The organism is Nonomuraea sp. AD125B (assembly GCF_041402765.1).
In the GTDB taxonomy this organism is placed as follows: Bacteria; Actinomycetota; Actinomycetes; order Streptosporangiales; family Streptosporangiaceae; genus Nonomuraea; species Nonomuraea bangladeshensis.
Map to the genome: position 1 here is coordinate 192,105 of NZ_JBGLOU010000008.1, position 227,179 is coordinate 419,283.

A 227,179-nucleotide genomic window follows, 5' to 3' on the forward strand; every position below is an offset into this window, starting at 1 on the left:
GACACTGGTGTACCGCGACATCGTCGACTTCGCCTCCAGCACGCCCGCGTGGCTGCACACGCTCGCCGAGGTAGGGACCGACGCGGGGTTATTCCTGTTCGCGGCGCTGTTCGTGCTGGCGTTCCTGCGCGCGTGGCGGGCGCCCGCGCGTGATCTGGCCCTGGTCATCGCCGGGCCGGTCGGGATCGTGCTGGCGTACGTGCTGAGCGAGGTCGTCAAGGTCCTCGTACGCGAGGACCGGCCCTGCCGGGGCGTGACCACGACCATCGCGGCCTGCCCGCCGGCCACCGACTGGTCCTTTCCCAGCAACCACTCGGTGATCGCGGCGGGCGCGGCGGCCACGCTCGTGCTCGTCTGGCGCGCCCTCGCGTGGCTGGTCGTCCCGCTGGCCGTCGTCATGGCGTTCTCGCGGGTGTTCGTGGGGGTGCACTACCCGCACGACGTGATCGCGGGCTTCCTGCTCGGAGCCGCGCTCGCGCCGCTGTTCGCCTTGCTGGTGGTGGGGGCGTTCACCCCTGCCGTACGTCTGGTGCGAACGCGTCTGTCGCCGCGATGAGCTGGTCCAGGATGCCGGGCTCGGTGTAGGCGTGCCCGGCGTCGTCCACCACGTGGAACTCGGCCTCCGGCCACGCCTGGTGCAGGTCCCAGGCGGTGGCCATGGGGGTGCAGGCGTCGTAGCGGCCCTGGACGATCACCGCGGGGATGTGGCGGATCTTGTCCACGTCCCGGATGAGCTGTTCGGGGCCGAACCAGCCGCCGTGGGTGAAGTAGTGGTTCTCGATCCTGGCGAAGGCGACCGCCAACCGGTCCTCGCCGAACTCGGTCACCAGGGCGGGGTCGGGCCGCAGCGTGATCGTCCCGGCCTCCCACTGGGCCCAGGCCTTGGCCGCCGCGAGCCGGGCCGCGTCGTCGTCGCCCTCCAGCCGCCTGCGGAAGGCCGCGAGGAGGTCGTCGCGCTCCTCCTCAGGGATCGGGGCCAGATAACGCTGCCAGAGGTCGGGGAACAGGAAGCCGGCCCCCTCCTGGTAGAACCAGCGCAGCTCCTGCGGGCGCAGCGTGAAGATGCCGCGCAGCACCAGCTCGCTCACCCGCTCCGGATGCGTCTCCGCGTAGGCGAGCGCCAGCGCGCTGCCCCACGAGCCGCCGAACACCTGCCACCGCTCGATCCCGAGGTGCTCGCGCAGCCGCTCCATGTCGGCCACCAGGTGCCAGGTGGTGTTGGCCGACAGGTCGGTGGCCGGGTCGCTCGCGTGCGGCGTGCTGCGGCCGCAGTTGCGCTGGTCGAACAGGACGATCCGGTAGCGCTCTGGGTCCCACTGCCGCCGGTGCTTGGCGCTGCACCCGCCGCCCGGCCCGCCGTGCAGCATCACGGCCGGCTTGCCGTCCGGGTTTCCGCAGGTCTCCCAGTAGATCTGGTTGCCGTCGCCGACGTCGAGCAGTCCGGAGTCGTAGGGTTCGATGGGCGGGTACAGGGTTCTCATGGGCTCTGATCCTGCCGCATCCGCTACTGGGCCCACTTCTACTGGGCCCACTCGTGGCGGGTCAGGAAGGACCGGTCGCCGGTCGCGTACTCGCGGAAGGCCCGGCGCACCTCCTCCAGCTCCGCCACCGTCGTCCTGACCAGCGTCCCTTCCTTGTACTCCAGCTCGTAGCCGGGCGACACCTGGATGAAGTGCCGCCCGAAGTTCACCAGCGCGGCGAACGGGTTCTGCGCCGACAGCGTGCCCAGCACGTCGTCGACCAGCCCCAGGTCCGGATCGTGCACGATCATCCCGTCGCCGGTGTGCAGCTGCATGCCCTCGTACACGCCGAGCGGCGCGACGTTGTGCACGAGGTCGCGCTGCGGGTCGTAACACACCAGGCCGTGCGCCCGCGCGATCGCGAAGACCTGTGCGGACACCTCGTCCATGCTGTCGAGGTCCATGGACACGAGCACGTGACCGTCCGGGTAGAGCCGGACCTCACCGGGCAGCTCCTTGACGACCTCGGGCACCACGCCTGATCCGTCGCCGGGCTCGGCGCGCTTGACCGCCAGGTAGGTGGCGCGGGCCTGATCCCTGCCGATCGGCTCCGGCTCGTCCCAGACCATCAACTCAACGCTCATCTGTCCATCTTGTCGGACCCGCTTCGCGGCCCGCGCGCGGCTACACCGGTTTTTCCGAGTTCGGCACCAACTCCACGGTGCAGTTGGCGCACCGTCGCGCCTCCACGGGGATCTCGCTGAGGCACTCGGGGCACTCCTTCGTCGAGGACTTCTTGTCCCGCTCCACCCACCGGATCAGCCGCGTCATCGGCGCCACCACCAGCCAGTACACGATCGCCGCGATGATCAGGAACGTGATGAGGTGGTTGAGGAAGTCGCCGTACTTGAACACGCTGCCGTTGACGGTGAAGGAGTAGTTGGCGAAGTTCGGCTGCCTGCCGCCGGTGATGGCGCCGATCAGTGGGGTGATCAGGTCGGTGACCAGCGCCTGGACGAGCCCGCTGAAGGTGGCGCCGACGATCACCGCCACCGCCAGCTCGACGATGTTGCCACGGAGTAAGAACTGCTTGAAACCGCCCATGAGGTCGGCATATTGCCCGGGTGCGCGAGCTGAAACCCGATCGCCCCGGATTCGGGCCCGTGAGAACGTCGAGGCCGGTCAGGCCCCGGGGGCGAGCCGTTCGAGGTCGAAGCGCCCGTCCTTCACCCCGCGGATGAAGTCGGACCATTCGTCGACCGAGAACGGCAGGACGGCGCCGTTGGCGTCCTGGCTGCCCCGCACCCAGACCTTGCCGTCCAGCACGGCGACTTCGACGCATTGGCCGCCGTTGCAACTGTGCCAGTAGGCATGGTCGAGAGCAGGCGAGCGAGTCATGCACTACCTCCTGGGGGTCGGCTGTAGAGGTATTGCGCCGTCGGGCATTTTACCCCGAATAAGGGAGGCGAATTCATGGGCCGGTGACCGGGAGTGGGGACGGGTGTCAAAAGTGACGGGCGGCCACCCCTGAGGTGACCGCCCGGTGATATCGCGCTCTCAGCCCTGATGCGTTCCCTTGATGCGTCCGAGGAAGGCGTTCCAGGCGCTCGTCTCGAAGACAATGACCGGGCCATCAGGGTTTTTGTTGTCGCGGACGCCTACGGTGTCGGCGGAGAGCAGGGCTACCTCGACACAACTACCACCGTTGCAGAAAGACGAAGCTCGCCAATGGCGGATTGCGTCAGAGTGTGGCCGGGTGGACATTCTCTCCTCCGTGCACTATCAAGAGCGCTGCGACGTTCCGAATAATTTCGGGCACGACCAGTACGCGGTAAGGAAGACGCCCTTAGGCGTCTCAAGTGTCATGCATAGAGTGGCACTTCCGTCTGGCAATTGCCAGAGGAGCGCGGGCAAGGAGTTTCGAGTTGGACCGTTATATGGTTCTATGAGAACTTTGTCAGCATTTCTGCGACGCGGTTCAAGGACTCCTGGAAACCCAGTGCCTCAGCCCTCAAGTGGTCGATGACTTCCTCGAAATGCCTAATCGTTTTGTCGCTTTCGAGGTAGAAAAGACCCATCTGGTGTTCTACGAAGACGGTGTCTGCGATGTCGGAGTTTCGGCCGAATTCCAGGAAACGGAACGGGCTGTCGAAGCCCATGTGCGCCCCCGAGGTGAAGGGGATGACCTGGATGCGGACGTGGGGCAGCTCCGCGAGCTCGAGAATGTGCTGGAGCTGGGCCCGCATGACCTGCCCGTTGCCGACGTTGCGGTGGAGCACCGATTCGTCGAGGAGCACCCAGTAGCGTGGCGGGTCGGCCCTGAACAGCAGCTCGCTCTTGCGTTTCCCGCGCGCCTGGACCCGCTCCTCCAGGATGTCGGGCGCGATGCGCGGCAGCCAGCCGCGGATGACCGCCCGCGCGTAGTCCTCGGTCTGCATCGGCCCCGGCACGAGCTGGATGACGTACTCGGTGATCGCGGTCGCGCCGGCCTCCAGGCCCAGCATGGGCGCGAACTTGACGTCTTCGAGCGTCTGCCACCATTCCTTCTGGCGGGCCTCCCTGGCCAGGGTCATCAGCTCGGTCATCTTGGGCTCGGCCAGGCCGTAGAGCCGGCACAGGTCCCGGACGTCGCGCAGGCTGGCGGGACGCTGGCCGCGCTCGATCCTGCTGATCTTGGTGGGGGAGCAGAGCAGCTGTTCGGCGACCTCCGCCGCGCTGAGCCCCTTCTCGTGGCGCAGCTCGCGCAGGCGCATGGCCAGCTGGCGCTGCCTGAGCGTGGGGTTCGGGAAGGCCATCGCACCCCTTTCGAGGAGCAGCTCCGAGAAGCGGCGGAGGGTTTTACCGCGATCATACCCACCGTTTTCATGATCCAACGTTAGGTAAACGTCACCGGCACGTTCGTATGGCAATTGCCATCTGCAGGTGGCTTTCTGGCCGAAGCAGGGTAAACCTTCAGCGGGCTTACCAGGAAGGGGCGATGACGAAGATCAGAAGCAGCTTCTCGAAAATGCCGCGACCACATTTGTCCCGGACGACCCATGAGAGCCGCCCGGGACGCCGGGCTGGGACGTGACTTGCCGCGTTTCCCAGTCAGCGATCATCCGCTCCTGCCAGAGCACTGGATGATCTCCCTCCGATTTTAGCAACTTGACCGACAATTCGCCGGTGACGTTCACCCGCGTGAGTCCGGGTGCGTATGCCCGCGGGGGGCGTACGAGGGCCCGATGAGCGGCGGAGGCGGACGACGGGGTCCGTCTCCGGCCGAGTCCGCAGTCTGCCCTGGGTGCTACCACCAGGCGCCAGTCGAGAGGCCGCCGGGGTAGGGGGCCCGCCTGGGGTGGGCTGTGAAAGTGAGCCGCCTCCGGCAACCGCGCCGCCGGAGGCGGCTCACTCATGTCCGGGTCGCGCCCGAAGAGGACAGCCCGAGAGGACAGTGGATGACTGGGATGACTGGAATGTCCGGGATCGGGCAGTGCTGGCCCGGCTGCTTGTCGGGTGACGCGGGGGGAACAGAACATGGGGAGAGACCGCAAGGGAGCCTCGATGATCGAAGTCTGGCCGGGAGACCCATATCCGCTCGGGGCGACCTATGACGGCGCGGGGACGAACTTCTCCCTCTACACCGAGGTCGCCGACAAGGTCGAGCTGTGCCTGTTCGACGACGACAACGTCGAGTCGCGGGTGCCGCTCACCGAGGTGGACGGGTTCATCTGGCACGGCTACCTGCCGGGCATCGGGCCGGGGCAGCGCTACGGCTACCGGGTCCACGGGCCGTACGAACCGCAGCACGGCCTGCGCTGCAATCCGAACAAGCTGCTGCTCGACCCGTACGCGATGGCCATCGAGGGCGACGTGAAGTGGCACGAGGCGGTGTACGGCTACCGCTTCGGCAGCCCCGACACCCGCAACGACATGGACTCGGCCCCTTACGTCCAGCGCTCGATCGTCATCAACCCGTTCTTCGGATGGGGCCACGACCGGCCGCCCGCGACGCCGTACCACGACACCGTGATCTACGAGGCGCACGTGCGCGGGCTGACGATCAGCCACCCGAAGATCCCGGAGCACCTGCGCGGCACGTACGCCGCCCTCGGCCACCCGGAGATCCTCGACCATCTCACCAAGCTCGGCGTGACCGCGCTGGAGCTGATGCCGGTGCACCAGTTCGTGACGGACCACATCCTGGAGGATCGCGGGCTGTCCAACTACTGGGGCTACAACTCGATCGGCTTCTTCGCCCCGCACAACCGCTACTCCAGCCAGGGGCAGCGCGGCGGCCAGGTGCTGGAGTTCAAGGCGATGGTGCGGGCGCTGCACGAGGCGGGCATCGAGGTGATCCTCGACGTGGTCTACAACCACACCGCCGAGGGCAACCACCTGGGCCCCACGCTGGGCTTCCGCGGGATCGACAACGTCAACTACTACCGCACCGTGGACGACGACAAGCGCTACTACATGGACACCACGGGCACCGGCAACAGCCTGCTCATGCGCTCGCCGCACGTGCTCCAGATGATCATGGACTCGCTGCGCTACTGGGTCATCGAGATGCACGTCGACGGCTTCCGCTTCGACCTCGCCTCCACCCTCGCCAGGGAGCTGCACGAGGTCGACCGGCTGAGCGCCTTCTTCGACCTGGTCCAGCAGGACCCGGTGCTGTCGCAGGTCAAGCTGATCGCCGAGCCGTGGGACGTCGGCCCCGGCGGCTACCAGGTCGGCAACTTCCCCTCCCGCTGGACGGAGTGGAACGGCCGCTACCGCGACACGATCCGCGACCTGTGGCGGGGGCAGCCGGCCACGCTGCCGGAGTTCGGCTCCCGCTTCACCGGCTCCAGCGACCTCTACCAGGACGACAGCCGCCGCCCGGCCGCCTCGATCAACTTCGTCACCTGCCACGACGGCTTCACCCTCCAGGACCTCGTCTCGTACAACCACAAGCACAACGAGGCGAACAAGGAGGGCAACCGCGACGGCACCGACGACAACAGGTCCTGGAACTGCGGCGAGGAGGGCGCGGCGGGCATCGCCGTCGAGGCGCTGCGCGAGCAGCAGAAGCGCAACTTCCTCACCACGCTGTTCCTGTCGCAGGGCGTCCCGATGCTCTCCCACGGCGACGAGCTGGGCCGCACCCAGAAGGGCAACAACAACGGCTACTGCCAGGACAACGAGCTGACCTGGGTCGACTGGTCGGACGTGCGCGAGAACTGGCTGCTGCTGGAGTTCACCCAGCGGCTCGCCGAGCTGCGCAAGAAGCACCCGGTCTTCCGCCGCAGGAGGTTCTTCTACGGCAAGCCGGTACGCGGCCTCAACGACATCGCTTGGCTCACCCCGTCAGGGGAGGAGATGACGGACGGCGACTGGAACGTCGGCTACGCCAAGTCGCTCGCGGTCTTCCTCAACGGCGAGGCCATCACCGAGCCCGACCGGCGCGGCCGGCCGATCCGCGACGACTCCTTCCTCCTGCTGTTCAACGCCCACCACGACACCATCAAGTTCACGATCCCCAAGGACTACGGCGAGATGTGGCACACGGAGATCGACACGGCAATGCCGATCATGCTCGACGTGCGGATCTGCCGCGGCGGCGAGGCGATCGAGGTCCCCGGCCGGAGCGTACGGGTGCTGCGCCGTGTCTAGGCGGCCGACCTCGACGTACCGGCTGCAGCTGACCCCCGACTTCGGCTTCGCGGAGGTGGCGGGGATCGCCGGCTACCTGCGCGACCTGGGCGTCAGCCACGTCTACCTGTCGCCCGTGCTGGAGGCGGCGGAGGGGTCGCGGCACGGCTACGACGTCACCGACCACTCCAGGATCCGGGAGGCGTTCGGCGGGGCGAGCGGGTTCAGGGAGATGGCGCAGGTGCTCGCCGCGCACGACCTGGGGGTGGTGGTCGACATCGTCCCCAACCACATGAACACGGAGAACCCCGCGTTCTGGTCGGTGCTCAAGGACGGCCGCGACTCGCCGTACGCCGCCTGGTTCGACGTCGCGTGGGACGAGGACGGCAAGGTCGCGCTGCCGGTGCTGGGCGACGACACCGAGCCGGTCGTGGACGGCGACGTGCTGCGCTACCACGAGCACACCTTCCCCCACCCCGGCCACTACCGGCTGGTCGACTGGCGGCAGGGCCCCGGCTACCGGCGCTTCTTCGACGTCTCGACGCTCATCGGGCTGCGCGTCGAGGACCCTGCGGTGCTGTTCGCCACGCACGAGGTGATCTTCTGGCTCCTCGACGAGGGGCTGGTGGACGGGCTGCGGATCGACCACCCCGACGGCCTCGCCGACCCGCGCGGCTACCTGGAGCGGCTGCGCGCCCGTACCGGCGAGAAGACCTGGACGGTCGTCGAGAAGATCCTCATCGGCCCCGAGCGGCTGCCCGCCGACTGGCCCTGCGACGGCACCACCGGCTACGAGGTGCTCAACCGGGTCAACGGCCTGTTCGTCGATCCGGAGGGCGGGGAGGCGCTGGTCCGGCTGTTCACCGAGCTGACCGGGCAGCCCGCCGACTACCGGCAGGTCATGCAGGAGTCCAAGCGCGAGGTGCTGGAGCTGTTCTTCCGCCCCGAGGTCGAGCGGCTGGCCAGGTCGGCGGGCTGCACGCCCGAGGCGGTGCGCGAGCTGCTGGCCGCGATGCCGGTCTACCGCGCGTACGTGGTGCCCGGCGAGCCGCCGCCCCCCGAGTCCGTCGAGATCGTCGAGCTGGCCGCCGCGTCCTGCTCGGCGGAAGACGTCGGGCCGCTGGTCCACGAGGTGCTGTACGGCTCGGCGGAGACGATCACCCGCTTCCAGCAGGCGTGCGGCCCCGTCATGGCCAAGGGTGTGGAGGACACCGCGCTCTACCGGTGGTTCCCGCTGGCCTGCCTCAACGAGGTGGGCGGGGAGCCGGACGTGTTCGGGACGTCCGTGGAGGAGTTCCACGAGTTCTGCGCCGGGATGCTCCCGTACACCATGACCACGCTCTCCACGCACGACACCAAACGCTCCGAGGACGTCAGGGCGCGGCTGTCGGTGCTGTCGGAGCTGCCGGAGGAGTGGGCCGACGCGGTCGGGCAGTGGTCGGCGGCCGTCAGCTTCGACCCCCACCTCGACTACCTGGCCTGGCAGAACCTCATGGCCGCCTGGCCGATCTCGGCCGAAAGGTTCACGGACTACCTGCTCAAGGCGGCACGGGAGGCCAAGACCAGGATCTCGTGGGTCGCTCCCGACCCGGCGTACGAGCGGGGGCTGCGCGAGTTCGCCGAGGCGGCGGTGCGGCTGCCGATCGGCAAGTTCACCGAGCGCATCGAGCCGTATGCGATGTCGAACTCGCTGGGCGCCAAGCTCGTGCAGCTCATGATGCCCGGCGTGCCCGACGTCTACCAGGGCAACGAGAAGAGCGACTTCTCGCTGGTCGACCCGGACAACCGGCGTCCCGTCGGCTTCCCCGCCGAGCCCGCCACCCGATGGGACGAGGCCAAGCTGCTGCTCACCCGGCAGGCGCTGCGGCTGCGGCGGCGGCTCGGGGGAGGGGCGGCGTACCTGCCGCTGGAGGCGGACGGGCCGGCGGCGGAGCACGCGGTCGCCTTCGCTCGCGGCGAGGACGAACGCGGGCTGCCCCGGGCGGTCGCCGTCGCCACCCGGCTGCCGGTGCGGCTGGCCCGTACGGGGTGGGGCGGCACGACGCTCTCCCTGCCCCCGGGGACATGGCGCGACCTGCTCACCGGCGCTGTCCACACCGGCCGCGTCCCGCTCGCGCACCTGCTCGGTCAGTATCCGGTCGCACTGCTGGAGAGACATGATCTTTGAGGTCTGGGCGCCGGACGCCACGACGGTTGAGGTGGACGTGCGGGGCTCACGCCGGCCGATGTCCCCCGGGGCCGGCGGCTGGTGGTCGGCGGAGGTCGAGGGGGCGGAGCACGGCACCGCGTACGCGTTCATGGTGGACGGCGACGGGCCCTACCCCGACCCGCGCTCGCGCCGGCAGCCGGACGGCGTCTTCGGGCCGAGCGCGGTCTACGACCACGCCAGGTTCACCTGGTCGGACCACGACTGGAAGGGGCGGGACCTGCGCGGTTCCGTCATCTACGAGCTGCACGTCGGGACGTTCACGCCGGAGGGCACGTTCCACGCGGCGATCGAGAAGCTGGACCACCTCGTCGAGCTGTGCGTCGATCTCGTGGAGATCATGCCGGTCGCGCCGGTGCCCGGCGGGCGCAACTGGGGGTACGACGGGGTCGACCTCTACGCGGTGAACGAGACGTACGGGGGGCCCGACGGGCTCAAGTCGTTCGTGGACGCCTGCCACCGGGCGGGGCTCGGCGTGATCCTCGACGTCGTCCACAACCACCTGGGGCCGTCGGGGAACTTCCTGCGCCCGTTCGGACCGTACTTCGCCGGCTTCCCCGGCAGCTACTGGGGCGAGGCGGTCAACCTGGACGGGCCAGGCTCCGACGAGGTGCGGCGCTACTTCATCGGCAACGCGCTCCAGTGGCTGCGCGACTACCACGTGGACGGGCTGCGGCTCGACGCCGTGCACGCGCTGCACGACGCCCGCGCCACGCACCTGCTGGCCGAGCTGGCCGCCGAGGTGGACGCGCTGGCCTGCGCCGCCGGCCGGCCGCTGACGCTGATCGCCGAGTCCGACCTCAACGACCCGCGCATGGTGCTGCCGCTGGAGGCGGGCGGGCTCGGCATGAACGCGCAATGGGACGACGACGTCCACCACGCGCTGCACTGCGCGGTCAGCGGCGAGAGCCACGGCTACTACGAGGACTTCGCGGGGCTGCCCGCGCTGGCCAAGGTGCTGACGGGCGGGGTGCTGCACGACGGGACGTACTCCAGCTTCCGCGGGCGCTCCCACGGGCGGCCGTACGCGGGCGTGCCCGGCCACCGGCTGGTGGCCTGCCTGCAGAACCACGACCAGATCGGCAACCGGCCGCGCGGCGACCGGCTCCCCGTCGCGGCACTGAAGCTGGGGGCCGGGCTGCTGCTGACCTCGCCCTTCACGCCGATGCTGTTCATGGGGGAGGAGTGGGGTGCGCGCTCCCCGTTCCTGTTCTTCTCCGACCACGTCGAGCCCCGGCTCCGGGAGCGCGAGGCGGAGCGGCGGGAGCGCGAGTTCGACGGGTTCGGGTACGTGTGGGACGCCCCCGACCCGTCGGACGAGGAGACGTTCCTGCGGTCCAAGCTGGACTGGACCGAGCTCAAGGAGGAGGCGCACTGGTCGCTGCTGTGCTGGTACCGCGACCTCATCGCCCTGCGCAAGGCCCTGCCCGAGCTGTCGGACCCGCGGCTGGAGCGGGTCAGGGTGGACGTGGATCCGGGCGGGAAGTGGCTGGTCATGTGGCGGGGGGAGCTGGCGGTCAGCGTGAACTTCGCGGAGGAAGCGGTGAGCGTGCCGGTGGCGGCGGGGGCGGTGCTGCTGGCGTCGGACGATCCGGTGCGAGCGGACGAGGACGGCCGCCTACACCTCCCGGGCCAGTCCCTGACCATCACCCGCCCCGACACGGCCTGACCCGATACGTCCTGAGCCTGGCGCCCCCTGTCTTTCGTCCGGAGACGGAGCTGGGCCGCTGAGCTGGGACCTTGGCTTTGGGTCCCAGCCCTGGGTCCCAGCCTTGGATCCCAGCCTTGGATCCCAGCCTTGGATCCCAGCCTTGGATCCCAGCCTTGGATCCCAGCCTTGGATCCCAGCCTTGGATCCCAGCCTTGGATCCCAGCCTTGGATCCCAGCCTTGGATCCCAGCCTTGGATCCCAGCCCTGGATCCCAGCCCTGGATCCCAGCCCTGGATCCCAGCCCTGGATCCCAGCCCTGGATCCCAGCCCTGGATCCCGGACCTGGGCCCCAGACCTGGAGCCTGACTCTGGCCCCGATCCGGCCTCCTGACCTGGGCCCTCGACCTGGGTTGCTCACGCGCGCACGTAGGGCCGCCTGGGGCGCGGGCCCCGCACATGCGGTTGTGGAGTCTCTCGCCTGTCCACAGGCTGGGGCCGCGATGCCACCGTCATCCACAGAATCCCGTTCGCCGCCCCGCGGCCCGGCCTCCGTCCCCGATCCTGGGTCCCGCAATCACCCGCAGGGAACCCGATCCGAGGACCACGACCATGAGCCACGGAGGCCACCCCATGAAGATCGTCCTTCCGCTGCCCCGCACCCTGACATCCCGGTTCGTCATCGCCGTGGCCCGGCTTCCGGCGGACCCCGGCACGCTCGTGCCCTGGGGGATCGCGCCGGCGCATCGCAGGGCGGCGCTCGCCGCGATGGGCGCCGGCCTCCTGACCATCACCCGGCACGCCACCCCATGGAGACCGGCAGGGGCGACCCTCCCCGCCGACCACCTGCGGCGCCTGCGCCGCACCATGGCCCACCTCGTGGTCGCCGCCACCGCGCCTCCGCACCGCCTGCCCGCCATCGCGCAGACGGCCCGCGCGGTCGCCCGGGCCCTCGCCGATGCCTGCGACGGAGTCCTGATCGACCCTCTGACCGGCGCCTCCGTACCCACTCGTGGACGGCGTGCCGACGAGCCGCCGCGCTTCGACCTCGGCGACGACTGGCTCGGCTGGGACGTTCAGGTGCATGACGCCGCGACCTGTCCGCCGTGGGACCCCGCCGACACGGCCGGTTGCGACTGCCTCCGTATGACCTCCCGCGGCCTGCGCAGGTTCGCGCTGCCCGAGATCACCCTCGACGGCGCGGCCTGCGCCCACAGCCTGTGCGCCACTCACCTCCTGCGCACGGTCGCCCACCACCTGGTCGCCGACCAGCTCGCCTACCTCGCGGCCCATCCCGGCGCCCCGCACCGCCGCCTCGACGACTTCCTCCACATCCGGCCGGAGGGCACGGGCGCGCCGTTCGGCGTCCGACTGACCCCGTACGACGCGGGCCAGGGCGAGCTCGGCCGCAGCGGCAGCATCCGCCGCCTCAAGGTCGGCCCGGCCCCAGGCGCCGGGCAGGTCACCTGCCTCAAGGTCGGCCCACCCTCGGGCTTCACCGGCTCGGTCAACGCCTGGCTCTGCGCCACCCGAGGCGCCCACCACGCCACGCTCACCTCCACCCCCACCCTGGCCGCCGCCTGATCCTGCCCGAGGTCGGTTTAGCTCGTAACCCGCCGCGAGGAGCCGCTGCGCACCGGCTCCGAGGAGCTGCTGCGCACCCGCTGTGAGGAGCTGCTGCACACCTGCCCGCGGGGAGCTGCGCACCCGCTGTGAGGAGCTGCTGCACACCTGCCCGCGAGGAGCTGCGCACCCGCTGTGAGGAGGTGCTGCGCACCTGCCGCGGGGGCTACTGCGCACCCGCCGCAGGGAGCTGCAGCGCACGCACCCGCCCCGAGAAGCTGTCCTCGCCTATCACCGCCTGGGCGAAACCCTGAGTGACCCACCCGCCGTGCTGGCCGCGTCATCCGCATGAGGATCACCGGGCTACCGAGGGATGAGCCTTGCGGCCTGAAGTGGAGTGGCTGGACGGCGCTTGAAGAACGACTGACTACTGCCGCCGCTGGGTGGGATCAGCGGCTGAGGATGGTGCGCAGGACCTGCTCCAGCGTGGCCAGGGGGTCGTCCACCATGGACGGGGATCGCCAGGCGACGTACCCGTCCGGGCGGACCAGGACGGCGCCGTCCCCGTTGACGCCGTACCGCTCCCGCCAGCACCCCTCCACGTCCCGCAGTTCCTCGCCCACCAGCAGGCGGGTCAGTTGCACCCCGAGCCGTTCCTTCGCCATGCGCCCGGCGTCCATCCAGGCGTGACCGCCCTGCCTGTCGGCCATCAGGACGAAGCCCGAGCCGAACAGGTCGATGGTGGAGATGCGCTGGCCCTCCCAGTCGAGGATCACGTGCGGTGCCCGGCTGCCGGGCCGGCCGTTCGGTACGCGGGGGTCCTCCATGATGGAGCCGTCGTCGCCGGGCTCGTCCAGGATCGCCGTGGAGTGGTAGCGGTGCCCGATCAGGGCGCCGACCGGGTCGGCGAGCGGCTCCGGGTAGCCGACGCGGGCCGCCGGCGGCATGCGTACGCCGAGGTTGGCGAGTTGCGCGTCGGCGGTCAGCGCGCCGATGGGGCGGCGCTCGGCGTCGTACGTGTCGAGGAAGCCCGGTCCGGCCTGGCCGGTGACGACGAGCCACAGCCGCCAGGCGAGGTCGGCGCCGTCCTGGAGGGCGGTGCTGCCGCCCTGGCCGCCGGTGGGCGGCATGGTGTGGGCGGCGTCCCCGGCGAAGAAGACCCGGCCGGCGCGGTAGGTGTCGGCCAGGATGTGAGCCAGCCCGAACGTCGTACGGTCCAGCAGTCGCACGTCGAGGCCGGGACGGCCGGTCGCGACGCGGACGAGCTCGACGCAGCGCTCGTCGGTGAAGTCGGCCTCGGTCTGGCCCTCGGTCAGGTTGACGCCGAGGACGTGCGCGCCGACGCCGGTGCCGGTCACGATGACGCCGGTGAAGACGTCGTTCTGGAGATACCAGAGGGTGACCTCGCGCTCGCGCACCAGGCCGCCGAGGTCGGCGTCGAACATGATCGAGCACATCTGGCCCAGCTCGCCCTTGCCCGAGGTGGGCACGCCGAGGGCGCGGCGCAGAGGGCTGCGGTAGCCGTCGGCGGCCACCACGTAGTCGGCGCGGACGAGCCGTTCCTCGCCGTCGCCGGTGCGGATGCGGGCGGTGACGCCGTCCTCGTCCTGGTCGAGGGAGCTGAGCTCGGTGGAGAAGCGCAGGTCGGCGCCCAGCTCCTCGGCGGCGTGACGGAGCACGCGCTCGATCTCGGCCTGGGGCGCGCCGATCTGGGCGGCCGGGGTGACCTTGCCGAGGAAGCTCATGTCCTCGTCCTCGCTGGCCATGATCATGTGAGGGGCGGGGTCGGTCAGGCTCTTGGCGATGGCGATGCGCATGTCGTCGCCGATGCCGGCCCAGATGCCGGACAGGGCTTCCTCCACGCCCGGCACGGGGCGCAGCAGCTCCACGGCGCGCGGGCCCACGCCGAACGCCTTGGGCTGGATGGACGTGCTCGGATGCCGTTCGACCAACATGACCGGCACCTCCCGCCAGGCCAGGAGCATCGCCGCACTCAGCCCCGCGTATCCCCCGCCGACCACAAGGACCGGCACTCGCTCCTGCTCCATTGCTCTCCACCTCCGGTGACGCGTACTATCGCGTTTGTGGCGAGCGACACGATATGTCGCGTCCGCGAAGCCGGTCAAGACATATCGCGAAACTGGGGAGTGAGGTCTTCGTACGGCCGCTACGGGCGGGGCCGCGGAGTCGGGGAGTGGAGCGTGAGGGCCAGGGCGACCGCCGACAGAGCGGCGAGCAGGCCCCACGCCGGCGCGAACCCGTGGGAGACGTCCTTGAGCAGGCCGAGAGCGGGTGGGGTGAGGATGATGGCGATCTGGTTGACGGCCATCGCGGAGCCGAGGGCGAACCCGGTCCTGCCCGGCGGCGCCGACTCGGCCAGGTGGGCGACCCAGGGGCCGTACCAGCCGATGCCGAAGAACCCGAGCCAGACGAACAGGAGGGAAGCCGCGACTGGGGATTGCCCGGCGGGGGTGGTGAGCGCGACCAGGCCCATGATCACCGCGACCAGGCAGGCCAGCACCGAGGAGTAGCGGTCGGATCGGTTGAATCGGCGGTGGCGGTCGGCGGAGGTGCCGGGTCGGCTGCGGTCGCTCCAGGCGGCCAGGCAGATCCGGCCGGCCGCGCCCGCCGCCTGCACGGCCACGAAGACGAGGGCCGCCGTGCCGGGTGCGAGGGACGCCGTCTCGTGCAGGTGCAGCACGGTCAGAGCACCGATGCCGCTGTGTACCGCCACCAGGCTCGTCCCGGACACCAGGATCCTGACCATGGCCGGCTCCCGCAGCAGACGCAGCCGCCCAGAGGACTCGGGCACGCGGGACCGCGATCCGGGCCGCCCTGAGGAGCGTGGACCGGGCCGCGGTTCGGGTGACGGCGGGGGAAGATCACCGGCGCTGGTGCTGGTGCCGTCACCGGTGCTGGTGCCGCTGGTGCTGGCGCCGCCGCCACTGGTGCTCGTGCCGGCGCGGGCTTCGGTGGCAGCGTGCGTGCGCGCGTGGGTGTGGTTGTGAGTGATGTGGGTGTCAGCGTGAGCGTGGATGTCGGTGGAAGTGTGGGCGTGGAGGTCAGACGGGGTCTGGGTTTGGGTGTCGGCGTGAGGGTGGATGTCGGTGGAAGTGTGGGCGTGGATGTGAGGCGGGGTCTGGGTTTGGGTGTCGGCGTGAGGGTGGATGTCAGTGGGAGCGTGAGCATGCATGCCATTGGGGGTGTCGGTTTGGGGGTTGGTCGGGGGGAAGGGTGGGCGGCGGCAGAAGGCTGTGAAGGTGATCGCGCCCAGGGACGCGACCGCCGCCCCCACCACCAGCGTCGCCCGCCACCCGGCCGAGGCGGCCAGCGCGGGCAGTACGGCCGCCGCGAGCACACCCCCCAGCGGCAGGCCCGCCTGCCGGATGCCCATGGCGAGACCCCGCCGGGACGTGTCGAACCAGGACGCCACCGACTTGCTGCCCCCGGGCTGGACGGTGCTGTATCCCGCGCCCACGACCAGGAGGACGAGTAGCAGGGCCGCGTACCCGGGCGCGAGGCTTCCCACCGCCAGGCTCGCGGCCACCACGCACGCGCCCGCCCCGACGACCCAGCGTTCGTCGTAGCGGTCCAGCAGTTCTCCGGCGACCAGCAGGCCCGCCAGCGGCGCCAGCTGGGCGGCCGAGAGGAGAAGGCCGAGCTGGGCGGTGCTCAGGTCCAGGTCGTCCCGCAGGTGTACGCCCATCGCCCCGATGCCCTGGACGAAGAAGCCGGAGGCGGCCTGGGTGAACGTGGCGGAGGCCAGCACCACCCACCGGTACCGCCCGGCATGCCACCCGGCACCTCCAGCGTCGACCGTCTCACGGGAGGCCAGGGCGGGAGTGGGGGAGGAGCCGGCGGGTGGGTCAGTGGGCGCGGGCTTCGTCATGCACGCGAGCCCGATACCAGGCAAGGTGCCGGACGGGCAGGCCGGTGGGTCCGTATGCCGGTGTGGTGTGTCATGGCGTCAGCCTGATGTAATGGCCTTATGCATCTCAACCCTTACGGCGAGGATGCCGTCAAGCTGGCCGCCGACCTGGCCAACCGCCGCCCCACGACGCCCGCGGAGCTGGCCGGCCGCTGCCGCGAGGCGGGCATGGTGCTGGAGCGCCCGGTCACGCCGGACGATCTGGTCCGCGTGCACGCGGTCCTGGACGCCTGGGAGAAGGTCGTCGACACCGGCGACGAGCACGAGCGTGCCACGCTGGTCAACCGCATGCTGGCGGAGTCGGCCGCTTACCCCCGCATGACCGACCACGCGGGTGACTGGCACCTGCACTACCGTGACGACCGGCAGCCGCTCGGCGCGGTGCTGTTCGCGCTCATCTCCGTGGGCACCGCGCTGCACCTGGTGGGACGGGGCATGCACCGGCTCAGGCGGTGCGCGGTCGGCGAGTGCGCGGCGATCTTCGCCGACACCTCGCGCACCGGCCGGCAGCGCTACTGCTCGCCGCGGTGCGCCAACCGCGACGCCGTACGCCGCCATCGCGCGAGCCGCACGGCATCTGGCACCTGACCGCGCGAGCCGCACGGCACCCGGCATCCGGCCGCGCGAGCCGCACGAGCCCTGGGACCGAGCGTCAGGACAGGTGGCGTTCCAGGGACTCGATCTTGGTCGTCATGCCGTCCGTGACCCCTTCGCGCAGGTCGGCCTTGAGCACCAGGCTCACCCGGGGCGCGACCTCGGCGACGGCGTCCACGGCCCGCTTGACCACGGCCATGACCTCGTCCCACTCGCCCTCGATCGTGGTGAACATGGCGTCCGTGCGGTTGGGCAGGCCGCTGTCGCGGACCACCTTGACGGCGCGGGCCACCGGCTCGGCGACCCCTTCGCCGACGCCCAGCGGGGTGATGGAGAATGCGACGATCACGAAGCTGATCCTAGCTGAGCAGGAGAAAGGCCGGGAGAAGCGAAAAGCCACGACGCCGTCGAACGTCGTGGCCCACCGCCCACCCCGGCACGGTCACCCGTGATCGTGGTCGTGCTCCTCGTCCTCTTCGTCGCTGAGCCCCTCGGAGGGCTCCACGCCGAGCACGGCCTCCCGCGGCTCGATCTCCGCGATGTGGTCGACCAGCGCCAGCACGTGGTCCGGCTCGATCAGCCACTGCAGCGCCGAGGCGCCGGTGTCGTCGGCGTTGACCAGCTCGGCCTGCTCCGTGCGCTCCTCCTCGGTGAGGTCGGCGTCCGGGTGGCGGATCTCGGCGAGCGCCGCGGCCTGGAGGGCGTTCATGTCGAGCACCTCGACGGTCAGCTCGACCGTGAGGCGGAGGTACTTCGGTTCTTCATCAGTCATGGCGACGACTCTAGGGCAGCTTCCACTCGACGGGCGCCGCGCCTTGCCTGACCAGCAGCTCATTGGCGCGGCTGAACGGCCGGGAGCCGAAGAAGCCGCTGCGCGCCGAAAGCGGGGAGGGGTGGGCGGACTCGACGCGCGGCACCTCGCCGAGCATGGGGGCGAGGTTGCGGGCGTCGCGGCCCCAGAGGATGGCGACCATCGGCTTGTTCCGCGCGACCAGGGCGCGGATGGCCTGCTCGGTGACCTGCTCCCAGCCCTTGCCGCGGTGCGAGGCGGGCTTGCCGGGCATGACGGTGAGGACCCTGTTGAGCAGCAGCACGCCCTGGTCGGCCCACGGCGTGAGGTCGCCGTTGGACGGACGGGGCAGGCCGAGGTCGCTCTCCATCTCCTTGTAGATGTTGACCAGGCTCCCCGGCAGCGGCCGCACGTCGGGGGCCACCGAGAACGACAGCCCGACCGGGTGGCCGGGCGTCGGGTAGGGGTCCTGGCCGACGATGAGCACCTTGACGTCGTCGAAGGGCTGACTGAACGCGCGGAGCACGTCGCTCCCCGCGGGGAGGTATTGCCTGCCCTCGGCGAGCTCCTTGCGCAGGAACTCGCCCATCAGGGCGATCTGCTCGGCGACGGGTTCGAGCGCCGCAGCCCATCCGGCTTCGACGATTTCATTGAGTGGACGACCGGCCATGGCCGTTGAGCTTATCTAGGTCTGGTACGCCTTGTGAGCCGAACGCCCGGAATGATCACGGGCGCCCGCCCCCGTGGCGGGCGCCCGTGAAGGTCCGTCACTTGACGGAGCCGGACATCATGCCCTGGACGAAGTACCGCTGGAACGCGAAGAACAGGATCAGCGGGATGATCAGCGACAGGAACGCACCGGACGAGAGAATGTCCATGTTCGAGCCGAACTGCCGCATCTGTGACTGCAGGTACTTGGTCATCGGCTGGTTCCCGGTGTCGGCGAAGACCAGCGCGATGAGCATGTCGTTCCACACCCACAGGAACTGGAAGATGCCCAGCGAGGCGATCGCCGGCTTGCCCAGCGGGAACACCACGGACGCGAAGATCTTCCACTCCGAGGCGCCGTCCATGCGCGCGGCCTCCAGCAGCGAGGCCGGGATGCCGACGAAGAAGTTCCGCAGCAGGAAGATCGCGAACGGCAGGCCGAACGCCACGTGGAAGAGCACCACGCCCGGGATCGAGCCGAAGATCCCGACGTTGCCGTAGAGCACGGCGATGGGGATCAGCGCGATCTGGATCGGCACGATGAGCAGGCCCACCACGACGAGGAACGCGGTGTCCCTGCCGGGGAACTCCATCCAGGCGAAGGCGTAGGCCGCCATCGCCGCGATGCCGATCACGAGGACCGTGGTCGGCACCGTGATGAGCACGGTGTTCCAGAAGGAGGCGGAGAAGCCGCCGCTCAGCAGGTTCTTGTAGCTGTCGATGGTCAGCTCGGCCGGCTTGGTGAAGATCGTCCACCAGCCCTCGGCGCTGTTGACCTGGTTGGTCCGCAGCGAGACCACCATCAGGCCCAGCGTCGGCACCAGCCAGAACAGGCCGAGGATCACCATGACGACCTGGACGGCACCGCTGCCCAGGCGATCGACGATCTTACTGGCGATGCCCCGGCGGGGCGCGCCGGCCCCCAGACTCGACGTGGCGCCGGACGGCGCGCTCGCGGTGGCGGTGGTCATGTGTTCTCCCTCCTGAACCTGCGGATGTTCATGATCATGAAGGGAAGGACCAGAACCAGCAGGAAGATGGCCAGCGCGCTGCCGAGCCCCTGGTTGTTGCCGCCGCCGAAGGACACCCGCCACATCTCCAGCGCGACCACGTTCGCCTGTGGCTGGACCGAGGCCGGCGCGATGATGAACACAAGGTCGAACACCTTCAGCGTATTGATGATCATCGTCACGAAGACGACGAGCAGCACCGGCGAGAGCAGCGGCACGGTGATCTTGCGGAACACCTGCCACTCCGTCGCGCCGTCCATGCGGGCCGCCTCCAGCGCGTCACGCGGGATCGCCGCGAGACCGGCCGCCAGCAGGACCATCGCGAAACCTGCCCACACCCACACGAAGGCGCCGATGATGGCCGGCGTGATGAGGGTCGGGCCGAGCCAGGAGAGCCCGCCGTAGGCCGCCTCGAAGTTCGCCTTCGGCAGCCGCACCGTGTAGGAGCCGGCCGGCAGGCCCTCGAAGCGGAACGAGCCGTCCTCGGCGGTCGTGGCGGTGCCGGCCACCTCGTTGCCGCGCACGGCCTCGACGGTCATGCCGGGCAGGCCCTTCTCGGTGCCGTCCACCTGGCCGCTCGTGCCGCCGCCGCCCGCCGTGAAGTCGAACCACACGACGCCCGACAGCGCGTTGCCCGGCTGCGGGGCCTTCGCCGGCGCCGCGTTCGACGGCATGACCGCGGGCTTGACGCCCACGATGGGGATCAGCACCGGCTGGCCCGCCTGGGCGGGCTGCTTGGTGACGACGGCGCCGCCCTGGTCGGCGGCGACCGGGGACTGGTCGCCCTCGCGCGGCCGGGCCTCGGGATAGCCCTGCGAGGAGGAGAACGTGTCGTGCACGGTCGTCAGGATGGCGTTGGCCAGGCCCTTGTCGGGGCTCTGCTCGTACACCAGGCGGAAGATCACGCCGGCGGCCATGAGCGAGACCGCCATCGGCATGAACACGATCAGCTTGAACGCCGTCGCCCACTTGATGCGCTCGGTCAGCACCGCGAAGATCAGGCCGATCGTGGTGACGATGATCGGCGCGACGACGACCCAGATGAGGTTGTTGCGGATCGTCGTCAGCATCCCGCTGTCGGTGAAGATCGTCGCGTAGTTGCCGAGCCCGACGAACCCGGAGCCCTTGGCGTCGAACAGGCTGCGGATGATCGAGTAGACGATCGGGTAGACCACCCAGATCCCGAGCAGCAGCGCCGCCGGGAGGAGGAAGGCGATCGCGACCGCCGGCGAGGGGCCGAGGCGTCGTTTCGTTGGGGGGGTATCAGCCGGTCCGGTGGCGGCCCCGCCCGCGGTCGTCGCGGGCGGGACCTTCGGGCCGTCCAACCGTTCGGTCACGGCCTTACCTCTTTACTTCCAGGCCTTCTTGGCCTCGGCTTCGAGCGCCTCCTGGGCGCCCTTGACGTCGCTCGGCTTGCGCACGAAGTCCTGAAGGATCTTCCACTCGCCCTTGCCGTCGGTGCCGCCGAAGGCGCTGGGGGCCAGGTCGGACATGTCGTAGCGGACGGCGTCACCGGCCGAGACGATGGTCTGGCCGAGCTGGCGGGTCAGCTCGTCGGGGTAGTTGTCGGGGGAGACGTTCTTGTTCGGCGAGAGGTAGCCGGGGAGCTTGGCCCAGACCTCGCCGCCCTCCTTGGAGGCCAGGAACTGCAGCAGCGCCTGGGCGCCGGGGGAGTCCTTCATGGCCACCGCGACGTCGCCGCCGAGGACGACGGGGGCGGTGTCACCGGCCTTGGGGAAGGGGAAGTACTTGGCGTCCTCGCCGACCTTGGCGCCGGAGTTGACCGCCTCGACGGCCACGAAGTCGGCCTCGATGACCATCGCGGCCTTCTTGTTGCTGTAGACCTTGCTCACGCAGGTCGGGAAGTCCGTCTGCATGGTGCCGGAGGTGCCGTCGACCAGGAACTCCTGCTTGCTGACGATCTGCGCGATCTTCTCCAGGGCCACCTTCACGGTCGGGTCGGTCCAGGGGATCTCGTGCTTGGAGAGCTTGTCGTAGTTCTCCGGGCCCGCCGAGGACAGGTAGACGTTCTCGAAGAGGTCGGTGAGGGTCCAGCCGGAGGCGCCGCAGAGCGAGAACGGGGCCGTGCCGGAGTCGGCGATCGTCTGGGCGTTCTTGACCAGCTCGTCCCAGGTGGTCGCGGGCTGCACGCCGGCGTCGTCGAAGGCGGGGGCGCGGTACCACACCAGCGACTTGTGCGCCGCCTTGATGAGCACGCCGTAGACCTGGCCGCCGGCGGAGCCGAGCTCCTTCCAGTACGGCGTGTAGTTGGTGTCGATCTCCTTGATGACCTCGGCGCCCAGCGGCTTCAGCGCGTTCTGGTCGGCGTACTGCTGGACCAGGCCGGGCTGCGGCAGGATGGCGACGTCCGGCGGGTTGTTGCCCTGGATGCGCGGGCCGAGGTAGGCGCCGGTGTCCTCACCGGTGGAGGCGTAGGTGACCTCGGCGCCGGTCTTGTCGGTGAACGCCTTCAGCACCTGCTCGAAGTTCTTCTGCTCGGCGCCGGTCCACTTGGCCGCGACCTCGAGCTTGACGCCCTTGAGCGGCTTGTCGCCGCCGGCGGCGCTCGCCGGGGCGGACCCCGACGCGGCGGGCTCCGTCGTGGAGGGCGCGTTGCCGCACGCGGCGACGGCTATCGCGAGCCCGGCCAGGACTGCTGCTGCTCTGGCTGTGCGCATGGTGTGCCTCACTGGGTTCTGATGATCTCGTCGAGTTCGGATTTCATCGAGACCGCGGCGTCGGCCGCGGACTCAGGGGTGGGGGTACCGAGGGCCTTGGCGACCGAACTCGCGATCACCAAGCTCAGCTGGTTGTAGTTGGCGCTCACCGGACGTGCCTTGGCGGCGAGGATGCTCTCCTTGAGCACCGGCAGGTACGGAAAGCGCTTGATCAGGTCGGGGTCGTCGTAGAGCTCGGTCCACACCGGCGGGAAGGACCCCTCGGTCAGGACGCGGCGCTCGTTCTCCAGGCTGGTGAAGTAGCGGATGAACTCCTGAGCGGTCTGCTGGTGCCGGGAGAAGGCGCTGACGGCGAGGTTGGCGCCGCCGAGCGTGCTGGAGCCGGGCCCGTCGAGTCCGGGCAGCCTGGTGACCGCGATCTTGTCGCCCAGCTCGACCCGGGCCGGGCCGTAGGCGTGGGGCCAGTTGCGGGCGAAGGCCAGCCGTCCCTCCTGGAAGGCGAGGCGGGTCTCCTCCTCCTTGTAGCTCAGCGACTCCTTGGGGATCCAGCCCTCCCGCAGCCCCTGGAGCAGGAAGCCGAGCGCGGTCTCCGCCTTGGCCGGGTCGAGGGTCACCCCGGTCCCGTCGCGGTTGAGTATCTGACCGCCGGCCGACTGCAGGGCCTCGGAGAAGTTGACGGTCAGCCCCTCGTAGGCGAGGAACTGCCCGGCGTAGCCCTTGACGTCGTGCTTCTCGGTGATCTTCCGTGCCTGGTCGCGGAGCTCGGCCCACGTTCTCGGCGGCTTCTTGACCAGGTCGGTCCGGTAGTAGAGCAGTCCCGCGTTGCTCGTGTACGGGACCGCCCACAGCTTGTTCTTGTAGACGGCCGTCTCCACGACGGGCGGCAGGAACCTGTCGAGCGGGAAGAGCCCGCGCTCCAGGGGGATGATCCAGCCGTTCTCCGCGAACTCGGCAGTCCACACCACGTCGAGCCCGAGCACGTCGTAGCGGCTGCTCTGGGCCTGGAGGTTGGCCACCATCTGAGCGCGCTGCTCGTCGGCGGCCTCGGGCAGCTCCAGCAGCGTCACCTTCTCGGCCGGGTGGGCCTGGTTCCAGCGGTCCAGCAGGGGTTGCAGGTACGCCGTGGTGTCGCGTCCGGTGGCGAAGGTGATGGGCCCGGTTCCGCCCGTCGCCGACTCGCCGCCGCCCGTGTCGCCCGCCGCCGCGCAGCCGGCCGACGCCAGGAGCACGGCCAGCATGAGCGGAAGCGGACGGAGCACTCTGTTTCCTCCGTGTTCAACGGGGTTACATACGTGTTAGGTAGATGCATTCATGTTATGCACACCTGTAATCTGAAGGTCAATGGATAACCGCGTAACGCGTTCGTAACACGCGTTCCCATACGCCCGGGGAGGTGAGGCGTGCGGCTTCACCTGCTGGCGCTTCTGGCCAAGGAGCCGGCTCACGGCTACGAGCTGAAACAAGCGCTGGAGCAGACCTTCGGCAGCGCCTACCCCTCCCCGAACATCGGGCAGATATACGTCACGCTGGGCAGGCTGGAGAAGGACGGCCTGGTCAGGGCCGTCGACGTCGAGCAGTCCAACCGGCCCAACAAGAAGGTCTACTACCTGACCGCCAAGGGCCGCGAGCTGCTCGAGATCTGGGTGGACGAGCCCACCGAGGGCCCCCGCGTGCGCGACGAGTTCTTCATGAAGCTCGTGCTCGCGCCGCTCACCGGCATCGCCGACCGGATGGCGCTGATCAGCCGCCAGCGGCGTCACTATCTCGGGCTCATGAGCGACCTCAACGACCTGCTGTCCCGCACGCCCCCGACCGACCGGGTGGCCCTGCTGCTCATCGAGGGGGCCATGCTCCACCTGCAGGCGGACCTTGACTGGCTCGAACGGTGCCAGGAGGATCTGGCATGACCTCCGTCATCAAAACGGTCAATTTGGTCAAAATCTACCAGGACGGCGCCCTGCCCGTGCCCGCCGTACGCGGTGTGGACCTGCAGGTCGAGCCGGGCGAGTTCGTGGCCGTCATGGGCCCCTCCGGGTCCGGCAAGTCCACCCTCGTCCACCTCCTCGGCGGTCTCGACACCAGGACGAGCGGCGAGATCTGGCTCGACGGCAAGCGCGTCGACACGCTCTCCGAGAGCGCCTGGGCGGTGCTGCGCCGCCGGCGCATCGGCTTCGTCTTCCAGTTCTTCAACCTGGTCGCCAACATGACCGTGGGCGACAACGTCGAGCTGCCCGCGCTGCTCGCCGGAGCCTCGCCCAAGGTGGCCCGCGAGCGGCGCGAGAGCCTGCTCGCCGCGCTCAACCTCACCGACCGCGCCGACGCCGCGCCCGCCCAGCTCTCCGGCGGCGAGCAGCAGCGCGTCGCGCTGGCCAGGGCGCTCGCCAACCAGCCCGCCCTGCTGCTGGCCGACGAGCCCACCGGCAACCTCGACAGCCGCAACACCCGCGACGTGCTGCGCCTGCTCGGCACCGTGCACAAGGAGGGCCAGACCATCGTCATGGTCACCCACGACGCCCGCGTGGCCAGCCTGGCCGACCGGGTGGTCTCCCTGTTCGACGGCGAGATCGTCGACGACGGCCGCATCGCCCGCCGCCGCACCGGCACGGCCGGCGAGGTGATCGACCTCAGATGAGCGCCGCACTCGCGGGGAGCCGGTGGATCAAGGCCGACCTGCGGGCCAGGAAGGGCCAGGCCGTGCTCACCGTGCTGGCCGTGGCCGGGATCGTGGCCGCGCTGATCACCGCGGCGACCCTCCTGGAAGAGGGCACCAACCCCTGGCGGAGCCTGTTCGCCAGGACCGACGGCGCCCACGTCTGGCTCTACACCGACGACCGCCCCGACGTCTCGCTGACCGGCATCGACGGCGTGACGCAGGTCGCGGGCCCCTACCGGTCGGCGCCCGTCACCGTGGCCCAGGACGGCAAGAAGGAGCCCGCGGCGCTGCGCGCGATGCCCGCCACGCCGCCTGGGGTGGCGCATCCGGTCGTGGCCGAGGGCCGCTGGCTGGACCCGTCCCAGCCGGACGGGGTCGTGGTCGAGCGGTCCTTCGCCGAGTCGCTGCGGCTCCGGGTGGGCGCGCCGTTCACGATCATCGCGCTGAGCGGCGGGCGGCACACCCTCTACGTACGCGGCATCGCCGACTCCGCCGAGCAGGGCTTCTACCCGCAGTGGACGCCCGGCCTGGCGTACGTGCTGCCCCTCATGCTCGACCGGATCGAGCCGATGCTGGGCCGCAGCGAGTGGGTCACCGGGCTGCGCCTGGCCGACCCCGACGCCACGCAGGTCGTCTCGCAGCGCGTCGTGGTGATGCTGGAGGACAGGCTCCAGCGGGTCTACACCTGGCGCGAGGTCAGGGCCGCGATGGAGCTGGACAACCGGCTGCTGGGCACGCTGCTCGCGCTGTTCGGCGCGGTCGGGATGGTGGCCGCCGCGCTGGCGCTCGCCAACGCGGCCGGCGGCCGGGTGCTCGCCCAGCTCCGCGACCTGGCCACGCTGAAGTCCCTGGGCTTCACCAGGGGACAGGTGGCGCTGCTGCTGCTCGTCGAGCACGGCGCGCTCGGCCTGCTCGGCGTCGTGGCCGGCGCGGTCGCCGGCTGGGGCGTGATGGCGCTGATGCTGGGCTCGACCTCCGTCGCCCCCGCGCCGATGCTGGCCATCGTGGGCGGCACGGCGCTGGTCGTGCTCGCCGCCGTCGGAGTGCCCGCCTGGCGCGGCGGGCGCACACCGCCGATCCCCGACGTGCCGACCGCGCCGCCGCGGGGCCGCCTGTCGCGGCTCGCGCGCCTGGCCCTCCTCGTACGGCTGCCGCCCGCGCTCGTGCTCGGCACCCGCGACGCCTTCACCCGGCGGATGCCGGCGTTCCTGACGGCGTTCGGGCTGGCCGTGCCGATGATGATGATCACCATCGGGCTCGGCGTGTGGGCCACGCTGGACGACTTCGCCGACCATCCCGAGCAGGTGGGCCAGCACGCCTCGCTGTACGTCCGCCCTGGCAAGGTCGAGCCCGCCGAGGCCAGGCGCATCGCCGAGAGCGACCCCGGCGTGGCCGCCGTCTACCCGGGCACGGAGGTCAACGCCCTGTCGCCCGGCGAGGCCCGGTCCGTACGGGTGCGGGCGATCGGCGCCTCGTCAACGCCGTACCCGTTCCCGGTGGTCGAGGGGCGGATGTACGGCCGTCCCGGCGAGGCCGTGGCCGGGCAGGGCCTGCTCGACCTGCTGGGCGTCGAGATCGGCGACCGGGTGCGGCTCACCGTGGGCGGCACGCCGCTGATCGTGCGCATCGTCGGCCGCAACGTCGAGCCCGACCAGGACGGCGAGGTGCTGTCGGTCGGGCTGGACAGCCTGGCGGCCAAGGACGCGGTGCCGCCGGAGTTCTACGCGCTGGCCCTCAAGCCGGGCGCGGACACCGCCGAGGTGCGGGGCAGGCTGCTGGCCGAGTCGGGCGAGGGCCTGGAGGTGCAGGAGGCGGTCAACCCGGCCGACCGGCTGGCGGTCATCCGGGTGATCATCGTGGCGCTGATCGGGGTGCTGGCCCTCATCGGGCTGGCCAACCTGCTCACCGCGAGCGCGCTCGGCCTGCGCGACCACGCCTTCGACCTGGCCGTGCTGAAGGCGATGGGGCTGACGCCGCGCCAGGTCATGGCGACGCTGGTGACCGCCACGGGCCTGCTGGTGGTGCTGGGGGTCGGCGCGGGCGCGGCGGCGGGGATGTCGGTGGTGACGAGCCTGATCGACCTGCAGGGTCACACGAGCGGGGTGGGGGCGGGCATCGGCCGCGCCCCCTCTGCTCTGACCCTGACGATCGCCGTGCTGACGGCCGTGGGCACGGCCCTCGCGGTCGCGCTCATCCCCGCCCGCCGCGCGGCCCGTGCCCAGGTGCCCGTCACCTCTCGCTGACGACCTCCGCGGACTCCCTGCGGGCGGCCGCGCCGCGCTTGAGGCTGAACCAGTAGAAGCCGTGGCCGGGCAGCGTCAGCAGGTAGGGCAGCTCGCCGATCGTCGGGAACTGCACGCCGCCGCGCGCCTCGACCGGCGTCATCCCCTCGAACCTGCGCAGGTCGAGCTCGACCGGCTGCGGGTACTTCGACAGGTTGTTGACGCACAGCATCACGTCGTCGCGCTCCTCGCGGATGAACGTGAGCACCGACGGGTTGGACGACCACATTTCCGTGTAGGCGCCGGTGCCGAACACCGAGTGCTTGCGCCGGATCTGCAGCATCCTGCGGGTGAAGTGCAGCAGGGAGCCCTCGTGGCGCTGCTGGGCCTCCACGTTGACCGCCTGGAAGCCGTAGATCGGGTCCATGACGGCCGGCAGGTAGAGCCGTCCGGGGTCGGCCGTGGAGAAGCCCGCGTTGCGGTCGGGGCTCCACTGCATCGGCGTGCGGACCGCGTCGCGGTCCTCCAGCCAGATGTTGTCGCCCATGCCGATCTCGTCGCCGTAGTAGATGATCGGCGAGCCGGGCAGCGACAGCAGCAGGGCGGTGAACAGCTCGATCCGGTCGCGGTCGTTGTCGAGGAGCGGCGCGAGGCGGCGGCGGATGCCGAGGTAGGCGCGCATGCGCGGGTCCTTGGCGTACTCGCTGTGCATGTAGTCGCGCTCTTCCTCGGTCACCGTCTCGAGCGTGAGCTCGTCGTGGTTGCGCAGGAAGATGCCCCACTGGGCGTGCTCGGGCAGCTTGGGGGTGCGCGACATGATCTCGGAGATCGGCTCGCGGGTCTCCTTCTTCACCGCCATGTAGATGCGCGGCATCAGCGGGAAGTGGAAGGCCATGTGGCACTCGTCGCCGCCCGTGGTGGGGTCGCCGAAGTACTCGACGACGTCCTCGGGCCAGCCGTTGGCCTCGGCCAGCAGCACCCGGTCGGGGTAGAGCCGGTCGACCTCGGAGCGGATGCGCTTGAGGTATTGGTGCGTCTCCGGCAGGCCGGAGCAGGCGGTGCCCTCCCGCTCGAACAGGTAGGGGACCGCGTCCAGGCGGAAGCCGTCGATGCCGAGGTCCAGCCAGAAGCGCAGCACCTCCAGCATGGCCTCCTGCACCGCCGGGTTGTCATAGTTGAGGTCCGGCTGGTGGTGGAAGAAGCGGTGCCAGTAGTACTGCTTGCGCACCGGGTCGTAGGTCCAGTTGGACTCCTCGGCGCCGATGAAGATGATCGGCGCGTCGGGATATCCGGTGGGATCGTCCGACCACACGTAGAAATCGCCGTACGGGCCCTCGGGGTCGTGCCGCGAGGCCTGGAACCAGGGATGCTTGTCGCTGGTGTGGTTCATCACGAGGTCCGTGATGATCCGCAGGCCCCGCTCGTGGGCGGCCTCGATCAGCTGGATGAAGTCCCCGAGATCTCCGAAGTCAGGAAGGATCTTCATGTAGTCGGAGATGTCGTAGCCGCCGTCACGCAGCGGCGACTCGTACAACGGCAGCAGCCACAGGCAGTCGACGCCGAGCCATTCGAGATAGCCGAGCTTCTCGATGAGCCCGCGAAGGTCGCCGGTGCCGTCGCCGTTGGAGTCCTTGAACCCCCGTACGAGGACCTCGTAGAACACCGCCCGCTTGTACCAGGCTGGATCTTCGGAGACGAATGCCTCGGAGATCGGCTCCGGCGTTGGGGATGCGTTGATCATATGTCGCTCACAGGAAGAGATGTGGGCAGGACGAAGTCACCGGTTCCCCGGCGTTCTCAATTGGTGACCGCGCCGCCTGGAGTCGTCATCCCTGCGAACTCCATGCCCTCGAACGAGACCGGATTTGTGATCCGCTGCCCGTTTGTGCGGCGCTTACGGGCCGAACACTACCAGCCCGTCGGCTTTCCGGAACCCGCTTCTGCTGTGCCGGGTGTAATACCCACGAGATCCGTATGTAACCACGTTGTTACCGAGAGTTCATGAGAAAGGTGGGACCAGGTCGGCGAGGTCGTTTTCGAAGTCGCTCAGCCAGAGTCCGAAGAGTACCAATCCACGCACCCAGAAGCGGTCGTTCCAGCCATTGAACCTGGTGAGTGCGTCCGGGCCTCCCGCCACCACCTCGTGCAGCTCCTCCGACAACAGCCCCGGAACCCGGCTCACCAGCGTCTCCAGCATGCTGTGCGCATAGTTTCGGGCCGGTGCCGCCGTGGAACGCAGCGGCACCCGCTGGAGCGGCTGCTTGACGACGTTCGTGGAAGGGAGGGCCGCCACCCGCGGATTCGCCGCGTACAGCACCTCGCGGTAGAAGCGCCCCTTGTCCTTGCGGGCCACCCCGACGGAGAGCGCCGCGTCGAAGAAGTCCGGGTGGATGAACGGCGCGGCGAACGACGCCTCCGGCCCCACCAGGTTCACCGCCGAGCGCGCGATGCCCCGCACCGTCCTCGTGTGCAGCACCGACAGCGGCAGCTCGGCCCGGTGGCCGTGGAGCATGGAGGTGGCCGCCGCGAACTGCTCGCGCACGCTCTCCTCCATCCACTCCGCCGCCGCCTTCGACAGGAACGGCCGCGAGGGCGCGCCCAGCGACAGCGACCCCAGCACCGCCGCCGACCGCTCGGCCTGCGTCCGCGCCTCCAGCGCGGCCCCGCTCACCATGAAGTTCTTCAGCAGCGGCCCGCCGGCCAGGCCGTCCACCAGGATGCGGCCCGCGCCGTGCACCTCCTTGGCGAAGGGGGCGTACCAGGCGTGGTGCGGGGTGAGGTACTCCAGCCTGCGGGCCACCTCGACGGCGTCCGCCGGGTAGTCGGCCGGGTCCTGGGTGATCACCCGGTGCGGGATGCCCAGCTCCTTGGTGATCGCGCGGGCGAAGGCGATGTCGGTGTCGGTGCCGTCGTCAGGGCTCGTGGTCCACGACTCGACGTCCGCGCCGCGGGCCTTGGCCACGCTCGCCAGCAGGCGGGAGTCGTAGCCGCCGCTGACCGGCACGAGCAGCTTGCGGCCGTCGTACTCGGCGTAGACGTGGTGCAGCAGCTCGACGATCTCGGCGGGGCTGGTCCACGCCTCGTACGGCTCGGTGCGCAGCCAGCGCGGCAGCCGCCGCTCGACCGACACCCGGTCGTGCCGCCACACCAGCGCGCTCGACCCCGGCAGCCGTTTGACCTCGGTGTACGGCGTCGCCTCGCCCAGCGGGAACGTCACCTGGAGTATCGAGGCCCAGGCCGACCAGTCGATCGCGATCGGCACCAGGGAGAGCAGCGGCTGGATCAGCGAGGAGAAGTAGACCGCCTCGCCGAGGCGCACGTAGTAGAGGTCCACCAGCCCGAGCGCCCCCGTGTGCAGGGTCACCTGGTGGCCGTCGCCGATGAGGCCGGGAGTCTCGTACGTCTCGGCCACCGTCATCCAGTCGTCGGCGGCCGGCGGGCGGCGCTCGCCCCAGGCGAAGGCGTACGCGTCGGCCGCGCGGTGATAAGGCGGCAGCGGCGCCGAGCTGAACAGCGCGGCCTCGGGCGTCTGGAGCGCCGGCCGCACCCGCGGGCCCGCCCCGGTGAGCTTGCCCACTATGGCGGTGTCGATCCGGCCGAGAGCGCCGCAGACGTAGGGCCGCACGTTGAACTGCACCGGATCTCATCCCTTCGAGCCGCTTCTCGCAAAAGAGTATCCTTTGCCAGGCTGAGGAAGCGGAGGTCGACTTGTCCACTGAGCTTGAGAGCACGCGCCGGGCACTGCGAGACGCGGTGGCGCAGGCCGAGCGCGCCGCCGAGCTGGCGAGGCTGCTCGACGCCGCCCAGGCACGGCTCGCCGAGGCCGAGCGCAGCGTCGAGGAGGCCAGAGCGCTCGCCGAGCGGCTGAGCGAGGCCGAGGCCGCGTTGGAGGCCGAGCGGGCCGCCGCCGACAAGCTCCGCAGGGAGCTGGCCGAGCAGCGCTTCCAGGCCGAGGTGGCCAACTGGAAGCTGTCGTCGATCAAGGTCGCCCGCTGGAACCGGCTCGGCGACGCGATCAAGAGCGGCAAGAGCAACCCGGTCCGGCTCGCCAAGGGCCTGCGGACGGCCGCCAAGCCGGTCAAGCGGCCGAGCGCGCCCAAGCGCAAGCCCGTCACCCCCGTCGCCGGCAAGGAGGAGCGGCCCGGGGCCGCCTACCAGGCGACGACCTCCACCCGAACGCTCGGCGGCGCGTCGTTCAAGCTCAAGCCGTTCCGGGTGCCGACCGGGCCCAACACCAGGCCGCACATCACCGCGGCGGTGATCGCCGACCCGCACGCCGAGGCCCTGCTCCGCTACGAGTGGCGCCAGACCACCGGCTTCACGCCCCGCGACTTCGCCCGGGTGCTCCCGCTGGAGGTGCCCCACCTGCTCGTGGTCGAGTCGGTTACCGAGGGCCCGTGGGCCGAGGAGATCACCGGCGAGCCCGGCGAGGGCATCCGCGCGCTGCTGGCCTGGTGCGCCGAGCGCGGCATCCGCACCGTGTTCTGGCACACCAAGGGCCCCGTCGACGCCTACGCCGCCACCGCGCAGCTCTTCGAGCACCGCTTCACCAACGACCTGTCCGTGCCCTGGCCGCGGCTGCAGTACGGCGTCCAGCCGCGCGTCCACAACCCGCTGCCCCTGGCCGGCGGGCGCATCGACCGGGTGCTCACGCTCGACCAGCTCCTGCCGGGCCACCTGACCTACCCCGACGTGCTCACCTCCTACCGGTGGCCGGCCGCCGCCGACTGCCCGCCCGGCACGCCCCAGTGGCGGCTGGCCGAGATCGCGGCCTGCGGCACGCCCATCGGCACCGAGGCCGACTCGCGGCGGGCGCACGTGGCGCTGCGGCGGGCGTACCAGATGGGGACGATGACCGAGCGCGTGGACGAGATGCTGGAGACCGTCGGGCTGCCCAGCGCCCGCGCCACGCTGGAGACGTCCGTGCTGCTGCCGATCACCGACCCGCACCTCATGGAGCACGGGCTCGCCCAGGTCGCCAAGCAGACCGGCGTGGCCCAGGTGATCGTCATCGGGCCGCCCGAGGCCGAGCTGCGCGCCCGCGACGTGCTGCCGGACCTCGATGTCGTCCACCGCAGGCCGCAGCCCTCCATGAGCGAGGGCGCGATGCTCGCCGCCGGGCTCGACCTGTGCGAGGCCGACCTGGTGGCGGTCATGGACCCGCGCGACGTCTACGGCCCCCACTACCTGGCCGACCTGCGCAGGGCGTTCCTGTTCAGCACCGCCGACATCGTCGGCAAGGCCGCCTACTACGCCCACCTGCGCAAGCCCCAGGCCACGCTGCTCAAGCAGCCTGAGGCCGAGTACGCCTACCTGCCGGAGATCGCCGGCGCGACCCTGCTCGCCCGCAGGAACGCCCTGCGCGAGATCGGCTTCGCCGACCTCAGCGAGGGCTGGGACGAGGTCATGATGCGGCAGTGCCGCACCGACGGGATCAAGGTGTTCTCGGCCGACAGGTTCGGATATGTACGGGTGCGCGACGAGGACCGCTGGCTCCTCGGCGCCGCCCACCTGGTGGAGTACGGCTCCGCCGAGCCCCACGCGCTCATCTAAAGTCCTCGGCATGACGTTCCCGGAGCTGGCCGAGGCGCTGGGGGAGCCGCCCGCGCCCGAGGGCACCTGGGAGCGCCGGGCGCTGCTCGTCTCGGCGGCGGCGCTCCGGCGGCGGGTGCCCGTGGCGGAGCTGGCCGGGCGGGTCCGCGCGGTGCCCGGCGTGGCGGCCGTCACGGCCCGCGCGAACGGGCTCCTGGAGATCGAGGTAGGCGTGCCCGGCACGCTGCTGGAGTCGCTGGAGGTCCCGCCGATCCCGGAGCCGGGCTGGCCGGACTTCCCGCGCACCTGGGACAACCCCGGCTTCGTGGTCAGGTACGGCCACGCGCGGGCGCGGGCGGTCATGAGGTGGGCCCGCGCGCTCGGGGTGCCAGGGGACGGTTTCGACCCGGCGGCGCTGGACGGCCCCTGGGACCGGGCGGTGCTGCGGGCGCTGGCCGAGCTGCCGGGCCGGGCGGTGAGCAGGGAGCCGGGGTGGGAGGCGTACCTCGTGCGGCTGGCCCTGGCCTTCCATGACGCGCACGAGCGCGCGCCCGCGGTGCCGCGCGGCGACGAGCCCGCGCGGCCGGTGCACACGGCGCGGGTGCGGCTGGCGGTGGCGGTGGGACAGGTGCTGATGGGTCCGGAACGGCTGTGATTGATCGCAAAATATCCGGCCAAACCGCGAAAAAGCGTAAAAAAATCCCACGTGGAGCCCGATCCCGTCTCGATACGTGGTCACCAGGTCATGGTGGAGTGGCGGTTCCGATAGCCTCGATCGGGTGAGTCGATTCGTCCATCCCGCCGGGGACCGGCACGCTGAGATGCTGCCCCAGGAGCGCCCGCCGCAGGCGCCCGCCGACCTCAACCGGATCCAGCCCGCGATCTGGCCCCGAACGTCGACCCGGACCGATGGCGCGCTCACGGTCGGCGGCGTGGACGTGCGCGACCTCGCCCGCGACTTCGGCACCCCGCTCTACGTCCTCGACGAGGACGACGTGCGCTCGCGCATGCGCGACTACGCGAGCGCCTTCGCCGGCTCCGAGGTCCACTACGCCGGCAAGGCGTTCCTGTGCAAGGAGATCGTGCGCTGGCTCCAGGACGAGGGGCTCGGCCTCGACGTGGCCAGCGGCGGCGAGCTGGCGGTGGCGCTCAGCGTCGGCTTCCCGCCCGAGCGCATCACCGTCCACGGCAACAACAAGTCCGTCGCCGAGCTGACCAGGGCCCTTGAGGCCGGCGTCGGGCACGTGGTGGTCGACTCCTTCGAGGAGATCGCCAGGCTCGGCTACCTCGCCGAGCAGCTGGGCAAGCGGCCCAAGGTCATGATCCGGGTCACCACCGGCGTCGAGGCCCACACCCACGAGTTCATCGCGACCGCGCACGACGACCAGAAGTTCGGCCTCTCGCTCGGCCACGGCGCCGCGGCCGAGGCCGTACGCCGCGTGCTCGCGCTGCCGCAGCTCGAACTCGTCGGCCTGCACTCCCACATCGGCTCCCAGATCGTCGACACCGGCGGGTTCGAGGTGGCCGCGCGGCGGCTGGCCAGGCTGCTGGTGGAGATCAAGGACGAGCACGACGTGGTGCTGCCCGAGCTCGACCTCGGCGGCGGCTACGGCATCGCCTACGTCGAGGGCGACGACGCGCCCGACATCAAGGTGCTGGCCGACGGCCTGCGCGAGATCGTCACCAAGGTCTGCGTGGACGCGGGCCTGCCGGTGCCCCGGCTCACCGTCGAGCCCGGCCGCGGGATCGTCGGGCCCGGCGGCATCACCCTCTACGAGGTCGGCACGGTCAAGGACGTCGAGGGGCTGCGCACGTACGTGAGCGTCGACGGCGGCATGAGCGACAACGTCCGCACCGCGCTCTACGGCGCCGACTACACCGCGGTGCTGGCCAGCCGCGCGAGCGACGCCGCGCCCATGCTGAGCCGCCTGGTCGGCAAGCACTGCGAGAGCGGCGACATCCTCGTGCGCGACTGCTACTTCCCGGCCGACCTCGCGCCCGGCGACCTGGTGGCGGTCTCCTCGACCGGCGCCTACTGCCGGTCGCTGGCCAGCAACTACAACTACCTGCCCAAGCCGGCCGTGGTGGCCGTCTCGGGCGGCAAGGCCCGGGTGATCGTACGGGGCGAGACCGAGGACGACCTGTTGAGGGGGCAGCTGTGAAACCGCTGAAAGTGGCTCTGCTGGGCTGCGGGGTCGTGGGCTCGCAGGTCATCCGGCTCCTGCACGAGCAGGCCGACGACCTCGCCGCCCGGGTGGGCGCGCCGCTGGAGCTGGCCGGAGTGGCCGTGCGCCGGCTCGGCCGCAAGCGCGACGTCGAGGTCGATCCCGCGCTGCTGACCACCGACGCCGAGGCGCTGGTCGCCCGCGACGACGTCGACATCGTCATCGAGGTCATCGGCGGCATCGAGCCCGCCCGCGGCCTCATCGTCTCGGCGCTGTCGCGCGGCAAGTCCGTCGTCACCGCCAACAAGGCGCTGCTGGCCGAGGACGGCGCCACCCTGCACGAGGCGGCGCGGGCCGGCAACGGCGACCTCTACTTCGAGGCCAGCGTGGCGGGCGCGATCCCGCTGCTGCGGCCTCTTCGCGAGTCGCTGGCCGGCGACCACGTCAACCGCGTGCTCGGCATCGTCAACGGCACCACCAACTACATCCTCGACAAGATGGACTCCACGGGCGCGTCCTTCACCGACGCCCTGGAAGAGGCCCAGACGCTCGGCTACGCCGAGGCCGACCCCACGGCCGACGTCGAGGGCTTCGACGCCGCCGCCAAGGCCGCCATCCTCGCCGGGCTCGCCTTCCACAGCCGGGTGACGGCCGCCGACGTGCACCGCGAGGGCATCACCGAGATCACCGCCACCGACGTGGCCTCCGCCAAGGCCATGGGCTACGTCATCAAGCTGCTGGCCATCTGCGCCCGCTCCGACGACGGCCGTTCGTTCGGCGTGCGGGTGCACCCGGCGATGATCCCGCGTACGCACCCGCTCGCGGGCGTGCGCGAGGCGTACAACGCGGTCTTCGTGGAGGCCGGGTCGGCCGGGCAGCTCATGTTCTACGGCAAGGGCGCGGGCGGCGCGCCCACGGCCTCGGCCGTGCTCGGCGACCTGGTGGCGGTGGCCCGCAACCGCCTGGCGGGCACCCGCGGCCCCGAGGAGTCCACCTACGCCGACCTGAACGCCCACCCGATGGGCGAGACCGTCACGCGCCTCCACATGGCGCTCGACGTGGCCGACAAGCCGGGCGTGCTGGCCAGGGTGGCCGAGCTGTTCGCCAAGCACGACGTCTCCATCCAGACCGTCCGCCAGGAGGGGCACGGCGACGACGCCCAGCTCGTCATCGTCACCCACCGCGCCACCGACGCCGCGCTCACCGCGACGCTGGAGGGGCTGCGGGAGCTCGACATCGTGCGGGCCGTGGCCGGCGTGATGCGCGTCGAGGGCGACGACTAGCGCCTGAAGGGCCGCGAAACGGGCGTAAGGTAGGCGCCGACTGAATCCCCGCGGTCGAGGAGCACCCATTTCATGTCCGTCACCCCGTGCGGTTTCCTGCGCACGCCGGAGAAGGGGCCGGCCCGCCTGCACTGGGCGGGCGGCGGATGGGCGGTCGACGGCCGCCCGCCCGCCGTGCCCGAGCTGCGCCCGCTGCGCGGCCTGGAGATCGAGTGGCCGGACGGGCCGGTGCCCCTCGACGGGCTCATGGAGCTGGCCGCGGCCGGCGTCCCGCTGACCGCCGAGCGGGCCCCCGGCTGGGTGCCCGCCGGCCTCGCGGCGCTGCTCACCGACCGCGACTGGCTCGGCCACGCCGCCGACGGCACCGCGCGCAGCCTCGCCGACCTGCGGCGGGAGGAGCACAGCGTACGCCTGCGCCGCCTCGCGCACCCCGCGCCGCAGACCCCGCCCAGCGTCAGCATCGTCATGGCCACCAAGCGGCCCGCCCTGGTCGGCGCGGCGCTGGCGCAGATGGAGCGGCAGCGCGGCGTGACGGCCGAGGTCGTGCTGGGGTTGCACGGCGTGCCGTTCGAGCACGTACGCCAGGCGGTCGAGGCGTGCGCGCTGCCGGTGCGGTGGGTCGAGGTCGCGGAGTCGGTGCCGTTCGGCGAGGTGCTCAACCGGGCGGCGGCGGCGGCCGGCGGCGACCTCCTCGCCAAGTGGGACGACGACGACTGGTACGGCCCGCACCACCTGTCCGACCTGTTCATGGCCCGCACCTACGCCGAGGCCGACATCGTGGGCACCACCGCCGAGTTCTTCTACCTGGAGCCGCTGAAGGCCACGATCAGGCGGACGACGTTCGCCAGCGGCGCCCGTTATCCGAGCGAGGTCTACTCCGACCACGTGGCGGGCGGCACGATCATGGTGCCGCTGGCGCGGTTCAGGGAGCTGGGCGGCTTCCCGCCGGTCGCGCGGGCCGTGGACCTCGAATTCCTCAAGGCGGCCTCGGGGGCGGGCGCGAAGATCTACCGTACGCACGGTCTCGGCTACGTCCTGCGGCGCGGGCTGAGCGGCGACCACACCTGGCAGCTCCCGCTCGCCCACTTCGTCAAGGTGGCCGCCAACCAGTGGCGCGGCTTCCGGCCGAGTCTGCTCATGGAGGCCGCGTGACCGGCCCGATCGCCCGCGTACGCGGCAACGACTACCGGACGCTGCGCCCGGAGGCCGGCTTCACGCCCGAGCTGACGGTCAGCGTCGTCGTCCCCGCGTACGGCGGGCAGGACAAGCTCGACCTCGTGCTGGCGGCGCTCGCCCGGCAGACGTACCCGGCGGAGCTCACCGAGGTGATCGTCGTCGACAACGGCAGCGAGCCGCCGCTGCGCCTGCCCGGGACCGCCCCCAAGGGCGCCCGGCTGATCCGCTGCCCCGAGCCCGGCCGGGCCGCCGCGCGCAACGCCGGCCTCGCCGAGGCCACCGGCGAGGTCGTCCACTGGCTCGACTCCGACGTGGTGCTCACGCCCGGCGCGATCGAGGCCCACATGCGCTGGCACCACACGGCGCCCTACCTCGTCGTCACCGGCTACATCAGGTTCACCGAGGCCGAGCTGCCCGCCGAGCTGCCCGACGACCTGGAGACCTCCTTCGAGCCGGCCGAGCCGCACGCCTGGATCGTCGATCTCGTCGAGCGCACCGGCGGGCTCACCGACAACCCGCAGCGGCCCTTCAGCCTGCACGTCGGCGGCGCCACCTCGGTCCACGCGCGGCTGATCGCGACGGCCGGGCCGATGGACGACGACCTCGTCCTCGGCCAGGACACCGAGATGGGCTACCGGCTGAGCCAGGCCGGCGCGGTCTTCGTGCCCGAGCCGGCCGCCCGCGCCTACCACCTCGGGCCCACCATGCGGATGCGCGACAAGCCGGCCATCGACCGGGTGAGCCACGCGTTCGTGGCCGACCGCGTCCCCGCCTACCGGTGGCTGCGCGGGCATCCGGGGCGGCAGTGGAAGGTCCCCTACGTGACGGCCGTCGTGGACGGCACGGCGGGCTACGACGAGGTGCGGGCGAGCGTGGACGCGCTGCTCGCCGGCACCGTGCCGGACCTGTCGGTGCTGGTCGTCGGGCCCTGGGACACCCTGCGCCGCGAGCGCCGCGCCCCGCTCCGCGATCCCGCCCTGGACCTGGTGCTGGTCGAGGGCCACTACCGGTACGACGGCCGGGTGCGCCTCGCCGCCGCCGAGGACGTGGACCCCGCGGTGCCGTACGTGCTGCGGCTGCCCGCCGGCTGGGTCCCCGGCGAGGACAGCCTGGCCCGGCTGCTCGACCTGGCCCGCGACGAGGGGCTGGGGCTGGTCAACGTGCTGCTGAGCGAGTCGGCCGAGGGCGTCGTCGCGGCCCGGCTCGAACGCCTCTCCGCCTTCGCCAGGGCCCGCCTCGTGGCCGGGCCCGGCGAGGACCTGGACGACGTGGTGGACGAGGTGTCCGGCGTCACGTGGGTGGACGGCGAGACGTACGGCTTCACCACCGAGGCTTCGGCGCCGGTGGGGCGGCGGAGCGCGTACCGGGCGCGGGCCGAGGCCCAGGCCGAGGCGGCCCGGCTCGCCAAGGAGAACGAGCGGCTGCGGGCGCAGGTCGGCAAGTGGAAGGAGGAGGCCGGCCGCTGGCGCAAGTCGGCGGTCGAGCTCCGGCGCGAGGTCGGCACCCTGCGGCGCGAGCTCGCGGCCGCCAACCGAGTGGCCCAGCAGAGCCTCCGCACGGTCGTCTCCACCACCATGCGCCGCGCCCTCCGCCGCCCCCGCGACTGAGCGCTCCGCCCCCCGGGTCAGTTGGGGCGCAGGGCGGACTTCAGCCGGCCGAGCAAGGAGCGCTCGTCGGCGGCGGGCACCGTCACCGGCTCCGGCGCGGGGATGGTGACCGGCTCGGGCTGCTTCGGGGCCGGCCAGTAGCGGTCCGGCGGCTCGTGCCGTACGCCGTGCGTGGCCGCGATGACCGCGTCCACGTCGGCGGGGCCCGCGCCGGGCTCGGTGAGCAGGACCGCGCGCCCTAGCGCCGACGTACGCTCCAGCCGCGCCGTCCGCCCGTCCGGCAGGTCCACGACCAGCACGCCCGTCAGGTCCTTCTGCGCCGACTCGACCATGCGCTCCAGCGTCGCCCGGTGCAGCGGCACGTCCACCGGCCCCCGGTAGCGGAACGGGCACGGCGCGGGCGTGGGCGCGGCCTCGTCGATGAGCCTGATGCGTTCGTCGTGCGCGAACAAATCGCGCATCAGCCGCAGCTCGAAGCACGGGTCGCCGAGCACGGAACGCCGCCCGTCCCGCAGCCGCGACCACGGCCCCACCAGCGTCACCACGACGTCCTGCAGCTTGCCGCCGAGCGCCGCCGCGACGGCCTGCCGCACCACCGACTCGGAGGTGTCGGTGACGTCGAGCACGACCTCCACGTACGGCACCAGCCACCGCCGCCCCGGATCCTTGCGCAGGTCCCTGCGCAGCGGGATGCGGTGCGCCAGATAGGGCTCGACCGCCCGCACCGCCCGCTCCCGGTCGCGGTGCTGCGCCGGCAGCCCCAGGTGGACGGCCTGCGCCTCCAGGTCGGGGACGAACACCACGCCGTGCATGGCCAGCCGGTAGGCGAACTCGGTGTCCTCACCCCGCGCCACGGTCGGGTCGAGACCGCCCACGGCGTGGAAGACCTCGCGCGGCAGCGCGAACGTCGGCCCCGTGCACACGTGGTACGGGTTGCGGCTCGCGCGCAGCCCGTCGGTCTTGGCGATCGTCGCCTCGGTGGAGCTGGAGACGGCCTCGTCCAGCGCGAACACCTCGTCCAGGCGCCGGGCCTGGAAGACCTGCCTGGGCGTGACGGCCGGCGGCTCGACGAACTTCTTCATCCCGATCGTGACCAGGTAGTCCGTCACATGGTGCCAGCGGGCCAGCGCCTCGATGTGCTCGCGGCAGGCCACCATGTCGGAGTCGAGCCGCTGGATGATCTCGCCGTCGGCGGCGTTGGCGCCGGTGTTGACGGCGTTGGAGATGCCCCAGCCGTCACGCACCCGCACGACACGCGTGTTGACCGGCCGCAGCTCGGGCAGCCGGATGGGCGGCTCGCTGCCGTCGTCGACGACGAGGACCTCCATCAGCCGGTCCGGGTACGTCTGCGCCGCCAGCGCCGCCAGCGTCAGGTCGAGCTTGTCCTGCCCGCCGTGCGCGGGTATCACCACGCTCACGGAAAGGGCGGGTGACCAGGCGCCCAGCGGCGGCGCCTCGATCGGCGAATAGTCGTTCTGCCTCAGAGCAGGACGCGCGTTCATGGTCGTGACCCCCTGGCGAGACCTTATCGGGAGATGCTGAGAATTTCCTCAATAGCGTCGCTGTCCAACCCATACGTCCGACCCGTGTTGCTCGCTGTTGATCCGCCGCCAGGTCGCGGGGATGCCGAGCTGTGTCCGACTTGTGGACGCGAATCCGATGCGGTCGCCCGCACCCCGTACACTCTGTGACCAACACCGCAGGTAGGGAGTCATCATGAGCAGGTCGTGGCGTGGCCTCATCGAGGAATACCGCGAGCGTCTTCCCGTGACGACGAAGACGCCGGTCATCACGCTGCTCGAAGGCGGCACGCCGCTGGTGCCCGCGCACCGCGTCTCCGCCCTCACCGGGTGCGACGTCTACCTGAAGGTCGAGGGGGCCAACCCGACCGGCAGCTTCAAGGACCGCGGCATGACGATGGCCATCAGCAAGGCGGTCGAGGAGGGAGCCAAGGCGGTCATCTGCGCCTCCACCGGCAACACCTCGGCCTCCGCGGCGGCCTACGCCGTGCGCGCCGGGCTGACCTGCGCCGTCCTGGTGCCGCGCGGGAAGATCGCCATGGGCAAGCTCGCCCAGGCGCTCGTGCACGGGGCCACGCTGCTGCAGGTCGAGGGGTCGTTCGACGACTGCCTGGAGATGACCCGCAAGCTGTCGTCCAGCTACCCGATCGCGCTGGTCAACTCGGTCAACCCCTACCGGCTGCAGGGGCAGAAGACGGCCGCGTTCGAGATCGTCGACACGCTCGGCGACGCGCCCGACATCCACTGCATCCCGGTGGGCAACGCGGGCAACATCTCGGCCTACTGGATGGGCTACCAGGAATACTTCACCGACGGCCTCGCGACGCGGAAGCCGCGCATGTTCGGCTTTCAGGCGAGCGGCGCCGCCCCGATCGTCCAGGGCGCGCCGGTGACCCGCCCGCACACCATCGCCACGGCCATCCGCATCGGCAACCCGGCCTCCTGGTCGCTCGCCACGGCGGCCCGCGACGAGTCCGGCGGCGTCATCCAGTCGGTGACCGACCGGCAGATCGCGGCGGCGTACAAACTGCTGGCCCAGGAAGAGGGCGTGTTCGTGGAGCTGGCCTCGGCGGCGAGCGTCGCCGGCCTGCTCCAGGCGCACGAGCAGGGCCTGGTCGAGCCGGGGCAGCGCATCGTCTGCACCGTCACCGGCAACGGGCTGAAGGACCCTGACTGGGCCATCTCGGGAGCGCCGGCGCCGACGGTGATCCCCATCGACGTCCACGCCGCCGCGGCGGCGCTCAACCTCGCCTGACGGAGGTCACGGGGAGTGAGGATCTGATGCGTGAATGAGGACCGTTGACATCCGCGTGCCCGCCACCTCGGCGAACCTCGGCCCGGGTTTCGACGCCCTCGGCCTCGCGCTGAGCCTGTACGACGAGGTCGAGGCCGGTCTCACCGGCGAGCGCGGCGTCGAGGTCAGCGTGAGCGGCGAGGGCGCGGGTGAGGTCGACCGCGGCGAGCGCCACCTGGTCGTGCGCGCCATGCGCGAGGCGTTCGGCCGCATGGGGGTCGCGCAGCCCGCGGGCATCCGCCTGCGCTGCCGCAACCGCATCCCGCACGCCCGCGGCCTCGGCTCGTCGTCGGCCGCCGTGTGCGCCGGGCTGCTCGCGGCCCGCGCGCTCGCGAGGGTCGAGTGGCCGGACGACGAGGTGTTCGCGCTGGCCACCGAGATGGAGGGCCATCCCGACAACGTGGCGCCGTGCCTGGCCGGCGGTCTCACCGTCGCCTGGTCCGACCACGCGGGGGCGCCGCATATGGTGAAACTGGCTCCCGACCAGCGGGTCCGTCCCGTCGTCCTGATTCCGTCCGCGCGGCTGGCGACGGAGACCGCCCGGGGGCTGCTGCCGAAGGACGTGCCCCACAAGGACGCCTCCTTCAACGCCGGCCGGGCCGCGTTGCTGATAGCCGCGCTGACCCAGCGGCCCGAGACGGGGCTCCTGCTCGCCGCCACGGAAGATCGGCTCCATCAGCACTACCGCGCGCCTGCGATGCCGCAGAGCGCGGCTCTGGTAGAACGTCTGCGTGCAGTGGGCGTGCCCGCGGTCGTTTCGGGAGCGGGTCCCACGGTTCTTGCGTTTTCGACATCGGATACGCAGGATTTGATCGCGCCAGAAGTGGGTAATGACTGGCACATCCAGCAAATGGACGTCGACCCGGTTGGTGCGAACGTTCAGTTCCCCGAGACACGCTGATGCCTCTTTAGACCTTCAGGGAATAGCCGTGTGCGCTGGTGATGTTAGGCTGATAGCCGCACCAGATGCCCCCTTGGTGGGTGCGTGCTTGTCAGCCACACATCGCTGCATCATGCTTCACGTCGCGAGGCGTGGGCAGCGCGGCTGTCTCCCCGGAATTAGTCGCCTCCGGTTGGCCCACACCCGGTTGGCCCGAACCGAGGCGTCGACGACGGGGATCTGCGCATTCGAATCCAATCGACATCTGGCTGGCGACAGCAATCTGGGGGGTGTCAGGCACGCGCCACGGCCCAGCGGCGGCGTGACCAACCCCTCTCCAAGAGTGGCGGCCGTCTCCAGCGACAGCCGAAGATCGCAAAGTGCACCCCGACCCGGTCTGTCCCGCCGGATCGCAAGCACCTCCGGGACGCCCGGCAGAACAAAACCGGCGCCCGACCCCTGGGAAGGACCTTTTAGTTGAGCGACACCACCGAACTCCTCTCCGACGCACCAGGCGCTGAGCCCGCGTCCGGCGACACCCCCACTCGCGCCGCGGCCAAGCCCCGTGCGCGTCGCTCCGGCACCGGCCTGTCCGCCAAGGTGCTGCCCGAGCTGCAGAAGATCGCAGCTGAGCTGGGCATCAGCGGGACGGGGCGCATGCGGAAGAGCCAGCTGATCGCGGCCATCCAGGAGAAGCAGGGTGGCGGCACGGGCGACGCCGCGCCGGCCCCCGCGGCCGCCGCGGAGGCGCCCGCCCCCGTGGCCGAGACGGCCCCCGCGGCCGAGCGGCCCACCCGGGCACGCAGGGAACGTTCCCGCGCCAAGACCGTGGTCGAGGAGCCCGCGCCGCAGCCCGTGGCCGCCGCGCCGGAGCCCGTGGCCCAGGCGCCCGAGCCCGTGGCCGCGCCCGCCGAGACCGTCGTCGAGCAGGCCCAGGCCGCCGACGGCGGCCAGGGCGAGTCGCGCGCCGAGCGCGGCGAGAGCCGCAGGGAGCGCCGCAGCCGCGGCGAGCGCCGTGAGCGCGGCGAGCGTTCCTCCGACCGTTCCGCAGACCGTTCCTCCGAGCGCTCCTCCGACCGCGGCGAGCGCGGTGACCGGGGCGAGCGCGGTGACCGCGGTGACCGCGGTGAGGGTGGCCGCACCGACGGCCGCACCGACGGCAGGGCCGACGGTCGCGCCGCCGACGCGGGCAGCCGCGGCGACCAGCGGGGTGACCAGCGCGACCAGCGCGGCGACCAGCGGGGCGGCGGCGCCGACGACGACGAGCGCGGTGGCCGTGGCCGCCGTGGCCGCTTCAGGGAGCGCAACCGTGGCCGTGGCCGCGAGCGCTTCGAGGCGGGCGAGCCCGTCATCGGCGACGACGACGTGCTCATCCCGATCGCCGGCATCCTCGACATCCTCGACAACTACGCCTTCGTCAGGACCAGCGGCTACCTGCCGGGCAGCAACGACGTCTACGTCTCGCTCGCCCAGATCCGCCGCAACGGCCTGCGCAAGGGCGACGTCATCACCGGCGCGGTCCGCCAGCCCCGCGAGGGCGAGCGGCGCGAGAAGTTCAACGCCCTGGTCCGCCTCGACACCGTCAACGGCATGGACCCGGACCAGGCCCGCAACCGGCCCGACTTCAACAAGCTGACGCCGCTCTACCCGCAGGAGCGCCTGCGCCTGGAGACCGAGCCCAACATCCTCACCACGAGGATCATCGACCTCGTCTCCCCGATCGGCAAGGGCCAGCGCGGCCTCATCGTCTCGCCGCCCAAGGCCGGCAAGACGATGGTGCTGCAGGCCATCGCCAACGCGATCACCCGCAACAACCCCGAGTGCCACCTGATGGTCGTGCTCGTGGACGAGCGGCCGGAAGAGGTCACCGACATGCAGCGGTCGGTGAAGGGCGAGGTCATCCACTCGACCTTCGACCGTCCCGCCGAGGACCACACCACGGTCGCCGAGCTCGCCATCGAGCGCGCCAAGCGCCTGGTGGAGCTGGGCCACGACGTGGTCGTCCTGCTCGACTCGATCACCCGTCTCGGCCGCGCCTACAACCTGGCGGCGCCGGCGTCCGGGCGCATCCTGTCGGGTGGTGTCGACTCCACGGCCCTCTACCCGCCCAAGCGCTTCTTCGGCGCCGCCCGCAACATCGAGAACGGCGGCTCGCTGACGATCCTCGCCACGGCCCTGGTCGAGACCGGGTCCAAGATGGACGAGGTCATCTTCGAGGAGTTCAAGGGCACCGGCAACATGGAGCTCAAGCTCAACCGCTCCCTCGCCGACAAGCGCATCTTCCCCGCGGTGGACGTCGACGCGTCCGGCACCCGTAAGGAAGAGATCCTCATGGCCAGGGAAGAGCTCCAGATCGTCTGGAAGCTGCGCCGGGTGCTGCACGCGCTCGACATGCAGCAGGCGCTGGAGCTGCTCCTGGAGAAGATGAAGGAGACCAAGTCCAACGCGGAGTTCCTCCTGCAGGTCCAGAAGACCACGGTGAGCAGCGACCGCGACTAGCGACCGCGACGGCGAAAGGGCGGCAGGTGACTCACCTGCCGCCCTTTCCGCGTTCACGGGGCCGATACGGGGGCTAGCCCCACCCCAGGACACGAGGCAGCTCCATTCCGGCGCGGAGGCGGGCGGTGCAGGCTTGAGGTCATGCGATCCGTGGCGTTGAAGGACCGGGTGCCCTGGGGACCCAGAGGGCCGCTGGGAGTGCTGGCCGATCCCATGACGTGGCGGGCGGCGGCGTACCTGCTGGTCAGCGGGGTGATCGGGCTCGGCTGGTTCCTGCTGTCGTCGTTCGCGGTGCCGGTCTCGCTCACGCTGGCGGTGGTGTGGGTGGGCGTGCCGCTGGCCATGGCGACCGTGCTCATGTGGCGCGGCGGGGCGATGCTGGAGCGGCGGGTGCTGCGGGCGGCGTTCGGGGTGCGCATCGCGGACCCGTACCGTCGGCGGCCGGAGGGCGGGGTGGCGGCGTACCTCCAGTGGCTCGTCACCGACCCCGCGACCTGGAAGGACCTGGGCTACCTGCTCATGCTGCTGCCGCTCGGCGCGGTCGAGACGGTGGTGTCGTTCGGGCTGTGGGTGTCGACGGCGGTGCTGCTCCTCGCGCCGGCGATCCTTTGGGCGAGCGTGGCCGAGGGCCAGACGTACGCGGTGGAGGACCACGTCGGCGCCTGGCTGTGCGTGCCCGCCGGGCTCGTGCTGCTCGTGCTGACCGCCTACCTCGCCCGCGCGATGGGCTGGCTGCACGGGACGCTCGCGACCGTGCTGCTCGGCGCACCCGAGGAGGAGCGGCTGCGGGTCAGCCGTGCCCGGGGGGTGGACGCGGCCGAGGCCGAGCGGCGCAGGATCGAACGCGATCTGCACGACGGCGCGCAGCAGCGGCTGCTGTCGGTGGCGGTGGACCTCGGGCGGGCGCAGGCCAAGTTCGACACCGACCCCGAGACGGCGCGCGAGCTCATCGTCCAGGCCCACGCGGGCACGAAGGCCGCCATCGCCGAGCTGCGCGACCTCGCGAGGGGCATCCATCCGGCCATCCTCAGCGACCGCGGGCTCGACGCCGCGCTGTCGGGGCTGGCCGCGCGGGCCCCCGTCCGCGTGGACGTCACGGTCGAGCTGACCGAGCGGCCGCCCGCCGCGGTGGAGAGCATCGCGTACTTCATCGTCGCCGAGGCGCTGGCCAACATGGCCAAGCACGCGGTCGCCACGGAGGCGTCGGTGTCGGTGTTCAGGGAACGGGCGGCCGTGGTCGTGGACGTGTGGGACAACGGCGTCGGCGGCGCCCTCGTCACCCCCGGCGGCGGGCTGGCGGGGCTGGCGGACCGGGCGGCCACCATCGACGGCGTGCTCGTCGTGCACAGCCCCGTCGGCGGCCCCACCATCGTGCGCGCGGAGCTGCCCTGCGAGTGGTAGGCATGGGGCCATGCGCGTGGTGATCGCCGAGGACTCCGTACTGCTACGCGAAGGGCTCGCCCGGCTGCTGGCCGACGGCGGCATCGACACGGTCGCGGCCGTCGCCGACGGGCCGGCGCTGGAGGCCGCCGTCCGCGCGCACCGGCCCGACCTGGCCATCGTCGACGTACGCATGCCGCCCACGCACACCGACGAGGGCCTGCGGGCGGCGCTGCGGGTGCGCGCCGAGCGTCCCGACTTCCCGATCCTCGTCCTGTCGCAGTACGTCGAGGAGCGCTACGCGGGCGACCTCATCGGCCGGGCCGTCGGCTACCTGCTGAAGGAGCGGGTGGCCGACGTGACCGAGTTCCTGGAGGCGGTGCGTCAGGTGGCGGCGGGCGGCACCGTCATCGACCCCGAGGTCGTCGTGCAGCTCCTCAGCAGGCAGCGCCGCGGCGCGCCGCTCGACTCGCTCTCCCCGCGCGAGCGCGAGGTGCTGGCCCTCATGGCGGAGGGCCGCTCCAACACCGCCATCGCCGCGCGGCTCGTCGTCACCGAGGGCGCGGTCGAGAAGCACATCTCCGGCATCTTCGCCAAGCTGGCCCTCGGGCCGGCGCCCGAGGACCATCGGCGGGTGCTCGCCGTGCTCACCTACCTGGGCCGATGAGTCAGCGGACGTCCACGAACTCCTGGGGCGACAGCGAGGCGCTGGTGGTCTTCGTGCCGGGCACCCTGACGCGGTAGTAGCCGTCCTTGCGGGCCGTGTACGTCTTGGCGTACCTGCCGGTCGAGGTGGTCTTCGCGAAGCCGAGCAGCTTGTACGTCTTGGTCCCCTTGACCTTGAAGTACACCTCGACGATCTTGCGAGGGTACGCCTTCGAGCCGCGGTAGACCTTCCCCGACACCTTGACCTTCTTGCCCGCCGTGACCTTGGCCGGGGCCGAGATCGTGACCCTCGACCGCGCCTTCTTGGAGGCGCCGTTCACGGGCTCGGCGACGGTGAAGCCGGCCACGCCCTTGAGCGTCTGGCCGCCCTTGTGCGCGTACACCTCCAGCGTCCAGTCGCCCGGCGCGGTGTCGTCGGCGAAGTAGGTGGTGCCGCGGTACTTGCCGTCCGACTCCCTGGCGAGGTCGCCCAGGTCGTAGAACTCGCCGCCGCCCGCGCTGACCAGCTTGGCCGACACCTTCGAGGCGTCCTTCACGCTCGCCTCGACCGTGACCTTCACGTCCTTGCCGGTGACGAGTCTCACCGGATCCGGGGTGACCTTGGCGGCCGTGATGCCCTGCTTGCCGGCCACCTGCACGACGAACGGCGTGTTGCTCGTGCCGCCGTCGCGGGTGACGGCGACGTTCAGCTTCCACTCGCCCGCCGGGTCGTCCGCGGCGATCCGCCACCTGCCGGTGATCCGCTGCGTGGCCGAGGCGTCGCCGGGCCGGAAGTCGAACGTCACCGTACGCGCGGCTCCGCCCGGCGCCTCGATGCCGCCGGTCACGCCCGTGACCTGGGCGGGGTCCTTGAGGTTGAGCGTCACGGTGCCCTCGACCTCGTTCTGCAGCGGGACGGAGGCGCTGGCCGACGCCTCGCCCGTGAAGTCGCCCGCGGCCGTGCGGCCGGTCGCGGCGGCGACGCTCGTGCCGGTGCCTCCCAGGAGAACGGCGGCCCCCATGGCGGTCGCGAGCAGCGACCTCAGCCTTCTTCTCATCCGGAGTTCCTAACAAGAGTGAGGGATGGTGCAAAGGAGCCTATTGCGGCGACGCGCGGAGTGCGGGGGCGGTGCGCGGGAATGCACGATGGCCTGGGATGGTTGCACGATCTGGCACACTGGTAGCTGACCATTTTGCGGTTCCGGTTCACGCCATGCCTAGCGGCGACCCGGCGGCCGCAGCCCGAAAGGACAGCGATGAAGCGCGACATCCACCCCGATTACCACGTGACGCAGGTCTCCTGCTCCTGCGGTAACACCTTCACCACCCGCAGCACCGCCAAGAACGGCGTGATCCACGCCGACGTCTGCTCCGCCTGCCACCCGTTCTACACGGGCAAGCAGAAGATCCTGGACACCGGCGGCCGGGTGGCGCGCTTCGAGAAGCGCTTCGGCAAGAAGGCCGCGGGCAAGTAGCTCACCACACGCCGGCCCGGCCGCACATCCGCGTGCGCCGGGTCGGCGTTGTCGGTAAGCGACACCACGCCCCTGGCCGATCCACACACCTCAAGGACCCACGGTGAACCTCGACGAGTTGCTCAAGGAGTATTCCGAGCTGGAGCTGCAGCTCGCCGACCCCGCCGTGCACGCCGACCAGTCCAAGGCCCGCACCCTGGGCCGCCGCTACTCCCAGCTCACCCCGATCGTGACCACCTATCGGGAGCTGGCCACGGTCCGCGAGGACCTGAGCGCGGCCAAGGAGCTCGCCGGCGAGGACGAGTCGTTCGCGGCCGAGGCGACCGAGCTCGAAGCGCGCGTCCCGCAGCTGGAGGAGCGGCTCAAGCACCTGCTCATCCCGCGCGATCCCAATGATGACAAGGACATCATCATGGAGATCAAGGCGGGCGAGGGCGGCGAGGAGTCCGCGCTGTTCGCCGGCGACCTGCTGCGGATGTACCTCCGCTACGCCGAGCGGCTCGGCTGGAAGACCGAGGTCATCGACTCCCAGCCGTCCGACCTCGGCGGCTACAAGGACGTCACGGTCGCCATCAAGGCCAAGGGCGACGAGGGCGTGTGGTCCAGGCTCAAGTTCGAGGGCGGCGTCCACCGCGTGCAGCGGGTGCCCGTCACCGAGTCGCAGGGCCGTATCCACACCAGCGCCGCAGGCGTGCTCGTCTACCCCGAGGCGGAGGACGTCGAGGTCCAGATCGACCCCAACGACCTGCGCATCGACGTCTACCGCTCCAGCGGCCCCGGCGGCCAGAGCGTCAACACCACCGACTCCGCGGTCCGCATCACCCACCTGCCGACCGGCGTCGTCGTCTCCTGCCAGAACGAGAAGAGCCAGCTCCAGAACAAGGAGTCGGCGATGCGCATCCTGCGCGCCCGGCTGCTGGCCATCGCCCAGGAGGAGGCCGAGGCCGCGGCGCAGGCCGAGCGCAAGTCGCAGGTCCGCACGGTCGACCGCTCGGAGCGCGTCCGCACCTACAACTTCCCGGAAAACCGCATCTCCGACCACCGCGTCGGCTTCAAGGCGTATAACCTCGACCAGGTGCTCGACGGTGAGCTCAACGCCGTCACCCAGTCCCTCATCGACGCCGAGATGGCGGAGAAGCTCGCACAACACTCATGAGTCTGCTGCTGGACGAGATCGCCCTCGCCACCGCCCGGTTGGCTGAGGCAGGCGTGCCCTCACCGCGCACGGACGCGGAGGAGATCGCGGCGTTCGTCCACGGCGTGCGCAGAAGCGAGCTCCACACCGTCAAGGACGCCGACTTCGACGCGCTGTTCTGGGAGGGCGTCGCGCGGCGCGAGGCCCGCGAGCCGCTGCAGCACATCACCGGCCACGCCTACTTCCGCTATCTGGAGCTCGCGGTCGGGCCCGGCGTGTTCGTGCCGCGCCCCGAGACCGAGGTCATGACCGGCTGGGCCATCGAACGGCTACGCGAGATGGACGTCAACGCGCCGCTCGTGGTGGACCTCGGCACCGGCTCGGGGGCCATCGCGCTGTCGATCGCCCAGGAGGTCGCGCTGGCCGAGGTGCACGCCGTGGAGGTCGATCCCGCGGCCTACACCTGGGCCAAGCGCAACATCACCGAGCTCGGCCAGGGCCGCACCCACCTGCACCCGGAAGACCTCGCCGAGGCGCTGCCCGAGCTCGACGGCAAGGTCGACCTGGTCATCTCCAACCCGCCCTACATCCCGCCCGGCGCGATCCCGCGCGACCCGGAGGTCCGCGACTACGATCCCGCCCGCGCGCTCTACGGCTCGGGCGACGACGGCCTCGAGGAGGTCCGCGCGGTCGAGCGCACCGCCCGCCGGTTGCTGCGGCCGGGCGGCTGGGTGGCCGTCGAGCACGCCGACCAGCAGGGCCGGGCCGTCTACCTGACCTTCCCCGAGGACAACGGCTGGCGCGACGTGCGCCTGCGCCAGGACCTCACCAGAAGGGACCGCTTCGTCACGGCCCGGCTGGGCCAGGACTGAGTCACCACCGAGGAGCTATCCGTGGGACGACGCTTTGACTGCTCGGACCCCGAGCAGAAGGCCGAGGGGCTGAAGGAGGCCACCGAGGCCGTACGCAGGGGCGAGCTCGTGGTGCTGCCCACCGACACCGTCTACGGCATCGGCGCCGACGCCTTCACCCCGGCCGCCGTCACCGCCCTGCTCGACGCCAAGGGGCGCGGGCGCGACATGCCGCCGCCGGTGCTCGTGGGCACCGTACGAGCCGCCACAGCGCTCGTGGACGACCTGGGGCCGTACGGGCAGGATCTCATCGACGCCTTCTGGCCGGGGCCGCTCACGCTCGTCTGCAAGGCCAACAGGGCCCTTTCCTGGGACCTGGGCGACACCAAGGGGACGGTGGCCGTCCGCATGCCGCTCCACCCGGTGGCGCTCGAACTGCTCAAGGAGACCGGCCCCATGGCCGTCTCCAGCGCCAACCGCTCCGGCGCCCCGGCCGCCACGACGGCGGAGGACGCGGAGACGCAGCTCGGCGAGTCGGTCGCGGTCTACCTCGACGGCGGCAAGACCACCGACGACACGCCCTCCACCATCCTCGACCTCACCACCGCCGTGCCCCGGCTGCTGCGGCGCGGGGCCATCCCGGTCCAGAAGCTGCGCGGCATCATCGGGTACGTCGCCACCGACGACTGACGCTCCGGCGGGATGACCTGCCGCTCGACGTATACCGTCTGCTTATCCCGGCTGCGGTGGCGCTCCGGCCGTGATTACGGTGAGGCCCGGAGCGGCGAGACGTCGGGGAGTGGCCCATGAGCAAGTACGACGGCATGGATCCCAAGCTCGTGCGCGAGCTGCTGTCCGAGGCGAAGCACGCGGCCACGGAGATGCGGGCGGTCGAGGACCGCGTCCGCTCCGCGCTGGGCCGCGCCGGGGTGTCGGTGCGGGCCACGCACCGCCCCGTCCAGGTCGCCGAGGCCGTCGACGCCATGGTCAAGGACGTGAACGGGCGGCTGGCGGTGCTGGAGAAACGGGCCGAACAGCCCGACAAGTCCGACACCACCCGCCCGGCTGATCCGGTGTCGCCCGGCAGACGGCCGGGGGACGACGAGGGGGCGAAGGACGTACGCGGAGGCGACAGACCCGCCCACGAAACCCCGAAGACCGACGCCGACGGCAAGACGGGCGCTGACGGCAAGCCCGACTCTGACGGCAAGAAGGGCTCCGACGGAAAGCCCGACGCTGATGGCAAGACGGGCGCTGACGGTAAGACCGACTCTGACGGGAAAAAGGGGTCCGACGGGAAGACGGGGTCGGACGGCAAGACCGATTCCGATGGGAAGCCTGACGCTGACGGCAAGACGGGCGCTGACGGCAAGACCGAATCCGACGGGAAGAAGGGCTCCGACGGGAAGCCCGACGCTGACGGTAAGTCCTGTGACGGCACCGGGGACAAGAACACCGGGACCGGGAAGGACACAGGCACCGACACGGGCGCGGGGACGAGAAGGGACGACAACGGCGTCACCGACACCCCCGCCAAGAACCACCCCGACGACACAGCAGCCACAAAACCGCATGTCGTCGAAGTAGACGGGGTCAAAGTCCTCCAGATCCCCCTGGACCCGCCCACGGCCGAGCAAGTCGAGAACATGCTCAGGAACGCCGACCAGGCCCAACCCGCCGAAATGCCCAAACCACCCGCGACCGACCCCGGCGCACCAGCGACCCCCGGCACGAGCGACATCCCACCCCAGGACATGCCGAGCGTCGAGACGCCGGCAGGCGAGTACGGCAAGGGCGAATGGGCCGGACGCGACATCCGCCCCGACGGCACCCCTGGCTCCATCAACCCGAACGACCCCTCGTCCACCACCCCACCAGCGGACAGCGGCACCATCGAAGCCGCCTACCCGCGGGACGACAGCAGCGCGACGACCATCACACCTATCGACGACAAGCCCTCGAACCCGGGCACGGGCACGGACACAGGCTGCGACTCCACCACCGACCGCACCCCGGGCGGCAACAACACGACACCCGAGGGCACAGGTAAGGGGGACGCCGGCGCCCCCTCGGCCGGCACGGGCGCGACCGCTGGCGGCATCGGCTCGGAGTCAGGTGGCGCGGATCCCACGCCACCCGGTGGCGGCTCCAGCCCGGACGGCGCAGGATCCGCGCGCGGCGACACCGGCACGACGACGCCGAGCGGCGAACGTGCGACGCCGGGCGACGCCGGTACGACGACGCCGAGCGGCGAACGTACGACGCCGGGCGACACCGGCACGGCTCGCGGTGACAGCGGTTCGGCCTCGGGCGGGAACCAAGGGGTGGTCATCCCGCCGACACCCCCGGCGGCCGACGACGGCGGCGCAGGGGCGGCAGGCACCGCACCAGGAGGAGGCGGCGAGGGCGCGACCGGAGGCAATGGTGCCCCCACGCCACCGGCAACCGGCGGGGACGCCACGCCAGGATCCGGCCAGGGCGCCGCGCCAGGGTCGGGTTATGAGGCGGCGGCTGGTGGCGGGGCCGGCTCGGGAGGTTCGGGGATAAGGCTCATGGACGACCCCGGCGTGTCGGTGGTCGCCCACGGGTACGGCGGTGCCGGCGCGGAGGGCGGCGGGGCTCACGGTGGTGCGCAGGTGCGGATCACCGCTGGGGGAGAGATCCCCGGGTGGACCGGGAACGGCGGTGACGTGGTGTCCTTCGGACCGACGGCTCCCGATCTGGACGTTCCGCGGGCCGCCCACCCCCAGGACATCCCGTCCGTACGCATCCCGCCCGGCGAGCCCGGCGACCACGGCACCGACGCCCGGCCCGCCCACGACATCCGACCTGACGGCCCCCCAGGCACGATCGATCCTGACCGGCCGAACCCCCGAAATCCCGAGACGCCGGAAAGGACCGCGTGATGTACGCCGACCCACCGGCCCCCCGCCCCAAAGCCGTGGACGAACGCCCCCCGGCCACCTCCACAGGCCCCCTGGACGACCAGCCCGCCGCCTGGGAGTTCAACCCGGAGTACCAACGCCTGGTGGTCGCCTGGCAGACCGTCCTGCCCCAGCTGGAGTCACTCAGGACGACCCTCGACAAGGCGTTCAACCTGGCCAGGAGCCCCCAGACCTGGGACGCCCCGGTCGGCGAGCGGTACGTCCAGGACATCCGCGAGTGGCGCACCAGGCTGGCCGTCTACCGGCACGCGGTGCTGACGGCGATCAGTGACGAGGCTCACGACACGCCCCGCTGGATCCCGGTGAAGACGAGCGCCCCCCACGCGTTCCCCTGACGCGCGGCGGACCCGCTCCTCGGAGAACCGGACACCGGGTCGTACAGTGGGGGAATGGGTGCGCAACCCTACTACGGCCCGGACTTCGGGCTGCTGCGGCGGAACGATCCTGAGCTCGCCGAGGTGCTGCTCGACGAGCTGGCCCGCGAGCGCCGCGGCCTGCAGCTCATCGCGAGCGAGAACTTCACCTCGCCCGCCGTCCTGGCCGCCCTGGGCTCGACCCTGACGAACAAGTACGCCGAGGGCTACCCGGGCCGCCGCTACTACGGTGGCTGCGAGGTGGTGGACCGCGCCGAGCGGCTGGCCGTCGAGCGCGCCACCAGGCTGTTCGGCGCCGAGCACGCCAACGTCCAGCCCCATTCAGGGGCCTCGGCGAACCTGGCCGCGTACGCCGCGCTCCTCCAGCCCGGCGACACGATGCTGGCGATGGCCCTGCCGCACGGCGGCCATCTCACGCACGGCTCGAAGGTGAACTTCTCGGGACGGTGGTTCGACGTCGTGCCGTACGGGGTGCGCAGGGACACCGAGCTGATCGACTACGACGAGGTGCGGGACCTGGCGCTGCGGCACCGGCCGAAGGTCATCGTGTGCGGCGCCACGGCGTACCCGAGGCTGATCGACTACGCGGCCTTCCGCGGCGTCGCCGACGAGGTGGGGGCGTGGCTGCTGGTGGACGCGGCCCATCCGATCGGGCTGATGGCGGGCGGGGCGATCCCGTCGCCGGTCCCGTACGCGGACATCGTGACGTTCACCACCCACAAGACGCTGCGCGGGCCGCGCGGCGGCGCGATCCTGTGCACCGCCGAGCTGGCCGCCAGGATCGACCGGGCGGTGTTCCCGTTCCTTCAGGGCGGGCCGCTCATGCACGTGGTGGCGGCCAAGGCCGTGGCGTTCGGCGAGGCGCTGCGGCCGGAGTTCGCCGGTTACGCGCGCCGGGTGGTCGCCAACGCGCAGTCGCTCGCCGCGGCGCTGGGCGCGGAGGGGATGCGGGCGGTCTCGGGCGGCACCGACACGCACCTGGCGCTGGTCGACCTGCGCGACACGGGCGTGACGGGGGCGGAGGCCGAGCGGCGGTGCGCGGCGGCGGGCATCACGCTCAACCGCAACGCCATCCCGTACGATCCCGAGCCCCCGGCGGTCACCTCGGGCATCCGGGTGGGGACGCCCTGCGTCACCACGCAGGGGCTGGGGCCGGAAGAGCTGGTGGAGGTCGGGAAACTCGTGGCAGCCGCGGTCCGCGATCCCGGCGCCGCCGAGGAGGTCAGGGAGAGAGTCACGGCGCTGCTGACCATCTATCAGCCATATCTCAGCGAATATTAAGCTGGTCTGTGTCGTTTTCCGGTCACACCTGGCCGGGACATCCGGGAAACTAGGGTCGTGCGCGAATACCTGTTCATGGCGCTCATCGCGGCGGCGGTGACCTATCTGCTGGTCCCGCTCGTGCGGCGCTTCGCGATCCGCATCGGCGCCATGCCGGAGGTTCGTGACCGCGACGTGCACACCACGCCGACGCCCCGCCTGGGCGGTCTGGCGATGTACGGCGGGCTGGTGGCGGGGCTGCTGGTCGCCAGCCAGCTCACGCACACCGGCAAGGCGCTCAACGAGACCGACGGCAACGCGGTCACGGCGCTCATCGTGGCCGGCGGGCTGATCACGCTGACCGGGTTCCTCGACGACTGGTGGGGCATGGACGCCTTCATCAAGCTCGGCGGCCAGGTCGCGGCGGCGGGCGTGCTGGCCTTCTTCGACATGCGCCTGCTCTACATCCCGCTGCCGCAGGACTGGGGCGGGTCGGTCAGCCTCGACCTCACGCTCAGCACCGTGATCACCATCATGGTCGTGGTGGTGACGATCAACGCGGTCAACTTCGTCGACGGCCTCGACGGCCTCGCGGCCGGGATCGTCTGCATCGCCGGCATGGCGACCTGGGCCTACTCGATCTTCCTGGCCGTCAACATCAGCGGCGGGCGCATCACCACGACGGCCGCCATCGCGGCCATCCTCATCGGCACCTGCCTCGGCTTCCTGCCGCACAACTTCCACCCGGCGAAGATCTTCATGGGCGACACCGGGGCGATGCTCATCGGGCTCGTGCTGGCCTCGTCCATCGTCACGGTGACCCCGGTCGACCCGGGGATCATCGAGGGCATGAACAAGGTGCCGGTGCTGCTGCCGCTGCTGCTGCCGGCGGCGGTGCTGATCCTGCCGCTGGTCGACCTCATCACGGCGGTCGTGCGGCGCACCTCGCGGGGGCTGTCGCCGTTCGCGCCCGACCGCGGCCACCTGCACCACCGGCTGATGGACATCGGCCACTCGCACCGCAGGTCTGTGCTCATCATGTACGCCTGGGCGTTCCTGTTCGCCTTCGGCATCGTCGGCATGTCCACGATCGGCGTGCCGGTCCTGCTGTTCCCCGTGGTCATCGTGTTCGCGCTGGCGGTGCTCGTGCTGATGGCGCTGCCGCGCTGGCGGGGCCGGGGCGGCACGCACGCGGCCTCGCGCGGCAAGCAGCCCGACGACGACGGCCCGCCCACCGGGCCGATGCCGCCGATCCCGCCGGAGCCCGAGGTCAGGCGGCGGATGCAGCAGCCGCATGACGGGCCGGGCGCGCAGCGCGCGGCCGCCGACGGCAATCCGGTCATTCCAGCATTTCCGAGCCGTTCTTGATCGCGAACTAGAAACGGCAGGTAAAAGCGGTCTTCCGTGAGCTTGTGATATCTTTCACGAGCAGGGACCCCCGACGCACTTGTCCGCGGGGTAGCAAACGCTCGCTTGATAACTCGCTGATGGAGCACCGATGCAGGCCAACGACGTGCGCGTACTCAAGAGCGCCGCGATTCCGACCCTCGCGGTCGGGGTGGCCGCGGTGGTCGTCGCTCTTCTGACCGCCGGCGGCAAGGGCGCGCTGGGCGCCGCCCTCGGCACCCTGCTGGTCGGGGTCTTCTTCAGCGTCAGTGTGGTGGCGGTCTCCTACGCCGCCCGTATCTCCCCGCAGGTGATGGCGATGGCGGCGATGGGGAGCTACCTCGTCAAGGTCGTCGTCATCATGATCGTGCTCAACGCGTTCCGCGACACCACGATCTGGAACACCCTCGCTTTCGCTTGTTCGGTCGTGATCTGCACGCTCGTGTGGACCGGGTTCGAGGTCCGCGCCTTCATGAAGACCAAGATGCTGTACGTCGACCCCGAGGCCAAGGTCCCCGGACAGGGTGACTCATGAGGCCGTCCCTCTGGGCGGGGCCCGATATGACTAGTCCTCTACTCGCCTGCTATCGTCGGGGCCGCGATGAGCGCACAGGAACGCCGACCGGAGACAGACGGTCGCGACTTCGCCGACGCCATGTGGTCAGTCCCCAGCTATCTGCTCGCAGGGATGGCCTTCTACGGCGGTCTCGGGTGGTTGCTGGACCGGTGGTTGGACATGTCCGCGTTCTTCCCCATAGGCGTGGTCTTGGGGGTTGTGCTCGCCGGCTACCTGGCCTACCGGAAGTTCGGTCGCTAGCCCGGCGCAGCGATCACTCCGCCGAGGTAACTCTTGTGATCCACTACGACGTTGAAGGGAACGCCGCGTGAGTGCGCTGACGGTCCTCGCTCCTCATGGCGATCAGTTCGGGGCGCCTACGCCTGAAGAGCTGTTCAACCTGCCCCCGATCATCCCGGGGGTGGACTGGTTCACCAAGCCGGTCCTGCTCGCCCTGCTCACCTCGGTCGTGGTGATCGCGCTGTGCTGGGGCGCCTTCGCCAAGCCCAAGCTGGTGCCGAGGGGCCTCCAGAACGTCGTCGAGTACGGCTACATGTTCGTCCGCGACCAGGTCGCCCGGCCCTTCCTGGGCAAGGACGCCGACCAGTGGATGGGCCTGCTGGTCTCGATCTTCTTCGTGGTCCTCCTGTGGAACTTCATGGGCGTCGTCCCCGTGCTGCAGTTCCCGGTCGCCTCGCACATCGCCTTCCCCGCCGTGCTCGCCGGCCTGATCTACGTCCTCAAGGTCTACCTCGGCATGAAGCACCAGGGCCCGGTCGGCTACTTCAAGAACATGATGTTCCCCCCCGGCCTGCCCAAGTTCATCTACGTGCTGCTCGCGCCGATCGAGTTCCTGTCGAACCTGATCATCGCCCCCTTCACGCACGCGGTCCGACTCTTCGCGAACATGTTCGCGGGTCACATGCTTCTGGCCTTCTTCAGCATGGTCGGCTTCTGGTTCCTGTTCGAGAAGCTGACCCCGCTGGGCGCTCCCGTCGGCGTCGTGGGCGTGGTGATGACCATCGTCCTGACCGGCTTCGAGATGTTCATCCAGTTCCTGCAGGCCTTCCTGTTCGCGATGCTGGCCGCCATGTACATCGGCGGCTCGCTGCACCCCGAGCACTGAGTCCCACGCACACCACACGGAATGTCCATGACCGGTGATACCCACGTCATCGGCCGTTAAGTAAAGGAATAACAACAATGAGCGTTCTCGCTGAGGTCTCCGGCAACGTCACCGCCATCGGTTACGGTCTCGCCGCCATCGGCCCCGGCATCGGCGTCGGCATCATCTTCGGTCAGGGCGTGCAGGCCATCGCGCGCCAGCCCGAGGCTTACGGCCTGATCCGCCAGAACATGCTCCTCGGCTTCGTCCTCACCGAGGCCCTCGCCCTGATCGGCCTGGTGGCGCCGTTCATCTTCTCGGGCATCTGATCGCCCTCAACTGACGAAAGGCTGCAACATGATCGTTAAGGCAGCTACGCTCCTTGCGGCGGAGGAGGGTGGCAACCCCCTCATCCCGCACACGTACGAGCTCGTCGTCGGTATCTTCGCGTTCCTCGTCGTCTTCCTCGTCGTCGGGCGCATGCTCGTGCCGCGTATCCAGAAGACGCTGGCCGAGCGGACGGACGCGATCGAGGGCGGCATCAAGCGGGCCGAAGAGGCCCAGGCCCAGGCCCAGGAGCTGCAGCGCCAGTACGCGGCCAACCTCGAGGAGGCCAGGCGCGAGGCCGCCAGGCTCCGCGAGGAGGCCCGCGAGCAGGCGTCGCAGATCAAGGCCGAGCTCCGCGAGGAGGCGCAGGCCGAGGCCCGCCGCCTCGTCGAGGCTGCTCACGCGCAGATCGAGGCCGACCGTCAGGCCGCCTTCGCGCAGCTCCGCACCGAGATCGGCCGCCTGTCGACCGAGCTCGCGGGCCGCATCGTGGGCGAGTCGCTGGAGGACGAGGCCCGTCAGAGCCGCATCGTCGACCGGTTCCTCGACGAGCTGGAGAGCTCCAACGCGCAGGCGGTGCGCTGATGCGCGGTCTGAGCAGGACGTCGCTGGCCGAGGTCGAGGAGCGGTTCAACGCGGTCGCCGGCAGTGCCGACCTCGGGACGCTCTCCGACGAGCTGTTCGCGGTCGCGGATCTGCTCGACCGCGAGCACGGCCTGCGCCGCGCCCTGTCCGACCAGGCCAGGCCGGCGGAGGTCAAGACGCGCACCGCACGCGCGCTGCTGGAGGGCAAGGTCGGCGCGGCCGCGCTGACCACCGTCGAGAGCGCGGTCGCCGCTCGCTGGTCACGCGCCGGCGACCTCGCCGACGTGCTCGAACGGCTCGGCGTGGTCGCCGCGGCCGCGGAGGCGGAGAGCCAGTCGCGGCTCGACGACGTGGAGGACGAGCTCTTCCGCTTCGGACGCGTCGTGGCCGCCAACCCCGACCTGCGCCGCGCGCTCGCCGACACCGCGGGCCCCGCCGAGGGCAAGCGGCAGCTGCTGAGCGACCTGCTCAGCGGCAGGGTGGCGCCCACCAGCCTGCGCCTCATCACGCAGGTGGTTCTGCACCCGCGAGGACGTAGCCTGGAAGCAGGGCTCGAGGAGTTCGGCCAGCTCGTGGCCCAGCAGCGCCAGCGCCTCGTGGCGGTGGTGCGCAGCGCCGTCGAGCTGACCGAGGCACAGAAGCGGCGCCTGTCGTCGTGGCTGCGCACCTCGTACGGGCGTGACGTGCACCTGAATGTCGAGGTGGACAAGCGAGTGCTCGGTGGGTTCTCGGTCCGCGTCGGCGACGAGATCATCGACACCACCATCGTGGGACGAATCGAAGAAGTCCGCCGCCGGTTGGCCGGCTAGGCGAAATAGGGAGACAGAGTAGAGATGGCGGAGCTTACGATCCGGCCGGACGAGATCCGGGACGCGCTTGAGCGCTTCGTCCAGGCGTACGAACCGGAAGGCGCCGCGCGCGAGGAGATCGGGACCGTCGTCGACGCCGGCGACGGCATCGCCCATGTCTCCGGCCTGCCCTCGGCGATGGCGAACGAGCTGCTCGAGTTCGAGAACGGCACGCGCGGCCTGGCGCTCAACCTCGACACCCGTGAGATCGGTGTCGTGATCCTGGGCGACTTCAGCGGCATCGAGGAGGGCCAGACGGTCCGCAGGACGGGCGAGGTCCTGTCCGTGCCCGTCGGCGACGACTTCCTCGGCCGTGTGGTCGACCCCCTGGGCAACCCCCTCGACGGCAAGGGCGCCATCACCGCCGAGGGCACGCGTGCCCTTGAGCTGCAGGCCCCCTCGGTCGTCCAGCGGCAGCCGGTGAAGCAGCCGCTGCAGACCGGCATCAAGGCGATCGACGCCATGACGCCGATCGGCCGTGGCCAGCGCCAGCTGATCATCGGTGACCGCGGCACGGGCAAGACCGCGATCGCCGTCGACACCATCCTCAACCAGCGCGAGGCCTGGGCCTCCGGCGACCCGGCGCAGCAGGTCCGCTGCGTCTACGTCGCGGTCGGCCAGAAGGGCTCGACGATCGCGCAGGTCAAGGCCCGGCTCGAGGAGGCCGGCGCGATGGAGTACACCACCATCGTCGCCGCTCCCGCCTCCGACCCGGCCGGCTACAAGTACCTCGCCCCCTACACCGGTTCGGCCATCGGCCAGCACTGGATGTACCAGGGCAAGCACGTCCTCATCGTCTTCGACGACCTGACCAAGCAGGCCGACGCCTACCGCGCCGTGTCCCTGCTGCTGCGTCGCCCGCCGGGCCGTGAGGCCTTCCCCGGCGACGTCTTCTACCTCCACTCCCGGCTCCTGGAGCGTTGCGCCAGGCTCTCGGACGACATGGGCGGCGGCTCGATGACGGGTCTGCCGATCATCGAGACCAAGGGCAACGACGTGTCGGCGTTCATCCCGACCAACGTCATCTCCATCACCGACGGCCAGTGCTTCCTGGAGACCGACCTGTTCAACGCCGGCGTCCGCCCGGCCATCAACGTCGGCATCTCCGTCTCCCGAGTCGGCGGTTCGGCGCAGGTCAAGGCCATGCGCAAGGTCGCCGGCACGCTGAAGCTGTCGCTGTCCCAGTACCGCGACCTGGAGGCGTTCGCCTCGTTCGCCTCCGACCTCGACGCCGCCTCCCGTGCTCAGCTGGAGCGCGGCCAGCGGCTGGTCGAGCTGCTCAAGCAGCCCCAGTACTCCCCGTTCCCCGTGGAGCGCCAGGTCGTGTCGGTGTGGGCCGGCACCACCGGTGAGCTGGACGAGGTGCCGGTCGAGGACATCCGCCGGTTCGAGGCCGAGTTCCTCGACTACCTGCAGTCCTCGCACAAGGGCGTCTTCGACACCATCCGCGAGACGAAGGACATGGGCGACGACACCGTCACCACCCTCAAGGACGCCATCACGGAGTTCAAGAAGGGCTTCACCACCTCCTCGGGCGAGCTGCTGGTGAAGGACGAGCCGGTTGCTCCGCTGGAGGCCGGCGAGGTCGGCCAGGAGAAGATCAAGAAGGTCGTCCGCCCGGCGACGGAGAAGTAGTCCATGGGTGCCCAGCTCAGGCTGCTGCGGCGGCGGATCAACTCGGTCAAGTCGACCGCGAAGATCACGCGCGCCCAGGAGCTCATCGCCTCCTCACGGATCGTGCGGGCGCAGCAACGGATGCAGGCGGCGCTGCCGTACGAGCGCGAGATCATCCGCGCCGTCACCGGCGTCGTCAGCAACGCGGCCAGCGTCGACCATCCGCTGACCGTGGCGAAGGACAACCCCGCCAAGGCGGGCGTCCTGATCGTCACGAGCGACAGCGGGTTCTGCGGCGGCTTCAACGCCAACGTGCTGCGTGAGGCCGAGGCCCTGCGCGGGCTGCTGGAGAGCCGTGGCCTTGAGGTCGTGCCGTTCGTCACCGGGCGCAAGGGTGTCACCTGGCACTCCTTCCGCGGCCGGACGATGGGCGGCGAGTGGGTCGGCTTCTCCAGGAAGCCGGCCTACGCCGACGCCAAGGAGATCGCGGGTGTCCTCATCGACTCGTTCAAGGACGAGAACGGCATCGACGAGATCCACATCGTCTCGACCGAGTTCATCTCCATGCTGACCCAGAACGTCGTCGTCAAGCGCGTTCTGCCGCTGGAGGTCGAGGAGACCGAGGCCACGGAGTCCACCCAGATTCCGCCGTACTTCGAGTTCGAGCCGACCGCCGGCGACGTGCTGGAGTCGCTGCTTCCGCGTTACGTGGAATCCCGGATCTTCACCGCGCTGCTGCAGTCGGCGGCCTCCGAGGAGGCCGCCAGGCGGCGCGCCATGAAGTCGGCGACCGACAACGCCAACGAGCTGATGCGGGTGCTCACCCAGCAGATGAACCAGGCTCGCCAGGCCGAGATCACCCAGGAAATCAGCGAGATCGTCGGTGGCGCCAACGCGCTCGCTGACGCCGCAGCGGGGAAAGAGTGAAATGACTGCAGAGGCTGTTGAAACTGTAGAAGCCGCCGCGGCCGGCACCGGCCGTGTGGCGCGCGTCACCGGCGCCGTCGTCGACGTGGAGTTCGGCGTCGACGCGATGCCCGACATCTATAACGCGCTCAAGGTCGAGGTCACCCTCGGCGGCGAGACCAAGACGCTGACCCTGGAGGTCGCCCAGCACCTCGGCGACAACCTGGTCCGCGCCATCTCCATGCAGCCCACCGACGGCCTGGTCCGCGGCCAGGCGGTCCAGGACACCGGCGCGCCGATCTCGGTGCCCGTCGGCGACGTCGTCAAGGGCCACGTGTGGAACGCGCTGGGCGAGACGCTGGACGTCCCGACCTCGTCGCTGAAGATCACCGAGCGGTGGGGCATCCACCGTCCGGCCCCGGCCTTCGACCAGCTCGAGTCCCGCACCGAGCTGCTCGTCACCGGCATCAAGGTCATCGACCTGCTCACCCCGTACGTGCAGGGTGGCAAGATCGGCCTGTTCGGCGGCGCCGGCGTGGGCAAGACGGTCCTCATCCAGGAGATGATCCGCCGTGTCGCCCGCAACTTCGGCGGCACCTCGTGCTTCGCCGGCGTGGGCGAGCGCACCCGTGAGGGCAACGACCTCTGGCTGGAGATGGAGGAGGCGGACGTCCTCAAGGACACCGCGCTCGTCTTCGGCCAGATGGACGAGCCGCCGGGCACCCGTCTGCGGGTCGCGCTGACGGCGCTGACCATGGCGGAGTACTTCCGCGACGTGCAGAAGCAGGACGTGTTGCTCTTCATCGACAACATCTTCCGCTTCACGCAGGCCGGTTCCGAGGTCTCCACCCTGCTCGGCCGCATGCCGTCGGCCGTGGGTTACCAGCCCACGCTGGCCGACGAGATGGGCGTGCTCCAGGAGCGCATCACCTCGACCCGCGGTCACTCGATCACCTCCATGCAGGCGATCTACGTCCCCGCGGACGACATCACCGACCCGGCCCCGCACAACGCGTTCGCGCACCTCGACGCGCAGACCGTTCTGTCGCGGCCGATCTCGGAGAAGGGCATCTACCCCGCGGTGGACCCGCTCGACTCCTCCTCCCGGATCCTCGACCCGCAGATCGTGGGCGAGGAGCACTACCGGGTGGCCCAGGAGACCAAGCGGATCCTGCAGAAGTACCGCGAGCTCCAGGACATCATCGCGATCCTCGGCATCGACGAGCTGTCCGAGGAGGACAAGGTCACCGTCCAGCGGGCCCGCCGCATCGAGCGCTTCCTGTCGCACCCGATGTACGCGGCCGAGGCCTTCACCGGCCAGCCGGGCGAGACCGTGCCGCTCGACGAGACCATCGCCTCCTTCAAGGGCCTCTGCGCGGGTGAGTACGACCACCTGCCCGAGCAGGCGTTCTTCATGGTCGGCGGCATCGAGCAGGCCGTGGCCAAGGCCAAGGAACTCCAGCGTCGCTAATCGCCATACGGTGGCGGCCCGGGCACGATCCCGCGCCGCCACCTGATCGGAAAGGAACCTGCACAAGTGGCGAAGCTACGCGTAGGGGTTGTCTCACCCGAGCGTGAGATCTGGTCTGGCGAGGCCGACATGGTGATTGCCAAGACCGTGGACGGCGAGATCGGTATTATGCCGCAACATGCACCTGTGCTCGGCGTTCTCGTCGAGGGCGGTGTGCTGCGCGTGAAGCGGGAGGGCGAGGTCGACCTCGTGGCGGCTGTTCACGGCGGGTTCATCTCCGTGGCCGACAATGAGGTGTCCGTGCTCGCCGAGGTCGCCGAGCTCGGGTCGGAGGTCGACGTCGCGGCTGCCCGTGACGCGCTCGACCGCGCTCAGGCCTCCATCGAGGCCAACCAGGAAGACGCCGACGCGGCGATCGAGGCCAAGCGTGCCAGGGCCCGGCTCCGCGCGGCGGGGGAAGACGTATAACAGAGCTGTCAGGGGGCGGCATGGTGGCGACGGTTGTGGTTCTCGTAGTGCTGCTCGCCGCCCTCGTGGTGCCGCGCGTGTTCATGCTGCGCTCGCGCGGCAACGTACCCTGTCGGTTGCGGGCCGGTGACCGCGGCTGGCGCAGCGGGGTGGCCCGCTATGCCGACGGGGAACTCCACTGGATTCCGCTCCTGGGCGTCCGACTGAGGCCGCGCCACGCGATCGCGAGGCGCGGCCTCGTCGTTTCCGCCCGTCGCGAGCTCGGCGACGGCCTCTACGCGGTGGACTGCAGCGGCAGCACGCGGGGCATCTCGCTGGCGATGAGCGCCGACGCGCTCACGGGCTTCCTGGCGTGGCTGGAGTCCGCGCCGCCCAGTGCCTACCTCGACGTGGCCTGACGGGGCCGCAGCGCGGGTCTGAGCGCCGCCCCGAGTGTGTTCAGCGGGTGCCGCCCGGCTTCCACAGGATCTCCTGGCCGGCGTGGGCCACGCGGCAGGCGATGAACAGCAGGTCCGACAGCCGGTTGAGATATTTCGCGGTCAGCGGGTTCATGTTGTCGTGGACCTGCAGGGCGGCCCACGTGGTGCGCTCGGCCCTGCGTACGGTCACGCGGGCCACGTGCAGCGCCGCCGTCGCGGGGTCGCCGCCCGGCAGGATGAAGCTGCGCAGCGGCTTCAGTCCCTCGTTGAGCCGGTCGCACTGCTCCTCCAGCCGGTCCACGTAGGACTGCTCAACCCGCAGCGGCGGGTACTCAGGGTTGTCCGTGACCGGCGTGGCGAGGTCGGCGCCGACGTCGAAGAGCTCGTTCTGCAGGCGGGTCAGCAGCTCGGCCAGCTCGCCCGGCAGGGTGCCGAACGACAAGGCCAGCCCGAGGTGGGCGTTGGCCTCCTCCACGTCGGCGTACGCGGCCAGCCGCGGATCGGTCTTGGCGGTCGTGCTCATGTCGCTCAGCCTGGTGGTGCCGTCGTCGCCGGCACGGGTGTAAATGCGAGAGAGAACGACCGGTTTGTCCTTGTCGGCACGCGTCATGCGCTCAGCGTAATGACAAAAGTCATCCCGATCGGACGCGGGATGCATGTCCGGCCCGTGATTTCGGTGACTACCTGGGCGAACGGTGTGAACGCCACTATTGACCCATGACGAAGGAGAGGACCTGATGCTGGAGATAAGCGAGCTGCGCAAGCGCTTCGCGGGCGGCCCCGACGCCCCCGGCGGAAAGGTCGCGCTGGACGGCGTGGGCTTCAGCGTGCGGCCTGGGGAGATGTACGGGTTCGTCGGCGCGAACGGCGCCGGCAAGACGACCACCATGCGGATCGTCATGGGCGTGCTCCAGGCCGACTCCGGCTCGGTGAGCTGGCAGGGCCGCCCGCTCGACTACGACATGCGGCGCCGCTTCGGCTACATGCCGGAGGAGCGCGGGCTGTACCAGAAGATGCGGGTCGCCGAGCAGATCGAGTACTTCGGCCGCCTGCACGGGCTCAGCGCGCCGGCCGCGCAGAAGGCCACCGAGGAGCTGATGGAGCGGCTGGGCATCGCCGAGCGCAGGAACGAGGCCGTGCAGGCGCTCTCGCTGGGCAACCAGCAGCGCGTGCAGCTCGCGGTCGCGCTGGTGCACGACCCCGAGGTGCTGGTGCTGGACGAGCCGTTCTCCGGCCTGGACCCGATCGCCGTGGACGCGCTGGCCGGCACCCTCCAGGAGCGGTGCAGGGGCGGCGTGCCGGTGATCTTCTCCAGCCACCAGCTCGAGCTGGTCGAGCGGCTGTGCGACGCGGTCGGCATCGTCGCGCGCGGGCGCATGGTGGCCTCCGGCACCGTGGCCGAGCTGCGTGCCGCCGAGGGCGACACGCTGCGCGTGGAGGTCCGCGACCCCGCCCCCGGATGGGCCGACGGCCTGCCCGGCACGGTCACCGTGCGCGGCGACCGGCACATCCTGCGCACGACGAACGCGGACGACCAGGAGGTCCTGCGCCGCGCGATCAAGGCGGGCCGCGTCGAGCACTTCGGCGTCGAGCAGCCGACCCTCACCGAGATCTTCAAGGAGGCCGTGGCGTGAACGGTGTGATGCTGGTCGCCCGCAGAGAGGTGATGACGCAGATCCGCACGAAGGGGTTCGTCATCGGCCTGCTGGTGACGGCTCTCCTGGTGGCGGCGGTCTCGTTCGCGCCCAAGCTCATGGACCGCCCCGACTCCTACACCCTCGGCACCGTGAACAGCGAGCGGCTGCCGCTGGACCGGGCGGCGCCGGAGGCGAAGTTCGAGTGGAAGGAGTTCGCCGACGAGGCCACGGCCCGGCAGGCCGTGCTCGACGGCGACGTGGACGCCGTGGTGGTCGGCGGGACCAAGGTGCTCGCCGACGGCCAGCTCGACGACGAGCTCGGCGTGCTGCTGCAGAGCGTGAACCGCGAGGTCAAGCTCGGCGCAGCGGGCGTGTCGATCCCGCCGCTCCAGATGGAGACCGTGGGCGAGGACGCGCGGTACGACTCGGCCCGCACCGGGATCGCCGTGGTGCTCGTGCTGGTGCTGTTCATGCTGATCATCGGCCAGGTGTCGACGGTGGCGATGGGCGTCGTCGAGGAGAAGGGCAGCCGGATCGTGGAGATCCTGCTCTCCTCGATCCGGCCCTGGCAGCTGCTCGCCGGCAAGATCATCGGGTTGGGCGTGCTCGGCCTGATCAACCTGGTGGCGATCCTGGCCGTCGGCCTCGGCGCCGCGGCCGCCTCCGGCGCCGCCGCGAACTTCCCGCCCGGCATTGCCGGGCTCGTGGCCGGGGTGCTGGTGTGGTTCGTGCTCGGCTACGCGTTCTTCGCGACGCTGTCGGCCGCGTTCGCCTCGCTCGTCTCCCGCCAGGAGGAGGTCGGCAGCGTGATCATGCCGCTGACCATGACCATCATGCTCACGTACTTCGTGGCCTTCTACGCCACCACCGACCCCACGGGCACGCTGGCCACGGTCATGTCGTACGTGCCGCCGTTCTCGTCCATGGTCATGCCGGTGCGGATGGCGGCGACCGAGGTGCCGCTGTGGCAGGTGGGCGCGTCCATGGCGGCCATGGTGCTGGCGGTGCTCGCGGTGCTGTCGTTCGGCGCCGGGGTGTACCGCCGGGCGGTGCTGCGCACGGGAGCGCGGATCAAGCTCACCGAAGTGCTGCGCGCCGGGTAGGCGGACGGCGGCAGCATGGAAGCGCTCCAACGGGCCCGGCGCATCACGTGGATCACGTTGATCGCCGGTCTCGTCATGTTGTGGATCATCCTCGCGATGGGCAGCGTGGTGCTGTTCGGCGAGGGGAGGTTCCCCTGGTGGCGCGCCGTGCCCGCGTTCGCGGCGGCGGCGGGCTTCACCTGGCTCGCCTGGCGGGCCATCGACGCCGTGATGGCCGGCCGCTATCCCCTCCGCGAGATCGTGGTGAGCGCGGTCCTCGCGGTCATCGGAGCGGCGGCGGGCGGGGGAGACCCCTTCGGCTGGGGCTTCCTCATCATGGTCTGGGTCTACACCGCCACGCTGCGGGTCTCCAAGCGCACGGCGGTCCTGCAGTCGGCGGGGGCCCTCGTGGTCGCCGTGGGGCTCGGCCTGCTCGGGGTGGTGACCGACACCGGGGTGACCGGCGCGGACCTGAGCCTGCCGGAGGCCGTGCTCTTCTACGTCGGGGTCTACGGCGTCTGGTGCGCCTCCCTGCCCCCGTCCGGCCGGCTGTGGTTGTGGATCTGGACGCTGGCGGAGCAGGCGCACCAGGGCAGGGAGGCGCACACACGGCTCGCGCTGGCCGAGGAGCGCCTGCGTTTCGCCCGCGACCTGCACGACCTGGTGGGCCACCAGCTCTCGGCCATCGCGGTCAAGACCGAGCTGGCCAGGCGCCTGTCGGAGGCCGATCCCGCGGCGGCGAAGGCCGAGCTGACCGAGATCAACACGCTCACCCGGAAGGCCCTGCGCGAGCTGCGCGAGGCCGTGCGCGGCTATCGCGAGCTTGACTTGACGGCTGAGCTGGATAGCGTGAAGGGAGTGCTCGAAGCGGCCGGGGTCCGCTGCGAGGTGCGCCTGCCCTATCGTGAGCTCCCCGCCGGGCTGGCCCCCGTCTTCGCCTTCGCGGTGCGCGAGGCGGTCACCAACGTGCTGAAGCACAGCACGGCGACGTTCTGCGACATCTCGATCAGGTTCACCCCCGAGCAGGCGGAGCTGTCCGTACGCAACGACGGGGTCGCCCGGAGGCAGGCCGCAGACCTGGGCAGCGGGCTCACCGGCATGGCGGAGCGGCTGGCCGCCGTGGGCGGCGCGGTGCGCGCCCGGCCCACGGAGGATGGCGAGTTCCTGCTCGAAGCTGTCGTGTCGCTGCCTGTGGCTGGGTAGGGATGACATGCAGGAGGTCCGTTCCGCGCATCTGTGCGCGCGGCGCGACCGGCTGTGCGCGTGACTGAGGAGGTGGCATGCGCGTCCGGGGCAATCCGAGAGCTCAAGTGGTGCGGATCGGGGCCAGGCTCGACGCCGGCACGTCTGCGGGGGTGCGCGAGCGGCTGCACGACGCTCTCGACGCCGGCGAGGGCGACCTGATCCTCGATCTCTCCGAGCTGGAGATGATCGACGCGACCGGTCTCGGCGTGCTCGTGGGGGCGCATCGGCGCGCGATGGGCGCGCAACGCCGCCTCGTCCTACGGGGGGTGCCACCGCGGATCATGCGGATCCTCGCGGTGACCCGGCTGAATCGGGTCCTGCTCGTGGAGGTTCCGGCGGCCGCGGTGGCCTGAGGACATATAGCGGCGGGCGGCGATCAGCCGCCGCCCGCTCTTTCTCACTTAGACAAAATCCGGATTACGGATGGTGCGCATCCCTATGCGCACGGAATACCGCGGGATTTATCCCGGGACCGTCCCGGATCAGGGCGCCGCGAGGCTGCGCATGAAGATGTGCACCGCGGTCGCCACGAGATCGTCGATGGCCGGCTGCGGCTCGGCCAGCAGCCATTCGATGAGCAACTCCTGCAACGCCCCAATGGCGCCGAGTGCCAGCAGCCGCCGATTCACGTGCGGATCCTGCGGAAAATCCGCGGCGGCCTCCTGGATGATGCGGGCGAAGGACTCTATGGCCCGCTGGCGCGACATTGACAGCACGTCGCCCGATCTGCGCACCTCGACGTGCATGATGCGGGCGCGGCGCCAGTCGGCCGTGGCGAACTCGATATAGGCGCGAATCCCCGCCCGCACACGCCCTTCGAGGGTGTCCGGGGCCTCCTGTAACGCTTTGGCCACGACGCTCAGGCTTTCCTCCACGCAGCGCTGGTGCAGCGCCTGAAGCAGCTCCTCTCGCCCGCCGAAACATTCGTAGAAGGCGCGGTTCGAGATCCGCGCCTCCGAGCACAACCTTTCGATCGTCGTCGCCGCGAATCCCGGCTTCGCGTATAGCGTGTAGGCGGCCGTCATCAGCCGCTCCCGTCTGTCCGCCAGCCTTTGCTCAGCCGACATTCCCCGGTAAGACCGGTTCACATTCCACCCGTCCAACATGATCGTGGCCCCCAGAGCACACAATTATGGACGGATGATCCGTTAAGGGAAAGAGTACGAAGATTATCTTTTACGTCGGCCGTGCAAGAACGTGACAAGCCTGATCAGCCGCTCAAGCTCGGCGGGCCCTCGGGAGAACGAGGTCAGGTTCATCCCGGGCATCGCGAAACGCTGTCGCGAGATCGCTTTGGGCCTGCTGAACTCGCGCAGGCCGTCGGCCCCGTGGATGCGCCCGAAGCCCGAGTCGCCGACGCCGCCGAACGGCAGGGACGGCACGCCGGCGAACGAGATGACCGAGTTGATCGCCGTCATGCCGGTCCGCATGAGGCGGGCCAGCTCGGTCGCCCGGCGCGCGTTCCTGGAGAACACCGTCCCGCCGAGCCCGTACGATGAGGCGTTGGCCAGCTCCAGCGCCTCCTGCGCGTCGCGGGTGCGCCGCACGGTGATCGTGGGGCCGAACGTCTCCTCGCGCACGGCCGCGGAGTTCTCGGGCACGTCCTCGACGATGACCGGGTCCACGAACGGCGGCCGCACCGACCCGGGCCCGCCGGTGACCACCCGGCCCGCCTTGGCGGCGTCGTCGATGTGCCGCTTGATGACCTCGACCTGGGCGGGCATGGTGATCGGCCCGTAGTCCTCACCGGCGCGCACCTTGGTCACCCGCTCGGACAGCTCGCGCATGAACCCGTCGTAGACCGCGTCCACGACGTAGACGCGCTCGACGCCCACGCAGGTCTGGCCGGCGTTCGACATCGCGCCCCACAGGCAGGCGTCGGCGGCGGCGCCGAGGTCGGCGTCGGCGTCGACGATGAAGGCGTCCTTGCCCCCGCACTCGGCCACGATCGGCGTGAGGTTCTCGGCGCAGGCGGCCATGACGCGCTTGGCCGTGGCCGTCGAGCCGGTGAAGGCGATCTTGCGGACGCGCGGGTCGGCGGCCAGGGCCGCGCCGGTCTCGCCCAGGCCGGTCACCGCCTGGAACACCGGGTGCTCGGGCACCGCCTCGGCGAACAGCTCCGCCAGCCGTACCCCGACGCCGGGGGTGAACTCGCTCGGCTTGAACACCACGGCGTTGCCGGCGGCCAGCGCGTACGCGATGGAGCCCATAGGCGTGAAGACCGGATAGTTCCAGGGGCCGATCACGCCGACGACCCCGAGCGGGAGGTATTCGAGCGTGGCGGCCAGGTTGAGGCCGATCATGCCGGTCGCGACCCGGCGGCGGCCCAGCACCTTGTGGGCGTTGCGCGCGGCCCAGTCGATGTGCGTGATCGCCAGCACGATCTCCAGCGTGGCGTCGCCGACCGGCTTGCCGGTCTCCTCGTGGACGAGCCGGGCGAGCTCCCGCAGGTCGCGGGTGACGACCGCCTTGTAGTCGAGCAGCCGGCGCCGGCGCTCGGCGTGCCCCAGGCCCGCCCACCAGGCGGCGGCCGCGTCGGCCCGGCCGACCGCCTCGCGGACGGCCTCCGGGCCCTGCTTCGGGTGGCTGCCGACGATCGCGCCGGTGGCCGGGTTCAGTGAGTCGAACGTCACTGTGGTCATGGCGTCACGATAATCCGGTAAGCCATCGCTTACTAGGGCAAGGTGGGCGTGACGACCTGCGGCGCGTCGGAAAGGCGGCTCAGAACAGCGTGGGGTTCTCCGGCTCGATGCCGCGCAGCGCGTCGTAGTCGAGCGTGACGCAGTCGATGCCGCGGTCGGTGGCGAGCACCCGGGCCTGCGGCTTGATCTCCTGGGCGGCGAAGACGCCGCGGACCGGCGCGAGCAGCGGATCGCGGTTGAGCAGCTCCAGATAGCGGGTGAGCTGCTCGACGCCGTCGATCTCGCCACGCCGCTTGATCTCCACGGCCACGGTCGCGCCGAGGCCGTCGCGGCAGAGGATGTCGACGGGGCCGATGGCCGTCATGTACTCGCGGCGGATCAGCGACCAGCCCTCGCCCAGCGTCGTGATGTGCTCGGCGAGCAGCTCCTGCAGATGGGCCTCCACGCCGTCCTTGATGAGCCCGGGATCGACGCCCAGCTCGTGGCTGGAGTCGTGGAGGATCTCGGCCATGGTCAGGACCAGCTTCTCGCCGGTCTTGCCGTGGGTGACCGTCCAGGTGCCGCCGTCCTCCTTGAGCTTGCACGGCGGGTTCATCCAGTTGAGCGGCTTGAACGCGCGGTCGTCGGCGTGGATGCTCACGCTGCCGTCCGCCTTGATGAGCACGAGCCTCGGCGCCATCGGCAGGTGAGCCGTGAGCCGTCCTACGTAATCCACGCTGCATCGCGCGATGACCAGCCGCATGACGACCCACCTTAGCGGCTCTGGAAAACTGGGGGCATGGCGATCGACGGGGGCATGACGTTGCGCGGGTCCGGAGGCGGCACGGGATGAGCCCGCGACGGGCCCGCCGCAGGGAGTCCTCCCGCCCCTTCGGCTTCCCGACCGGCCTCGACAAGGTGGAGGAGTGGCCAGACGGCGAGTGGAAGGTCCGCATGCTCACGGGCGCCGCGTCGACGAAGAACTACCGCTGCCCCGGCTGCGACCAGGAGATCCGCCCCGGTCAGCCGCACCTGGTGTCCTGGCCCGCCTGGTCGGGCGGCGACGAGGAACGCCGCCACTGGCACCAGCCCTGCTGGCGCAAGAGGCTCGACCGCGGCCCCGGCCGCAGCCGTTACTAGCCCCCGTTACCAGCCCCCGTTACTGGCCCCCGAAAGGAACGATGGTGGAGATTCGCGCGGCGACGGAGCTGCCGGCCCGGCGGGAGCCGATCGAGCTGCACACGGCCGACGGCCTGACCCTGGTCGGCGAGCTGGCCCTGCCGGCAGAGCGGGCCCCGGTCGCGACGCTGGTGACCCTGCACCCGCTGCCGACCCACGGCGGCTTCATGGACAGCCACCTCTACAAGAAGGCCGCCAACCGGCTGCCGGCCCTCGCCGACCTGGCGGTGCTGCGCTTCAACACGCGCGGCACCTCCTCGGACCGCGGCACCTCGCAAGGGGCCTTCGACGGGGGCGAGGGCGAGCGCTTCGACGTGGCCGCCGCGCTGGAGTACGCCGAGTTCCACGACCTGCCGCGGGTGTGGGTGGTCGGCTGGTCGTTCGGCACCGAGCTGGCGCTGAAGTGGGGGCACGACCCGCTGGTGCAGGGCGCCATCCTGCTCTCGCCGCCGCTGCACCGGGCCACCGACGACGACCTCGACGCCTGGGCGGCCTTCGGCCGGCCGCTGACCGCGCTGGTGCCGGAGTTCGACGACTACCTGCGGCCGGAGGAGGCGCGCGAGCGCTTCGCGCGGGTGCCGCAGGCCGAGGTCGTCGGCGTCGACGGGGCCAAGCACCTGTGGGTGGGAGAGCCGTACGTGCGGATCGTGCTCGACGAGATCGTCAAACGGGTCAACCCGGCCGCCTATCCGCTGCCCACCGAGGTCTGACGAGGATTTGCGCGCGGACGCGAGCTTTGAAGCTTTTCGTGAACATAATGAGCAGAACTCTGGACTCCACGTCTGACACAGGGTGACAATCCGAGCGTCAATCGAAGATCGTGGAGACGCCGGGCGGTGTCCGTTCCGCGCGTAACCCCTGCTCAGCATGGGCGAGGACAAATGCGGGTCGTGCGTTTACTTGGTGCGGCGGCGATGGCGTTTCCGATGGTGGCGGTGGTCCTGACACAGGCACCGTCCGCCGCGGCCGAGACCCCTCCGGCGGCGTATGCCGCGGCGCCGCCGGAGCAGGCCGGGCCGCCCGGCCAGGAGGGCGCGGAGCGGCAGGCGGCGGCCCTGGCCCGGCGGGACAACCGCACCGTCGAGATCGAGTCCATGCGCGGCGAGACCCGCCGCGTCTACGCCAAACCCGACGGCACGTTCACGCTGGAGCAGTACGTACGCCCGATCCAGGTCCGCAGGGACGGCGGCTGGGTGCCCGTGGACACCACGCTCCGCCTGCGCCCGGACGGCGCGATCGAGCCGGTCGCCGCCGCGGTCGGCGTCACCTTCTCCGGCGGCGGCGACGGCCCGCTGGCCCGCCTGTCGCGCGGCGGCAAGACCCTGGAGCTGGGCTGGACCGGCCCGCTGCCCAAACCCACGCTGAACGGCGACACCGCCACCTACGCCGAGGTCAGGCCGGGCGTCGACCTCCAGGTCACGGCCGACGTGGACGGCTTCTCGCACCTGCTCGTGGTCAAGACGCGGGAAGCCGCGCAGGCCCTGACCGAGCTGGCGTACCCGCTGGCCGCCGAGGGCCTGTCGGTGAAGACCGACGCGGCGGGCAACCTGCGGGCGCTCGACGAGGCAGGCGGCGCGCTCTTCCTCGCCCCCACGCCCAAGATGTGGGACTCCGAGGGCCTGACCAGCCCGAAAGCGCTCAGGGAAGGCCGCTCGCCCGAGGCCCGCGAGGCCACGATGGGCGTCGCGGTCAAGGGCCGCGAGCTGCGGCTCAAGCCGGACCGCGCGATGCTGACGGACCCGGAGACCCAGTTCCCCGTCTACCTCGACCCCTACTTCTCGGCCTCGCGCGGCTCGTGGACCGCGGTCTGGAGCAACTGGCCGAACTCCAACTACCTGAACTCCAGCGACGTCGCCCGGGTGGGGCACGTCGAGTCGCAGAAGAACCGCTCGTTCTTCCAGATGGCGACCGGCGCGACCATCCACGGCAAGCAGATCATCAAGGCGACGCTGCGGACGTACGAGACGTGGTCCTACTCCTGCAGCGCCCGCAAGGTCGAGGCGTGGGGCACCGGCGCGATCAGCTCCAGCACCACCTGGAACAAGCAGCCGACCTGGACCAGGCTGCTGAGCACGGTGAACGTGGCCAAGGGCTGGGGCGCCTCCTGCCTGCCCGGCGGCGTCGAGTTCGACATCACCTCCTGGGCCGCCGACGCCGCGGCCAAGAAGTGGAACCAGATGACCGTCGGCCTCCGGGCCACCAGCGAGACCGACGTGTACGCCTGGAAGAAGTTCAAGAACAACCCGACCGCGGTCATCGAGTACAACTCCATCCCCAACGACCCGGTCGCCGCCGATGTCTGGTCGGACCCGGGCGGCCCCTGCGTCTCCGGCGACGACCGGCCCATCATCAGCACGGCCACGCCCAAGCTGTGGGCCAAGCTCAAGGACGCCGACAACTCGGTCAAGGGCCGCTTCGAGTGGTACAACGCCGCCGGCGTGAAGGCCGGCGAGTACGTCACCGCCACCGGCTCCTCCGGCACCGCCTTCGCCGCCACCGTCCCGACCAGCCTGTACGCCGACGGCGCACTGGTCCGCTGGCGGGTACGCGCCGAGGACGGCAAGGCGAACAGCGCCTGGAGCCCCTGGTGCGAGGCCACGGTGGACGCCACCGCGCCCGGCCAGCAGCCCACGATCATCTCCTCCGAGTACCCGGAGAACAGCTGGTCCGACGGCCTCGGCCTGGCCGGGACGTTCGGCTTCGGCCCCAACGGCGTCACCGACGTGGCCTCCTACCTCTACGGGCTCGACACCAGCCCCACCACGGTGGTCGCGGCGGGCGAGGAAGGCAAGGCGACGGTCCAGATCACCCCGCGGCACGACGGCCCCAACGTGCTGTCGGTCCGCAGCAAGGACCGCGCCGGGCAGCTCGGCCCGATCCGCACGTACGTCTTCAACGTCAACTCAGGCCGCCCGCCGGCCGGGCACTGGCCGCTCGACGAGGGCCAGGGCGGCACCGCCGCCGACGCGGGGGGCACCCACCCCGCGACCCTGACCGGCGCGACGTGGACGAGCGGCCGCACCGGCTCGGCGCTGCGCCTGGCCAGCGGCTCGGCGCAGACCTCCGGCCCGGTCCTCGACACGAGCCGCAACTTCGCCGTCGCCGCCTGGGCCCGCCTGACCTCCAACGCCGCTACCGCGACCCTGCTCACCCAGGAGGGCGGCAGGACCGGCGGGTTCGCCCTGCAGTACTCCAAGAGCGACGACCGCTGGGCGTTCACCCGCACCGCCGCCGACGCCGACGGCGCGGCGACCACCCGCGCCCTGTCGGCCGCCGCGCCCCGGCTGAACGAGTGGACCCACCTGGCCGGCGTCTACGACACGGCGTCCCGGCAGCTCTCGCTCTACGTCAACGGCCGCCTGGAGTCCACGGTCGCCTTCACCCAGCCGTGGAACGCCGCCGGCCCGTTCGTCGCCGGCCGCGGCAAGGTCGCGGGAGCGGCGGCCGAGTTCTGGCCGGGCGACGTGGACGACGTGCGCGCCTACGGCAGGGCCGTGTTCGCCGACGAGATCGCCGACCTGATCAACAGCGCGTCCACGCTGGTCGGCCACTGGACGCTGGACGAGGAGAGCGGCACCGCCGCCGCCGACTCCTCCGGCCGGGCCACGCCCGCCACGCTCGCCGGGGCCGCCTCTTGGACCTCCGGCTGGCTGGACGGCGCGCTCGCGCTCGACGGCGTCACCGGCGCGGCCCAGACCACCAAGCCCGCGGTCTCCACCGCCACCGGCTTCACGGTCGCCCTGTGGACCCAGCTCGACTACCTGCCCACCAAGGACGTCGCCGCCGTGTCCCAGCCGGGCAACCGGGCCGCCGGGTTCCAGCTCGGCTACGACACCGCGCAGCAGCGCTGGGTGTTCGGGATGGCCTCGGCCGACACCGACACCGCGACCCTCGTACGGACCCGCTCCGACTCCCTCGCCAACCCGATGGAGTGGACCCACCTGGCCGGTGTGTACGACTCCCTGACCGGCCAGCTCCGCATCTACGTCAACGGCCGCCTGTCCGCCACCACGGTCACCGGCCACACCAGCACCTGGAACGCCACCGGACCGCTGCAGCTGGGCCGCACCAAGAGCGCGGGCGCCCTGACCGGCTACTGGCCGGGCACCGTCGACGACGTCCGCACCTACGACGGCGTGCTCAACGCCGATCAGATCGCCGCACTCGCCGCCCAATAATCCCTTCTTTTCGCCCAGTACACCCCCTCGAAGAGCAGCACCACCCGACTGGGAGAGTCATGGATCTGCCGAGTGAGTTAGAGCTGCCCGAATCCCGATGGAATCGCCCTCCGGAAACCCCGGAGTTCGCCGACGCCCCCGACCCCTACTGGAACCGCTTCCTCCACCCGAAGCCCGAATCCCCCTGGCCGCGCCGCCTGGCGACGATGCTGTCCGTCATCCTCATCGTTCCCATGGCGTACGCCATGCCCGCCGAGGCCGCCCCCCGCCCCGCTCCCCAGGTGCGGAAGGAGACCCCGGTCAAGGGCACCAAGGTTCCGGTCCTGCCGCCGCTGGACAACCCGGTCGCCAAGCAGGTCTGGACGGCCCCGCCCGGCGTGAGCTGGCCGAAGCCGCAGACCGCCGAGCTGGGCGGCACGGACGCCGCGGCGCGGACCCTCGCCGCCGGCGACTTCCCGGTCAGGCTGGCCCCGCCGCAGAAGGCCGCGAAGAACGCCAAGTCCGCCGACGCGGCGGAGGCGGCGGAGGCGGTGACCCCCGTCAAGGTCGAACTGCTCGACCCCGCCAAGTCGGACCGGCTCGGCCTGACGATGCGCGTCTCCCCGAGCGGGAACGGGGTGGCGGCCCGCTCGGCCGGCAAGGCGACGACGACCCGGCTCCAGATCGACTACTCCGGTTTCCGCTACGCCTACGGCGGCGACTACGGCGCCCGCCTGCGCGTGGTCAAGCTGGAGGAGTGCGCGCTCACCGGCGCCGCGGACTGCCCGCAGCCCACGCCGGTCAAGAGCGAGAACAACGCCGCCGACGGCACGGTGACCGCCGAGGTCGAGACGGCCGGCCTGTACGCGGTGACCGCCGCCGCCTCGGGCCCGTCGGGCGACCACGCCGCCACCTCCCTGTCGGCGGCGTCCGACTGGAGCGTCGGCACCCAGTCCGGCGACTTCAGCTGGGGCTACGAGATGCGCGTGCCGCCGTCGCTGGGCGGTGAGGAGCCGGAGATCTCGCTCGGCTACTCCTCGCAGAGCGTGGACGGGCGCACCGTCTCCACCAACAACCAGACGTCCTGGGCCGGTGAGGGCTTCGAGCTGAACCCCGGCGGCTTCATCGAGCGCCGGTACAAGTCGTGCATGCTCGACGGCAAGAAGACCGGCGACCTGTGCTGGGACCAGGACAACGCCATCATGTCGCTCGGCGACTCGTCGGTCGAGCTGATCAAGGACGCCACCACCAAGCAGTGGCGGCCCAAGCGCGACGACGGCACCAGGATCGAGTACCTCACCGGCGCCACCAACGGCGACAACAACGGCGAGTACTGGCGGGTCACCACGCCGGACGGCAACCAGTACACCTTCGGCCTGAACCGGCTGCCCGGCTGGGCCAGCGGCAAGGCCGAGACCAAGTCGGTGCAGACCGTGCCGGTGTTCGGCAACAACAGCGGCGAGCCCTGCTACAACAGCACCCCGGCCAACGCCTGGTGCCAGCAGGCCTACCGGTGGAACCTCGACTACGAGGTGGACACGCACGGCAACGCCACCACGTACTGGTACGAGCGCGAGACCAACTACTACGGCCGCAACATGAAGCCGGAGCAGGGCACCCAGTACGTGCGCGGCGCGTACCTCACCCGCATCGACTACGGCTACCTGAGCAACGAGCTGTTCACCAAGCAGCCGGCCGCCCGCGTGGTGTTCGACGTGGCCGAGCGCTGCCTGCCCAGCGGCACGGTCACCTGCGCGCCCGAGCAGCTCAAGAAGGAGACCGCGAGCCACTGGCCGGACGTGCCGTTCGACCAGATCTGCGACAGCGGGGTGAAGTGCACCGACCGCCTCGCGCCGACGTTCTTCACCCGCAAGCGGCTGGTCAAGGTCACCACGCAGGTGCGCAACGCGGCCGGCCAGTTCACCCCGGTGGACTCGTGGGCGCTGACGCACCAGTTCCCCGCCTCCGGTGACGGCATGAGCCCGGCGCTGTGGCTGGCCTCGATCCGGCAGACCGGCCACGTGGGCGGCACGATCACGTTGCCGCCGGTGACGTTCGTCGGCGTGCAGCTGCCCAACAGGGTCGACGCGAACGAGGGCCGGGCCCCGCTGGTCAAGTGGCGGGTGCAGGCCATCAACAACGAGTACGGCGGAGAGCTGCGCATCAACTACTCGGCGGCCGACTGCAAGCCGGGCGACGTGCCCGCGGCCGACAAGAACACCAGGCGCTGCTTCCCGCAGCGCTGGGCCCCGCCGAACGAGGCCGAGGTCACCGACTGGTTCCACAAGTACCTGGTGGCCCAGACCATCGAGGTGGACCGGGTGGCCGGCTCGCCGAACGTGGTCACCGACTACGAGTACCTCGACGGCGCCGCCTGGCACTACGCCGACAACATCCTGGTCAAGCCCGAGCACCGCACGTGGGCCGACTACCGCGGCTACGGCCGGGTCCGCGTCCGCGAGGGCGACGGGCAGGACGGCAAGCGCACGCTGACGGAGTTCCGCTACTTCCGCGGCATGCACGGCGACAGGCTGGCCGACGGCTCCAAGCGCAGCGTCCAGGTGGAGGACTCCGAGGGCGTCAAGCGCGACGACCTCGACCAGCTCGCCGGGTTCGAGCGGGAGGAGACCCTCTTCGACGGTGACGGCGGCGCGGTGCTGACCTCGACCGTGCAGGACGCCTGGTCGGCCAAGACGGCCGAGTCCACGCAGGGCGGCGTCACCAAGACCGCGTACATGGTGCAGCCCACGTCCATGGTCACTCGCACCGCGGTGTCGGGCGGCAAGTGGCGGCGTACCGGCGAGGACCGCACGTACGACACCAAGGGCCTGCTGCTGCAGGTCGAGGAGAAGGGCGACCTGGCCACCGCCGACGACGACCAGTGCACCCGTTACACCTACGCCCGCAACGACACGAGCTGGATGCTCGACTTCCCCAGCAGGGTGCAGAAGGTCGCGGCGGCCTGCACCACCGGGGTGGCCAAGCTGGCCGCCGACGAGATCCTCGCCGACGAGAAGATCCAGTACGACGGCCAGTCGAACGGCCAGGCCCCGACCAAGGGCGACGTGACCGCGGTGCAGGAGCTCGTCTCGGCCGAGGGCCAGACGATCACCGGCAGCGCCCACACGTACGACGCCTACGGCCGCGAGACCAGCGAGACCGACCCGGTCGGCACCAAGTCCGTCACCACCTACGTCCCGGCCTCCGGCGCCCTGCCGACGGAGACCACCGAGACCAACCAGCTCGGCCACACCGAGCGCACCATGCTCGAACCGGCGTGGGGCGAGCCGACCGCCGAGGTCGACGCCGCGGGCCGGCGCGTGGACATGGAGTACGACGCGCTCGGCCGGCTGATCAAGGTCTGGCAGCCGGACCGCAGCAAGGCCGCCGGCCAGTCGCCCAGCACCGAGTTCTCCTACCAGGTGCGCAACGACGGCCCCAGCGTCGTCACGACCAAGACGCTGAACGCCGACGGCACCTACACCACCAGTCACGAGCTGTTCGACGGTCTGATGCGTGAGCGCCAGACCCAGGAACCGGCCCCCGTCGACGACCAGACGCAGGATCCGGAGCTGCGCGACGGGCGCACGATCACCGACACCTTCTACAACTCGCAGGGCGAGGAGTACAAGGCCAACACCGGCTACTTCGCCACCGGCAAGCCGTCCACCGAGCTGTTCGGGGTGGCCGACGCCGCGGTCCCCACCCAGGTCGTCACGCTGTTCGACGGCGCGGGTGAGGCCAACGCCGAGGTCTTCAAGGTCAAGGGCGTGGAGAAGTACCGCGTCGCGGCCAAGGACCAGGGCGACCGGCTGGACGTCACGCCGCTGCCGGGCGACACCGCCACCACCAGGATCGGCGACGCGCAGGACCGGCTCGTCGAGCTGCGCCAGTACAAGGGCTCGACCCCGACCGGCGAGTACGAGTCCACCAAGTACACCTACGACAAGGCCGGCCGGCTGGCGACGGTGACCGACGCGGCGGGCAACGTCTGGCGGCACCACTACGACCTGCGCGGCCGTGAGATCAGGACGGAGGACCCCGACAAGGGCGTCACCACCACCACGTACAACGACGCCGACGAGATCGTCACCACCACCGACGCGCGCGGCCGGACCCTCTGGTACGGCTACGACGCCCTCGGCCGCAAGACGGAGCTGCGCGAGGGCTCGGCGACCGGCACGCTGCTGGCCGAATGGAAGTACGACGCGCTGGCCAAGGGCCACATGCACGCCGCCATCCGGTACGTGGACGGGCAGGCGTACACCGCCGAGATCAACGCCATCGACTCCGACTACCGCACGCTCCGCCAGACCGTGACCATCCCGGCGCGGGAGGGCAAGCTGGCGGGTTCCTACCAGCTCAACACCCGCTACACGCTCGACGACCAGGTCCAGTCGATCAGCTTCCCGGCGGGCGGCGGCCTGGCCGAGGAGTCGGTCGTCTACAGCTACGACGGGCTGAACCAGCCGGTCAAGGTCACCGGCCTGTCGGCCTACGTGAGCGCGGCCCGCTACAGCAAGCTCGGCGAGACCCTCCAGTACGAGCTGGGCGAGGGCAGCAAGAAGACCTGGCTGACCTACACCCACGACGAGGGCACCCGCAGGCTCACCGGCATGCGGCTGGACCGGGCCGGCGCGCCCGCCAGCGACCTGGACCTGTCCTACACCTACGACGCGGCCGGCAACGTCACCAAGATCGCCGACCGGGCCGTCCAGGACACCCAGTGCTTCACCCACGACCACCTGCGCCGGCTGACCTCCGCGTGGACGGCCACCGACGACTGCGCGAGCGGCGCCCCGCAGTCGAGCAAGATCGGCGGCGTGGCCCCGTACGCGGTCAGCTACGCCTACGACGTCACCGGCAACCGGACGAAGGAGACCAAGCACGCCTGGGGCGGCGCCAACGAGCAGGTGCGCACCTACACCTACCCGGCGGCCGGCGGCAAGCAGCCGCACGCGCTGCAGAGCGTCGGCGCCGACCTGTTCGGCTACGACGCCGCCGGCAACACCACCAGGCGCAAGGTCGGCAACGCCGACCAGACCCTGACCTGGGACGCCGAAGGCAACCTGGAGTCGGTGACCGAGGGCGGCAAGACGACCTCGTTCGTCTACGACGCCGACGGCGACCGGCTGCTGCGCAAGACGCCCACGGACGCCACCCTCTACATCGACGACATGGAGCTGCGGCTCGACTACGCCAAGAACACCGTCGAGCAGACCCGCTACTACACCATCGGCGGCGAGGCCATCGCGGTGCGCACGCCGGACAACCAGGTCTACTTCGTGGCCAACGACCACCAGGGCACGGCACAGGCCATGGTGAACGCCGGCACCGGTGACGTGGCGATCCGCAGGCAGACCCCGTTCGGCGAGGACCGCGGGACACCACCACCCTGGTGGCCGGGACAGCGCGGCTTCGTCGGCGGCACCAAGGACGCCACGACCGGGCTCGTGCACCTCGGCGCCCGCGAGTACGACCCCGCCAACGGCCGCTTCCTCTCGGTGGACCCGATCATCGACGAGGGAGAGCCGCAGCAGCTCAACGCCTACTCCTACGCCAACAACAGCCCCGTCACGATGAGCGACCCCGACGGCCAGCTCTTCTGGTTCGTGGTCGGCATCGCGGCGCGGATCGCGGCGCGCCAGCTGGCCAAGAAGCTGGCCCAGGCCGCGGCGCGGCGGGCGGCAGCGGCGGCGGCCAGGCGGGCGGCGCTCGCCGCGGCCCGGCGCAGGGCGGCCGCGCTGGCCAGGAAGCGTGCCATCGAGGCGGCCAAGCGGCGGGCCGCGGAGGCCGCCAAGAAGCGGGCGGCCGCCGAGGCCAGGAAGAGAGCCGCGGAGGCCGCCAAGAAGCGGGCGGCCGCCGTGGCCAGGAGGAAGGCGGCGCTGGCCAGGCAGCGGGCCGCCGCGGCGGCGGCCCGGCGACGGGCGGCGGCAGCGGCACGCCGGGCCGACGCGGCCCGGCGGCGCGCGGCGGCCGCGCGCAGGGCGGTGACCAGGCGGGCCAGCAGGCCGTCCAAGGCCACGGTCCGGCATCGTCCCGCCGTCCGCCCGACCAGCCGTAAGGCGGTTCAGCGACAGTCGCCGCCCAAGGCTCAGCGCACACCGCCGAACTCCTCGCAGCCGCGCGGGCTGAGCGAGGCGCAGAAGAAGTCGATCGACGAGCAGCTCGGACGGGTGCGGCCCACGGGTTCGCACACGCGGGCGGCTCCCAGGGAGTCGGACAGCATCGCCCACCAGGGCACCGGGTGGGGCCCGGCGGGCAAGGCGTACTCGTCGGAGACGCCGCGCTCGAAGATGCCGACGGTGATCTACCGCATCTGGGAGATCTTCCGGCCGCCGGCCATCCCCCCGAACTGATCAGGAGTCAGCTCAGCGAAAGGACGCATAGAGCCCTCGTTCCGGACGGACACCCGTCCGGGGCGGGGGCTCCCGCGTTCCCGGCGGACACCCATAGAATCTTGTTCGGTTCGGCTGGCACGCAACGGAGGAGGCGGCGTGGGCGCGTTCGATCTCAACGGTAAGCAGGCCCTGGTCACGGGGGCGTCGAAGGGCATCGGGCGGGCCATCGCGCTCGCCTACGCGGCGGCCGGCGCCGACGTGGCCCTGGTGTCCCGGTCCGCCGACGCGCTCGCCGAGGTCGCCAAGGAGGTCGAGGCGCTCGGCCGCCGGGCCGTCGTGCTGCCCGCCGACCTCACCGACCGCGACGCCGCCGCGAGCACGGTGGCCGCCGCGATCGACGGGCTCGGCCACCTCGACATCGTGGTCAACAACGCGGGCGGCTCGAACTTCATGGTCGAGTTCAAGGATTTGCGGCTGTCCGGCTGGGACAAGCTCATGCGGCTCAACCTCGACTCGGCCATGGTCGTCTGCCACGCGGTCGCGCCCCACCTGCTGGAGCGGGGGAGCGGGTCGGTCATCAACGTGGCCTCCGTCGCGGCGCTCGGCGCGCCGTTCCTGGCACCGTACGCGGCCGCCAAGGCCGGGCTGGTCGCGCTCACCAAGACGCTGGCCCTGGAGTGGGCACGGGCCGGCGTACGGGTCAACGCCCTGTGCCCCGGCTGGACGGCCACCGAGCTCAACCGCAACCTCTGGGACGACGAGAGCGGCGGGGCGGCCACGGTCGCCACCGTGCCCATGCGGCGCTGGGGGACCGCCGAGGAGATGGCCCAGCCGGCGATCTTCCTGGCGAGCGGGGCGTCGGCGTACATGACCGGGCAGGTCCTTTTCATCGACGGCGGGGCCACCGCCGTCTGACCTGCTGTCCAGCGGGTCGGACGAAAGCGGTCGCGCGCTTTGCGGCATATCGGCATGCGACATCGTGTGCTCATCAGCGTGATCCGCGTTACCGTGGGGGCCGTGCAGCTCTACACGAGATCGTCCGGGACCGGGCTCCCGGTTGTGCTGCTTCACGCGTTCCCGCTGTCGTCGGCCATGTGGCTGGCCCAGCGGGAAGGACTGGCCAAGGTCTGCCGGGTCATCACCCCCGACCTGCGCGGCTTCGGCGGCTCGCGGCTGGGCGAGGACGACCCGTCGCTCGACCTCATGGCCGACGACGTCGCCAGGCTGCTCGACGACGAGGGCATCGAGCGGGCGGTGGTCGGCGGGCTGTCCATGGGCGGCTACGTCACGCTGGCGTTCTGCCGCAGGCACCCCGACCGGCTGCTCGGCGCGATCCTCGCCGACACCAAGGCCGTCCCCGACCCGGCTCCCGCGCGGGACAACAGGGAGCGCATCGCTCAGGCCGTGCTGTCCGAGGGCAGCGACGTGCTGGTCAGCGAGGTGCTGCCGGGGCTCATCGGGCCCACGACCAGGGAGCGGCGGGCCATGGTGTTCGGGCGGGTCAAGGGGCTGGTGCAGTCCGCCCCGCCGGGCGCGGTCGCCTGGGCGCAGCGCGCGATGGCCGGGCGGCCGGACTCCACCGGCACGCTCGCGGCGCTGAAGGTCCCCCTGCTGGTCGTGGTGGGCGAGGAGGACGACCTGACGCCGCCCGCCGAGGCCGAGGCCATGGCGGCGGCGGTGCCGGGCGCGCGGCTGGAGGTCATCCCCAAGGCCGGCCACCTCAGCGCCGTCGAGCAGCCGGAGGCGTTCAACGCGGCCGTGTCGGAGTTCCTGCAGACCGAGCTGGGCGCCGCGCGCCGATGAGCGGCCCGCTCAGGCGCGGGCCTGCCGGGGGATCACCACCTCGCGGATGATCAGCGCGATGGCGGCGGCCACCGGGATCGCGAGCAGCGCGCCGACGATGCCGAGCAGCGCCCCGCCGAACAACGCGGCGATCACCGTCACGGCCGGCGTCACGTCCACCGAGCGCTTCATCACCCTCGGGTAGATGAGGTAGTTCTCGATCTGCTGGTAGACGATGAAGAAGACGGCGCAGGCGATGCCGGCGGGCACCGACTGCAGCAGCGCCACGGCCGAGACCACCACCGCGCCGATCGTGGCGCCCACCAGCGGGATCAGGTCCGTCAGTGCGACGATGAGGGCGAGCGCGAGCGCGTACCTGACGTCCACGATGGACAGGAAGATCCAGGTCACGACGCCCGCGATGACCGAGATGAGCACGTTGCCGGCGACGTAGCCGCCGATCCCGGTCAGGATCTCCTCGCTGATCGCGCTGGTCCGCTCCCTGCGCGAGGCCGGCACCAGCTTCAGCAGGTACGCCTTGATCGTGTGCAGCGAGCCGAGGAAGTAGAGCATGAGCACCAGCAGCGTCACCGTGGTGAACACGCCGTCCAGCACCACCAGGCTCGCGCCCATGATGCCGGTCGCGAGCGACGGCCCCAGCACGGTGGTCACGAACGTGGCGACCTGCGAGATGATGTGGTAGTCGGCGTCGAGCTGCCGCAGCGCCGGATGGTCGCGCAACTCGTTGACGTGGCCAGGCACCGCCGCGATGAAGTCGGCGAGCTCCCGCCCCACCGGCGGCACGATCGCCAGCCCGAACAGCACGAACGCCACGATCACCCCGATGAACACGATGGAGATCGCGGCCCTTCTGACGAGCCCGCGCCGCTGCAACGCCTCGACGGCCGGATTGAGCCCGACGGCCAGGAACATCGCCACCACGACCAGGATGATCGTGCTCAGCGAGTTGACGACCATCTGCGCGATCGCGATCGCGGTCAGCACCCCCAGGCCGCCGACCAGCCCGAACAGGAACGGGCCGCGGGCGAGCGGCTTGCCCGGCAGGCCGTACGGCTGCGCCGGACCGCCGTTCCCCGCCCCGTCCTCGGCCTTGGGCCCGTCCTCGTTCTTGGGCCCTGCCTCAGGCGTGGGACCACCGGCCTCAGGCCCTGTGGCGGTCTCGGCATTCGCGGACACTTACCAGCAACTCCTCCCATATCGGGCCGAAAACACAGAGAGAGCCTAGCGATCCAGTGATCGCCAGGCTCTCTCCCAGCCGTCAAACAGCCCCGATGCGGTGAATCGTTACTCCTGCCACCACTCCGCGTCGTCGTCGGACTTGGCCTCGATCTTGGCCGCGGGCGTGGTGGCCGGCGCCTCGACCACCGGCGCGGGCGCCGGGATCGCGGGCTTCGGCGGAGCCGCGGTGACCGCGGGCTCCGGCTCCATGCCCGGCAGCGCCGCGCCGCCGAGGAGCTGACGGAGCTGGGCCAGGTGGCTGGTGATGCTGTCCCGCTGGCGGGTCAGCTCGTCGACCTGGCGCTGCATCGCCGTACGGGTGCGCTCGGCCTCGGTCTTCGCCTCGGTGACGATGGTCTCGGCGCTCGACTTCGCCTCGGCCACGATGGACTCGGAGTTCTTGCGGGCGTTGGCGACGAGCTGCTTGGCGTGCAGGTCGGCCTCGCGGCGGGTCTGCTCGGCCTGCTGGGTCGCCTTCGTGGCCCGCGACTCGGCGGTGGCGGCGCGCTGCTCGGCCTCGGCGACCAGCTTCTGCGTGGCGGCCTGGGCGGTGGCGTGGCGCTCGGCCTCCTGGCGCTCGGCCTCCTCCCGGCGGGAGGCGAGCTGGATCTCGAACTCCGCCTCGTCCTGGGCCCGCTTGGCCTCCGACTCCTCCAGCACCCGCTGGGCCTGGGCGCGCATCTCGTCGGCCTGGCGCTTGGCGGTGGTCAGCACCTCGTCGCGCTCACGCTTGGTCGAGGCCCGCAGCTGGGCGACCTCGCGCTCGGTCGTGGTGCGCAGCTTGGCGATCTCGCGCTCGGCGTCGGCGCGCTTCTCGGCCACCTCGTGGTCGGCCGTGGCCCGGAGCTTGGCGACCTCACGCTCGGTGGTGTTGGTCAGCTCGTCGGCCTCGCGGCGGGCGGTGCCCCGGATCTCCTCGGCGTCGCGCTCGGCGGCGGAGCGCATCTCGTCGCTCTCGCGCGTGGCCTGGGCGCGCTTCTCGGCGGCCTCGGCCTCGGCGGCGGCGCGCAGGTCGGCGGCCTCGACCTTGGCCGCGGCCTTGATCTCGTTGGCCTCGGACCTGGCGGCCTGGACGAGCTCGGTGGCCTGCTCCTCGGCCAGCCGGAGCAGCTGCTCGATGCGGGCGCCGAGACCGGAGTAGGTCGGGCGCTCCTGCTCCTGGAGCTGGCGCTGGGAGTCGGACAGGTCGCGCTGCAGGCCGGTGATCTGCTCGCGCGCCTGGCGAATCTCCTGGTCGAGCTGCTTGAGGTGGTCGTGGACCTGATGCCGGTCGTAACCGCGAAGCACCACATCGAATTCGCGTGCGGGTGCGTCCTCGAAGAAATTGTTGAGCTGGGCGTCGATGTCGGACTGCATGGAGGCTCGATCCTGGGTTGTCGAGACGGCTACACGTGCCGGACGGGGGGTTCGGGGCATCCGATCCGGGAGCCTGTGCCTCGCGGCAGGCTCCCTGTCCGGTTGGGAGGACCAGCGTACTCCGCTGGTGCCACCCGCGAAGCCCCGTCCAATTTTCTGCGTGACTAGTTACATATGAGCTTCTTTTACGATTTGTCGGGATCGGCAGCTTGGACCAGCTCCGTCAGCATTCCGCCCACATCCTTGGGATGCAGGAAGGCGATCCGCGAATCCATGGAACCGTGCCTGGGACGCTCGTCCAGCAGCCTCACACCCTTTGCGCCGATCTTAGCCATGGTTTCGGTGACGTCGCGTACACCGAACGCGACATGATGCACGCCCTCGCCCCGCTTGGCGAGGAATTTCCCCACGGGTGAGTCCTCGGAGAGCGGCTCCAGGAGCTGGATGTAGGAGCCCCCGCCCTCGCCGTCGGCGATGTGCAGCATGGCCTCCTTCACCCCCTGCTCCTCGTTGACCTCACGGGCGACCACCGTGAGCTCGAAGGTCTCCGAGAAGAAGCGGATCTTCTCCTCAAGGTCGTGGCAGGCGATCCCTATGTGGTCGATCCGCATGAACATGTGTGGTCTACCTCCATGGCGAGCGACGTTGTACCCGTGGGTATCGTGTCAAAGACCCGACGCGCGAGCACAGGAGGCCGTTGTCATGTCCAGGTCCGTCATTGTCGCCGGAGCTCGCACCCCCATCGGGAAACTGCTCGGCGCCCTGTCCGGCCTGTCGGCCGTCGAGCTGGGCGGCATCGCGATCAAGGCCGCTCTGGAGCGTGCCGGCGTCGCCCCCGAGGCCGTCGAGTACGTGATCATGGGCCAGGTGCTCCAGGCCGGCGCCGGGCAGATCCCGTCCCGCCAGGCCGCCGTCAAGGCCGGCATCCCGATGACCGTCCCCTCCATCACCATCAACAAGGTCTGCCTGTCCGGCCTCGACGCGATCGCGCTGGCCGACCAGCTCATCAGGGCCGGCGAGTTCGACATCGTGGTGGCCGGCGGCATGGAGTCCATGACCAACGCCCCCCACCTGCTGCCGGGCCTGCGCAAGGGCGTCAAGTACGGCGGCTCCGAAGTCGTCGACTCGATGGCGCACGACGGCCTGTTCTGCGCCTTCGACCAGTGCGCGATGGGCGAGTCCACCGAGCGTCACAACAGCCGCCTCGGCATCGGCCGCGAGGAGCAGGACGCGGTCTCGGCCCGCTCCCACCAGCTCGCCGCCGCCGCCATCAAGAACGGCGTCTTCGACGACGAGATCGTCCCGGTGCCGATCCCGCAGCGGCGCGGCGAGCCGGTGCTGGTCAAGGAGGACGAGGGCGTACGCGGCGACACCACGGCGGAGACGCTCGCCAAGCTCCGCCCGGCCTTCGCCGCCGACGGCACCATCACGGCCGGCTCGGCGTCCCAGATCTCCGACGGCGCCTGCGCGGTGGTCGTCATGTCCAAGGCCAAGGCCGAGGAGCTGGGCCTGGAGTGGCTGGCCGAGATCGGCAGGCACGGCAACGTCGCCGGGCCCGACGCCTCCCTGCAGTCCCAGCCGGCCAACGCCATCAAGCAGGCCATGGCCAAGCAGGGCGTGAGCGCCGACGACCTCGACCTGGTCGAGATCAACGAGGCGTTCGCCAGCGTGGTGGTCCAGTCGGCCAAGGAGCTGGGCGTGCCGCTGGACAAGGTCAACGTCAACGGGGGCGGCATCGCGCTCGGGCACCCGATCGGGGCCTCCGGCGCGCGCATCGTGCTCACCCTCGCCCACGAGCTGAAGCGCCGGGGCGGCGGGCTCGGCGCGGCCGGGCTCTGCGGCGGCGGCGGCCAGGGCGACGCCCTGCTCATCAGCGTCCCGAAGTCCTGACCCCGTCCTTCTTCTGATCACTGGCTCATCGGCCCGGTGATGGTCGCTCCTGACCATCACCGGGCCGTTCTCGTGTGTGCGATCACCGCGTCACTCCGCGTCGCAATGTAAAGAATACTAGACACGATGTCCGCCCTGCTTTACATTCCAAGTATGGCTTCCGAAGAGAAACGCGCCTGGGTCATGCTGGTGGTCACGGTCGTGGCGTACGGCGTCTACGTCGCCACGGTCCTCGGCCGGGCGGGCGCCGTGCCGCTGACCGAAGTGCCCTACGTGGCGCCGCTGCTGTGGAGCATTGGCGGGGCGTTCCTGGCCTCGATGGTGCTGTTCATCGCGGTGAGCACCACCGCGCCCGCCGAGGTCGGCAAGAAGGACCAGCGCGACCGCGAGATCCACCGCTACGGCGAGTACACCGGGCAGTGGTTCCTCGTCGCCGGCGCGGTGGCCGCCCTGGTCATGGCGATGGCCGAGCTCCCGCACTTCTGGATCGCCAACGTGCTCTACCTGGGGTTCGTCCTGTCGGCCGTCCTCGGGTCCACGCTCAAGATCGTCGCCTACCGGCGGGGGCTGCCGGGATGGTGAAGCCCACGAAGGTCACCAACACGATCCGCGCCCTGCGCTTCACGCACGGCGAGATGACCCAGGCGGAGCTGGCCGACCGCATCGGCGTCACCAGACAGACGATCATCGCCATCGAGCAAGGCCGGTACTCACCGTCCCTGGAGGTGGCCTTCCAGATCGCGCGGGTCTTCGGCGTCCCGCTCGACGACGTGTTCCAGTACCCGGACGGAGACCACTGATGAAGGCGATCACCAGAAGCGTGTACGGCCCGCCCCGCGTCCTCGGCCTCGCCGAGGTCCCCGAGCCCGAGCCAGGCGACGGCGAGGTGCGGTTACGGGTCCACGCGGCGGGCGTCGACCAGGGCGTGTGGCACATGCTCACCGGCATCCCGTACGTCATGCGGCTCGGCATCGGCCCGCGCCGCCCCAGGAGCCCCTGGCTCGGGGCCGACGTGGCGGGCGAGGTGACGGCGGTCGGGGCCGGCGTCACCGCGTTCAAGCCCGGCGACCGCGTCTTCGGCACCTGCGGCGCGGCCTACGCCGAGCACGCCTGCGCCCGCGCCGACCGGCTCGCGCCGATGCCCGCGAACCTGTCGTACGAGCAGGCCGCGGCCATCCCCACCTCGGGCATGACCGCGCTGCGTGCGCTGCGCGACTCCGGCCGGGTGCGGCGCGGGCAGCGCGTGCTCATCACCGGCGCGGGCGGCGGCGTCGGGACGTTCGCCGTGCAGCTCGCCAAGACGTTCGGGGCGCACGTCACGGGCGTGTGCTCCGGGGCGAAGGAGGAGCTCGTCCGCTCGATCGGCGCGGACGACGTCATCGACTACACGCGCGAGGACTTCACGGACGGCAGCCGGCCCGCCTTCGACCTCATCGTGGACATCGCGGGCCTGCGCCCGCTGGCCCACCTGCGGCGGGCGCTCACGCCGCGCGGCACGTACGTCATCGTGGGCGGGGAGGGCGGCGGCCGGTGGTTCGCCGGGCTGGACCGGCAGCTGCGGACCGCCCTGTACGGACCGTTCACCCGCAAGCGGCCTCGGATGTTCTTCGCCTTCCCCCGGGAGGCCGACCTGCTGACGTTGGCCGAGCTGGCGGGGAACGGGGCGATCACGCCGGTCGTCAGCGCGACGTACCCGCTGGAGCGGGTGCCCGAGGCGATCCGCGAGCTGGAGAAGGGGCACGCGCGCGGCAAGCTCGTCATCACGGTGTGAGCCGCCGGGACCCGTGCCCGGACAGCGCGATGCCCCGGTCCGACCAGGATGGACCGGGGCTTCGCGTACGTTCCCGGAGCCGTCGACCAGGAATGCTCCGGACACCCCTTATGGGGGCTGTTCAGCCCGGCCGCGAGGGAGGCGGCGGCCGGGCTGCTTGTGGGCGGTCACGCGGAACGGAAGCGGGCGAAGACCGAGCGGTGGCGGCGCTCGGCCCGCGGCCCGCGCAGCGCCTCCCGTACGCGCCGCTGCTCGGCGGCGGCCTGACGGAGTTCGGAGGCGTGGTGCTGCATGACGTTGTATTCGAGTTCGGCGTTCATTCGAGTGCTCCTCTGGGCTTTTTCGCGTTGCCTGTCGTCTGCACTCTCAAGATTGCTCCTAAGGCCCTCCCCGGCACATCGGGCTTATGCCTTATCTCTGGGCGTAGGAGTCCTAGGTAGGTACTTAGGACCCGGCGCCTCAGGGCTCGTCGGTGAACTTGACGGAGACCTTCGTGAAGCCGAGCGACTTCAGCAGGCCCGTCATCATCGCCTTGGTGTTGGCGTCGGCGCGGGTCCGCAGGTCGCTCGCCACGGCCGCCTCGGTGATCTTCTTCTCCGCCAGCAGATAGAGCTCGCGCTGGTCGCCGGGGGAGCCCGACAGGAAGTCCGAGACGCGGTCGAACAGGCCGCGCTGCTGGGCGAAGACGTACGAGCGGTCGTTGTCGAGGTTCGGCTTCTCCAGCTGGGCGTGGGGGAGACGGACCGTCGCCTCCGTACGGTCCTCCGAGACCGTGATCGCGTTCGTCGCGATGGAGGAGAAGTCCACGTAGGCGTCCACGCCGCCCGCGCCGACGAACAACGTCCTGGTGCCCTTGATCGCGTCGGGCAGGAAGTTCGCGTCCTTCTCCAGGTCCACGACCACCTGGAAGGTGCCGGTCGCCGCCTCGAAGCGGCTGAGGTCCTTGATGGACTCCAGGAGGACCGGCTGACTGCGGTCGATGGTCCGCTCGCCCCTGGGGTCCAGGTACGTCCAGGCCAGCCGCCCGGCCACCACCAGCAGGACCGCCAGGACCAGCAGGCCCGCCGCGTATCGCCACCAGCGACGCCGTACGGGGGTGACCTCCGGTGGCGTCGTACGGGAAGTCGTCATGGTGGCATGACTACCCGCACAGCGATCATCAGTGCCAGCCCCAGGGTGACATCTCCGATTCCGCCCGCTTACGCCCGCTGCGCCCAGGACCGCCGCTCACCCTGGTCGGGCGCCTGGTACGGGGTGAGGGAAGGGCGACACGGGACGCCTCCTGACGTGCGCGATCGTACGTGTGGGCGGGGCCAGGCCGGACGCACCGGACGTGTCCTGGCGTGTGCGCGAGGGAGGGCGACGCGGGACGTGCCGGGCGCGTTGTGACGTGCGCCGTAGTGCGCGAGAGAGAGGGCGAGATGGGAGGTGCCGGGCGTGTCCTGGCATGCGCGGTTGTATGCGCGGGGGAGTGGAGGTGCCGGGTGTGTCCTGGCGTGCGTCGCGGGGGGCAAGGCGGGACGCCCTCGGGACGCGTCCTGAGGGCGTGCGCTGCCGTAAGTCCTGGTGCCGACAGCCGGCGGGGTGCCGCTCTGCGGGTGGCGCGATAGCGAGGCGTCGCTTGTCACGCCCGCGCGCCCACCGCCCTCTGGCGTCCATCCGCTGGTCGAGTCGGGAAGCTTCACGTCGGCGCGCTCCGACCTTCTGCGTCGACTCCCGGCTGTCCGGTCGCTCTATGCCCTGTCCCCGGGCGTCCTTTGGCCCTGACCCTGGACGCCCTGAGCCTGAGCGCCCTGACCACGGGCACCCTGGCTCCGAATGCTCTGGGTTCCGGCGGCGTAAGGCCGGTCGCCGGGAGTTGCCTCGCTGGCGGACCAGTGGCCGCGCCATCCTTCGCCGCGAGACCCGTGAGTGTCGGTCCTGCCGTGGGCCCACGCGCGCCCGGCTCCCGTGCGGGAGTCTCTTGTGCGCGAGCCCGCGGTGCGTGGGTCTCCAGTGCGCGGTGCTTCACGCGTTGTTGTTCCGGTGTGCGAGGCTCCGTGGGCCCAGGGGCCGTTCCTGGAGGAGCCGTGGCCGAGCGGGCCGCGGCCGGACGAACCAGGGGACGTGGTGGGGCCGGGGGAGGTGGGGCGCGGGGTCGGCACGTCGCCGGTCGTGGACTGCTCGGTCGTCCCGCCGCCTCGCGGACCGGCTGCGGGCTGCTCGGTCGTCGTGCCGCCCCGCGAACCGGTGGCCGGCTGCCCGGCTGTCGTGCCGCCCCGCCGGCCCCAGCCCTGGCCGTTCCAGTGGTCGTGGGAGGCCCAGCCGAACGGCCCCCGGCCGGGGTGCCCGCCGTACCCCCGTCCGGGCTCGGTGGCGGCGCCCGCCGTGGACCAAGCGGGCGGGCCGGCCGCCACCCAGCCGGGCGCGGGCTCGGGCGCGTAGCCCAGGGAAGGGGCGGTGCCGGACGTGCCCGGCGTGCCGTACGACGTGGGCGGGGCGGCCGGCGTGGCGGCCGGGTCGGGGTAGACCGGGTAGACGTGCGTGGAGTCGGGCGACGGCTGCACCGACTGCGGCACGAGCTGCGGCCGGGCCGGGCTGCCGCCGAAGTGCGTGCTCGACAGCCGGCAGTTGCGGAAGTCGCTGTAGAACATGCGCAGCCACTCGCGCCGCTGGTGCTCGCTCAGCCAGGAGAACCACGAGGTGGCGTACTGGTGCTCGGCGAGCGGCCCGCCCGCCGGCGGCTCGCCGCGCAGCCAGACCATGACGATCTCCCGGTAACCCTCCGCGACGATGCCGGGGCAGGGGTCGGACAGCGCCTCGATGTACTCGTACGCCGCCTTCTCCGCGAACCCGGCCGAAAGGTCGGGAACGTGGATCGGCGCGAGACCGAGCGAGGGCCGCAGCTTCTCCCCCAGAGGCCGCTGCTCCACCCGCTTGAACGCCGCAGGCGTGCCGTCGAGCCGCATGGCGATCTGCGTGAACACCGCCCCCAGCTCGGTCAGCCCGGCCCGCATCCCCGGATGCACGCACACCGTGATCGGCCAGTCCTGGCAGGCGTAGGCGATGTCCTCGGCGGCGGCCGGCCGGGTCTGGGCCAGCACCCGCGACACGCCCATGCCCGCCGCCAGCACCGACAGCAGCGCGCACGCCAGCACCAGCGCCTGCCGCGTCACCGTGGCCGCCCAGCCGAGCAGCAGCGCCGCCGTGAGCCCGAGCAGCCAGATCGTCTGGTCGAAGAACGCGGCCCCGCTCAGCTCCTGGAACAGGTCGTACGGCTCGCCGGTGCCGGGCGCCAGCTTGTCCGCCCAGCCCCGGTCGTCGGCCAGCCACGAAAACGCCGCGTAGCAGGCCAGCCCGGCCAGCGGCGGCGTGAACGCCTTCGGCAGCACCCACCCGGCCACCCAGCCGATGACCGAGTAGAGCGCCAGCCCCGCCATGCCCATCCCCAGCCCGGGCAGGCTCAGCCGGCCCGCCTGGTCGGTGAGGACCGTCTTGACCGCCAGCACCAGCACCGTCGCCGCGAACGACCCCAGCACCACCACCACGATCGCCAGTGGCGCCTTCAACGCCCGCCAGGTGGTGAGCGACCGGCCGCGCAGCGCGCGGCGCTTGCGCAGCGCCACCCAGGCGGCGAAGGCCGCCGCCACCGGGCCGGTCAGCCGGAGCGAGCCGATGACCGCGGCCACGATGTTCTCCCAGGCGTCCACGCCCGGTATCAGGACGTTCCACGCCGCGATCAAGCCGACAGCGAGCAGCACGGCAACCGTGACGGCCGCGCTCTGCTTCAGCTCCTCCCGTGAAACGCCCGCGTGCTCACGCACCCTTTGCCCCGTTGACGTCCATCAAGCACCCCCCGTGCCCCTCGGCAAGACGGAAGAGCCAAGTCCGGCCGGTCCCCACAGGCTGATGGACTTGGCTTCCGCGTCACCATACGTACGAGAACCATAACTGAGCGTGATGATTGACGTCCGGATTCTTGGTCAAGGAGGATCGCCTGTCGCTCCAGATCGCCCGACGAACCGGGACGAGAGGCGCGCTACGGTAGCTGCGTGTCACAGCAGAAGCCGCTCAACCTGCCGTTCGACCCCATCGACCGCGCCGCGGAGAGCTGGCGCGCCCACTTCGGGCCCTCCGCCGCCATGGCGGCCGTGACCTCCATCATGCGAGCGCACCAGATCCTGCTGTCGCAGCTCGACGGCCTGCTGAAGCCGTACGGGCTGACCTTCGCGCGTTACGAGGGGCTCGTGCTGCTGACGTTCAGCAAGACCGGCGCGCTGCCGCTGTCGAAGATCGGCGAGCGGCTGATGGTTCACCCCACCAGCGTCACGAACACGGTGGACAGGCTGGAGAAGTCCGGTTACGTCCGCCGGTTGCCCAATCCGCGCGACGGCCGCGGCGTGCTCGCCGAGATCACCGACGCCGGCCGCGACGTCGTCCGCCGCGCCACCCGCGACCTGATGGACGCCGAGTTCGGCCTGGCGATGTACGCCGAGGACGAACTCCACGGCCTGTTCGACCAGTTGCGCACGTTGCGGGTGGCGGCGGGTGACTTCGAGGGCTCGTCCATGCGGCAAGATGAAGGGCATGGCGGACTTCTCTAGGCCCGGGTCGCTCTACGGGGCGATCGATCTGGGCGCTCGCAAGCAGGCACTGGAGGCGCAGGCCCGGCGGGAGGCCGCAGGTCCTCAGGCCGCGTCGGCCTCGGTCGTCGAGGTGACCGAGGAGACGTTCACGACCGATGTCGTCGACCGCTCCATGCAGGTGCCGGTCGTCCTCGATCTCTGGTCCCCCCGCGCGCCGGCCTCCGCGCAGCTCGGGCCGGTGCTGGAGAAGGTGGTCGGCGACCTCGCCGGCCGGGCCGTGCTGGCCAGGGTCAACGTCGACGCCAGCCCGCAGATCGCGGCCGCGCTGCGCGTGCAGGCCGTGCCCACCGTGCTGGCGATCTTCCAGGGTCAGGCCGTCACGGGCTTCCAGCAGGTGCTGCCCGAGCAGGAGGTGCGCCGCTGGCTCGACGAGCTGATGGCCGCCGTCGAGCAGTTCTACCAGGCCAACCCGGCCGCCCGGCCGCCCGCGGCCGAGGGCGGCGAGGAGGCCCCGGCGGGCCCGCCCACCGACCCCGACCTCGCGGCGGCCGAGGAGGCCGTCGAGCGCGGCGACCTCGACGCCGCCGCCGAGGCATACCAGCGGCTGCTGGCCCGCGTCCCTGGCCACGAGGACGCCAAGATGGGCCTGGCCGGCGTCACCCTCATCAAGCGCACGGAGGGCGTCGACCCCGGCGATCTCCAGCGCCGCCTGCAGGACCCCGCCGACCTCGACGCCCACCTGCTGGCCGCCGACCTCGAGATGCTGTCGGGCGCGGTCGACGAGGCGTTCAGCCGGGTCATCGCCGTGGTCAAGCGCACCTCGGGCGACGACCGCGACCGGGCGCGGCGGCACCTGCTCGGTCTGTTCGACACCTTGCCGAGCGATGACCCTTCTCTGGCGAAAGCGCGCAGAGCTTTGGCGAGCGCCCTGTTCTAGCCTGGGGGCATGCGGGTCGTCACCATCTCGGCGACATACGGCACGGCCGGCGGTGAGATAGGCCCGGCCGTGGCCGAACGCCTCGGCCTGCCCTTCGTCGACCGCGCCATCCCCAGCGCCGTCGCCAGGCAGCTCGGCTGCACGCTGGAGGAGGCGCTGGCCCACGACGACCGCGCCGAGCGGGGGCTGGGCCGGCTCATCTTCGGCGCGATGCGGCTGCCCACCGTGGCCTTCGGCGGCGTCGACATGTACGTCCCGGGCGCGATGCCGCACGCCCCGGAGGAGTTCGTGCGCCACGCCGAGCGCATGATGCGCGAGACCGCCCGCGAGCGGGGCGGCGTCTTCCTCGGCAGGGCCGGCGCCCTGGTCCTCGCCGGCGAGCCCGGCGCCCTGCACGTCCGGCTCGACGCCCCGCTCCCGCGCAGGGTCCGCCGGGCCGCCGCGCTCGCCGGGACGGACGAGGACGAGGCCCGGCGCGTCGTCGACGACAACGACCGCGCCCGCGCGGCCTACTGGCGGCACTTCTACCGGGCGGATCCTGCCGACCCGCGCCACTACCACCTGGTCGTCGACAGCACCACGATTCCCGTTCCCGCCTGCGTCGAGCTGATCGTCCTGGCTTCCGCGGCACTCGACTGACCGAACGCCCCCTAACATGGGAGGACTTCTTGGTCAGTCCCGAAGGAGCGATTGACGTGGCGACCGTCCCGAGTGTGTCGTACTCCATCACCGTGCGTCTCGAGGTGCCGGCCGGCGGCAAGGCCGTCAGCCAGCTCACCCACGCCGTAGAGTCGGCCGGGGGGGTGGTGACCGCACTCGACGTCACCAACGCGGGCCACGAGAAGCTCCGCATCGACGTGACCTGCGCCGCCCGCGACACCGACCACGCCCAGGCGATCGTCGACCAGCTCGAGGCCGTCGAGAGCGTCGTCATCCACAAGGTGTCCGACCGTACGTTCCTCATGCACCTCGGCGGCAAGATCGAGATGCAGTCGAAGGTGCCGCTGCGCAACCGCGACGAGCTGTCGATGGCCTACACGCCGGGCGTGGCGCGGGTGTCGATGGCGATCGCGCGCAACAAGGAGGACGCGCGCCGCCTGACCATCAAGCGCAACACCGTGGCCGTCGTCACCGACGGCTCGGCCGTGCTGGGGCTCGGCAACATCGGCCCCGAGGCGGCGCTGCCGGTCATGGAGGGCAAGGCGGCGCTGTTCAAGCGCTTCGCCGGCATCGACGCCTGGCCGATCTGCCTCGACACCCAGGACGTCGACGAGATCGTGCGCACCGTCCAGGTCATCGCGCCCGGCTTCGGCGGCATCAACCTGGAGGACATCGGCGCGCCGCGCTGCTTCGAGGTGGAGCGACGGCTGCGCGAGCTGCTCGACATCCCGGTCTTCCACGACGACCAGCACGGCACCGCGATCTGCGTGCTGGCGGCGCTCCAGAACGCGCTGCGGGTCGTCGACAAGAGCCTGGAGAACGTCAAGATCACGATGGCGGGCGCGGGCGCGGCCGGCAACGCCGTGCTGCGGCTGCTGCTCGCCGCCGGGGCGCGCAACGTCGTCGTCTGCGACTACCTCGGAGCCGTGCACAACGGCCGCGACGACCTCGACGAGTCACTGCGCTGGATCGCCGACCACACCAACGCCGAGGGCTACGCAGGAGACCTGCGCGGCGCGCTCAAGGACGCCGACGTCTTCGTGGGCGTGTCCGCGCCGGGCATCCTCACCGGCGACGACATCGCGACCATGGCCAAGGACGCCGTGGTGTTCGCGCTGGCCAACCCCGAGCCCGAGGTGTCGCCCGACGACGCCCGCGAGCACGCGACCGTGGTGGCCACCGGCCGCTCCGACTACCCCAACCAGATCAACAACGTGCTGGCCTTCCCCGGCGTGTTCCGCGGGCTGCTCGACGCGCAGGCGGCGGGGGTGACGCAGGAGATGCTGCTGGCGGCGGCCAACGCGCTGGCCGCCGTGGTCACGCCCGAGGAGCTGGGCCCCAACTACATCATCCCGAGCGTGTTCCACCCGGACGTGGCGGGTGCGGTGGCGGCGGCGGTCCGCGAGTCCGCTGGCGGCCGCGCCCGCGGCTTCACCGAGGCCTGACGGTTCGCCGAGGTCTGGCGGTTCGCCAAGGTCTGGCGCTTCGCCAAGGCATGACCGGGGTGTCCTCCGGCGCCCTCAGTGCCGGTCGGCGGACTCGGGGCGGGTGAGGGCGGGCATCAGACGGTAGGACTCCTGGAAGACCAGGTTGTGGGCGTCGCCGGCGGCGATGACGCGCAGCGTGTCGGCCTGCGCCTCGGCGTCGGCGGCGTCGAAGACGTTCATCGGCCAGTCGCCCACCGTGTTCCCGCGCAGGTGCGGGTGGTGGAAGCCGGCGCCGTAGTGGGCGACGACGGCGATGGGCTGCTCCTGGGAGGCCCGCTGCTCCGGCCAGGTCAGCGACCACATCGCGTTCAGCCCGCCCTCCTTGGAGCGGGTGAGGCCGCTGGCCACCACCTCGCCCGTCCCGAGCAGCAGGTCGGCGTCGAGCTCCGCCAGCACCCGCCGCGCCACGGGGTCGAGCAGCTCGACCGCCGTGGCGAACAGACGCTCCTTGTCCTCCCGGGAGACGGCCTGGCCGTGTACGCCGTCCCGCAGGTCGCGGAAGTGGCGGAGCAGGGCTTCGTTGATGGGAGTGCGCATGCCTGCCCCCTTCCCCGCCAGCGGCTCCAGCCACCTCCCGCCGGGCTCAGCCCAGCAGCTCGGCGATCCTGGCGCGCACCTCGGGCGTGTCGAGCCCCCGTACGGTCAGCGTGGTGCGGCGGCGTACGACGTCGTCCACGGTCGCCGCCCACTCGCGGTCGCGCGCGTAGACGGCCTGCGCCCAGATGTCCGGGCCTTCCGGGTGGATGCGCTCGCCGAGCGCTGGGTCGTCCCTGATGAGCCGGACCAGGTCGAACGCGATCGACCCGTAGTGCGTCGCCAGGTGCCGGGCCACCAGCGGGTCCATGCGGGCGCCGCGCTCGCGGTCGGTCCACAGGCGCAGGGCTACCGCGTCGGGGCTGGCCAGGCCGGGCAGCGGCACGGCGGGCAGGATGTCGGCCAGGTCGTCGCCGAGCGGCCGGCCGGGCAGGTGGGCGAGGGTGTCGAGGACCGTGCGGCCGATGTGCCGGTAGGTCGTCCATTTGCCGCCCGCCACCGACAGCATGCCGCCCGCGCCGCGCGTCACCACGGTCTCCCGCTTGGCCGCCGTCACCTCGCCGGGCCCGCCGGGCAGCACGCGCAGCCCGGCGAAGGCGTAGGTGATGTCCTCGCGCCGGAGCTGCGCGTCGCGTACCGCGTGGCCGGCCTCGTCGAGGATCTGCGCGATGTCGGCCTCGGTGGGCCGCACGTCGGCGGGATCGCCCTCGTACGCCTCGTCCGTCGTGCCGAGCAGCAGGTGGTCCTCCCACGGGATGGCGAACGACACCCGGTACTTGTCGATCGGCGTGGTCAGCGCCGCCTTCCACGGCTCGTGCCGGCGCAGCACCAGGTGGGCGCCCTTGGACAGGCGGATGCTGGGGGCCGCGCCCGGGTCCTCCATGCGCCGCAGGTGGTCCACCCACGGGCCGGTGGCGTTGAGCACGAGGCGGGCGCTCACCCCGAACTCGGCGCCCTCCAGCCGGTCGCGCAGCTCGGCGCCGGTCACCGTGCCGCCGCTCTTGCGCAGGCCGACGACCTCGGCGTGGTTGAGCACGGTCGCGCCGGCGTCCACGGCCGCCCGTACGGTCATGACCGCGACGCGGCTGTCGTTCATCTGGTGGTCGCCGTAGACGGCGGCGGCGCGCAGCCCCTCGGCGCGCAGCGCGGGCACCTTGGCGAGGGCCTGGTGCGGCGTGACGACCCGGCCCATGCCGTCGCCGAACACCGACAGCGCCGAGTACAGGAACACCCCCGCGCCCAGCTTGGCCGCACCGTGCGGGCCGCCCTTGTAGATCGGCACCAGGAACGTCAGCGGCTTGACCAGGTGAGGGGCGATGTCGGCGGCGAGCGCGCGGCGCTCCCTGTGGTTCTCGGCGACCAGCCGGACGTTGCCGGTCTGCAGGTAGCGCAGGCCGCCGTGGACCAGCTTGGACGAGGCGCTGGAGGTGGCGCCGGCGAAGTCGCCCGCGTCCACCATCGCCACCCGCAGGCCGGCCTGGGCGGCCATCCAGGTCACGGACGTGCCGAGGATGCCGCCGCCGATGACCAGCAGGTCGTAGGCGGTGGTGGACAGCTCCTCCCTGGTCTCCGCGCGCTCGGTCCCCGTACTGATCATCATTGCTGGAACTCCTGATCGTCGACCCAGTCGAGGGTGCGGGCCACGGCCTTCCTCCAGTTGCGGTATTCGCGCTCGCGGGCCGCCTCGTCGATCTCCGGCCGCCACTCGGCCGCCTTGTGCCAGTTGGCGCGCAGGCTGTCGAGGTCCGGCCAGTAGCCGGTGGCGAGGCCGGCCGCGTACGCCGCCCCGAGCGCCGTGGTCTCGGCCACCATGGGCCGGATCACCGGCACCGCGAGCACGTCGGCGAGGGTCTGCATGAGCAGGTTGTCGGCGGTCATGCCGCCGTCGGCGCGCAGCGTGGTGAGCCCGAGCCCGGCGTCGGCGTTCATCGCGTCGACGACCTCGCGGGTCTGCCACGCGGTGGCCTCCAGGACGGCCCGCGCGAGGTGCCCCTTCGTGACGAACCCGGTCAGCCCCGCGATCACGCCGCGCGCGTCGGAGCGCCAGTGCGGCGCGAAGAGGCCGGAGAACGCCGGCACGAAGTAGCAGCCGCCGTTGTCGGGGACCGTCTTCGCCAGCGTCTCGATCTCGGCGGCGCTGGAGATCAGGCCGAGGTTGTCGCGCAGCCACTGCACCAGCGAGCCGGTGACCGCGATCGCGCCCTCCAGCGCGTACGTGGCCGGCGTGTCGCCGAGCTGGTAGCCGACCGTGGTGAGCAGGCCGTGCTTGGAGACGACCGGCCGGTCGCCGGTGTTCATGAGCAGGAAGCTGCCCGAGCCGTAGGTGCTCTTGGTCTCGCCGGGGTCGAAGCAGGTCTGGCCGAACAGCGCCGCCTGCTGGTCGCCGAGCGCGGCCGCCACCGGCACGCCGCCCGCGGTGCGGCCGTAGACCTCGGCGGACGGGCGGATCTCCGGCAGCATCGCGCGCGGCACGCCGAGCGCGGCCAGCAGGTCGTCGTCCCAGGCCAGGGTGTGGATGTTCATGAGCATCGTACGGCTGGCGTTGGTGACGTCGGTGACGTGCCGGCCGGTCAGGTTCCACAGCAGCCAGCTGTCCATGGTGCCGAACAGCACCTCGCCGCGCTCGGCCCGCTCGCGCAGCCCCGGGTGCTCGTCCAGCAGCCAGCGGATTTTCGGTCCGGAGAAGTAGGTGGCGAGCGGCAGGCCCGCCCGCGCCTTGAACAGCGCCTCGTGCTCGGCCAGCGCGTGCGTCAGCGGAGCCGTGCGGGTGTCCTGCCAGACGATCGCCGGGCAGACGGGCCGGCCGGTGTCGCGCTCCCACAGCACCGTGGTCTCGCGCTGGTTGGTGATGCCGAGCGCGGCGATGTCGCCGTCCACGCCGCCGACGGCCTCGGCGAGGACGAGCTGGACCGACTCCCAGATCTCCTCCGCGTCGTGCTCGACCCAGCCGGGCCTGGGGAAGATCTGGCGGTGCTCGCGCTGGGCGACGGAGATGATGTTGCCGGTCCGGTCGAAGACGATGCACCGGCTGGACGTGGTGCCCTGGTCGATGGCGGCGATGTAGGTCGGTCGAGGCACTGGCGGATCCTCGCTAGCTCGGGGTTCGACAATGTCGAACGACATGAGGAATGGTATTCGGTTCCGCGGGAGGCGTTCAACTGGTCGGGCAACTGGTCGGGGTCAGCGGGCCAGGTCGCGGGTGATCGCGCGGGCCGCGTCCCTGACGTACGAGACGAACTCCATGCGCGGCCCGCCCTCCGTCGCCAGGCGCTCCAGCGCGCCCCTGATGCCGATGGCGCCGACCACGATGCCACGCGAGTCCTTGATCGGCGCGGCGTAGGCCACCTCGCCCTCGGTCAGCTCCTCCATCTCGGCGGCCCAGCCGCGGGCGCGGACCAGCTCCAGCTCCGCCTCCAGCCGCCCTGGGTCGGTGATCGTCGCGCCGGTGTACGGGGGCAGCGGCGCGGCCGGCTCGCCGTACGGGTCGTGCGCGAGCAGCACCTTGCCGAGCGCGCTGGCGTGCACCGGCAGATAGGTGCCGACCTGGAGCGTCTGCATGCTGTCGTCGGGGCGGAAGACGTGGTGGATCACCAGGACGTGGCCCTCGTGCAGCGTGCCGATCCAGGCGCTCTCCCTGCTCCGCCCGGCCAGCGCGTCGGCCCAGTTGATGGCCCTCGCGCGCAGCTCGTTGACGTCGAGGTAGCTGCTGCCGAGGTGGAGCAGCGTGGCGCCGAGGCGGTACTTGCCCGTGGCCGGGTCCTGCTCGACGAAGCCGACCCGCACCAGCGTGCGCAGGATGCCGTGCAGCGTGCCCTTCGGCAGGCCGAGGCCCCGGGCCAGCTCGGCCACCCCGAGCTGGCGGGGGCCGGAGGCCAGCAGCCGCAGGATCGCGGCCGCCCGCTCGACGGACTGGATGGTCTCTCCCACGATCGGCACTGTAGCGCAGGGTCGTTCGATATCGCCGAACGGCGATCGCCCTGCCGACGCCCGCCCCACGCGGCTCTACAATTTGCGCAAGCGGTAAGCAATCTCGCAGCGGACGCTCAGCGGGCCTGCAGGCGCCGCCACCCTTCGCACGCACCGGGACACCCCGTCCCGGCGACCGTGCGTGCCCCGAGGGACGAGGAGACAGATGGACTCACCCGCCCGCGTCGCGGGAACCGTGCGGCCGGGCGGCCGCACCGCCCGGGTCCGCGCGGCCGTGCTCCAGGCCGCCCAGGACGAGCTGGTCGAGCACGGCTTCCACGGCCTGACCATGGACCAGGTGGCGATCCGGGCCGGCGTGGGCAAGACCACGCTCTACCGGCGCTGGGGCAGCCCAGCGGGCCTGGTCACCGATCTCATGGTCGAGCTGGCCGAGCAGTCCTCCCCGCACGCCGACACCGGCTCGATCGAGGGCGACCTGCGCGCCAACGCCCTGGCCGTGGTCGAGGCGGTCAACGACGGGCGGCTCGGGGCCACGTTCCAGGCGATGATCGCCGCCGCGACCTGCGACGAGCAGGCGGCCGCCGCGCTGCGCGCGTTCTACCTGCGGCGCATCGAGGAATGGGCGGGCGTGGTGGAGCTCGCGGTCGGGCGCGGCGAGCTGCCGCAGGGCACGGACGCCACGGAGGTGATCCGGGCGGTCTCGGCCCCGCTCTACTACCTGCTCGTCGTCACCCGCGAGCCGGTCACCGCGGAGGCCGCCGAGCGGTCCGTACGCCGCGCGCTCGCCGCCGCGAAGGCGGGCGCCTTCATTTCGTAGCCTTCATTTCGTAGGCGAGGTCGGGCACCCCTTGGGCAGGTCGGGCCGGCGGGGCCAGACGGAGCCGTACCACCAGAAGATCCCGCCCATCACGACCAGCCCGCCCGCGGTCGCCAGCTTGGCCATGAGGTCGGCGGGCGGCCCGGTGAAGGGGAGCTGCCCGGTGCGGTGACCCCAGGGGCAGTCGTTCTCCACCCGGGTGGAGTCGATGAGGGTCTCCGGCTGGTGCTCGACGACCTGGTACGCCTCGATCTCCGCGCGGCTGCCCTTGTGGATCGGCACCTGTCGCACGACGCTCTTGCGGGCCGCGATCGAGCCGCTGGCCACGCTGACCGCGTCGGACTTCAGGTCGAAGCGGACCGCCTGCCGGGTCTGGTTGCGCAGCGTCACCTTCGCCCGCCCCGAGCGGCAGCTGACGTCGTCCACGGTCATCGTGAACGCGTCCCCGGGATCGGAGGCCCCCGGCCAGGCCGACGCGGATGCCGGGCCGGAGGCCGCGGCGCCCACCGCCAGGGCGGCCAGGGCCAGACGGGTACCGATGCGCATGAGCTCCCCCAAGGTCCACACGTCGTGATCTTTGCTACCCGAAGTGTCTTTGTGAACACGAAAAGTAACATGAGCGCTCTGGGGCAGCGCGCACCCCCCTGCACCCTTCATGATGGAGGTATGGCGGAAGCGATCTACGTCGGCGGTTTGTTGGTGGCGACGCCGCTTCTCGACGACCCCAACTTCCGGCGTAGCGTGGTGCTGATCCTCGAACACGACCGCGACGGGGGCACCCTCGGCGTCGTGCTCAACCGGCCCAGCGACATCTCGGTGACCCAGGTGCTCCCGGTCTGGGACCCGCTGGTCACCGGGCCTTCGGTGCTCTTCGAGGGCGGACCGGTGCAGACCGACAGCGCGCTGGCGCTGGCGGCGGTGCCGAGCGGGCAGGAGCCGCTCGGCTGGCGCAGGCTGCATGCCGGTACGCCCGCGGTGTCCCGGCTCGGCACGGTCGACCTCGACGCCCCGCCCGAGATCCTGCAGGGCGAGATCGCCCAGATGCGGATCTTCGCCGGTTACGCCGGCTGGTCCTCCGGCCAGCTGGAGAGCGAGATCGCCGAAGGCGCCTGGTACGTCGTGGACTCCGAGGTGGGCGACACCTTCCACGCCGACCCCGGGTCGCTGTGGCGGCACGTGCTGCGGCGCCAGCCGGGCGAGCTGGCCTTCGTCGCCACCTGCCCGGACGACCCCTCGATGAACTGACCCCTCAGACGTCCCAGCCGGGGCGCAGGGAACGCTCGGCCAGCTCGATGCTCTCCGCCATCCGGCCGGTGATCTCGGGCAGGCTCCCGTCGCTGCGCGGGCACTCGAAGCCCACCCGCATGGTTGACATCGCGAAGGCCACGATCAGGTGGGAGAGCTGGTCCTCGTCGGCCTCGACGCCGCGCCGCGCGGCCACCACCTCGGCGAGGCGGCGCTCGGTCTCCGTGCCCCGCGCCACCGACTGGCCGACCAGGCGCGGGTTCTCGTCCAGGATGCGGCGCAGCTTGAGGAAACGCTCGTGCTCCTGCGGCGTCGAGTCCTCGATGTCGGCCAGCATGGCGCGCAGGGCGTGCATGAGCGCGGTGAACGGCGGCTCGTCCGGCGGCCTGGCCGCCATCGTCTCCAGCAGGATCTCCTCGCCCTGGTCGTGGAACCACAGCACCAGATGGTCCTTGCCGGTGAAGTAGCGGAAGAACGTGCGGGGGGACACCTCGACGGCCCCCGCGATCTGCTCGACGGTGGTCGACTCGTATCCTTGTTCGAGAAACAGGTCGAGCGCCGCGTCGAGGATCGCCAGGCGCGTCTTCTCCTTCTTGCGTTCGCGGAGACCCACTGCCGTCACTCCCTCGAAACCTTGCTGTCACAGTGTGACAGAAGTCATCCGCTGCCTTTTAAAAGTCGTTTGTCAGACGTCATCGCCTGTCATAGATTACCGGAGGCTTAAGAGACTTCCGCCCTGGTGTGGGGCGTATGTGAACTAGGGGGCTTCATGGCGAACGCGAAGGCGGTGGACGCGCCGTCCTCGCCCGAGGTGGCGAAGACGGGGGCCGGGGGGAATCCGTGGCTCGTGCTGCTGGCGGTCAGCCTTGGTGTGATCATGGTGATGCTGGACGGCACCGTCGTCGGCATCGCCAACCCGGTGATCCAGGTCGACCTCAAGGCGTCGCTGTCCGACCTGCAGTGGGTGACCAGCGGCTATCTGCTGGCCCTGGCGGTGTTCCTGATCACCGCGGGCAAGCTCGGTGACCTGTTCGGGCACAAGAGGGTCTTCCTGATCGGTGTGGCCGGATTCGCCGTCACGTCGGTCGGCATCGGACTCAGCGCCGAGCTGGCCGACATCATTCCCGGCATCACGCCGGTCGGCGCGCTGATCGGCCTGCGGGTGCTCCAGGGCCTGTTCGGCGCGCTGCTCCAGCCCGCCGCGCTGGCGCTGCTGCGCAGCGCGTTCCCCGGGGAGAAGCTCAACCAGGCCATGGGCGCGTGGGGCGCGATCATCGGCCTGTCCAGCGCCGCCGGCCCGATCGTCGGCGGCGTGCTGGTCGAGAAGGTGAGCTGGGAGTCGGTCTTCTTCATCAACGCGCCCGTCGGCGTCGTCGCGCTGATCCTGGGCGTCATCCTGATCAAGGACAGCCGGGCCAAGACGTTCGCGCGCATCGACTGGCTGGGCGTGCTGCTGCTGTCCGGCGCGATGTTCGCGCTGGTGTGGACCATCATCAAGGCCCCCGAGTGGGGCTGGGGCGACAGCACCACGCTGGGCTTCCTCGGCGGCTTCGCGGTGCTGATCGGGGCCTTCGTCCTCTGGCAGCACCTGCTCAAGAAGCGCGGCGGCCAGCCGCTGGTGCCGCTGTCGCTGTTCGCCAACCCGTCCATCTCCATCGGCACGTTCCTGATGATGATGGTGGCCTTCGCCATGTTCGGCGCCATGTTCTTCCTGGGCTTCTTCTTCCAGGGCGTGCACGGGCTGACGCCGCTGGAGGCCGGTCTGCGCATGCTGCCGATGAGCGCCGGTATGATCTTCGCCTCGCCGCTCGCCGGCATGGCGATCGGGAAGCTGGGGCCGAAGATCACGATGGCCGGCGGCCTGCTCATCACCGCCTGCGCCATGTTCCTCATGTCCCGCCTCGGCATCGACGCCTCGTTCGTCGACACCGCGATCCCGTTCGTGCTGCTGGCCTTCGGCCTGTCGCCGGTGTTCGTGGGCGCCACCGAGATCATCGTGGGCAACGCCCCGCTCGACCTGAGCGGCGTCGCGGGCGGCCTGCAGCAGTCGGCGATGCAGGTCGGCGGCGCGCTCGGCACCGCGATCCTCGGCGCCGTCATGGCCGGTGAGATCTCCGACCGGCTGCCCGGCTACCTCGGCCCGGCGGCTCAGGCGCTGCCGCCGGAGCAGATGGCCGGGCTGGAGGCGGCCGCCGCGTTCGGCGTCGCGCCGCCCGGGCTGCCCGAGGTGGTCACGAACGCCGTCCACAACTCGTTCATGGACGGCATGCACCTCGCCTTCGTGGTGAGCACCTGCGTCGCGGTCCTGACCGCGGCCCTCACGATGTTCGTGAAGGCCGGCCGCAAGACCGAGGGCGCGCCCGTGCACGTGGGCTGACCCCCTGTTTCCTGAACGGCCCCCGCCAGGCGGCGGGGGCCGTTCTCGCTGTCCTGGGGAGGCGCGGGCCGCGGGCGGGCGGGCATAAACTCGATGGGGTGAGCACGAAGATCCTTCCGAAGCAGGAAACCACGCCACAGACGTCGCACGGCGACGGCGATCACGAGCGGTTCGCCCACTACGCGGACAAGCACAAGATCACTGAGAGCATGGTCACCGGCACGCCCATCCGCGCCCTGTGCGGGAAAATCTGGGTGCCCAGCCGCGACCCGAAGAAATACCCGGTGTGCCCGGAGTGCAAGGAGATCTACGAGGGCCTGCCGGCGGGCGGCGGCGACGACAAGGGCGGCGACAAGCAGTGAGCGCGGCCGAGCGGTAATCGCGTGCCGCGAAGCTGCCCCGGCACGCGACCGCCGGCTCGTCGGCATGCGCACCAGCACACCCCGGCACCGTCAAAGGTGCGACAAATTACGATGTGCAGGTGACAGCACCAAAAGCACTCGACGCCCCCCACCAACCCCCTCGGCTCTTCGGCGCCGACTACCGCATCGCCACCTTCGGCATCCTGCTCGTCGTCACCCTCGTCGCCTTCGAGGGCATGTCGGTCGGGGTCGTCATGCCGGATGTCGCCCGCGACCTGGACGCCCTCGACCTCTACGGGCTGAGCTTCTCCGCCTTCCTGGTCTCCAGCCTGTTCGCGAACGTGGTGGCCGGGCTCTTCGCGGACCGGCGGGGGTTCGCGGTGCCGTTCGTGGTGGGGCTGGCGCTGTTCGTGACCGGCATGGCGCTGGCCGGCGCGGCGAACACGTCGGTGCTGTTCCTGTCGGCGCGGGCCGTGCAAGGGCTCGGGGCCGGAGCCTCGTTCGTGGCGCTGCTGGTGATGATCGCCCGGGTCTACCCGGTCGACATGCGGCCCAAGGCGTTCGCGGCGGTCTCGGCCGCCTGGGTCGTGCCGTCCATGGTCGGCCCCGCCATCGCCGGCTCCGTGGCCGGGCAGTGGGGCTGGCGGTACGTCTTCTACGGCATCATCCCGCTGGTCGTCCCCGCGCTGCTCATGCTGCTCCCGTCGCTGAAGCGCTCGGCCGCCGCCGAGCAGCTGCCCGACGGGCCGCGTTCGCGCCCGCTCGCCATGACGCTGGCCGCGGCCGCCGCCGCGTGCGGGGCCGGCGTGCTGCTGCACGGCGTCGACCGGCTGCACCAGGCGCCCGTCATGGGCGTCGCCGAGACCGTCGTGGGGCTCGCCTTCCTGCTGTACGGCCTCTACCGGCTGCTGCCCCCCGGCGCGTTGCGCTTCGCCCGCGGGCTGCCCACGACCGTGCTCATGCGTGGCTTCCTGTCGGCCACCTTCTTCGGGGTCAACTCCTTCATCCCGCTGGCGCTCCAGGAAGTGAAGGGGTTCGGCGTCAGGGAGGCGGGGATCGCGCTCACCACGGGGGCGCTCGGCTGGTCGGCGGGGTCGTACCTGCAGAGCCGCCAGGCCGGGGAGCCGCACCTGCGGATCAGGTTCGCGGCGTCCTGCGTCACCGTGGGCGTGCTGCTGGCGCTGCTCGCCGTCCTGCCCGGGGTGACGGGGTGGGTCGCGGTGCCGGCCTGGATCGTGGCCGGGCTCGGCATGGGGGTCGGCATGGCCACCGTCAGCGTCACCACGCTCAAGCAGTCGCCGGAGAACGAGCAGGGCGCGAACTCGGCGGCGCTCAACGTCACGGACATGCTGGGCTCGGCGCTCGCCATCGGGGCCGGGGGCGCGCTGGTCAACCTGATCGGGCACGCGCCGTCCCAGATCGCCACCGGGTTCCTGGTCATCTGCCTCCTCATGGCGGTGGTCGGGGGGAGCGGGGCGGTGCTGGCCGGTCGCATGAGGTGAATTCCGTCCCTCCCGTCCCAGCGATCACGGATCGCCTGATCTCCGTCGCAAGGAGTGATAGGACAGCGGGCGAGGAGGTGTTCATGGAGGATGATCACCGGGTCTGGCCGCCTCTCCCGCCGGGGGCCAGGCACCGCCGCAGTCCTCCGACGGACGGCGACGAGCGGGAGGCCGCGCCCCCGGAGGAGCTCGTGGGCCGCCGGCGCGGGCATCCGCTGGACCTGGAGCCGGGGGAGACCGTGGAGCTCGACGAGCCCTGGAACCCGCGCATCCGGCGCACCACTCCCCGCGCCGCCCGTCCCCGGTCGGGCCGGACCCCGTACCCGGACGCGACGACCACCCGCAGGGACGCCGGTGGGGATGTCGACGATGACGTGGACGGGCAGACCGGCTGGGGCACGTCCGGGGACGTCGGCTGGGGCGCCGTAGAGGACGACAGTGGCAGGGACGCCGGCTGGGGCGCTTTGAAGGGCGGCGGCGGAGACGCCGGCTGGGGTGCGTCCAGGGACGACGACAGGAACGCCGGCTGGGGCGCCGTGGAGGACGGTGACGGAGACGTCGGCTGGGGCGCTTTGAAGGACGGCGGCAGGGACGCCGACACGGGCAGTCTCAAGGGCGGTGGCAGTCCGTCCATCGCCACCGACGACGACCCGGACGCCGAGTTCTGGGGCGAGTCGTCGTCGGACCCTGAGCCGGTTTCCTGGCGGTCGCCGTTCCGGTTGATCCCGTCCCCGGCATCCAGGGAGAGCTCCACGGACGCCCTGCCGCCCTCCGCCCGCCTCTACGGCACCCCCGCCGCCCCCGGCACGCGTACGGCCCCCGCAGGGATGCCGCGGCGCCTGGCGTTCGCGCTGGCGGCGCTCCTGACCGGCGCGGCGCTCGTGGCGGTGGCGATCAACCTGGCGCCGCGCCTCGTCGCGCCTCAGCCCGGGCCGGAGGCCGGGACGGGCAGGCTGATCGACGGCCTGGCCGGGGTGGCCGCGACCCTGCCGGACGGCTGGTACGTCGCGCCCGTGCCCCCCGTGTCCGGCTTCACCTCGGTGGCCAGGGACGGAGCCGGCGGCCTGGTGATGGCCCGCCCTCTCCCCGAACCCGTCGCGGACGCCAAGGAGGCCACGGCCGAGGCCGCCGAGCTGTACTCCCGGCTGCTGCTCAAGGGCGACCGCGTCAAGGTCGTCGAGGACCGGCAGATCCCCGGCGGGCACACGCGGGCGCTGCGCGCGGAGTACCGTGACGTGGTCAACCGGCCCGCGTACCTGAGAGTGATGCTCCTCACGCGGGGCGAGCGGAGCGTGCTCCTGCTCGGCCTGCTGCAACCCGAGCAAACCCCAAGCAGACAGGCTCTCGACACGGTGCTGACGAGCCTCCGATAAGCCGCATAGCACGTGAGGACGACCTTGGCCAGAATCCACGGCTCACGGCACGTCTTGTCAGTGGGCCCGATTACTCTTGGGTCACTGTGAGAGAGCGAAGCACACGAACCCCAGAGGTGATGCGGTGAGCACCTTCGCCGCGTCCCACCTGTCTCCTTCCTATCCCGACCGGGCCGCGTGGGGCACCGCTCCCAAGCTGCGCGCCTGGCAGCAGGAGGCGTTCGACCTCTACTTCCGGCGCGAGCCGCGTGACTTCCTCACCGTGGCGACGCCGGGCGCGGGCAAGACGACCTACGCCCTGCGCATCGCCAGCGAGCTCCTGTCCCGCGGGGTGATCAGGGCCGTCACCATCGTCACCCCGACCGAGCACCTCAAGCGTCAGTGGGCCGACGCCGCCGCGCGGGTCGGCATCGGCATCGACCCCGAGTTCAAGAACAGCCAGGGCACCACCTCGCGCGACTACACCGGCGTCGCGGTGACCTACGCGCAGGTCGCGATGCACCCGGCGCTGCACAGGGCGCGCACCGAGGCGCGCAAGACGCTGGTCATCTTCGACGAGATCCACCACGCGGGCGACGCCAAGTCGTGGGGCGACGGCGTGCGCGAGGCGTTCGAGCCGGCCGCCCGCCGCCTCCAGCTCACCGGCACCCCGTTCCGTTCCGACGACAACCCGATCCCCTTCGTCGCGTACGAGGAGGACGCCGAGGGCCTCAAGCGCAGCGTCGCCGACTACTCCTACGGCTACGGCCCCGCGCTCGACGACGGCGTCGTCCGCCCGGTGATCTTCCTCGCCTACAGCGGCGAGATGAAGTGGCGCACGCGGGCCGGCGACGAGCTGGCCGCCACCCTCGGCACCCCGCTCACGAAGGACCAGCTCTCCCAGGCGTGGCGGGCCGCGCTCGACCCCAAGGGCGACTGGATCCGCCAGGTCATGCAGGCCGCCGACCGGCGGCTGACCGAGGTGCGCCGGGGCGTCACCGACGCGGGCGGCCTGGTCATCGCCACCGATCACGAGACCGCCCGCGCCTACGCCAGGCACCTGCGCAACATCACCGGCGAGGGCGCCACCGTGGTCCTGTCCGACGATCCCGGCGCCTCGAAGAAGATCAAGCAGTTCGCGGCGTCGCAGGATCGGTGGCTGGTCGCCGTCCGGATGGTCTCGGAAGGCGTCGACATCCCGCGTCTGTGCGTGGGGGTCTACGCCACCTCCACCTCCACGCCGCTCTTCTTCGCGCAGGCGGTGGGGCGGTTCGTCCGCGCCCGCAAGCGCGGCGAGACGGCCTCGGTCTTCCTCCCCTCGGTGCCCATGCTCATGGGGCTGGCCAACGAGATGGAGGTCGAGCGCGACCACGTGCTCAACAAGCGGCCGCCGGAGGACGGGCTCGACGACTCGCTGCTGGAGCAGGCCAACCGCAAGCAGGACAATCCCGACGTCCTTGGCGACGAGCTGCCGTTCGAGACGATGGAGACCTCGGCCACGTTCGACCGGGTGCTCTTCGACGGCGGCGAGTTCGGCACCGGGGCCGCGATCGGCTCCGCCGAGGAGGAGGACTTCCTCGGTCTGCCCGGCCTGCTGGAGCCCGACCAGGTGGCCACCCTGCTGCGCAAGCGTCAGTCCGACCAGCAGGCGGCCAGGCGCAAGCAGGAATCGGCCGAGCCGGCCGCCCCGGCCCTGGCCCCGCACGAGCAGGTCGCCGAGCTGCGCCGCGAGCTCAACGGCCTCGTCGGCGCCTGGAACCACCGCACCGGGCAGCCGCACGGCGTCATCCACGCCGAGCTGCGCCGCGTCTGCGGCGGCCCGCCGATCGCGCAGGCGACGTCGGAGCAGATCCAGGAACGCATCGACATGATCCGCCGCTGGGCCACCCAACGCCGCTGACCTCCCGCAGTCCCGCAGGCCCTCGGTCAGCGGTAGCGGTTGTGGCCGAGGTGGCGGATCATGATGCGGCAGACCTCGGGGCGGCGTTCGCGGGTCCCGTCGGCGTGATAGACGACCTCCGTCGTGGCGACCGGCCCGTGGGGCCATTCGGCGTAGCCGCGGCGGCGGTACAACCGCTGCGCGTCGAGATTGTCCAGGTCCACGCCGAGGGCGACGCGGTCGTGGCCCTGGGCGTGCAGCCGCTCCTCGGCCGCCCACAGCAACTCGGTCCCGATGCCCTGGTTGCGGCGTGGCGCGGCCACCTCCAGGTGGGTGAGCAGCGCCACGCCGGGTAAGTGCGCGCGCAACTCGGGCTCCTCGGCGGGCGCCAGCCACACGTACACGTCGCCGACCGCCACCTCCCGCTCCCAGGCCACGAGGAGGAAGCCGTGCCCGGCGTCCTGCAGGGCCAGCCGGTCGTGGAAGTAGTGCTCCTGCCCAAGCGAGCGGACGAGGGGACTCAGGTCCGCACGGACGGCTTGGCGGATGTCGGGGGCGCCCACGGAAGCACACGTTCCCGGAGGGCGGTGCCACGAATCTTGCCGAAACCGGTCAACCCGCCACGGAACCGTACCAATGCAGTCCGCGCTCGCCGTCCTTCACCAGCCACTTGACCGCGTCCGCGGCGGCGAACTCCAGGTGCGGGAGCTCGTCGAGGTGCGCCGCCCAGCGCTCGCGGTCGACGGCCCACGCCTTCAGGTAGCCTGCGCACAGCTCCGGCTCGATGCGGCGCAGCCGGCCGAGCGCGGCGAGCAGGGAGTTCTCCATCGCGTGCCGGTTGTGCCGGGGCCCCGGGGGCAGGCGGCGTACCCGGCTCAGCACGTCCTCGACGAAGCGCTGCCGCCTGGCGAGGAAGTCCCTCCAGTACGCGGCGTCGGCCGCCGATCCCCATTCGGCCGTCGGATCCCCGTCCAGCAGCCAGTAGACGCCTTCGGCCAGCACATCGCCGAACTCCTGGTCGCGCGCCCGCACCGGCCGGTCGAACGGGTCGTACGGCCGCTGCCTGACCTGCCCGGCCACCGCGAGGCGGCGCAGTCTCCGCTCGCCCAGCAGGTAGAACCAGTCCTCGTTGTAGACGTTGGGGAAGAAGGAGGGCGTGCGCCCGGGATCGACGGCGACGGCCAGCGCGCCCCCTCCCACGAACGACTCCTGGTGCCCGCCGGTGAGGCGATGCGCGTGGCACACCACCGAGTTGTCCGGATAGCCGCCGATGTGCATGCCGACGACGTCGTACGTGTCGAGCAGCGCCGCGGCCCGTTCGACGTCCGCCTGGCGGCCCACTTCGATGTCGTCGTCCAGGAAGACGATCCGCCGCCAGCCGAGCAGCCGGGCCAGCAGCAGCCCGGTGTTCCGCTTGGCGCTGAGGTCGGTCGTCCGCGCGAACGGGGTGTCCCGCAGCACGGCCGTGGTCTCGAAGTCGGGCAGCCGCAGCCGGTCCACGTGGTCGACGTCGGCGCTGATGTAGCGCAGGCCGTCCGGCATGGCCCGGGCCGCCTCCCTGGCCCGGCTCCAGTTGCGGCTGTGCAGCGACACCAGGTGGCAGCCGAGGTCGAGGGCGAGCCGGGTCGCGTACGTCAGCCAGCGCGGATGCCGGATCGTCGGGACGATGATCGCGTCGATGGCGCCCCGGCCGTGCGCCGGCTCCTCGCCGGCTTCGAGAATGTCGATGAGGTGCCGGTGCGAGCCGTGGTGGTGCTCGCCGCCGCCGCGCGGCCTGTCATGCCTCACGGGCGTCCGGCCACTCGTGCAGCCGGTACGACTCCTGGGTCCAGTCGGGTGTGACCACGGCCCGGCCCTCGATCCTGACGCGCATGAGGATGCTGTAGGACTGCGCGTCGCCGAAGCGGTCGCGAAGGTAGGCGGCGTTGCGGTCGCGGAAGCGCGCGTCGGTGAGCGCGCGGACCGCGCCGTAGACGCCTCTGGCGTACATGCCGTTGCAGATGGTCAAGGTGCGCTCGTGGTTGTCCGGGTTGACGCCGCGGTAGAAGAAGGCGACGTCTTCGAGCAGTCGTACACTATCGCCGTTGCGCACGGTCACGGGGTGGTGCCTGCGCGTGTCGCCCCCTTCGCCGACCTCGAAGTACGGCCCCCGCTCGCCGTCCCAGTCGGACACCTGCCGCACCGGCAGGTCGGACATGCGGGCCAGCGTGGAAGCGGTGACCTCGTTGTAGTCGACGCCGCCGAGCAGCGCGACGTGCGTGGTCAGGTCGTCGGAGCGCAGGTCCTCGGTGGCGCGCAGGGTCACCTGGCTGTGCGGGTTGGCGGCCCGCAGATGCCCCCATAACTCAAACAAGGAGTCGAGGTCGGAGTATTTGTAGAGCTCGATGTAGTCGCCCTGGGTCGGGACGGCGAACGGGATCCTGGCCCGCTCCTCCTCCGGGACCTGCGAGCAGATGATCGTGATCGGCTCGCCCTCCGGGAAGTGCCAGGGGCCGGCCAGCAGGGCGTCACCGGTCCCGCCCGCACCGCCGCCCTCCGCCGCGACCTGGTGGCGAAGGGCCGCCTGGCGCAGCCGGGTCAGCTCGGCCAGCAGCTTCTTGTGCTCGTCCAGCTCGTCGGAGGTCAGCTCGGACAGCGACGGCACGCGGGCGACGCCGCCCGCGAGCGAGCGCCGGGTCGCGAAGAAGGCGGCGTACTTCTCCAAGCGGTGCAGGGGAGGGATCTTGGCCGTGGTGGCGGACTCCCAGGAGGAGATCAGCGGGACGCTGACCCCGAACGCCTCCCGCAGCTGCGCCTGGGTGACCCGCAGGTCCGGCCAGTGGCTGTCGCGGAGCTCACGCAGACGCCGGGCCAGCGCGGTCCGCGCGGAATCGTCGCCGCTCATGCCTGCCTCATTCAACTTCAGCAATTTCTAGTGAACATACACCTCACCGCGAAATCTGCAGAGAACTCGCAGCTAGGCCCAAACACGTGCGCTACGTAGGGAAACGTCGCGCACGAAAGACAACAGTCTAGCCAGACATCTCTCACCGATGGGAAGGAATGCCCGGCTTCAGCCAGGGAATCATTCAAGCAATAAGTTCGCGGTTAATAAACTGAAGTTAACTTAATGGAGGTGAGATGGTTCAGGCCGCGAGCTGACGACTCCTCCCACACCCCACCCCGGAGCGGCCCCCTCACCCAGTTTCTCGTCTCCGTACAGGGATCACCTCATGATGTTCTCGGCTTCCTCCCTTGTCCTGACCGCTCTCCAGACCGCCGGCAGCAGAGGCGTCTCCCTGCTGCTCCTGACCATGCTGATCACCTCCGTGGTGGCCGCCATCCGCTGGACGGCCCGGCGGACCCGGGTGCTGGTGGTGATCAGCGGCACCGCCGTCCTGCTCGTGTTCCTCGTCGTGCTGGTCCTCGCCTACCTCGTCGTCAGCGGGCTGACGTAAGAGGTGTCATTCGGCCGCCTCGCACCCGCCGGGTCTGAACCATACGCATTTGGCCACAGAGCAGTGACCTTCCGTTAGAGACCCGGCAGAAGCGGCAACAACTCTCTTGGCTCGCGTTGATGCGCAGAAGGACTCCCGCCCATGTCATATGAGGCCAACCGAAAATCGACGCTCAACGTCTCTTCCGGCCTCTCGCGCAACGCCGTGATCCTTCGGCTCGAAGGCGAGCTCGACGTCAACGCGGTGCCTCTGCTGCGGGAGCACCTGGAGCTCGTCTGGGAGCTGCCGCCGCCGCCGTTTCTCATCCTCGATCTCGCCGAGGTGCAGTTCTGCGACTCGATGGGCATGAACGAGCTCGTCGGCGTCATGCAGCGCTGCGAGGCCCGGGGCACCCGGCTGCTGCTCGGCGGGGTGCAGGGCGTGATGGCGCGGGTGTTGTCGATCACGGGGCTGCGGCACGCGTTCGAGGTGTTCGCGCAGTTCGACGACGCGCTGCGGCTCGCGGTCGCGGCTCCCTGACGTCGCTCAGCCGCGCGGCGGCGGGATGCGGCGGCCGTTGCGGCCGTCGACCGGGACGCGGGCGGCGTCCTTCGGCAGCGGCACCGTGACCGCCGCGATGCGGCCCTTGACGTGCACCGGCAGGGTGTAGGCGAGCCGCCCGCCGCCGGTCGGGGCGGCATGTCCGGTGTGCAGCCAGACCAGCAGCCGCCGGCCCTGCGAGCGCATCGCGACCTCCGCCGTGTCGCACTCGTGGCGCCGCGCCGCCCAGGTCAGCACGAGGCTCGTGCCCAGCCGGGCCGAGCGCGGGGTGGGGGCGCGCCCCGCGCAGGACGCCTCCGCCGGCGGGACGTCGTGGGCCACGACCGTGTGGTCGGGGGTCGCCTGCGGCGCGGCGAGCCGGCCCATGACGATCGTGCCGGCCTCCAGCAGCAGCAGGGTCACGATCGCGCCCGCTCGCTCCAGCGGACGGCCTCGGAACAGGAGCCAGAGGCTCAGCGGAGCGAGGAGCAGCCAGGCCGCCCCGAGTGAGAGGGCCAGCATGGGAAACCTTCGAGATAGAGGATCATGTGTCACTCTCCGTACTACTGCGGCTCCGGAGAGGGTTCATCCTCTTGATTATCACATGACCGCTGCGTTGCGAAGCGCGTACGCAACGTGAACAGCGGTTGCGGTCAGCCCGTAACGGGAGCCCCCGTCAGCGTGGCGCCCGCCCGCTCCAGCTCGGCCCTCGTGGCCTCGGTCGTCTCCGGCGACACCCCCGCCGTGAGGTCGAGCAGCACCCGCACGGTGAGCCCGTGCTTCACGGCGTCGAGCGCGGTCGCGCGCACGCAGTGGTCGGTGGCGATGCCGACGACGTCCACCTCGTCCACCCCGCGCTCGCGCAGCCAGTCGATCAGCGTGACGCCGTCGCCGCTCTCGCCCTCGAAGCCGCTGTAGGCCGCGGTGTACGCGCCCTTGCTGAAGACCTCCTCCACCGCCGAGACGTCGAACGACGGGTGGAAGTCGGCGCCCGGCGTGCCCGCCACGCAATGGGCGGGCCAGGAGGAGACGTAGTCGGGGGACTCGGCGAAGTGCTCGCCGGGGGAGACGTGGTAGTCGCGGGTGGCCACCACGTGGTCGTAGCCGTGCTCGCTCACGTGGCGGGTGATCGCCGCCGCCACGGCCGAACCGCCGGCCACGGGGAGACTGCCACCCTCGCAGAAGTCGTTCTGCACATCGACGATGATCAGCGCGGTGCCCATAAGAGCACGATACGTCACGCGAACTCGGTCGGGATGGCCGCGTACCCCCTGCCCAGGTGCAGGGCCTCCAGGGGGAGGGTGGAGACCGCGCGCCGGTGGCGCTCGCGGGCCTCGTCCAGGGACTCCCTGCCGATCACCTTGCCGTCGCGCACCAGGTCGCGCAGCAGGGGTATGCCGCCCGCGGGAGCAGGGCCGCCGGTGGTGATGAGCTCGGTCTCGATGTGCCCGGAGTCGTCGAGCAGCCGGTACGCGTCCTTGCGCCCGCCCCGCGACGGCTTGCCCACCGAGCGCTTGGCCACGGCCTCCAGATCGCCGCTCGCGGTCTCGCGCGCCACCAGCTTGTACACCAGCGCCGCCGTCGGCACCCCGGAGCCGGTCACCAGCGAGGTGCCGACGCCGTAACCGTCCACGGGGGCGGCGGCGAGGGCGGCGATGGCGTACTCGTCCAGGTCGGAGGTGACGAGGATGCGGGTGTCGAAGGCGCCGAGCGCGTCGAGCTGCCGGCGTACCTCCTGGGCCGCGGCGGCGAGGTCGCCGGAGTCGATGCGGACCGCGCCCAGCTCGGGCCCGGCCAGCTCGACCGCCGTGCGCACCGCCTCGGCCACGTCGTAGGTGTCCACCAGCAGGGTGGTGGCGGCGCCGAGCGAGGCGATCTGCGCCTCGAACGCCGCCCGCTCGCTGTCGTGCAGCAGCGTGAAGGCGTGGGCGGCGGTGCCCGCGGTGGGGATGCCGTACCGATGGCCGGCCATGAGGTTGGAGGTCGAGGCGAAGCCCGCGATGTAGGCCGCGCGGGCCGCCGCCACGGCCGCGTCCTCGTGCGTACGCCGCGAGCCCATCTCGATGAGGGGCCGCTCGCCGGCCGCGTTCGCCATGCGGGAGGCCGCCGAGGCGATCGCGCAGTCGTGGTTGAGTATCGACAGGATCAGCGTCTCCAGCAGCACGGCCTCGGCGAAGGTCCCCTCGACGACGAGGATGGGGGAGGCGGGGAAGTAGAGGTCGCCCTCCTGGTAGCCGCAGATGTTGCCGGTGAACCGGTAGTCGGCCAGGAACGCCAGGGTGGCCTCGTCGACGACCCGGTGATCGCGCAGGAAGGTGAGTTCCTCGTCACCGAAACGGAAGCGTTCGAGCTCGTCGAGGACACGCCCGGTGCCCGCGACGACTCCGTACCTGCGGCCGCCCGGCAGGTGGCGGGCGAACACCTCGAAGACCGCGCGCCGGTGCGCCGCGCCGCTGCGCAGGGCCGCCTGCAGCATCGTCAGCTCATAGTGATCTGTGAGCAACGCAGTGCTCATGGTCATTGTCACGACTCGAAGACTACGACTCAGATAGGGCAGACTTGCGGATGTGGGTACCACCGCTCCAATCGCCGTCGAGCGTCCGTCATCGGACGTCCGGCCCGATCTGCCCTGGGTAACCATCGTGTGGAACGACCCTGTCAACCTGATGTCCTACGTGACCTACGTCTTCCAGACGGTCTTCGGCTACACCAGGGAGAAGGCCGAAAAACTCATGCTGGACGTGCACCACAAGGGCAAGGCCGTGGTGTCCAGCGGCACGCGCGAAGAGATGGAGCGCGATGTGCAGATTCTCCACTCCTACGGCTTGTGGGCGACGCTCCAGCCGGATTCGGTCAAGTAGGGCGTATGACGCTCTCGACGCGCGTGAAGAGGTGCGGGTGAGTTCGGGGTTCTCGCCGGGGGAGGGCGGGCGGGTGGTCGCGCGGTTCGAGGCCGCGGAGATCTCCCTGCTGCGCTCGCTGGTGTCGATGATGCTCGGCCTCGTGCCGCCGGGGGAGACCAGCGACGATCCGCTGGAGCGGGCGCTCGGCATCGGCGGGGGCGAGGCGCCGTCGGACCCGGTGCTGGCGCGGCTGTTCCCCTCGGCGTACGAGGACGAGAAGGACGCCTCCGAGTTCCGCCGCTACACCGAGGCGACGCTGCGCGAGGGCAAGCGGGCCGACGCCCAGACCGTCCACGACACCGCCGCTCCCGGCCGCTTCGAGCTGACCCCGGAGCAGGCGCAGGCGTGGCTGCGCGCGCTCAACGACGTCCGCCTCACGCTCGGCACCAAGCTGGAGGTGACCGAGGAGGTGCACGACGAGATCGCGATGATGTCCGAGGACGACCCCCGCTACCCGGCGTACGTGACCTACGACTGGCTGACCTACCTCCAGGACAGCCTGGTCCGGGCCCTCTGGTAACTTCCGGGCCATGCTGTCGATCGCGCAGGAACTCGCTGACAAGATCGTCGCCCATGCCCGGGCCGACCATCCCGACGAGGCGTGCGGGGTGATCGCCGGCCGCAATGGTGTGCCCGAGCGGTTCATCCCGATGGAGAACGCCGAGCGTTCGCCGACCTTCTACCGCTTCGACTCCAAGGAACAGTTCCGCGTCTGGCGCGAGATGGACGACCGCGACGAGACGCCCGTCGTGATCTACCACTCGCACACGGCCACCGAGGCCTACCCGTCGCGCACCGACATCGCCTACGCCTCCGAGCCCGACACCCACTACGTGCTGGTCTCGACGCGCGAGGAGGGCGAGACGGAGTTCCGCTCCTTCCGCATCCTCGATGGGGTGGTAACGGAGGAAGAGGTAGAGTTCCTCCCATGATGGTCCGGCCTGTGCAGAGCTTCCTCTTCGCGCACACTCCGGCCGTCGTCGTCTACGACTGTCGCTGAGCGTGGAACACCTGCCACACCCTGGGCGTTGACGCCCGTTGGACGACGACAGACCACTCATGAGGAGACTGACCGCGATGGCCATCGAGGTTCGCATTCCGACGATCCTTCGCAACTACACCGACGGCGCGAAGGCCGTGAACGCCGAGGGCGCGACCCTGGACGAGCTGATCACCAACCTGGAGACCAACCACCCGGGCATCAAGAACCGCCTGGTGGACGAGGCCGGCGGCCTGCGCCGCTTCGTCAACGTCTACCTCAACGACGAGGACGTGCGCTTCCTCGGCGGGCTCGGCACCCCGGTGTCCGACGGTGACACGGTGACCGTCCTCCCCGCCGTCGCCGGCGGATGACATGCGTTTCGAATCGCTGATCGACTCGGTGGGCCGCACGCCGCTCGTCGGCCTGCCGAGGTTGTCGCCGTCCGATGACGTACGGATCTGGGCCAAGCTGGAGGACCGCAACCCGACCGGCTCCATCAAGGACCGGCCCGCGCTCTGGATGGTCGAGCAGGCCGAGAAGGACGGCCTGCTCACGCCCGGCTGCACGATCCTGGAGCCCACGAGCGGCAACACCGGCATCTCGCTCGCCATGTCGGCCAAGCTCAAGGGCTACAAGCTGATCTGCGTCATGCCGGAGAACACCTCGGAGGAGCGCCGCCAGCTCCTGCGCATGTGGGGCGCGGAGATCATCTCCTCGCCCGCCGCCGGCGGCTCCAACGAGGCGGTCCGCGTCGCCAAGCAGCTCGCCGCGGACAACCCGTCGTGGGTCATGCTCTACCAGTACGGCAACCCGGCCAACTGGCGCTCCCACTACGAGACCACGGGCCCCGAGATCCTCGCCGACCTGCCCACCGTCACGCACTTCGTGGCGGGGCTCGGCACCACGGGCACGCTCATGGGCGTCGGCCGCTTCCTGCGCGAGCGGGTGCCCGACGTGCGGATCGTGGCCGCCGAGCCGCGGTACGGCGAGCTGGTCTACGGCCTGCGCAACGTGGACGAGGGCTTCATCCCCGAGCTCTACGACGAGTCGGTGCTGACCACGCGCTTCTCGGTCGGCTCGGCCGACGCGCTGCGGCGCACCCGCGAGCTGCTGGCCGCCGAGGGCATCTTCGCCGGCGTCTCGACCGGGGCCGCGCTGCACGCCGCGCTCGGCGTGGCGAAGAAGGCGGTCCAGGCCGGCGAGCGGGCCGACGTCGTCTTCGTGGTGGCCGACGGCGGCTGGAAATACCTGTCCACGGGCGCCTACGAAGGCACCCTGGACGAGGCCGAGGAACGCCTCGAAGGCCAGCTCTGGGCCTGAGCGCACGAGAAAGGGCGGCCCCGAAGGGCCGCCCTTCATCACGCGAGGGTCAGTTGAACAGTACCCGGAGCGAGAACGTCGCCTCCGAGTCGGTCATCTTGCCGCTCAGCCCCACGGCCCGCAGCACCTGCAGGTTGGCCTTGTCGTCGCCGTCCATGGACTCCAGGTAGAGGCTCTCCACCTTGTCGAGGTCCACGAAGAGCGCGTAGTTGGCCTCGTCGCCGTCCGCGACCGCGGTCTTGTACGTCTCAGAGTCGCCGAGCGTGCCCTCCTCCGACAGCGACTTGGCGTAGGCGTCGCTGGTCGCCACCGTGAAGACGCCGTCGCCGGTGACCTTGGCGATCTTCGGGGCGGGCTGGCCGCTCGCCGTCATCGCCTGCTGCACCTTCTCGAAGACGGCCTGCGCCTTGGCCGGGTCGGTGGCGATGCGCACGCCCGCCTTGAGCTGGTCGCCGCTCAGGCCCTCGGAGTCGACCGCGACCGTGAGGTTCTTGCCGAGCAGCGTGGCGAGGTCGCCGGGCAGGCTGAGGCCGTACTTGGTCTTGGCCTGCTGGAGGAGCTGCGTGATCTCGGCCGAGCCGGTCGCCGTGGCCTGCTTCTCGATCTCCGCCCACTGCTTGGTGACCACCTGGTCGAGGCCGGAGATCGACAGGGCGCCCGCGGTGGAGGCGGGCAGCGTGCCGAGGTTCGCCTGCGGCAGGTCGCCCTCCGGCGTCATGCCCTTGGCCCCGCGCACGGTGCCGGCCAGCTCGACGTAGGAGCTGTCGAAGCGGAGCGCGCCGGCGAAGCGGGCGTCCTTGGCCTGCTCGACCGCCGCGCGCTGGTCGGCGGGGATCTCCTTGCCGGCCAGGTCGATGAGGCCGCCCATATCGGTCCAGAACGACAGCACGCCCTGCTCGCCGACGGCGCCCATGTCGTCGCTGAACTCGGCGTTGTCGGCCAGGCTGCCGTCGGCGCGCGCGTACTTGTCGGCCAGCGCCTGGGTCGGGGTGAGCAGGGCGTAGTCGTCGCGGAAGGCGATGCCGTACTTGTCGCCCTCCATCAGCTTGGCGATGCCGGCCTTGGCCTGCTCCTGGTCCTTGACCTGGACGGCCACCGCGAAGTCGGGCTCGTCCTTGCCCGAGGGCACGGCGGCGAAGCCGACCCTGCTGCCCAGCCACGGGTCGACGTCCTTGGCGAAGTCCAGCTTGCCGTCCGAGTCCTTGTTCAGCGTGTCGAACAGCGCCTTGCGCGGGTCCTCGCCGGAGAAGGCGTCCTTGGTGACCGTGAACTTCCTGGCGAGCTGGAACAGCGCCAGCTTCTGGTTGGCGGCGGGGTCCAGGTCGAGGCGGGCGTAGGCGATCGCGTTGGCGGGCAGGACGTCGGCCGGCTGCGTGCCGCCGCCGCCGAGCGCGCCCACGGCCCAGACCGCGCCGCCGCCGAGCACCACCACGGCGAGGGCCGCGGCGCCCGCGACGAGCCAGCTCTTGCGGCCCTTCTTCGGGGGCTGCGCGGGCGGCTGCTGTTGCTGCTGCCAGCCCTGCTGCTGGCCGTAGAGGTCCTGCTGGGCGTAGGCGCCCTGCTGGGCGTACTGGGGCTGGGTGTACTGGCCCGGCTGGCCGTACTGGGGCTGCTGCCCGTACTGCTGCTGGCCGGACTGGCCCTGGTGCCCGTACTGCTGCTGACCGTGTTGGGGGCCGTACTGGCCCTGTTGGATCTGCTCCTGCTGCCAGCCGCCCTGAGGAAGCTGCTGCTGGGGCGACGGCTGGCCCTGCTGTGGCGGATAGGGCTGGCCCTGGTTCCAGTTGTATGCCTGGGTGCGGTCAGGATCCTGCCCAGCACCGTAAGGGGGGTTATTCGCAGACATCACTTCACTCACAATGTGGACTTCTGGCCACATCGGAACATAGTGCCTGCTGCTTATCAGGCGCTTGCAGAACGCTGGATCCCGCCCTTACACGCGGTCAAGCTCGCCCTTCAAGACGCTGATGTGCACCTCGCCCCCGCCGTAGTCCTCCACGTGCGCCCAGGGGACGAACGCGCATCCGGCGTACAGCACCCGCGCGAGCGCCTTCGACACCCAGGGCGAACGCCCCTCGCGCTCGCGGGTGAGCCCGAGCAGGAGCGGGGCGCGGACCTGGGAGACCACGAGCCCGTAGACCGTGTGACTCTGCTGGAGCTCGCCCTTGTGCCGGACCACCCGGATGTCGACCACGTGCCCGACCCACACCCCGTTGGCGTCCCAGACGGCCTGGCCGATGAGATGGGTAACAGTTGCCATGATCAAACTGTCTCAGTCCGATCACGTTTCCCCAGGTAGGCGCGCGGATGTGGGGATGCCGTAGAGTATGGGGCGACTAGAACATAGTTCCAGACTTCACGGGTGAGGCGGATGACGAAGTTCGACGAGGCAACGCAGGCGATCAAGATCGACGACACCACGTACGACGTGTGCCTCGACACCGGCTACTCGATCGGCGGCCCGCTCAACGGCGGCTACCTCATGGCCGTGATCCTGCGCGCGGCGGTCGACGCCTCGCCGTTCGAGCACCCCGTGAGCACCACCGCGCAGTTCCTCAAGGCGCCCGTCCCCGGCCCCGCGCAGGTGCGGGTGGAGCCGCTGAAGGCGGGCCGGACGGCCGCGTTCGCCCGTGTCACGCTCGTCCAGGACGGCACGGCCAAGATCGAGGGACTGATCACCACCGCCACGCTCAGCGGCGCGACCCCCGACTACCAGGACGACGAGGTCCACCCCATGCCGCCCGTCGAGGACTGCCTCAGGCTCCCCGACCCCAAGCCCGAGTCCGGCATGACGCTGAACGCCCAGATGGACCTGCGCTTCGACCCGCCCACGATCGGCTGGCTCAAGGGCGAGCCGACCGGCCGCCCCGAGTCGCGCGCCTACTTCCGCATGGCCGAGCCGCAGGACCCGGACCCGTACGTGCTGGCGCTGGCCGTGGACGCCCTGCCCCCCGTGGTCTTCTCGGCCGGGGCGCGCGGCTGGGCGCCGACCGTGGACCTCACCTGGCACCTGCGCGCCCTGCCCGCCCCCGGCTGGCTCACGCTCATCGGCGGCGGCCGGATGATCTCCGACGGCTGGTTCGACGAGGAGGTCGAGGTGCGCGACTCCACCGGCCGCCTGGTCGCGCAGTCCCGCCAGCTCGCCCGGGTGGGCAGGGGCTGACCGGCGGCGAAGGGTACGGATGTGACCAAGGCGACATCGCATCCTGCTCACGAGTCGCACATGTGAGCATTCTTACGCAGTGTTGATCGCCCAGGTCGCCTACCCTCTGAAGCGTGCCGGACACGAGCATCGGGATATTCGACAGCGGGGTCGGCGGCCTGACGGTCGCCCGCGCGATCATCGACCAGCTTCCCCACGAGTCCATCACCTACGTGGCCGACACGGCCCGGCAGCCGTACGGGCCGAAGAGCATCCCCGAGGTCCGCGCCTGCGCGCTGGAGGTGATGGACCACCTCGTCGAGCTCGACGTCAAAATGCTGGTGATCGCGTGCAACAGCGCCAGCGCCGCCGTGCTCCGCGACGCCCGCGAGCGCTATGACGTGCCCGTCGTCGAGGTGATCCACCCCGCCACCAGGCGCGCCGTGCGCGCGACCCGCAACGGCAGGGTCGGCGTGATCGCCACCAGGGCCACCATCGAGTCCATGGCCTATCACGACGCCTTCACCGCGGCTCCCGACGTGCAGCTCACCGGCGTGGCCGCCCCACGCCTGGTGGAGTACGTCGAACGAGGCGAGACGATGAGCGGCGAGCTCATCGAGGTCGTACGCGACTACCTGGAGCCCGTCAGGGCCGCCGGGTGCGACACTCTCATCCTCGGCTGCACCCACTATCCGCTGCTCGCCGGCGCGATCTCGTACGTCGCCGGCGAGGAGGTCACGCTGGTCTCCAGCGCCGACGAGACGGCCAAGGACGTCTACCGGATCCTGCACGACCGCGGCCTGGCGTCAGGAGGCGGGACCACCCCCCGGCACCGCTTCCTCGCCACCGGCGACCCCCGGCTCTTCGCCCGCCTCGGGCGGCGGTTCCTGGGGCCCGAGATCGACGCGGTCGAAGTCGCACCCGTGGGGGGTACCACCGTGAACGGCCGCCCGGCCCGTCCGGCGCCCGCGCCGCTGGCCGCTCTCGGCGGCGGCTGGGGGGTGCTGGACGCCCGAGCCGCGCGGCCGAGCCGCGACGCCGCCGAGCGTCGCAACGAGAAGGAGCCCACATGAAGGTGACCGTCGTCGGCTGCTCCGGAAGCTACCCGGGCCCCGACAGCCCCGCGTCCTGCTACCTGCTCGAAGCCGACGGCTTCCGGCTGCTGCTCGACCTCGGCAGCGGGGCGCTCGGCGCGCTCCAGCGCCACATCGGGCTGTACGACGTGGACGCGATCTGCCTCTCCCACCTGCACGCCGACCACTGCCTGGACCTCTGCGGCTACCACGTCGCCCGCACCTACGGGCCGCGGGCGCCCTACCCGGTGCTGCCGGTGCACGCGCCGGCCGACGCGCCCGCCCGGCTGGCGGCCGCGTACGGCATGCCGGACGAGCCCGGCCTGGAGACGGCGTTCGACTTCGTGCCGCTGGAGCCGCGCAGCTTCGAGCTCGGCCCGTTCACGGTCACCGCGGGGCTGGTCAACCATCCCGTGGAGGCGTACGGCTTCCGGGTGGCCGCGAACGGTCGCGTGGTCGCGTACTCGGGCGACACCGGCGAGTGCGAGGAGCTGGTCACGCTGGCCAAGAACGCCGACCTGCTGCTGTGCGAGGCGTCGTTCGTCGAGCGGCCCGACCTGCCGGCCGGCCTGCACATGACCGGCCGCCAGGCCGCCGAGCACGCCGCCGCGGCCGGCGTCGGCCGGCTCGTCCTCACCCACCTCGTGCCGTGGAACGACCAGGCCGAGGTGCTCGCCGAGGCCGGCCGCGGCGGCTACGGCGGCCCGATCGAGCTGGCCCGCAGCGGCGCGGTCTACGACCTCGCCTGAACCTCGCCCGCCTCGTCGAACTCCCGCATCCGCGGCAGCGGCGAGAACAGCAGCGGCACGAACGCCAGCGCCCGGCCCGTCAGCAGGATCCACAGCGCCTGACGGACGCCGAGCTGCGCGGCGATGAGCCCGCCGAGCAGCGCGCCCACCGGCATCGTGCCCCACACCAGGAAGCGCACCGAGCCGTTGACCCGGCCGAGCAGGTGCTCGGGGGTCACGGTCTGCCGGTAGGTGAGCTGGCCGATGTTGCTCATCGCCGCCGCGTACGAGATCGCGAACGAGGTGACCGCGAAGAACGACGCCCGCCAGTCCGCCTGCGTCATCGGCAGCAGCAGGCAGAACGGCGGGACGATCACGGCGGCCAGCCAGGTCACCCGCGCCGCCCCCAGCCGCCGCGACAGCCGCCCCGCGCTCAGCCCGCCCACCATGCCGCCGACGCCGCCGGCGGTGAGCAGCGCGCCGAGCAGGCCGGGCTCCAGCCTGACCACGTCGGCGAGGAACAGCACCGACAGGCCGAGCACGCCGCTCACCGACAGGTTGGAGATGGCGGACGACGCCGTGAACATCCGCATCAGCCGGTCCTGCCACAGGAAGGCCAGCCCCTCGCGGATGCCCCGCAGCAGCGGCTCACGCCCGTCCGCCCGGCGCGGCTCGTCCGGCGTCCTGATGGTGGTCAGGAACAGCATCGAGGCGAGCGAGCCGAGCGCGGTGGCCGCGATCGTGCGCGAGGCGCCGACCAGCTCCACCAGCGCGCCCCCGATCGCGGGCCCGGACAGGAACGACGCCGCGCGCACGGTCTCCAGCTTCGCGTTGCCGTCGGCGAGCTGCGGTCCTCGTACGAGTCTCGGCAGGTACGTCTGGTCGGCCACGTCGTTGAACACCTGAGCGGTGCCCGCGAGCAGCGCGACCACGCATAACATCGGCATCGTCAGCACACCCAGCTCCGCCGCCACCGGAACGCTCCCGACCAGCACGAACCTGGCCAGGTCGGACGCCATCATCACGCGCCGCCTGCGCATCCGGTCGACCCACACCCCCGCGGGCAGGCCGATAACCAGATAGGCGGTGGTCTGCAACGCCGTGAGCAGGCCGACCTCGGCCGGCCCGGCATGCAACACGAGTACGGCCACCAGTGGAAGCGCGACCCGGGAGATGTTCGCCCCGAGTTCGCTGGCCAGATGTGAGCTGAGGAACCGGAGGAAGTCAGGGTTGCGCAACACCCCCGTTGTCATTGCGTAAGGATCCATGTGGCCGACACATTTGGTCAAGAGCGTCGTGGGGCGGAGATAGGGTGATCTGCATGTCCCGACAGGATGGCCGCAACCCTGACCAGCTCCGTCCCATCACGATCACCCGCAACTGGCTGGCGCATGCCGAAGGTTCGGTGCTGGTCGAGTTCGGTGGCACGCGGGTGCTCTGCGCGGCCTCCGTCCAGGACAGCGTGCCGCGTTGGCGGCGGGGCAGCGGCCAGGGCTGGGTCACGGCCGAATACGCGATGTTGCCGCGGGCGACCAACACCCGCAACGACCGCGAATCGGTCCGCGGCAAGATCGGCGGGCGCACCCACGAGATCTCCCGCCTGATCGGCCGCTCGCTGCGCGCCTGCGTCGACTACAAGGCGCTCGGGGAGAACTCGGTGCTGCTCGACTGCGACGTGCTGCAGGCCGACGGCGGCACCCGTACGGCCGCGATCACCGGCGCCTACGTCGCGCTGGCCGACGCTGTCGCCTGGATGCGCGAGCGCCGCATGTGCCCCGGCGACCCGCTGATCGGCTCGGTCTCCGCCGTCTCCGTCGGGGTGGTCGGCTCGGTGCCGATGCTCGACCTCTGCTACACCGAGGACGTCGCCGCCGAGACCGACATGAACGTCGTCATGACCGGCGAGGGCAGCTTCGTCGAGGTGCAGGGCACCGCCGAGGGCGCCCCGTTCGACCGCGCCCTGCTCGACCGGCTGCTCGACCTCGCCGTGGCCGGGTGCGAGGAGCTGACGCTCATCCAGCAGGAGGCCCTGGAGTCATGAGGATCGTCCTCGCCACCCGCAACCCCGGCAAGATCGCCGAGCTGCGCCGCATCCTGTCCGGCTTCGACATCGTCGGGCTGGAGGAGTTCCCCGAGATCGGCGACGTCGCCGAGACCGGCGTCACCTTCGAGGACAACGCCCTGCTCAAGGCGCACGCCGTCGCCCTGGGCTCGGGTCTGCCCGCCGTCGCCGACGACTCCGGGCTCTGCGTCGACGTGCTCAACGGCATGCCGGGCGTTTTCTCCGCCCGCTGGGCCGGGCGGCACGGCGACGACCGCGCCAACCTCGACCTGCTGCTCGCCCAGGTCTCCGACGTGCCCGACGACAAGCTGAGCGCCCACTTCGCGTGCGTCGCGGCGCTGGCGCTGCCGTCCGGCGAGCAGCGCGTGGTCGAGGGCACGCTGCCGGGGCACCTGGTGAGGACGCCGCGCGGCGAGCACGGCTTCGGCTACGACCCGATCTTCGTACCCGAGGGCGAGCAGCGCACGACCGCCGAGCTGGCCCCCGAGGAGAAGGACGCCATCAGCCACCGGGGGCGGGCCTTCCGGGCGCTCGCGCCGCTGGTGCGCGACCTGCTCGCCACCTGATCGTCTCTGCGCTGATCGGGATCGCCGCCGGCCCTGGCGTGAAGCGCGTCTGGGGCGTGAGGGGCCTCTGACCGGGCTCCTGTGATGTCACAGGCGGATGCGGGCGGCGATCGGCAGGTGGTCGCTGCCCGTCCTCGGCAGCGAGTGGATTTCGCTCACCGTCATCGCGCGGGCCAGGATCTGGTCGATGCGCGCCAGCGGGACGCGAGCCGGCCAGCTGAAGGCGAAATCGCTCGGCGGGGCCGTCATCAGCGAGAGGACTGGACGCAACCCGCGATCGTCGACGGTGCTGTTGAGGTCGCCCAGCAGCAGGACGCGGCCGAGCGGTTCGGCGGCCAGCACCGCGCCGAGCCGGCGGGCGCTCTCGTCCCGGCGTACGGCGTCGAACCCCTCCAGGCCGATGCGTACGGAGGGCAGGTGGGCGACGTAGACCACGATGTCGCCATGCGGGGTGCGGGCGACGGCGCGCAGCCCGCGGTTCCAGTCCGGGCCGACGCCGGGTGGGCGGATGTCCACCGGCGCGGCTTCCGCGAGGGGGTGGCGGGACCAGAGGCCGACGGTGCCGTGCACCGTCCGATACGGATAGTCGGCGCGCAGCGCGTCCTCCCAGGCCGGCAGGGCCGCCGGCAGGAGTTCCTCCAGGCCGATCACATCCGGCCGGGCCGCGATCAGCGTGCGCGCCGTGCCGGCCGGGTCGGCGTTCTCGTCACTGACGTTGTGCTGCACGGCAACCAGGTGAGGTGGCTGCTCCCCTCGGGGCAGCAGATGCCCGCCGAACTGGGTGAGCCAGGCGGCGAGCGGCAGCAGCGCGGCCAGCGCGCCCGCCGTGGAACGCCGCCACCAGGCCAGGCCGAGCAGCACGGGAACGGCCAGCGCCAGCCACGGCAGGAACGTCTCGACCAGGCTGCCGAGGCGCCCGACCCCGTTCGGCACCCACTGAGGGAAGGCCAGGACGGCGGCGACCAGCACGGCGACGGCGACCAGGACGACACGGAAGATCGGCACGCTGCGATCTTCGCAGGCTCCCGGCACTTCCGGCATCGCCTACGACAGCGACCGGAGCGCCACCGAGCGCGACGACACCGTGGTCAGAGTGCGTCCCGCATGATGACGAATGCCTCCGAGATGTCGGCGATCACATGGTCGGCCTGGTGGTTGTGATCCGGCCAGGTTCCCCGGTCGATCCAGATCGTGCGGAGCCCGGCGGCCTGCCCTCCTTCGACGTCGGCGACGAGGCTGTCGCCGACCATCCATCCGCCCTCGGCGAGGCCGGCCCCGCACCGCTGAGCGGCGATCTCGAACAGGCCGCGCTCCGGCTTCCGGATGCCCTCGGCTCCCGAAACGGCGTAGCCGTCGACCGCGTCGGCCAGACCGGTACGGCGCAGCTTGCCGAGCTGGTTGTCCGCCATGCCGTTGGTGACGATCCCCACCAGCCAGCCGGCGCTTCGCAGGTCGGCAACGCCTGCCAGGACGCCTGGATAGCACCGCACGAGGTGAGGCATGCGTTGCCGGTAGCCGGCCCATAGCTCCTCGACCGGCTCCGCCAACGCGAAGTGGTCGCGCACCCTGCTGAAGAAGATGTCGCGACGCGGGTGCGTTTCCCGATCCAGGGCGATCAGCCACGCCAGTCCCTCGGGGCCCAAGCGCCGTCGCTCTGCGAACTCCCTGGCCCAACTGCGGAACGCGGTGTCGAGGTCGACGAGGGTTCGGTCAAGGTCGAAGAGAGCGAGGCGCTGCACGCCGCCGATCTTATGCACGAGCGGCTCGACGACGACTTGTGGATGACTGACGGTAGTCGTATGGTGGCGGAAAGCATACGTCTAGTTGTAGGAGGACATCACATGGGCAAGCACAAGGGTGACGAGTCCAAGCTGAAGCCGTTCAAGCCGTCCGCGCCCGGCAAGAACGAAGGTGACAGTGACGGCGGCAAGGGAGGCTCGCACGGCGGCGGTCCGAAGAAGTGACACCTGACCTCGACCTGGCCATCGACGGCATGATCGACGCGATCAGCGAGACCCGCGCCCCGATCGCCGACGCGATCATCGACGCGCTGCGTGCCGTGCCGAGGCACCGGTTCGTCCCCCACGTAGGGGTCGCTCTGACCGAGGCCGGCCCCCGGCTCATCGACCGCGACAGCGACCCTGAAGCGTGGTGGGCGACCGTGTACGGGCCGTCCGCCATCGTGACGCAGCTCGACATGGGCGCGACGGACATCCGCGACGTGGAAGGCCGCTACACCTCCTCCAACTCCTCGCCGGGCACGGTGGTCGACCTGCTCACGCAACTCCACCCCGAGCCCGGACACCGTGTACTCGAAGTCGGCACCGGCACCGGATGGACGGCCGCGCTGCTGGCCCACCTCGTCGGCGACGCGTCCCGGGTCACGTCCGTCGAAGTGGACCCGGCCGTCGCCGAGCAGGCGGCGAAGAACCTCGCGGCGGCCGGCGTGCACCCGCACCTGATCGTGGGCGACGGCGCGGACGGCCGGCCGGAGGGCGCACCGTACGACCGCGTGCACGTGACCTGCGCGGTCCACACCGTTCCCTACGCCTGGGTCGAGCAGTGCCGCCCCGGCGCGGTCATCGTCACCCCGTACTCGCCCGGATTCGACTCCGACCACTGCCTGCGGCTGGTCACCACACCGGACGGCAGCGCCATCGGGAGACTCCCCTGCGACACCCGGTACATGATGATGCGTTCCCAAAGCGCCACCACCCCGGGCGACCCGGACGACGGCAGCGGCCGGCGGTTCACCACCGAGCTGGATCCCCGCACGATCACCTACGCGCCGGCGGGCGCTGATCTGGTGATCTCGGCCCTGACCGGGCTGCTCATGCGCCTGGACGACGACGACCGGATGTTCCTCCTCGACCCCGGCGACCCCGGACATTGGGGCGTCGCCATCTACGAGCCCGACGGCGAGTCATGGGTGTACGAGCTCGGCGACCGCCATCTCTGGGAGGAGGTGACCCGCGCGTACTTCCAGTGGGTGAGCCTGGGGGAGCCGGGGCTGGAGCGGTTCGGCATGTCCGTCGATCGTGAGGGGCAGCGGCTCTGGCTCGACACCCCCCGGACGCCCATCGGCCCTCGCCGGAGGCCGGCCTGCCAGGGGCTGGGGATCTCGTAACCATCGCGTAAGAACCGGGTGGTGGCCCAGGGCGTAGCGTCGGCAGTGTGCAGAGGAACATCTCGGTGCCCGCCTGGGCGGGTGCGCTGGCCGGATTGACGGCCGGTGGCGTGGCCCTCGGGCTGGCGCAGCTCGTGGCGGGGCTCTTCGGGCCGCAGACCTCGCCCGTCATCGCCGTGGGTGACGGCGTTGTGGATCTGACGCCCGCGCCGGTCAAGGACTTCGCGATCACGACCTTCGGCGAGAACGACAAGACGGTGCTCGTCTGGGGTGTTCTGGTGCTGCTCGCCGTCGTGGCGGCGGTCATCGGGGTGCTGGCGCGGCGGCGGCTCGCGTACGGGATGGCGGGGTTGGCGGCGTTCGCGGTGGTGGGGCTGGTCGCTGTCGTCACCCGTCCGGGCGCCTCGGTCGTGGACATTCTGCCGACGCTCGCGGGGGCCGCCGCCGGGATGTGGACGCTCGCGTGGCTGCTTCGCCGGGCCACCGTCCCCGCCGTCTCGGAGGCCCCTTCCGGCGAGGCCGAGCGGCCTGCCGTCATGCGGGGGAGCGGTGAGCCGTCGACCTTCGATCGGCGGCGGCTGCTGACCGGGGTCGCCGGGGGAGTGGTGGTGGCCGGGGTGGGGGCGGTGGCCGGGAGTCGGCTGGCCGGGTCCCGGGCGGTGGACATCGCGCGGGTGAACGTGGCGCTGCCCGCGCCCGCCACCCCGGCCAAGCCGATCCCCGCCGGCGCTGACCTGCGCATCGGCGGGTTGTCGTCCTTCATCACCCCGAATCGGGACTTCTACCGGGTCGACACGGCCCTCGTCGTCCCCCAGGTCGATCCCGAATCGTGGAAGCTGCGGATCCACGGCATGGTGGACCGGCCCGTCGAGATCACGTACGCAGACCTGCTGCGGATGCCGCTGACCGAGGCCGACGTCACGCTCACCTGCGTCTCCAACGAGGTGGGCGGGCGGCTCGTCGGCAACGCCCGCTGGCTCGGGGTCCGGATGTCGGAGATCCTGCGCCGCGCTGGTCTGCACGCCGATGCCGACATGTTGCTGTCAACCTCCGCCGACGGCTTCACCTGCGGCACCCCGGTGGACGTCGTCACGGACGGACGTGAGGCGCTCTTCGCGATCGCGATGAACGGCGAACCGCTGCCGGTCGAGCACGGGTTCCCGGTGCGCCAGGTGGTGCCCGGCCTGTACGGCTACGTGTCGGCCACGAAGTGGGTGGTGGACGTCAAGGTGACCAGGTTCGACCGGGACGAGGCCTACTGGACGCCGCGCGGCTGGGCGGCCAAGGGCCCGATCAAGACGCAGTCCCGCATCGACGTGCCGGGCTCGGGCGCCTCGCTCAAGCCGGGCCGTACGACGATCGCCGGCGTGGCATGGGCCCAGCACAAGGGCGTGGCGGCCGTCGAGGTGCGGGTGGACGGCGGCGCGTGGCGGGAGGCGAAGCTGGCCGACGTGCCGGGCCCGGACACCTGGCGGCAGTGGTCGCTGGACTGGGACGCGACGCCCGGCTCCCACACCCTCCAGGTGCGCGCCACCGATACCACCGGCTACACCCAGACCGAGCAGGTGGCCCCGCCGGCCCCGGACGGCGCGACCGGCTGGCACACGATCACGGTCAGCGTGGCCTGACCCCTTTTGGGCTACCGGCGTACGTGCAGGCGGGCCAGTGCCGGAGTGTCGTCGTCGCTGAGCTCGCGGCGGATCCGGCCGATGACGTCCTGGTCGAGCTTGCCCGCCACCGCCCCGAGGTCCGCGGCCGCCGGGCAGGTGAGCGCGAGGCGCAGGCCGTCGGGTCCCAGCCGCACCTTGGCCTTGCTCAGCCCGTCCACGTTCTTGAGCCCGACGTACAGCATGGCGGTGCCGGTGCCGTTGTGGGCGCCGCGGCGGCCCCAGCCGAGGCAGAGCAGCAGCCAGCGCAGCGCGGTCAGCGCGAGCAGGAGCAGGACGAGGGCGAGCGCCCAGAGGGGCCAGGCGGCGTCGGTCAGTGCGCGGGCGGTGTGCGCGGGCAGGACCTTGGCGTTCGGCGGCAGGCCGAGGAAGCGGCCGTGGCCGCGGAGCCAGGCGTAGACGCCGGCCGTGGCCAGCGTGCCGCCCACGACGGCGAGGCCGATGCGGTTGCCTCTGTACTGGCGCATGTCGGCTGTCAGCCGCCCTTCCCGAGCAGCCGGACGACGACCTCGCCGGCGCCGAACGTGCCGAGCCCGGCCAGGCGGTCGCCGACGGCGGTGCCGACCTGGCGGAGCATCGCGCCCGAGCTCTCGGCCTCCGTCACGACGGTGACCTCGATGGTGCGGCGGCGCAGCCGTACGTGGGCCCGCTGCACGCCGGGCACCTGCTGGGCGGCGGCCCGCAGGGTGCGGCGCAGGCCGCTGCGGGTGATGCCGATGACGATGAGCGGGTCGGCGGTCTCCACCGGCACGAGCCGGGAGCGGCCGGGGACGGCGGCGAGCAGCAGCATCAGCGTGCCCGTCCCGGCGAGGGCCAGGGCCGTCGTGGACGTCTCGGGCCACGGGGTGCGGCCCGCCAGCTCGGCCAGTTCGTTCAGCGGAACCCAGCCGAGCGGATGCCCGAGCAGCGCCGAGACCACTTCGGCGGCGCTCGCCCCGAGCCCGCCGGCCAGCGTGAGCGACACGACGGCGCCCGGCAGGGTACGCGCCGGCCTGAGCGCCCGCCGTGCCCGGCGCAGCGTGCTCTGCCGCGGAGCGGCGGGCGCACCGGGGGAGCGTTGCCGCTGGAGCGTGGTCATCACGAGCACCAGACGTACACGGGGGCCGGGCCGGGGGCGCTCCGGCCTCGCCGCCGGTTTGCCCGATCCTTACGGGAAGCCGACCGAACACGAACAGCGCTCATATTCATTTGTTCCGTATGTCGTTACGCTGCTCATATGGACGACCGCCGGCGTTACGACCATGCCACCGCTGAGCTGGAGCCTCCCTTCGCCATCCTCGACCTGGCGGCCATGCGCGCCAACGCGGCCGACCTCGTCCGGAGGGCGGCAGGCAAGCCGATCCGGGTGGCCAGCAAGTCGATCCGCAGCCGTCCCGTGCTCGAACGCGTCCTCGCCATGGACGGCTTCCGCGGCGTCATGGCGTTCACGCTGCCCGAGGCGCTGTGGCTGGCCGGGCACGGCTTCACCGACATCCTGGTCGCCTACCCGACGGCCGACCGGCACGCGCTCGCCGCCCTCGCGGCCGACGCCGAGGCCGCCCGGCGGATCACGGTGACCGTCGACTCCGTCGCCCACCTGGACTTCATCGAGCGCGCCGTACAGGGGCCCAAGGCCGAGCTCCGGCTCTGCCTCGACGTCGACGCCGGGTACGTCGCGCTCGGCGGCAGGTTCCGCGCGGGCGCGCTGCGCTCGCCGATCCGCCAGCCCGAGGAGGCCGCCGACCTGGCCGCCGAGATCGCCAAACGGCCGGGGCTGCGGCTGGTGGGGCTGCTGGCGTACGAGGCGCAGATCGCGGGCGTGGGCGACGCGCCGCGGGGACAGGCCGCCTACGCGCGCGCCATCCGGCTCATGCAGGCGCGCTCGGCCCGCGAGCTGATCGTCCGGCGCGGGCGCGTGGTCAACGCCGTGCGGCAGTTCGCCGAGCTGGAGTTCGTCAACGGCGGCGGCACCGGCAGCGTCGAGCTGACGGTGCGGGAGAAGGCGATCACGGAGGTGGCCGCCGGGTCCGGGCTGTTCCATCCCCGGTTGTTCGACTTCTACCGCCGCTTCACCGGCCGCCCGGCCGCGCTTTTCGCGCTGCCGGTGGTGCGCCGGCCCCGGCCCGACGTGGTCACGGTGCTCGGCGGCGGCTATCCGGCCTCGGGGTCGGCGGGGCCGAGCCGGCTGCCGCAGCCGTATCTGCCCGCGGGCCTGCGCTACGCCCCCGACGAGGGAGCGGGCGAGGTGCAGACGCCGCTGCTCGGGCAGGCGGCGCAGGACCTGCGGACCGGTGACCGGGTGTGGTTCAGGCACGCGAAGGCGGGGGAGCTGTGCGAGCGGTTCGACGCGTTGCACCTCGTGGAGGGGGACAAGGTCGTGGAGACGGTGCCGACGTACCGGGGTGAGGGCCGCACCTTCCTGTGACGGCCGGCGCCCGTCAGCGGCGACGGCGGCGCCGCAGGAGCGCGATGGCCGCGCCTACGACCAGCACCGCGCCCACCCCGATGAGCACCGGCGCCAGGCTGGGGCGGTCGTCCTCCCACACCTGGGCGGGGTCGTCGGTGTACTCGACCGGCCTCGGCGCGACCCCGAGCGCGTCGCCCACGGACGCCACGAAGTGCCCGGCCCGGGTCTTGACGTCGGCGACCGTGCGCTCGGCGACCCGCTTGGGGTTCACCCGGTCGGCGATGGCGTCGACCGTCTGCGCCAGCTCCGCGCGTGCCCGCGCGATGCGTCGCTCCAGCTCGTCGGGATCGGTGTCAGCCATGGCTCTCCTCTCGACCGTGCGCCCGGTCGTGATCAGTCTGTCAGGTCCGCGTGCGGTACGGCACGCCGGCCGGGCCGGTAGGTTGGCGAGAAGAACTCGAGGAGGGCCACATGACCGAAACCAAGCTCGCGCCCGGCGACGCCGCGCCCGAGTTCACGCTACCCACCGCCGCCGGCGGCGCCGTCTCGCTGGAGGACTACCGCGGCAAGCGGGTGATCCTCTATTTCTACCCTGCCGCGATGACGCCCGGTTGCACCAAGCAGGCCTGTGATTTCCGTGACAGTCTGGGCCGGCTGACCGCCGAGGGGTTCGTGGTGCTCGGGGTGTCCAAGGACAAGCCGGCGAAGCTGGCCCAGTTCGCCGAGCGCGACGGGCTGACCTTCCCGCTGCTGTCGGACCCCGAGTTGACCGTGCACAAGGCGTACGCGGCGTACGGGCTCAAGAAGCTCTACGGCAAGGAGGTGGAGGGCGTCATCCGCTCGACGTTCGTCATCGACGGCGACGGCAAGGTCGAGCAGGCCCTCTACAACGTCAAGGCGACCGGGCACGTGGCCTCGCTGAAGAAGAAGCTCGGCCTGGCCTGACCCGTGTAAGATTGGCCGGACTGCCGGGGCGGGCAGTTCACCAGGGGTCGTAGCCCAATGGCAGAGGCGCAGTCTTTAGGTGGCTGTCAGTGTGGGTTCGAATCCCACCGACCCCACGGTCAGCGGATTTCCCTCGGGAGATGGACGCCGGAGCGGCCATCTCCCGGTTTCAGGGCCTTCAGCTCAGCCGGGCCTGCGCGTACGCGGCCATGGCGTCCCGCATATACGCGGCCAGCCCGTCGGCGATCCGCTCGTAGTTCTCCCTGAACCGCTCGTCATCGACCTGCATCCGGCCCAGGTGGGCATACTGCTCGGCGGTCGGCGTCCAAAATCGGCTCAGCTGCCGGTAGTGGACGTCGAGCTCGGCGAGCACCGCGGGGTCGTCCACCGGGGTTCCCGCGGCCATGAGCTCGGCCATCCGGATCATCCCCGCCGTCGCCTCCTGCTGCATCCGGCCGAGCTCCTCGGGGGCCAGGCTGTCCAGGAGCTCCTGCTGCCCGGACTGCTCCCAGTGCCCGGGCCACTGCTCGCGGGCCTGCTCGCTGTAGCGGGCACTGTCGAATCCCTCGAACAGGTTCTCCGGCCTGCTGATTCTGGGCATACCGTCCTTCCCTTCGCTGTGCTCAAGCTCGGTGATGGTTCTGGCCACCAGGCGCGCCACCGCGTCCAGTCGGTCGCGCTCCTGGAGCACGCGCTGGTGATGCTCGCGCAGGGCGGCCAGGGGGTCGGTGTGCCGGTCGACGATCTCCTTGATCTCGGCGAGGCCGAGGCCCATCTCCCGCAGCACGAGGATCTGCTGCAGCCGCAGCAGCTGGTCCTCCTCGTAGTGGCGGTAGCCGTTGCCGCCGATCCGGGCGGGCTCCAGCAGCCCGATCTCGTGATAGTGGCGCAGCGTCCTCGACGTCACTCCCGACATCCGCGCCACCTCGGCGATCGACCACGCCATTGCCTGCTCACCGTCCCCGTACCGTTCACCAGGCCGGATCTTCCGGCTCCCTCGTGACGCTAGATATTGACGTAACGGCAGAGTCAAGCCGGCAGAAGTCTGGGTGGACGTTCCCTCTCATCGTCCTCACAAGGAGACAGGAATGCGCAAGTCGTACAAGATGGCCTTACCTGTCGTGCTCGCCGCAGGTCTGCTCGCCGCCCCGGGCCTGCTCGCGTCGTCCTCCGCCTCGGCGGCGGCAAGCTTGACCCTGACCGGAGGCGGGTGCGAACCGCTCGCGCGGCGGTTCCTCTGCGAGGTCTCCTTCAGCGGCGGCGTCGCGCCGGTCGCCGTGCGCTGGTACGTCAACGGCTCCCACGTGCCCTCGTACAACGACAAGACCTTCGTCTCGATCGGCTGTCAGCCCACCTTCAGGTACGACATCCGCGCCGTGATCAGCGACGCGACCGGGGCGTCCGTCGAGTTCAGCAGGTCGCCCACGTGCCGCTCCGGCAACCCGTGACAGCGGTCTAGCAGCCCACCCGCCGGCTGCTCAGCGCGATGTCGTCCATCCACACGTCGTAGCCGGCGGGGGTCGGGTTCGCCTGGTAGAGCTGCCAGCCCAGCTTGACCGTGTCGAACCGCGGGAAGACGAAGTCCACCGGGTTGCCGCCGTGCTCGCGGGTGGACACGGTGAGCTCCGGCTTGGCCACCCCGTCGAACCACAACGAGATCCGGTTGTCGGCGGCGTCCATGTGCCACTCCACGCAGGTCCACCTCCCGGCGACGGAGGGGGCGGTGGTCCGCCAGTTCGTCCAGTCGCCGGTGGGGCCGCCGTCCGCGCCGACACCCCAGTAGGCGGCTCCGCCGTGGGGCGGCGGGGCGTACTGGCCGCCGAGCGGGCGGACGACCTCGGGCCCTTCGCCGGTCGCCTCGACGAGCGTGTAGTGCGCCCAGTCGGGCGCGGTCGGGAACGCGGCGGCCCGCAGCCGCACCCGGCCGTAGAAGCTGTTGCCCGGCGCGGCGAAGTCGTCCACCTTCAGGAACGCGCGGCCGTTGCCCTCGGTGTGCACGCGCAGCACCTTCTGCCCGCGCCGTCCGTCGCGCTCGACGGTGAGCGTCCCGTGCTTGGTGTCGATGCCCCAGCGGAGACTGCTCGCGCCGCCCGCCGGCACGGCCTGGAAGTCCTCGCAGAACAGCAGGTTCGCCTTCGCGCACGTACGCGGGTCCGTCCCGGCCGAGGCGGGGTGGGCCGTCAGCGGCACCATCAGGACGGACGCGACGACACCGGCCAGCCATGCACGCACGTGGACTCCCTTTGCCGGGGATGTGGGTGAGCGGGAGTACGGTACGCCATCCGCTGCGGAGGGGAACACGGACGGCGACAGCCGCCGGCCAACGGCGCTGGTGGGGGAGCCGCGGCTGGGGAAACTTTCATCGTTCACCCGGGCGGCGTGGGCAGTTGCGGGCGTTCGTCGGTCCAGCCGATCTCCTGGAACGAGGAGGAGACACGAAGCTCTGCCTGCCGCCCGTCAGCGAGCTCGGTGGTGTTCGCCCTCACTTCGGAGAGAAGCAGGCCGGTGCTGGGATCGACCACGAGCCGAACCTCGGAGAACAGACCCGGCTCGATCTCCTCCTGGTAGCTGAGCAACTGCCCACGCCGGCCCAGCGGATCCGTCGTCTCCCCGACAGCCCGTATGGCGGGCAGGGACGCGAGGATCCGGTACGCGGACGCACGGGTCTCGGGCGAGGCCGGCAGGGTACTGATGATGTCCACACAGTCCCGGAGAAGGATGTGCTTCCTCGCCTCCTCCACGTCCATCCCGGATCCGGTCAGATCCAACCGGCCGATGCGCTCTTCCAGGTAGCTCCGGAGCGTCTCGGGCTCGCCCGGGACCGCGCGCAGCTCCTTCCAGGTCAACGATTCCCCGGCCAGGTCACCGACCGTCTTCCAGCGCAGCCGTTCGGCGGTTCGCTCACCCGCCGCCGCCTTCAGCGGCCCGAACGGGACGGCGAACAGGTTCTCCGTCTTCATGTCCTTGGGGTACCGCCAGCTGGTAGGCGACCCCGCGGCCCGCCACGCCACCTCGTCCTGCGGGGTCGCGGGCCTGACGCCGAGATCCTGGCCGATGCGCCAGCTCCGCAGACCCGTTCGCCCGGCCAGCCATACCTCTCCAGATCGCGCCGCCTCGAGCACGTAGCTGCGCGTGGGATCGGTCAACATCCACCGGGTGACCCCCTTGTAACGCCAGTAGTCGCCGCTCGCGGGGGCCTGCTCCGCGGCGACGGCGGCCGCGAGCAGGATCTGCCGGGCGGTCGGTTCGGCCGTCGCGGACGCCGACGTGCCGGGCTGAGGCGCGACGGAGATCGTGTTGCCGGACAGCATCGCGGGGGTGATGACCGCCACCGCGGTGGCGGCCGCGGCCAGGCCGAGCAGAGCGCGGCCTGGCCGCAGCAGAGCGCGGCCAGGAAAGCGCGGGAGCCGCCGTCGTGCCGGGTGCTCCATCGAGACGATCTCCGCCAGCAGCGCGTCCGCCCCCGTGGTGGACGCCCGGCCGGCCAGATCCTCGTCCCGCACTCGTGCCCGGTCCTTGAAAATCTGGTCGTTGTTCACCTTGACCTCTTCTCGATGAGCGGCCGTACCGCCAAGCCGGCGGCCGATGGACGGGTCTTCTCCAGGGCCTTGGCGAAGCGCTTGCGCGCCCGGTGCAGGCGGATACGGGCGGCGTTACGGGAGCAGCCCAGCACGGTGGCGATCTCGCCGGGGTCGAGCCCCTCCCAGAGAGCCAGGGCCAGCAGCTCACGATCGCTGTCGGCGAGCAGGTCCATGGCATCGTCCACGCCGTGCGGCTCACCGTTGGGAAAGGGGACGGCGTAAAGCTTGTCGATCTCGTCGGTGAGTTCGGTGTGCCGGGTGAGCCTGCGCCGCTCGCTCCGGCGGTGGTTGGCCAGGACCCGGCGGGCCACGCCGTACAGCCAGAGCCTGCCGGCGTCACCGTCGGGGAGCTCGGTCATCCGACGCCAGGCGATCACATAGGTCTCGGCCACGACGTCGGCGGCGTCCTCGGGCGAGGAACACCGCCGCACGGCGTAGCCGAGAATCTGCTCATAGGTCCTTCGGTACACCGCCTCGAACCGGGACCGGTCGTCTTGTTCACTCACGCGCCATCCTCGTCAGACCTTCCGAACGTTGCGGGCTTTCACTCCGTACGTGTCCGAGGGCGACGGCGGAATTTCAGGTCAGGGGCGAACGACTGAACCCAAACGATGCGGCCGGCCTCGTATGGGCGCGGTGGGCGCGGCTCGGTCGCCCGCAATTTCGGCGATCAGCAGGCGCGCGGCCACCAGGAGCGGCAGCAGGTCCGGGAAAGCCGCGAGGGGTGGACGGCTGTCATGGGGCTCCAGGTCCCAGGTGTCCCGGAGGACAATCGTCCACGGTACTCGGGCCGCCATGACCGTGACCGTGGGCGGAGGGGCCGGGCGGAAGCCGGCCGGACTTCAGACCGGGGCGCTCAACGGGGATCGGCGTGAGGGCCAGGGTCGCGCGGCGCTTCCTCATCGCCGCGCGACCCGGCATCGCGATCATGATCCGCCATCACGATCTCCCTTTACTCGCCCGCGGAACGGGCGCTCCCAGAGACAAGAGTGCCGCAAAGGGCGTAAGCCCTGTGTAAGACCTCCTCGATGTGCGACCTGGGTCGTAGGCGGACTTCCACCTCCAGGCGGACCAACCCCGGTCCGGGCCTGCATATCGTGAGGATGTGTTCGGCAGGGTACGGTCGTGGTCCCGCGGCCACGAGAAGCTGGCGAGCGCCCTGCGGGTCGCTCCCCTCGCGGCGCTGTGCGGGCTGTTCGCCGTGCCGTACGCGTCCTACACCCCGGCCGGCGCCGGCCTGATGCTCGGCGTGGCCGGTTACCTGGCGCTGTCGGCGGCGCTGCTGGCGCCGCTGCTGTGGCTGGCGCGGCCGGTCCCGTCGTACGCGCTGATCGCGCTGATCAGCTTCTGGCAGTGGCTCGCGGGCCTGGACCCGCTGCCCGCCAACCTCGCCGTGCTGGTCGCGCTCTGGGTGGTCGCCTACCGGTGCTCGTTCCGCTGGGGGCTGGCCGCGATGCTGGTGGCCGAGCTGGGGATCCTCCTGGCGCTGGTCAACTGGGAGTCGCCGTCGTTCGGGACGTTCTTCGGCGGGTCGGTGTTCGTGGTCACGATCTGGCTGTTCGGCCTGTACGCCGGCACCCGCCACCGCTACCTGGAGGGCCTGGAGGAGCGCGCGGAACGGGCCGAGCGCGAGCGGGACCAGCAGGCGCGGATGGCGGCCTCGGCCGAGCGCGCCCGCATCGCGAGGGAGCTGCACGACGTCGTCGCCCACAACGTCAGCGTCATGGTGGTCCAGGCCGACGGCGCGGGCTACGCCCTCGACCGCGATCCCGAGCAGGCCCGCCAGGCCGTACGGGCCATCTCCAAGACCGGCAGGGCCGCGCTGGCCGAGATGCGCCGGCTGGTCGGCGTGCTGCGCGACGACGAGCACCCCGACACCGACTACACCCCGCAGCCGGGCCTGGACCAGCTGGAGGAGCTGGTGCGCGGCTCGGGCGTGCCGGCCAGGCTTGTGGTGGCCGGCGCGCCCGGCGAGCTGCCCGAGGGCCAGCAGCTCGCCGTCTACCGCATCGTCCAGGAGGCGCTGACGAACGCGCTCAAGCACGGCGGCCCCGGCGCCCGCGCCCTGGTCGAGCTCGACTTCGACGGCCCCGAGCTGGTCGTGCGCGTCACCGACGACGGCAGGGGCGGGGCGGCGCCCCGCGGCGACGGCGGCCACGGCCTCATCGGGATGCGCGAGCGCGTCGGCATGTACGGCGGCGCGGTGACGGCCGGCCCCCGCCCGGGAGGCGGCTACGAGGTGCTGGCCCGGCTGCCCATGGCCAGGGCGGCGTGAGGGAGGCGGCTCCGGTGATACGGGTGATGCTGGTCGACGACCAGGAGCTGCTGCGGGCGGGCTTCCGCATGGTGCTGGGCGCGCAGCCGGACATCGAGGTGGTCGCGGAGGCCGCCGACGGCGCCGCCGCGCTGGAGCTGCTCGCCACGACCGAGGTGGACGTCGTCCTCATGGACGTGCGCATGCCCCACATGGACGGCGTCGAGGCCACCCGCCGCATCGACGGGCCGAAGGTGCTCATCCTGACCACGTTCGACCTCGACGAGTACGCCTTCGCCGCCATCAAGGCGGGCGCGGCCGGTTTCCTGCTCAAGGACGTGCCGCCGGACGACCTGCTGAGCGCCATCCGGCACGTGCACGCGGGCGACTCCGTGGTCGCGCCCACCACGCTGCGGCGCATGCTGGACCGCTTCGCCGCCCAGCTCCCGGCGCAGGAGCCGGTCACGGCGGCCGAGCTGACGCCGCGCGAGCGCGAGGTGCTGCTCTCGGTGGCGCGCGGCCTGTCCAACGCCGAGATCGCGGCCCGGCTGGAGGTCGCCGAGGCGACGGTCAAGACGCACCTCGGCCGGGTGCTGGCCAAGCTCGGGCTGCGGGACCGCGCCCAGGTCGTGGTGTACGCCTACGAGGCCGGGCTGATCGTGCCCGCCCATCGGCCGAAAGTCTGACCGGGGTCGTCCGGAGTCGCAGCCGAAGTCCCTCCTCAGGGCCCAGAGCAGGCGACATTTCCGCTTCTAGCGTTGGTCGCGTTGAAAAAGCGCGACAAGGAGCGACGAGTGACCCGCACCCAGGCCCCGCCCGCCGTGGTGGCCACGAACCTGACCAAGACCTACGGACACGGCGACGCCGCCGTGCACGCGCTGCGCGGCGTCTCCGTGGCCTTCCACACCGGGGCCTTCACCGCGATCATGGGGCCGTCCGGCTCCGGCAAGTCCACGCTCATGCACTGCCTGGCCGGGCTCGACACCGCCACCTCCGGCACCGTACACGTCGGCGAGGCCGAGCTGACCGGGCTGAGCGACCGGCGGCTCACGCTGCTGCGCCGCGAGCGCATCGGCTTCGTCTTCCAGGCGTTCAACCTGCTGCCCACGCTGACCGCCGAGCAGAACATCCGCCTGCCGCTCGACATCGCCGCCCGCCAGCCCGACCAGGCGCTGTACGACCGGGTGATCGACACCGTCGGGCTGCGGGACCGGCTCGGGCACCGCCCGTCCGAGCTGTCCGGCGGCCAGCAGCAGCGGGTGGCCGTGGCCCGGGCGCTGATCAGCAAGCCGCAGGTCATCTTCGCCGACGAGCCGACCGGCAACCTGGACTCGCGCAGCGGCGCCGAGGTGCTGTCCTTCCTGCGCACTTCCGTGCGCGAGCTGGGTCAGACGATCGTCATGGTGACGCACGACCCGGTCGCGGCCTCGTACGCCGACCGCGTGGTGTTCCTGCGCGACGGCGAGCTGGTCACCGAGGTGACCGCGCCCACGCCGCAGACCGTGCTGGACACGCTCGTGAAGCTGGAGGCGTGAGGTGCTGAGGACGGCGCTGGCCGGGCTGCGCGCGTACCGGCTGCGGTTGCTGCTGACGTCCCTGGCGATCGTGCTGGGGGTGGGGTTCATCGCGGGCACGTTGATCCTGAACGACACCGTCCAGGCGGGTTTCTCCCAGCGGGTGACCGCCGACGCCGGCAAGGTGGACGTGGCGGTGCTGGCCGGGGACGGCGTGCTCGCCGAGGACGTCCTGCGCCGGGTGCGCGCGGTCACGGGCGTGGCCGACGCGCAGGGCCTGGTGCGGGGGCCCGCGCGGCTGCTCGGCAAGGACGGCAAGGTGGTCGGCGACCTGCCCACCACGGCGATCTCCGTCGTACGCGGCCCGCTGCAGCGCACCACGATCGTCGCCGGCACCGGACCCGGCACGGACGACCGGGCCGCCGTGCTCGACGAGAACACCGCCCGCGTCAACGGCTTCCGGCTCGGCGAGGACCTCGTGGTGCTCGACCCGGACGGGGAGCGGCACACCTTCAAGCTCGTCGGGCTCCTAGACCCCGGCGTGGACCAGGAGCTCGCCTTCACCGGCGCGGTCGGCCTCACCACCTCCGCCGCCCTGCGGATGACCGGCGCGAAGGGCTACCACGAGATCGACGTCGCGGGTGGCGCGCCCGGCCTGGAGCAGGCCGTGGCCGCCGCCGCGGGGCCGGGGGCGACGGTGAAGACCGGCGACGAGCTGGCCGCCGACCTCGCCGCCGCGGCCGGGCTGGAGATGCGGACGCTGACCGTGGGCCTGCTGCTGTTCGGGGTCGTGGCCATGATGGTGGCCGCGCTCGTCATCTACAACACCTTCACCATCCTCGTCGCGCAGCGCGGCCGCGAGCTGGCGTTGCTGCGCTGCATCGGGGCCACGCGGGGGCAGGTGTTCGGCTCGGTCCTGCTGGAGTCGGGCGTGGTCGGCCTGGTCGCCTCGGCGCTCGGCCTCGCGGCCGGGTACGGGCTCGCGGCGCTCGCGCTCGCCCTGCTGGCCGCGTTCGACGCCCCGCTGCCCACGGGCGCCTCCGTGGCGCTCACCCCCCTCACGATCGCCGTCGGGGCGGCCGTGGGCCTCGTCGTCACCGTGGGCGCGGCGCTGCTGCCCGCCCGGTCGGCCACGCGGGTGCCGCCGGTCGCGGCGCTGCGTACGCAGGCCGACGAGCAGGCGTTCCGCATGGGCGCGGCGCGCTGGGGCGCCGCCGCGCTGTTCCTGGTGGCCGGGTTCGGCGCGACCGGGTTCGGCGTGTGGAGGATGCCGCCGGGGGACGCGGCCACGCTGGTCGTGGTCATGGTCGGCGGCATGCTGACCTTCCTGGCCGTGCTGATCCTCGGGCCGGCGCTGGTCCGGCCGCTGAGCGCGGTCGTGGGCCGGCTCCCCGCCCGGCTGGCCGGGGTGCCGGGACGGCTGGCGCTGGACAACACGGCGCGCAACCCGCGCAGGGCCGCGACCACGACCGTCGCCCTGACGATCGGGGTGACGCTCATGACGGTGATCTCGGTGCTCAGCGCCTCGACCCGGGCGACCGTGACGGACAAGCTGGACGAGCAGTTCCCGGTGGACTACCTGCTGTCCGCGCAGGGCGGCGAGGCCGCGGTGCCGCGTACGGTGGGCGAGGAGCTGCGGCGGGCGCCGGAGCTGGGCTCGGTGCTGCAGGTCCGCGAGACGCCGGCCAAGGTCACGGGGCGGACGGGTGGGGCTCGGACGTACGATCTGGGCGCCTTCCACGGGCCGGTCGCCCCCGAGGTGGTCGCGGGTTCGATGGCCGCCGGGCTGTCGGAGGGCCAGGTGGCGCTGCTCGACCGGGCCGCGAACGAGCTGGGCGTACGGGTCGGCGACACCGTGCAGGTCAGCGTGCGGGCCAAGGGGCGCGCGGAAAGCGTGCCGTTGCGGGTCGTCGCCGTGCTCGGCGGGGACGGTTCGGCGTTGCCGACGCTCACCGTCGCCGAGAGCGCGTTCGACCGCTACGCCGGGGCGCTGCCCGACGCCCGGGTGCTGATCACCATCAAGGACGGGGTGTCCGCCGACCAGGCGAGGGCCGTGGTCAGGGAGGCCGTCGCCGCCTATCCGACCGTACGGCTCAGCAGCTCGACCGAGGTGCGCGGCGAGTTCGACGAGACGCTCGACATGCTCCTCATGATCGTCGGAGGGCTGCTCGGGCTGGCGATCCTGATCTCGCTGCTGGGCATCGCGAACACCCTGTCGCTGTCGGTGCACGAGCGTTCGCGGGAGTCGGCGCTGCTGCGGGCGCTCGGGCTGACCCGGCCACAGCTGCGGCGGATGCTCTCGGTCGAGGCGCTGGTGCTCGGGCTGATCGGCGCGCTGGTCGGGGTGGTGCTCGGCGGGCTGTACGGCTGGGTGGCGGTGCTGGCGATGCTGGATGGGGCGGTCCTGTCGGTGCCCGTCGGACAGGTCGTGCTGTTCGTGGTGCTGTCGGGGGTGGCGGGGGTGGTGGCCTCGCTGCTGCCGGCGCGGCGGGCGGCGCAGGCGTCGATCGCCGGGGCGCTCGCTGCCGGGTGACCGTCAAGTCGGGTAAAGGGTCTTGAAAGGGCATAAACCCGTCATGTGTGGATAGAGAGCGCATGCGCGCGAGGGCCGGGCGTCTCATGGGGGCGGCGCCCGGCTCTCACGCGGCTGAGAGGGGGCGGCGCGGCCCCCAGTGGGGGCCGCGCCGGCGACTCGCGGGGAATGGCGGCTTCGAGCCGTGGCGCGACTCAGTGGGGGATGGCCGTGCCGAGCCGTGGCGCGACTCAGCGGGGGATGGCCGTGCCGAGCCGTGGCGCGACTCAGCGGGGGATGGCCGTGCCGAGCCGTGGCGCGACTCAGCGGGGGATGGGGCCGGGCCAGAGCTCGGCGACCGTCTCCGGGTCGAGGAGCGGCCGGGGGGCCACCTCGCCGGTCGTCTCGTCGATGACGACGCACGCGCCGCCGATCGTCTCCGGCAGCCGGGCCGGGTCGTCGGGTTCGAGGTCGCGGATCCAGGCGACGTAGCCGTCGTGGAAGCCGTACACGCCGACGGAGACGGCCTCCTCCGCCGGCAGCGCCCCGTTGACGTACTCCTCGGCCAGCGCCCGGGCCTGATCCAGGTTCACCGCGGCCTCCCGTGCCGGTCGAGGACCACGCAGAACACCCCGGTCACCGTCAGGTAAGGGGGCTCCACCGACATGTGCCCCCGCTGGGCGTCGATCCAGATGACCTCGCCCTCGGCGTTGACCGCGTTGTAGGCGTGGCTGCCGCCGCCGGGCCAGCGCACCACGATCACCGCGCTCGCCCCGTGGCCGGCCTCCGTCAGCCGCCGCGCGATCATCGGGTAGGCGTGCCGCCCCTGCCCGGTGTACTCCAGCCGCTGCCCGACCCAGCGTTCGATCCTGGCCGTGCTGCCGCGCTCGCCGGTGAGCACGGGCCGGCCGATGCGGTCGTGCTCGGGCACCCGCGCCGCGGCCGTGGCCGGCTCGCCGTGCCAGGTGGACAGCACGGCGAGCGCGCAGTCTGCGGCGTTGGCGGCGCGGAACGGGTCGTCGGCGGGGCCGCAGCCGTTGATCAGCCTGATCCAGGTGCCGCGCGGGTCGGGGAACCGCGCCCCCGGAGGCAGGGCCTCCATGAGGTCGCGCTCCGCCCGCGGATCGGGCCTTGCCAGCCCGCCGGGCACGTCGTACGGCCGGCACTCGGCGAGCGGCGGCGGCCGGTGCGGCCGGTCGAACCAGTCGTCCCCGTCGCCCTCCGGCCTCGCCCGCGGCTCCTCGCCGACACCGGGCGCGTCCTCGCCGGCCCCGAAAAGGTCCTGCTCGCCGGGGGCCGGCGCGTGCTCGTCCAGCTCGGCGGCCCGCTCGTAGTCGAGCCACCGCACCCCGTCGGCGACGACGGGGTTGTACCGCCCTTCGGGGAGGACCCAACGGACACTCGGCTTGCGCTCGCGGAACACGGCCTGCCTCCTGTCATCCCTTCGACCACCGATCGTAGATGGGTCGTCACGGAACGGAGGGGGAAAGTGCAAAGTTCCGCTGGTCAGGTCTCCTATTCGTAGTGGTAGCGGGCCTGCAGGATGACGACCTCGTCGTCCATGGGCAGGTAGACCAGTCTGTGCTCTTCGGTGATGCGCCGCGACCACGCGCCCGTCAGGGCGTACTTCAGCGGCTCGGGCTTGCCGATGCCCTCGAAGGGATCACGCAAGGCGTCCTCGATCAGCCGGTTGATCCGCTTGAGGATTTGCCGATCGGCCGTCTGCCAGTGGACGTAGTCCTCCCAGCCCCTCCCCGTGAAGGCGACCTTCACCGGGAGCTCTCGTCGTCCAGCAGTTCGTGCCTCTCGTGGCGGCCCGCGAGAGCCTCCTGGTACGACTCGATCAGTCGACGGGCGTTGGCCGGCGAGCGAAGCAGGTAGGCCGTCTCCCGGAGCGCCTCGTATTCCTCGGCGGCGACCAAGTAGGCGTTTCCGCTCTTGGACACGATCTCCACGGCGGTGCGGTCGTTGTTGACCTCTTCGATGAGCGGGAACAGGCGTCGGCGGGCCTCGCTGGCGGTGATGGACATGACCCTCCCTCTGAGTGGTACAGCTTTACGGTACCACTCAGAGGTCGTCAGCACTCGATGACGTTGACGGCGAGGCCGCCGCGGGAGGTCTCCTTGTACTTGTCGAGCATGTCGCGGCCGGTGTCGCGCATGGTCTTGATGGCCTTGTCCAGGGCCACGTAGTGGCGGCCGTCGCCGCGCAGGGCGATGCGGGCCGCGGTGATGGCCTTGTTGGAGGCGACGGCGTTGCGCTCGATGCACGGGATCTGCACGAGGCCGCCGATCGGGTCGCAGGTGAGGCCCAGGTTGTGCTCGATGCCGATCTCGGCGGCGTTCTCCACCTGCTCCGGCGTGCCGCCCATGACCTCGGTCAGCCCCGCGGAGGCCATCGAGCAGGCCGAGCCCACCTCGCCCTGGCAGCCGACCTCGGCCCCGGAGATGGAGGCGTTCTCCTTGAACAGCACGCCGATCGCGGCGGCCGTCAGCAGGAAGCGGATCACGCCCTCGTCGTCGGCCTGCGGGACGAAGCGGGTGTAGTAGGTGAGCACGGCCGGGATGATGCCGGCCGCGCCGTTGGTGGGGGCGGTGACGATGCGGCCCCCGGCGGCGTTCTCCTCGTTGACCGCCAGCGCGAACAGCGTCACCCAGTCCATCGCCTGGAGCGGGTCCTTCTCGGGCGACTCGGCCTGGAGGCGGCGGTGGAGCTGGTTGGCGCGGCGCTTGACCTTGAGCCCGCCGGGCAGCACGCCCTCGCGGGAGATGCCTCTGCGCACGCACTCCTGCATGACCCGCCACAGGTTGAGCACGCCCGCGCGGATCTCCTCCTCGGTGCGGCCGAACGCCTTCTCGTTCTCCATCATCAGCGCGGAGATCGACAGGCCGGTGTTGGAGCAGTGCTTGAGCAGCTCCTCGCCCGTGGTGAACGGGTAGGGCAGCACGGTGTCGTCGGGCTTGATGCGGTCGGCGCCGGTGGCGTTCTCGTCCACGACGAAGCCGCCGCCGACCGAGAAGTAGACCTTCTCCCGCACGGTTCCGCCGTCCGCGTCGTAGGCGGTGAAGCGCATGCCGTTGGGGTGCTCGGGGAGGGAGATCTTGCGTTCGAAGACGAGGTCCTCGCCCACGACGAACGGGATCTCGCGGCGGCCGTAGAGATGGACGGTGCCGGAGGCGCGCATGGCGGCCAGGCGCTCGTCGACGGTGTCGACGTCCACCAGCTCCGGCTTCTCCCCGGACAGGCCCAGCAGGACGGCCTTGTCGCTGCCGTGGCCCTTGCCGGTCAGGCCGAGCGAGCCGTACAGGATGGCCTCGACGCGGGCCACCCGCTCCAGCAGGCCGTCCTCGTGCAGGCCCCGGGCGAACTTGTGCGCGGCCGCCATCGGGCCGCCCGTGTGCGAGCTGGAGGGCCCGATGCCGATCTTGAAGAGGTCGAAGACGCTGATCGCCATTGATGTGCGCCCTTCATGGGACGGAAGCCGGGGCCCGGGCGGGGCCCCGGCGGGGAAATCAGGACTCGCCGGAGGTGAGGGCGGTGTACTCCTCGGCAGAAAGCAGGTCCTCGGGCTCGCCCTCGATGCGTACCCGGAACATCCACCCTTCCCCGTAGGGGTCGCTGTTCACCAGGGCCGGGGTGTCGGCCACGTTCTGGTTGACCTCGACCACCTCGCCGCCCACGGGCGAGTAGATCTCGCTGACGGACTTGGTGGACTCCACCTCGCCGATCGAGTCGCCGGCCGCGACGCTCGCGCCGACCTCGGGGAGCTGCACGTAGACGACCTCACCCAGGGCCTCGACGGCGAACTCGGTGATGCCCACGGTGACGGTCAGGCCGTCGTCCAGCCCGGCCACCCACTCGTGTTCCTTGGTGTAGCTCAGCTCGTCAGGGATGTTGCTCACTTCTTCCTCCTGTAAAAGGGCAGCTCTACGAGGTCCACGGGTTCTTGGCTGCCCCGGATGTCCACTGCCAGGCCTTCACTCGCGCCGGTGTCGACGTAGGCCATCGCGATGGGCTTGCCCAGGGTGTGGGAAGGCGCGCCGCTGGTGACCTCGCCGACGACGGCGCCGTCCTGCGTCACCGGGTAGCCGTGCCGCGGCACCCGGCGGCCCCGCGCGACCAGGCCGACGAGGCGGCGTCCCGGCTGGTCGTCCTTGACCGCCTCCAGCGCCGCTCGTCCGACGAAATCGCCGGGCTTGTCGAATTTCACCACTCTGCCCAGTCCCGCGTCGAACGGGGTCAGCTCCGCGCCGAGCTCGTTGCCGTACAGCGGCATGCCGGCCTCCAGCCGGAGCGTGTCACGGGCGGACAGGCCCGCGGGCGCGAGCCCGTACGGCTCCCCGGCGGCGGTGAGCGCGTTCCAGAGCGGCACGGCGTCCTGGTTGGCGACGAAGAGCTCGAAGCCGTCCTCGCCGGTGTAGCCGGTGCGGGCGATCAGTGCCTCGCGGCCGTCGACCAGGCCGGGCAGGCCGGCGTAGTACTTGAGCCCGGCGAGGTCGGCGTCGGTCAGCGTGGCCAGGATCTCCTGCGCGCGGGGGCCCTGGACGGCGATGAGCGCGTAGCGGTCGGAGCGGTCCTCGACCGCCGCGTCGTACGCCTTGGCCCGCTCCTGGAGCTCCTGGGCGACCTTCTGGTAGTTCGAGGCGTTGGCGACGACCATGAACTCCTCGTCACCGAGCCGGTAGACGATGAGGTCGTCGAGCACCCCGCCCCGCTCGTCGACGATCATGGTGTACCTGGCCCGGCCGGTGGCGAGCGCGGACAGGTGGCCGACCAGCGCGTAGTCCAGCGCCTCGGCGGCCTGCGGGCCGGTCACGAAGATCTCGCCCATGTGGGAGAGGTCGAACAGCCCGGCCGCCTCGCGCACGGCCTGGTGCTCGGCGGACTCTCTGCCGTACCGGAGGGGCATGAGCCAGCCGGCGAAGTCGGTGAGGGTGGCGCCCAGGCTCTCGTGGACGTCGCGTAGCGGTGTCGGTCGGGACATGTGTCGCACCTCAGGACAGGAGTGGATGCCAGCATCCTCCCCCTCTGTCATCGATGCCTGAGAGCTTCGCCCGATTTTTGCCGGACTTTCACCTTCGGCGAGGCCAAGAGCCTGCTTTCCAGAGGCCACCTCGTCCGTGCGGTCCTTTGCCTTGAGAGGTTCGCGGGGAGGGCTTGCTCCTTCAGGGACCCTGACCGGCTGTCAGAGTGCTCTCCCGCACGGTGTCGACGGTGATGTCCGCCAGCCTAGTGGGGGTATGGGGCATTTGTCGCCTACGGGTCTCAGCAGGCCGCGACCAGCGCCTCGAACAGCGCGCCGTCCTCGGCCTCCTCCGGATGCCACTGCACGGCCATCGCGAACGCCGCCCCCTCCAGCTCCACCGCCTCGACCGTGCCGTCCTCGGCGGTCGCGGTCACGGTCAGGCCGGGGGCGAGCCGGTCCACGGCCTGGTGGTGGTAGTGCGGGACCGTCACCGGCTCCGTCCCGAGCGCCTTGGCCAGGCGGCTGCCGGGCACCGGCGTCACCGGCAGATGGCCGAACACGCCCGGCCCCGGCGCGTGCCCCGTGTGCCCCGCCACGTCCGGCAGGTGCTGGTGGAGGGTGCCGCCGAGAGCCACGTTGAGCACCTGAAGGCCACGGCAGACCCCCAGGTACGGCAGCCCGGCGTCCAGCGCCCCCGCCAGCAGCGCGAACTCCGCCTCGTCGCGGAAGGCGCGGACGTAGCCGGTGCGCTCGTGCGGCCGGGCGCCGTACCTGGCCGGGTCGATGTCGCCGCCGCCGGCCAGGACGAGCCCGTCGAGACCGCGCAGCGCCCCGGCGGGCTCGCCGGCCGGCGGCAGCACGACGGGCTGGCCGCCGGCCCGCACGACCTGCTCGACGTACAGGTACGGCAGCAGCGCCACGGTCACGTCCGTCCAGACCGTGAACGTGGCGGGCTCCACGTAGGAGGTGATCCCGATCAACGGGCGACGCACGACGGACCCCCTAGAGCGGCGTCACGTAGGCGCCGCTGATGCCGCCGTCCACCAGGAACTGGCTGGCCGTGATGAAGGAGGAGTCGTCACTGGCCAGGAAGGCGACGGCCGCCGCGATCTCCGACGCCTCGGCGAAGCGCCCGAGCGGCACGTGCACCAGCCGCCGCTGCGCCCGCTCCGGGTCCTTGGCGAACAGCTCCTGGAGCAGCGGCGTGTTCACCGGTCCGGGGCAGAGCGCGTTGACCCTGATGCCCTCGCGGGCGAACTGCACGCCGAGCTCCCGCGACATCGCCAGCACCCCGCCCTTGGAGGCGGTGTAGGAGATCTGCGAGGTCGCCGAGCCCATCACGGCCACGAACGACGCGGTGTTGATGATCGAGCCCTTGCCCTGCCGCCGCATGTACGGGATCGCGTGCTTGCAGCACAGGTAGACGCTGGTGAGGTTGACCTCCTGGACCCGGCGCCAGGCGTCGAGCCCGGTCTCCAGGATGGAGTCGTCGTCGGGCGGCGAGATGCCGGCGTTGTTGAAGGCGACGTCCACACTGCCGTAGGTCTCGTGCGCCGTGGCGAACACCCGCTCGACGTCGTCCTCGCGGGTCACGTCCGCCTCGACGAACAGGCCGCCGACCTCGTCCGCGGCCTTGACGCCCGCCGCCGCGTCGATGTCCACGCAGACGACCCGCGCCCCCTCCTCGGCGAACCTGCGGGCCGTGGCGAGCCCGATGCCGCTGCCCGCGCCGGTGATGACGGCGACCCGATCCTGCAACCGCTGCACTTGCTCACTCCCAGGAGATGAAGACGTTCTTGGTCTCGGTGAACGCCGCGAGGGCGTCCGGGCCGAGCTCCCGGCCGAGGCCGGACTGCTTGAAACCGCCGAACGGGGTCCAGTAGCGGACCGACGAGTTCGAGTTGACCGACAGCGCGCCCGACTCGACCGCGCGCGCCACGCGCAGCGCCCGCCCGACGTCGCGGGTCCAGATCGAGCCGCTCAGCCCGTACGGCGTGTCGTTGGCGACGCGGATCGCGTCGGCCTCGTCCGTGAAGCGGGCCACCGACACGACGGGACCGAAGATCTCCTCGGTGAACGCGGGATCGGTCACCTCGGGCGTCAGCACGGTGGCGGGGAACCAGTAGCCCTTGCCCGCCGGGCACTCGCCCTGGAGCCAGGGGTCGGAGACGAACCCGCGGACCCGTTCCCGGTGCTCGGCGCTGATCAGCGGGCCCATCTCGGTGGCCTCGTCGAGCGGGTCGCCGACCCGGACGGCGCGTACGGCGGGGGCGAGCAGCGCCATGAACTCGTCGTACACCTCGGCCTGCACCAGCAGCCGGGAGCGGGCGCAGCAGTCCTGGCCGGCGTTGTCGAACACCGCGTACGGCGCCGCCGCGGCCGCTTTGGCGAGGTCGGCGTCGGCGAAGACGATGTTCGCCGACTTGCCGCCCAGCTCCAGCGTCACCCGCTTGACCTGGGCCGCCGCCTTGGCCGCGATCTCCTTGCCGACCTCGGTCGAGCCGGTGAACACGATCTTGGCGACGTGCGGGTGCTCCACCAGCCGGGCCCCCGCGACCTCCCCTGCCCCAGGCAGCACCTGGAGCACCCCCTCGGGGAGGCCCGCCGCCAGGGCCAGCTCGGCCAGCCGCAGCGCGGTCAGCGGGGTCTGCTCCGCGGGCTTGACGACGACGGTGTTGCCCGCGGCCAGCGCGGGGGCCACGCCCCACGACAGGATGAGCATGGGGAAGTTCCACGGCACGATCACGCCCACCACGCCCAGCGGCTCCTGGAAGGTGACGTCCACGCCGCCGGGCACCGGGATCTGCCTGCCGTGGTTGCGCTCGGGCGCGGCGGCGTAGAAGTGCAGCACGTCGCGGACCGCGCCGGCCTCCCAGCGGGCGTTGCCGATGGTGTGCCCGGCGTTGTCCACCTCCAGCCTGGCCAGTTCCTCGGCGTGCTCGCCCACCAGGTCGGCGAAGCGCCGCAGCAGCCGCGCCCGGTCGCCGGGTGCCACCGCGCGCCAGGACGGGTACGCCTTCCTGGCACGCTCCACGGCCCGGTCGACCTCGGCCGCGTCGGCGAACTCGACGTCGGTGATGACGTCCTCCGTCGCCGGATTGACGATCTTCATGCTCACATCCGTTCGAAACCGCGGAACAGCTCCCAGTCGGTCACCGCCGCGTCGTAGGCGGCCAGCTCCACCCGCGCGTTGTTCGCGTAGTGCCCGACCACGTCCTCGCCGAACGCCTCACGCGCCGGCTTCGACCCCTCGAACAGGGCCAGCGCGTCGCGCAGCGTCGCCGGCACGGTGTCGGCGCCGGAGTCGTAGGCGTTGCCCGCGTACGGGTCCTCCAGCGCCAGCTCGCCGTCGATGCCGTGCAGCCCGGCCGCGACCAGCGCGGCGACCGCCAGGTACGGGTTGACGTCGCCGCCCGGCACCCGGTTCTCGATGCGCAGCGAGAGCCCGTGGCCGACCAGGCGCAGCGCGCAGGTCCGGTTGTCCAGGCCCCACTTGACGGCCGTAGGCGCGAAGCTGCCGGGGACGAAGCGCTTGTAGGAGTTGACGTTGGGGGCGAACAGGAGGGTCAGCTCGCGCAGGCAGGCGAGCTGACCGGCGATGAAGCGGGCGCCGAGCCGCGACAGGCCGTGCGGCCCCTCGCCGGCCATCACCGGCTCGCCGCTCGTGGAGCGGAGCGAGATGTGGATGTGGCAGGAGTTGCCCTCGCGCTGGTTCGGCTTGGCCATGAAGGTGATCGCCCGGCCCTCCTGGGCGGCGATCTCCTTGGCGCCGTTCTTGTAGATCGCGTGGTTGTCGCAGGTCCTGAGCGCCTCGTCGTAGCGGAAGGCGATCTCGTGCTGGCCCAGGTTGCACTCGCCCTTGGCGGACTCGACGTACATGCCGGCGCCCTCCATGTCGCGCCTGATGCGGCGCAGCAGGGGCTCGACGCGGGCGGTGCCGAGGAGCGAGTAGTCCACGTTGTAGAGGTTGGCGGGGGTGAGGTCGCGGTAGGCGCGTTTCCAGGCGTCCTCGTAGGAGTGGTCGTAGACGACGAACTCCAGCTCGGTCCCGACGTAGGCGACCAGGTCCCGCTCGGCCAGGCGGGCGAGCTGGCGGCGCAGGATCTGGCGGGGCGAGGCGGTCACGTCGCCGCCGTCCTCCCAGGCCAGGTCCGCCATCAGCATCGCGGTCCCCTCCTGCCAGGGCACCCGGCGCAGGGTCGCGAGGTCCGGCTTCATGACGAAGTCGCCGTAGCCCCGGTCCCAGGACGACATGGCGTAGCCGGAGACCGTGTTCATGTCGACGTCCACGGCGAGCAGGTAGTTGCAGCCCTCGGAGCCGTGGTGCAGCACCTCGTCCAGGAAGTAACGCGCCGAGAGCCGCTTGCCCTGCAACCTGCCCTGCATGTCGGCGATGGCGAGGAGCACCGTGTCGATCCGGCCCGCGCTCACCTCGTCGCGCAGCTCGTCCACGCTCAGGAAGCCTTCGTGCACGTTCAGGTCGCTCCGATCTGGCCTGAGGCGCTTTCCCGTTGATTGGGCTAGTCTCAGACCATTGATGTGCATGGTGGATCGTCTGTCAAGACCCGAGGACATGTTGGACGAGTCGGCGCGACTGATGACGGTGCTGCGCCCGGTCCGGGCCGGCAACGCCTTCGAGGAGACCGTGGAACGGCTGCTCCAGGCCATCAAGCTGGGCGTGGTGCCGCCGGGCGGCAAGCTGCCCCCGGAGCGCGAGCTCGCCGTGCGGCTCGGCATCAGCCGGGTCACCCTGCGTGAGGCGATCCGCGCCCTGTCCGACGCCGGCTACCTCGACGTGCGCAGGGGCCGCTACGGCGGCGCGTTCGTCACCTACGAGCCGCCCGCCCCCGACGCCCGCGAGCTGCGCCAGGCCGTCGCCGAGATGGGCCACGACGACCTCGCCGACGCCCTGACCTTCCGCCTGGCCGTCGAGTGCGGCGCCGCCCAGGTGCTGGCCGGCATGGAGCTCGCCGGCGAGCGGCGCGCCCTGCTCCTGCGCCGGCTCGCCGAGCTCAACGAGGCGTCACTGGAGGACTACCGCCGCCTCGACACGGCCTTCCACCTGTCCATCGCCGAGCTGACCGGCTCTGCGCTGCTCGCCACGGCCTGCGCCGACGCCCGCTCCCGGGTCAGCGACCTGCTCAACGCCATCCCGATGCTCCAGGTCAACCTGGACCACGCCGCCGTCCAGCACCGGGCCATCGTGGACGCCATCCTCGCGGGCGACCCCGACGCGGCCCGCCGCGCCATGACCGAGCATCTGGAGGGCACGGCCGCGTTGCTGCGGGCGTTCCTGGCATGACGGAAGACGCGTCACGGTAGGGGCGATCGCCTCGTACCATCGTTTTAAGGTTATGGGGGATTGGTTTCAGCACACCATCGTCGCCACGGGACGGCTCTCGCTGTTCTGTTTCTTCGTCATGCTCATCGTGGCGTTCATCGCGACCCGCATCAACGTCCGGCTGATCAGGGCCAAGGTCGGCTGGTTCCGTGACGTCAACGTGGGCGAGATGCACATCCACCACGTCGTCTTCGGCGTCGTGCTGATGCTCGTCGGCGGCGTCACGCAGATCGTCCTCGCGCCCACCTCGCAGGTCGGGCACGCGGTGGCGGCGGGCGTCTTCGGGGTCGGCTCGGCGCTGGTCCTGGACGAGTTCGCGCTGATCCTGCACCTGCACGACGTGTACTGGGAGGAGGAGGGGCGGACCTCGGTGGACGCGGTCTTCATCGCGGTCGCCGTCACCGGCCTGCTGCTCATCGGCCTCCGGCCGCTCACTTGGGACTACGGGACGCCTCTCGTCAATCCGGCCGTGCTCATCGTGGGCAACCTGGTGCTGGCCGTGATCACCCTGCTCAAGGGGAAGATCTGGACCGGCATGGCCGGGCTGTTCGTGCCGCCCATGCTGCTGGTGGGCGCGATCCGGCTGGCCCGGCCGGGGTCGCCGTGGGCGCGCTGGGTCTTCGCCCGGCGCTCGCCGCGCAAGATGGCGCGGGCTCTGCGCAGGGAGGAGAAGTGGCGGCGGCCGGCGATCCGGGCCAAGATCGCCTTCCAGGAGTTCCTGTCCGGGCGGCACGACCTGCCGTCCACGCGACGCGCACGCCGGCGCACGTGAACGCGCACGTGAACGCGGACGAGATCGGGCTCGCGGTGCGGGCGCTGCACGAGCGCGGCCACGCGGGCGACCTCGCCGGGGTCGCCGCCGCACGCCCCCTCTGCTCCTTCCGAGAGCTCGAAAGCCTCGGCAGGCGGCACCTCGAATCCTTCTCCGTGCACGAGCTGGCCGACCGGCTGGAGTTCGCCGAGCTCATCGCCGACGAGGAGTTCGAGGCGTACGGGCTGGACGAGGAGGGCGTGCGGGCGGTCCGGCGCTTCGCCAGGGAGTGGCTGGAGGACATCAGGCTGCGCCGGGCCGACGACGGCGACGTGGACTACGACGCCGAGGACGTCCCCGGCGTCGACTGATCCACCGGGGTGAGCAGGGGCCGCTTGGCGGTGCGGCCGTCGCCCGAGGAACGGCCGCGCAGGCGGCGGCCGAGCCACGGCCCCGCGAACGAGCCCAGCCAGCGGGCCTGCTCCGCCGCCGTCCGCCAGGCCGGCGCCGCCGGCAGGAGCGGGAACGGGTCCATCCACGTGCCGTCGCTGCCCGGCAGCTCCAGGGCGTGGGCCACGGAGGCGGCGATGCGGGCGTGCCCCTCCGGGCTGGCGTGCAGCCGGTCGGGGCTCCACATCCGGGCGTCCTCGACGAACCGCATCCCGAAGGTGTCCACCAGCGTCACCCCGTGCCGGGCGGCGGCGTCCCTGATCCGCGCGTTCAGCGCGAGGACGCGCGGCAGCAGCGGACGGGCCAGCGGCATGATCGCGCCGATGTCGGGGAAGGTCACGCTGACCACCCGGGCCCCGGCGGCGGTCAGGGCCGCGAACATCTCCTCCAGCGCCTGCGCCACCCGCGCGGGGTCGAAGCCCGGCCGGATGATGTCGTTCATGCCGGCCATGACCGTGGCCAGGTCGGGCCGCAGCGCGAGGGCGGCCGGCAACTGCTCGTCGCGGATCTGGCCGGCCAGCCTGCCCCGGACGGCGAGGTTGGCGTAGCGCAGCTCCGGGTTCGCGCCGGCCAGGATCTCGGCCAGGCGGTCGGCCCAGCCGCGGTGGCCGCGCAGGTCGTCGCCGTCGCCGAGCCCCTCGGTCTGGCTGTCGCCGAGGGCGACGTAACGGGCGTACATCAGGGCTGCTCCTTCCTGACGCGGGCGGCGCGCTCCTCCAGCGCGCGGGCGGTGTCGAGAGACCAGTCGCGGATCTCCCGCTCCAGCCTGCAGCCCGCCAGGCACGACAGGTAGGGCCCGACGCGCTCGCCCTCGCGCAGGAACGTCTCCTCGTCCAGGTCGCCGCGGAAGTGCAGCAGCGTGCGCTCGAACAGGGCCAGCTTGGCGGCGGCCGCCGCGGCCCGCTCGCGGAGCTGGGCGATGACGGGGGCGGGGTCGAGGGCGTCCACGGCGTGCACCCGCACCACCAGGTCGTCGCGGAGCAGCAGCGGCTTGGGCGGGGCGGCGGCGAAGGCGGCCAGCTCGTCGAGGCCTGCGCCGGTGACGCTGAACACCCGCTTGTTGGGACGGCCCCGCTGGACGACCTCGCGGCCCGCCACCAGGCCGTCGGCCTCCAGCTTGGCCAGCTCGGCGTAGAGCTGCTGGGGGGAGGCGTACCAGAAGTCGGCGACGCCGACGTCGAAGATCTTGGTGAGCTGGTAGCCGCTGTGCTCGCCGCTGAGGAGGGCGGCGAGGACGGCATGGCGGAGGGCCATCGTCACTCATGCCCATGAGTAGTCATGGGTATGACTATAGGCAGGGCAGGCGCGTGACGCTAGGGCAGGGCGGGGACGGCGGGCGGGTCGTTGGTCCAGCCGACCTTCACCAGGGTCTCGGTGTGCTCCTTGCCCGGGACCTGCTTGCCGTCGTTCAGTGCCTTCTGCTCCCGCGACAGCAGCAGCATCGTGCCGGTGTCCACGATCAGCCTGGTCCTGGCCGAGGACTTGGTCTTCTTGTCCGCCCTGTCGATCAGGACCACGGCTCCGGACCTGCCCAGCGTGTCCTTCGCGAGGCCGTCCGCGCGGACGCCCGGCATCGTCAGCAGCGCCTGGTAGGCGGCGGCGCGGACCTCCTTCGTGACGGGAAGGGAGTGCAGGAGGTACGGCAGGGTCCCCGCGACCCAGCCGTCGAGGGCGTAGTCCGGCACGCGGCTGGCCTGGCCCGCCCTTCTGAGCCAGTCCTTCAGAACTGCCGGGTCCGCGGGCAGGCGCTGGACCTCGTCGTACGTCAGGTGCTGCCCCCCGAGGAAGAAGTAGTTCTGATCCCGTACGGGGCCCGTGCTGCCCTTGGCGGGCGCGGCGGACAGCTTCACGGTCTTGCCGTCGATCGACTCGCTCCACTTGGACGGGGAGCCGTCACGCTGCCACGCCTTCCTGTCCGCCGCGCTCTTCGGCAGCGCCCCGAGCTCCCGGTACCCGTACCACGTTCTGCCGTCGGGCGCCTGCCAGGTCTCCGAGACCCGCCGCTGGACCAGCGCGTAGGAATCCGATTTGGAGCCGAACCGCCAAGGATGGGTGAGCGTCGTCAGCGACCTGGAGTGCCAGTAGGCGCCCTCGGGCGGAGCCGCCGCGGCCGCCCCCGGCGCGCCCAGGAGGGCGGTGGCGCCCATGGCCAGGCCGACGCCCAGGGAGACCAGCGGCCGGATCGGCGCGGTCGCGAGCTTCATAGGGATCCTCCGTGAATTCGACGTGATGATCTCCAATACGCCTGGGACCGCCAGAACGTTGCCCGCGAGACTTTCTTCGCCGGCGGGCAACGCCGGGGACGGCCGGGGCGTATTAGGAGGCGTGAAATCGGACAGACAGCCATGAGCGGCGCGGAGCGCGACTTCAGCGCCTTCGTGGCCGCGCGTGCCACAAGTCTGCTGCGGGTCGCCTATCTCGCCTGCGGCGACGAGACAGAGGCCGAGGACCTGCTGCAGACGGCGCTGGAACGCACGTACCGGAGCTGGGACCGGGTGCGCTACGACAACCCCGAGCCCTACGTACGCCGCGTCATCGTCAACGCCGCCATCAGCCGCGCCCGCCGCCGGGCGATCCTCAGCATCATCCCGACGCACCGGCCGCCGGAGCGACCGGCCCGCGTCACCGACGTCGACCTGCGCCACGTGCTCATGGAGGCGCTGCGCGCCCTGCCGCCCCGGCAGCGCGCGGTGGTCGTCCTGCGGTACTGGGAGGACCTCAGCGAGGCGGAGACCGCCGAGGCCCTCGGGTGCTCGGTCGGCACCGTCAAGAGCCAGGCGTCGAAGGCCACGGCCAAGCTCCGTTCGGCGCTCGGCCGCGAAGCAGCGGAAGGAGTGATCAGGAATGCCCGCGCTTGAGGAGGAGCTCCGCCAGATCATGGCGGACGAGACCGCGAGACTGCACGCCGCGCCCGACCTGGCGGAGCGGGTCATGCGCGCCGCCGGCGGCAGGCGGACGAGGATCAGGGGCGTGGCGCTGGCCGCGACGGCCGCCGTCATCGCCGCCGCGCCCATCGGGTACGTGACCTTGGGTTCGACGGCCACGAGCGGCGAGCCCCCGGCGGTGGTGGAGCCCACGACCGCCACGACGCTGGAGCCGCCCGCCATCGACGACACCCCGCCGGTCCCCTCCGACCCGCCGGAGCTCGGCGACCTGGGGGACGGGAAGGCGTTCAGGCACGTCAAGGTGGGATATCTGCCCGACGGGCTGAGATGGTCGCACTGGTCGGTGGACTTCGGCGACAGCTATTCGACTTCGTACAACTTCGACGGCGACAAGAACGGCTTCTACTGCGTCCAGATCTACATGTACGAGGACGCCGCCGTCCAGGAGCTCGACGAGCGGATCCAGCGGCTCCGCGACGAGGGCGACGGCGAGGAGGTGACCATCGGCGACCGCACCGGCTACCTCGTCGTCCAGGAGGTGGGCGAGGACGGCATGAAGGGCACCCCCACGCTCTTCCTCAGGATGGGCGACCGGCAGCGCGCCGAGATCATGTTCAGTCCCTCGTACGTCAAGGAGTTCTCCGGCGCCGAGGCCGTCAACGCCGAGCTGAGGAGGATCGCGGAAGGGCTCACCTCGACCCTGTGACCCGCTCAGAGCGCGACGGCCGAGCGGAGGGCGAGGCCCGCGCCGAGCAGCACGACCATCGCGGCGGTGCCCAGCGGGGCCAGGCCGGACACGCGGGCGGCCAGGCGTCCCGAGGCGGCCCGGCGTTCCAGGCGGTCCACCAGCTTGACCAGCAGGAGGCCGGTGACGGTGAGGGTGGCGGCCATGCCGACGCCGTACGCCGTCACCAGCGCGACGCCGAACCAGGTGCGGCCGAGGGCGATCGCGCCGAGCAGCACGATCAGCGCCGACGGGCTCGGCACCAGGCCACCCGCCACCCCGAGCCCCACGAGCCCGGCCCGCCGCCCGTGACCGTGCCCATGTCCGTGCCCATGTCCGTGCCCGGTGCGGGGGCGGCGGGCGTTCAGGAGGAGGCGGACACCGATGACGGCGATCAGCGCGCCGCCGGCCACCCCCAGCCAGGACAGCACCGTCTCCCCGGCGAGGGTGGTGAAGGCCGTCAGCGCCAGCCCCACCACCAGCACCCCGGCCGTGTGCGTGGCCGTCACGGTGGCCCCCACCACGACCGCGTCGCGCGGCCGGCCACGGCGTCCCGCCAGGTACGCCGCCATCACCGTCTTCCCGTGCCCGGGGATCAGCGCGTGCCCGGCCCCCAGCACCACGGCCAGCCCGACGGCGAGCAGCCCGAGCGGGAGCGTCAGCGCGTCCGAGCCGATCAGGCCGGTGAACGTCCGGTCCAGGGCGGCGAACGCCTCCCCGACGGGCCCGCCGATCGCGAGGCCGCCGGGCGCGGTGCCGCTCCCGCCCGTGGCGGGCCCGCCCGCCGAGGCCGTGAACGTGGCCGTCCGCTGGTCGAGCGGGTCGGACAGCAGGTCCTCCGGGTAGGCGCGCAGCTCGTCGCTGACGCTCGCGGCCGGCACCGTGGAGCCGCTCAGCCGTACGCCGTCGCCCGCCGCGCTGATCTCCCGCCAGCCGATCCTGTCCTGCTCGAAGGCGTCGGTGAACTCCACCGGGCCCGAGGCCCGGACGGCGGCCGTGAGGCGGCAGGTCAGGCGGCTGGTCCGCAGCCCGCCCAGGCCGGGCGCGTACGCGAACCCGGCCTCCGACACCCGCCACGGCACCGCCGTCCCCGCCACGACCAGGCGTTGCGCGGCGGCCAGCGCGGCGCAGCGGCGGCCCGCGTAGCCGGCGTCCACGGCGGGACCGGCCTGCAGGGTCGGCAGCTCGGCCAGGTCGACGACGGCGAGGTTGCCGATCCCGCCGGGCGTGACCACCAGCCCGTTGTAGTGGTTGACGGTGAAGTTGCCCAGCGGGTGCGCCGCGGCCGGCCCCGCGAACAGCGCCGGCAGCAGCAGGCCCGCCAGCGCGGACAGCAGGACGAAGCGGATCACCCTGGAGCGGATCGCCTTCATGAGAGCCTCGCGAGGGACGGCAGGGACGGGTCGAAGCCGGGGTCCACGCGCGCGGGCCGGCCGAGGGCGCGCTCGATGCGGGCCCGGTGGTAGCGGATGAGCGGGTTGTTCCAGCCGGTCGCGGTGGCCCGCTCCGCGTACTTCAGCGCCTCCTCCGGCTCGCCGGCCCGGAACAGCGCCCAGGCGAGGGCGTCGGCGGCGACGAGGTTGGGGTGGCGGGCGTACTCGGCCCGCGCGTACCGGACGGCCCGCTCCGGGTCGCGGTGGTCGGCCTCGAACTCGGCCGCCGTCAGGTCGTCGCCCACCCCGGCCGCCGCGAGCAGCCGCCGCTGGGCGTCGAGCAGCGTCCAGTCCGGCCGCAGCCCGGCCTTGAGCTGGACCTCGCCCTGCTCGACCAGGTACTGGGGGAGCGGCAGGCGGGTGACGACCCGCTGGTAGAGGTCGAGCGCCTGGCGGAGGTCGCCGCCGAGCGCGCTCGCCCTGGCCTGGCCGGCGAGCGCCGGGGTGAAGGAGGGGTCGGCCTGGAGGGCGCGGGCGTACCAGCTCCTGGCGGTGGCGAGGTCGCCCGTGTGGAGGGCCAGCTCCCCCAGGTAGTGGCGGACGTAGGCGAGGTCGGCGGGCAGCCAGGCGTCCTCGTGCGCGTACTCCAGGTAGCGGCGGGCGCCCTCCTGGTCGCCGCGCAGCTCGGCCGCGTACGACGCGCGGGCGAACGCCGCCACCCCCGGCTGCAGCTCCAGCATCCGGTCCACGGCCCGCGCGGCCCCCTTCAGGTCGCCGAGCTGGGTGCGGGCGTCGGCCAGCACGCCGTGGGCCGCCGCGCTGTACGGGTTCGCCGCGACCGCCTTCCCCGCCAGCCGCGCCGCCTCGGCGAACTCGTGCCGGCCTGCGGCGAGGGCGGCGCGCGCGGTGAGCACGGCGTCGTCGTCGGGGGCCAGCCGGGTCGCGGTGCGGGCGGCGCCCTCCGCCTTGACGTAGTAGGAGGGATCGCCGGTGACGCGGGCCTGGTCGACGTACTGGGAGGCGAGCTCGGCCCAGCCCCGGTGGTCGCGGGGGAGGCGCTTGAGCCGTTCCTGGAGGGTTTCGAGCGGCTGCGCGGCCGCCGTGGCGGGTGGCGCGGCGGACGGGGCCGCGGAGAAGGAGGCGATCGTGAAGATCATCGTCCCGAGGAGGACGAGACCGGCGAAGAACGTGCGCATGACGGCAGCTCCGGGGTCGGACGGTGCGGGCCGGCCGGCCGTGACGGGGAGCGCGGCCGGCCGGCCCGCGAGGGCGGCGGACGACGGGAGAGGAGCCCGCCGCCCCGGACGACCGGCCGGCTCGGGGAGGGGGCCGGCCGGTCGAGGACTCATCGCTGGTTGACGGCCCCGTTGGAGGGCAACGGGATGTACGGGAACGTCTGCAGCGACGGCTTGTCGTTCCTGTCCACCTTGTCCGTCAGGCCGGGCACGAGCTTGCCGCTCAGCGCGGCGCCCGCCACGGCCTGCAGCTCGATGTCCACGACGTCGTCGATGAGCCGGCGGCCGTTCGGGAAGCCCTGGAGGTCGCCGCCGAGCACGCCGAGCCGGTTCGGGTCCTTGCTGGGCGGGATCGACATGTTGAGTCGCAGCATCTCGGACGGCCGCAGCCGGCCGGCGTCCTTGTTCAGCACCTGCGAGTTCAGGTCGGCCTTGATGGGGCCGGTCCGCTTGGCGACGCCGGTCAGGAAGATCTGGAACAGGTCGTCGCGCGGGGTGGCGGGGGCCTTGATGCCGTAGACGGCCTGGAGCAGCCGGGCCACCTCCGGGTCGTTGACCCGCTTGACCAGCGGGGCCACGTCGGCGTCGCCGGACGGGTCGAGGGCGTTGTAGGCGTCCTTGAGCCCGGCGGGCGCGACGACCTCGTTCACCAGCGGGTTGCACAGGCGCGAGACCTGCACGTACTTGTGGCCGTTGAACTTGTCGGTGGTCGAGCAGACGCCGATGACCGGGTTGCGCTCGGGGTCGCCCTTGAGCGCCAGGTCCTTCTGGGGCACCTGGAGGCCGATCGTGTTGACGTTGTAGCCGCGGGTGGTGTCCTGGCCGACCTCCGACAGGTCGCCGCCGTAGAGGAAGTCGAACACGCGCAGGTCGAGGAAGAACGCCTCGTCCGACTGGCCGGCGAACGTCCGGCCGCCGCCCGGCACGCCGGCGATGGACTGGGCGCGCAGGGCGCCGTAGTCGGGCATCGAGGCGGGGCCGAGGTTGCTGGGCGCGGCGATGCCGTTCGGGACCAGGGTCCTGGTGCCGTGAGGCGTGACGCGCTTCAGCGTGTAGCGCTGGCGGTAGAGCAGGTCCGGGTCGTTCAGCGAGGTGACGGGGCCCTTGTTGGCGAGGAAGGTGTCGTTGCCGCGTCTGTCCTCGTCGCGGAACGTCCACTGGTAGGTGAGGTCGGTCCTGGCGTCGCCGTCGTTGTCGATCTTGATGTTGTAGCGGGCGGCGGTGTCCCAGGGGTAGAAGTTCGGGCCGCCGTGGGGCTCCTGGAACGGGATCCAGTTGGCCAGCAGCGTCACGGTGCCCGGCTTGTCGGGGCTGACGAACGCGTACACGTCGGTGTTGTCGACCTGGGGCATCCCCAGGATCTTCGGGGCCTCCCGGTGCGAGGAGGCGGTGCCGGGGTCGGTGCGGAGCGCGGCCATCGACGACGCGGCGACCGCTGCGGCGAGGCCGAGTCCGACCAGAGCGCGCCGGGTGATCCGGAGCTCCATGGTGGTCCTTTCGCAGGTGCTGTTCCGGTGCTTGACCGGTTGCTTTCCGGTTGCTGGTTCGGTGCTGTTCCGGTGCTGCGAGGTCCGGCCGGGTTCCTCGACGGCCTATTCGTCCGCCGGGTGCGCGCGGATGTCACGAGTTCCTTCTCCTCCTCAAGGAGGAGAAGTCAACCGAAGTTGACATACTTAGGTCGTCAATTTAGGTTGACCCTGTCCGGGCGGTGCGGATCGCGCCGCTTCGTTCGTTGCGCACAGTGGAAAGTTCATGGAGGGGGATGCCGTGCTCAAGGAGTTATTGGCCTACGTCCGCCCGTACCGGAGGATCCTGTTCCTCGGCGGGTTCCTGGGGCTGATCGGCTCGGTCGCGGGGCTCGCGATGCCGCTGCTGGCCAAATACGTCGTGGACGCCTTCGGCTCGAACGGGTCGATGGCCGGGCCGCTGCTGGGTTTGACCGCCGCGGTGCTGGTCGGCGCGGTCGTCTCGGCCGGCGGCAGCTACCTGATGGAGCGCACCGGCGAGGGCATCGTGCTCGGCGCCCGCCGCAAGCTCGTGGACCGGATGCTCCGGCTCAAGGTCGCCGACGTCGACCGGCTCAAGCCCGGCGACCTGCTCTCGCGGGTGACCGGCGACACCACGCTGCTGCGCGCGGTGCTCACCAACGGCATCGTCGAGTCCATCAGCGCGGTGTTCATGCTGGTCGGGGCCATCGTCATGATGGCGACCATGGACGGCGTGCTGCTGCTCGTCACGCTCGGCGTCATCGTGGTCGTCGGCGGGCTCGTGGCGCTGATCATGCCGCGCATCCAGCGGGCCCAGGCGCAGGCCCAGGAGGCCGTGGGCGAGATGGGGTCCGTGCTGGACCGGGCGCTGCAGGCGTACCGGACGGTCAAGGCGAGCGGCGCGGAGGACCGGGAGATCGCCGAGGTCGGCGAGGCCGCCACCCGGGCCCGCGACCGGGGGCTGCAGGTCGCCGTCTGGACCTCGCTCGCCGGGGTCGCGACCTTCATGGCGGTGCAGATCGCCTTCCTCGCCGTGCTGGGGGTCGGCGGGGCCCGGGTCTCCTCGGGGGCGCTGGAGGTCTCGTCGCTGATCGCGTTCCTGCTCTACCTGTTCTACCTGGTCTCGCCGATCGGGCAGCTCGTCCAGGGCGGCGTGCAGCTTCAGCAGGGCCTGGCCGCGATGCAGCGGATCAAGGAGATCGAGGGGCTGCCGGCCGAGCCCGCCGAGCCCGCCGAGCGGACCGGCGACGGCCGTGAGCCGGTCGGCGTCACCTTCCAGGACGTGGTGTTCCGCTACGGCGAGGACCGCCCGCTCGTCCACGACGGGGTCACCTTCGAGGTGCCGCCCGGCGGGCTGACCGCGCTGGTCGGGCCCTCGGGGGCGGGCAAGTCCACCGTGTTCGGCCTCATCGAGCGCTTCTACGAGCACCAGGGCGGCACGATCACCGTGGGCGGCAGGGACATCCGCGACTGGCCGCTCGGCGAGCTGCGGGCCGCGCTCGGCTACGTCGAGCAGGACGCCCCCGTGCTCGCCGGCACCCTCCGCGAGAACCTGCTCTTCGCCGCCCACGACGTCACCGAGGACGAGCTGGCCCGCGCCATCGCCCGCACCCGCCTCGACGACCTGGTGTCCCGCCTTCCCGACGGCCTGGAGACGCCGGTCGGGCACCGCGGCGTGCTGCTGTCCGGCGGCGAGCGCCAGCGCGTCGCCATCGCCCGCGCGCTGCTGCGCAGGCCCCGGCTGCTGCTGCTCGACGAGGCCACCTCGCAGCTCGACGCGGTCAACGAGCTGCGGCTGCGCGAGGTCATCGCCGAGGTCGCGCGGGAGACGACCGTGCTGGTCATCGCCCACCGGCTCTCCACGGTCACGGGCGCCGACCGGATCGTGGTGATGGAGGCGGGCGGCGTACGGGCCGTCGGCACGCACGCCGACCTGGTCGGCGAGGACGACCTCTACCGGGAGCTGGCGGCCACCCAGTTCCTCGTGGGGTGACGCGCGCCGCTGCGTTGTAGTCTGCGGGTGACAAAGATGAATGTGTTCATTCAGGAGGGTCACGATGGGCCGCAGCGTGCGCGCGCCGCGAGGCACGACGATCACCGCCAAGGGCTGGCCGCAGGAGGCGGCGCTCCGGATGCTCCAGAACAACCTCGATCCCGAGGTCGCCGAGCATCCGGAGCAGCTCGTCGTCTACGGCGGGTCCGGACGGGCGGCGCGTGACTGGGCGTCGTACGACGCGCTCGTCAGGACGCTCACCACGCTGGAGGGCGACGAGACCCTGCTCGTGCAGTCGGGGCGGCCCGTCGGCGTCTTCCGCACCCACGAGTGGGCGCCCCGGGTGCTCATCGCCAACTCCAACCTGGTGCCCGACTGGGCGAACTGGGAGGAGTTCCGCCGCCTGGAGGCGGCCGGGCTCACCATGTACGGGCAGATGACCGCCGGGTCGTGGATCTACATCGGCACGCAGGGCATCCTCCAGGGCACGTACGAGACGTTCGCCGCGGTCGCCGCCAAGCGCTTCGGCGGCTCCCTCGCCGGCACCGTCACGCTCACCGCCGGTCTCGGCGGCATGGGCGGCGCGCAGCCGCTCGCGGTCACCATGAACGGCGGCGTCGCCATCTGCGTCGACTGCGACCCGCGCTCGGTCGCCCGCCGCATCGAGCACCGCTACCTCGACGTCGAGGCGGCCACCCTGGACGAGGCGCTGCGCCTGGCCGAGGAGGCGCGGGCCGCCCGCCGGCCGCTGTCCATCGGGCTGGTCGGCAACGCCGCCGACGTCCTGCCCGAGGTGCTGGCCCGCGGCGCCGAGATCGACATCGTCACCGACCAGACCTCGGCGCACGACCCGCTGATGTACCTTCCGGCCGGCGTCGCCTTCGAGGACATGGCCGCCGAACGCGACAAGGACCCGGCCGGCTTCACCCGGCGCGCGCGGGAGTCGATGGCCCGCCACGTGGCCGCCATGGTCGGCTTCAAGGACGCGGGGGCCGAGGTCTTCGACTACGGCAACTCCATCAGGGGCGAGGCGCGGCTGGCCGGCTACGAGCGGGCCTTCGACTTCCCCGGGTTCGTGCCCGCCTACATCAGGCCGCTGTTCTGCGAGGGCAAGGGCCCGTTCCGGTGGGCGGCGCTGAGCGGCGACCCGGCCGACATCGCCGCGACGGACCGGGCGATCCTGGAGCTGTTCCCCGACAACGAGCCGCTCGCCCGGTGGATCCGTACGGCGGGGGAGAAGGTGCGCTTCCAGGGGCTGCCGGCGCGCATCTGCTGGCTCGGCTACGGCGAGCGCAACCTCGCGGGCGAGCGCTTCAACGACATGGTGGCGTCGGGCGAGCTGCGGGCGCCGATCGTCATCGGACGCGACCACCTGGACAGCGGATCGGTGGCCTCCCCCTACCGCGAGACCGAGGCGATGGCCGACGGCTCCGACGCGATCGCCGACTGGCCGCTGCTCAACGCCCTGCTCAACACCGCCTCCGGGGCCGCCTGGGTGTCCATCCACCACGGGGGCGGCGTCGGCATCGGGCGCTCCATCCACTCCGGCCAGGTGACGGTGGCCGACGGCACGGCCCTGGGGCGGGAGAAACTGACCCGCGTCCTCACCAACGACCCGGGCACGGGGGTGATGCGGCACGTGGACGCCGGCTACGAGCGCGCCGCCGAGGTCGCCGACACCCGCGGCGTCCGCATCCCCATGCGCGAGTCCTGACCCGGGCCCTCCCGTGGAATGAGCCCTGCGGGATGAGAACGAAGGGCGGGAGACGTTGGAGGAGGCGTGGCGGACGGATATCTCGGCGGACTCGACGTGCTGCTCAACGGCCGCAGGCTGTCCCCGGTGCAGCGCAGGATCGCCCACTACCTCAGCGAGAACCTCGACGAGGCCATCTTCCTGTCCAGCGTCGAGCTGGCCGAACGGGCCGGCGTCAGCCAGCCGTCGGTCACCAGGTTCGCCATGGTCCTCGGCTTCGGCGGCTACCCGGAGCTGCGCCAGGCGCTGCGCCCGCTCGTGCTGGGCAGCACCGGCACGGGAGAGCCGCAGGAGAGCCTGCTGCGCGGCGCGATCGACGTCGAGATCCGCAACCTCGCCGTCGTGCGCGAGCGCCTGAGCGCGTTCCCGCTGAAGGAGCTGGGCGAGCAGCTGGCCGCCACCGAGCCGCTGCCGGTGGTCGGGCTGCGCGTCTCGTGCGGCCTGGCCACCACCTTCGCCGACTACGCCCGCCGCATCCACCCCGACGTACGCCTGCTCACGCACGGCGGCTCCGAGCTGGCCGACGGCCTGCACGCCTGCCGCCGCGCGGGCGCGGAATGGCTGGTGGCCGTGGTGCTGCCGCGCTACCCGCGCGAGGCCGTGCAGGCCCTCGAGTACGCCGAGAAGCTCGGCTACCGGGTGGCCGCGATCACCGACAAGCCCGGCTTCCCGGCTGAGGTGGTGCTGGACGCGCCCGTCGGCGACCGGCTCGTGTTCGACTCGCACGCGGCCCCGCTGCTGCTGGCGATGGCCCTGGTGGAGGCCATGGCCGACGCGGCGCCGCTGCGCACCAGGGCCCGCCTGGAGGAGTACGAACGCATGACCGACGAGACCGGCACGTTCCTCCCCGGCGACCCGCCACCGCCCCTCGCGGGCAGCGACGGGCACCTCACCGGATGACCCGCCCGCCCGCCGGCCGCGCGGGAGGCGCGGCCGGCGGGCGGGCGGGTCAATATGCTGATCTCCATGACTGAACGACCGACGGCGCTGGTCACCGGCGCTTCCCGAGGTGTCGGCGCGGCCGTCGCCAGGGCTCTCGGGCCCACTCACCACGTCATCCTGGGCGGCCGGGACGAGAGCGCGCTGGCCGCCGTGGCGGCGGAGCTGCCCGACGCGCGGCCGTGGCCGGTGGAGCTGACCGGGGTCACCGAGGCCGACGTGGCCGGCGTCGAGCGGCTGGACCTGCTCGTGCACAGCGCCGCGATCACCCGCATGGGGCTGATCGCCGAGCAGCCGGCCGCCGTGTGGCGGGAGATGTTCGAGGTCAACGTCGTCGCCGTCGCCGAGCTGACCCGGCTGCTGCTGCCCGCGCTGCGGCGCGCCAAGGGGCAGGTGGTGTGCGTCAACTCCGGCGCGGGCCAGCGCGCGAACCCGCACTGGGCGGCGTACGCGGCCAGCAAGTTCGCGCTGAAGGCGTTCGCCGACGCGCTGCGGCAGGAGGAGCGCGACGTGCGGGTCACGACCGTCTATCCGGGCCGGATCGCCACCGACATGCAGCACCAGGTCCGCGCGTACGAGGGCGGCCCGTTCGAGGCCGACAAATACCTGACCGCCGAGAGCGTGGCGCGCGCCGTGATGGCGGCGGTCAACGCCGGGCCGGACGCCCATCTCACCGAGCTGACGCTGCGTCCCGCGGCCGGCCCGGTCAACTGAATGGATCCATTCACTACAGTGGGGCCATGCTCGAACCACTCACGCACATAGGACGAGACGCGGCGACCGGCGGCTACGTCAGGGACGCCTGGTCGCCGGCGGACATGGAGCTCCGGGAGTGGTTCGCGGGTGAGGCCGCCCGGCGCGGCCTCGACCTGCGGGAGGACCGCAACGGCAACCTGTGGGCCTGGTGGGGCGACCCGTCGCGGAGCCCCGGCGTCGTGACCGGCAGCCATCTCGACTCGGTGCGCCAGGGCGGCGCGTACGACGGCCCGCTCGGGATCGTCTCCGCCTTCGCCGCCCTCGACCTGCTGAGGGAGCGCGGCCTGTTCAAAGAGCGCGGGACCCCAGGCAGGCCGCTCGGCGTGGTGTGCTTCACCGACGAGGAGGGCGCCAGGTTCGGCGTGCCGTGCATGGGGTCGCGGCTGCTCACCGGGGCGATCGAACCGGAACGGGCGCTCGCGCTCACCGACGACGACGGCGACACCCTCGCCGACGTCCTGAAGAGGGCGGGGCGCAGGCCGGAGTCGGTCGGCCGCGACGACGAGACGCTGGCCGGCGTCGGCGCGTACGTGGAGCTCCACGTCGAGCAGGGCCGCGGCCTGGTCGCCCACGGACGCCCGGTGGGCGTGGCCGCCGCCATCTGGCCGCACGGCCGCTGGCGCTTCGACTTCCGCGGCAGGGCCGACCACGCGGGCACCACGAGGCTCGCCGACCGCGACGACCCGATGCTGCCGTTCGCCCGCATGGTGCTGGCCGCCCGGGCAGCCGCCGAGCGGCGGGGGGTGGTGGCGACGGTCGGCAAGGTACGCGTCCGTCCCGGCAACGCCAACGCCGTCCCCGGCCACGTGGCCGCCTGGCTGGACGCCCGCGGCCCGGCCGAGGACGACGTCCGCGCCCTGGTGGCCGAGCTGGCCGAGCTGGCCGGGGGCCACGAGGTGAGCGAGGAGTCCTGGACGCCGGTCGTCGGCTTCGACCCGGCGCTCAGGGACCGCCTGGCCCGGGTGGTGGGCGGCGGCGGCACGCCCGCGCCCGTCCTGCCCACGGGGGCCGGGCACGACGCGGGCATCCTGGCGGCGGCGGGGGTGCCGGCCGGGATGTTGTTCGTCCGCAATCCCACCGGCGTGTCCCACAGCCCTGAGGAGCATGCCGAGCAGGCAGACTGCGAGGCGGGAGTGGTGGCGCTGGCGGACGTGCTGGAGGATCTGTGTCGCTGACGTACTGGTGCGAGCAGGCATGGCTGCCCGACGGCGTCGCCGAGGGCGTGCTCGTCGTCGTCGAGGGCGACCGCATCACCAGGATCGGCCAGGGGCCGCCGCCGCCCGGGGCCGAGCGGCTGGCCGGGCTCACCGTCCCCGGCCTGGCCAACGCCCACTCCCACGCCTTCCACCGGGCGCTGCGCGGCGTCGCGCAGGAGGGCAAGGGCGACTTCTGGACCTGGCGCGAGCGCATGTACGAGGTGGCCGCCCGCCTCGACCCCGACTCCTACCTGCGCCTCGCCACCGCCGTCTACGCCGAGATGGCGCTGGCGGGGGTGACCTGCGTGGGCGAGTTCCACTACCTGCACCACGGGCCGGACGGCACGCCGTACGACGACCCCAACGCGATGGGCCACGCCCTCGTCCAGGCCGCCCGCGCGGCCGGGCTGCGCGTGACGCTGCTCGACACCTGCTACCTGACCGGCGGCATCGGCGCCCCCCTGTCCGGCCCGCAGGTCCGCTTCGGCGACGGCGACGCCGAGCGCTGGGCGGCCCGCGCGGACGCACTCGCCGCCGCCTACGAGGGGCAGCCCGACGTGGAGATCGGCGCGGCCGTGCACTCGGTCCGCGCGGTGCCGCCCGAGCAGATGCCGCACGTCGCCGAGTTCTCCCGCCACCACGCCGCGCCGCTCCACGCGCACGTCTCCGAGCAGCGGGCCGAGAACGCGGCCTGCGTCGAGATGTACGCCGCGACCCCGGTCGGCGTGCTGCACGAGCACGGCGTCCTCGGGCCGCGCTCGACCGCCGTGCACGCGACCCACCTCACCGACGTGGACGTGGAGCTGCTCGCCCAGTCGGGCACGGCGGTGTGCATGTGCCCCACGACCGAGCGCGACCTCGCCGACGGCATCGGCCCGGCCCGCGAGCTCGCCGACCGGGGCGCGGCCATCACCCTCGGCTCCGACAGCCACGCGGTCGTCGACCTGTTCGAGGAGGCCAGGGCGGTCGAGCTGGACCAGCGCCTCGCGAGCGGCCGGCGCGGCCACTGGAGCGCTACCGACCTGCTGTCCGCCGCGACCTGCGCGGGCCACATCTCGCTCGGCTTCCCCGACGCGGGCCTGCTCGTCCCGGGCGCCTGGGCCGACCTCGTGTCCGTACGCCTCGACAGCGTGCGCACGGCGGGCGCGACCGGGCTGGAGGCCGTGGTGTTCGCGGCCACGGCGGCCGACGTGCACTCCGTCGTCTCCGGCGGGCGGCGGGTGGTCACCGAGGGGCGGCACGTGCTCGGCGACGCCGGCGCGCTGCTGTCCGAGGCCATCAGAGCCCTGCGCTGACCACACCCGACCCATCGAGAACCCGACCCATCGAGAACCCGACCCATCGAGAATCGGAGCCCTGCCATGACCGCGACCCTGTTCGACGGGATCGGGCTGCTCTACACCGGCGACCCCGAACGCGAGGAGATCCAGGACGCGGCGCTGCTCGTCGAGGACGGCGCGGTCACCTGGCTGGGCCCGGCGGCCGAGGCCCCGGGAGGCGCCGACGAGCGCGTGGACGTGGCCGGGCGGGCCGTCATCCCCGGCTTCGTCGACTCCCACGCCCACCTGATCTTCGCGGGCGACCGCACGGCCGAGTTCCAGGCCCGCATGTCCGGCGAGCCGTACACCGGCGGCGGCATCAGGACCACCGTCGCCGCCACCCGCCGCGCCGGGGACGCCGAGCTGGCCACGCACGCCCTCGCGCTGGTCCGCGAGATGGCGAGGCAGGGCACCACCACGGTCGAGATCAAGAGCGGCTACGGCCTGACCGTCGAGGACGAGCGCCGCTCCCTGGAGCTCGCCACCGCGCTCACCGACGAGACCACCTTCCTCGGCGCGCACGTCGTGCCGGAGGGCGTGGACGCCGACGACTACACACGGCTGGTCGCCGGGGAGATGCTGACGGCGTGCGCGCCGTTCGCGCGGTGGGTGGACGTCTTCTGCGAGCGCGGGGCCTTCGACGGCGACCAGACGCGGGAGATCCTGACCGCCGGCCGGCGGGCCGGGCTCGGCGTGCGGGTGCACGCCAACCAGCTCGGCGAGGGGCCGGGGGTGCGCATCGCCTGCGAGCTGGGCGCGGCCTCGGCCGACCACTGCACGCACCTCACGGCGGCCGACGTGGACGCGCTCGCCGGGTCGGGGACGGTGGCGACGCTGCTGCCGGGGGCGGAGTTCTCGACGCGCTCGCCGTACCCTGACGCGCGCCGGCTGCTCGACGCCGGGGTGACCGTGGCGCTCGCCACCGACTGCAACCCGGGGTCGTCCTACACCTCGTCGATGGCGTTCTGCGTGGCGCTCGCGGTGCGCGAGATGCGGATGACGTCGCTGGAGGCGATCCGGGCGGCCACGTACGGCGGGGCGCGCGCGCTGCGGCGCACGGACGTAGGCTGGTTGCGTCCCGGCGCCCGCGCCGACCTGGTCGTGCTCGACGCCCCGTCCTACGTCCACCTGGCCTACCGTCCCGGCGTCCCCCTGGTCCACCAGGTCTTCCAGGGTGGTCTCCTCCTTCAGGAGGACATCCAGAACCCTCCCTCGGTCGTAGCGCTTTAGGGAATCTTTGCCCGGTGCCGCTCGTTGGCCGGGTATAGGACGCAGCTGCGGAACGAGGTGCCAGGGGATGGCAAGGCCTACGGGGAGTCGCACGCAGGAGCAGCACGTCGCGGACCGCGATCTGCTGGGGACGTACCTGGCCGAGATCGGCCGCGTCCCGCTGCTCACCGCGGAGGAAGAGGTGGAGCTCGCCAAGCGGATCGAGGCGGGACTGTTCGCGGAGCACCTGCTCGACAGCGGGGGCTCGGAGCCGCGCATCGGGGACGCGGCGGACGAGGAGCTGGAGCGGCTGGCCATCTCGGGCCGGCGCGCCAAGGACGAGTTCATCCAGGCCAACCTGCGCCTGGTGGTGGCGGTGGCGCGGAAGTACTCCGGCCGGGGGATGCCGCTGATCGACCTGGTCCAGGAGGGCAATCTGGGCCTGGTGCGGGCGGTGGAGAAGTTCGACTACCGGCGGGGCTACAAGTTCTCCACCTACGCCACGTGGTGGATCAGGCAGTCGGTGGGGCGGGCCATCCACGAGCAGGCGCGGCCGGTGCGGCTGCCCACGCACGCGGGGGAGCAGATGACCCGGCTCATGCGGGTGCGGCGTGACATGCTCGCCGAGTTCGACGTCGAGCCGACCGACGACGACCTCGCCGACATCCTCGAACTGCCGATCGAGCGGGTGCGCGAGCTGCGCCGCTGGGCCTCCGACCCGGTGTCGCTGCAGCTCGGCGTGGGCGACGAGGACGAGACCGAGCTGGGCGACATGATCGCCGACGAGACGTGGGCCGACCCCGAGCAGCAGGCCATCGACATCCTGGAGCGCGAGCGGCTGGACCAGTGGCTCACCGGGCTGGAGGGGCCGACGAGCGAGATGCTGCGCTGGCGTTACGGCCTGGTCGACGGCCGCGAGCACACGCTGACCGAGGTGGGGGAGCGTTACGGCATCGGCCGTGACCGGGCCCGCCGCATCGAGCGCGACGCCCTGGCCCGCCTGCGCAAGATGGCGACCGCCGCCGCCTGACCCGCCGCCTGACCCGCCGCCTGACCCGCCGCCGCCTGACGGCCACCTCGGCCTGACGGCCACCTGATCCGGTGACGGTCGTGCCCGGCTTCCTGATGGGGGCCGGGCCCTAGGCTGGGTCGCGTGCACCTCCAGACTTTGCGCCGCTATCCGGTCAAATCGCTGCTCGGCGAGGAGCTCGCGGAGAGCGAGGTGGACGAGCGCGGCCTGGCGGGCGACCGGGCGCGGGCGGTGCTCGACGTCGCCACCGGCAAGATCGCCAGCGCCAAGAACCCCCGGCTCTGGCGGGACCTGCTCACCCTGGACGGCGCGGCCCCGCCCGGCGACGAGGAGCTGTCGCGGCTGCTCGGGCGCGAGGTGCGGCTGATCGACGTGCCGCCGGAGGGCGCCGAGCTGGAGCGGTCGGTGCCGGAGCGGGTGCTGGCCGAGGGCATCGAGGCGGAGGTCCCGTACACGGTGGGCACGCTGGGCGCGGGCGCGCCCCCCGGCACGTTCTTCGACTTCGCGCCGATCCACCTGATCACGACCGCCGCCCTGGACAGGATCGGCGCGCTCGGCCCGCGCGGACGGGTCGAGGCCGCCCGTTACCGGCCCAACCTCGTCATCGCGACCGAGGGAGAGGGCTTCCCCGAGAACGACTGGGTGGGCCGGCGGCTGCGCGTCGGCGCGGACGTGGTGCTGGAGGTCATCGTCGCCAGCCCGCGCTGCGCCGTGCCCACGCTCGCGCACGGCGCGCTGGAACGCGATCCCGACGCGCTGCGCACGGTCGCCAGGCACAACCGGGTGCCGGTGTTCGGCACGGACCCGCAGCCCTGCGCCGGCGTGTACGCCCGCGTGGCGCACCCCGGCCGGATCAGGAAGGGCGACCCCGTACGCCTCGGCTGACCGCCGATTGCGCATCTCCCTTTTCAAACAGGTGAGACGTCCGAAACGCGGCGGAAACACCTGTGTGGCGAGTTTCACAGATGTGAAACACACCTGGTCGTGGCACGAAACCCCGGGCGAACACGCTGTGGCCACACGTCACACGTAAGGAGGGTCGCTTCGTGAAGATCGACGGCGGCACCACTGCCTGGATGATCGTCGCCACCGCCATGGTGTTGCTGATGACTCCCGGCCTCGCGTTCTTCTACGGCGGCATGACCAGGGCCAAGAGCGTCCTGAACATGATGATGATGTCGTTCGGCGCCATCATCACCGTGTCCATCACCTGGATGCTGTTCGGTCACTCGCTCGCGTTCACCGACAACCCCAGCTCGGCACTCAACAACTTCGTCGGCGGATTCGACGCACTGGGTCTGCAGAGCCTGGTGGACACCGCCACCAAGGACGACGGCACCGGCATGCCGAGCCTCATCTTCTCCGCCTTCCAGATGACGTTCGCCATCATCACGGTCGCCCTGATCAGCGGCGCGATCGCGGACCGGGCGAAGTTCGGCGCGTGGATCCTCTTCACCGTCGTGTGGGCCACGGTGGTGTACTTCCCGGTGGCGCACTGGGTCTGGGGCACCGGCTGGCTCAACACCATGGGCATCGAGGACTTCGCGGGCGGCACGGTCGTCCACATCAACGCCGGCGCGGCGGCCCTCGCCCTGGCCCTCGTGATCGGCAAGCGGCAGGGCTGGCGCAAGGAGCCGATGCGGCCGCACAACCTCACCCTGGTCCTGCTCGGCGCGGGCCTGCTGTGGTTCGGCTGGTTCGGCTTCAACGCCGGCTCCGAGCTGGCCGTCGACGGCACCGCCGCCCTGGCCTTCATGAACACGCAGGTCGCCACCGCGGTCGCGGCCGGCGCCTGGCTCGTGGTCGAGAAGCTGCGCGACGGGCACGCCACCAGCCTCGGCGTCGCCTCCGGCGCGGTCGCCGGTCTGGTCGCCATCACCCCGGCGTGCGGTTTCGTGGACCCGTGGGCCGCGATGGTCATCGGCCTGCTGGCCGGCGCGATCTGCGCCTTCGCCGTCGGCCTGAAGTACAAGCTCGGCTACGACGACTCGCTCGACGTGGTCGGCGTCCACCTGGTGGGCGGCGTCATCGGCGCCGTCGCGCTCGGCTTCCTGGCCGCCTACCCCTTCCTCGACCAGCAGAGCGAGGGCCTGTTCTACGGCGGCGGCTTCGGCCAGCTCGGCCTGCAGGTGCTCGGCCCGATCGCGGTCGGCGGCTACTCCTTCGTCCTCACCTGGATCATCGGCAAGATCATTGACAAGACGGTGGGCTTCCGGGTGCCCGCCGAGAACGAGGTCACCGGCATCGACGTCACCACGCACGCCGAGACCGGGTACGACCTCGGCACGGTCTACGCCTCGGGCGTGGCCTCCTCCAACGGTCCCACGGCTCCCGCTCCCAAGAAGGTGGACGCATGAGGCTCATCACCGCGATCATCAAGCCCTTCAAGCTCGACGACGTCAAGGCCGCGCTGGAGCAGTTCGGCGTCAAGGGCATGACCGTCAGCGAGGCCAGCGGCTACGGCCGCCAGCGCGGCCACACCGAGGTCTACCGCGGCGCCGAGTACCAGGTCGACCTGGTGCCCAAGGTTCGCCTGGAGGTCCTCGCAGAGGAGGACGACGCCGAGGACGTGATCGACGTCATCGTCAAGGCCGCCCACACCGGCAAGATCGGCGACGGCAAGGTCTGGTCCGTGCCCGTGGACACCGTGATCCGCGTACGCACGGGAGAGAGGGGCCCGGAGGCCCTGTGATGTTCCGGAGGAGCTCCGACAACGGCGTCGGAGCGGGACACAGGGTTCGCCGGGCGGAGCCCGGCAGGCGGGGCACTGAGGTGAGGGGGCACTGAGGTGAGGGGAGAGGCCCGTTCGTACGCCGCGGCCCGCAAGGAGCGGACCGCGGACACCGACCGCTGGCTCAAGGATCTCTTCCGCACGGCGAGCGACGGCGACCACGTCTCACTGGTCGCCGTCGGCAGCCTCGGAAGGGGCGAGCCGGCTCCCGGGAGCGACCTCGACCTGGTCCTGCTCCACAACGGCCGCCCGGACGTCGCCAGGATCGCCGACCGGATCTGGTACCCGATCTGGGACTCCTCGGTCGGTCTCGACCACTCGGTCCGCACGGTCGAGGAGGCCGTCGCGGTCGCCCGCCAGGACCTCAAGGCCGTGCTCGGCCTCATCCAGGCCCGCCACGTCGCGGGCGATCCCGAGCTGACGAGGAAGGCCAGGGAGGCGGTGCTCGCCGAGTGGCGGGCCGACTCCCGGCGCCGGCTCGGCGAGCTGCGGGAGGCCGCCGACCAGCGCGCCCAGGTCAGCGGCGAGCTGGCGTTCCTGCTCGAACCCGACCTGAAGGACGGCCGCGGCGGGCTCCGCGACGTCCAGGCCATGCAGGCCGTGGCCGCGGCCTGGGTCGCCTCCGCGCCCGGCCCCCGGGCCCGCGAGGCCCACGAGTTCATCCTCGACGTGCGCCACGCGCTGCACGTCGTCACCGCCCGCGGCACCGACCGGCTGGTCCTGCAGGAGCAGGACGCCGTCGCCGGGCTGCTCGGCCTGCTCGACGCCGAGGCGCTCATGCGCCGCCTAGCCGAGGCCGGCCGCACCGTCTCCCACGCCTTCGACGCGACCTGGCGCACGGTTGACAGACTCCTGTCAGGTCCGGCCCCGCGCGGCCGCCGCCCGCTCGCCGACGGCGTGGTCGAGCACGGCGGCGAGGTCGTGCTCGCGAGGGGCGTCAACCCGCGTACGGACCCCGTCCTCGTGCTGCGCGCCGCGGCCGCCGCGGCCGACTCCGGGCTGCCGATGGCGCCCGCCACGGTGTCCGTTCTCGCAGCTCAGTCGCCTCCCATGCCGGTGCCGTGGCTCGAGGAGGCCCGCGACGCGCTGGTGTCGATCCTCGGCGCGGGCCGCGCCGCCGTGCCCGTCTGGGAGGAGCTGGACCAGGCCGGGATCATTGTCAAGTTGCTTCCTGACTGGGAGCGCGTACGCCACCGCCCGCAGCGCAACCCGATCCACCGTTTCACCGTCGACCGGCACCTCATCGAGGCCGCCGCCAACGCCGCCGGCCACACCCGCGAGGTCTCCCGCCCCGACCTCCTGCTGATCGCGGCGCTCCTGCACGACGTCGGCAAGGGCTGGCCCGGCGACCACTCGGCGACCGGCGAGGTCGTGGTGCGCGACATCGCCACCCGCATCGGCCTGCCGCCGCGGGACGTCGAGACGCTGGCCACCGTCGTACGCCACCACCTGCTGCTGCCCGAGACCGCCACCCGCCGCGACCTCGACGACCCGGTCACCATCGAGAAGGTGGCCGCCACCGTCGGCAGCCGCGAGGTGCTCGACCTGCTGGCCGCGCTCGCCGTGGCCGACGGCAACGCGACAGGACCGGCCGCCTGGAACTCCTGGAAGGCCGGGCTCGTCGCCGATCTCGTCCGCCGGGTGCGGTCGGTGCTGTCCGGTTCGCCGCCGCCGAAACCGCCCACCCTGTCGCCCGAGCAGGCCGCGCTGGCCCGGCACGGCGGCGGCGCGGTCCGCGTGGCCGGCGGCAACGTCACCGTCGTCGCCCCCGACCGGGTGGGGCTGCTGTGGAGCGCGGCCGGCGTGCTGTCCGCGCACCGGCTCATCGTGCGCTCCGCCTCGTCGGCCTCCGCCGGCTCCACGGCGGTGATCGAGTTCTCCGTGGTCCCCGAGTACGGCTCCCCTCCCGACCCGGCGACCCTGGAGTCCGATCTCCGTCTCGTCCTTGCCGGCCGTCTTGACATCGAGCAGCGGCTGGCGCGGCGCACGCGGGCCGTGCGACCGCCCCGCGTACCGGTGGCCCCACCTCGGGTGACGCTGGTCGACGACGCCTCCGCGACGGCCACCGTGGTGGAAGTCAGGGCCCATGACAGGCCGGGGCTGCTGTGGCGGATCGGGCGGGCGTTCGGGGAGTGCGGTCTTGACGTCCGGGCCGCTCGCGTGGAGACTCTCGGCGCGGAGGCGGTGGACGTCTTCTACGTGGTTGATCGCGCCGGTCGCCCCCTCAGCGACGACGCGCAGCGGGCACAAGTCCGCGATCACGTGCTCGCCGCACTGCGATAACCGGCAGCGCACGGCTGTCGGTCACCACTGTAACGATTGTGTCCGAATTGCCGGTTGTGACACTTGCTCGGATACCTTGTGGACCGGCTTCATGGTTTGGGCGGCTTTGGAGCACATCACCACGGGATGATTGAGGGGTAGCGGAACCAGTGACTACGGGGAACTCCGTCAGCGGCTCAGCCGCGCCGCGTGAGCGCGGCGGACGGTCGCTGTCGCGCTTCGGACTGCGCAACTGGCGTGTGCGCTGGCGCCTCACGGCGCTCATCCTGGTCCCGACCGTGGCCGCCGTCGTGCTGGGCGGCTCCCGCGTGGTCGAGTCGGTGCAGAGCATCGCCGACTACGACCGTACGGCCACCGCCGCCGAACAGGCGGGCCACATCCGCGACCTGCTGCAGGCGATCGGGCTGGAGCGTGACACCGCGGGCTGGATCGGGGCCAGCCGCGCGATGAAGAAGACGCTCGCCACGCCGCTCACCCAGCGCAAGGCCGCCGTCGACGGCCTCGCCGCCCAGGTGCGCACCGATCTCGACGCCATCGACGACTCCTACGGCCCCCGCGCCGTGAGGGCCGCCGACCGGGCGAAGTCCGTCCTCGCCCGCCTGCCCCGCATCCGCGCGGAGGGCCAGACCAACACCGCCCAGTACGACACCCTGACCGACAGTCTCCTCGCCCTGCACGACGAGCTCGGCCTGCTGTCGGACGACTCCCTGACCGTCGGGCAGTTCCGCGCGCTCAGCGCGCTCGCCGCGGCCAAGGAGGAGGTCTCCCGCCAGCGCGTCCAGCTCCTGCAGGCCAGCTACGACACCGCCAAGGTGGACGCCAAGACGGTCGAGCAGTTCATCACCTCCAACGCCCGCCAGCTCAGCGACATCAGCACCGTCGGCGCCGAGGCCGGCGCCGAGATCGGCCTCGACCTGTCCAAGTCGCTGGCCGCCAAGCCCGAGTACGTCAACGTCCAGCTCACCAAGTCACGCGCGATCACGCTGGCCAGCGGCCGGGCTCCCGGCGTGCGCATCACCGACAACCTGATTTCCGCCCGCGCCAGCCGGCAGGAGTGGTTCGACCAGAACCAGATCGTGATCGACGTCCTGCACGGCGTCGAGAAGGACCTCTCCGACAAGGTCAACCTGCGCAGCCAGGAGCTGCGCAGCTCCGAGATCCGCAACGCGATCATCGCCGGTGTCATGATCGTAGCGCTACTTCTGCTCGTGCTGCTCCTCACCGTCGCCATCGCCCGCTCCATGGTCACCCCGCTGCGCCGGCTGCGCACCGAGGCGCTGGAGATCGCCGGCTTCCGCCTGCCCGACGTGGTGCGCCAGCTCCGCGTCAACGGCGAGGCCCAGGTCGGCGAGGTGCGCCCCATCGGCGTCGAGGGCAACGACGAGATCGGTGACGTGGCCCGCGCCTTCGACCAGGTGCACCGGCAGGCCGTGCGCCTCGCGGGCGAGGAGGCCGAGCTGCGCGGCAACATCAGCTCGATGTTCGTCAACCTCTCGCGCCGCACGCAGACGCTGGTCGAGCGGCAGATCTCGCTCATCGACGGCCTGGAGAAGGGCGAGCAGGACGGCGCCAGGCTGGCCGACCTGTTCAAGCTCGACCACCTCGCCACCCGCATGCGCCGCAACTCCGAGAACCTGCTGGTCCTCGCCGGCCACGAGGCCACCAGGCGGCGCAGCCAGCCGGCCAAGCTGGTCGACGTCGTGCGCGCCGCGCTGTCGGAGGTCGAGGGCTACGAGCGGGTCCAGGTGCGGGTGAACCGCGGCACGTCGGTGCTCGGCAGCTGCGCCAACGACCTCGTCCACCTGGTCGCCGAGCTGGTCGAGAACGCCATCCAGTTCTCCCCGAGCAACGCGCCCGTCGTCGTCACCAGCAGCCCCATCGAGGGCGGCGGCGCGCTGCTGTCGGTGAGCGACACCGGCATCAGCATGACCGAGGAGGAGCTGGCCGAGGCCAACCGCCGCCTCGCCGAGCCGCCCGTCGTGGACGTGTCGGTGTCGCGGCGCATGGGCCTGTTCGTGGTCGGCCGCCTGGCGCTGCGCCACGGCATCCGGGTCCAGCTCAGGAAGGGCGACGGCGCCGGGCTCATCGCGATGGTGCTGCTGCCGCCCGCGCTCATCGCCGACGGCCGCGAGCAGCCGCTGCCGCAGCGGCCCGCCTTCGGCGGCGGCACCGCCCCCGCCCCCGCCGCCGGTCAGGGGTTCGGCGGGCGGCACTCGGGGCCGGCGGGCTCGGTCCCCAACGGGACGTTCCGGTCGTTCGGCAGCTTCGAGTCGATGGACGTGCCGCGCGGCCCCGCCCGCCCCGGCCCCGCCCAGCCCGGTCCCGGTGGCTACGACAGCACGCCGGGCACGCCCAGGCACGCCTACGGCACGTACGGCTCCGACCCCGCCCAGCCGGGCGTGAACGCCTTCACGGCCGACACCGACGGCGGCTCCTACCGCGGCCGGCCGCCCGCCTCCTTCGACTCCGGGTCCTACCCGTCGTACCCGAGCGGCGGCTCCCGGCCGGTCAACGGCGTCCACCACGCATCGGGAAATGGTGCGTTCCAGACGCCGCCGCCACCCGTGTACCCGACCAACGACGTGCGCAGGGCCGACCCCGCCCCGTCCGTGGACGTGTCGCCCATGGAGCCTGACCAGGAGGAATATCTGCCGATCTTCGCGTCGGTGGAGTCCGCCTGGTTCCGGCGCCCGCCGGGCGAGCAAAGCCCGGCCCCGTCGGAGACGACGGGCGGGGGTGAGGCCACGTCCGCGCAAGCCGTACCCTCTGGGGAGGAATCGTGGCGAACGGCCGCCGACGCCGGTTGGCAGGCGGCGGCCAAGGCCAGCGAGCCCAGCCTCGGCGGCATCACCGCCGCCGGGCTTCCCAAGCGGACCCCCAAGGCCAACCTGGTGCCCGGCACGGCCGCCCAGCCGTCGCCGGCGCAGCAGCAGCCGCAGGCCCCCGCGCCGCCTCCGGTCTCCGCGGACCGGATGCGCAGCCGGATGGCCAGCTTCCAGCAGGGTGTGCGACGGGGCCGCCAGGAAGTACGTCGACAGGAGGAACAGAGTGAGTAAGCGTCCCGCCGGGGAGGATGCGTGACTACGCTGAGCCATGAGGCGCACCGCTTCGACTGGCTGATCACCGACTTCGTCCGCAACACGCCCGGAGTCGCGCACGCCGTGGTCGTCTCGGCCGACGGGCTCTGCCTGGCGGCCTCCGAGGGGTTCCCGCCGGACCGGGCCGACCAGCTCGCCGCGGTCTCCGCGGGCCTGCTGAGCCTGACCGTGGGCGCCTCCCGGGTGTTCGAGGGCGGCGCGGTGACGCAGACCGTCGTCGAGATGCAGCGCGGGCTGCTGATCGTCATGGCCATCAGCGACGGCTCGGTGCTGACCGTGCTGGCGGGTCCGGATTGTGACATGGGTTTGGTGGCGTATCAGATGACGCTGCTGGTAGACAGGGCGGGACAGGCGCTCACGCCCGCCCTGCGCGCCGAACTGCAGGCAGCCAGGGCGCGGTGATGTGATGGAACTGATGGGAGCGGGCCGTGTACGGCAGTGACGGGATCGGGGAAGAAGAGCCCCTGTTTCGTCCCTATGCGGTGACGGGCGGTCGTTCCGAGCCGCGGTACCACCTCGCGATGGAGACCCTGATCTCCTCGATGTCGATCCCGGACGCCGAGATGGCTCTGCTCACCCCCGAGCAGGAGGCCATCATGCAGCTCTGCAGGACGTTCCGGTCGGTCGCCGAGATCTCGGCCCTGCTCCGTGTCCCGCTGGGCGTGGCGAGGGTGCTCGTGGCGGACATGTCCGACGAAGGGCTTGTCCGCCTGCACCAGCCACGCCTCCAGCAGGGACAGCCAGACCTCAACATGCTCGAAAGGGTGCTCAGTGGACTACGCAGGCTCTAGCCCCGGCCTCACCTCGACGAAGATCGTCGTGGCCGGGGGCTTCGGCGTCGGCAAGACGACGTTCGTGGGGGCGGTGTCCGAGATCCTCCCGCTCACCACGGAAGCGGTCATGACCGACGCGTCCGCGGGCATCGACGACCTGGGGATGACCCCCAACAAGCAGACCACGACCGTGGCGATGGACTTCGGCCGGCTCTCGCTGGACCGGGACCTGATCCTCTACCTGTTCGGCACGCCCGGACAGCACCGGTTCTGGTTCATGTGGGACGACCTGGTGAAGGGCGCGATCGGGGCCGTGGTCCTGGTCGACACCCGCCGGTTGGCCGACAGCTTCCCCGCCATCGACTACTTCGAGGAGGCGAAGCTGCCGTTCGTCGTCGGCATCAACGGCTGGGACGGGCAGTTCGTCCACTCCGACCCGGAGGTCAGGGAGGCGCTGGCGCTCTCGCCGCACACGCCGATCGTCCGCACCGACGCCCGCAACCGCGAGTCGGTCAAGGCGACGCTGATCACGCTCGTCGAGCACGTCGTACGCCTGCGCGCCGCCGTCCACTGAGCGCCTACCGGTCCAGCAGCCGGTAGCGGCGGACCGACAGGACGAAGAACACGGCGGTGATGGCCACGGGCCACGCCACGGCCATGAGCACCGGGTGCTGCGCCACCCAGGAGCCGCCGCCCCAGCCCGGGTTGCCGAAGAGCTGCCGGGCCGCGGCCACCGTGGACGACAGCGGGTTCCACTCGGCGATCGCGCCCAGCCAGCCCGGCATGGTGCCGGGGGCGACGAAGGCGTTCGACAGGAACCCGACGGGGAACTCCAGGGTCTGGACGACCACCGCCGCGCCCGGCTCGCGCGCCACCAGGCCGAGATACATCCCGGCCCACAGCAGCGAGAAGCGCAGGAGCAGCAGCAGGCCCACCGCGCCGAGCGCCCCGCCGGCCGTGGCCGGCCGCCAGCCCACGGCGAGCCCGCAGGCCAGCAGGCCGGCGAGGATCAGCGCCGAGTGGAGCAGGTCGGCGACGGCCCGGCCGACGAGCACGGCCGAGGGTGACATGGGCAGCGAGCGGAACCGGTCGGTGACGCCCTTGGCGGCGTCGGCCGAGACGGCGACCATGGTGGCGCTCAGGCCGAAGAGCATCGTCATGCCGTACATGCCGGGCATGAGGAAATCGAAGTAGCCGGCTCCCTGCGGCACCCGTACGGCGCCGCCGAACAGGTAGCCGAAGGCCAGCGTGATCATGATCGGGAAGGCGATCCCGAAGACCACGGTCATCGGCTGGTTGCGCCAGTGGATCAGGTCGCGCCGGGCGACGGTCCAGCCGTCGGCCAGCGCCCATCGCAGCGCGGTCATGCGTGCTCTCCTCCGGTTCTCGCGGGGGTGGCGGTCAGGGTCAGGAAGACCTCGTCCAGGGTCGGCCGCCGTACGGTGATGTCCTCGGCCTCGATCCCGGCCGCGGCCAGTGCGGCCGGGACCTCCGTGAGGGCCTTCACCCGGTCGGCCACGGGCGCGGACACGCGGCGGGCGTCGGGGTCGGACTCGACCGGCCCGTCGGCCGCGCGGGCCGCGATCCCCGCGGCCTCCGCCAGCCGCTCGGGGGCATGGATCACCACGTCCAGCCGGTCGCCGCCGAGCCGGGACTTCAGCTCGTCCGGCGTGCCCTCGGCCACCACCCGGCCCGCGTCCACGACCGCGATCCGGTCGGCGAGCCGGTCGGCCTCCTCCAGGTATTGCGTGGTCAGCAGGACGGTCGTGCCGCCGGCGACCAGCTCGCGCACCGCGCGCCAGATCTCCGTACGGCTGCGCGGGTCGAGGCCCGTCGTCGGCTCGTCGAGGAACAGCACGGGCGGCGCCAGGATCAGGCTCGCGGCGAGGTCGAGCCGCCGGCGCATGCCGCCCGAGTAGTCCTTGGCCGGGCCGTCGTGCCGCAGCCCGAACCGCTCCAGCAGCTCACCCGCCCGCGCCCGTGCCGCCGCCGCGCCCAGGTGGTGCAGACGGCCGAACAGCTCCAGGTTCTGCCGGCCGGTCAGCAGCTCGTCCACGGCCGTGTGCTGGCCGACCAGGCCGATGTTGCGGCGCACCTCGCGCGGCCGGCGCACGACGTCGTGCCCGGCCACCTCGGCCCGGCCGCCCGACGGGCGCAGGAGCGTGGTGAGGATGCGTACAGCCGTGGTCTTGCCCGCGCCGTTGGGGCCGAGCAGGCCGCAGACCGTGCCCTCGCCCACGTCCAGGTCGAGGCCGTCCAAGGCCGTCTTGTCGCCGTATGTCTTGCGCAACCCGCGTGCGAGCACCGCCGTCATCACGCTCTCCTTCCCAAACGTACGCCGTACCGTACAGACTACGATTCAAAAGGGCAACCGTACGGTGTACCGTACGAAGGTGACCGTCGAACACCCGGGAAAGGGCGACCCCGCCCGCAGCCTCGCCCTCCTCTGGCGCACCAGCGAGCGGGCCAGCCGCAAGGGAAAGCCGGAGCTGAGCGTCGAGCGCATCGTGCGCGCCGCGATCGAGGTGGCCGACGCCGAGGGCCTGCAGGCGCTGTCCATGCGCCGCGTGGCCGAGCGGCTGGGCGTCGGGACGATGTCCCTCTACACGTACGTGCCGGGCAAGCCGGAGCTGTTCGACGTCATGCTCGACACGGTCTACGGCGAGACCGCCCGCCCCGACGACGTCCCCGGCGGCTGGCGGGGCCGCCTGGAGCAGATCGCCCGCGAGAACTTCGCGCTCTACCTGCGCCACCCCTGGCTGCTCCAGGTGGCCGCGAGCCGCCCGGTGCTCGGCCCCAACGTGACCGCCAAGTACGACTACGAGCTGCGCGCCGTGGACGGCATCGGCCTGAGCGACGTGGAGATGGACGCGGTGATCACCCTGATCACCGGCTTCGTGCACGGCACGGCCAGGGGCGCGGTCGAGTCGGCCCAGGTCGAGAGCCAGACGGGCCTGACCGACGAGCAGTGGTGGGCCGCGCACGGGCCCTTCTTCGCGCGCATCGCCGACACCGAGCGCTGGCCGGTCGCCACCCGCGTCGGCCAGGCCGCCGGCGAGGCCATGAACGCCGCCTACAGCCCCGAGCACGCCTTCGAGTTCGGCCTGCAGCGGGTGCTGGACGGCATCCAGGCCCTGGTCGAGCGCCGCGCTACGTAGCCCGGTAGAACTCCACCGGCTCGGGCGGCAGCGGGGTGTTGCCGAGGATGAGGTCGGCGGACTTCTCGGCGAGCATCATGACCGGCGCGTAGATGTTGCCGTTGGTGACGTAGGGCATGGCGGAGGCGTCCACGACGCGCAGCCCGTCGAGGCCGTGCACGCGCATGGTGTCCGGGTCCACGACGGACAGCTCGTCGGTGCCCATCCGGCAGGTGCACGACGGGTGGAGCGCGGTCTCGGCGTCCTTGGCCACCCACCGGAGGATGTCCTCGTCGGTCTCGACCTCGGGGCCGGGGGAGATCTCGCCGCCGTCCAGGCCGTCCCAGGCGGGCTGGGACAGGATGGTCCTGGCGTGCCTGACGGCCTCCACCCACTCGCGCCGGTCCTGCTCGGTGGACAGGTAGTTGAAGCGCAGGGCGGGCTTGACGCGCGGGTCGGCCGAGGTGATGCGGACCGAGCCGCGCGCGTCGGAGTACATCGGGCCGATGTGCACCTGGTAGCCGTGCCCCCCGGCCGGGGCCGAGCCGTCGTAGCGGACCGCGAGCGGCAGGAAGTGGAACATCAGGTTGGGGTAGGCCACGTCGTCGTTGGAGCGGATGAACCCGCCCGCCTCGAAGTGGTTCGTGGCGCCGGGGCCGCGCCGCAGGAACAGCCAGTTCGCGCCGATGAAGGGCCGCCGCCACAGCTGCAGCGACGGCTGCTGCGACACCGGCCGCAGGCAGGCGTGCTGGACGTAGACCTCCAGGTGGTCCTGGAGGTTCTCGCCGACCCCCGGCAGGTCGTGCACCACGTCGATGCCGAGAGGTTCGAGCAGCGCGCGGGGGCCGACGCCCGAGACCTGGAGGAGCTGCGGGGAGTTGATCGCGCCGCCGCACAGGATCACCTCGCCGGCGTCGATGCGCTCGCCGCCGACCTGTACGCCCACCGCCCGGGTGCCCTCGAAGAGCACCCGCTCGACGAAGGCGCGGGTGCGGACCGTGAGGTTGCGGCGGTGGCGCACCGGATGCAGGTAGGCGCGGGCGGCGCTGAGCCTGCGGCCCCGGTGCACGTTGCGGTCGAAGGCGGCGAAGCCTTCCTGGCGGTAGCCGTTGACGTCGTCGGTCAGCGCGTGCCCGGCCTGCTGCACGGCGGCGAAGAACGCCTCGAACAGCGGCCCCTCGGCCGGCCCGCGCTCCAGCTTGAGCGGCCCTTCGCCGCCGCGGTAGTCGGTGCCCGGGTCGGCGAGGCAGCTCTCCATGCGCTTGAAGTAGGGCAGGCAGTGGGCGTAGTCCCAGTGCTTCATGCCCGGGTCGGCCGCCCACCGCTCGTAGTCCAGCGGGTTGCCCCGCTGGAAGATCATCCCGTTGATGCTGCTGGAGCCGCCGAGCACCTTGCCCCGCGCGTGGTAGACGCGCCGGTCGTTCAGGTGCGGCTCCGGCTCGGACTCGTACTTCCAGTCGTAGCGGCTGTTGCCGATGGGGAACATCAGCGCGGCGGGCATGTGGATGAAGACGTCCCACAGGCTGTCGGGGCGCCCGGCCTCCAGCACGAGCACCGACGTGGCGGGGTCGGCGCTGAGCCGGTTGGCCAGGGCGCAACCGGCCGAGCCGCCGCCCACGATGACGAAGTCGAACCTCACCGGGGGATCCAGTCCTTCCACACGATCTTGTTCTCCGCCACCCACTCGGCGGCGGCCTGCTCGGCCGTCTTGCTGTCGTTGATCATCGCGCTCGCGACCCGGTTCTGGTCGTCGTTGGTCCAGGTGAAGTTGCGGACCAGCTCGTAGGCCCGGCCGCCCTTCTCGGCGAAGCCGCGGCTGACGATCTTGTCCAGCAGGTACGGCGGATAGTCGCAGGCGACCCTGGCCGCGTCGGCGTCGCAGCCGACGGCGTACGCCGGCAACGCGATCTTGACCAGCTTCACCTTCGTGAACAGCCATTGCGGCTCGTAGAAATACATGAGCAGCGGCGTCCGATTCTTCGTCGCGTCCTGCGCCGCCTTGATCAACGCGTCCTCGCTGCCCGAGTAGACGACCTTGTAATTCAGGCGGAGGTTGCGTACCAGAGCCTCGTCATTCGTCACGAACGTCGGATCGCCGTCCAGGATCTGACCGGCGTTTCCGGTTTTTTCGGTCCGGAAGAGGCTTGCGTACTTATTGAGGTTTCGGTAGTCCGTAATGTCGGGATATTTCTTGGCCATCCACTCGGGGACGTACCAGCCGATCACTCCCTTGTTCCCGGTGAGCCCGGCCGACAGCGCGACCTTCTTCTGCTCGATGTACTGCTTCTTCAGGTCGGGATGGCCCCAGTTCTCGATGATGACGTCGACCTTGCCGGTCTCGAAATCACGCCAGGACTGTTCCTCTTTCATCTTCCGCGTGTTCACCGTGTAGCCCAGCTCGTGCTCCAGCAGGTAGCTCAGCACGGCGGCCTGGGCCTCGTAGCCCACCCAGGCGTGGACGTCGAGGTTGACGGTCTTCTTGGCGCCGGTGGCGGCGCCGGGCTCCTCGCTGGAGCAGGACGTCAGGAGCAGAACGGCCGCGGCCAGCGGCGCGGCGAGCGTCTTCAAGCGCATGAGAGTCTCCGGGGCCGCGGCCCGACCGAGGGGCCGCGGCCGGAAGGGGTCACTTGGGGATCCAGGCCTGCCACTTGGCGGTGTTGGCCTCGACCCACTTCTTGGCGGCCTGCTCGCCGGTCATGCCGTTGTTGGTCATGTCGTTGGCGACGGCGTTCTGGTCCTCGTTCGTCCAGTTGAAGTTCTTGACCAGCTCGTAGGCCTTGCCACCGGTGTCGGCGAACTTCTTGCTGACGATCTTGTCGAGGTCCATCTCCGGGTAGTCGCAGGCGACCTTCTTCGGGTCGGCGTCGCAGCCCTCGGTGTAGGCGGGCAGGTTCACCCGGACGAGCTGGGTCTTGTTGAACAGCCAGTGCGGGTCCCAGAAGTAGAACAGCAGCGGCTTCTGCTGCTCCTGCGCCTGCTGGGCGCTCTTGATCAGGGCCGCCTCGCTGCCGCCCACCACGACCTTGTAGTTCAGCTTGAGGTTCTTGATCAGGGCGTCCTCGTTGCTGACGTACGACGGGTCGCCGAACAGCAACTGGCCCTTGTCGCCCGACTCGGAGGTCTTGAACAGGTCGGCGTACTTGTTGAGGTTCTTGGAGTCGGTGATGTCGGGGTACTTGTCGGCCATCCACTTCGGGATGTACCACCCGATCACGCCCTTGTTGCCGGTGGAGCCGGCCTCGACCGCGACCTTCTTCTCCTCGATGAACGACTTCTTGAGGTCGGGGTGGCCCCAGTTCTCGATGATGACGTCGACGCTGCCGTTCTCGAAGCCCTCCCAGGCGAGCTGCTCCTTGATCTCGGGCAGCTCCACGGTGTAGCCGAGCTCGTTCTTCAGCAGGTACGCCACCACGTTCGCGCTGGCCTCGTACCCGACCCACGGGTTGATCGCGATCTTGACGGTGCCCGTCGAGCTGCCGGCGCCGCCCTGCGGGGCGCCGGCCGAGGCGCTGGGGGAGGTCTCGACCGTGGCTCCGCCGCATCCCGCGGCGGCCATCCCAAGAGCGAGCAAGCCTGCGAGCAGGCGGATCTTCATGTGCTTTTCCTTCTGTGGGGGGAAGGGCGCCGGTCCGCGCCCTGCGTGATGCGGTCGAGCATGACTCCGAGCAGCACGGTCGCGACGCCGGCCACGAAGCCCAGCCCGAAGTCGGTGCGCTGGGAGAAGCCGACCACCACGTCGTAGCCGAGCGCCCCCGCCCCGACCAGGCCGCCGACGACCACCATGGCCAGCGTCATCACGATGCCCTGGTTGGCGGCCAGCAGGATGGCCCGCCGGGCCATCGGGAGCTGCACCTTCCACAGGAGCTGGCCCGGGGTGGAGCCGGCCGACACGGCGGCCTCGACGACCTCGGCGGGCACGGCCCTGATGCCGTCCTCCACCAGGCGCACCACGGGCGGCACGGCGTAGATGACCGAGGCGAAGATGGCCGTGAACCTCGTGGTCCCGAACAGCGCCAGCGCGGGCAGCAGGTAGACGAAGGCCGGCATGGTCTGGGCGGCGTCCAGCAGCGGGCGCTGGACGGCGGACCAGCGCGGCGAGCGGGCCGCGGCCACCCCCAGCAGCAGGCCGATCACCAGGGTGACCAGCACCGCGAGCGCCACCGTGGTCATCGTCTGCATGGCGTGCTCCCACGTGCCGAGCAGCGCGATCGCCAGCAGGCAGCCGAGCGCGGTCAGCGCCGCCCGTGGCCCGCTGACCCGCCAGGCCACGGCCAGCACGGTCAGCGCGACCAGCCACCAGGGGGCCGAGGTGAGCAGCGACTCCAGCGGGTTGAGCAGTAGGACGGAGGTCTGGTCCTTGACGAACGTGGTGACCGGGTACCAGCTCGTCTCGGCCCACCGCACGGCGGCGTTGATCTCGGCCGTGAGGTTGAGCGTCCAGCCCTCCGGCCAGGCGCGCGGCAGCACGGGGATCAGCGCGAGGCCGGCCACGGCCAGCGCGCCCGCGGCGGCGAGGTCGAGCCGGCGCAGCCGGGCGTGGGGGCCCCGGCGGGCCGGCGCCGTCGTCATCCGGTCGAGCACGATCGCCATGACGACGACGGCGACCCCGGCCGGCAGCATGATGCCGACCTGGGCCCGCGACAGGCCGCGGATGATGTCGCCGCCGAGCCCGGGTGCGGCGATCAGGTTCGCGATGACGACCATGGACAGGGCCATCATGATCGTCTGGTTGACCGCCAGCGCGATCGTGGGCCGGGCCAGCGGCAGGACGACCTTGAACAGCGTCTGGCGGCCGGTGGCGCCGAGCGACCCCGACGCCTCGACGGCCGTGGGGGAGACCTCCGAGACGGCCAGCGCGGTGATGCGGATGGCCGGCGGGATCGCGTAGATCATCGTGGCGATGGCCCCGGCCGGGGCGCCGATGTGGAAGAACAGCGCGAGCGGGGCCAGATAGGCGAACGTCGGCATGATCTGCATGACGTCCAGCACCGGCGTGACGGCCCGCCGCACCCGTGCCGACCGGCCCGCCCAGACGCCGATCGGGACGCCGATCGCCAGCGACAGCAGCACGGCCACCGCGACCAGGGCGAGGGTGTCCACGCTGGACTGCCAGAGCCCGAGCACGCCGAACGTGCTCACGCCCGCGACCGCGAGCAGCCCGATCCGCCAGCCGCCGGCCAGCCAGGCCAGGCCGCCCAGCACGCCGGTCAGTCCGGGCCAGCCGAGCGCCGCCAGCGCGCCGGAGAACAGGTCGTAGAGCGAGCCCACGAAGAGCCGGATGTAGTTGAGGAAGTAGAGGAACAGCGGGCTCTCGTTGCGGTGCCCGTCGATCCACTCGCGCAGGTCGGTGACGGCCAGGAACTGCGGGGCCTCCTTGTCGTGCGGCAGCGTGCCCGTGCCGCGGAAGACCAGGTAGGCCACGACGATCAGCGCCGCCACGCCGGCCGGGGCCGCCCAGCGGGGGAGCCTGAGCCTGGAGGGCGCGCCGACCGCCGTGGTGCTGCTCATGCCCCCGCCTTGACCGGCGTGTCCTCACCGGACAGGAACGTCAGCAGGTCCACCCGGTCCACGACGCCGGCCAGCTCGCCGCCGTCCACGACCCGGATCGGGCGGGCGGAGGCCGAGGCCACGCCGATGGCGTCCTTGACCAGGGTGGTCGCCGGCAGCTCGGGCCCGTCCAGCGCCTCGCCGGGCTCGGGGGAGCGCATGATCCAGCGCAGGGTCAGCACGTGGCTGCGCGGCACGTCGCGGACGAAGTCGGCCACGTAGTCGTCGGCGGGCGCGCCCACCAGCTCCTCGGCTGTGCCGAGCTGCACGATCGAGCCGGCCCGCATGATCGCGATCCGCTCGCCCAGCTTGAGCGCCTCGGACAGGTCGTGGGTGATGAACACCATCGTCTTGCCGACCTCGCGGTGCAGGCGGATGACCTCGGCCTGCATGTCGCGCCTGATGAGCGGGTCGAGCGCGCTGAACGGCTCGTCGAACAGCATCACCTGCGGGTCCACCGCGAGCGCCCTGGCCAGGCCGACGCGCTGCTGCATGCCCCCGGAGAGCTGGTCGGGGTAGGCGTCGGCGTAGCCGTCGAGGCCGACGAGGGAGAGGATCTCGCCGGCCCGCGCGTGCCGGTCGGCCTTGGGCGTGCCCTGGATCTCCAGGCCGTAGGCGACGTTGTCGACCACCTTGCGGTGCGGCAGCAGGCCGAAGTGCTGGAAGACCATGCTGACCTGGTGGCGGCGGATCTCGCGGAGCCGGGCGGGCGAGGCGCGGCCGACGTCCTCGCCGCCGATCGTGATCGTGCCCGCCGTGGGCTCGATCAGCCGGGTCAGGCACCGGACCAGGGTGGACTTGCCGCTGCCCGACAGGCCCATGACCACGAAGACCTCGCCGGGGCGCACCTCGAAGCTCACGTCACGTACGGCGGCGGTGCAGCCGGTCTTCTCGCGCAGCGCGGCGGGTTCGAGGTGCCGGTCCTCGCTGTCCAGCACTTTGCGCGCCCGGGATCCGAAGATCTTCCAAAGGCCCGTGACGCTGATTGCCGCGCTGTCGGGAGAATCCCCCACTACTCGCCTCCTCGTTTGCCGTCGCTCAACATATGGCGTGATTAATGTCGATCTCAACGGTGTGACCGTCCGGAGATCGGCGTGCTTCCGGGGTGTTATTGCTTTGAAACGTTCAAACCGCCCATCGGGCGACAGCGGGTGACTTGGAGGCGCATTTCCGGCTGGACCGGTCCGGAACTTGGAACTCCAGATTTTCCCGGCGTACCACACAGATAGATTTTTGTCGCGATATGTTTGGGTAGCTTCCCTGCCACGTGATGTGTTCCAATTACCGGCACTTGCTGATTTCCTCAGGGGACACAGGCCCCTCCCTTATACGCCGATTCGGGCGAGGTGCGTTCCGGTGACTACACAGCTGAGCCAGAGGAGGCAGACCGGCGAAGGCAACTGGCGGCTGCGCAACTGGCGGGTACGGGCACGGCTCGTGGCGCTCATTCTCATCCCCACGGCCGCCGCCGTCCTGCTGGGCGGCATCCAGGTGCTCGCCTCCACCTCCGCGGCCGGCGACTACGCCAGGACGAACCAGTTCGCCCGCCTCTCGGAGGAGCTGGGCGCACTCACGCACGCCGTCTCCGGCGAACGCGCCAGGATGTCCTGGTACATCGCCCGCAACCGGCCCGCCAGCGCCCTGAACGACGTCCAGAACCAGATGGACGAGAGCGACCTCGCGGCCAGGGACGTCCGCGCCATCGCCCGCGAGCTCCTCGGCGAGGTCACCGGCCGCACCGCCGACCAGCTCGAACAGCTGCTCAACCGGCTCGACGACCTGATCGCGCTGCGCAAGCAGGCCCTGGAGGCCAACCTGCTGCCCGGCCCGGCCGTCGAGCTCTACACGACGGTCATCGCCGACCTGCTCGCCACGCACAACGAGCTGATCAAGGGCAGTTCCGACGACGAGCTGTTCCGCCAGACCCGCATGCTCGACGCGCTCGCCCGGGTCAAGGAGAGCGTCGCCTACCAGCAGGCCCTGGTCACCGTCGTGCTCACCGAAGGGGCCTTCGACCCCGAGCAGCTGGAACGTTTCCTCGGCCGGCAGGCCGGCGAGGCCGCCGAGCGCAGGGCCTTCGCCGCCGAGGCCACCGCCGCCGAACGTCGCTTCTTCGACGAGACCGTCAACGGCAACGTCGCCGAGCGCATGTTGTTCCTGCGCGAACTCGTGCTCATCAGGTCCACGAACGGCCTGCCGCTGCGCGGCCTGGACCTGTCCAAGAAGGACGACGCCAGGGAGTGGTTCGAGGCGTCCAAGGCCGTCGTGGACGCCATGCGCACGGTCGAGAAGCGCCAGGCCGCCGGCATCCTCGCCCGCAGCGAGGAGCTGAGCGCCGCCGAGCGCCGCAGCGCCTGGGTCGTCGCGGGCGCCGTGCTCGCCCTGCTGGTGGCCGTGCTGCTGGTCACCACCGGCGTGGCCCGCTCGATGGTGCGCCCGCTGCGCCGGCTGCGCAGCGAGGCACTGGAGATCGCCGGGCACCGGCTGCCCGCCTTCGTCCAGCACCTGCGCGAGTCCCGGGACGGCGAGATCGCGGCCGAGGTCCCGCCCATCGGCATCTTCACGAAGGACGAGGTGGGCGAGCTCGCCCGCGCCTTCGACGAGGTGCACCGCGAGGCCGTGCGGCTGGCCGGCGACGAGGCCCGGCTGCGCTCCAACGTCAACGCCATGTTCGTCAACCTGTCGCGGCGCAGCCAGACCCTGGTCGAGCGGCAGCTCACGCTCATCGAGAAGCTGGAGCGCGGCGAGCGCGACGACACCCGGCTGGCCGACCTGTTCAAGCTCGACCACCTCGCCACCCGCATGCGCCGCAACAGCGAGAACCTGCTGGTCCTCGCCGGGCAGGAGGCCGCGCGCAAGTGGAGCGAGCCGGTCGAGGTCATGGACATCGTGCGCGCAGCGCTCGGCGAGGTCGAGAGCTACGACCGGGTCAGCATCCAGGTGCAGTCGGACGTCGCCATCGCCGGCCAGGCCGTCACCGACGTCGTGCACCTGCTCGCCGAGCTGGTCGAGAACGCGGTGTCGTTCTCGTCCCGCGACACCAAGGTGATCATCTCCAGCAGCCGCATCGACGGCGGCTCGCTGCTGCTGTCGGTCACCGACAACGGCATCAGCATGACCCAGGAGGAGCTGGCCGAGGCCAACCACCGGCTGGCCAACCCGCCCGTCGTGGACGTGTCGGTGTCGCGGCGCATGGGCCTGTTCGTGGTCGGGCGGCTGGCGCTGCGGCACAACATCCGGGTGCAGCTCCGCCGCCAGGACGTCGGCGGGCTGACCGCGATGGTGCTCGTCCCGCCGATGCTGCTCACGGCGGTGAACGGCGCGCTGCCGGGCCAGAGCCAGCAGCACGGCCAGCAACACGGCCAGCAACACGGCCTGCAACAGGGTCTGCAGCACGGCCTCCAGCACGGGCAGCCGCCGATGGCCGCCATGCCCTCCGGGCCGCCGATGACGTCGATCCCGGCCGCGCCGGTCGCGTCCCCCGTGCCGCCCGTGCCGCCGGCGCCGCGGCAGCCCGCCGCGCCGGTGGCGCCCTTCGCCGGGCACCCGTCGTTCGACGCGGCGCTGCCGGAGCCGTCGTCCTGGTTCAGCTCGCCGCACACGGGCACCGGCTCCTCCTCGCTGGAGGCGCCGCACGTGACGGGGTCGTACCCGTCGTTCGCCACGCCGCTGCCGTCGTACCCGCCCGAGCCGCCCAAGGACGAGTTCCTGCCGATCTTCGCCGCGGTCGAGGACGAGAGCAGCTGGTTCAGCAAGCCCTCGCCCACCGCCGACCACCGGGAGCGCGACCCCGGCTGGTCCTCGCCCGCAGACACCGGCTGGCAGGCCGCCGGCACCGCCGCCGAGCCCGTCCAGGGCGGGACCACGAGCTCCGGCTTGCCGAAGCGCACGCCGCGAGCGAACCTGGTACCGGGCACCGCGAACCCGCAACCGCCGCCCGCTCCCGCTCCTCCGCTGTCCCCCGACCGGTTACGCAGCAGACTGGCCAGCTACCAGCAGGGCGTGCGTAAGGGCCGGTCCGAGCTTGAGGAGGACTCATGAAGGAGCTGAGTCAAGCTGCCAGGGACATGAACTGGCTGGTGAGCAGCTTCGTCGACGAGGTGCCCGGCGTCGCGCACGCCGTGGTCGTCTCCGCCGACGGCCTGCCCATGGCGTTCTCCCGCGGGTTCCCGAAGGACCGCGCCGACCAGCTCGCCGCCATCGCCGCCGGCCTGGTCAGCCTCACGGCGGGCTCGGCCCGCGTGTTCGAGGGCGGCGGCGTGACCCAGACCCTGGTCGAGATGGAACGCGGCCTGCTGCTGGTGATGTCGATCAGCGACGGCTCGTCGCTGGCGGTGCTGGCCGCGCCCGACTGCGACATGGGGCTGGTGGCGTACCAGATGACGATCCTGGTGGAGCGCGCGGGACAGGTGCTCACGCCCGCGGTGCGGGCGGAGCTGTCCGGGCGTCCGTGGTAGGGGAGGCGATCGTGGCATCGTGGCACAACGGTGAGGCCGAGCCTGAGCGCAGCTCGCTGGTGCGCATGTACGCCCTCACGGGCGGCCGCACCACCCCGCGCAGCGCCCTGGCGATGGAGGCCCTGGTGTCCTCTGCCACGTCGGCGCAGCTCGGCCCCACCTACCCCCGCGAGCACCGTGCGATCAGCGAGCTGTGCCGCCAGGTAAGATCCGTGGCGGAGATCTCGGCTCTGCTGAGTGTTCCCCTCGGCGTCGCACGGGTGCTGGTCGCCGACATGGAGGCGGACGGTCTGGTCCGCGTCTACCAGCCGCAGCTTGAGGCGGGCCTGCCGGATCGCGGCCTGCTCGAAAGGGTTCTCAGTGGACTTCGCAGGCTCTGACGCCGGGCTCACCTCGACGAAGATCGTGGTGGCCGGCGGCTTCGGGGTGGGCAAGACCACGTTCGTCGGTGCGGTCTCGGAGATCATGCCGCTCACCACCGAAGCGGTGATGACCGAGGCGTCGCAGGGCATCGACGACCTGGCGCACACCCCTGGCAAGACCACCACCACGGTGGCCATGGACTTCGGCCGGCTCTCGCTGGACCGCGACCTGATCCTCTACCTGTTCGGCACGCCCGGACAGCACCGGTTCTGGTTCATGTGGGACGACCTGGTGAAAGGCGCGATCGGCGCGGTCGTGCTGGTCGACTCCCTGCGCCTCGCCGACGCCTTCCCCGCGATCGACTACTTCGAGGAGGCGGGGATGCCGTTCGTCGTCGGGCTCAACGGCTGGAACGGCGAGTTCCCGCACGTCGAGCACGAGGTGCGGGAGGCGCTGACGCTCTCCGCCCACGTGCCGATCGTGCGCACCGACGCGCGCGAGCGGCAGGCGGTCAAGAGCACCCTGATCACGCTGGTCGAGCACGCCCTCGCCGCCCGCGCCCGCTGACTCCGCCGGCTAGGACTGGGCGGCCCACCAGTAGGCCGCGACCAGCTCGGCCACCAGCGTCTCGGTGAGCAGCGCCACGTCCGGGTCGTCGTCGTGCGCGTAGCGGATGGCGGCCGCGGCGTCCTTCACCTCGGCGCCGACGCTCACCACCGTGGAGCCGCGCTGCCGCACCCAGTCCATGGCCTGCTCGTCGTAGCGGGAGCCGGGGAAGAGCAGGGCGCGGTAGTCGAGGGTCTTGGTGAGGTAGACGTCCACGTGCGACCAGTCGCCGCTCTCGCAGGCGTCGGCCGCGCGGCGCGGGCCCTCCCGCAGCATGAGCGCCGACTGCTCGGCCGACGACAGCCGCTCGGCGGGGGCGATCGTGTAGACGCCGTGCGGGCCGTCCAGCAGCTCCATGGTCAGCGGCAGCCACTCGTCCCTGCGGTCGAGCAGGTCGGCGGTGGCCTCGGCGGTGCGGCCGAGCAGCCCGGCCAGGTCCAGGGGCCGCCCGGTGAGCCGGCTCTCCAGCGCCAGCAGCAGCGCCAGGGTGTGCTGGAAGGTACGGCAGGCGACGCCGCCGCGCTCCTCGCCGGCGTGCATGGGGATGGTCGCGCGGGCCAGGCCGGCGAGCGCGGAGTCCGGCCGGTTGGTGAGGGCCGCGACGAAGGCCGGGCCGCCGGCGTAGCGGTCCACGGCGTCCATGGTCTCCTTGCTGCCGCCGGTGGCCGAGATCGGGATCACCAGAGTGTCCGGGGTGGCCGGGTACGTCGCCGCCGCCGAGGCGTAGTCGGCGTAGGCGTCCACGCCGGCGGCGCGCAGGCGCAGCGCCGCGACCCCGGCCGCGTACCGGGAGCTGCCCATGCCGAGGAACAGCACCCGGCGCGGATTCGCGGGCAGCTCGGCGAAGGGGTCGGCGGCGGCGAGCGCGGCGGCCAGGCCCTCCAGGGCGGCGGGCTTGGCCTCCAGGTCGGACAGGTAGAGCTCGGGATTCACGACGGGTTCTCCTCGGTGTACCAGGTGCGCAGGACGCCCATGGGGGCGTAGCGCCAGCGGGGCAGGTGACGGGCGGCGTAGATCAGCTCGCGGCACTCCTGCTCGATCTCGAACGGGCGGATCAGGCCCTCGTCCAGCAAATCGGGGCGGCCGCGCGCGGCCAGGCGGGCCCGGTAGGCGGCCAGCAGGCCCGCGCGGGCGGCCTCGGCCCAGGCGGCGGCCCGCTCGGGCGGGGTGCCGCGGCGCTTGATTGCGACCTGGGCCACGTGCTCCAGGCTCGTGGTGAGCTGGGCGACGTCGCGGGCGGCCGGCTGCCAGGGGTCGGCGTCGGTGACCGTGGGGTTGCCGTCGAAGTCGATGACCGCGTAGCCGTCGCGCCACCGGAGTATCTGGCCCACGTGCAGGTCGCCGTGGATGCGGATGAGGGGCGAGGCGATGGGGGCGTCGAGGGGTTCGAGCTCGTGCCTGAGCCGGTCGGCGCGGTCGGCCAGCCACCGCCCGTCCTCGCCGCCGGTGAGCTCCAGCGCCTCGGCCAGCGCCCCAGCGGCCCGCACGGCGGGCGAGGGCGGCCCGGCCGCTGCTGCCGTACGGGGGAGGGTGGACAGGGCGAGGTGCAGGTCGGCGGCCAGGCGGCCGAGGTCGGCGGCGAACGCCGTCTCACCAGCCTCGGCCTCGTCCACGCACCACTCCCAGCCGTCCCTGGCCTCCGGAAGGTAGCCGGTGGCGAGGGCGAGCAGGCACTCCCGGCCGTCGACAGGGCCGGTCAGAGCCGCGTAAGGGGGAGCTGTGTCGTTGAATCCGGCCTCAACGAGGTGGGAGAGGATGTCCGGGGCGGGATGGGGCAGCGGGACGGGTGGGGTCAGCCACTTCACGACCACTTTCTCGGCCACCACCACCGAGTAGTTCGTCTGGTCCACGTGGGCGCCGAAGTCCCTTTCACTCGGGACCCCGATGTGCGGACGTGCCAAGTCGTACGAGAGGGTTGGCAGCGGCAGGAACCGGCGCACGCTGAAGGGCGCCGGCACCTCTCCCTCCAACACCGTGAGAAGCGCGGCGGTGAGCCCGCGATCTCGTGCGGTAAGGGGTTTCTCACCGAGAGAGACCAACCGCTGCGCTATTGAATCCCAATTCAACTGGTGGACCAAACTTCCAGGTAGCAATGTGGTGAAAAGTCTTGCTCATGTTGATTCGTGCTGCAACACTCTCAGCCTGGTCTGCTGTGTCCGGTAAGGTCGCGCGACCCCTCGTACATCGCACATCAAGAAGGAGTAGCGGCCGTGTCCCGTATCCGGTTCACCCGTCGTCTTCCGGCCGCCGTCGCGGCGGCCGGCCTCGCGCTTGCCGTCGCGGCGTGCGGCGGTGAGTCGTCGAACAGCTCAGACGGCGCGACCGCGGCGGCTGCAGAACAGCTCAAGCCCAATGCCGACCTGTCGAAGCAGTCGCTCCAGGTCACTGTATGGGACGGTTACACGCCGAAGGAGCTGCCCGAGAAGGCCAAGGAGAAGCTCAAGGTCTCCGAGGTCAAGGTCGGCCTGCACGCCACCAACGAGGAGGCGATGGCCAAGCTGACCGCCTCCGGCGACAGTGGCATCGACGTGGCCTTCGTCTCCGGCCAGTACGCCCAGGCGCTCAACGAGCAGGGCCTGCTGGAGCCCATCCACGCCGAGCTGGTCCCCAACCTGGCCAACCTCTTCCCGGAGGCGAGCCAGCTCTCCTACGACAAGGGCAACAAGTACTCCGTGCCCTACACCTGGGGCACCACCGGCATCTGCTACCGCAGCGACCTGGTGAAGAGCGTGCCCACCAGTTGGAACGATCTGCTGAAGCCCCCGGCCTGGGCCGACAAGAAGGTCACCATGATGACCACCGAGCGCTGGCTGGCCCTGCCCGCGCTCAAGTCCCTCGGCTTCTCGGTCAACACCGACAAGGACGAGGAGATCGCCAAGGCCAAGGAGCTGCTGCTGGAGGCCAAGCCGCACCTGCTCGCCTACGACGACACGACGTTCGGCGAGAAGCTGAAGTCCGGCGAGGCCGTGATGGTCGAGGCGTGGGACGGCTGGTGCCCGACCACCGAGAAGAACATCAAGTTCGCGGTGCCGAAGGAGGGCAGCGACCTCTGGGTGGACACCATGGTGATCATGAAGTCCTCCAAGAACAAGGAGGCCGCGCACGCCCTGATCAACTACATCCTCGACCCCGAGATCCACAGCTGGGCCGCCGAGAACATCAACTACAAGGTGCCGAACAAGGCCGCCATGGAGCGCGTCAAGGCCCCCGAGGGCTCGCTGCTCGGCGTCAAGCCGGCCGAGCTGCTCGCCGGTGAGTCGATCATCGACCTCGGCCAGGCGTCCACCAAGTACACCCGGCTTTCCAGCGAAGTCACGGCGCAGTCGTAGTCAGTGCAGTGAAGTCTGAGGCAAAGGCCCGGCCGGCGCCCCGCGTGCGGGGCCGCCGGCTGGGCGCATTCGTTTTCCTGTCACCCGGGCTGACCTACCTGGTGGTGCTGCTGCTGGTGCCGCTGGGCCTGGTGCTGAGCTACACGGTCTTCCAGCGCGGGCGCTTCGGCGGCGTGGTGTACGAGTTCACCACCGAGAACTTCACCCGCCTGATCGATCCGCTCTACCTGGGCGTGGTCGGCAACTCCCTGCGCATCGCGGCCCTGACGACGCTGATCGCGCTGCTGATCGGCTATCCGACGGCCTACCTGATCGCGCAGCTCCCCTCCAAATGGAAGACGCTCGCGCTGGTCGCGGTCGTGCTGCCGTTCTGGACGAACTTCATCATCCGGGTCTACGCCTGGATCATGCTGCTGAGCGGTCCAGGGCTGGTGAACAGCGCGCTCGGCAAGCTCGGGCTGGGGCCGTACGAGCTGCTCTACCACGAGGGGACCATCGTCACCGGGTTGTTGTACTCGTACCTGCCGCTCATGGTGCTGCCGCTGTACTCCGCCATCGAACGGCTGGACCCGCAGCTGCGCGAGGCGTCGGCCAACCTGGGCGCCTCGGCGTTCACCACGTTCCGCAAGGTGACGCTGCCGCTCAGCGTGCCGGGCGTCATGACCGGCTGCCTGTTCGTGTTCGTGCCGAGCTTCGGCAACTTCGTCATCCCCGAGATGCTCGGCGGCAGCAAGACGATCATGGTGGGCAACCTCATCCGTGACCAGTTCCTCAAGGCGCGCGACTGGCCGTTCGGCTCGACGCTGGCGCTCGCGCTCATCGCGGTGCTGGTCGTGCTGCTGATCGTGCAGGCATGGGCGGCCCGCCGTGCGTAGGTCCAAGCTGCTGTACGTCCCGTTCTGGGCCACGTACGTCTTCCTCTACCTGCCGATCGTCGTGCTCGTCGTGATGTCGTTCAACTCCGGCGACTCGGCATACACCTACGAGGGCTTCAGCCTCAAGTGGTACGGCGAGCTGGCCGGCGACGAGCGCATCAGGACCGGCCTGGTCAACACGCTCGTCGTGGCCGCGGGCTCCACCGTCATCGCCACCGTGCTCGGCACCCTGCTCGCGGTCGGCCTGGCCCGTTTCACCAGGTCGAAGACGCTCGATGCGCTCGCGCTGATGCCGGCCGTGCTGCCCGACCTGGTGCTCGCCATCGGGCTGCTGGTGTTCTACAGCGCCATCCAGCTCACGCTCGGGCTGTACTCGGTGACGCTCGCGCACGCGCTGTTCTCGATGGCGTTCGTCGCGGCGGTGGTGCGCACCCGGCTCACGGGCGCCGACACCTCGCTGGAGGAGGCCTCGCGCGACCTCGGGGCCGGGCCGGTTGTCACCTTCATGAAGGTCACGCTGCCGCAGCTCACGCCCGGGATCATCGCCGGCGCGCTGCTGGCGTTCACGTTGTCGCTGGACGAGTTCGTGATCGCCTTCTTCACGATCGGGAACGCCGAGCCGACGCTGCCGATCGTCATCTACTCAATGGTTCGTTTCGGGGTGACCCCGAAGATCAACGCGCTGGCCGCGATCCTGCTCCTGGTGAGTTTCACCGCGGTGATCGCCGGTCAGCGGATGACCAGGATCGGGGAGTCACGTGCTCAAGATTGACGGCGTCACCCGCAGCTTCGGGAGCGTCACCGCGCTGGACGACGTCTCGCTCCAGATCGAGCAGGGCGAGTTCTTCGCCCTGCTCGGCCCTTCGGGCTGCGGCAAGACCACGCTGCTGCGGATCATCGCCGGGTTCGAGACGCCGGACAGCGGGCGGGTCACGCTCGACGGCGAGGACCTGCTGTCCAAGGCGCCCAACCGGCGGCCGATCAGCCTCATGTTCCAGTCGTACGCGCTGTTCCCGCACATGACCGTGGCCAAGAACGTGGCCTACGGGCTGGAGCGCGAGCGCCTGCCGCGGCAGGAGATCAAGCAGCGGGTCGGCGAGGTGCTGGAGACGGTCGGGCTGTCGGCGCACGCCGGCCGCAAGCCCGCGCAGCTGTCCGGCGGCCAGCGGCAGCGGGTGGCGCTGGCGCGTTCCATCGTCAAGCGGCCCCGCCTGCTGCTGCTCGACGAGCCGCTGTCGGCCCTGGACAAGAAGGTCCGCGCCGACATGCAGCTCGAACTGAAGCGCCTGCAGCACGAGGTCGGCATCACCTTCGTGGTCGTCACGCACGACCAGGAGGAGGCGATGTCGCTGGCCGACCGCATCGCGGTGTTCGACACGGGCCGGGTGCGCCAGGTGGACGCGCCCGTGGCGCTCTACGAGCGGCCGAGGACGCCGTTCGTGGCGGACTTCGTGGGCGCCAACAACTTGTTCCGCGGCCTTTCCACCGGGCTCGACGCGCTGCGCAGCGAGGAGTTCGGCATGCTGGCCGGCACGCCGCTGGAGGAGCTGGAGGCGGACAAGCCCGCGCTGCTCGCGGTGCGGCCCGAGCGGGTCGAGCTGGCCGACGAGAGCTCCGTCAGGGGCATGGCGGGCAGCGTGGTGGACGTCAGCTTCTACGGCGGCGTCTCGCACGTCTCCGTGGAGGTCCCCGGCCACCCCAAGCCCGTCCTGGCGGCCGTTCAGGGGGCCGGGACGGTCCGCCCCGGGGCCAAGGTGAAGGTGCGCTGGAACGCCGAGGACGCCGTCATCATGGCGGATCCTCAGTGAGACAGATCGTTGCCGGTCGCCGCCCGCGCGTACGACAGGATCAGCTCGGCGGCCTCGGCGGGCCCGATCACGGGGTGCCGGGCGGTGATGCGGTAGCCGTAGGCGTCCTCCAGCGCCACGAGGTTGCGCGCGATCGACAGCGAGTCGGCGGCCAGCGTGAAGACGCCCAGGGCCGCCCCGGTGTCGAGGATCGCCTGGTACATCGACACCTGGCGGTCGTAGAGCGAGGTGAGCAGGACGCCGTAGACGCGGTTGCGGCCGGCGGCGCCGCCCAGCTCGTTGAGCAGGCGCACGTCGGGGTCGAGCGGCCCGGTCGGCAGCCCGGAGCGGATCGTGACGACCAGCTTCTCGGCCGGGTCGGTGAAGTCGGCGAGGCGGCGCAGGCGCTGCTCGTAGAAGCGCTCCATGCCGGCGTGCTGCGCCTCGACCAGCAGCTCGCCGAGGTCGGGGTAGTGGTAGAGCACGGCGCCGGAGGTGAGCCCCGCCTCCTCGGCGACGTGCGAGAGCTGCACGCCGTCGACGCCGTGGCGGATGATGGCTTTGCGCGCCGCCTCGATCAAGTCGATGCGCCGGTCACTCCGGCTTTTACGCTGAGCCACCCTCACCACCTTCACTCGTTGGGCTTCCATTCAGTTAGCCGTGACCATAGTGCCCGTTACTTGACCATCACGCCAGCCACGTTTTTGAATTAGCCTTCAACTCTTCGAATCCCTCTCCTCGGAGTTCCGATGTCACTCACGTTCCTGTTCATGCCGGAAAGCGCGTACGGCCCGACCAACAACTCCATCGGGATCGGCGACATCCTGCGCCGCCGCGGCCACCGCGTCGTCTTCGCCGCCGAGTCGTCCTGGAAGGGCAAGCTGGAGGCCCTGGGCTTCGAGGAGGACCTGGTCGACCTGGCACCGCCGCCCGAGAACCCCGAGGAGCAGGACGCCGGCCAGTTCTGGAAGGACTTCATCCGCGACACGGCCCCGGAGTACCGCAAGAGCACCAAGGAGCAGCTCGACACGGTCACCAGGCCGATCTGGGGCGAGCTCATCGACGGCGCGAAGTACTGCGAGCCGCAGCTGAAGGCCATCATAGAGCGCGTGAACCCGGACGTGATCATCGAGGACAACGTGATCACCTTCCCGGCGCTCCTGACGGCCGGCAAGAAGTTCGTCAGGATCGTCTCCTGCCAGCCCCTTGAGGTGCGCGGCCCCGACGTCCCGCCGGTCTTCTCGGGCCTGCCCGCCGACGACCGCAGCGAGTGGGACGACTTCCGCGCCGAGTACGACCGCACCCACCGCGAGCTGTGGAGCGCCTACAACGAGTGGTGCGTCGAGCAGGGCACCGAGCCGCTGCCCGACCTCGACTTCATCCACGAGGGCGACCTCAACCTCTACGTGTACCCGGAGATCCTCGACTACGTGGACCGCCGCCCGCTGGGCCCGTCGTGGCACCGCCTCGACTCCTCGGTCCGCGAGACCGACGAGGACTTCACGCTGCCCTTCGAGCGCCGGCCGGACACCGCGCTGATCTACTTCTCGCTCGGCTCGCTCGGCTCGGCCGACGTCGGCCTGATGCAGCGGGTGATCGACGTGCTGGCGACCACCCCGCACCAGTACATCGTCTCCAAGGGCCCGCTGCACGAGGAGATCAAGCTCGCCGACAACATGTGGGGCGCGGAGTTCCTGCCGCAGACTAAGATCGTCCCTCAGTGCGATCTGGTCATCACGCACGGCGGCAACAACACGACCACCGAGGCCCTGCACTTCGGCAAGCCGATGATCGTGCTGCCGCTGTTCTGGGACCAGTACGACAACGCCCAGCGGGTCTCCGAGCTGGGCTACGGTGTCAGGCTCTCGACCTACACCTTCGAGGACGACGAACTCACGGGGGCGATCGCCCGGCTGCTCGGCGACACCGAGCTGCGCGAGCGGCTCGCCGCCGTGGGCGAGGAGATCCGGCGTCGCGACGGCCTGCGCAAGGCCGCGGACCTGATCGAGCAGCTCGGCCAGTAAGGACAAGATCTTCCATGCGTGAACTGATCAACCCCGCCACCGGGCTCCCGTGCGCCGAAGTCGCCGACACGCCGGTGGAGGGCGTGGCGTCGGCCGTGACGGCCGCCCGTGCCGCCTACGCCGAGTGGTCCGAGACCACCCCGGCCGAGCGCGCCCGGCTGCTGCTGCGGCTGGCCGACCTCGTCGAGGCCGACGCCGAGGAGCTGACGAGGCTCGAAGTGGAGGAGACCGGCAAGCCGGCGGCGGTCTTCCGCGACGGCGAGCTGCCGTTCGCGGTGGACAACCTGCGCTTCTTCGCCGGGGCCGCCCGCTCGTTGGACGGCTCGGGGGCCGGGGTGTTCAGCTCCGGCTACACCTCGGTCATGCTGCGCCGCCCCGTCGGGGTGGTGGGGTCGATCTCGCCATGGAACTTCCCGTTCATCATGGCCGTGTGGAAGGTCGGGCCCGCGGTGGCCGCGGGCAACGCCGTGGTGATCAAGCCGGCGCCGCAGACGCCGCGCACGACGCTGCGCCTGGCCGAGCTGTTCGCCAAGGCGGGCGCCCCCGAAGGGCTCGTCCAGGCGGTGACCGGCGGCGCCGAGGTCGGCCAGGCGCTGGTCACCGACCCCGGCGTGGACATGGTCAGCGTCACCGGCTCCACGGAGACCGGCCGGGCGGTGATGACCGGCGCGGCGGCCACGCTCAAGCGGGTGCACCTGGAGCTCGGCGGCAAGGCGCCTGCGCTGGTCTTCGCGGACGCCGACCTGGCGGAGATGGCCCACGGCGTGGCGATGGGGGCGACGTACAACACCGGGCAGGACTGCACCGCGGCCACCCGGGTCTACCTCGCCCGCGAGATCTACGACGACGCCGTGGAGGCGCTTCGGGCAACTCTTGCCGAAATCACCTACGGCGACCCCTGGGACCCGGCCACGGACATCGGCCCGCTGATCTCGGCGGCGCACCGGGAGCGCGTGCACGGGTTCGTGGAGCGGTCCGGCGGCCGGGTGCGGCACGGCGGCGCCCTGCCCGAGGGGCCCGGCTTCTACTACCCGCCCACCCTTGTGACCGATGTCGCACAGGACAGCGAGATGGTCCAGGGCGAGCTTTTCGGGCCGGTCCTGGTGGCGCTGCCGTTCGACGGCGAGGACGAGGCGGTCCGGCTGGCCAACGACACCCGCTACGGGCTCGCCTCGTCGGTGTGGTCGCGCGACGTCTCGCGCGCGATGCGCGTGGCACACCGTCTCGACGTGGGTGTGACCTGGGTGAACGACCACCTTCCCATCGCCAGTGAGGCGCCGCACGGCGGGGTGAAGGGCAGCGGGTTCGGCAAGGACATGAGCCAGGAGGCGGTCCTGGAGTATTCGGTGACGCGTCATCTGATGGTGAAGCACGCGGCACCCGCCGAGCGGGATTCGTTCCGGCCCGCTTGAAAACGTGTACGGCGAAATGCACCCTAAAGCAGAGCTTTGGGCGTGTTTGATGGGATATGTCGGGTTGGCCGATCTGGTACGGACTGTGTTCCAATTACCCAGCCGGACGGAATCCCATGCGCCACACGCGTGTCTGATTTCTTTCGAGCACGTACCGGCGAGAGGTTGCGAGAGTCAGTGAGGACGGAAAACCCCAGGCATACGAAGTCGGGGGAGTACACAGGCGGCAGGTTCCGGCTGGCTAACTGGCGTGTGCGCTCCAGGCTGGTCGCTCTGATCCTCATCCCCACGGTCGTGGGCGTGCTCCTCGCCGGCATCCAGCTGGCCGACGCCATCGGGACCAGCGCCGAGTACCGGCGCCTGACCCAGGTCGCGGAGCTGGTCCAGAAGGTCGGCGCGCTCAACCACGAGCTCGCCAAAGAGCGCACGCTCACCGCGTGGGCCGTCGCCACGGGCAACCGGGCCGGCCGCACGCTGCAGCTGAAGAACCAGCGCCAGGCCACGGACAAGGTCAAGGCGCAGGTGGAGACCGCCGCCAAGGCCATCGACGACTCCCACACCAGCCGCGTCCGCGAGGGCGTGGCCGAGATGTCCCGCTGGCTCGAAGGTCTCGACAGCCTCCGGACGTCGATGGTCGGGAACGTTCCGCCGCAGGCGTCCATCCGGACCTACACCACGATGATCGGCATCTTCTCGTCGATCCAGGCAGGTCTGGCCGACGGCGTCAACGACGACCGCCTCCAGAGGGACATCGCGTCGCTCGGCTCGCTGCAGTCGATGAAGGAGGAGGTCTCGCGCCAGCAGATCATGCTCATCGTCGCGCTGGCCGAGCGGAAGCTGGACGGCGAGGCCCTCACCGAGTTCCTGGGCTCCTGGGACAAGCAGCAGGCCGCCCTGGCCTCGTTCGAGGCCGAGGCGTCTGCCGAGGAGCTCAAGGCCTACCAGCAGGGCATCAGGGGCCAGCAGATCGACCGCGCCGACGCCATGCGCCAGCGGGCGCTCGCCCAGATGCGCGAGTACAACAAGCTCGGCGACCTCGACGTCACCACCTCCCGCGACCTCAGCCTCTGGTACGACAGCACCACGGCGACCTCCAACGCCATGCGCAAGGTCGAGGACAACCTGGCCACGAAGATCGTGACCCGCACCCGTGAGCTGAGCGACAGCGAGCAGCGCAACGCCATCATCTCCGGCGCGATGATCCTCGTGCTGCTGCTCCTGGTCCTGGTCATCACCACCCGCGTGGCCGGTTCGCTGGTCCGCCCGCTGCGCCGGCTCCGGGCCGAGGCGCTGCAGGTGGCCACCACCCGGCTGCCCGAGACCGTCCGCGTGCTGCGCGAGTCCGGCGAGAGCGCGCAGGTGCCGGAGGTCCCGTCCATCGGCATCAACACCCGCGACGAGATCGGGGAAGTGGCGCGGGCTTTCGACGAGGTCCACCGCGAGGCGATCCGGCTGGCCGGCGACGAGGCCAAGCTGCGCGCCAACGTCAACTCCATGTTCGTCAACCTCTCCCGCCGCAGCCAGACGCTGGTCGAACGGCAGCTCCAGCTCATCGAAGGTCTGGAGCAGGGCGAGGAGGACGAGCAGCGACTGGCCAACCTGTTCCGCCTCGACCACCTGGCCACCCGCATGCGCCGCAACAGCGAGAACCTCCTGGTCCTCGCCGGCCAGGAGGCCGCGCGCAAGTGGAGCGAGCCGGTGCCGCTGGTCGACATCGCCCGCGCCTCGCTGTCGGAGGTCGAGAACTACGAGCGGGTCCAGATCTCGATCGCGTCCAGCACGCTGATCGTCGGCCCGGCCGTCACCGACGCCGTCCACCTGCTCGCCGAGCTGATCGAGAACGCCATCTCGTTCTCCCCGCGCGAGAGCAAGGTCACCGTGACCAGCACCCCCGCCGAGGGCGGCGTCCTGGTCACCATCAACGACCAGGGCATCGGCATGAGCCAGGACGAGCTGGGCGAGGCCAACTGGCGCCTGGCCAACCCGCCGGTCGTGGACGTGTCGGTCTCGCGGCGCATGGGCCTGTTCGTGGTCGGCCGCCTGGCCCTGCGCCACGGCATCCGGGTCCAGCTCAGCCAGCGCGAGAACGGCGGCCTGAGCGCGCTGGTGATGATGCCCGACATGCTCATCAGCGGCGGCGTCGGCGTGCCCCAGCAGGGCGGCCAGTACGAGGCGTTCACCTCGTTCGACCCGAGCATGTTCAACCAGCCCTCGGCCAACGGCGGGCAGCCCTCCGTCAACCAGGTGCTCGACACCGAGTGGCCGGGCTCGCTGCCCGCGCCGGGCAGCACCGGCACGAGCTGGCCGTCCTTCGGCGAGCAGCCGTCGTTCGACCCGCCCTCCACCGACCAGCCCTCCTTCGACCAGCCCTCTTTCGGCCAGTCGCCCTTCGGCCAGCCCCGCTTCGGCGAGCAGCAGCCGGCCGCCTTCGGCGGCGACCGGCCGGGCCCGTTCGACCGCGCCGGCTTCGACCAGCCGCCCGCGGCGACGCCGGGCGGCCCGGGAGTGGACGAGCAGCGCTGGCCGTCGTTCGCCGAGGAGCCTCCGGCTCCCGCGCGGCAGGAGGAGCGCTGGCACTCCGAGGAGACCTCCCGCTGGCCGTCGTTCGCCGAGGAGCCGCCCGCTCCCGCGCAGCAGCAGCCGCAGCAGCCGTTCGCCGAGAACCGCTGGCCGTCCTTCGCCGAGCAGCCGCCGCCCGCGCAGGACGACGAGCCGCGCTGGCCGTCCTTCGCGACCGAGCCGCCCAAGGAGCAGCCGGACGAGGCGTCCCGCTGGTCCTCCTTCGCCGACCCGCTGCCGCGCAGGGGTCTGTTCGAGTCGGTCGACCGGCCGCGGCCGGCCTTCGGCCCCGACTACGCCTCGCCCTTCGAAGAGGACCCCAAGCCCGCCGACCGCTACGAGCAGAACGGGCACTCCGGGCTCGGGGCCTTCAGCGCCGGCAACTACACCTCCCAGGACATGACCGGCCCGCTGCCGGTCGTGCGCAACTCGCCGCTGGAGGAGCAGAGCGAGGAGTTCCTGCCGATCTTCTCCTCGGTCGGCTCCGACTGGTTCCGGCGGCCGGAGCCCGAGCAGGTCAGGCAGCGCATCGAACCGGTGGAGGACGAGCCCGAGGTGACCGCCGTGCACCCGGCCATCCCCGCCGACGCCACCGCGCCGCCGCCACCGGTCCAGCCGGCCGCCATGCCGCCGGCCGCGAGCGCGTCCAGGTCGTCGGGGCTGCCGCAGCGCCGGCCCGGCGCGTCGGGGGCCGGCGCGAGCTGGTCCTCGCCCGCTGACGCCGGTTTCCAGGCCGCGCAGGCCGCCGCGCAGCCGCAGCAGGCCGGCACCACGAGCTCCGGTCTGCCGCGCCGCGTGCCCAAGGCGAACCTGGTGCCCGGCACGGCCAGCCTCGCCGAGCCCCAGCCCACGTCTCCGCCGCCACAGATCTCGCCCGAGCGGTTGCGCAGCCGGCTCTCCAGCTTCCAGCAGGGTGTCCGCCAGGGCCGAGCGTTCACGCGCGGAGAAGAGAATGAGGAGGACAAATGAGAGAGATGAGCCAGGGAGCGCGCGGCATCAGCTGGCTGATCACTGACTTCGTGAACAACGTGCCCGGAGTGGCGCACACGGTCGTGGTCTCGTCGGACGGTCTGCCGCTCGCGTACTCGGAGGGTTTCCCGAAGGACCGGGCCGACCAGCTCGCGGCCGTCGCCTCCGGTGTGATCAGCCTGACTCAGGGCGCCGCCCGGGTCTTCGAGGGCGGTATGGTGACCCAGACCGTCATCGAGATGCAGCGCGGGCTCTTGATGATCATGTCCATCAGTGATGGGTCCTGCTTGGCGGTTCTGGCCGCCCCCGACTGTGACATGGGTCTGGTGGCTTACCAGATGACCCTGCTGGTCGAGCGGGCCGGGCAGGTGCTGACGCCGGCCGTACGCGCTGAACTGCAGGCGGCCCGTCCCCGCTAGCCTGGGGGCGTCGACAGGAGATCATGGTGACAGGTCAGGGTTGGGCTGGTGATAGCACTCCGCCGCATCCGGCGGCGCCACAGTCGCGCAAGAGCTCGTTGGTACGGCCATACGCCGTGACCGGCGGGCGCACTGCGCCACGGATGAAGTTCGCCATGGAGGCGTTGGTGTCCTCCGTGACGTCGGAATACCAAGACATTTCCCTACTAAGTCCGGAGTATCAGGCGATCATCCAACTGACTCGTAACGTGCGGTCGGTTGCTGAGATCTCCGCCCTTTTACGCCAGCCCCTTGGAGTGGTCCGGGTGCTGATCGCCGACATGGCGTCGGAGGGCCTGATCCGCGTGCACCAGCCTGCGCTGGAGGCGGGAAAGCCGGACCTCAACTTGCTCGAAAGGGTGCTCAGTGGACTTCGAAGGCTCTAGCCCCGGCCTTACCTCGACGAAGATCGTCGTGGCGGGGGGCTTCGGCGTTGGCAAGACGACGTTCGTGGGTGCGGTCTCGGAGATCCTCCCCCTCACCACGGAAGCCGTCATGACGGACGCGTCCGCCCACGTGGACGACGTCTCGCTGACGCCGAACAAGACGACCACGACCGTGGCGATGGACTTCGGCCGCGTCTCGCTGGACCGTGACCTGATCCTCTATCTGTTCGGCACGCCGGGCCAGCACCGGTTCTGGTTCATGTGGGACGACCTGGTGCGCGGCGCGATCGGCGCGATCGTGCTGGTCGACACCCGCCGCCTGGCCGACAGCTTCCCCGCGATCGACTACTTCGAAGAGGCGAAGCTGCCGTTCGTCATCGGGATCAACGGCTGGGACGGGCACTTCGCCCACCAGGAGGAGGAGATCCGCGAGGCGCTGTCCATCGGCGGACACACCCCCATCGTGCGGCTGGACGCCCGGCAGCGCGAGTCGGTCAAGGCGACCCTGATCACCCTCGTGGAGCACGCCCTGACCCGCCACATGCACGAGCCGGTATAACCCGGCTTCGCGGGCGCCTCCCGGGTGTGGATCCCCGGGCGGCGCCCGTCCGGGTGACAGGATGCGGGCATGCACGTGACCCCGTACCCACTCGAACCCGGCCCCGAGCAGACCCGTGAGATGGGCGAGGCCGCGCTGGCCCTCGTCGAGGACTTCCTGCGCGACCTGCCGGACCTGCCCGCCCTCGCCCCGAGCGACGCCGGCCTGCTCGCCGGCCTGCGGGAGCCGGCCCCCGAGCACGGCAGCCCCCTGCCCGCCCTGCTGCGGACGGTGGCCGCGGCGGCCCGGCAGGGCGGGACGAGCGCGGGGCCGGGCTACCTGGCGTACGTGCCGGGCGGCGGGCTGTACGCCGCCGCCCTGGCCGACTTCCTGGCCGCCGCGCTCAACAAGTACGTGGCGGTCTGGGACCTCGCGCCCGCCTGCGCCCAGATCGAGGCGACCGTCGTCCGCTGGCTGTGCGACCTGTTCGGCCACCCGGACGGGGCACGCGGCATCCTGACCTCCGGCGGCTCGATGGCCAACTTCTCGGCGATCGTCACCGCGCGCACGGCGCTGCTCGGCGAACGCTTCCTCGACGGCGTCCTCTACGTCACCGACCAGACGCACGCCTCCTCCGCCAAGGCCGCCCTGCTGGCCGGCTTGCCCCGGGCGAACCTCCGCACCGTGCCCACGCTGCCGTCGCTCGCCATGGACCCGGCCGCGCTGACCGGCCTGATCGCGGCCGACCGGGCGGCGGGCCTGCGCCCGTTCCTCGTGATCGGCAGCGCGGGGACGACGAACACCGGCGCCATGGACCCCCTGACGGAGCTGGCCGGCATCGCGCGGGCCGAAGGGCTCTGGTTCCACGTGGACGCCGCCTACGGCGGGCCGTTCCAGCTCACGGCGCGCGGCCGTGCCCTCATGAGCGGCATCGAGCGGGCCGACTCGATCACGCTCGACCCGCACAAGGCGATGTTCCTGCCGTACGGGACCGGGGCGCTGCTGGTCCGCGACGGTGCGCGGCTGCGCGCGGCGCACCACCTGCGCGCCGACTACCTCCAGGACCTCGCCGCGGAGGAGGAGATCCCGAACTTCACCGAGTACTCGCCCGAGCTCAGCCGCGACTTCCGCGGCCTGCGGCTGTGGCTGCCGGTCAAGCTGCACGGCCTCGCCGCCTTCCGCGAGGCGCTCGACGAGAAGCTGGACCTGGCCCGCGTGGTGCACGACGCCCTCGTGGAGTCGGGGTTCGAGGTGCCGTGGGAGCCGCGGCTCACCACGGTGGCCTTCCGCTGGGTCCCCGAGCACGGCGACGCCGACGCCTTCAACGCCCGCCTGCTGCGCCGGATCAACGCCGCCGGGCGGGCGCTGCTGTCCAGCACCACGATCGGCGGCAGATACATGATCCGGGTGTGCGTCCTGAGCCACCGCACCCACCGCGACCGGATCGACGAGGCCGTCGCCGTCATCCGCACGGCCTGCGAGCGGCTGCGCGAAGAGGAACGCGCGCCGGTCAGGAGCGGCGCAGCAGGAGGGTGACGAAGCCGAGCAGGTCGCGGTAGCCGTTGAGCCACATGTCGCGGTGCTCCCGCGCGGCCCGCAGCGCCTCGTCGCCGTCGGGGCCGGGGTGCTCGGCGGCCCAGCGGGCGAGGCTGCCGGTCCAGGAGAACTCGTAGTCGTCCCATTCGGCCCGGTCGCTGACGTGGGCGTGGACGGTGAGCCAGCCACTGGACTCGGCCGCCGCGACCGTGCCCGCGAGGTCGGGGAAGGCGCCGATCTCCGCGACCAGCTCCGGCGTCGGCGGACGCTCCCAGAACCCCTCGCCCACCAGCGCCAGCCCGCCGGGGCGGACGAACCCGGCGAGCGCCTCCATCGTGCCCTTCAGCCCGCCGAAGGCGTGCGTGGAGCCGACCGCGAGCACCAGGTCGTACGGCTCACCGGCGGGAAAGGCGCTGATGTCGGCGAGCCGCGCCGTGAACCGGCCGGCCAGGCCGCGGGCCTCGGCTTCGCGCTCGGCGGCCGACACGGCGTGCGGGGAGAGGTCCACGCCGTCGGCGACGGCCGACGGCACCAGCTCAAGAGCGCGCAGCACCCACACGCCGGGCCCGCAGCCGAGGTCGAGGACCCGCGCGCCCTCGGGCAGCGCCGCGCGCCGCAGCAGCCGGTCGAGCGAGGCGTCGGAGACGGGCGCGGCGATCGGATGGTCGGTGTGGGCGATGGCGCTGATGAGCTGTCGGTCCATCCCGCCATCTTCCCGGCCCGCGCAACTGGTTTTCCGTCGCGGGAGGCGACGGATCAGACGACCGCGGCGTGGCCCCGGACCAGGCGGCCCACCTCGGCACGCAGGTGCACGAAGTCGGGGTGCTCGCGGGTGGTGATCTGGTCGCGCGGCCCGGGCAGGTCGACCTTGAGGTCGCCCACGACGTGCGCCGGCGCCTTGGACAGCACCACCACGCGGTCGCCGACGTAGACGCTCTCGTCGATGTCGTGCGTGATGAGCACGATCGTCATCTGGTGGTGGCCGCGCACCTTGAGCACCAGGTCCTCGAGGTCTTCCCTGGTCTGCGCGTCCACCGAGCCGAACGGCTCGTCCATCAGCATCAGCGTCGGCCGGTAGGCGAGCGCCCGCGCGATCGCGACCCGCTGCTGCATGCCGCCGGAGAGCTGGAACGGGTATTTGCGCTCGGCCGCGGACAGGCCGACCGACTCCAGCGCCTCCATGGCGGCCTCGCGGCGGGCCTTCTTGTCCATGCCCCTGCGGCGCAGCGGCAGCGCGACGTTGTCGGCGACCGACATCCAGGGGAACAGCGAGCGGCTGTAGTCCTGGAACACCACGGCGAGGTTGTCGGGGGTCTGGCGCACGAGCTTGCCCTCGACCTTGACCTGGCCGCCGGTCGGGCTGATGAGCCCGGCGATCGAGCGCAGCAGCGTGGACTTCCCGCAGCCCGACGGCCCCACGATGCACAGCAGCTCGCCCTCGGCGACGCTCAGGTTGAGACCTTCGATGGCGCGGTGCTCGTTGGGGGTGCCGGCGCCGTACACATGGGAGAGATTGTCTATCTCGAGCAATGTGCTTCCTAGGGGGGCGAGACCGCGGAGGAGGACCGCGACTCCGGAAGGGTCGGAATCCGACTCTAGCGGAGCGGGCAAAGCTGGAGGAGTCGGTCAGGTAAACCTCTTCCGGGCGCGATCTTACTCGGGGAGACCGGCACTGTCATGGCGCACGGACGCTCCACGACTCCCGCTCGTTGAGCGCCCGCACGTCGGCGTCCGAGATGGCCCGCTGCGCGGCCGCCATGGCGGCCAGCTCGGCCTCGGTCAGCACGTCGGCGACGTCGCGGAAGCCGTCGGGCGCCCGCTCGGTCACCAGGGCGATCGTCTCCTCGACGGGCAGCGCCCGGTGCGCGCGCATCAGGGCCGAGGTGGGCGGAAGACGCTCGTCCTCGTACGCGCGCAGCGCCTCGGCCGGGTCGTCGTACGAGGCCAGGCACCGCGCCAGCACCCGGGCGTCGAGCACGGCCTGGGAGCCGCCGTTCGAGCCGATCGGGTACATCGGGTGGGCGGCGTCGCCGAGCAGCGTCACCCGTCCCTCGCCCCAGCGCGGCAGCGGCTCCCTGTCGACCATCGGGTATTCGAGGATGCGGCCGGTGGCCGCGAGCAGGGCCCGGATGTCGGCGGGGCGATAGGTCCAGTGCGCGAAGTGCGGCGCCACGTCGGACAGGCGGCCCTCCCTGCTCCAGTCGGCGGCGCCGACCTGGCCGGGCTCGGCCACCTTCACCTCGGCCACCCAGTTGACCAGCCGGGGGTTGGTCGCCGAGATGTGGTAGGTGACGAACTTGCCGGCCGTGTTGGAGCCGCCGACCAGCACCGTCGCGCCGTCGAGTATGGGGTCGGCCTCGGCGACCCCGCGCCACATCCTGATGCCCGCCCACAGCAGCGGGTCGCCGGTCGGATGCAGCCGGGCCCGCACCGCCGACTGCACGCCGTCGGCGCCGACGAGCACGTCCACCCGTTCGCGCAGCACCTGCCCGTCCGCCCGGCGCAGCGTGACGAGCACGCCGTCGCCGTCCTGCGCGCAGTCCTCGAGGCGCACCCCCGTGCGCACGGGGACGCCGCGCTCCTCGACCGCGGCGAGCAGCGCGAGCTGCAGCTCGCCGCGGTGGATGCTGTACTGGGGCCACCGGTAGCCGGCCGCGCGGCCCCGCGGCAGCGCCAGGATGACGTTGCCGTGCCGGTCGGCGAAGGTCATGGAGCTGGTCTCGACGCCGAGCGCCGCCAGGCGGCCGGCCAGCCCCAGCTCGGTCAGCTCGCGTACGGCGTGCGGCTGCAGGTTGATGCCGACCCCGAGCGGCCTGATCGTCCGCGCGGCCTCCACGACCACGCACTCCAGCCCGGCCGCGGCCAGGCTCAACGCGGTGGCGAGTCCTCCGACGCCGCCGCCCACGACCATGGTCCTCACCGTCCGCACCCTAACCGACCGGTTCCTGCGCCGCGCGGTGCCAGCCGAGCACGCGCCGCTCCACGACGAGGAACAGCTCGTTCAGCAGGTAGCCGAGCACCCCGAGCAGCACGATCGCGGCCCACATGGCGGGCAGGTCGAACATCGAGTACGCCTCCGTGAGCTGGAACCCGATCCCGTTGGTGGTGCCCGGCAGCAGCTCGGAGAAGACCATGACGATGAGCGAGAGCGACAGCGCGAGCCGCAGCCCGGCGAACATCTTGGGCAGCGCCGACGGCAGCACCACCCGCCACAGCCGCTCGGCCCGCGACAGCCGGAACACCTGGCAGGTCTGCAGGTGCAGCGGCTCGACGGCGCGGGCGCCGTCGGCGGTGTTGAGCAGCACCGGCCACACGATGCTGAACATGATGAACGCGAGCTGCATGCGCAGCCCGAACCCGAACACCACCAGGAACACCGTGACCAGCGCGGGCGGCGGCACGGCCCGCAGGAACTGCAGCACCCCGTCGAGGTAGTCGTAGACGCGGGCCGACAAGCCCACCGCGAGCCCGAGCACGACCCCGGCCAGCGCGCCCCCGGCGAACCCCGCGGCCATCCTGCCCAGGCTGGGCAGGATGTTCTGGACGGCGACGTCGCTCAGGAACAGCCGCTGCGGCGGCCCCGAGAACCACATCGCCTGCATCCGCGTCACGATCGTGCCGGGCGTGGGGAAGAACGCGCTGCCCGCCGCCCTGGTCGCCACCTCCCACAGCAGCACCAGCACGGCGAGCACGAGCCAGCGGAACGCGACCGTCCGCACACCTCTCCTGCGGACGGCGGCCCGGGAACGCCGGGCGATCCGCGGCGGCGCCGTGGCCTTCGCTGTGACCTCGGCTGTCGCTTTCACGTCTGCTCTCCCAACCGGGCGTGGTGCCAGCGGAACGCGCGCCGCTCGAAGGCGACCAGCAGGGCGTTCACCGCCACGCCGAACAGCCCGACCCAGCACACCCCGGCCAGGATGTCGGTCATGCGGGCGGGCACCGCGATGCCGGCGAAGTAGATGAACACGCCCATGCCCTCGCCCCGGCCGGCCACGATCTCGGTGCTGACGGTCAGGATCAGCGCGATCCCCGCGGCCAGCCGGACGCCGGTCGTGATGAACGGCGCCGAGGAGGGCAGCGAGACGCGCAGCAGCACCGACAGCGGGCCGAAGCCGTACGACCTGAGCGACTCCTTGGCCAGCGGGTCCACGCCACGGAGGCCGTACATCGTGTTGTAGAGGATCGGCCACAGCGAGGCGTAGACCACCAGCGAGATCCGCAGTTGCAGGCCGGTGCCGATGACCAGGGCCACCAGCGGGATCAGCGCGACCGACGGGATCGGCCGCAGGAACTCCACGACCGAGCGGGTGGCGGCGTCCACGACGGGGACGCTGCCGAGCAGCAGCCCGAGCGGCACCGCGGCGACCGCCGCGATCCCGAGCCCCACGGCCCAGGCGAGCAGGCTGGTCAGGGCGTGCGCGCGGAAGGCGGGATCGAGCGCGAGCGCCCCCATCCGCGCGGCGATCTCCGTCGCGGGCGGCAGGAACTCGCGGTCGGCCAGGCCGGTACGGCTGACCAGCTCGATCAGGGCGGCGAAGGCGAGGGCCCCGGCCGCCCGCCGCGACCACCGTGCGGTGGCGCCGGTCGGGCGGCCGGGGGCCAGGGCGGTGGCGGTCACGCTCACCCGGACGTGGTCGGCGACATGAGCGTCTTGACCTCGATCGCCTTGGTCAGCCAGCGGGCCTCCAGCATCCAGTCGGCCACCCGTTGCAGCCGCACCGGGTTGTCGCTGCTGGAGAAGTAGGGGAAGGTGACGGTGGCCGCGGTGGCCGCGTCGATCTGCGTGAAGGTCGGCAGCACCTTGGAGACGACCTCGCGGTTGTTCTCCATGAGCTTGGCCGCGTTGTGGATGGCCCGTTGGAAGGCCGCCGCGACGCGCGGGTTCTTGTCGTACCACTCCTGCGTGCTGACGTAGCCGGAGATCGGGAACTCGGCGGCGGGGCCGGAGGCCGGGTCGAGGATCTTGCGGGCGCCCATGGTGGAGGTGGCCGCGGTGACCATCGGCTCGCCGAGGTAGGCGGCGTCGATCTGGCCGCCCTTCCACGAGGGCATGATGTTCTGGAACGTCACCTGCACGTACTTGATGGAGGCCGGGTCCACGTTGTTGGCCTTGAGCACCTGCGTCAGGGCCAGCTCCTGGAAGTTGTGCAGGACGTTGACGTTGATCGTCTTGCCTTCGAGGTCCTTGGCCGTCTTGATGGGCGAGGTGGGCAGCACCATGATGCTGAGCGAGTCGGGGGCCGCGCGGGAGCCCTCGGCCAGGATGCGCAGCTTGAGCGTGCCCTTGTCCTGGGCCTGGAACATCGACACGTAGTTGCCGAACATCGCGTCGATCTCGCCGTTGAGCATCATGGGGATGGCCTCGGGCGCGGCCTGGACCACCTGCGGGGTGACCTCCAGACCCTCCTTCTCGAAGAGCCCCTGGTCGATGGCGACGTAGAGGGCGGCGCTGTCGATGGCCGGCAGGGTGGCGACCTTGATCTTGGTCTTCTCCAGGCCGCCACTGGCGGCGGCCGGTGGCGCGCTGGCGGTCGTGCCGCCGCCTGAGCTGCAGGCGGCGGCGAGGGTCAAAGCGAATCCGATGATGGCGGCCCTGGCGGGACGGCCAAGCCTCATGTCAGGGACTCCCTTCAGATGGAGCCAGGGGGGACCGGGCGGCTTTCTGCTGCCGGCGGCTCTTGCGCCTGACGCGCAACAGGGCTCGACCGTAGCACCAAATTAGTGGTCATTATCGAGAAGATAACACTTGTGGTTGCAATGTCTGCTTGCCGCTATATCGTGAAAATTTGACGACCGGCAAGTAACTGGAGGTTTGTCCAGTTTGGGAATGGAGGTGTGAACGAGACCGACGTTACTGACGGGGCGGTTCTGGTGAAACCCCTGTGGGTGAGGAAGAGGCCCGCGGGGCGATCTCTTACACCTTGTTTCCGCAGATGGACGGCTGTTTACCGATTCTGGCGTAATTTTCGGACACTCTGGGACAAACTTCTCGATCGAGCACAATCGGTGGTTGGCTGCCTTCGGGCCATGTGCTCAAATGACGCTTATCTTGACGTACTAAATTGCCCCAACGCGCATTTACCTGCAGGGTCACCGAGAATTCCCCTCCCGGGGCGAGAGGTTGCGAAGGCAAGTGAGAACGCAGAGCGCTGAAGCTTCCGCCGACCGCGAGCCGCACGCGCACCAGAAGCAGCGCCAGAAGCAACGGCCGGCCAAACCCTCCTCACGCAGGTTCGGACTGGGCAACTGGCACGTGCGGTCGCGCCTCATCGCGCTGATCGTCGTTCCCACGGCCGTGGCCGTGGGGCTCGGCGGGCTCAGCGTGATCACCTCGCTCAACGACGCCGACACCTACCAGACCCTCCGGCAGGTCGCCGAGTTCAGCGAGCAGCTCGGGGCCGTCACCCACGAGCTCGCCTTCGAACGCGACGAGACCGCGCTGTTCATCGCCCAGGGCCGGCCCGGCAGCCGCGAGGCGCAGCTCCAGACCACCTACAGCGGCGTGGACGCGCTGATCGACGAGGCCAGGCAGCGGGGACAGGCCATCGCCGACACGCACGGCGGCTCCGTACGGCCGGTGCTGCGCCGGCTGGAGGAGATCCCGACGCTGCGCGCCACCGCCGTCAAGGGCAAGATCCAGCCGTTACCGATGATCGACAAGTACTCCCAGATCATCTCCGCGCTCCTGCAGTTCCACGACCAGGTCGGCCAGGTCGCGGTGGACGACCAGGTCAACCACAGCGCGAGCGCGATGGCCGCCATCGCGCGGGCCAAGGAGCAGGCGTCCAAGCAGCGCGGCATCCTCGCCAGCGCCCTGGACAAGAAGTCCTTCGACAGCGGCGAGCTGGACGCGCTGACCGACGCCAAGGCGCGCGAGGAGAGCGAGGAGACCCTCTTCGCCACGCTGGCGAACCTCGACCAGCTGGAGCTCTACCGCAACACGGTGGTCGGCCGCGACGTGGACCAGACCGACCTGTTCCGGCTGCGCGCCATGGCGCAGGCGTCCGAGGGCAAGGAGCTGAGCATCGGCGCCTCGCCCAGCAGGGACGTCACGACCTGGTTCGACGTCAGCACCGGCAAGATCGACGCCCTGCGGGAGGTGGAGAAGGACCTCGCCTCCTCGGTGATCCTGCGCGCCCGCGGCCTGGAGGAGGGCGCCAACCGCGCGGCGATGATCTCCGGCGGCCTCATCCTGCTCCTGCTGCTCGTCGTGGTGGCGATCATCTCGCTCATCGCCCGCTCGCTCATCCGGCCGCTGCGCCGGCTGCGCCGCGAGGCGCTCGACATCGCCGGGCAGCGCCTGCCCGAGACGGTGAAGGCCCTGCGCGAGAGCACCGACGGCAGCCCGGGCCCGGTCGCCCCGATCAGCGTCGACACGCACGACGAGATCGGCGAGGTCGCGCGCGCCTTCGACGAGGTGCACCGCGAGGCGGTCCGGCTGGCCGGCGAGGAGGCCCGGCTGCGCAGCAACGTCAACGCGATGTTCGTGAACCTCTCGCGCCGCAGTCAGACGCTGGTGGAGCGGCAGATCACCCTGATCGACGGTCTGGAGCAGGGCGAGCAGGACGAGCAGCGGCTCGGCAACCTGTTCAAGCTGGACCACCTGGCCACGCGCATGCGCCGCAACAGCGAGAACCTGCTGGTGCTCGCCGGCCAGGAGCCGCCACGCCGCTGGAGCCAGCCGGTCAAGCTGGTCGACGTCGCCCGCGCCTCCCTGTCGGAGGTCGAGAACTACGAGCGGGTCGTGCTCCAGGTGCCCGACGGCGTCTCGGTGGCGGGCCAGGCCGTCAACGACGTCATCCACCTGCTCGCCGAGCTGGTGGAGAACGCGCTGTCGTTCTCGCCGCGCGAGACCAGGGTGACAGTCTCCGGCAGCCGGATCGACGGCGGCGGCGTGATGCTGTCGATCACCGACTCCGGCATCGGCATGACCCAGGACGAGCTCGTCCAGGCCAACGACCGGCTGACCGACGCGCCCTCCGTGGACGTGTCGGTGTCCCGGCGGATGGGCCTGTTCGTGGTCGCCCGCCTGGCCCACCGGCACGGCATCCGCGTGCAGCTGCGCCCGCACGCCTCCGGCGGGCTGACCGCCATGGTGCTCATCCCCGAGAACATGCTGGGCTCCCAGGCCCCGGCGCACGCGGCCGGGATGCCGTCGTTCACGGGCAACCAGCCGCCGTCGTACAACCCGCCGCCGGCCTTCGACCAGCCGTCCTCGCACCCGTCCTCGGGGCACCCGTCCTTCGGCCAGCCGTACGAGCGGCCGCCCGCCTTCTCCGGCGCGGGCGGCGGGGGAGGGGACGAGCCCTACTCGGGCCCGCACCCGGCCCCGCCCGCCATCGACTGGCCGCAGCCGCCCGCCCAGCTCGGCCCCGGCCACCCGTCCTTCCCCTCCGGCCCTTCCGAGAGCAACGGCTGGCCGAACGTGCCGGGCTGGCAGCCCGACGCGGCCTCCTGGTCGGCGCCGGAACCGCGCGGCTTCGACGCCTCCGACGTCTGGTCGCCGCCCCGGACCTCCGCGTGGAACGGCGGCGGCCTGCCCAGAAGGCCCACGCCACCGCAACCGCCGCCCGGCGGCTGGAGCGGCGACACGATGCCGCCGCAGCGCCCCGGGTTCGAGTTCACCGACGACTCCGGGGACACCGGGCCCATCCCGGCGGTCCCTCCGGCGGTCGGCGGCGACGACTACTTACCGATCTTCGCCGCGGTCGAGTCCGCCTGGTTCGGCCGCGACAAGACGTGGAGCAGCAGCAAGGCGGACGAGGGATGGAACGCTGCGGAGGCCGTGGTGGAACCGGTACGTGACGGATCGACGGCCGCCGGCCTGCCCAAGCGGGTGCCCAAGGCCAACCTGGTGCCCGGCTCGGCGGGCACCACGGCCGCGCCCAAGGGCGTGACGCCGATGCCGTCGGTCTCGCCCGACCGGGTCCGCAACCGCCTGTCCAGCTTCCAGCAGGGTTACCGGGCGGCGCGGGACGACATCACCGAGGGCAAGGCGTTCTCCGCCGGCTCGCGGAACGACGAAAGGGAGGAGGGCGCGTGAACGACCTGAGCCACGCGGCACGCGGGGTGGATTGGTTGATCACCGACTTCGTCAGCACGGTGCCGGGTGTCGCGCACGCGGTGGTCGTCTCCTCTGACGGGTTGCCGCTGGCCGCCTCGTCAGGTTTCCCGGCGGACCGGGCCGACCAGTTGGCCGCCATCGCGTCGGGTCTGGTGAGCCTGACGCAGGGCGCGGCCAGGGTGTTCGAGGGCGGGGCGGTCAACCAGACGATCGTGGAGATGCAGCGCGGGCTGATGCTGATCATGTCGATCAGCGACGGTTCGTGCCTGGCGGTGCTGGCCGCCCCGGACTGTGACATGGGTCTGGTGGCGTACCAGATGACGCTGATGGTCGAGCGCGCGGGCCAGGTGCTGACCCCGGCTGTGCGCGCGGAGCTGCGTGCCAGCCAGACCAGGTGATGGAATGACGGACCCCAGATGGAACAGCGGCGGGTGGGCGCCGGAGTCGCAGCCCCAGTCCCAGCCCCAGTCGCAGCTGAACCCGGACCCCGCATCGCCCGTCCGTCCCTACGCCGTGACAGGCGGGCGGACGGCGCCGCGGGTCAAGCTGGCGATGGAGGCCCTGGTGTCCTCGGCGACCGCCGAGCACCGGGAGTTCTCGCATATCACGCCGGAGTACCAGGCGATCAGCCAACTGTGCCGGCAGGTCCGGTCCGTCGCGGAGGTCTCCGCCCTTCTCCGGATCCCCCTTGGCGTGGTCCGCGTGCTGATCGCTGACATGGCGGCCGAGGGCCTGGTCCGCGTGCACCAGCCACAGCTGGAGGACGCCGGCCGGCCCGATGTGAACTTGCTCGAAAGGGTGCTCAGTGGACTTCGCAGGCTCTAGCCCCGGACTCACCTCGACGAAGATCGTCGTGGCCGGCGGCTTCGGGGTGGGCAAGACGACGTTCGTCGGCGCGGTGTCGGAGATCATGCCGCTGACCACGGAAGCCGTCATGACCGACGCCTCCGCCGGCATCGACGACCTCGGCATGACCCCGCTGAAGTCGACCACGACCGTGGCCATGGACTTCGGCCGCGTCTCGCTCGACCGCGACCTGATCCTCTACCTGTTCGGCACGCCGGGACAGCACCGGTTCTGGTTCATGTGGGACGACCTCGTACGCGGCGCGATCGGCGCGGTCGTGCTGGTCGACACCCGACGGCTGGCCGACAGCTTCCCCGCCATCGACTACTTCGAAGAGGCGCAGCTGCCGTTCATCGTGGGCATCAACGGCTGGGACGGCCAATATCCGCACAGCGACGGCGAGGTCCGCGACGCCCTCACCCTGGCCCCGCACATCCCCATGGTGCGGCTCGACGCCCGCAAGAAGGACTCCGTCAAGAACACGCTGATCGAGCTGGTCGAGCACGCCCTCTCGGTGCGGATGGCCGTGCCGGGCTGGGGCGGCTGACCGCGAGGGATCCGCCGCCCCGCCCTCCGTTGCGTCCTGCCGCCGTGACGGAGGGCGGCGGCAGGGTCCGCAGGCGGCTCAGAGGGGCAGGGCCTCGATGAGGCTCGCGCCGGAGCCCAGGTCGACGACCTCGGAGAGGGCCAGGCCCGCCCGGCCGAGCAGCGCGGCGTACTCCTCCCGGGTGCGCTCCGCGCCCCCGTTGAAGATCGCCAGCATCCGCAGGTCGATGTCCTTGCCCAGGTGCGGCGCCGCGTCGTCGGGCAGCACCACCTCCAGCACGAGCACCCGCCCGTCCGGGTTCATGGCGCGCCGGATGTTGCCGAGGATGGTGACGGCGTCGTCGTCGTCCCAGTTGTGCAGGACGCTGGCCAGCAGGTAGACGTCGCCGCCGGTCGGCACCCCGGTGAAGAAGTCGCCGGCGACCACCTCCGTCCGCCCGGTCAGCCCCTCCTCGGCGAAGGTCCGCTCCGCGTGCGCGGTGACGTGGCCCAGGTCGAGCAGGACGCCGCGCATCCGCGGGTTGGCGTGCAGGACCGAGGCCAGGATGTGCCCCTTGCCGCCGGCCACGTCCACCATCGTCGCCTCCGGCGGGAAGGCGTACGCCTTGACCAGGCCCTCGGTGAAGGGCAGGGCCCGGCGCCTCATGTAGTCGTCGAACATGCGGCTGAGCGCCGGGTCGGCGCCCAGGTGGTCGTAGAGGTGGCCGTACCGTTTCACGAAGGCCGAGCTGCCCTCGCGGACCGTGGCGGGGAGCAGGCCCATGGCGTACCAGAAGCTCTCCTCGCCGAGCATCCTGATCGACGAGCGGACCGAGTCGGGCACGTCCGAGCGCAGCGCGGTGCCTCTCGGGGCGAGATCGTAGGCGTCAGGACCGGCGGGCCGGACCAGGTCCATGGCGGCCAGCTCGCGCAGGACCCGGCGCAGCGCGGGCGCGTCGGCCTCGCAGCGCCGGGCCAGCTCGGCGGTGCCGAGCGGGCCGTCCGCCAGGTGGTCGGCCACGCCC

General features: G+C 71.4%; 214 protein-coding genes, 1 tRNA gene and 1 riboswitch (1 of these 216 running past the window's edge). Of the genes, 128 read left to right on the forward strand and 87 right to left on the reverse strand.

Annotation, left to right across the window (positions count from 1 at the left end; genetic code table 11):
• Positions 1-7 precede the first annotated feature (7 nt).
• Positions 8-556, forward strand: a complete 549-nt coding sequence (locus ACBR40_RS22485; RefSeq protein ID WP_329584161.1) for a phosphatase PAP2 family protein — start codon at positions 8-10, stop codon at positions 554-556.
• On the opposite strand, the gene pip is transcribed toward ACBR40_RS22485, so the two are convergent.
• The 6 genes from pip to ACBR40_RS22515 form a co-directional block, all read right to left on the reverse strand.
• Positions 510-1,481, reverse strand: a complete 972-nt coding sequence (gene pip / locus ACBR40_RS22490) for a prolyl aminopeptidase (RefSeq protein ID WP_371250009.1) — start codon at positions 1,479-1,481, stop codon at positions 510-512. The genes ACBR40_RS22485 and pip overlap by 47 nt on opposite strands.
• Positions 1,482-1,519: 38 nt before the next feature.
• Positions 1,520-2,104: a hypothetical protein gene (locus ACBR40_RS22495; protein ID WP_344209555.1), complete on the reverse strand. Its 585-nt coding sequence runs from the start codon at positions 2,102-2,104 to the stop codon at positions 1,520-1,522.
• A 40-nt stretch (positions 2,105-2,144) separates the two neighbouring features.
• A complete protein-coding gene (mscL, locus tag ACBR40_RS22500) occupies positions 2,145-2,564 on the reverse strand; it encodes a large conductance mechanosensitive channel protein MscL (protein WP_344209553.1) in 420 nt (139 codons plus the stop codon).
• A gap of 78 nt (positions 2,565-2,642) precedes the next feature.
• Positions 2,643-2,858, reverse strand: coding sequence for a DUF397 domain-containing protein (locus ACBR40_RS22505; protein WP_344209551.1), 216 nt, complete (start codon positions 2,856-2,858; stop codon positions 2,643-2,645).
• A 159-nt stretch (positions 2,859-3,017) separates the two neighbouring features.
• A complete protein-coding gene (locus tag ACBR40_RS22510; protein WP_344209548.1) occupies positions 3,018-3,224 on the reverse strand; it encodes a DUF397 domain-containing protein in 207 nt (68 codons plus the stop codon).
• Positions 3,225-3,403: 179 nt separating this feature from the next.
• Entirely contained in the window at positions 3,404-4,333 is a 930-nt protein-coding gene (locus ACBR40_RS22515; protein ID WP_371250010.1) for a helix-turn-helix domain-containing protein, read from the reverse strand.
• Between the two features lie 670 nt (positions 4,334-5,003).
• Here ACBR40_RS22515 and glgX point away from each other — a divergent pair.
• The 4 genes from glgX (at position 5,004) to ACBR40_RS22535 (ending at position 12,514) form a co-directional block, all read left to right on the forward strand.
• Positions 5,004-7,097 carry a glycogen debranching protein GlgX gene (glgX, locus tag ACBR40_RS22520; RefSeq protein ID WP_344209544.1) on the forward strand — a complete coding sequence of 698 codons (2,094 nt, stop codon included), beginning with the start codon at positions 5,004-5,006 and terminating at the stop codon, positions 7,095-7,097.
• Complete coding sequence (gene treY / locus ACBR40_RS22525) at positions 7,090-9,243, forward strand: malto-oligosyltrehalose synthase (RefSeq protein WP_371250011.1); 2,154 nt, start codon at positions 7,090-7,092, stop codon at positions 9,241-9,243. The genes glgX and treY overlap by 8 nt, the downstream gene beginning before the upstream one ends.
• Complete coding sequence (gene treZ / locus ACBR40_RS22530; RefSeq protein ID WP_371250012.1) at positions 9,233-10,951, forward strand: malto-oligosyltrehalose trehalohydrolase; 1,719 nt, start codon at positions 9,233-9,235, stop codon at positions 10,949-10,951. Before treY ends, treZ begins: the two co-directional genes overlap by 11 nt.
• 612 nt (positions 10,952-11,563) lie before the next feature.
• The gene (locus ACBR40_RS22535) at positions 11,564-12,514 is read left to right on the forward strand and encodes a hypothetical protein (protein WP_371250013.1); all 951 of its coding nucleotides are present in this window, start codon (positions 11,564-11,566) and stop codon (positions 12,512-12,514) included.
• 428 nt (positions 12,515-12,942) lie between these two features.
• On the opposite strand, the gene ACBR40_RS22540 is transcribed toward ACBR40_RS22535, so the two are convergent.
• Both ACBR40_RS22540 and ACBR40_RS22545 read right to left on the reverse strand, forming a co-directional pair.
• Complete coding sequence (locus ACBR40_RS22540) at positions 12,943-14,541, reverse strand: FAD-dependent monooxygenase (protein ID WP_371250014.1); 1,599 nt, start codon at positions 14,539-14,541, stop codon at positions 12,943-12,945.
• Positions 14,542-14,660: 119 nt separating this feature from the next.
• On the reverse strand, positions 14,661-16,382 hold the full coding sequence (locus ACBR40_RS22545; protein ID WP_371250015.1) for an MFS transporter: 1,722 nt from the start codon (positions 16,380-16,382) through the stop codon (positions 14,661-14,663).
• A 99-nt stretch (positions 16,383-16,481) separates the two neighbouring features.
• On the opposite strand from ACBR40_RS22545, the gene ACBR40_RS22550 reads away from it, so the two are divergent.
• Positions 16,482-17,009 (forward strand): CGNR zinc finger domain-containing protein, encoded by a 528-nt coding sequence (locus ACBR40_RS22550; RefSeq protein ID WP_371250016.1) that lies wholly within the window; start codon positions 16,482-16,484, stop codon positions 17,007-17,009.
• Positions 17,010-17,073: 64 nt separating this feature from the next.
• Here ACBR40_RS22550 and ACBR40_RS22555 read toward each other — a convergent pair whose 3' ends face one another.
• The 7 genes from ACBR40_RS22555 to ACBR40_RS22585 all read right to left on the reverse strand — a co-directional run bounded on the left by ACBR40_RS22555 (position 17,074) and on the right by ACBR40_RS22585 (position 23,460).
• On the reverse strand, positions 17,074-17,364 hold the full coding sequence (locus ACBR40_RS22555) for an MTH1187 family thiamine-binding protein (RefSeq protein WP_344209530.1): 291 nt from the start codon (positions 17,362-17,364) through the stop codon (positions 17,074-17,076).
• Positions 17,365-17,457: 93 nt separating this feature from the next.
• Positions 17,458-17,787 (reverse strand): hypothetical protein, encoded by a 330-nt coding sequence (locus tag ACBR40_RS22560; RefSeq protein WP_091090760.1) that lies wholly within the window; start codon positions 17,785-17,787, stop codon positions 17,458-17,460.
• A 10-nt stretch (positions 17,788-17,797) separates the two neighbouring features.
• Complete coding sequence (locus ACBR40_RS22565; RefSeq protein ID WP_344209528.1) at positions 17,798-18,475, reverse strand: uracil-DNA glycosylase; 678 nt, start codon at positions 18,473-18,475, stop codon at positions 17,798-17,800.
• A gap of 97 nt (positions 18,476-18,572) precedes the next feature.
• Positions 18,573-19,484, reverse strand: coding sequence for a carbohydrate ABC transporter permease (locus ACBR40_RS22570; RefSeq protein ID WP_344209526.1), 912 nt, complete (start codon positions 19,482-19,484; stop codon positions 18,573-18,575).
• Positions 19,481-20,860, reverse strand: a complete 1,380-nt coding sequence (locus ACBR40_RS22575; protein ID WP_344209524.1) for an ABC transporter permease subunit — start codon at positions 20,858-20,860, stop codon at positions 19,481-19,483. Before ACBR40_RS22575 ends, ACBR40_RS22570 begins: the two co-directional genes overlap by 4 nt.
• A 12-nt stretch (positions 20,861-20,872) precedes the next feature.
• Complete coding sequence (locus ACBR40_RS22580; RefSeq protein WP_344209522.1) at positions 20,873-22,201, reverse strand: ABC transporter substrate-binding protein; 1,329 nt, start codon at positions 22,199-22,201, stop codon at positions 20,873-20,875.
• Between the two features lie 8 nt (positions 22,202-22,209).
• Positions 22,210-23,460 (reverse strand): ABC transporter substrate-binding protein, encoded by a 1,251-nt coding sequence (locus ACBR40_RS22585; protein ID WP_344209520.1) that lies wholly within the window; start codon positions 23,458-23,460, stop codon positions 22,210-22,212.
• A 141-nt stretch (positions 23,461-23,601) separates the two neighbouring features.
• Here ACBR40_RS22585 and ACBR40_RS22590 point away from each other — a divergent pair, with 141 nt between their 5' ends.
• From ACBR40_RS22590 to ACBR40_RS22600, 3 genes are read left to right on the forward strand one after another with little or no spacing between them, the layout of a single operon-like run.
• Complete coding sequence (locus ACBR40_RS22590) at positions 23,602-24,108, forward strand: PadR family transcriptional regulator (RefSeq protein ID WP_329584123.1); 507 nt, start codon at positions 23,602-23,604, stop codon at positions 24,106-24,108.
• Positions 24,105-24,833: an ABC transporter ATP-binding protein gene (locus ACBR40_RS22595; RefSeq protein WP_091090771.1), complete on the forward strand. Its 729-nt coding sequence runs from the start codon at positions 24,105-24,107 to the stop codon at positions 24,831-24,833. Before ACBR40_RS22590 ends, ACBR40_RS22595 begins: the two co-directional genes overlap by 4 nt.
• Positions 24,830-27,097 (forward strand): FtsX-like permease family protein, encoded by a 2,268-nt coding sequence (locus ACBR40_RS22600; RefSeq protein ID WP_371250017.1) that lies wholly within the window; start codon positions 24,830-24,832, stop codon positions 27,095-27,097. Before ACBR40_RS22595 ends, ACBR40_RS22600 begins: the two co-directional genes overlap by 4 nt.
• On the opposite strand, the gene treS is transcribed toward ACBR40_RS22600, so the two are convergent.
• Complete coding sequence (gene treS, locus ACBR40_RS22605) at positions 27,084-28,817, reverse strand: maltose alpha-D-glucosyltransferase (protein ID WP_344209515.1); 1,734 nt, start codon at positions 28,815-28,817, stop codon at positions 27,084-27,086. The genes ACBR40_RS22600 and treS overlap by 14 nt on opposite strands.
• Positions 28,818-29,075: 258 nt before the next feature.
• Positions 29,076-30,713: an asparagine synthetase B family protein gene (locus tag ACBR40_RS22610; RefSeq protein ID WP_344209513.1), complete on the reverse strand. Its 1,638-nt coding sequence runs from the start codon at positions 30,711-30,713 to the stop codon at positions 29,076-29,078.
• Between the two features lie 71 nt (positions 30,714-30,784).
• Between ACBR40_RS22610 and ACBR40_RS22615 the strand changes: the two genes are divergently transcribed.
• The 6 genes from ACBR40_RS22615 to ACBR40_RS22640 all read left to right on the forward strand — a co-directional run bounded on the left by ACBR40_RS22615 (position 30,785) and on the right by ACBR40_RS22640 (position 38,839).
• Positions 30,785-32,629, forward strand: coding sequence for a hypothetical protein (locus ACBR40_RS22615; RefSeq protein ID WP_344209511.1), 1,845 nt, complete (start codon positions 30,785-30,787; stop codon positions 32,627-32,629).
• A 10-nt stretch (positions 32,630-32,639) separates the two neighbouring features.
• Positions 32,640-33,263 carry an anticodon-binding protein gene (locus ACBR40_RS22620; protein ID WP_371250018.1) on the forward strand — a complete coding sequence of 208 codons (624 nt, stop codon included), beginning with the start codon at positions 32,640-32,642 and terminating at the stop codon, positions 33,261-33,263.
• 124 nt (positions 33,264-33,387) lie between these two features.
• Complete coding sequence (gene lysA, locus ACBR40_RS22625; protein WP_371250019.1) at positions 33,388-34,770, forward strand: diaminopimelate decarboxylase; 1,383 nt, start codon at positions 33,388-33,390, stop codon at positions 34,768-34,770.
• Positions 34,767-36,056, forward strand: coding sequence for a homoserine dehydrogenase (locus tag ACBR40_RS22630; RefSeq protein ID WP_371250020.1), 1,290 nt, complete (start codon positions 34,767-34,769; stop codon positions 36,054-36,056). The genes lysA and ACBR40_RS22630 overlap by 4 nt, the downstream gene beginning before the upstream one ends.
• A gap of 72 nt (positions 36,057-36,128) precedes the next feature.
• Positions 36,129-37,208 (forward strand): family 2 glycosyl transferase, encoded by a 1,080-nt coding sequence (locus ACBR40_RS22635; protein ID WP_371250021.1) that lies wholly within the window; start codon positions 36,129-36,131, stop codon positions 37,206-37,208.
• On the forward strand, positions 37,205-38,839 hold the full coding sequence (locus ACBR40_RS22640) for a glycosyltransferase family 2 protein (RefSeq protein ID WP_371250023.1): 1,635 nt from the start codon (positions 37,205-37,207) through the stop codon (positions 38,837-38,839). The genes ACBR40_RS22635 and ACBR40_RS22640 overlap by 4 nt, the downstream gene beginning before the upstream one ends.
• A 17-nt stretch (positions 38,840-38,856) precedes the next feature.
• Here ACBR40_RS22640 and ACBR40_RS22645 read toward each other — a convergent pair whose 3' ends face one another.
• On the reverse strand, positions 38,857-40,341 hold the full coding sequence (locus ACBR40_RS22645) for a glycosyltransferase family 2 protein (protein WP_371250024.1): 1,485 nt from the start codon (positions 40,339-40,341) through the stop codon (positions 38,857-38,859).
• A gap of 214 nt (positions 40,342-40,555) precedes the next feature.
• Here ACBR40_RS22645 and thrC point away from each other — a divergent pair, with 214 nt between their 5' ends.
• The 5 genes from thrC (at position 40,556) to ACBR40_RS22670 (ending at position 47,079) form a co-directional block, all read left to right on the forward strand.
• Positions 40,556-41,614 carry a threonine synthase gene (gene thrC / locus ACBR40_RS22650; RefSeq protein WP_329584109.1) on the forward strand — a complete coding sequence of 353 codons (1,059 nt, stop codon included), beginning with the start codon at positions 40,556-40,558 and terminating at the stop codon, positions 41,612-41,614.
• 34 nt (positions 41,615-41,648) lie between these two features.
• On the forward strand, positions 41,649-42,554 hold the full coding sequence (gene thrB, locus ACBR40_RS22655) for a homoserine kinase (protein WP_371250025.1): 906 nt from the start codon (positions 41,649-41,651) through the stop codon (positions 42,552-42,554).
• 456 nt (positions 42,555-43,010) lie between these two features.
• Positions 43,011-45,032 (forward strand): transcription termination factor Rho, encoded by a 2,022-nt coding sequence (gene rho, locus ACBR40_RS22660; protein ID WP_344209495.1) that lies wholly within the window; start codon positions 43,011-43,013, stop codon positions 45,030-45,032.
• 141 nt (positions 45,033-45,173) lie between these two features.
• Positions 45,174-46,433: a sensor domain-containing protein gene (locus ACBR40_RS22665; RefSeq protein WP_344209493.1), complete on the forward strand. Its 1,260-nt coding sequence runs from the start codon at positions 45,174-45,176 to the stop codon at positions 46,431-46,433.
• 10 nt (positions 46,434-46,443) lie between these two features.
• Entirely contained in the window at positions 46,444-47,079 is a 636-nt protein-coding gene (locus tag ACBR40_RS22670; RefSeq protein WP_344209491.1) for a response regulator transcription factor, read from the forward strand.
• A gap of 1 nt (position 47,080) precedes the next feature.
• On the opposite strand, the gene ACBR40_RS22675 is transcribed toward ACBR40_RS22670, so the two are convergent.
• Positions 47,081-48,115, reverse strand: a complete 1,035-nt coding sequence (locus ACBR40_RS22675; protein ID WP_371250026.1) for a hypothetical protein — start codon at positions 48,113-48,115, stop codon at positions 47,081-47,083.
• Positions 48,116-48,313: 198 nt separating this feature from the next.
• Here ACBR40_RS22675 and rpmE point away from each other — a divergent pair, with 198 nt between their 5' ends.
• The 19 genes from rpmE to ACBR40_RS22770 all read left to right on the forward strand — a co-directional run bounded on the left by rpmE (position 48,314) and on the right by ACBR40_RS22770 (position 64,761).
• On the forward strand, positions 48,314-48,532 hold the full coding sequence (gene rpmE, locus ACBR40_RS22680) for a 50S ribosomal protein L31 (RefSeq protein ID WP_111179920.1): 219 nt from the start codon (positions 48,314-48,316) through the stop codon (positions 48,530-48,532).
• Between the two features lie 103 nt (positions 48,533-48,635).
• Positions 48,636-49,688 carry a peptide chain release factor 1 gene (gene prfA, locus ACBR40_RS22685; protein ID WP_344209483.1) on the forward strand — a complete coding sequence of 351 codons (1,053 nt, stop codon included), beginning with the start codon at positions 48,636-48,638 and terminating at the stop codon, positions 49,686-49,688.
• A complete protein-coding gene (gene prmC, locus ACBR40_RS22690) occupies positions 49,685-50,539 on the forward strand; it encodes a peptide chain release factor N(5)-glutamine methyltransferase (protein ID WP_344209481.1) in 855 nt (284 codons plus the stop codon). Before prfA ends, prmC begins: the two co-directional genes overlap by 4 nt.
• A 21-nt stretch (positions 50,540-50,560) precedes the next feature.
• Positions 50,561-51,208 (forward strand): L-threonylcarbamoyladenylate synthase, encoded by a 648-nt coding sequence (locus ACBR40_RS22695; RefSeq protein WP_344209479.1) that lies wholly within the window; start codon positions 50,561-50,563, stop codon positions 51,206-51,208.
• 116 nt (positions 51,209-51,324) lie between these two features.
• Positions 51,325-53,424 (forward strand): hypothetical protein, encoded by a 2,100-nt coding sequence (locus ACBR40_RS22700; RefSeq protein ID WP_371250027.1) that lies wholly within the window; start codon positions 51,325-51,327, stop codon positions 53,422-53,424.
• Positions 53,424-53,798 carry a hypothetical protein gene (locus ACBR40_RS22705; protein ID WP_344209474.1) on the forward strand — a complete coding sequence of 125 codons (375 nt, stop codon included), beginning with the start codon at positions 53,424-53,426 and terminating at the stop codon, positions 53,796-53,798. The genes ACBR40_RS22700 and ACBR40_RS22705 overlap by 1 nt, the downstream gene beginning before the upstream one ends.
• A 54-nt stretch (positions 53,799-53,852) precedes the next feature.
• On the forward strand, positions 53,853-55,118 hold the full coding sequence (gene glyA / locus ACBR40_RS22710) for a serine hydroxymethyltransferase (RefSeq protein WP_371250028.1): 1,266 nt from the start codon (positions 53,853-53,855) through the stop codon (positions 55,116-55,118).
• A 57-nt stretch (positions 55,119-55,175) separates the two neighbouring features.
• Positions 55,176-56,465, forward strand: coding sequence for a glycosyltransferase family 4 protein (locus ACBR40_RS22715; RefSeq protein ID WP_371250029.1), 1,290 nt, complete (start codon positions 55,176-55,178; stop codon positions 56,463-56,465).
• Positions 56,466-56,595: 130 nt separating this feature from the next.
• A complete protein-coding gene (locus ACBR40_RS22720) occupies positions 56,596-57,018 on the forward strand; it encodes a hypothetical protein (RefSeq protein WP_371250030.1) in 423 nt (140 codons plus the stop codon).
• Between the two features lie 66 nt (positions 57,019-57,084).
• Positions 57,085-57,300 (forward strand): AtpZ/AtpI family protein, encoded by a 216-nt coding sequence (locus tag ACBR40_RS22725; RefSeq protein WP_329584088.1) that lies wholly within the window; start codon positions 57,085-57,087, stop codon positions 57,298-57,300.
• Between the two features lie 67 nt (positions 57,301-57,367).
• Complete coding sequence (gene atpB, locus ACBR40_RS22730) at positions 57,368-58,165, forward strand: F0F1 ATP synthase subunit A (RefSeq protein ID WP_371250031.1); 798 nt, start codon at positions 57,368-57,370, stop codon at positions 58,163-58,165.
• Between the two features lie 77 nt (positions 58,166-58,242).
• Positions 58,243-58,473: an ATP synthase F0 subunit C gene (atpE, locus tag ACBR40_RS22735; RefSeq protein ID WP_020546689.1), complete on the forward strand. Its 231-nt coding sequence runs from the start codon at positions 58,243-58,245 to the stop codon at positions 58,471-58,473.
• 28 nt (positions 58,474-58,501) lie between these two features.
• The gene (locus ACBR40_RS22740) at positions 58,502-59,056 is read left to right on the forward strand and encodes a F0F1 ATP synthase subunit B (RefSeq protein ID WP_344209461.1); all 555 of its coding nucleotides are present in this window, start codon (positions 58,502-58,504) and stop codon (positions 59,054-59,056) included.
• A complete protein-coding gene (locus ACBR40_RS22745) occupies positions 59,056-59,865 on the forward strand; it encodes a F0F1 ATP synthase subunit delta (protein WP_371250032.1) in 810 nt (269 codons plus the stop codon). The genes ACBR40_RS22740 and ACBR40_RS22745 overlap by 1 nt, the downstream gene beginning before the upstream one ends.
• A 24-nt stretch (positions 59,866-59,889) precedes the next feature.
• The gene (gene atpA / locus ACBR40_RS22750) at positions 59,890-61,539 is read left to right on the forward strand and encodes a F0F1 ATP synthase subunit alpha (protein ID WP_344209457.1); all 1,650 of its coding nucleotides are present in this window, start codon (positions 59,890-59,892) and stop codon (positions 61,537-61,539) included.
• A 3-nt stretch (positions 61,540-61,542) separates the two neighbouring features.
• A complete protein-coding gene (locus ACBR40_RS22755) occupies positions 61,543-62,445 on the forward strand; it encodes a F0F1 ATP synthase subunit gamma (protein ID WP_344209455.1) in 903 nt (300 codons plus the stop codon).
• A 1-nt stretch (position 62,446) separates the two neighbouring features.
• On the forward strand, positions 62,447-63,895 hold the full coding sequence (atpD, locus tag ACBR40_RS22760) for a F0F1 ATP synthase subunit beta (protein WP_344209453.1): 1,449 nt from the start codon (positions 62,447-62,449) through the stop codon (positions 63,893-63,895).
• 66 nt (positions 63,896-63,961) lie between these two features.
• Positions 63,962-64,363, forward strand: a complete 402-nt coding sequence (locus ACBR40_RS22765; RefSeq protein ID WP_091090848.1) for a F0F1 ATP synthase subunit epsilon — start codon at positions 63,962-63,964, stop codon at positions 64,361-64,363.
• Between the two features lie 35 nt (positions 64,364-64,398).
• Positions 64,399-64,761, forward strand: coding sequence for a DUF2550 domain-containing protein (locus ACBR40_RS22770; protein ID WP_344209450.1), 363 nt, complete (start codon positions 64,399-64,401; stop codon positions 64,759-64,761).
• A gap of 40 nt (positions 64,762-64,801) precedes the next feature.
• Here ACBR40_RS22770 and ACBR40_RS22775 read toward each other — a convergent pair whose 3' ends face one another.
• The gene (locus tag ACBR40_RS22775; protein ID WP_371250033.1) at positions 64,802-65,392 is read right to left on the reverse strand and encodes a cob(I)yrinic acid a,c-diamide adenosyltransferase; all 591 of its coding nucleotides are present in this window, start codon (positions 65,390-65,392) and stop codon (positions 64,802-64,804) included.
• Positions 65,393-65,519: 127 nt separating this feature from the next.
• Here ACBR40_RS22775 and ACBR40_RS22780 point away from each other — a divergent pair, with 127 nt between their 5' ends.
• From ACBR40_RS22780 to ACBR40_RS22795, 4 genes are all read left to right on the forward strand, one after another.
• Positions 65,520-66,416, forward strand: a complete 897-nt coding sequence (locus ACBR40_RS22780) for an ATP-binding cassette domain-containing protein (protein ID WP_344209446.1) — start codon at positions 65,520-65,522, stop codon at positions 66,414-66,416.
• The gene (locus tag ACBR40_RS22785; RefSeq protein WP_371250034.1) at positions 66,413-67,522 is read left to right on the forward strand and encodes an ABC transporter permease; all 1,110 of its coding nucleotides are present in this window, start codon (positions 66,413-66,415) and stop codon (positions 67,520-67,522) included. Before ACBR40_RS22780 ends, ACBR40_RS22785 begins: the two co-directional genes overlap by 4 nt.
• Before the next feature lie 15 nt (positions 67,523-67,537).
• A complete protein-coding gene (locus ACBR40_RS22790; RefSeq protein ID WP_371250035.1) occupies positions 67,538-68,704 on the forward strand; it encodes a sensor histidine kinase in 1,167 nt (388 codons plus the stop codon).
• Positions 68,705-68,781: 77 nt separating this feature from the next.
• Positions 68,782-69,099: an STAS domain-containing protein gene (locus ACBR40_RS22795; RefSeq protein ID WP_344209440.1), complete on the forward strand. Its 318-nt coding sequence runs from the start codon at positions 68,782-68,784 to the stop codon at positions 69,097-69,099.
• 129 nt (positions 69,100-69,228) lie between these two features.
• Here the strand turns inward: ACBR40_RS22795 and ACBR40_RS22800 are convergent, their stop codons facing one another.
• The 3 genes from ACBR40_RS22800 to nucS all read right to left on the reverse strand — a co-directional run bounded on the left by ACBR40_RS22800 (position 69,229) and on the right by nucS (position 72,130).
• Complete coding sequence (locus ACBR40_RS22800; protein WP_364448940.1) at positions 69,229-69,771, reverse strand: TetR/AcrR family transcriptional regulator; 543 nt, start codon at positions 69,769-69,771, stop codon at positions 69,229-69,231.
• 144 nt (positions 69,772-69,915) lie between these two features.
• A complete protein-coding gene (locus ACBR40_RS22805; RefSeq protein ID WP_371250036.1) occupies positions 69,916-71,388 on the reverse strand; it encodes an aldehyde dehydrogenase family protein in 1,473 nt (490 codons plus the stop codon).
• Positions 71,389-71,467: 79 nt separating this feature from the next.
• Positions 71,468-72,130, reverse strand: coding sequence for an endonuclease NucS (gene nucS, locus ACBR40_RS22810; protein WP_344209434.1), 663 nt, complete (start codon positions 72,128-72,130; stop codon positions 71,468-71,470).
• An 86-nt stretch (positions 72,131-72,216) separates the two neighbouring features.
• On the opposite strand from nucS, the gene ACBR40_RS22815 reads away from it, so the two are divergent.
• The 6 genes from ACBR40_RS22815 (at position 72,217) to ACBR40_RS22840 (ending at position 84,847) form a co-directional block, all read left to right on the forward strand.
• Complete coding sequence (locus ACBR40_RS22815; protein WP_364448934.1) at positions 72,217-72,507, forward strand: ATP/GTP-binding protein; 291 nt, start codon at positions 72,217-72,219, stop codon at positions 72,505-72,507.
• A 44-nt stretch (positions 72,508-72,551) separates the two neighbouring features.
• Complete coding sequence (locus ACBR40_RS22820; RefSeq protein WP_344210458.1) at positions 72,552-73,256, forward strand: alpha/beta hydrolase; 705 nt, start codon at positions 72,552-72,554, stop codon at positions 73,254-73,256.
• 204 nt (positions 73,257-73,460) lie between these two features.
• Complete coding sequence (locus tag ACBR40_RS22825; RefSeq protein WP_371250037.1) at positions 73,461-76,724, forward strand: LamG-like jellyroll fold domain-containing protein; 3,264 nt, start codon at positions 73,461-73,463, stop codon at positions 76,722-76,724.
• Positions 76,725-76,783: 59 nt separating this feature from the next.
• The gene (locus ACBR40_RS22830) at positions 76,784-83,062 is read left to right on the forward strand and encodes an RHS repeat-associated core domain-containing protein (RefSeq protein ID WP_371250038.1); all 6,279 of its coding nucleotides are present in this window, start codon (positions 76,784-76,786) and stop codon (positions 83,060-83,062) included.
• A 138-nt stretch (positions 83,063-83,200) separates the two neighbouring features.
• Positions 83,201-83,959, forward strand: a complete 759-nt coding sequence (locus ACBR40_RS22835) for an SDR family NAD(P)-dependent oxidoreductase (protein WP_371250039.1) — start codon at positions 83,201-83,203, stop codon at positions 83,957-83,959.
• 54 nt (positions 83,960-84,013) lie between these two features.
• Complete coding sequence (locus ACBR40_RS22840) at positions 84,014-84,847, forward strand: alpha/beta fold hydrolase (protein ID WP_344209424.1); 834 nt, start codon at positions 84,014-84,016, stop codon at positions 84,845-84,847.
• A 9-nt stretch (positions 84,848-84,856) separates the two neighbouring features.
• Here the strand turns inward: ACBR40_RS22840 and ACBR40_RS22845 are convergent, their stop codons facing one another.
• The 3 genes from ACBR40_RS22845 to mce all read right to left on the reverse strand — a co-directional run bounded on the left by ACBR40_RS22845 (position 84,857) and on the right by mce (position 88,038).
• The gene (locus ACBR40_RS22845) at positions 84,857-86,023 is read right to left on the reverse strand and encodes an AI-2E family transporter (RefSeq protein WP_371250041.1); all 1,167 of its coding nucleotides are present in this window, start codon (positions 86,021-86,023) and stop codon (positions 84,857-84,859) included.
• A 108-nt stretch (positions 86,024-86,131) separates the two neighbouring features.
• Positions 86,132-87,421: a DivIVA domain-containing protein gene (locus tag ACBR40_RS22850; RefSeq protein ID WP_344209420.1), complete on the reverse strand. Its 1,290-nt coding sequence runs from the start codon at positions 87,419-87,421 to the stop codon at positions 86,132-86,134.
• Positions 87,422-87,606: 185 nt separating this feature from the next.
• Entirely contained in the window at positions 87,607-88,038 is a 432-nt protein-coding gene (mce, locus tag ACBR40_RS22855; protein ID WP_344209418.1) for a methylmalonyl-CoA epimerase, read from the reverse strand.
• A gap of 85 nt (positions 88,039-88,123) precedes the next feature.
• Here mce and ACBR40_RS22860 point away from each other — a divergent pair, with 85 nt between their 5' ends.
• From ACBR40_RS22860 to ACBR40_RS22875, 4 genes are all read left to right on the forward strand, one after another.
• Positions 88,124-89,311 (forward strand): acetyl-CoA C-acetyltransferase, encoded by a 1,188-nt coding sequence (locus tag ACBR40_RS22860; protein WP_344209416.1) that lies wholly within the window; start codon positions 88,124-88,126, stop codon positions 89,309-89,311.
• Positions 89,312-89,464: 153 nt separating this feature from the next.
• On the forward strand, positions 89,465-89,893 hold the full coding sequence (locus tag ACBR40_RS22865) for a hypothetical protein (RefSeq protein ID WP_364448917.1): 429 nt from the start codon (positions 89,465-89,467) through the stop codon (positions 89,891-89,893).
• Positions 89,887-90,111 (forward strand): helix-turn-helix transcriptional regulator, encoded by a 225-nt coding sequence (locus tag ACBR40_RS22870; RefSeq protein WP_091090886.1) that lies wholly within the window; start codon positions 89,887-89,889, stop codon positions 90,109-90,111. The genes ACBR40_RS22865 and ACBR40_RS22870 overlap by 7 nt, the downstream gene beginning before the upstream one ends.
• Complete coding sequence (locus ACBR40_RS22875; RefSeq protein ID WP_344209410.1) at positions 90,111-91,082, forward strand: NAD(P)-dependent alcohol dehydrogenase; 972 nt, start codon at positions 90,111-90,113, stop codon at positions 91,080-91,082. Before ACBR40_RS22870 ends, ACBR40_RS22875 begins: the two co-directional genes overlap by 1 nt.
• Positions 91,083-91,249: 167 nt before the next feature.
• Here ACBR40_RS22875 and ACBR40_RS22880 read toward each other — a convergent pair whose 3' ends face one another.
• From ACBR40_RS22880 to ACBR40_RS22890, 3 genes are all read right to left on the reverse strand, one after another.
• A complete protein-coding gene (locus ACBR40_RS22880) occupies positions 91,250-91,402 on the reverse strand; it encodes a hypothetical protein (protein ID WP_371250042.1) in 153 nt (50 codons plus the stop codon).
• A 139-nt stretch (positions 91,403-91,541) separates the two neighbouring features.
• The gene (locus ACBR40_RS22885) at positions 91,542-92,213 is read right to left on the reverse strand and encodes a DUF4230 domain-containing protein (protein ID WP_344209407.1); all 672 of its coding nucleotides are present in this window, start codon (positions 92,211-92,213) and stop codon (positions 91,542-91,544) included.
• Between the two features lie 602 nt (positions 92,214-92,815).
• Positions 92,816-94,885, reverse strand: coding sequence for a hypothetical protein (locus ACBR40_RS22890; protein ID WP_371250043.1), 2,070 nt, complete (start codon positions 94,883-94,885; stop codon positions 92,816-92,818).
• 228 nt (positions 94,886-95,113) lie between these two features.
• Here ACBR40_RS22890 and ACBR40_RS22895 point away from each other — a divergent pair, with 228 nt between their 5' ends.
• Genes ACBR40_RS22895 through ACBR40_RS22910 form a run of 4 tightly spaced genes read left to right on the forward strand, consistent with a single transcriptional unit; the run spans position 95,114 to position 98,689 of the window.
• Entirely contained in the window at positions 95,114-95,665 is a 552-nt protein-coding gene (locus tag ACBR40_RS22895; RefSeq protein WP_344209403.1) for a MarR family transcriptional regulator, read from the forward strand.
• Positions 95,649-96,584 (forward strand): tetratricopeptide repeat protein, encoded by a 936-nt coding sequence (locus tag ACBR40_RS22900; protein ID WP_344209401.1) that lies wholly within the window; start codon positions 95,649-95,651, stop codon positions 96,582-96,584. The genes ACBR40_RS22895 and ACBR40_RS22900 overlap by 17 nt, the downstream gene beginning before the upstream one ends.
• A 9-nt stretch (positions 96,585-96,593) precedes the next feature.
• The gene (locus tag ACBR40_RS22905; RefSeq protein WP_371250044.1) at positions 96,594-97,223 is read left to right on the forward strand and encodes an AAA family ATPase; all 630 of its coding nucleotides are present in this window, start codon (positions 96,594-96,596) and stop codon (positions 97,221-97,223) included.
• Between the two features lie 56 nt (positions 97,224-97,279).
• The gene (locus tag ACBR40_RS22910; RefSeq protein WP_344209396.1) at positions 97,280-98,689 is read left to right on the forward strand and encodes an NAD-dependent malic enzyme; all 1,410 of its coding nucleotides are present in this window, start codon (positions 97,280-97,282) and stop codon (positions 98,687-98,689) included.
• A 75-nt stretch (positions 98,690-98,764) separates the two neighbouring features.
• Here ACBR40_RS22910 and ACBR40_RS22915 read toward each other — a convergent pair whose 3' ends face one another.
• The 4 genes from ACBR40_RS22915 to ACBR40_RS22930 all read right to left on the reverse strand — a co-directional run bounded on the left by ACBR40_RS22915 (position 98,765) and on the right by ACBR40_RS22930 (position 103,201).
• Positions 98,765-99,268 (reverse strand): hypothetical protein, encoded by a 504-nt coding sequence (locus tag ACBR40_RS22915; protein WP_371250045.1) that lies wholly within the window; start codon positions 99,266-99,268, stop codon positions 98,765-98,767.
• Positions 99,269-99,314: 46 nt separating this feature from the next.
• Positions 99,315-100,865 (reverse strand): glycerol-3-phosphate dehydrogenase/oxidase, encoded by a 1,551-nt coding sequence (locus tag ACBR40_RS22920; RefSeq protein ID WP_371250046.1) that lies wholly within the window; start codon positions 100,863-100,865, stop codon positions 99,315-99,317.
• Positions 100,862-102,343, reverse strand: a complete 1,482-nt coding sequence (gene glpK, locus ACBR40_RS22925) for a glycerol kinase GlpK (RefSeq protein ID WP_371250047.1) — start codon at positions 102,341-102,343, stop codon at positions 100,862-100,864. Before glpK ends, ACBR40_RS22920 begins: the two co-directional genes overlap by 4 nt.
• A 102-nt stretch (positions 102,344-102,445) precedes the next feature.
• A complete protein-coding gene (locus ACBR40_RS22930; protein ID WP_371250049.1) occupies positions 102,446-103,201 on the reverse strand; it encodes an IclR family transcriptional regulator in 756 nt (251 codons plus the stop codon).
• Between the two features lie 196 nt (positions 103,202-103,397).
• Here ACBR40_RS22930 and ACBR40_RS22935 point away from each other — a divergent pair, with 196 nt between their 5' ends.
• Positions 103,398-104,009, forward strand: a complete 612-nt coding sequence (locus ACBR40_RS22935; RefSeq protein WP_344209386.1) for a TetR/AcrR family transcriptional regulator — start codon at positions 103,398-103,400, stop codon at positions 104,007-104,009.
• Between the two features lie 3 nt (positions 104,010-104,012).
• Here ACBR40_RS22935 and ACBR40_RS22940 read toward each other — a convergent pair whose 3' ends face one another.
• The gene (locus tag ACBR40_RS22940; protein WP_371250050.1) at positions 104,013-104,555 is read right to left on the reverse strand and encodes a hypothetical protein; all 543 of its coding nucleotides are present in this window, start codon (positions 104,553-104,555) and stop codon (positions 104,013-104,015) included.
• 120 nt (positions 104,556-104,675) lie between these two features.
• Here ACBR40_RS22940 and ACBR40_RS22945 point away from each other — a divergent pair, with 120 nt between their 5' ends.
• A complete protein-coding gene (locus tag ACBR40_RS22945) occupies positions 104,676-105,254 on the forward strand; it encodes a YqgE/AlgH family protein (protein WP_020546648.1) in 579 nt (192 codons plus the stop codon).
• Between the two features lie 4 nt (positions 105,255-105,258).
• On the opposite strand, the gene ACBR40_RS22950 is transcribed toward ACBR40_RS22945, so the two are convergent.
• Complete coding sequence (locus ACBR40_RS22950; protein ID WP_364448888.1) at positions 105,259-105,876, reverse strand: TetR family transcriptional regulator; 618 nt, start codon at positions 105,874-105,876, stop codon at positions 105,259-105,261.
• 147 nt (positions 105,877-106,023) lie between these two features.
• Here ACBR40_RS22950 and ACBR40_RS22955 point away from each other — a divergent pair, with 147 nt between their 5' ends.
• The 5 genes from ACBR40_RS22955 (at position 106,024) to ACBR40_RS22975 (ending at position 112,747) form a co-directional block, all read left to right on the forward strand.
• The gene (locus ACBR40_RS22955) at positions 106,024-107,631 is read left to right on the forward strand and encodes an MFS transporter (RefSeq protein WP_371250051.1); all 1,608 of its coding nucleotides are present in this window, start codon (positions 106,024-106,026) and stop codon (positions 107,629-107,631) included.
• 98 nt (positions 107,632-107,729) lie between these two features.
• Positions 107,730-107,993, forward strand: coding sequence for a DUF3039 domain-containing protein (locus tag ACBR40_RS22960; protein WP_344209376.1), 264 nt, complete (start codon positions 107,730-107,732; stop codon positions 107,991-107,993).
• Between the two features lie 119 nt (positions 107,994-108,112).
• Positions 108,113-109,495 carry an MFS transporter gene (locus ACBR40_RS22965; RefSeq protein WP_344209374.1) on the forward strand — a complete coding sequence of 461 codons (1,383 nt, stop codon included), beginning with the start codon at positions 108,113-108,115 and terminating at the stop codon, positions 109,493-109,495.
• Positions 109,496-109,578: 83 nt separating this feature from the next.
• Positions 109,579-110,868, forward strand: a complete 1,290-nt coding sequence (locus tag ACBR40_RS22970; protein ID WP_371250052.1) for a hypothetical protein — start codon at positions 109,579-109,581, stop codon at positions 110,866-110,868.
• A gap of 124 nt (positions 110,869-110,992) precedes the next feature.
• Positions 110,993-112,747, forward strand: a complete 1,755-nt coding sequence (locus tag ACBR40_RS22975; RefSeq protein ID WP_344209370.1) for a DEAD/DEAH box helicase — start codon at positions 110,993-110,995, stop codon at positions 112,745-112,747.
• Between the two features lie 26 nt (positions 112,748-112,773).
• Here the strand turns inward: ACBR40_RS22975 and ACBR40_RS22980 are convergent, their stop codons facing one another.
• The 3 genes from ACBR40_RS22980 to ACBR40_RS22990 are packed head-to-tail and all read right to left on the reverse strand — an operon-like array spanning position 112,774 to position 115,610.
• The gene (locus ACBR40_RS22980; RefSeq protein ID WP_371250053.1) at positions 112,774-113,289 is read right to left on the reverse strand and encodes a GNAT family N-acetyltransferase; all 516 of its coding nucleotides are present in this window, start codon (positions 113,287-113,289) and stop codon (positions 112,774-112,776) included.
• 49 nt (positions 113,290-113,338) lie between these two features.
• On the reverse strand, positions 113,339-114,514 hold the full coding sequence (locus ACBR40_RS22985) for a hypothetical protein (protein WP_371250054.1): 1,176 nt from the start codon (positions 114,512-114,514) through the stop codon (positions 113,339-113,341).
• Entirely contained in the window at positions 114,504-115,610 is a 1,107-nt protein-coding gene (locus ACBR40_RS22990) for a helix-turn-helix transcriptional regulator (RefSeq protein WP_344209364.1), read from the reverse strand. Before ACBR40_RS22990 ends, ACBR40_RS22985 begins: the two co-directional genes overlap by 11 nt.
• A gap of 328 nt (positions 115,611-115,938) precedes the next feature.
• On the opposite strand from ACBR40_RS22990, the gene ACBR40_RS22995 reads away from it, so the two are divergent.
• Together ACBR40_RS22995 and ACBR40_RS23000 are read left to right on the forward strand one after the other, a co-directional pair.
• Positions 115,939-116,163, forward strand: coding sequence for a hypothetical protein (locus tag ACBR40_RS22995; protein ID WP_344209362.1), 225 nt, complete (start codon positions 115,939-115,941; stop codon positions 116,161-116,163).
• A 141-nt stretch (positions 116,164-116,304) separates the two neighbouring features.
• The gene (locus ACBR40_RS23000) at positions 116,305-116,682 is read left to right on the forward strand and encodes an STAS domain-containing protein (RefSeq protein ID WP_344209360.1); all 378 of its coding nucleotides are present in this window, start codon (positions 116,305-116,307) and stop codon (positions 116,680-116,682) included.
• A gap of 6 nt (positions 116,683-116,688) precedes the next feature.
• Here ACBR40_RS23000 and ACBR40_RS23005 read toward each other — a convergent pair whose 3' ends face one another.
• The 3 genes from ACBR40_RS23005 to ACBR40_RS23015 form a co-directional block, all read right to left on the reverse strand.
• A complete protein-coding gene (locus ACBR40_RS23005) occupies positions 116,689-117,204 on the reverse strand; it encodes a hypothetical protein (RefSeq protein ID WP_371250055.1) in 516 nt (171 codons plus the stop codon).
• Between the two features lie 131 nt (positions 117,205-117,335).
• A complete protein-coding gene (locus ACBR40_RS23010) occupies positions 117,336-117,905 on the reverse strand; it encodes an isochorismatase family protein (protein WP_364448861.1) in 570 nt (189 codons plus the stop codon).
• 14 nt (positions 117,906-117,919) lie between these two features.
• Positions 117,920-119,203, reverse strand: coding sequence for a nicotinate phosphoribosyltransferase (locus tag ACBR40_RS23015; protein ID WP_371250056.1), 1,284 nt, complete (start codon positions 119,201-119,203; stop codon positions 117,920-117,922).
• Positions 119,204-119,249: 46 nt separating this feature from the next.
• Here ACBR40_RS23015 and clpS point away from each other — a divergent pair, with 46 nt between their 5' ends.
• From clpS to ACBR40_RS23040, 5 genes are all read left to right on the forward strand, one after another.
• Positions 119,250-119,543, forward strand: a complete 294-nt coding sequence (gene clpS / locus ACBR40_RS23020) for an ATP-dependent Clp protease adapter ClpS (RefSeq protein ID WP_026215058.1) — start codon at positions 119,250-119,252, stop codon at positions 119,541-119,543.
• A gap of 37 nt (positions 119,544-119,580) precedes the next feature.
• Positions 119,581-120,105 (forward strand): DUF2017 domain-containing protein, encoded by a 525-nt coding sequence (locus ACBR40_RS23025; RefSeq protein ID WP_329583991.1) that lies wholly within the window; start codon positions 119,581-119,583, stop codon positions 120,103-120,105.
• A 10-nt stretch (positions 120,106-120,115) separates the two neighbouring features.
• Positions 120,116-120,517 (forward strand): M67 family metallopeptidase, encoded by a 402-nt coding sequence (locus ACBR40_RS23030; RefSeq protein WP_344209349.1) that lies wholly within the window; start codon positions 120,116-120,118, stop codon positions 120,515-120,517.
• A gap of 145 nt (positions 120,518-120,662) precedes the next feature.
• Positions 120,663-120,938 (forward strand): MoaD/ThiS family protein, encoded by a 276-nt coding sequence (locus tag ACBR40_RS23035; RefSeq protein ID WP_020546633.1) that lies wholly within the window; start codon positions 120,663-120,665, stop codon positions 120,936-120,938.
• A 1-nt stretch (position 120,939) separates the two neighbouring features.
• Positions 120,940-121,887: a cysteine synthase gene (locus tag ACBR40_RS23040; protein ID WP_344209346.1), complete on the forward strand. Its 948-nt coding sequence runs from the start codon at positions 120,940-120,942 to the stop codon at positions 121,885-121,887.
• 49 nt (positions 121,888-121,936) lie between these two features.
• Here ACBR40_RS23040 and ACBR40_RS23045 read toward each other — a convergent pair whose 3' ends face one another.
• Together ACBR40_RS23045 and ACBR40_RS23050 are read right to left on the reverse strand one after the other, a co-directional pair.
• Positions 121,937-123,733 carry a DUF3352 domain-containing protein gene (locus ACBR40_RS23045; protein ID WP_371250057.1) on the reverse strand — a complete coding sequence of 599 codons (1,797 nt, stop codon included), beginning with the start codon at positions 123,731-123,733 and terminating at the stop codon, positions 121,937-121,939.
• Positions 123,734-123,820: 87 nt separating this feature from the next.
• Positions 123,821-124,147, reverse strand: a complete 327-nt coding sequence (locus tag ACBR40_RS23050; RefSeq protein WP_344209342.1) for a hypothetical protein — start codon at positions 124,145-124,147, stop codon at positions 123,821-123,823.
• 111 nt (positions 124,148-124,258) lie between these two features.
• Here ACBR40_RS23050 and ACBR40_RS23055 point away from each other — a divergent pair, with 111 nt between their 5' ends.
• The 3 genes from ACBR40_RS23055 to ACBR40_RS23065 all read left to right on the forward strand — a co-directional run bounded on the left by ACBR40_RS23055 (position 124,259) and on the right by ACBR40_RS23065 (position 126,851).
• The gene (locus ACBR40_RS23055) at positions 124,259-125,050 is read left to right on the forward strand and encodes a thioesterase family protein (protein ID WP_344209340.1); all 792 of its coding nucleotides are present in this window, start codon (positions 124,259-124,261) and stop codon (positions 125,048-125,050) included.
• Positions 125,051-125,163: 113 nt separating this feature from the next.
• The gene (gene murI / locus ACBR40_RS23060) at positions 125,164-126,102 is read left to right on the forward strand and encodes a glutamate racemase (protein ID WP_344209338.1); all 939 of its coding nucleotides are present in this window, start codon (positions 125,164-125,166) and stop codon (positions 126,100-126,102) included.
• Entirely contained in the window at positions 126,099-126,851 is a 753-nt protein-coding gene (locus ACBR40_RS23065; RefSeq protein ID WP_329583981.1) for an MBL fold metallo-hydrolase, read from the forward strand. The genes murI and ACBR40_RS23065 overlap by 4 nt, the downstream gene beginning before the upstream one ends.
• Here ACBR40_RS23065 and ACBR40_RS23070 read toward each other — a convergent pair.
• Positions 126,836-128,083, reverse strand: a complete 1,248-nt coding sequence (locus ACBR40_RS23070) for an MFS transporter (RefSeq protein WP_344209334.1) — start codon at positions 128,081-128,083, stop codon at positions 126,836-126,838. The genes ACBR40_RS23065 and ACBR40_RS23070 overlap by 16 nt on opposite strands.
• A 68-nt stretch (positions 128,084-128,151) precedes the next feature.
• Between ACBR40_RS23070 and rph the strand changes: the two genes are divergently transcribed.
• Both rph and rdgB read left to right on the forward strand, forming a co-directional pair.
• On the forward strand, positions 128,152-128,871 hold the full coding sequence (rph, locus tag ACBR40_RS23075; RefSeq protein WP_371250058.1) for a ribonuclease PH: 720 nt from the start codon (positions 128,152-128,154) through the stop codon (positions 128,869-128,871).
• A complete protein-coding gene (gene rdgB / locus ACBR40_RS23080; protein WP_371250060.1) occupies positions 128,868-129,458 on the forward strand; it encodes an RdgB/HAM1 family non-canonical purine NTP pyrophosphatase in 591 nt (196 codons plus the stop codon). Before rph ends, rdgB begins: the two co-directional genes overlap by 4 nt.
• An 87-nt stretch (positions 129,459-129,545) precedes the next feature.
• On the opposite strand, the gene ACBR40_RS23085 is transcribed toward rdgB, so the two are convergent.
• Positions 129,546-130,463, reverse strand: a complete 918-nt coding sequence (locus tag ACBR40_RS23085; RefSeq protein ID WP_371250061.1) for an endonuclease/exonuclease/phosphatase family protein — start codon at positions 130,461-130,463, stop codon at positions 129,546-129,548.
• 83 nt (positions 130,464-130,546) lie between these two features.
• The gene (locus tag ACBR40_RS23090; RefSeq protein ID WP_371250063.1) at positions 130,547-131,197 is read right to left on the reverse strand and encodes an HAD family hydrolase; all 651 of its coding nucleotides are present in this window, start codon (positions 131,195-131,197) and stop codon (positions 130,547-130,549) included.
• Positions 131,198-131,299: 102 nt separating this feature from the next.
• On the opposite strand from ACBR40_RS23090, the gene ACBR40_RS23095 reads away from it, so the two are divergent.
• Genes ACBR40_RS23095 through ACBR40_RS23105 form a run of 3 tightly spaced genes read left to right on the forward strand, consistent with a single transcriptional unit; the run spans position 131,300 to position 134,213 of the window.
• Entirely contained in the window at positions 131,300-131,422 is a 123-nt protein-coding gene (locus ACBR40_RS23095) for a hypothetical protein (RefSeq protein ID WP_371250064.1), read from the forward strand.
• The gene (locus tag ACBR40_RS23100; protein ID WP_371250065.1) at positions 131,419-132,585 is read left to right on the forward strand and encodes a methyltransferase domain-containing protein; all 1,167 of its coding nucleotides are present in this window, start codon (positions 131,419-131,421) and stop codon (positions 132,583-132,585) included. The genes ACBR40_RS23095 and ACBR40_RS23100 overlap by 4 nt, the downstream gene beginning before the upstream one ends.
• Before the next feature lie 47 nt (positions 132,586-132,632).
• Positions 132,633-134,213, forward strand: a complete 1,581-nt coding sequence (locus tag ACBR40_RS23105; protein WP_371250066.1) for a molybdopterin-dependent oxidoreductase — start codon at positions 132,633-132,635, stop codon at positions 134,211-134,213.
• 11 nt (positions 134,214-134,224) lie between these two features.
• Here ACBR40_RS23105 and ACBR40_RS23110 read toward each other — a convergent pair whose 3' ends face one another.
• Positions 134,225-134,719 carry a hypothetical protein gene (locus tag ACBR40_RS23110; RefSeq protein WP_371250067.1) on the reverse strand — a complete coding sequence of 165 codons (495 nt, stop codon included), beginning with the start codon at positions 134,717-134,719 and terminating at the stop codon, positions 134,225-134,227.
• Between the two features lie 8 nt (positions 134,720-134,727).
• Positions 134,728-135,330, reverse strand: coding sequence for a DUF6286 domain-containing protein (locus tag ACBR40_RS23115; RefSeq protein WP_344209318.1), 603 nt, complete (start codon positions 135,328-135,330; stop codon positions 134,728-134,730).
• 138 nt (positions 135,331-135,468) lie between these two features.
• On the opposite strand from ACBR40_RS23115, the gene ACBR40_RS23120 reads away from it, so the two are divergent.
• Positions 135,469-136,656 carry an amino acid deaminase/aldolase gene (locus ACBR40_RS23120; protein ID WP_371250068.1) on the forward strand — a complete coding sequence of 396 codons (1,188 nt, stop codon included), beginning with the start codon at positions 135,469-135,471 and terminating at the stop codon, positions 136,654-136,656.
• A 13-nt stretch (positions 136,657-136,669) separates the two neighbouring features.
• Here ACBR40_RS23120 and ACBR40_RS23125 read toward each other — a convergent pair whose 3' ends face one another.
• The gene (locus ACBR40_RS23125) at positions 136,670-136,999 is read right to left on the reverse strand and encodes a DUF3618 domain-containing protein (RefSeq protein ID WP_344209314.1); all 330 of its coding nucleotides are present in this window, start codon (positions 136,997-136,999) and stop codon (positions 136,670-136,672) included.
• A gap of 110 nt (positions 137,000-137,109) precedes the next feature.
• On the opposite strand from ACBR40_RS23125, the gene bcp reads away from it, so the two are divergent.
• Both bcp and ACBR40_RS23135 read left to right on the forward strand, forming a co-directional pair.
• Positions 137,110-137,583, forward strand: a complete 474-nt coding sequence (gene bcp / locus ACBR40_RS23130; protein WP_344209312.1) for a thioredoxin-dependent thiol peroxidase — start codon at positions 137,110-137,112, stop codon at positions 137,581-137,583.
• A 43-nt stretch (positions 137,584-137,626) separates the two neighbouring features.
• A tRNA-Leu gene (locus ACBR40_RS23135) sits at positions 137,627-137,699 on the forward strand.
• 62 nt (positions 137,700-137,761) lie between these two features.
• Here the strand turns inward: ACBR40_RS23135 and ACBR40_RS23140 are convergent.
• The gene (locus ACBR40_RS23140; RefSeq protein ID WP_371250069.1) at positions 137,762-138,529 is read right to left on the reverse strand and encodes a MerR family transcriptional regulator; all 768 of its coding nucleotides are present in this window, start codon (positions 138,527-138,529) and stop codon (positions 137,762-137,764) included.
• A 142-nt stretch (positions 138,530-138,671) separates the two neighbouring features.
• Here ACBR40_RS23140 and ACBR40_RS23145 point away from each other — a divergent pair, with 142 nt between their 5' ends.
• Positions 138,672-139,031, forward strand: a complete 360-nt coding sequence (locus tag ACBR40_RS23145) for a hypothetical protein (RefSeq protein WP_371250070.1) — start codon at positions 138,672-138,674, stop codon at positions 139,029-139,031.
• Between the two features lie 7 nt (positions 139,032-139,038).
• Here ACBR40_RS23145 and ACBR40_RS23150 read toward each other — a convergent pair whose 3' ends face one another.
• The 3 genes from ACBR40_RS23150 to ACBR40_RS23160 all read right to left on the reverse strand — a co-directional run bounded on the left by ACBR40_RS23150 (position 139,039) and on the right by ACBR40_RS23160 (position 141,670).
• Complete coding sequence (locus ACBR40_RS23150; protein WP_371250072.1) at positions 139,039-139,815, reverse strand: hypothetical protein; 777 nt, start codon at positions 139,813-139,815, stop codon at positions 139,039-139,041.
• Between the two features lie 134 nt (positions 139,816-139,949).
• Complete coding sequence (locus ACBR40_RS23155; RefSeq protein ID WP_371250074.1) at positions 139,950-141,122, reverse strand: CU044_5270 family protein; 1,173 nt, start codon at positions 141,120-141,122, stop codon at positions 139,950-139,952.
• Positions 141,119-141,670, reverse strand: a complete 552-nt coding sequence (locus ACBR40_RS23160) for a sigma-70 family RNA polymerase sigma factor (protein WP_344209302.1) — start codon at positions 141,668-141,670, stop codon at positions 141,119-141,121. The genes ACBR40_RS23155 and ACBR40_RS23160 overlap by 4 nt, the downstream gene beginning before the upstream one ends.
• Before the next feature lie 599 nt (positions 141,671-142,269).
• Between ACBR40_RS23160 and ACBR40_RS23165 the strand changes: the two genes are divergently transcribed.
• The 4 genes from ACBR40_RS23165 (at position 142,270) to ACBR40_RS23180 (ending at position 147,465) form a co-directional block, all read left to right on the forward strand.
• The gene (locus ACBR40_RS23165) at positions 142,270-143,439 is read left to right on the forward strand and encodes a sensor histidine kinase (RefSeq protein WP_371250075.1); all 1,170 of its coding nucleotides are present in this window, start codon (positions 142,270-142,272) and stop codon (positions 143,437-143,439) included.
• Between the two features lie 14 nt (positions 143,440-143,453).
• Positions 143,454-144,104, forward strand: coding sequence for a response regulator transcription factor (locus tag ACBR40_RS23170; protein WP_371250076.1), 651 nt, complete (start codon positions 143,454-143,456; stop codon positions 144,102-144,104).
• A 108-nt stretch (positions 144,105-144,212) separates the two neighbouring features.
• Positions 144,213-144,953, forward strand: coding sequence for an ABC transporter ATP-binding protein (locus ACBR40_RS23175; protein ID WP_344209296.1), 741 nt, complete (start codon positions 144,213-144,215; stop codon positions 144,951-144,953).
• Between the two features lies 1 nt (position 144,954).
• A complete protein-coding gene (locus ACBR40_RS23180) occupies positions 144,955-147,465 on the forward strand; it encodes an ABC transporter permease (RefSeq protein ID WP_371250077.1) in 2,511 nt (836 codons plus the stop codon).
• Positions 147,466-147,767: 302 nt separating this feature from the next.
• Here the strand turns inward: ACBR40_RS23180 and ACBR40_RS23185 are convergent, their stop codons facing one another.
• The 11 genes from ACBR40_RS23185 to ACBR40_RS23235 all read right to left on the reverse strand — a co-directional run bounded on the left by ACBR40_RS23185 (position 147,768) and on the right by ACBR40_RS23235 (position 156,883).
• The gene (locus tag ACBR40_RS23185; protein ID WP_344209292.1) at positions 147,768-148,037 is read right to left on the reverse strand and encodes a hypothetical protein; all 270 of its coding nucleotides are present in this window, start codon (positions 148,035-148,037) and stop codon (positions 147,768-147,770) included.
• Positions 148,034-148,867, reverse strand: a complete 834-nt coding sequence (locus ACBR40_RS23190) for a toxin glutamine deamidase domain-containing protein (protein WP_371250078.1) — start codon at positions 148,865-148,867, stop codon at positions 148,034-148,036. Before ACBR40_RS23190 ends, ACBR40_RS23185 begins: the two co-directional genes overlap by 4 nt.
• A gap of 92 nt (positions 148,868-148,959) precedes the next feature.
• Positions 148,960-149,217 carry a Txe/YoeB family addiction module toxin gene (locus ACBR40_RS23195; RefSeq protein WP_344209288.1) on the reverse strand — a complete coding sequence of 86 codons (258 nt, stop codon included), beginning with the start codon at positions 149,215-149,217 and terminating at the stop codon, positions 148,960-148,962.
• Positions 149,214-149,474, reverse strand: a complete 261-nt coding sequence (locus ACBR40_RS23200) for a type II toxin-antitoxin system Phd/YefM family antitoxin (RefSeq protein WP_371250079.1) — start codon at positions 149,472-149,474, stop codon at positions 149,214-149,216. Before ACBR40_RS23200 ends, ACBR40_RS23195 begins: the two co-directional genes overlap by 4 nt.
• A 47-nt stretch (positions 149,475-149,521) precedes the next feature.
• Positions 149,522-150,898 (reverse strand): L-serine ammonia-lyase, encoded by a 1,377-nt coding sequence (locus tag ACBR40_RS23205; RefSeq protein ID WP_371250081.1) that lies wholly within the window; start codon positions 150,896-150,898, stop codon positions 149,522-149,524.
• Between the two features lie 58 nt (positions 150,899-150,956).
• Positions 150,957-151,346, reverse strand: a complete 390-nt coding sequence (gene gcvH / locus ACBR40_RS23210; protein ID WP_371250083.1) for a glycine cleavage system protein GcvH — start codon at positions 151,344-151,346, stop codon at positions 150,957-150,959.
• Positions 151,343-152,428, reverse strand: a complete 1,086-nt coding sequence (gene gcvT / locus ACBR40_RS23215; protein WP_371250084.1) for a glycine cleavage system aminomethyltransferase GcvT — start codon at positions 152,426-152,428, stop codon at positions 151,343-151,345. Before gcvT ends, gcvH begins: the two co-directional genes overlap by 4 nt.
• A 129-nt stretch (positions 152,429-152,557) precedes the next feature.
• Positions 152,558-152,655: riboswitch (glycine riboswitch) on the reverse strand.
• Positions 152,656-152,709: 54 nt separating this feature from the next.
• Positions 152,710-153,402, reverse strand: coding sequence for a gamma-glutamyl-gamma-aminobutyrate hydrolase family protein (locus tag ACBR40_RS23220; protein WP_344209278.1), 693 nt, complete (start codon positions 153,400-153,402; stop codon positions 152,710-152,712).
• A 10-nt stretch (positions 153,403-153,412) separates the two neighbouring features.
• On the reverse strand, positions 153,413-154,177 hold the full coding sequence (locus ACBR40_RS23225) for a 3-oxoacyl-ACP reductase (RefSeq protein WP_344209276.1): 765 nt from the start codon (positions 154,175-154,177) through the stop codon (positions 153,413-153,415).
• A gap of 4 nt (positions 154,178-154,181) precedes the next feature.
• On the reverse strand, positions 154,182-155,522 hold the full coding sequence (locus ACBR40_RS23230; RefSeq protein ID WP_371250085.1) for an aldehyde dehydrogenase: 1,341 nt from the start codon (positions 155,520-155,522) through the stop codon (positions 154,182-154,184).
• 2 nt (positions 155,523-155,524) lie between these two features.
• The gene (locus ACBR40_RS23235) at positions 155,525-156,883 is read right to left on the reverse strand and encodes a glutamine synthetase family protein (protein WP_371250087.1); all 1,359 of its coding nucleotides are present in this window, start codon (positions 156,881-156,883) and stop codon (positions 155,525-155,527) included.
• A gap of 100 nt (positions 156,884-156,983) precedes the next feature.
• Here ACBR40_RS23235 and ACBR40_RS23240 point away from each other — a divergent pair, with 100 nt between their 5' ends.
• The 3 genes from ACBR40_RS23240 to ACBR40_RS23250 are packed head-to-tail and all read left to right on the forward strand — an operon-like array spanning position 156,984 to position 158,873.
• Positions 156,984-157,712 (forward strand): FadR/GntR family transcriptional regulator, encoded by a 729-nt coding sequence (locus ACBR40_RS23240; RefSeq protein WP_371250088.1) that lies wholly within the window; start codon positions 156,984-156,986, stop codon positions 157,710-157,712.
• A gap of 52 nt (positions 157,713-157,764) precedes the next feature.
• The gene (locus ACBR40_RS23245; RefSeq protein WP_344209268.1) at positions 157,765-158,523 is read left to right on the forward strand and encodes a hypothetical protein; all 759 of its coding nucleotides are present in this window, start codon (positions 157,765-157,767) and stop codon (positions 158,521-158,523) included.
• A complete protein-coding gene (locus ACBR40_RS23250) occupies positions 158,520-158,873 on the forward strand; it encodes a hypothetical protein (protein WP_371250089.1) in 354 nt (117 codons plus the stop codon). Before ACBR40_RS23245 ends, ACBR40_RS23250 begins: the two co-directional genes overlap by 4 nt.
• On the opposite strand, the gene ACBR40_RS23255 is transcribed toward ACBR40_RS23250, so the two are convergent.
• Genes ACBR40_RS23255 through ACBR40_RS23265 form a run of 3 tightly spaced genes read right to left on the reverse strand, consistent with a single transcriptional unit; the run spans position 158,840 to position 161,156 of the window.
• Positions 158,840-159,631 (reverse strand): SGNH/GDSL hydrolase family protein, encoded by a 792-nt coding sequence (locus tag ACBR40_RS23255; protein WP_371250090.1) that lies wholly within the window; start codon positions 159,629-159,631, stop codon positions 158,840-158,842. The two genes, ACBR40_RS23250 and ACBR40_RS23255, sit on opposite strands and share 34 nt — an antisense overlap.
• Positions 159,631-160,206: a PadR family transcriptional regulator gene (locus ACBR40_RS23260; RefSeq protein ID WP_344209262.1), complete on the reverse strand. Its 576-nt coding sequence runs from the start codon at positions 160,204-160,206 to the stop codon at positions 159,631-159,633. The genes ACBR40_RS23255 and ACBR40_RS23260 overlap by 1 nt, the downstream gene beginning before the upstream one ends.
• Before the next feature lie 59 nt (positions 160,207-160,265).
• A complete protein-coding gene (locus ACBR40_RS23265; RefSeq protein ID WP_371250091.1) occupies positions 160,266-161,156 on the reverse strand; it encodes a hypothetical protein in 891 nt (296 codons plus the stop codon).
• A gap of 141 nt (positions 161,157-161,297) precedes the next feature.
• On the opposite strand from ACBR40_RS23265, the gene ACBR40_RS23270 reads away from it, so the two are divergent.
• Together ACBR40_RS23270 and ACBR40_RS23275 are read left to right on the forward strand one after the other, a co-directional pair.
• The gene (locus ACBR40_RS23270; RefSeq protein WP_371250092.1) at positions 161,298-161,810 is read left to right on the forward strand and encodes a SigE family RNA polymerase sigma factor; all 513 of its coding nucleotides are present in this window, start codon (positions 161,298-161,300) and stop codon (positions 161,808-161,810) included.
• A complete protein-coding gene (locus ACBR40_RS23275) occupies positions 161,797-162,543 on the forward strand; it encodes a hypothetical protein (RefSeq protein ID WP_371250093.1) in 747 nt (248 codons plus the stop codon). Before ACBR40_RS23270 ends, ACBR40_RS23275 begins: the two co-directional genes overlap by 14 nt.
• A 5-nt stretch (positions 162,544-162,548) precedes the next feature.
• Here ACBR40_RS23275 and ACBR40_RS23280 read toward each other — a convergent pair whose 3' ends face one another.
• The 3 genes from ACBR40_RS23280 to ACBR40_RS23290 form a co-directional block, all read right to left on the reverse strand.
• Positions 162,549-163,934: a nickel/cobalt transporter gene (locus ACBR40_RS23280; protein WP_371250094.1), complete on the reverse strand. Its 1,386-nt coding sequence runs from the start codon at positions 163,932-163,934 to the stop codon at positions 162,549-162,551.
• Positions 163,931-165,130, reverse strand: coding sequence for a tetratricopeptide repeat protein (locus ACBR40_RS23285; RefSeq protein WP_371250095.1), 1,200 nt, complete (start codon positions 165,128-165,130; stop codon positions 163,931-163,933). Before ACBR40_RS23285 ends, ACBR40_RS23280 begins: the two co-directional genes overlap by 4 nt.
• Positions 165,131-165,279: 149 nt before the next feature.
• Positions 165,280-166,656, reverse strand: a complete 1,377-nt coding sequence (locus ACBR40_RS23290; RefSeq protein WP_371250096.1) for a DUF4331 domain-containing protein — start codon at positions 166,654-166,656, stop codon at positions 165,280-165,282.
• 265 nt (positions 166,657-166,921) lie between these two features.
• Between ACBR40_RS23290 and ACBR40_RS23295 the strand changes: the two genes are divergently transcribed.
• The 16 genes from ACBR40_RS23295 to ACBR40_RS23370 all read left to right on the forward strand — a co-directional run bounded on the left by ACBR40_RS23295 (position 166,922) and on the right by ACBR40_RS23370 (position 186,310).
• The gene (locus ACBR40_RS23295; protein ID WP_371250097.1) at positions 166,922-168,649 is read left to right on the forward strand and encodes an ABC transporter ATP-binding protein; all 1,728 of its coding nucleotides are present in this window, start codon (positions 166,922-166,924) and stop codon (positions 168,647-168,649) included.
• Between the two features lie 64 nt (positions 168,650-168,713).
• The gene (hutU, locus tag ACBR40_RS23300; protein WP_371250098.1) at positions 168,714-170,363 is read left to right on the forward strand and encodes a urocanate hydratase; all 1,650 of its coding nucleotides are present in this window, start codon (positions 168,714-168,716) and stop codon (positions 170,361-170,363) included.
• 66 nt (positions 170,364-170,429) lie between these two features.
• Entirely contained in the window at positions 170,430-171,302 is an 873-nt protein-coding gene (locus tag ACBR40_RS23305) for a MurR/RpiR family transcriptional regulator (RefSeq protein WP_344209244.1), read from the forward strand.
• Positions 171,303-171,368: 66 nt separating this feature from the next.
• A complete protein-coding gene (locus ACBR40_RS23310; protein ID WP_344209242.1) occupies positions 171,369-172,055 on the forward strand; it encodes an SDR family oxidoreductase in 687 nt (228 codons plus the stop codon).
• Positions 172,056-172,081: 26 nt separating this feature from the next.
• The gene (locus ACBR40_RS23315; protein ID WP_371250099.1) at positions 172,082-173,272 is read left to right on the forward strand and encodes an allantoate amidohydrolase; all 1,191 of its coding nucleotides are present in this window, start codon (positions 172,082-172,084) and stop codon (positions 173,270-173,272) included.
• Entirely contained in the window at positions 173,263-174,588 is a 1,326-nt protein-coding gene (locus ACBR40_RS23320; RefSeq protein ID WP_371250100.1) for a formimidoylglutamate deiminase, read from the forward strand. The genes ACBR40_RS23315 and ACBR40_RS23320 overlap by 10 nt, the downstream gene beginning before the upstream one ends.
• Positions 174,589-174,654: 66 nt before the next feature.
• Positions 174,655-175,842: an imidazolonepropionase gene (hutI, locus tag ACBR40_RS23325; RefSeq protein WP_371250101.1), complete on the forward strand. Its 1,188-nt coding sequence runs from the start codon at positions 174,655-174,657 to the stop codon at positions 175,840-175,842.
• Positions 175,843-175,909: 67 nt separating this feature from the next.
• Entirely contained in the window at positions 175,910-176,851 is a 942-nt protein-coding gene (locus ACBR40_RS23330) for a sigma-70 family RNA polymerase sigma factor (RefSeq protein ID WP_344209234.1), read from the forward strand.
• Positions 176,852-176,974: 123 nt separating this feature from the next.
• Positions 176,975-177,736, forward strand: a complete 762-nt coding sequence (locus ACBR40_RS23335) for an MOSC domain-containing protein (protein WP_344209232.1) — start codon at positions 176,975-176,977, stop codon at positions 177,734-177,736.
• Positions 177,737-177,897: 161 nt separating this feature from the next.
• Positions 177,898-179,208: an ammonium transporter gene (locus ACBR40_RS23340; RefSeq protein WP_344209230.1), complete on the forward strand. Its 1,311-nt coding sequence runs from the start codon at positions 177,898-177,900 to the stop codon at positions 179,206-179,208.
• Positions 179,205-179,543, forward strand: coding sequence for a P-II family nitrogen regulator (locus ACBR40_RS23345; protein ID WP_329583889.1), 339 nt, complete (start codon positions 179,205-179,207; stop codon positions 179,541-179,543). The genes ACBR40_RS23340 and ACBR40_RS23345 overlap by 4 nt, the downstream gene beginning before the upstream one ends.
• 96 nt (positions 179,544-179,639) lie before the next feature.
• Positions 179,640-181,865 (forward strand): [protein-PII] uridylyltransferase, encoded by a 2,226-nt coding sequence (locus ACBR40_RS23350; RefSeq protein ID WP_371250103.1) that lies wholly within the window; start codon positions 179,640-179,642, stop codon positions 181,863-181,865.
• Positions 181,866-182,014: 149 nt separating this feature from the next.
• On the forward strand, positions 182,015-184,921 hold the full coding sequence (locus ACBR40_RS23355) for a nitrate- and nitrite sensing domain-containing protein (protein ID WP_371250104.1): 2,907 nt from the start codon (positions 182,015-182,017) through the stop codon (positions 184,919-184,921).
• Positions 184,922-184,942: 21 nt separating this feature from the next.
• Positions 184,943-185,365 (forward strand): roadblock/LC7 domain-containing protein, encoded by a 423-nt coding sequence (locus ACBR40_RS23360; RefSeq protein ID WP_020546575.1) that lies wholly within the window; start codon positions 184,943-184,945, stop codon positions 185,363-185,365.
• Positions 185,366-185,391: 26 nt separating this feature from the next.
• Positions 185,392-185,754, forward strand: a complete 363-nt coding sequence (locus tag ACBR40_RS23365; protein ID WP_091093418.1) for a DUF742 domain-containing protein — start codon at positions 185,392-185,394, stop codon at positions 185,752-185,754.
• Positions 185,735-186,310 carry an ATP/GTP-binding protein gene (locus ACBR40_RS23370; protein WP_329583880.1) on the forward strand — a complete coding sequence of 192 codons (576 nt, stop codon included), beginning with the start codon at positions 185,735-185,737 and terminating at the stop codon, positions 186,308-186,310. Before ACBR40_RS23365 ends, ACBR40_RS23370 begins: the two co-directional genes overlap by 20 nt.
• Positions 186,311-186,314: 4 nt before the next feature.
• Here the strand turns inward: ACBR40_RS23370 and ACBR40_RS23375 are convergent, their stop codons facing one another.
• Together ACBR40_RS23375 and ACBR40_RS23380 are read right to left on the reverse strand one after the other, a co-directional pair.
• Entirely contained in the window at positions 186,315-187,103 is a 789-nt protein-coding gene (locus tag ACBR40_RS23375) for an ABC transporter permease (RefSeq protein ID WP_371250105.1), read from the reverse strand.
• Positions 187,100-188,050, reverse strand: a complete 951-nt coding sequence (locus ACBR40_RS23380) for an ATP-binding cassette domain-containing protein (protein ID WP_371250106.1) — start codon at positions 188,048-188,050, stop codon at positions 187,100-187,102. Before ACBR40_RS23380 ends, ACBR40_RS23375 begins: the two co-directional genes overlap by 4 nt.
• A 79-nt stretch (positions 188,051-188,129) precedes the next feature.
• Between ACBR40_RS23380 and ACBR40_RS23385 the strand changes: the two genes are divergently transcribed.
• Entirely contained in the window at positions 188,130-188,894 is a 765-nt protein-coding gene (locus ACBR40_RS23385; protein ID WP_344209216.1) for a TetR/AcrR family transcriptional regulator, read from the forward strand.
• On the opposite strand, the gene betA is transcribed toward ACBR40_RS23385, so the two are convergent.
• Genes betA through ACBR40_RS23410 form a run of 5 tightly spaced genes read right to left on the reverse strand, consistent with a single transcriptional unit; the run spans position 188,887 to position 195,358 of the window.
• Positions 188,887-190,512, reverse strand: coding sequence for a choline dehydrogenase (gene betA / locus ACBR40_RS23390; protein ID WP_371250107.1), 1,626 nt, complete (start codon positions 190,510-190,512; stop codon positions 188,887-188,889). The genes ACBR40_RS23385 and betA overlap by 8 nt on opposite strands.
• Positions 190,509-191,447 (reverse strand): ABC transporter substrate-binding protein, encoded by a 939-nt coding sequence (locus ACBR40_RS23395; RefSeq protein ID WP_371250108.1) that lies wholly within the window; start codon positions 191,445-191,447, stop codon positions 190,509-190,511. Before ACBR40_RS23395 ends, betA begins: the two co-directional genes overlap by 4 nt.
• A gap of 49 nt (positions 191,448-191,496) precedes the next feature.
• The gene (locus tag ACBR40_RS23400) at positions 191,497-192,468 is read right to left on the reverse strand and encodes an ABC transporter substrate-binding protein (RefSeq protein ID WP_344209209.1); all 972 of its coding nucleotides are present in this window, start codon (positions 192,466-192,468) and stop codon (positions 191,497-191,499) included.
• On the reverse strand, positions 192,465-194,381 hold the full coding sequence (locus ACBR40_RS23405) for an ABC transporter permease (protein ID WP_371250109.1): 1,917 nt from the start codon (positions 194,379-194,381) through the stop codon (positions 192,465-192,467). Before ACBR40_RS23405 ends, ACBR40_RS23400 begins: the two co-directional genes overlap by 4 nt.
• Positions 194,378-195,358 (reverse strand): glycine betaine/L-proline ABC transporter ATP-binding protein, encoded by a 981-nt coding sequence (locus tag ACBR40_RS23410; RefSeq protein ID WP_344209205.1) that lies wholly within the window; start codon positions 195,356-195,358, stop codon positions 194,378-194,380. The genes ACBR40_RS23405 and ACBR40_RS23410 overlap by 4 nt, the downstream gene beginning before the upstream one ends.
• Positions 195,359-195,776: 418 nt before the next feature.
• On the opposite strand from ACBR40_RS23410, the gene ACBR40_RS23415 reads away from it, so the two are divergent.
• Genes ACBR40_RS23415 through ACBR40_RS23430 form a run of 4 tightly spaced genes read left to right on the forward strand, consistent with a single transcriptional unit; the run spans position 195,777 to position 199,807 of the window.
• Complete coding sequence (locus ACBR40_RS23415) at positions 195,777-198,461, forward strand: nitrate- and nitrite sensing domain-containing protein (RefSeq protein ID WP_371250111.1); 2,685 nt, start codon at positions 195,777-195,779, stop codon at positions 198,459-198,461.
• Between the two features lie 5 nt (positions 198,462-198,466).
• On the forward strand, positions 198,467-198,877 hold the full coding sequence (locus ACBR40_RS23420) for a roadblock/LC7 domain-containing protein (protein WP_218156204.1): 411 nt from the start codon (positions 198,467-198,469) through the stop codon (positions 198,875-198,877).
• A gap of 11 nt (positions 198,878-198,888) precedes the next feature.
• Positions 198,889-199,257, forward strand: coding sequence for a DUF742 domain-containing protein (locus ACBR40_RS23425; protein WP_371250112.1), 369 nt, complete (start codon positions 198,889-198,891; stop codon positions 199,255-199,257).
• Positions 199,238-199,807, forward strand: coding sequence for an ATP/GTP-binding protein (locus ACBR40_RS23430; protein WP_344209201.1), 570 nt, complete (start codon positions 199,238-199,240; stop codon positions 199,805-199,807). Before ACBR40_RS23425 ends, ACBR40_RS23430 begins: the two co-directional genes overlap by 20 nt.
• Before the next feature lie 9 nt (positions 199,808-199,816).
• Here the strand turns inward: ACBR40_RS23430 and ACBR40_RS23435 are convergent, their stop codons facing one another.
• Positions 199,817-200,779 carry an SIS domain-containing protein gene (locus ACBR40_RS23435; protein WP_371250113.1) on the reverse strand — a complete coding sequence of 321 codons (963 nt, stop codon included), beginning with the start codon at positions 200,777-200,779 and terminating at the stop codon, positions 199,817-199,819.
• On the reverse strand, positions 200,776-201,696 hold the full coding sequence (locus tag ACBR40_RS23440) for a hypothetical protein (RefSeq protein ID WP_371250114.1): 921 nt from the start codon (positions 201,694-201,696) through the stop codon (positions 200,776-200,778). The genes ACBR40_RS23435 and ACBR40_RS23440 overlap by 4 nt, the downstream gene beginning before the upstream one ends.
• Before the next feature lie 360 nt (positions 201,697-202,056).
• Here ACBR40_RS23440 and ACBR40_RS23445 point away from each other — a divergent pair, with 360 nt between their 5' ends.
• From ACBR40_RS23445 to ACBR40_RS23460, 4 genes are read left to right on the forward strand one after another with little or no spacing between them, the layout of a single operon-like run.
• Positions 202,057-203,175: a spermidine/putrescine ABC transporter substrate-binding protein gene (locus tag ACBR40_RS23445; protein ID WP_344209195.1), complete on the forward strand. Its 1,119-nt coding sequence runs from the start codon at positions 202,057-202,059 to the stop codon at positions 203,173-203,175.
• A gap of 8 nt (positions 203,176-203,183) precedes the next feature.
• The gene (locus ACBR40_RS23450; RefSeq protein ID WP_344209193.1) at positions 203,184-204,050 is read left to right on the forward strand and encodes an ABC transporter permease; all 867 of its coding nucleotides are present in this window, start codon (positions 203,184-203,186) and stop codon (positions 204,048-204,050) included.
• Positions 204,043-204,822 carry an ABC transporter permease gene (locus tag ACBR40_RS23455; protein WP_344209191.1) on the forward strand — a complete coding sequence of 260 codons (780 nt, stop codon included), beginning with the start codon at positions 204,043-204,045 and terminating at the stop codon, positions 204,820-204,822. Before ACBR40_RS23450 ends, ACBR40_RS23455 begins: the two co-directional genes overlap by 8 nt.
• A complete protein-coding gene (locus tag ACBR40_RS23460) occupies positions 204,809-205,858 on the forward strand; it encodes an ABC transporter ATP-binding protein (RefSeq protein WP_371250115.1) in 1,050 nt (349 codons plus the stop codon). The genes ACBR40_RS23455 and ACBR40_RS23460 overlap by 14 nt, the downstream gene beginning before the upstream one ends.
• Here ACBR40_RS23460 and ACBR40_RS23465 read toward each other — a convergent pair.
• On the reverse strand, positions 205,852-206,457 hold the full coding sequence (locus ACBR40_RS23465) for a TetR family transcriptional regulator (protein ID WP_329583851.1): 606 nt from the start codon (positions 206,455-206,457) through the stop codon (positions 205,852-205,854). The two genes, ACBR40_RS23460 and ACBR40_RS23465, sit on opposite strands and share 7 nt — an antisense overlap.
• Before the next feature lie 129 nt (positions 206,458-206,586).
• Between ACBR40_RS23465 and ACBR40_RS23470 the strand changes: the two genes are divergently transcribed.
• The 7 genes from ACBR40_RS23470 to ACBR40_RS23500 all read left to right on the forward strand — a co-directional run bounded on the left by ACBR40_RS23470 (position 206,587) and on the right by ACBR40_RS23500 (position 215,719).
• Positions 206,587-207,861 carry a glycosyltransferase gene (locus ACBR40_RS23470; RefSeq protein WP_371250116.1) on the forward strand — a complete coding sequence of 425 codons (1,275 nt, stop codon included), beginning with the start codon at positions 206,587-206,589 and terminating at the stop codon, positions 207,859-207,861.
• Positions 207,862-207,875: 14 nt separating this feature from the next.
• Positions 207,876-209,273, forward strand: a complete 1,398-nt coding sequence (locus ACBR40_RS23475) for an aminobutyraldehyde dehydrogenase (protein WP_344209184.1) — start codon at positions 207,876-207,878, stop codon at positions 209,271-209,273.
• A 252-nt stretch (positions 209,274-209,525) separates the two neighbouring features.
• A complete protein-coding gene (locus ACBR40_RS23480) occupies positions 209,526-212,801 on the forward strand; it encodes a nitrate- and nitrite sensing domain-containing protein (protein WP_344209182.1) in 3,276 nt (1,091 codons plus the stop codon).
• 5 nt (positions 212,802-212,806) lie between these two features.
• On the forward strand, positions 212,807-213,220 hold the full coding sequence (locus ACBR40_RS23485; RefSeq protein WP_206067544.1) for a roadblock/LC7 domain-containing protein: 414 nt from the start codon (positions 212,807-212,809) through the stop codon (positions 213,218-213,220).
• 23 nt (positions 213,221-213,243) lie between these two features.
• Complete coding sequence (locus ACBR40_RS23490) at positions 213,244-213,645, forward strand: DUF742 domain-containing protein (protein WP_084685891.1); 402 nt, start codon at positions 213,244-213,246, stop codon at positions 213,643-213,645.
• Positions 213,626-214,204, forward strand: coding sequence for an ATP/GTP-binding protein (locus ACBR40_RS23495; protein WP_344209178.1), 579 nt, complete (start codon positions 213,626-213,628; stop codon positions 214,202-214,204). Before ACBR40_RS23490 ends, ACBR40_RS23495 begins: the two co-directional genes overlap by 20 nt.
• A 69-nt stretch (positions 214,205-214,273) precedes the next feature.
• Complete coding sequence (locus ACBR40_RS23500) at positions 214,274-215,719, forward strand: aspartate aminotransferase family protein (protein WP_371250118.1); 1,446 nt, start codon at positions 214,274-214,276, stop codon at positions 215,717-215,719.
• Here ACBR40_RS23500 and ACBR40_RS23505 read toward each other — a convergent pair.
• The 6 genes from ACBR40_RS23505 to ACBR40_RS23530 form a co-directional block, all read right to left on the reverse strand.
• Positions 215,694-216,422: a cyclopropane-fatty-acyl-phospholipid synthase family protein gene (locus tag ACBR40_RS23505; RefSeq protein ID WP_371250119.1), complete on the reverse strand. Its 729-nt coding sequence runs from the start codon at positions 216,420-216,422 to the stop codon at positions 215,694-215,696. The two genes, ACBR40_RS23500 and ACBR40_RS23505, sit on opposite strands and share 26 nt — an antisense overlap.
• Before the next feature lie 53 nt (positions 216,423-216,475).
• Positions 216,476-217,249, reverse strand: a complete 774-nt coding sequence (locus ACBR40_RS23510; protein WP_344209172.1) for an ABC transporter ATP-binding protein — start codon at positions 217,247-217,249, stop codon at positions 216,476-216,478.
• A 145-nt stretch (positions 217,250-217,394) separates the two neighbouring features.
• Positions 217,395-218,630 (reverse strand): FAD-dependent monooxygenase, encoded by a 1,236-nt coding sequence (locus ACBR40_RS23515; RefSeq protein ID WP_371250136.1) that lies wholly within the window; start codon positions 218,628-218,630, stop codon positions 217,395-217,397.
• A 19-nt stretch (positions 218,631-218,649) separates the two neighbouring features.
• Positions 218,650-219,525, reverse strand: a complete 876-nt coding sequence (locus ACBR40_RS23520) for an ABC transporter permease (RefSeq protein WP_371250120.1) — start codon at positions 219,523-219,525, stop codon at positions 218,650-218,652.
• On the reverse strand, positions 219,522-220,343 hold the full coding sequence (locus tag ACBR40_RS23525; protein WP_344209168.1) for an ABC transporter permease subunit: 822 nt from the start codon (positions 220,341-220,343) through the stop codon (positions 219,522-219,524). Before ACBR40_RS23525 ends, ACBR40_RS23520 begins: the two co-directional genes overlap by 4 nt.
• Entirely contained in the window at positions 220,340-221,335 is a 996-nt protein-coding gene (locus tag ACBR40_RS23530; RefSeq protein WP_329583833.1) for an ABC transporter substrate-binding protein, read from the reverse strand. Before ACBR40_RS23530 ends, ACBR40_RS23525 begins: the two co-directional genes overlap by 4 nt.
• 517 nt (positions 221,336-221,852) lie before the next feature.
• Between ACBR40_RS23530 and ACBR40_RS23535 the strand changes: the two genes are divergently transcribed.
• Genes ACBR40_RS23535 through ACBR40_RS23550 form a run of 4 tightly spaced genes read left to right on the forward strand, consistent with a single transcriptional unit; the run spans position 221,853 to position 226,176 of the window.
• The gene (locus ACBR40_RS23535; RefSeq protein ID WP_371250123.1) at positions 221,853-224,762 is read left to right on the forward strand and encodes a nitrate- and nitrite sensing domain-containing protein; all 2,910 of its coding nucleotides are present in this window, start codon (positions 221,853-221,855) and stop codon (positions 224,760-224,762) included.
• Entirely contained in the window at positions 224,759-225,181 is a 423-nt protein-coding gene (locus tag ACBR40_RS23540; protein ID WP_091093466.1) for a roadblock/LC7 domain-containing protein, read from the forward strand. The genes ACBR40_RS23535 and ACBR40_RS23540 overlap by 4 nt, the downstream gene beginning before the upstream one ends.
• A 4-nt stretch (positions 225,182-225,185) precedes the next feature.
• Positions 225,186-225,608, forward strand: coding sequence for a DUF742 domain-containing protein (locus ACBR40_RS23545; protein WP_329583829.1), 423 nt, complete (start codon positions 225,186-225,188; stop codon positions 225,606-225,608).
• Positions 225,589-226,176, forward strand: a complete 588-nt coding sequence (locus ACBR40_RS23550) for an ATP/GTP-binding protein (RefSeq protein WP_091093469.1) — start codon at positions 225,589-225,591, stop codon at positions 226,174-226,176. Before ACBR40_RS23545 ends, ACBR40_RS23550 begins: the two co-directional genes overlap by 20 nt.
• Positions 226,177-226,254: 78 nt before the next feature.
• On the opposite strand, the gene ACBR40_RS23555 is transcribed toward ACBR40_RS23550, so the two are convergent.
• On the reverse strand, positions 226,255-227,179 hold the 3' portion of the coding sequence (locus ACBR40_RS23555; RefSeq protein WP_371250125.1) for a methyltransferase. 80 nt of this gene lie beyond the right edge of the window; the window shows 925 of its 1,005 coding nt (coding positions 81-1,005); its start codon lies off the right edge, out of view — the gene reads right to left on this strand; the stop codon is at positions 226,255-226,257.

Excerpts from the sequence above, each read along its gene's own strand:
- ACBR40_RS23405 (WP_371250109.1), bottom strand. The coding sequence starts at position 194,381 with ATGAGCAGCACCACGGCGGTCGGCGCGCCCTCCAGGCTCAGGCTCCCC.
- ACBR40_RS22645 (WP_371250024.1), bottom strand. The coding sequence starts at position 40,341 with ATGAACGCGCGTCCTGCTCTGAGGCAGAACGACTATTCGCCGATCGAG.
- ACBR40_RS22755 (WP_344209455.1), top strand. The coding sequence starts at position 61,543 with ATGGGTGCCCAGCTCAGGCTGCTGCGGCGGCGGATCAACTCGGTCAAG.
- ACBR40_RS23110 (WP_371250067.1), bottom strand. The coding sequence starts at position 134,719 with ATGCGCCAGTACAGAGGCAACCGCATCGGCCTCGCCGTCGTGGGCGGC.
- ACBR40_RS23255 (WP_371250090.1), bottom strand. The coding sequence starts at position 159,631 with ATGTACGCCCGTTACGTCGCCCTCGGCGACAGCCAGACCGAGGGGCTC.
- rpmE (WP_111179920.1), top strand. The coding sequence starts at position 48,314 with ATGAAGCGCGACATCCACCCCGATTACCACGTGACGCAGGTCTCCTGC.
- ACBR40_RS23035 (WP_020546633.1), top strand. The coding sequence starts at position 120,663 with ATGGCCATCGAGGTTCGCATTCCGACGATCCTTCGCAACTACACCGAC.
- ACBR40_RS22800 (WP_364448940.1), bottom strand. The coding sequence starts at position 69,771 with ATGACGGCCGCCTACACGCTATACGCGAAGCCGGGATTCGCGGCGACG.
- ACBR40_RS22775 (WP_371250033.1), bottom strand. The coding sequence starts at position 65,392 with ATGACGCGTGCCGACAAGGACAAACCGGTCGTTCTCTCTCGCATTTAC.
- thrC (WP_329584109.1), top strand. The coding sequence starts at position 40,556 with ATGAGCAGGTCGTGGCGTGGCCTCATCGAGGAATACCGCGAGCGTCTT.
- treS (WP_344209515.1), bottom strand. The coding sequence starts at position 28,817 with ATGATCAACGCATCCCCAACGCCGGAGCCGATCTCCGAGGCATTCGTC.
- ACBR40_RS23275 (WP_371250093.1), top strand. The coding sequence starts at position 161,797 with ATGCCCGCGCTTGAGGAGGAGCTCCGCCAGATCATGGCGGACGAGACC.
- ACBR40_RS22815 (WP_364448934.1), top strand. The coding sequence starts at position 72,217 with ATGAGCCCGCGACGGGCCCGCCGCAGGGAGTCCTCCCGCCCCTTCGGC.
- ACBR40_RS22745 (WP_371250032.1), top strand. The coding sequence starts at position 59,056 with ATGCGCGGTCTGAGCAGGACGTCGCTGGCCGAGGTCGAGGAGCGGTTC.
- ACBR40_RS22540 (WP_371250014.1), bottom strand. The coding sequence starts at position 14,541 with ATGGAGCAGGAGCGAGTGCCGGTCCTTGTGGTCGGCGGGGGATACGCG.
- ACBR40_RS23065 (WP_329583981.1), top strand. The coding sequence starts at position 126,099 with ATGAAGGTGACCGTCGTCGGCTGCTCCGGAAGCTACCCGGGCCCCGAC.
- ACBR40_RS22600 (WP_371250017.1), top strand. The coding sequence starts at position 24,830 with ATGAGCGCCGCACTCGCGGGGAGCCGGTGGATCAAGGCCGACCTGCGG.
- ACBR40_RS22840 (WP_344209424.1), top strand. The coding sequence starts at position 84,014 with ATGCGACATCGTGTGCTCATCAGCGTGATCCGCGTTACCGTGGGGGCC.
- ACBR40_RS23345 (WP_329583889.1), top strand. The coding sequence starts at position 179,205 with ATGAGGCTCATCACCGCGATCATCAAGCCCTTCAAGCTCGACGACGTC.
- ACBR40_RS23490 (WP_084685891.1), top strand. The coding sequence starts at position 213,244 with ATGGTGACAGGTCAGGGTTGGGCTGGTGATAGCACTCCGCCGCATCCG.
- ACBR40_RS22725 (WP_329584088.1), top strand. The coding sequence starts at position 57,085 with ATGAGCGCACAGGAACGCCGACCGGAGACAGACGGTCGCGACTTCGCC.
- bcp (WP_344209312.1), top strand. The coding sequence starts at position 137,110 with ATGACCGAAACCAAGCTCGCGCCCGGCGACGCCGCGCCCGAGTTCACG.
- ACBR40_RS22560 (WP_091090760.1), bottom strand. The coding sequence starts at position 17,787 with ATGACTGATGAAGAACCGAAGTACCTCCGCCTCACGGTCGAGCTGACC.
- ACBR40_RS23095 (WP_371250064.1), top strand. The coding sequence starts at position 131,300 with ATGGGCAAGCACAAGGGTGACGAGTCCAAGCTGAAGCCGTTCAAGCCG.
- ACBR40_RS22860 (WP_344209416.1), top strand. The coding sequence starts at position 88,124 with ATGTCCAGGTCCGTCATTGTCGCCGGAGCTCGCACCCCCATCGGGAAA.
- ACBR40_RS23315 (WP_371250099.1), top strand. The coding sequence starts at position 172,082 with ATGCTCGAACCACTCACGCACATAGGACGAGACGCGGCGACCGGCGGC.
- ACBR40_RS22915 (WP_371250045.1), bottom strand. The coding sequence starts at position 99,268 with ATGCGCACTCCCATCAACGAAGCCCTGCTCCGCCACTTCCGCGACCTG.
- ACBR40_RS23015 (WP_371250056.1), bottom strand. The coding sequence starts at position 119,203 with ATGACCATGAGCACTGCGTTGCTCACAGATCACTATGAGCTGACGATG.
- ACBR40_RS23200 (WP_371250079.1), bottom strand. The coding sequence starts at position 149,474 with ATGTCCATCACCGCCAGCGAGGCCCGCCGACGCCTGTTCCCGCTCATC.
- ACBR40_RS22740 (WP_344209461.1), top strand. The coding sequence starts at position 58,502 with ATGATCGTTAAGGCAGCTACGCTCCTTGCGGCGGAGGAGGGTGGCAAC.
- ACBR40_RS23330 (WP_344209234.1), top strand. The coding sequence starts at position 175,910 with ATGGCAAGGCCTACGGGGAGTCGCACGCAGGAGCAGCACGTCGCGGAC.
- ACBR40_RS23230 (WP_371250085.1), bottom strand. The coding sequence starts at position 155,522 with ATGAAGATCGTCAATCCGGCGACGGAGGACGTCATCACCGACGTCGAG.
- ACBR40_RS23380 (WP_371250106.1), bottom strand. The coding sequence starts at position 188,050 with ATGACGGCGGTGCTCGCACGCGGGTTGCGCAAGACATACGGCGACAAG.
- ACBR40_RS22565 (WP_344209528.1), bottom strand. The coding sequence starts at position 18,475 with ATGGCCGGTCGTCCACTCAATGAAATCGTCGAAGCCGGATGGGCTGCG.
- ACBR40_RS23070 (WP_344209334.1), bottom strand. The coding sequence starts at position 128,083 with ATGACAACGGGGGTGTTGCGCAACCCTGACTTCCTCCGGTTCCTCAGC.
- ACBR40_RS22865 (WP_364448917.1), top strand. The coding sequence starts at position 89,465 with ATGGCTTCCGAAGAGAAACGCGCCTGGGTCATGCTGGTGGTCACGGTC.
- mce (WP_344209418.1), bottom strand. The coding sequence starts at position 88,038 with ATGTTCATGCGGATCGACCACATAGGGATCGCCTGCCACGACCTTGAG.
- thrB (WP_371250025.1), top strand. The coding sequence starts at position 41,649 with ATGAGGACCGTTGACATCCGCGTGCCCGCCACCTCGGCGAACCTCGGC.
- ACBR40_RS22620 (WP_371250018.1), top strand. The coding sequence starts at position 32,640 with ATGACGTTCCCGGAGCTGGCCGAGGCGCTGGGGGAGCCGCCCGCGCCC.
- ACBR40_RS23260 (WP_344209262.1), bottom strand. The coding sequence starts at position 160,206 with ATGGCCCTCCGCCATGCCGTCCTCGCCGCCCTCCTCAGCGGCGAGCAC.
- ACBR40_RS23500 (WP_371250118.1), top strand. The coding sequence starts at position 214,274 with ATGCACGTGACCCCGTACCCACTCGAACCCGGCCCCGAGCAGACCCGT.
- ACBR40_RS22970 (WP_371250052.1), top strand. The coding sequence starts at position 109,579 with ATGGAGGATGATCACCGGGTCTGGCCGCCTCTCCCGCCGGGGGCCAGG.
- ACBR40_RS22945 (WP_020546648.1), top strand. The coding sequence starts at position 104,676 with ATGGCGGAAGCGATCTACGTCGGCGGTTTGTTGGTGGCGACGCCGCTT.
- ACBR40_RS23030 (WP_344209349.1), top strand. The coding sequence starts at position 120,116 with ATGCTGTCGATCGCGCAGGAACTCGCTGACAAGATCGTCGCCCATGCC.
- ACBR40_RS22535 (WP_371250013.1), top strand. The coding sequence starts at position 11,564 with ATGAAGATCGTCCTTCCGCTGCCCCGCACCCTGACATCCCGGTTCGTC.
- ACBR40_RS23005 (WP_371250055.1), bottom strand. The coding sequence starts at position 117,204 with ATGCTGGCCCTCTCACTCGGGGCGGCCTGGCTGCTCCTCGCTCCGCTG.
- atpD (WP_344209453.1), top strand. The coding sequence starts at position 62,447 with ATGACTGCAGAGGCTGTTGAAACTGTAGAAGCCGCCGCGGCCGGCACC.
- ACBR40_RS23000 (WP_344209360.1), top strand. The coding sequence starts at position 116,305 with ATGTCATATGAGGCCAACCGAAAATCGACGCTCAACGTCTCTTCCGGC.
- ACBR40_RS22900 (WP_344209401.1), top strand. The coding sequence starts at position 95,649 with ATGGCGGACTTCTCTAGGCCCGGGTCGCTCTACGGGGCGATCGATCTG.
- ACBR40_RS23505 (WP_371250119.1), bottom strand. The coding sequence starts at position 216,422 with ATGGACCGACAGCTCATCAGCGCCATCGCCCACACCGACCATCCGATC.
- ACBR40_RS22920 (WP_371250046.1), bottom strand. The coding sequence starts at position 100,865 with ATGATGATCAGTACGGGGACCGAGCGCGCGGAGACCAGGGAGGAGCTG.
- ACBR40_RS23245 (WP_344209268.1), top strand. The coding sequence starts at position 157,765 with ATGGGGGATTGGTTTCAGCACACCATCGTCGCCACGGGACGGCTCTCG.
- ACBR40_RS22875 (WP_344209410.1), top strand. The coding sequence starts at position 90,111 with ATGAAGGCGATCACCAGAAGCGTGTACGGCCCGCCCCGCGTCCTCGGC.
- nucS (WP_344209434.1), bottom strand. The coding sequence starts at position 72,130 with ATGCGGCTGGTCATCGCGCGATGCAGCGTGGATTACGTAGGACGGCTC.
- ACBR40_RS23010 (WP_364448861.1), bottom strand. The coding sequence starts at position 117,905 with ATGGGCACCGCGCTGATCATCGTCGATGTGCAGAACGACTTCTGCGAG.
- ACBR40_RS23530 (WP_329583833.1), bottom strand. The coding sequence starts at position 221,335 with ATGAGGCTTGGCCGTCCCGCCAGGGCCGCCATCATCGGATTCGCTTTG.
- ACBR40_RS23295 (WP_371250097.1), top strand. The coding sequence starts at position 166,922 with ATGGAGGGGGATGCCGTGCTCAAGGAGTTATTGGCCTACGTCCGCCCG.
- ACBR40_RS23545 (WP_329583829.1), top strand. The coding sequence starts at position 225,186 with ATGACGGACCCCAGATGGAACAGCGGCGGGTGGGCGCCGGAGTCGCAG.
- ACBR40_RS22995 (WP_344209362.1), top strand. The coding sequence starts at position 115,939 with ATGATGTTCTCGGCTTCCTCCCTTGTCCTGACCGCTCTCCAGACCGCC.
- ACBR40_RS22570 (WP_344209526.1), bottom strand. The coding sequence starts at position 19,484 with ATGACCACCGCCACCGCGAGCGCGCCGTCCGGCGCCACGTCGAGTCTG.
- hutU (WP_371250098.1), top strand. The coding sequence starts at position 168,714 with ATGGGCCGCAGCGTGCGCGCGCCGCGAGGCACGACGATCACCGCCAAG.
- ACBR40_RS23120 (WP_371250068.1), top strand. The coding sequence starts at position 135,469 with ATGGACGACCGCCGGCGTTACGACCATGCCACCGCTGAGCTGGAGCCT.
- ACBR40_RS22635 (WP_371250021.1), top strand. The coding sequence starts at position 36,129 with ATGTCCGTCACCCCGTGCGGTTTCCTGCGCACGCCGGAGAAGGGGCCG.
- ACBR40_RS22940 (WP_371250050.1), bottom strand. The coding sequence starts at position 104,555 with ATGCGCATCGGTACCCGTCTGGCCCTGGCCGCCCTGGCGGTGGGCGCC.
- ACBR40_RS23515 (WP_371250136.1), bottom strand. The coding sequence starts at position 218,630 with ATGGTCGTGGGCGGCGGCGTCGGAGGACTCGCCACCGCGTTGAGCCTG.
- ACBR40_RS22580 (WP_344209522.1), bottom strand. The coding sequence starts at position 22,201 with ATGCGCACAGCCAGAGCAGCAGCAGTCCTGGCCGGGCTCGCGATAGCC.
- ACBR40_RS23475 (WP_344209184.1), top strand. The coding sequence starts at position 207,876 with ATGCGTGAACTGATCAACCCCGCCACCGGGCTCCCGTGCGCCGAAGTC.
- ACBR40_RS22990 (WP_344209364.1), bottom strand. The coding sequence starts at position 115,610 with ATGAGCGGCGACGATTCCGCGCGGACCGCGCTGGCCCGGCGTCTGCGT.
- ACBR40_RS23375 (WP_371250105.1), bottom strand. The coding sequence starts at position 187,103 with ATGACCGCGCTGCGATGGGCGCTGGCCGACGGCTGGACCGTCGCCCGG.
- ACBR40_RS22830 (WP_371250038.1), top strand. The coding sequence starts at position 76,784 with ATGGATCTGCCGAGTGAGTTAGAGCTGCCCGAATCCCGATGGAATCGC.
- ACBR40_RS22850 (WP_344209420.1), bottom strand. The coding sequence starts at position 87,421 with ATGCAGTCCGACATCGACGCCCAGCTCAACAATTTCTTCGAGGACGCA.
- ACBR40_RS22885 (WP_344209407.1), bottom strand. The coding sequence starts at position 92,213 with ATGACGACTTCCCGTACGACGCCACCGGAGGTCACCCCCGTACGGCGT.
- ACBR40_RS23040 (WP_344209346.1), top strand. The coding sequence starts at position 120,940 with ATGCGTTTCGAATCGCTGATCGACTCGGTGGGCCGCACGCCGCTCGTC.
- rph (WP_371250058.1), top strand. The coding sequence starts at position 128,152 with ATGTCCCGACAGGATGGCCGCAACCCTGACCAGCTCCGTCCCATCACG.
- ACBR40_RS22825 (WP_371250037.1), top strand. The coding sequence starts at position 73,461 with ATGGCGTTTCCGATGGTGGCGGTGGTCCTGACACAGGCACCGTCCGCC.
- mscL (WP_344209553.1), bottom strand. The coding sequence starts at position 2,564 with ATGGGCGGTTTCAAGCAGTTCTTACTCCGTGGCAACATCGTCGAGCTG.
- gcvT (WP_371250084.1), bottom strand. The coding sequence starts at position 152,428 with ATGTCCCGACCGACACCGCTACGCGACGTCCACGAGAGCCTGGGCGCC.
- ACBR40_RS22870 (WP_091090886.1), top strand. The coding sequence starts at position 89,887 with ATGGTGAAGCCCACGAAGGTCACCAACACGATCCGCGCCCTGCGCTTC.
- rdgB (WP_371250060.1), top strand. The coding sequence starts at position 128,868 with ATGAGGATCGTCCTCGCCACCCGCAACCCCGGCAAGATCGCCGAGCTG.
- prmC (WP_344209481.1), top strand. The coding sequence starts at position 49,685 with ATGAGTCTGCTGCTGGACGAGATCGCCCTCGCCACCGCCCGGTTGGCT.
- ACBR40_RS22720 (WP_371250030.1), top strand. The coding sequence starts at position 56,596 with ATGCAGGCCAACGACGTGCGCGTACTCAAGAGCGCCGCGATTCCGACC.
- ACBR40_RS22780 (WP_344209446.1), top strand. The coding sequence starts at position 65,520 with ATGCTGGAGATAAGCGAGCTGCGCAAGCGCTTCGCGGGCGGCCCCGAC.
- ACBR40_RS23115 (WP_344209318.1), bottom strand. The coding sequence starts at position 135,330 with ATGACCACGCTCCAGCGGCAACGCTCCCCCGGTGCGCCCGCCGCTCCG.
- treZ (WP_371250012.1), top strand. The coding sequence starts at position 9,233 with ATGATCTTTGAGGTCTGGGCGCCGGACGCCACGACGGTTGAGGTGGAC.
- atpA (WP_344209457.1), top strand. The coding sequence starts at position 59,890 with ATGGCGGAGCTTACGATCCGGCCGGACGAGATCCGGGACGCGCTTGAG.
- ACBR40_RS23270 (WP_371250092.1), top strand. The coding sequence starts at position 161,298 with ATGAGCGGCGCGGAGCGCGACTTCAGCGCCTTCGTGGCCGCGCGTGCC.
- atpE (WP_020546689.1), top strand. The coding sequence starts at position 58,243 with ATGAGCGTTCTCGCTGAGGTCTCCGGCAACGTCACCGCCATCGGTTAC.
- ACBR40_RS22675 (WP_371250026.1), bottom strand. The coding sequence starts at position 48,115 with ATGAGAAGAAGGCTGAGGTCGCTGCTCGCGACCGCCATGGGGGCCGCC.
- ACBR40_RS22790 (WP_371250035.1), top strand. The coding sequence starts at position 67,538 with ATGGAAGCGCTCCAACGGGCCCGGCGCATCACGTGGATCACGTTGATC.
- ACBR40_RS23045 (WP_371250057.1), bottom strand. The coding sequence starts at position 123,733 with ATGTCTGCGAATAACCCCCCTTACGGTGCTGGGCAGGATCCTGACCGC.
- ACBR40_RS23310 (WP_344209242.1), top strand. The coding sequence starts at position 171,369 with ATGACTGAACGACCGACGGCGCTGGTCACCGGCGCTTCCCGAGGTGTC.
- ACBR40_RS22550 (WP_371250016.1), top strand. The coding sequence starts at position 16,482 with ATGCATCTCAACCCTTACGGCGAGGATGCCGTCAAGCTGGCCGCCGAC.
- ACBR40_RS23280 (WP_371250094.1), bottom strand. The coding sequence starts at position 163,934 with ATGAAGGCGATCCGCTCCAGGGTGATCCGCTTCGTCCTGCTGTCCGCG.
- ACBR40_RS23400 (WP_344209209.1), bottom strand. The coding sequence starts at position 192,468 with ATGAAGATCCGCCTGCTCGCAGGCTTGCTCGCTCTTGGGATGGCCGCC.
- ACBR40_RS22495 (WP_344209555.1), bottom strand. The coding sequence starts at position 2,104 with ATGAGCGTTGAGTTGATGGTCTGGGACGAGCCGGAGCCGATCGGCAGG.
- ACBR40_RS23290 (WP_371250096.1), bottom strand. The coding sequence starts at position 166,656 with ATGGAGCTCCGGATCACCCGGCGCGCTCTGGTCGGACTCGGCCTCGCC.
- pip (WP_371250009.1), bottom strand. The coding sequence starts at position 1,481 with ATGAGAACCCTGTACCCGCCCATCGAACCCTACGACTCCGGACTGCTC.
- ACBR40_RS23140 (WP_371250069.1), bottom strand. The coding sequence starts at position 138,529 with ATGGCGTGGTCGATCGCCGAGGTGGCGCGGATGTCGGGAGTGACGTCG.
- ACBR40_RS22705 (WP_344209474.1), top strand. The coding sequence starts at position 53,424 with ATGTACGCCGACCCACCGGCCCCCCGCCCCAAAGCCGTGGACGAACGC.
- ACBR40_RS22665 (WP_344209493.1), top strand. The coding sequence starts at position 45,174 with ATGCGATCCGTGGCGTTGAAGGACCGGGTGCCCTGGGGACCCAGAGGG.
- ACBR40_RS22670 (WP_344209491.1), top strand. The coding sequence starts at position 46,444 with ATGCGCGTGGTGATCGCCGAGGACTCCGTACTGCTACGCGAAGGGCTC.
- ACBR40_RS23395 (WP_371250108.1), bottom strand. The coding sequence starts at position 191,447 with ATGCGCTTGAAGACGCTCGCCGCGCCGCTGGCCGCGGCCGTTCTGCTC.
- ACBR40_RS23265 (WP_371250091.1), bottom strand. The coding sequence starts at position 161,156 with ATGAAGCTCGCGACCGCGCCGATCCGGCCGCTGGTCTCCCTGGGCGTC.
- glgX (WP_344209544.1), top strand. The coding sequence starts at position 5,004 with ATGATCGAAGTCTGGCCGGGAGACCCATATCCGCTCGGGGCGACCTAT.
- ACBR40_RS23485 (WP_206067544.1), top strand. The coding sequence starts at position 212,807 with ATGAGCCAGGGAGCGCGCGGCATCAGCTGGCTGATCACTGACTTCGTG.
- ACBR40_RS22700 (WP_371250027.1), top strand. The coding sequence starts at position 51,325 with ATGAGCAAGTACGACGGCATGGATCCCAAGCTCGTGCGCGAGCTGCTG.
- ACBR40_RS22955 (WP_371250051.1), top strand. The coding sequence starts at position 106,024 with ATGGCGAACGCGAAGGCGGTGGACGCGCCGTCCTCGCCCGAGGTGGCG.
- ACBR40_RS23145 (WP_371250070.1), top strand. The coding sequence starts at position 138,672 with ATGCGCAAGTCGTACAAGATGGCCTTACCTGTCGTGCTCGCCGCAGGT.
- ACBR40_RS23205 (WP_371250081.1), bottom strand. The coding sequence starts at position 150,898 with ATGGCGATCAGCGTCTTCGACCTCTTCAAGATCGGCATCGGGCCCTCC.
- hutI (WP_371250101.1), top strand. The coding sequence starts at position 174,655 with ATGACCGCGACCCTGTTCGACGGGATCGGGCTGCTCTACACCGGCGAC.
- ACBR40_RS22805 (WP_371250036.1), bottom strand. The coding sequence starts at position 71,388 with ATGACCACAGTGACGTTCGACTCACTGAACCCGGCCACCGGCGCGATC.
- ACBR40_RS23285 (WP_371250095.1), bottom strand. The coding sequence starts at position 165,130 with ATGCGCACGTTCTTCGCCGGTCTCGTCCTCCTCGGGACGATGATCTTC.
- ACBR40_RS22905 (WP_371250044.1), top strand. The coding sequence starts at position 96,594 with ATGCGGGTCGTCACCATCTCGGCGACATACGGCACGGCCGGCGGTGAG.
- glyA (WP_371250028.1), top strand. The coding sequence starts at position 53,853 with ATGGGTGCGCAACCCTACTACGGCCCGGACTTCGGGCTGCTGCGGCGG.
- ACBR40_RS22935 (WP_344209386.1), top strand. The coding sequence starts at position 103,398 with ATGGACTCACCCGCCCGCGTCGCGGGAACCGTGCGGCCGGGCGGCCGC.
- ACBR40_RS23055 (WP_344209340.1), top strand. The coding sequence starts at position 124,259 with ATGACGAAGTTCGACGAGGCAACGCAGGCGATCAAGATCGACGACACC.
- ACBR40_RS22595 (WP_091090771.1), top strand. The coding sequence starts at position 24,105 with ATGACCTCCGTCATCAAAACGGTCAATTTGGTCAAAATCTACCAGGAC.
- ACBR40_RS23050 (WP_344209342.1), bottom strand. The coding sequence starts at position 124,147 with ATGGCAACTGTTACCCATCTCATCGGCCAGGCCGTCTGGGACGCCAAC.
- ACBR40_RS23240 (WP_371250088.1), top strand. The coding sequence starts at position 156,984 with ATGTTGGACGAGTCGGCGCGACTGATGACGGTGCTGCGCCCGGTCCGG.
- ACBR40_RS22880 (WP_371250042.1), bottom strand. The coding sequence starts at position 91,402 with ATGAACGCCGAACTCGAATACAACGTCATGCAGCACCACGCCTCCGAA.
- ACBR40_RS23125 (WP_344209314.1), bottom strand. The coding sequence starts at position 136,999 with ATGGCTGACACCGATCCCGACGAGCTGGAGCGACGCATCGCGCGGGCA.
- ACBR40_RS22795 (WP_344209440.1), top strand. The coding sequence starts at position 68,782 with ATGCGCGTCCGGGGCAATCCGAGAGCTCAAGTGGTGCGGATCGGGGCC.
- ACBR40_RS23470 (WP_371250116.1), top strand. The coding sequence starts at position 206,587 with ATGTCACTCACGTTCCTGTTCATGCCGGAAAGCGCGTACGGCCCGACC.
- ACBR40_RS22510 (WP_344209548.1), bottom strand. The coding sequence starts at position 3,224 with ATGTCCACCCGGCCACACTCTGACGCAATCCGCCATTGGCGAGCTTCG.
- ACBR40_RS22505 (WP_344209551.1), bottom strand. The coding sequence starts at position 2,858 with ATGACTCGCTCGCCTGCTCTCGACCATGCCTACTGGCACAGTTGCAAC.
- ACBR40_RS22545 (WP_371250015.1), bottom strand. The coding sequence starts at position 16,382 with ATGACGAAGCCCGCGCCCACTGACCCACCCGCCGGCTCCTCCCCCACT.